This window comes from Amycolatopsis sp. CA-128772 (assembly GCF_002904295.1).
Taxonomy (GTDB): domain Bacteria; phylum Actinomycetota; class Actinomycetes; order Mycobacteriales; family Pseudonocardiaceae; genus Amycolatopsis.
This window is the reverse complement of sequence record NZ_PPHG01000080.1, coordinates 1-206,835: the sequence shown is the minus strand read 5'-3', so window position 1 is coordinate 206,835 and position 206,835 is coordinate 1. Positions and strand designations below refer to the sequence as shown.

The following is a 206,835-nucleotide window of genomic DNA, read 5'->3' as shown; positions in this document are numbered from 1 at the left end:
GGTGACCGGTCACCAGGGGTTGTCGAAATCCTCGTCCTCTTCGGCGGCGGCGCGGGGCCGGCGCGCGGCCCGGGGCTCGTCCCGCACGGACCGCGGCGCCGGCGCCGCCTCGAAGCCGGCCGGGCCGGGGTACGCCTCCGCGTCGAAGGCGGAGGCCGGTTCGGCGTGCGTGCGGTCGGTGCTCCAGCCCGACTTCGTCTTGCGCTGCGCCATTTCGCGGACGTGCTGGACGTACCGCTCGGCCGCCTGGACCTGCTTGGTCATGTACTCCTGCGAGCGGGCCTTGATCTCCTCGCCCTGCTGTTCCCGCAGGGTCCGGCGGTCGGCCTGTTCGCGGACGAGGGCGTCGAGCTCGGCCTTCATCCCGCCGATGTCGGTCACGGGTCCTCCTACCAGGTCCGGGCGGACGGCGGGTCTTCGTCGTCGTTGAGGGAGCCGATGATCCGGCGGCCGGGCTCGCCGAGGTTGTCGAAGACGGCGCCGTCGATCCGGTAGGCGGCCCGGCGTTCGGAGTCGCCGCCACCGCCACCGCCGTGGGCGCCGCCCATGGCCCCCATGCCGGGCATCCCGGACATCGACGAGCCGGGCGCACCGGTGGCCCCGGCCGCCGACGCGAACGCGGGCGCGGGCTGCGCCTGCGGCTGCCCGGCGCCGGTGTGGGCGCCGCCCGACATCGGCGTTTCGCCGAGCCCGGCCCCGCCGGGGTCGAATCCGGCGCCCGGGAAGCCGGCGCCGGCGTGCGAGCCGCCGCTGAAGCCGGACGCCGAGGGGCCGCCGCCGTGGTGGGAGCCCGGGTCGCCGGAACCGCCGCCGTGGTGAGAACCGGCGCCGCCGTCGTGCGAGCCACCGCCGCCGTGCGAGCCGGAGTCGTCGGGGCCGCCACCGTGGTGAGAACCAGCGCCGCCGCCGTGCGAACCACCGCCGCCGTGCGAGCCGGAGTCGTCGGGGCCGCCACCGTCGTGAGAACCAGCGCCGCCGCCATGCGTGCCCGAGTCATCTGGGCCGCCACTGTGGTGGGATCCGGCGCCGCTGCCCTGCGTGCCCGAGTCGTCCGGGCCGTCGCCGTGGTGCGAACCGGTGCCGTCGGGTGAGGCGAGGTCCTCGAGGGTGCCCCGGTGGCTGGGGAGGTCGTCGACCGGCTTTGCCGGGGTGGCGCCCAGCGCGCCCGCGGGCTTGTCGTCCTCGCCGAGGGTGTAGGTCGTCGGGGTGCCCTTGCCGTCGTCGACGGTGACGACCGTCGGGCCGTCCGGGCCGTCGGGCCGCTCGGCGGTGATCCGGAGGTCGCCGTCCTCGATGTGGATCTTGCCGTCGTCGCCGGGGTGGTAGCAGCCGTCGTCCGTCCCTTGTGGACTGTCGGACCAGTCGAGCTTGAAGTCCTTCGGATCGCCGGGCCCCTCGCCGACCTTGATGTCCATCTTGCCGTCGTGGTCCGGCTCGGTCATCTCGAAGGTCTTGTCGCCCTGCTTGACCTTCAAGACGTCCGGGTCGTCGTCGCCGAGCAGGCCGTCGGGCTTGCCACCGGGATCCGTTTCGATGCCCGGGCCGCCGAACTCCTTGAGCGCGTCCGCGGCCTTCTTCTTCGCGTCCTCCGCGGCCTGCTCGGCCGTCGCCTTGCCGTCGTCGCCGGAACCCGAGCCCGAGTCCGAGTCGCCGGAGCCGCCGCCCAGACCGCCGGCACCCGCTCCGGACTCCGTGTCGATGCCCGGCCCGCTGAACTCCTTCAACGCGTCGGCGGCCTTCTTCTTCGCCGCCTCGGCTGCCGCGGCGGCCGCGTCCTGGCCGGTGTCGGAGGGCGGGGGCACCGAAGACGGTGCCGTCCCGTCGGCTCCCGGACCACCCGAACCCGAGCCCGAGCCGCCGCCCGAGCCGAGGCCGGCGCCGGAGTCGGTCTGGATGCCCGGGCCGCTGAACTCCTTCAACGCATCCGCGGCCTTCTGCTTCGCCGCCTCGGCCTCCTGTGCCGCCTGCTGCTTGGCCGCCTCGGCCGCGGCCGCCTGGTCGTCCTGGCCGCCCGGCGAGCCGGAACCGCCGCCGCCCGTCGAGCCGCCGGAAGCCGTGGACCCGTCCGGGATCGGCGGCACCGAACCGCCCGGACCCGAGCCCCCGCCGGAGCCGGCGCCGCTCGGCAGGTCGCTGCCCGAACCGCCACCCGCGCCCGAGCCGCCACCCGGCGCACCGGCCCCCGCGCTCGTGTCGGGGATCGGCGGCACCGAGCCACCACCACCGCCCGCACTGCCGGACCCCGCGCGCGTGTCCGGAATCGGCGGCACCGAGCCACCACCACCGCCCGCACTGCCGGACCCCGACCCGCTGCCCGCACCACCGGTCCCGCCACCGGTACCCCCGGTCGCACCGGCACCCCCGGTCGCGCCCGAACCACCCCCGGCACCACCACCGGCACCACCACCGGTACCGCCGGTCGTCCCCGGGCCGCCGGGCAGGGAAACGCTCTCGAACTCGTTCCGGATCCCGCCCATGACCTTGTCGAGCGCGTCGTACGCCTGGTCGACCAGGTCCTTCGTGTCCTTGCAGGTCTTCGCGAAGCCCTGGTACAGCCGGTCCCACATGTCGGGGTTGAACTGGTTCTGCACCCACTGCTTGGCCAGGTCCTGGCCGTGCTTCTTGATCTCGTCGCCGTCGCAGCAGCCCTGGTCGTTGAGCGTCTTGACCAGGTTCGTGCCGAAGTTGAGGTCCATCCAGCCCGCGATCTGGGCCAGGTCCTGCTCGTTGCCGTGCTCGCCGTTCGCGACGGCCACGACCTTCTGCGCCATCGTGTAGTCGGCCTTGCCGACCAGGTCGGTGTACATCCCGATGACCGCGTCGGCCTTGCCCTTGCACAGCTGGAACACCGTGGTGGCCGTGTTCAGCGTCGCCTCGCTCGCGTTGCCGAGCGTCTGGGACAGCTTCGCCGCCTTGGGCTGGATCTTGTCGTTGTAGGCGTCGGACGCGGCGTCGGCGCCCGCGCCGCTCCAGCTCTGGTACAGGCTGCCCAGCTGCGAGCCGGTGTCCTGCAGCGTCCGGTCCACCGTCTCCGCACCGTGCTTGAAGTGCCCGGCGTCCGCGACGAAGTCCGCGAAGCTGATCCCGCGCTGCTCGTCGAACGGCGCGCGGATGTCCTTGTCGAGGTCGAGCGCGCGGGTGTTGCCGCGGCAGTCGGCCGGGATCTTCGCCAGCAGCGAACCGAACGTCTCGAACAGCTTCAGCGCGGGCGCGGCGGCGTCGAAGATCTCGTCGGAGGTCTTGGTGCCGCCGCCGCTGGTGCTGCCGTCTTCACCGGCGGCCGGCGGCCGCGTCTCGTCGAGCTTCTTCTTGCCGTCGTCGACGGCCTTCTTTTCCTGGTCCTCGTTGTAGCTGTTCTGGTCCCCGCTGGACTTGGCCTTGTCGTAGGCCTCGTCGACGGACTGGCCGGCGAAGAACGGGTTCGCGTTGTAGGCGTTGGCGTACTTCTCGGCTTCCTGCCGCTTCTGCTTGATCTCGTCCGGCTCCTGGTCGGCCAGGAACGGCGGCGGTGGCGGGTTCTCCCGCAGCCAGCTGCTGATCAGCGCACTCTTCTGCGGAGCGGGGACGCTCGGGTCGTCCAGGACGGCCTTGACGTCGGACCACTTCTTCTTCTCGGCCATCAGAGCGAGCCCCCGGCGTTCGTGATCACGCCGGCCTGGTTGCCCTCGTTGGTGCCGTAGCTCGAACCGGCGGTGCCGAGGTTCGTACCGAACGAGTCCAGCGTGCTGCTGTAGCCGGACACCGCGGCCCACAGGGCCTGCGCGCCCGCGGTGTACTTGGTGGCGTGCGTGCCGTGCGCCCGGCCGAACTTCTCCGCGGTCACCTGCGGGGTCTGCAGGTCCGGGTTGTCGTCCAGCAGGTGCTCCGCCAGGTCACCGATGGTCTTGGCCGCCGTCGACAACGCCTCGGTCGTCGCGGTGTACCCCCCGCCGCTCATGTCAGCGCCTCTCCTGAAGTTCCGCGAGTACCCAGGGCTTCCGCGAGCACGCCGGCCACGGACCCCACGTCGGTGAACCGGTCGAGCCGGTCCAGGTCGATCGTCACGCCGTAGTAGATCTCCAGCGCCGCCAGCAGCTTGATCCGCCCCTTCGAGTCGATGCCCAGCTCCTCCAGGGGCGCGTCGGGCTCGACGAGAGCCGGGTCGAGCCGGAAGGTGTCGCAGACGACCTTCGTGACCTCGGCGCGGTGATCACCCACGGAAGTCACCATAACGTGCCTTGGCGGCCGACCGGGCGACCTTGCCGCTCGATGTGCGCGGGAGGCCACCAGAAGGGACCAGACGTACCGCGCGCAGCGTGAGGCCGTGTTCGCGGGACACCGCCCGCAGCACCGCCCGGGTCACCTCCCGGTCGTCGGCGCCGGCGCCGCGCACCCGCTCGGCCACCACCACCGCGCCCTCGCCTCCGGAGTCGGTGACGCCGAACGCGGCGACCCGGTCGCGGCGGACCGCGGGGTGGGCCTCCCCGGCGGCCGCTTCGATGTCCTGCGGGTGGAAGTTGCGGCCGTCGATGACGATCAGGTCCTTGAGCCGGCCGGTGACGTACAGGTCGCCGCGGTGCACGACGCCGAGGTCGCCGGTGCGCAGCCAGCCGCCGAGGCCGTCGAGCTCGGCGCCGAACGCGGCCGCGTCGCCGCGGCCCCAGTAGCCGGTGGCGACGTTCGGGCCGTGCACCCAGATTTCGCCGACGACGCCGTCGGGCTGCGCCTGCCCGTCGTCGACGATCCGGACCAGCTGCCCGACCGGGCGGCCGACGGACACCAGCTCCTGCCCGCCCGCGGTTTCGACGGCCCGGCCCTGCGCGAGGACCTCCCGGTCGAACACCGCGCTGCGCGGCCCGTCGTCGCCCGCACTGGCGACGTACACCGTGGCTTCGGCGAGCCCGTACGACGGCCGCTGCGCCGCCCGCCGGAACCCGCGCGGCCCGAACACCTCCTGGAAGCGCTCGATCGTGCGCGGCCGGACGGGTTCGCTGCCGTTGAGCGCCACCCGCACGTCCGACAGGTCGAGGTCTTCGCCGGTGTCGGCGTCGGCGGCGAGGTCGTAGGCGAAGTTCGGCGCGGCGGTGAACACCGCCGGATATCCGGCCAGCTGCCGCAGCCAGCGGCCCGGGGAGTGCACGAACTCGGCCGGGGCCATGAACACCGAGCGGCCGCCCGAGAAGACCGGCAGGCACAGCAGCTGGATCAGGCCCATGTCGTGGAAGAACGGGATCCAGCCGGCGCAGGTCGTGCCCTCGTCGACGGCGTACGCCAGGCTGCCCTGCCAGCAGGCGGCGACGATCGCGCGGTGCGGGATCACCGCGCCGGCCGGCTCGCGTGTCGAACCCGAGGTGTACTGCAGGTAGGCCGGGCTGTCCGGGCGCACCGGCACCGGATCGGCGCCCGGCCCGGTCAGCTCGTCGGCCACGACGACGTGCTCGTGCGCGGGCAGCCCCTCCCGCGCGGCCGCCGACGTCAGCCACAGGCGCGCGCCCGAGTCGGCCAGCACGCCGGCGAGCCGGCCGGCCTGCGCGGGGCTCGACGGCGCCATCAGCGGGACGGCGACGAGCCCGGCGGCCAGCGCGCCGAAGAACGCCAGCGGATAAGCGAGCTCCTGGCCGGCGAGGATGGCAACGCGCTCCCCCGGCTCGGCCACCCGCCGCAGCTCCCCGGCCACCACGCGGACCCGGGCGGCGAACTCCGCCCACGTCCACGTGTGTTCCGCGTGGTGCGTGTGGTCCTGGTGGGTGAACAACGGGCGGTCGTCGTCCGCGCGGGCGAACAGCCGGTCCACGATCGAGACGTGCAGCACCGCCTCGGGCACGGTCTCGGGCGGACGGGGCACGAAAGCAACCTACTGGGACCGCCGCCGCCACCGGGACGGCGGCCGGGAAAGCGGTTCACCGCCGGGTCGGGCGCGGGTACGGTCGCACACCATGGCCTCCCCGGAAGCGCTGGTCTCCGCCCTCGCGGACCCCGCCCGCCTGCAGTTCTTCGCCCGCATCTGCGCCGACGGCGACGGGCTTCCGGCCGACGCGGCCACGGCCAAGCTCGCGAAGCGGCTGGTCGACGCGGGGCTCGTCACGGTGACCGGCGGCCGCTACCGGGCCGCGCCCGAGGTGTTCCGCGAAGCGCTTGCGAAGGCCCCGGCCGATCCGCTCGACGGGCTCTTCCGCCACGGCCGGCTCGTCACGATCCCGCACTCGGGCAAGCGGCGGCAGCTGCTGCTCGGCCACCTCGCCGAGCGGTTCGAACCCGGCCGGCTCTACACCGAGCAGGACGTCCGAGAGAAGCTCTCGATGGTCCACGACGACCACGCGACCCTGCGCCGCTACCTCGTCGACGAGGGCCTGCTGCAGCGCAGCAACGACGGCGGCGCCTACGGCCGCCCGTCGGAAGCGCGCGCCGCCGGCTGAACCGCGGGGAGGTCGAACAGCGCCAGGACGCCCGCGTCGGCGAACACGACGTTGTGCGCCACCCGGCCCCCGCGCACGGTGAACACCTGCAGCGTGTGCAGCCGGTACACCCCGGCGTCGTCGCGGCAGTACGCCACCAGCGCGGGCCGGCCGTTGGCGCTCGTGCGCGTCATGCGCCAGCCGGAGCCGCGCCGCGCGAACATCAGCTCGAGGAACCGGCCGTAGCCGTCCGGGCCGCGGAACCACAGCGGGACCGGCGGCATCTCCATCACGACGTCCTCGGTGAGCAGCTCGACCAGGCCCGCGACGTCGGCCCGTTCGAACGCCCGGACGTAGGAGTCGAGGACCGCCTCCACCGCGCTGTCGTCCGGCTCGGGCACCTCGTCCGCCGACAGGCCGCCGAGCCCGGCGCGGGCGCGTTGCAGGGCGCTGTTGACCGCGGCGGGCGTCGTGTCCAGGAAGCCGGCCACCTCCGCCGCGCTGAACTCCAGGACGTCCCGCAGGATCAGCACCGCCCGCTGCTTCGGCGGCAGCGTCTGCATCGCCGCCAGCAACGCCAGCCGGAGGGTGCCGCGGCGGGCCAGGTGCAGGCCGGGGTCGTCGAGGCGGGCGTCCGGGAAGGGCTGCAGCCAGGGGATCTCGGCCGACGGCGTGAGCGGTGCGCCCGGGTCGTCGCCGGGGCCGCCGAGCCCGGACGGCAGCGGCCGCCGGGCACGGCCTTCGAGCGCGGTCAGGCAGGCGTTGGTGGCGATCCGGTAGAGCCAGGTGCGCACCGACGCGCGGGCCGGGTCGTAGCCTGCCCACGCCTTCCAGGCGCGGACCAGCGTCTCCTGCACCAGGTCTTCGGCTTCGTGGACCGAGCCGAGCATGCGGTAGCAGTGCGCGAGCAGCTCGCGCCGGTGCGGCTCGGTGCGCGTCGCGAAGTCCAGCATGGTTCTCCCGTCCGGCCGGTGGCGGTATGTGTACCGGCGCCGCGGCCGGGATTCATCGGTCCGGGAGAAGATTCTTCACAGGTCGTCGAAGTCTTCGGGCCGCAGGCCGTCGAGTTCGGCGCGGAACCGGGCGACCTCGGCCTCGGTGTCCAGCACGTCGGTGGCCGGCCCTTCGGTCTCCTGCTCGACCTCGAGCTGCACGGACGCGACGTCCAGCACCTCTTCGGCGACGCGGATGGGCGCGCCCTGGCGCAGGCCGAGCGCGACCGCGTCGCTGGGGCGGGCCGACACGCGGGTGCCCGAGGCGAGCACGAGGTCGGCGTAGAAGATGCCGTCCCGCACCTCGGTCAGCTCGACCGCGGCGACGCCCTGGCCGAACGCCGCGAGGACGTCGCCGAGCAGCTCGATCGTGCCCGGGCGCGGCTGGGCGATCTGCTCCCGCGCCCGCACGAGGGCCTCGGCCTCGCCGTACCCGATCATGATGGCCAGCCAGCGGCGAGCTCCTTCCGGCTCGCGCAGCAGCATCAGCGGCGCCTCGCCGGGCACCGGAACGGCCATCCCCACCACCTCGATCGGGATCACGCTGACCACCGCACCCTCCGTGTCGTGGGAGTCCTCCGCGCGCGTAATACCCACATCGAGGGGTTGACAACCCAACCTGACCGGCTGAATTTCCCGGGCCGGCTCTCCTCGGCTGCGGACAACGCCGGAAGCCCTTGCCGGCCCGCCGGAACCGCTGTCACCGTCGGGGCGTGGAGCCGACGATTTCGCGCAGTGTGACCGTCCCGGCCGCCCCGGCCACGGTGTGGGCGTGGGTCACCGATCTGCCGCGGATGGGCGAGCTCAGCCCGGAGAACGTCGGCGGCCGCTGGCTGGACGGCACCGGGCCGGCCCTCGGCGCGCGGTTCCGCGGCCGCAACCGCAACGGCCGGCTGCAGTGGTGGACGCGGGTGCGGGTGGTCGCGTTCGAACCGGGCCGCCGGTTCGCCTTCGACGTGCGCACGCCGCTCGGCTCGCGGGTTTCGCGGTGGGAGTACGTGCTGGCGCCGGCCGCGGGCGGCTGCGTGGTCACCGAGAACTGGTACCGGATCGGCAGCTGGGTCGTGCGCAAATTCATGGGGCCGCGCGTCACCGGCCGCGCCGACCGGCCCGGCTACAACATCGAGTCGATCGAGCACACCCTCGCCGCGCTGAAGGCTCGCGCCGAGGAGCGGGCTGCCGCCTAAGTCTCTTGTTGAAACTCACCTCGTCCATCTAGGTTGTTTTATCGAACCTAGGAGGACCATGACCGACACCCCGCCGAAGCCCGGCCTCGTGCTGCTCGTCGTCTCGACGGCCGCGTTCCTCGCGAGCCTGGACACGTTCATCGTCACGATCGCCTTTCCCGGCATCCGGGCGGCGTTCCCCGGCGACGGCCTGGCCACCCTGTCGTGGGTGCTCAACGGCTACACCGTGCTGTTCGCCGCCTGCCTCGCCCCGGCCGGGCGGCTGGCCGACCGCTACGGCCGCAAGCGGCTGTTCCTGCTCGGCGTCGCGGTGTTCACCCTCGCCTCGGCGGCGTGCGCGGCCGCGCCTTCGATCCCCGCGCTGATCGCCTTCCGTGCGGTGCAGGCGATCGGCGCCGCGCTCGTCATGCCGACGTCACTCGCGCTGCTGCTGACGGCGTTCCCGCCGCACCGGCGCCCGGTGGCGGTCGGCGTCTGGGCGTCGGTGGGCGCGGCGGCCGCGGCCCTCGGCCCGCCGGTCGGCGGCCTGCTCGTCGAGGCGTCCTGGCGCTGGGTGTTCCTGGTCAACCTGCCGATCTGCGCGCTGACGCTGCTGGCCGGGCCGCGGGTGCTGCGCGAGTCGCGGGACAGCACCAGCGGCGTCCCGGACGTCCTCGGCGCCACCGGGCTCCTGGTGGGGGTCGGCGCGCTGGCGTATGCGCTGGTCGAGGCGTCCGACCACGGCTGGGGCGCGCGGCCGGTGCTGCTGGCGTTCGCGGTGGCCGCCGTCGCGCTGGCCTGGGTCCCCCTGCGCTCGGCGCGGCACGCGGTGCCGGTGCTGGACCTGCCGGCGCTGCGCGTCCCGACGTTGTGGCTGGCCTGCGTGACGACCGGGGTGTTCGCCGCCGGTTTCGCGGCGATGCTCTTCGGCAACGTGCTGTTCCTGACGTCGATCTGGCGCGAACCGGCGCTCGTCGCGGGGCTGTCCCTGGCTCCGGGCCCGCTGGTGGTGGTCCCGGTGTCGATCCTCGGCAGCCGGTTCGTGCACCGCTTCGGCCCCGGCCCGGTGGTCGCCCTCGGCGGCGTCTCGTTCGGCGCGGGAGCGCTGATCTGGTTGCTGCGCATGGACGCGACCCGCGACTACGCGGCGTCGATGCTGCCCGGCCAGCTGCTGACCGGCCTCGGCGTCGGGCTGATCCTGCCGAGCCTGTCGGGCGTGGTCGGCACGGTCCTGCCGCCGGCCCGCTGGGGCGCGGGATCGTCGATGGTCAACACGACGCGCCAGATCGGCACGGTCCTGGGCACGGCGGTGCTGGTCGCGGTGTTCGCGGGCACCCCGGACCTGACGGACTTCCGCCGCGGCTGGCTGGTGGTCCTGGTCACGGCGGTGGCGACCAGTGCCGGCGGCGTGCTGATCGCGCGGCGGCGCCGCATCGACCACTACGCCGAGCCCCAGGCGGCGTCCAGCACCGCCAGGCCCGCGTCGATGGTCTCCGAGGCGATCGAGCCGTAGCCGAGCACCACGCCCTGGCCGGGAAATCCGCCGCAGAGGTCGGACAGGGTCTGGATCGCCGCGCCGTCGGCTTCCGCGCGGGCCGCGATCGGGGTCAGGTCCGTGCCCTCGCCGGCGAGGGCGCACAGGTGCAGGCCCGCCGCCGACGGCACCGCGGTCAGGCGGCCGGCGAACACCTGCTCCAGGGTCGTCGTAATGCGCTCGTGGCGTTCCGCGTAGACCTTCGTCGCGCGGCGGAGGTGGCGGGCGAATAGGCCCTCGTCGACGAACCGGGCCAGCGCGGCCTGCGCGGGCAGGTCGCCGTGCCAGCCGGACAGCTGCCGGGCGTGGTGCAGCGCGTCCCGCAGGGATGCCGGGGCGATCAGGAAACCCAGGCGCAGCATGGGAAGCAGCGTCTTGGAGAACGAACCGACGTACGCCACCCGCCCGTCGCGGTCCAGGCTCTGCAACGGCTCCAGGGGCCGGTCGGAGAACCGGAATTCGCTGTCGTAGTCGTCCTCGACGACGACCGCGCCGGCCCGGCCGGCCCACGCCAGCAACGCCGTGCGCCGGGCCAGGGACATCGGTGTACCCAAGGGGAACTGGTGTGACGGCGTGACGTACACCAGTTTCGTCCGCGGCGGCAGCGCGGCGACGTCGAGTCCTTCGCCGTCCACCGGCACGCCGACCACGTCGGCGCCGTGCGAGGCGAACAGCAGCCGCGCCATCCGGTAGCCCGGTTCCTCCACGGCGACCCGGTCGCCGGGCTCGAGCAGCACGCGGCACAGCAGGTCCAGCGCCTGCTGCGCGCCCTGGGTGACGAGGACGTCGTCGGCGCCGGCGCGCACCGAGCGGGAGACGCCGACGTGCCGGGCGATCGCCGCGCGCAGCCCGGGGTGACCGCCGGGCTCGGCGTAGTGCGCGAATCCGGCCGTGTCCCGCAGTTCGCGGGCGAGCAGCCGCCGCCACGTTGCGAGGGGGAACAGGGCGGCGTCGGGGATGCCGACGCGGAAGTCGAACACCGGCGCGCGGCCGGGCGCGGTGGCCGGGGGCGGCAGATCCCGCCAGACCGCTTTCGGCTGCGGCCCCTTCCTCGACGGCGTGGTGCGCGGCTTCGGCGCCGGCAGCTCGGCGCAGACGTACGTCCCGGCGCCGACGCGCCCGGTGAGGAAGCCGTCGGCGGTGAGGCGGTCGTAGGCCACCGCGACGGTGTTGCGCGAGACGGCCAGGCGCCGCGCGAGTTCGCGGGTCGGCGGCAGCCGCTCCCCCGCGCGCAGCCGGCCGTCCAGCACGGCGTCCCGCAGCTGCCGGTAGATCCGGACGCTGAGGTCGCCGCGCCCGGCCAGGCTGACGTGGAAGTCCATCCCGCCGACCCTACATTGGCCCAATTTTCTTGCGCGGAATTGGATCTGGGATCGGGCCAAACCAGGCTCTAACGTACTTGCCATGACAGTGCTTCTCGAACGTCCGGGGGCCCGCCGGGCCGGCCGGCTGCTCGCGGCCGCCCAGCTGGCCGGCTCACTCGGCGACGGCGCGTTCCTGACCTGCTCGGTGCTGTTCTTCACGCGGATCGCCGGGCTGACCCCGGCCCAGGTCGGCCTCGGGCTGACGCTCGGCTGGGCGGCCGGCTCGGTCGCGGGCGTGCCGCTGGGGCGGCTCGCCGACCGCCACGGCACCCGCGGCTCGGCCGTCCTGCTGGCCCTGGCGACGGGCGCGTCGATCCTCGCGTTCCTCTTCGTGCGGACGCCGCTGCTGTTCGTCCTGGCGGCGTGCCTCTACGGCAGCTGCCAGACGGGGCTGGCCGCCGTCCGCCAGGCGCTGCTGGCGGAGCTGGCCGACCCGGAACGCCGGACGCGCATCCGGGCCCACCTGCAGTCGGCGGGCAACGCCGGCCTGGCGGTGGGCGCCGGCCTGGGCGGCCTCGCCCTGTCGGCCGACACGGCTTCGGCCTACCTGACGGTCTTCGTGCTCGACGCGGCGATGTTCGTCGTGACGGCGGCGCTGCTGCAGGCGCTCCCGGCGCTGCCGCGGACGTCGTCCCCGCGCGCCGCGGCACCGAAGTCGGCGGTGCTGCGCGACCGGCCCTACGCGCTGGTGACGGCGCTCAACGCGATTCTGTTGCTGCGCATGCCGTTGCTGAGCGTCGCGATTCCCCTGTGGATCGTCGAGCACACTCCGGCGCCGGGCTGGACGGTGTCGGCGCTGTTCGTGCTGAACACGGTCGTGGTGGTCCTGCTGCAGGTGCGCGTCGCGGGGCGGCTGACGACCCTCGGTTCGGCCACGCGGATGGTGCGCCGGTCGGGCGTGCTGCTGCTCGCGTCGTGCGTGGCGTTCGCCTCGTCGGCGCTGGGGGCGTCGCCGGCGGTGGCGTTCGCGGTGCTGGTGGTGGGCGCGCTGGTGCAGGTGGCGGGCGAGATGCTGCAGTCGGCGGGCAGCTGGGAGATCGGCTTCGCCCTGGCCCCGGCGGACAAGCAGGGCGAGTACCAGGGCTTCTTCGGCAGCGGGATTTCGGTGGCCCGCGCGGTGGGCCCGCTGCTGCTGAGCACGGTGGTCGTCGGCTGGGGGCTGCCGGGCTGGCTGCTGCTGGGGGCGGCGTTCCTGGCGGCGGGCTGGGCGATGGGCCCGGCCGTTCGCTGGGCGGCCGCTACTCGCTGACCCGGGCCGCCGGGGCCTGGTGCAGGGAAAGGTCCTGGCCGGCTGTCGCCTCCGCGGCCCAGGCGCCCGACTCGGCCGTCCACGTCTGCCCCGCGAAGCTGACCTTGTCCACGCCCAGGGCCTCCGCGCGGGCCACCAGCCAGGTCGCGTACGCCCAGCCCTGAGCCGCCGGGTGGGCTCCGCTCAAGGTGGCTGCGCCCAGCTCCTGCGTGGCCGCCGCACCCAGGTCACCGGGGGCCGTCAGGGTCAGGTTCCGGCAGGTCAGCGCGGCCGGGAACTGGCCGTTGAACGCCGCCGCCATCGCCCGGGACTGGGGTTCCCATTGCGCGTAGGCGTCCGGGACGCCCGATCGCTGGACCGCCTGGGCCGCCTCCGTGATCGGCAGGGTGTCCCAGTTGGGCAGCTTCTCGAGCTTCTCGTAGAACTCCGTCGCCGCGTAGACCGGGTCGCGCAGCTGGGCGATCGTGCCCCAGCCCTGGCTGGGCCGCTGCTGGAACAGGCCGACCGAGTCGCGGTCACCGCCTTCGAGGTTGCGCAGCTTCGACTCCTGCAACGCCGTCGCCAGCGCCACCGTGGCCGCGTGCGCGGGCAGGCCCATCTTGGCGCCGACGGCCGAGATCGTCGCCGCGTTGTTCATCTGCTCCGGGGTGAACGTGTACGCCGACTGGTTCTCGCCCGGCAGCGCCACCGTGCACCCCGGCGTCCGGACCGAGCCGCGCGTCAGCACCACCACCACGATGATCCCCGCGGTCAGCACCACGACCGCACCCAGGACCATGGCCACCTTCAGGCCACAACCGCGCACCCTGCCTCCCCGTCACCCGTTCGCACCAGTCTGCCCAAAAGGGAGACGCGGTGCACGGGACGGGGTTCAGTGGCCGGTGCCGAGGAAAACCGGGTTGGACATCGCCACCATCGCGTTCGGCACCGTCGTGTTCGGACCGCCGGCCGGACGACGGACCTCGACCCGCACCCACCGGCTGTAGCGGGGGTACGTCGTCCACGTGACGGTGGCCGCGCCCGCGTCGCCGATGGTCTCGGTGTGCTCCGGGCCGAGCTGGTCGAGGAAGGTCACCGTGGTGCCCGGTACCCCGGCGACGGCGGCCCGCGCGGTCACCGGCGTCCCGGTGCCCGCGGCGAGCCGGTCGCCGATGCCCGCGACCGCGCCCCCGCCGGACACCGTGAAGTCCAGCTGCACCGACGCCGACTCGGCCAGCCACGAACGTCCCGCCTTCAACCCGGCGAGGAGCTCCCGGCGGTGCAGGCGGTCGGCGAGCACGACGGTGTGCGGCAGCGCGACGCGCTGGTCCGGGTGGTGCGCGTCGGAGTTGCCGATCGCCGGGACGAACCGGCCGCCGCGCAGGAGGCCGTCCCAGTGGATGACGCTCGCCTCGTCGTCCTGGGTCCACGGGCCGTTCCAGACCTCGACCAGGTCGGCGAGCTCGTGCGCGAACTCGTAGGTGCAGCCGAAGCAGTTGGCGAACGGGTGCGCGGCGGTGACCAGGCCGCCGGCGCGGTGCACCTGGTCGGCGAAGCGGCGGAAGTCGCGCGGGTCGGCCGCGCGGTAACGCCAGTCGATCCAGGTGCCGGCGGGCAGGCCGATCGCCGGCCAGTGGCCGGAGCGGGTCGTCACCTCTTCGCCGTTGAGGATGAGCAGGTCGTCGCGGGCGTGCGCACCCCACTGCAGCTGCGAGCTCGAGGTGTTGTGGTCGGTGGAGACGATGAAGTCGAGCCCGGCGGCGCGGGCGTCGGCGACCAGCTGCTCCGGGGTCCGGCGGCCGTCGGAGTGGACGGTGTGCAGGTGGCTGTCGCCGCGGTACCAGGCGCGACCGCGCTCGCGGGCGGGCGCGGTCTCCGGCGCCGGGTCCGGCTCGAAGGGCGGGCCGTCGGGGCCGAAGGTGAGCGTGATGTCGACGCGGTAGGCCAAGCCCTGCGGCGCGACGGTGTACGGGCCGAGGATGACGTGCCACCGGCCGGGCTCGACGGGCCCGGCGAGGTAGCCGGGAGTCGCCTCGGAAGCGTTGATGAAGAAGCGGTCGCGGAACCCGCCGGACCAGCCGCGGAAGCCGCGCGCCGTGCCCAGCTCGTGGCCTTCGGGGCCGAAGATGCCGATGTCGCAGGCGTTCCCCCGGGTGCCGGCGGGCACGGCCGGCCGGTCGTAGGAGTAGCCGACGTCGATCTGCCGCACCCCGCGCGGGACGTCGACGGGCAGGTAGTACCAGTCGGGCACGTCCGGTTTCAGGGTGCCGGTGACGGTACGCGTCCGGCTCCCGGAGCCACCCGGCTGCTCGGCGAACGCGACGCCGGGCAGCATCCCGGCGGCCACCGCCACCCCACCGGCGCGCAGCAGCGTCCGCCGGGTGAAATCTCCAGTCTCCATCGCAACCTCCGGGTTCCGACGCTAGGCGGCGCACGCGAACGCGGACGAGAACCGGCGGTGAACTTCCGGCGGAGCGCGCTCAGGACCGGACGCGCTTGGCCAGCACCTTCGCGAGCGCGACCACGACAACGGCGGCGGCCAGCCCCAGCCGCGTGACGTCGACGGCGGGAACCCAGGTGACAGCGCCGTCCCGGACCACGAACGCGCCGGCGGGCCGGGCGAAGACCCCGAACCCGGCGCCTTCGCGGACGGGCAGCGGACCGGAGCCGCCTTCACCGCCCCCGCCACCACCGAAGACGGTCGCGGCGGGGATGACGACGGTCCCGCCCTGCTCCACCGGTTCGCCGTAGACCAGCCGGGCGGAGAAGACCTCCCGCGCCGCCGACGTCAACTGCCCGAGCTTCATCCGGCCAGCATGGGGTGGCACGGGGGCCGGGCGCGCCTCATGGGTGGCGGACGACCCGCCGTTTTTGTCGGTGTTGTCCGGTAGCGTGGAAAACGGAGGCGGATCCCATCGCTCTGCCGTGCACCTTGGCCGCGAACCCGCCATTCCAACGAATTCCTTATCCCGTCGGCGCGATCAGGCTGATCCGCCGGACGGGCGTCCCGCGCCGACGACAGGTGCGCGAATCCGCCGAGGACCACCTGTCGGGCGTCCGCTTGGACCTGGCGAGCAACCCGGCCGCCGGCGCGTTCCTTCCGCGGCTGCTCGCCCGCGATGCGAGCCGTGAGATCTCCCGGGCCGCCGCGCGCACCCCGCGTGTCCCGCTCGGGCTGCTGGCGGAACTCGCGCCGGAGATCAAGGTCGGGGACCGGGAACCTTCCCCGGATCGGTGCAGCGCTGAAAGAGTTCGCGCGGCTCGCCAAGCGGCAGCGCCGCCCACGTGTTCGCACGATCGGGTGTAAACCCGCGGTATCCGGGGCATCAGGTACCGACACCTGTGCTCCGAGGGAGCGCGTACCGAGGGGAGACCGCGATGACGTTCGACTTCGTCGGCCGCTGGCTGGGCAGGCATCGCGACCGTCCCGGGGTGACCGTCGACCTGTCCTGTGGTGGGCGGGTCACGTTGCGCGAAATCGACGGGCGGCCGGTGCTGGCCGTCACCACCGCGCCCGGGCCCGACGGCCGGTGCGAGGTCGCCGCCGTCCCGTTGTCGGAAGCCGAACGCCGCGAGCTCGGGCAGGTCCTGGAGTCCGACGTCCTGCTCGCCTCCTGATCACCGCCGCGTCACCCCCTGTTTCCCGGTCGTAGGGGCTTTGTGGCAGACCTCGCGTAAAAGCCGGTCCGGACGATGTGGTGCGGGTCGCTTTTTGTCGGGTCCCCACAACTCAGCCGCCCCGGCATGCGCCATGGCGGACATTGGTCTACCCCGCGTTATCCAGCAGGGTGTACACAGGTGCGGGCGACGTTCCAGGACAGGTGCGTCGCCTTCTGCGCGTGCGTACTTGGGAGGCTCAGCCGGTGTTCAGTCGTGTCGCCATCGTCAACCGCGGAGAGGCCGCGATGCGGCTCATCCACGCCGTCCGGGACCTGTCGGCGGAAACCGGGACGCGGATCGAGACGGTCGCCCTCTACACCGACGCCGATCGCACCGCGACCTTCGTCCGCGAAGCCGACCTGGCCTACGACCTCGGCCCCGCCTCGGCCCGCCCCTACCTCGACCTGGCCAAGCTGGAAAAAGCGCTGGTCGAGACGAAGGCCGACGCCGCCTGGGTCGGCTGGGGCTTCGTCGCCGAGGACCCGGCGTTCGCCGAACTGTGCGAGAAGGTCGGCGTCACCTTCGTCGGGCCGAGCGCCGACGCGATGCGCAAGCTCGGCGACAAGATCGGCGCGAAGCTGATCGCCGAAGAGGTCGGCGTGCCGGTCGCGCCGTGGAGCCGCGGCGAGGTCGCCACCCTCGAAGACGCGCTGAAGGCCGGCGAGCGGATCGGCTACCCGCTGATGCTCAAGGCGACCGCGGGCGGCGGCGGGCGCGGCATCCGCATGGTCGCCTCCGGCGAAGACCTCGCCGACGCCTACGAGCGCACCAGCCAGGAGGCGCTGCGCGCGTTCGGCTCCGGCGTCGTGTTCCTGGAGCGCCTGGTCACCGGCGCCCGGCACGTCGAGGTCCAGGTCATTTCCGATGGCACGACGGCGTGGGCGCTCGGCGTCCGCGACTGCTCGGTCCAGCGGCGCAACCAGAAGATCATCGAGGAGTCGGCGTCGCCGGTCCTCGCGCCGGCGCAGACCGCCGAGCTGAAGACGTCGGCGGAACGGCTGGCGGTGGCCGTCGGCTACCGCGGCGCGTGCACCGTCGAGTTCCTGTACCACCCGGGCGAGAAGCTGTTCGCCTTCCTCGAGGTCAACACCCGGCTGCAGGTCGAGCACCCGATCACCGAGATCACCACCGGCACCGACCTGGTCAAGCTGCAGCTGCACGTGGCGAACGGCGGCAAGCTCGAAGGCGAGCAGCCCGCCGAGAGCGGTCACGCCGTCGAGGCGCGCCTGAACGCCGAGGACCCCGACCGCGACTTCGCGCCCTCCCCCGGCCGCATCGCGCGGCTGGCCCTGCCCGCCGGCCCCGGCATCCGCGTCGACACCGGCGTCAGCGAGGGCGACACCATCCCCGCGGACTTCGACTCGATGATCGCCAAGATCATCGCCTACGGCCGCGACCGCGACGAGGCGCTCGGCCGGCTGCGCCGGGCGATGGCCGAGACCACCGTGATCATCGAGGGCGGCGCGACCAACAAGAGCTTCGTGCTCGACCTGCTCGACCAGCCGGAGGTGATCGACGCCGGCGCCGACACCGGCTGGATCGACCGCGTCCGCGCCGAAGGCCGCCTGGTCACCCACCGGCACTCCGCGATCGCGCTCGCCGCGGCCGCCATCGAGGCCTACCAGGACGAAGAAGAGGTCTCGGTCCAGCGGCTGCTGTCCACCGCGCACGGCGGGCGCCCGCAGGTGCAGCACGAGAGCGGCCGCCCGCTCGACCTCAAGCTCCGCGGCGTCGGCTACCGGGTCGGCGTGGCCCGCGCCGGGCGGACCCGCTTCCGCGTCGGCATCTCGGCGGGCGCGTCCGACGTCCACCACGCCGACATCGAGATCGACCGCTTCGACGCCCACAGCGGCCGGATCCTGGTCAACGGGCGGAGTTTCCGGCTGGTCTCGGCCACGCACGGCCCGATCCACCTCGTCGAGGTCGACGGCGTCACCCACCGCATCAGCCGCGACGAAGGCGGCGTCGTCCGCTCCCCCGCGCCCGCGCTGGTCGTCGCCACGCCGCTGGCCGTCGGCGACGAGGTCGAGGCGAACGCGCCGATCCTGGTGCTGGAGAGCATGAAGATGGAGACGGTGCTGCGCGCGCCGTTCCGCGCCCGCGTCCGCGAATGCCCGGTGTCGGTCGGCAGCCAGGTCGAGACCGGCGCGCCGCTGATGCGCCTGGAACCCCTCGCCGACGACGACGCCGAGGAAGCCGCCGACACCGGCGAGACCGTCGAGATCGAGCTGCCGTCGGTCCCGGACGGCGTTTCCGCGGCCGACCGCGTCGAACGCGGGCGCCAGGACCTGCGCAGCCTGCTGCTCGGCTTCGACGTCGACCCGGTCGAGCGCAAGCGCGTGCTGGCCGCGTACCTGGAGGCCCGCGCCGAGCTGGGCGGCCGGCCGGTGGAGGGCGAGCTGGAGCTGCTCACCCTCTTCGCGGACCTGTCCGAGCTGAGCCGCAACACCCCGGGCGGCGAGGACACCGTGCCGAACGGCGCCGTGCACAGCCCGCGCGAGTTCTTCCACAGCTACCTGCAGAGCCTCGACGTCGAACGCGCCGGTGTCACCGAAGGGTTCCAGGCGAAGCTGAAGCGCGTCCTCGCGCACTACGGCGTCACCGAACTGGACCGCACGCCGGAGCTGGAGGCCGCGGTCTTCCGGATCTTCCTGGCCCAGCAGCGGATGTCGGCCGACGTCGCCGTCGTCTCCGAGCTGCTGCGGCAGTGGCTGGCCGGGGCGCCGCCGGCCGAGCCGCTCGGCGAACGCGCCGGGCTCGCCCTGGAGCACCTGGTCGAAGCCACGCAGGTGCGCTTCCCGGTGGTGTCCGACCTGGCCCGCGGCGTGGTCTTCCGCTGGTTCGCCCAGCCGCTGCTGCGCCGCAGCCGGGCCCGCGTCTACGCCGCCGTCCGCACCGAACTCAGCTACCTCGACCAGCACCCGGAGGCCCCGGACCGCGCCGAGCGGATCCAGGCCATGATCACCGGCTCGCAGCCACTGGTGCGGCTGATCGGGCAGCGGATCGGGCGCCCGGGCCGCGACCACGCGCCGCTGCTGGAAGTGCTGACCCGCCGGTACTACGGCAACCGCCGGCTGTCCGGGGTCGCCGTCCGCGACGCCGGCGGCCACCGCTGGCTGACCGCCGAGCTGAACGCGTCCGAGGGCGTGCTGCCGCTGGTCACCACCGCCGTCGACATCACCGCCCTGCCCGACGCCCTCCGCGCGCTCGGCGAGGTCGCCACCGAAGGCGTGGTCGCCGACCTGTACCTGCGCTGGGAGGACCAGCCGGACGTCGACGCGACCGCGGCCCGGCTGGGCACGCTGCTGGCCGGGAACCCGCTGCCGTCGGGGGTGCGCCGGGTCGTGGTCACCGTGGCCGGCACCGGCGGCGCGGTGATGCACCACCACTTCACCTTCGAACGCGACGGCGACAGCTTCACCGAGGACCGGCTGATCCGCGGCCTGCACCCGCAGATCGCCCAGCGCCTGCAGCTGCAGCGGCTGCGCGAGTTCGACCTCACCCGGCTGCCGTCGGCGGACGAGGAGATCTACCTCTTCAAGGCCACGGCGAAGACCAACCCGGCCGACGAGCGGCTGATCGCGATGGGCCAGGTCCGCGACCTCACCCCGTTGCGCGAGGCCGACGGCCGCCTGGTCGCCCTGCCGGCGCTCGAAGACGCGGTCACCGCCTGCCTCGACGCGATCCGCAACATCCAGGCGCAGCGGCCGCAGCACAAGCGGTTCGACACGAACCGGATCATGATGTACGTCTGGCCGCCGACCGACCTGACCACCGAGGAGCTCAACACCCTCGTCCAGCGCATCCTGCCGACCTCGGTGGGCGCGGGCCTGGAGGAGGTCCAGTTCCTGGCGCGGCGGCGCACGGAGGCGGGCAAGCTGACCGAGCTCGCCGTCCGGATCGCCCTCGACCCCGGCCACGCCGCGCGGCTGCACGTCGAAGCGCCGTCGACCGAACCGGTCAAGCCGCTGGACGACTACCGCCTGAAGGTGCTGCGCGCGGCGCGGCGCGGCAACGTCTACCCGTACGAGCTGACCGACCTGCTCGCCGGGCCCGATGGCACCTTCTCCGAGCACGACCTGGACTCCTCCGGCGCACTGGTCCCGGTGGACCGGCCCAAGGGCAAGAACACCGCGGCCATCGTCGCCGGTGTCGTCACGACCCCGAGTGAACGCCACCCCGAAGGCGTCACCCGGGTCGTGCTGCTCGGCGACCCGACGAAGTCGCTCGGCGCGCTCTCGGAGCCGGAGTGCTCGCGGGTGATCGCGGCGCTCGACCTGGCCGAGCGGATGCAGGTGCCCCTGGAGTGGTTCGCGCTGTCCTCCGGCGCCCGGATCTCGATGTCCTCGGGCACCGAGAACATGGACTGGGTCGCCGCCGCGCTCAAGCGGATCGTCACGTTCACCCAGGACGGCGGCGAAATCAACATCGTGGTCAACGGCATCAACGTCGGCGCCCAGCCGTACTGGAACGCCGAAGCCACGATGCTCATGCACACCAAGGGCATCCTGGTGATGACGCCGGATTCGGCGATGGTGCTCACCGGCAAGCAGGCGCTCGACTTCTCCGGTGGCGTGTCGGCCGAGGACAACTTCGGCATCGGCGGCTACGACCGCGTGATGGGCCCGAACGGCCAGGCGCAGTACTGGGCGCCGAACCTGCCGGCCGCGCGGGAAGTGCTGATGGCACACTACGACCACACGTACGTGGTGCCGGGCGAAGCCGGGCCGCGCAAGGTGGGCACGAGCGACCCGGTCGACCGGGACGTCTCGGCGTACCCGCACGCGATCGTCGGCAGCGACTTCACGACGGTCGGCCAGATCTTCTCGGCCGAGCACAACCCGGACCGCAAGAAGCCGTTCGACATCCGCACGGTGATGCGGGCACTGTCCGACCAGGACCACCCGGTGCTGGAGCGCTGGGCGGGCATGGCCGACGCGGACACCGCGGCGGTGCAGGACGTGCACATCGGCGGCCGCCCGGTCTGCCTGGTCGGCATCGAGTCGCGGTCGGTCCCCCGCCGCGGCTTCCCGCCCACCGACGGGCCGGACACCTACACCGCGGGCACGCTGTTCCCGCGGTCGTCCAAGAAAACCGCGCGCGCGATCAACGCGGCGTCGGGCAACCGGCCGCTGGTGGTGCTGGCGAACCTGTCGGGCTTCGACGGCTCGCCGGAGTCGCTGCGGAAGCTGCAGCTGGAGTACGGCGCGGAGATCGGCCGGGCGATCGTCAACTTCGAGGGCCCGATCGTGTTCACCGTGATTTCGCGGTACCACGGCGGCGCGTTCGTGGTGTTCTCCAAGGCGCTCAACCCGAACATGACGGTGCTGGCCCTGGAGGGTTCGTTCGCTTCGGTGCTGGGCGGCGCCCCGGCGGCGGCGGTGGTGTTCGCCGGCGAGGTCAACAACCGCACGGCGAACGACCCCCGCGTGACGGAGCTGCAGGCCCAGGTGGCGGCGGCGGACGGCGCGGCCCGCGCGTCGCTGAGCGCCCAGCTGGCGGAGGTCCAGTCGGCGGTCCGCGCGGAAAAGGTCAGCGAGGTCGCGGCGGAGTTCGACCGCGTGCACAGCATCCAGCGCGCGGTCGAGGTCGGCTCGGTGGACGCGATCATCTCGGCGGCCGAGCTGCGGCCGCGGATCATCGAAGCCATCGAACACGGCCTGAAGAACTAGGCGACGCTTCCGCCGGAGGGCGGCACTTTCACGGGAAAGTGCCGCCCTCCGGCATTCCGGCGTTTCGCGACTTTCGGGGGTATGACCCCTTTGCGCCGGGCCGACACACTGTGCGTGCCGGTACGGTGACCACGGGTTCCGACCGGACCTCCATCCGTGCGGCGTGAGGAGATCCCCCGATGGCGTCAAGGCCCCTGTCCCGGCTCGCCCTCGTGGCGACCGGGGTCCTGCTCACCTCCCTGCTCGGCGGCACGGCCGGCGCGCAGCCGGCCGACACGCCGGTGTTCTGGCGCGTCCCGGCCACCGCCGCCCAGGCGCAGGCGCTGGCCGCGGCCGGCTTCGACGTCGAAGAGGGGGACGCCGGCACCGTCAACGTCGTCGGCGGCCAGGCCGTGGCCGGGAAGCTGCGGGCGCTCGGCTTCCGGCCGTCGTTCTTCGACACCGTCTACAAGGACCTGCCCGCCCGGACCGACTCCTTGGCCGCGGACACCTTCTACGGCGGGTACCGGACCGTCACCGCGCACGAGAACCACCTGACGCAGGTCGCCGCCGCGCACCCCGACCTGGCCACGAAGTACACGATCGGGCAGTCCTGGAAGAAGACGAAGGGCCAGGGCGGCCACGACGTCCAGGCCATCTGCCTGACGAAGAAGCAGGCCGGCGACTGCACGCTGTCGACGACGTCGCCGAAGCCGAAGTTCTTCCTGATGGCCCAGATCCACGCGCGCGAGCTGTCGACCGGCGAGCTCGCCTGGCGCTGGATCGACTACCTCGCCGACGGCTACGCCACCGACGCCACCGCGAAGTCCATTTTGGACACCACCGAGGTGTGGGTGGTGCCGATCGCCAACCCCGACGGCGTCGACATCGTCGCCTCGGGCGGCAATTCGCCGAAGCTGCAGCGCAAGAACGCGAACACCTCCCGGGGCAGCTGCACCGGGACGAACATCGGCGTCGACCTCAACCGGAACTCGACCTTCAAGTGGGGCGGCGACTCCAACTCCGCGTGCTCCGAGACCTACCAGGGCGTGAGCGCCGGGTCCGAGCCCGAGGTGCGGGCGCTCGAGCAGCTGGCCCGCGCGATCTTCCCGGACCAGCGCGGCACCGGCGACAACGACCCGGCGCCGTCGACGGCCAAGGGCACGATGATCACGCTGCACAGCTACGGCAACGACATCATCATCCCGTGGGGCTTCACCCAGGCGACCTCGCCGAACGACGCGCAGTACCGCCGCCTGGGCGCGAAGTACGCGGCGTCCAACGGCTACCTCGTCGGCACGAACGAGGAGACGGTCGGCTACGACACGACCGGCACCACCGACGACTTCACCTACGGCGTGCTCGGCGTCGCCAGCGTGACGTTCGAGGTCGGCGGGTCGAGCGGTACCTGCGGCGGGTTCCTGCCGCGCTACACCTGCGTGGACAGCACGTTCTGGCCGAAGAACAAGGGCGCGCTGGTGACGGCGGCCAAGGCCGCGGCGGCGCCGTACCAGCAGTGAGTCACGGCCGGCAGACGTAGATGCAGTTCTGCGGACGCGGGGACGCCAGCACGTCGACGTGCCGGAACCCCGCGTCCGCCAGCATTTCCACCGCCTTTTCCCGGCCCCACACCGCCCCGAGCGCGGCCCCGCCCTCGGCCAGCGACGTCGTCGTGCAGTACATCAGGCTGATCGAGTAGGTGAGCGCGGCCAGGGGGTTGCCGACGTTCTTCGCGACATCACCGGAGAAGTCGGTGTCCACCATGAAGAAGAGCCCGTCCGGCGCGAGGGCGCCGCGGATCCGCCGCAGCACGACGTCCGGCCGGTCCTGGTCGTGCACGGCGTCGAACGCGGTGATGAGGTCGTAGGGCGGGTCGGCGGTCAGTTCGGCGGCGTCCCCGACGGCGAACTCGGCGTTCGGCAGGGCGTGCTCCCGCGCCTGCTCGACGACGCCCGCGTTGATGTCCAGCCCGGTGAAGCGCGAGGCGGGGAACGCGCGCGCGGCCACGGCGATCGCGTGCCCGGTCCCGCAGCCGAGGTCGAGCACGCGCGCGCCGGCCGTGAGCCGGTCCGTGAGGCCGGGGACCGCGCCGAAGAAGCCGTCCACCAGGTGTTCGCGGTAGACGTGCTTCCAGCTGTCGCCGGTTTTCGCGCCGAGGGATTCGAGGTGGGGCCCGTAGGCCGACCTCGGGACGCCGCCCCCTTCGGCGAAGGCGCGTTCGAGGTCCGGGAGGATGCCGGTGAACGCGGACAGCGTCAGCAGCGACGGCATCAGGTTCGACGAGGTTTCGCCGAGCAAGCAGCGCGCGTGCTCGGCGGGGAAGGTGTAACGGCCGCCGTCGTAGGTGAAGATCCCGCCGGTCACCATGGCGCCGAGCCACTCGCGGACGTAGCGTTCGTGGAGCCCGGCGCGTCCGGCAAGTTCGGCGCTGGTGGCGGGGCCGAGGGCGGCCGCCTCCAGGAGACCGGTGCGGTGCCCCAGGCCGATCAGCATGGTGAGCGCGCTGCCGGTCATGGTCGCGGTCAGGTGGGCGGCGAAGTCCTTGGCCTCCATGGGGTGCAGCCTACCCGCTTGCCGCACTGTCCAATGTGGACGATCTGGACAATGCGGGGCGGCCGGCCCCCTGGCACCGGCCGCCCCGGCGCCGCTCAAGCGTCCTCGTCCTCCAGCCCCGCGTCAGCGAGAACCGCATACACCCGGCGGCGTGCGTCCGCCAAGATCTTCTTCACCTCCGCCACCTGGGCTTCGGTCCCGCTGTACCCCACCTGCGCCGCCGCCCCCGACAGCTCCCCCAGCGCGTGCCACAAGGCCGCGAACCGGTCCGCGCCCGGCTCCTCCTCCGGCTCCTCCCACAGCGCCGCGAACTCCGCCTCGCGGCCCGCCACGTGCTCGCGGCCCGCGTCGGTGAGCTCGGCGACGCGGCGGCCCGCCGTCTCCGCCGTGTGGACCAGGCCCTCGTCCTCCAGCTGCTGCAGGATCGGGTACACCGAGCCCGGGCTCGGCCGCCAGCGGTCGTGGGTGCGGCGGCGGATCTCCTGCATCAGCTGGTAGCCGTGCATGGGCTCCTCCGCCAGCAGCGCGAGCACCGCCGGGCGCACCGGGCGGGCCGGCGGGCGGCCGCCGCCGCGGAAGTCGCGGACCCGCTGGAACGGTCCCGCGCCGCCGAACCAGCCGCCGGGGCCGCCGAACGAACCCGGGCCGCCCGGGAACCCCGGCATTCCCGGCATTCCCGGTGGCTGCGGCGGATGCGGTGGCGGGGGCGGGAACCCGCCCGGCGGCCCGCCGCGCGCCAGTTCCGGACCGCCGTGCCAGTCCTCGTGCCCCGGCACCGCGTGCTCCGGCACCGGGTGCTCCGGGCGTCCGTGGTGGTGGTGGTGCCCGAAGTGCCCGCCGAACCCGGCGAAGATCCGGTCGGCCCCTGCGCTCATCTCCATGCTGCCCTCCTAGTCGTATCGGCGACATTCGCACGATATATCGCCGCTCGATCGTCGGCAAGGCGCATCAGGCGAAGTAGTGCCCCGCCTCCAGGTCGGCGACCAGCCCCGGGCCCTCCGGCACCCAGCCCAGCAGCTTCTGCGTCAGGACACTCGACGCCGGCGCGTCCGGCCCGGCGAAGTGCGCGAGCCAGCCGAAGTGCGCCCGGACGTCGGACACGGCCCGCACCGGCACGTCGAGGTGCCGCCCGATGATTTCGGCGAGCACCTTCAGCGGCACGCCTTCGTCGCCGACCGCGTGCAGCCGCACGCCCGCCGGCGCCGTCTCGGCGGCCAGCCGGTACAGCCGCGCCGCGTCGGACCGGTGCACCGCCGCCCAGCGGCCGGCGCCGTCGCCCGGGTAGCCCGAGACACCCGTCTCGCGCGCCAGCCGGATCAACGCCGGCACGAACCCGTGGCGCTCGCCCTCGGCGTGCACCGAGTGCGGGAGCCGCAGCACCGACGCGCGGACTCCCCGCCCGGCCAGCGCCAAGGCCGCCGCCTCCGAGGCGGCCCGGGGGAACGCCGGGTCGGCCGCGTCGTCTTCGGTGGCCAGCCGGCCCGGCGCGACCGGGCCGGTCGCCGCCGTGACGACCAGGGCTTTCCCGGATCCCTCGAGCGCCTCGCCGAACGCGCCGATCGCCGCTCGGTCGGTCTCGGCCGCCGCGGTGAGGTCGGCGAAGTCGTCGTGGACGTAGGCGGTGTGGACGACGGCGTCCGCCTCGGCGGCCGCCGCGCGGAGGCCGTCCAGGTCGGTCAAGGTGCCGAGCCGGACCTCGGCGCCGGTGGCCGCGAGCGCCGCGGCCTTCTCCTCCGAGCGGGCCAGGCCGAGGACCTCGTGGCCCGCGTCCCGCAGTTCCCGGACGACGGCGCTGCCGACGAACCCCGTCGCACCGGTGACGAACACGCGCATTTTACTGCTCCTCGAAACTCGTTGGCTGTGCTCCCATCGTTCGGCCGCCGTGGCCCCGGCGTCCAAAGCCTGATCTTCATCACGCAATACGCTTCGGGCATCACCGCAGGTAGACTGCGGTCATGGCGGACCTGGACCTGCGTCTCGTGCGGTACTTCACGGCGGTAGCCGAGCACCGGCACTTCGGGCGCGCCGCGGCGGCACTGCACACGACCCAGCCGTCGCTGAGCCGCCAGATCCGCCGGCTCGAAGGCCAGCTCGGCGCGCGGCTGCCGGACCGCACCCCGCAGGGCACGCGGCTGACCGACGCGGGCGAGGTCTTCCTGCCCCGCGCCAAGGCGCTGCTGCGGTCGGCCGAGCAGGCGGCGGCGAGCACCCTCGCCGCGGCGAAGCCGAGCCGCATCACCATCGGCTACCGGACCAACCTGTTCGTCACCCCGGCCGTGCGCGAACTGCGCCGCCGCCACCCCGAGGCCGAGCTGCTGACCCGGCACCTCGGCTGGACCGAAACCCGCGAGGCGCTGCTGGAGCACCGGGTGGACGTCGCGGTGACGCGGCTGCCGCTGCGGACCGACCAGCTGCGCGTCACGGTGCTCTACGACGAAGAGCGGGTGCTGCTCGTGGCCGCCGACCACCGGCTGGCCGGCCGTGAGTCGGTGACCCTCGCGGACATCGCCGACGAGCCGCTCCCCCGCCTGGACGACCCGGAGTGGAACGCGTTCTGGCGCATCGACCCGCGCCCGGACGGCAGCCGCGCGCCCGACGGCCCGCTGATCCAGGAGTACGAAGAGAAGTTCGAGCTGATCGCCGCGGGCCAGCTGGTGGCGATCGTCCCGGACGGCGTCCGGTTCAGCCGCCTCCGCCCGGACGTGAAGATCGTGCCGCTGACGGATGTCGAGCCGTGCCAGGTGGTGCTGGCCACCCGCGCGAACGACCGCAACCGGCTGCTGGCGGCGGTGTGCCGGACGCTGGAGGCGCACCTGACCGGCCCGGAGGCGGCGGGTCTCAAGGCCCCGGTGGCCTGAGGGCCGCGATCAGGCCGTGCCCGGCTTCACCGCCAGCGTCAGCAGCTCCGCCGCCGGGCCGGTCAGGCGCCGGCCCGCCGGCCACACCGCCCGCAGCACCCGGCCCAGCTCCACGCCGTCGACCCGCACCGGAACCAGCCGCCGCCCGGCCACTTCGCGGACGACGTCGAGGTCGCTGATCACCGCCGGCCCGGCTCCCGCGATCACCGCGTTGCGCACCGCCGACGCCGAACCCAGCTCCAGCAGCGGCCGCACCGGCCCCGCCCCGGCCCGGCGCAGGGCCGCCTCCACCGTCTCCCGCGTGCCCGACCCCGGCTCCCGCACCACCAGCGGCGCCGCGGCCAGTTCCGCGGCGGTGAGCGGGCGGCGGCGCCGGGCCCACGGGTGCCCGGCCGGGACCACGACCACCAGCCGGTCCGCCGCGACCCGGCGCGTCGCCAGGCCCGGCCACGGCCCCGGCGATTCGACGAACCCCAGGTCCACACGGCCGCGCGCGACCAGCTCGGCCACCTGCTCGGAGTTCACCACCTCGAGCCCGACGTAGGTGTCCGGCCCGGTCCGCTTGACCTCGCCGATCCACGCGGGGACGAAGTGCTCGGCCAGCGTCATGCTCGCCGCCACCCGCAGCTGCGCGCCGCGCTGGGTGCGCAGCGCTTCCGCGCCGGTGCGCAGCCCGTCCACTTCGGCCAGCACGCGGTGGGCCCAGCCCGCGATCACCCGGCCGTCCGGGGTCAGCGCCGAGCCGCGGCGCGTCCGGTCCACCAGGGACAGTCCTAGCTGACGCTCCAAAGTGGACAAACGTTTGCTCGCCGACGGCTGGGCGATGCCGAGCGCGCCGGCGGCCTGGCCGATGCTGCCGAGGTCGTCGACGAGCACCAGCAGGCGCAACGAGTCCAGATCGGGGCCGGTCATAGCTTCAGTCTATGACCTGGGCACGCACTACCGGCTACCGCGCCCGCCCGCGGCGGGCGACGCTGGAGGTATGGCACTGACGACGGCGAACACCTCCGGCCTCGCGATCACCGGGCTCGGCGTCGCCGCGGCGTACGCGGTCAGCTCGGCCTGGCCGGTCGTCGGCGCCCTCACCGTCGCGGTCGTGCTCGGCGTGGCCCTCGGCAGCACGCCCGTCCTCGACGAGGAACACAGCCAGGCGGTCGCCCGGCTGACCAAACGCCTGCTGCGCGCGGGCGTCGTCCTGCTCGGGCTGCAGCTCGCCGTGCCCACCGTGCTCGCGCTGGGCCCCGGCACGCTCGCCGCCGTGGTGCTGACCGTCGCGGTCACCTTCCTCGGCACGCTCGGCCTCGCCCGGCTCGTCCGGGTGCCGCGCAGCCTCGCCCTGCTGGTCGCCACCGGGTTCTCGATCTGCGGCGCCTCCGCGATCGCCGCCGTGGAGGGCGTGGTCGAGCGCGACGACGAAGACGTCGCCACCGCCGTCGCCCTCGTCACCTGCTACGGCAGCCTCACCCTGGCCGTCCTCCCCCTGCTCGCCCGCGCCTTCGGTCTCGACGCGACGCAGACCGGCAGCTGGGCGGGGATCTCGGTGCACGAGGTCGCCCAGGTCGTCGCGGCGGCCGGGCCGGCGGGGGCGGCCGCGGTCGGGATCGCCGTCGTGGTCAAGCTCAGCCGGGTCGTCCTGCTCGCCCCGGTGGTCGCCCTCGTCGGCGCCACCGAACGCACCCGCCGCGGCGGGCACGCCCCGCTCGTGCCGCTGTTCGTGCTCGGCTTCCTCGCGATGGTCGCCGTCCGCAGCACCGGGCTCGTCCCGGCGTTCGTGCTCGACGGCGCCAAAACCGTGTCGACCCTCCTGCTCGCGGGGGCACTGTTCGGCCTGGGCTGCGCCGTCCGGCTCGGCGCGTTGCTGCGCGGCGGCGGGCGGGCCCTGCTCCTGGGCCTCCTGGCCACGCTCCTGGTGCTGGCGACCGGGTTCGGCACCCTGGCCGCGTTCACCTGAAATTCGCCTCCGCGACAGGTATAGTTCGTTATACGCGAAGTTGTACACCTCTTGTACGGGCCGCGTCGACGCTACCGGCGAGACGTAGAAGGAACCCGTAGGGAGTTCATACCGTGAAGATCACCCGACTCGCCCGCGGCCTGCTCGCCGGGCTGCTGGGGTGCGCCGCCGTCGCCGTCCCGGCCGCCATCGGCGCCGCGGCCGCCCAGGCCGACGTGGCCAGCACCCTGGTGTTCGCCAAGAACACCGAAGGCCACGACTGTTACCGCATCCCGACGATCGTCAAGGCGAACAACGGCGATCTGCTCGCCTTCGCCGAAGGCCGCAACGGCGGCGCCAGTTTCTGCAACGACCTCGGCAAGATCGACCTGGTGCTGAAGCGCTCGGCCGACGGCGGCAAGACGTGGGGCGCGCTGAGCACCGTCATCGAAGCTTTCGGTGACGTGAAGGGCAATCCGGCGCCGATCGTCATCCCCGGCAGCAACCGGATCGTGCTGCTCTCGACGATGCAGTGCTTCACCAACCCGTCCTGCGGCCGGATCCCGCGCGTGTCCGTCAGCGAGGACAACGGGAAGACGTGGGCCGCGCCGAAGGTGCTGACGACGGAGCTCGGGTTCGCGAGCGCGCCCGGCTGGCTCGCGACCGGTCCGTCGCACGGGATCGTGCTGACCCGTGGTGCGCACGCCGGCCGGCTCGTCGCCGGGATGAGCTACACGATCGGCGGCAAGAACACCGGTGCGCTGGTCTACAGCGACGACAAGGGCGCCACCTGGCACCGCGGCGCGGCCGACACGTCCACATCGGACCTGATGAACCCGCAGGAGATCAGCGTCACCGAGTTGCAGGACGGCCGGGTCTATGCGGCCGCGCGCAACGATGCCAACGGTGACGACAAATGCTTGTCCGACGGGACGCACAACCGCGCTTTCGCGATCAGCTCCGACGGCGGCGCGACCTTCAGCTCGAAGTTCGCCTTCGCCACCGATCTCGTCACCCCGGTCGTCGAGGGCTCGACGGCGCGGATGAGCGCGACCGACGCCGGCGGCCGGTACGACCGCATCGTGTTCGCGGCCCCGTCGGTCTGCGACCGCCGCAAGGAACTGCGGATCCACTCGTCCTTCGACGAGGGCGCCAACTGGACCGGCACCGCCGGCAGCCTGCTCGTGTGGGGCCAGGACGCGGCGTACTCCGACCTGGTCCAGCTTTCCCAGGCGTCGGTCGGTGTGCTGTTCGAAGCGGGCCCGGAGTTCCACGCGAACGATTCCATCCGCTTCGCCTCGGTCAGCGAGACGGCGCTCGGCGCGCCCGCCTGCGGTGGCGGCTACGGCGTGATCGACTCGGCGCCGCTGGGCACCGGCGGCGCGGCCGGCACGGTGTACCTGTCGTACAACGCGGCCAACGGCCGGAACTGCGTCAGCACCATGAAGAAGGCGTCCGCCGGGACGGCCACCGCGACCTCGGCCTACCTGGAGGTCAAGGGCTCGGCACGGCAGACGGACTCGGGGGCGTTCTCCTACTTCGCCGGCCCGGTCGAGGCCGCGGCGGCGGACAAGTGCGTGAAGTGGGGCGGCTCGGCCGGCGGCCAGGCCTACGACAGCGAGTTCGAGCACTGCGGCTGAGCGGAGTGGGGACCCGCCCCCGGGCCGGGTCCCCACTCCCCGCCGGGCCGCCCGGCCCCCTCGACCGGGCGGCGCGGCGGTCAGAAGCCGGTGCAGCCGGCCACGGCCGCCGGGCCGGACGCGGTCGCGGTCTTGGCCTGCTTGCCGTCGACGACGACCTTGCAGGTGACCGAGCCGCCGTCCGGCCCGGCGGTCGCGGTGAACTGGGCTCCGGCGAGGAACCCGGTGGCTTCGACGGTCTTGGTCCACGGCAGCGGGGCCGAGGTCTCGGTGTTGATCAGGATCGTGTTCCGGTCGAAGGTGGTGTAGGCGACGTCGACCGCCTTCGCGTCCCCACTCACCTGGTAGACGATGGTGTGGTGCTGGGTCGCCTGCTCGTTGACGTCGCTGATCGCCTTGCCGATCACCACCGCCCACAGGACGCTGACGACCAGGGCGAGCAACGACACGACGACGCCGGCGATGGTGAGGCCCTTGTTCGTCGCCTTCCCGGACCGCACCCGGGCCAGGCCGACCGCCGACAGGATCAGGCCGAGCACCGCGAGCGGCCACGCGACCACGCCGGCCAGCGGGATCGGCGAGACCACCAGCCCGACGAGGCCGAGGACGAAGCCGGCCGTGCCCAGGCCGTTGCGCGGCGGGGCGGCCTGCGGCGCGGGGTACTGCTGGATCGGGGGGTAGTCGGTCATCGGGGTTGTCCTTTCACCTCTGCTTGACGGCGAGAAGGAAACCAGCGGCGCGGGGTGCCCCGCGTCATCCGCGGGCCTCGATCCGGTACGACGAAAGTCGTCATCGGCCGCGGGGCGGACAAGCGGAACAGCTGATGGTCCGGTGGGTGCCGCCTCGTAGGCTTCCCCCATGGGACGGTCCGTGCTTCGCGTGCTCTACACCGTGCTGGCCGTGGCGGCGGGCGTGCTGAGCAGCACGGTCAACGTCGCACTGGACAGCTCGGTGCCGGGCAGCGACGCCACGAACACCACGGTGCTGGGGATGCTCGGCTGGTCCGCCGGCATCGGCGTCGCCGTGATGCTGGTCTGGCGGCACCGCTGGCCGCTGCTCGTCACCGCCCTCGCGCTGGTCCCGCCGCTGCTGCTGCCCGGCGACTCGATGGCCGCGCTGATCGCCCTCGCCGCGCTCACCGCGCGGTTTGTCGGGTGGTGGCGCTGGAGCGCGGCGACGCTGGTGTTCGCGGCGACCGGGCTCGCGGTCTGGCGCGACGCGGGCCGGCACCCGGAGCTGTCGATCGCCCAGGCGTGGCTCTCGACCGAGACCACCGCGGCCGGGATCGCCGGGGTGCTGCTGACCGCGCTGCTGTTCACCGCGGTCCCGCTCACCACCGGGATCGTCCGGCACAGCCTCGCCGAGACGCGCCGCCGGGTCGCCGAGCAGGAGGCCCTGCGCGACCGGATGGCGCGCCGGGAGGAGCAGGCGCGGATCGCCCGTGAGATGCACGACGTCCTCGGGCACCGGCTGTCGCTGCTTTCGCTGCAGGCGGGTGCGTTGGAGGTCACCGCCGCGACGACGCCGGACGCGGCGGAGGCGGCCAAGACGGTGCGGACGACGGCCCGGCAGTCGCTCGACGACCTGCGTCAGGTGATCGGCGTGCTGCGCAGCACCGGGTTCGCCGACCGTCCCCCGGGCGGCCCGGCCGAGCCGCCCCAGCCGACCCTGGCGGACATCCCCGACCTGGTCACCGGCGCGCGCCGGGCCGGCCTGGCGGTCAACGTGACGATCCTGCTCGATCAGGCATCGGCGGCCCCGGCCCCGCTCGGCACGGCGGCGTACCGGATCCTCCAGGAGGCATTGACGAACGTGCTGCGGCACGCACCGGGGGCACCGGCGGAGGTCCTGGTCCGCGGCGGCCCGGGCGCGGGGCTGTCGCTCGAGGTCGCCAACCCGCGGCCGCCCCACCCGGTGCCGTCACCGGGTTCGGGCACCGGCCTCACCGGCGTCAACGAGCGCATTTCCCTGCTCGGCGGCACGCTGTCGGCGGGCCCGGTGGACGAGCGGACGTTCGCGCTGCGGGCCTGGCTGCCGTGGGTGGCCCCGGCGCCCTAGCATGGGCGGGTGAGCGTGCGCGTACTGCTCGTCGACGACGACCCGCTGGTCCGCACCGGGCTGTCCATGATCCTGGGCAGCACCCAGGACCTCCAGGTGGTGGCCGAAGCCGGCGACGGCGACGAAGCGGTCCACCAGGTGGCGCGCCACGCACCGGACGTGGTGATCATGGACATCCGCATGCGCCGCATGAACGGCCTGGTGGCCACGGCGGCGGTCCTGGCCCAGCCCCGCCCGCCGAAGGTCCTGATCCTGACGACGTTCGACCTGGACGAGTACGTGTTCGAGGCCTTGGCGGCGGGCGCGAGCGGGTTCCTGCTGAAGGAGGGCTCACCGCAGGAGATCATCGAAGGCGTCCGGGTGGTGGCGAACGGCGACGCGATGTTGTCGCCCCGGATGACGAAGCAGCTGATCGGCCAGTTCGTGGCGGGGAGGGTGAACCCGCGGCGGGCTCGGGCGCAGGTGAAGCTGGGGTTGCTGAGCGAGCGGGAGCGGGAGATCGTCACGGCTGTGGCTCAGGGGAAGCCCAATGCGGAAATCGCCGGGGAGTTCTTTTTGAGCGAAGCCACGGTGAAGACGCATATCACGCGAGCTTTTGCGAAGCTGGATGTTTCGAACCGGGTGCAGTTGACGATTTTCGCTTATGAAGCGGCGCTTGTGACGCCGTGAAGTCCCGCTGGGTTCGCCGTGGCTTGCTCGTTGTGGTTCCGGTCGTGCTTGTGGTGGCGCTGCGGCTCGGCTGGTTGAGCTGGCTGGTGGCGGATGGTGGGCCGGTTCGGAAGACGCTCGAGGGTCTGAGTTGGGTCGCTGCGCTCGTGGCGGTGGGTTTTTCGCTCTTCGATCTGCGGAGGCAGCGTCCGGAACCGGTGGTCTCGCGCAGTGTCCACGTGGGCCGGGCTTTGCACCTCGACGGCGATCGGCTGCCGAAAGTGGCCGATGTCCCGTTGCTGGCCCTGCGGGTGAAGCGGGCGGTGGGTACGTCGGACGGCCAGGCCCTTCCCCGGTATGTACCCCGCGACCGCGACGAGGACCTGGAGTGGGCGATCGCCTGCGGCGGTCTCGTGCTGTTGCACGGCCGCGCCGCCGCGGGCAAAAGCCGCGCGGCGGCCGAGGCGGTGCGGCGATTGCGGCCGGGCCATGATCTGCTGGTGCCCGTCGACGGCCCGGCGTTGCGGCAGATCGCCGAGTCCGGCCTCACGGACACCGTGATCTGGCTCGACGACCTCGAGCGCTTCCTCGTCTCCGGTGGACTCGATGTGGAGTTGCTCCAGCGGCTGGCGCCCTCGGTGTGCGCAGTCGCCACGATCCGCGACCACGAACTCGCTGCCTTCCGCGCGGAGGGGGCGATCAACAGGGCTGCGGCCGATCTGATCGCGAGCATCCCGCCGAGCCACTTGATCGCGATCGATCAGCGCCTGACGGACACCGAGCAGGAGCGGGCGAAGACCGCACAGGCGGGTGATCCTCGCATCGACCGCGCGCTCGCGGCCTCCGAGGGCTTTGCGGAATACCTCGCCGCGGGCACTCCAATGCTGGAACGGTGGTCTGTCGGTGACGACCCGCTGTTCTACGTGGGCCAAGCGCTGATCAGCGCGGCGGTCGACTGCCGGCGGGCAGGGTACGCCGAGGCCGTCCCGGCAACCACACTGGCTCAGCTGTACCGCGATTACCTCCCTGCGCTGTGGTGCGAGCGGCCCGATCTCCCCTCGATTGCCGAAGGGTTGGATTGGGCGGCCCGACCGGTGCTGGGAGCCAGCTCGTGCCTTCAGCCGCGGGCCGACGGGACATACCTGGCTTCGGACTACCTGGTCGACCGGACGCAGGACGGCGGCAGCCCGCTGGGCGGCTCTCCGGTCCCCGATCGCACATGGGACGCCTTGTTCTCGTTGAGTTCTGACCGAGGTGTCACGGCGATCGGTACAGCCGCCTACGACGCAGGCCGGTTCGACGTCGCCGAGCGGTGCTTCCGCCGCGCTTCCGAAGCCGGGGACGAGGCGGCAGTCAGGCTGGTCGCCTTCCCCATCAGCAAGCTGGGCCGCTATCAGGAAGTAGTGGACATCTTCTGGAACGGCGCGCGGTCCGGCCACCAGGGGATCATGCTCGGCGCTTCGGTCGCCCTTTCCCTCGCAGGTCGCTTCGACGACCTTTCAGACCTCGCGCGCCGCGCCATCACCGACGGGGACGTGGAGGCAACCCTTGCGACGGTGGTGACCCTCGCCGACGTAGACCGATCGGCAGACCTCTACCACCTCGGTCTGTTCGCCATCGTCAACGGTGAACAGGGAACGATCACGGCAGTCACCTGGGCGGCGGGTGAGAAGCTGGATTCCGAGCAGCTGAACGGCCTGGCCCACCACGCGATCGAGACACGCGAAGCCTCCGTGGTTTTCGCGACATACCACGGTCTGAGAAATTCGGCGAATGTCGATAAGGAAGCAGTCGACGCAGCATTACTCCCTTGGTTCGCCGGTCAAGAGGACTCCGGCGAGATTAGCGACCTGCCGTAGCACCGCTCACTTCGAATCCGCCGGCGCCGTAGCCACCGCCGACTCGCCGAACCGGATTCCCTTCGCCTCCTTCCCGATCGCCGTCAGCACCGCCACCGCGATCAGCCCCGGGACCACCGTCCACACCAGAGCCGACGTGTACCCGTGGGACTCCGCGATCGCCTGCTGGATCGGCAGGTTCAACGCCGCCAGCAGGTTTCCCAGCTGGTAAGTCACCCCCGGGTAGAACCCGCGGATCGCGTCCGGGGACATCTCCGTCAGGTGCGCCGGGATCACTCCCCACGCCCCCTGGACCATGATCTGCATCAGGAACGAGCCCAGGGCCAGCATTCCCGCGCCGTGGTCGAACGCGAAGATCGGGATCACCGGCAGGCCCAGCACGGCCGCCGTCACGATTGTCCGGCGGCGGCCCAATCTCTCCGACAGCGTTCCGAACGTCAAACCCCCGATGATCGCTCCGATGTTGTACAGCACCGCTATCCACGTGCTCGTCGCCGCGGTCAGGCCCGCGCCGCCGTTTTCGTGGGCCTTCAGGAAACCCGGGTACACGTCCTGGGTTCCGTGGCTCATCCAGTTGAACGCCGTCATCAGCAGGATCAGGTACCCGAAGCGGCGGATCACCTTCGGGCTCAGGAGGATGTCCTTCACCGATGTCCGCGTCACCCGCAGCTTCTCGCGCGCCGCCTCCCACACCTCCGACTCGCGGACGCGGGCCCGGATCAGGAGGCTGATCAGGGCCGGGAAGATGCTCAGCACGAAGATCCAGCGCCACTGCAGGCCGAGGCCCGAGTGGAACAGCAGGTACGCCAGCGCCGCCAGCAGGTAGCCGATCGAATAACCCACCTGCAGCAGGCCCGAGAAGAACCCGCGGCGGGCCACCGGGATCTTCTCCATCGCCAGCGCCGCGCCGAGGCCCCACTCGCCGCCCATGCCGACGCCGTAGACGAACCGCAGCAGGAGCAGCACCGTGAAGTTCGGGGCGAACGCGCACAGCAGGCCGGCCACCGAATACAGCAGGACGTCCACCATCAGCGGGATCCGGCGGCCCACGCGGTCGGCCCACAGGCCGAACAGGAGAGCGCCGACCGGGCGCATCACCAGCGTCGCCGTCGTGATGAACGCCAGCTGGGTGGCCGTGGCGCCGAACGACTTGTCCTTCGCGATGTCCGCCAGGACGAAGACGACGAGGAAGTAGTCGAACGAGTCCATGCTCCAGCCGAGCAGCGCCGCGAGGAACGCGTTGCGCTGGTCGGAGGTAAGCGCTTTCCCTGGTCGCGGATCCGTCACGTTCGCCCCGTTCCGTCGGTTTCCCACCGGAAGACCTCAGGCACGGTTTAGCACCCACCACCCCGGGCGGGCAAGGTGTCAGAGCGCGACGCGGGTGCGGACCCGGCGGCCGACGTCCCGGGCCCAGGCCTTGATCCGGTCCCAGTCGCGGAAGTCGCCGGCCCGCCGGCCGGACGCCAGCAGCCGCGGGATCAGGCCGCGCACGGTCGCCGGGTCGAGCTTGCCGCCGAAGGTGGCGGTGCGCTCCGCGTCGATGCGCGCGGCCAGCAGCGCCACGTTCGACGGCAGGCTGACCTGGTGCGAGGCCGCGCCGGGGCCGCACGGTCCGCTGTGGAACAGCCACACCGGACGCTCGGCGAGCGCCCGGGCGTTGCGCTCCAGCAACCGGACGGCCTCCGGCCGCCACCGGTGGTAGTACAGGGCGCTGCCGACGACGACCGCGGCGTAGCCCTCCACTCCGGCCACGTCGGCGGCGTCGCGCACGTCGACGGACAGGCCCGCCGCGCCGAGTTCGGCGGCGATCACCTCGGCGATCTGCCGGGTTCCGCCGTGACGCCCGGCGTAGGCGACGAGGACTGCGGTCATGCGCCCATTGTCGGGCTTCCGGGGCCGGTTTGCCCCGTGGGTTGCACACGATCCGCCGAACGGGCGCTCGCACGCTACTCTCCGTTTCTCATCCCGGCGGCAGGAACGCCGGACGCTCCGCGGGGTCGGGCTCGTCGTAGTAGCGGTGGAACACCGCCGTCTGCCCGCCGGACACCGGCGGCACGATCCAGCTCCAGTCGGCCGGGCACCGGCGGCCGGCCCGCTCCTCCCGTTCCAGGTGGGACAGGAACCGGTGCGACTCGGTGTGGTGGTCGGCCAGGGTGACGCCGGCCGCGTCGAAGGAGTGCTGCACCGCCAGGGTCAGCTCCACCAGCGCCCGGTCGCGCCACAGCGTCCGCTCGGACGCGGTGTCCAGGCCCATCAGCTCGGCGACGACCGGCAGCAGGTCGTAGCGCTGCTCGTCGGCCAGGTTCCGGGCGCCGATCTCGGTGCCGAGGTACCAGCCGTTGAACGGCGCGGCGGGGTAGGTGACGCCGCCGATCTCCAGCGGCATGGTGCTGATCGCCGGCACGGCGTGCCAGCGCAGCCCGAGCCCGGCGAACCAGCGGTGGTCGGGGTGGGTCAGCGGGACCTCCAGGACGGCGTCCGGCGGCAGCGTGAACAGCCGCGGCTCGCCCGGCTCGGCCTCCACGAGCAGCGGCAGGACGTCGAAGGATCCCCCTCGTTCCGGCGGCCGCCAGCCGAGTCGTCGCACCTGCTCGGTAAATGCGGCGTACCGCGGGTCGCCGAGGACCGAGCCGTCGTCGAGGCGGTACCCGGCGTAGCGGATGAGCTGCTCGTTGTGGATACGCGGCCCCGGTTTGCCCGGCGTGTCCGGCGCGAAGACGGTGACCGTCGGGCGGATCCGGCCGCCGCGGGTGGCCTGGCGCAGGTGCGCGACGCACTCGCCGGCGATCGCGGCAGGATCGGTCACCCGGCGCCGGTCGCGGATCCGGAGGCTGCGCCAGTACAGCCGGCCGATGCAGCGCGCCGAGTTGCGCCACGCGACACGCGCGCCGTACGCCAGCTCGGCCGGGGTGTGCCGGTAGGTGCCGGTTTCCAGGATTTCCGCGCGGACCCGGGCCAGCCGCGTCTCGAACCGCTCGCCCTCTTCCGCGGCCCCTTCGGCGAACATCCGGTCCAGGAATTCTTCCGCTTCCGCGGAATCGACGCTCTGCTCCCCCGAGACGCGCTGCGGGTAAAGCGGCAGCGGGGGCGTCACCCGCTCGGGCGTAACCGTCACCGCGCTTCCCCACTCTCCGAAATCACGATCTGCATCCCGACGAAAAGATCCACCGTTCCTCCGAAGGTCGTCGTCGACAGTGCCGGCCGGAAGTCCGCACTGCCCTGGGGACTCCGGCCAGGCCGGGGAGGATACCCCACGTTTCGCGAGCCCGGATCCGCCGGTCGGGAACGCCGTCCCGGCCGTCCCCGAATTCCGGTCCGGCCAGCGAAAGGACCGAACAAATAACTGCTACCAAGCGTCATCCGGACATGGCACTGCGCATTTCCCGTCAATCGATCACGGCGGGCGGCGAAACCCGCGTGATCCTTTCCCGGTGGCCGTCTGCGTATTTTCGTGGACATTCGACGAACGGCCTTCACCGGCGCCGGTCACCCGTGTATGGGCGGCGCGGGCCGGTGTTAGAGTCGCGGTGATCGGCAGAGGAGGGACGGTTTCGTGAGCGCCAGGCGCATCCCCGTGGTCCTCGTCGCCGGGTTCCTCGGCGCGGGCAAGACGACGCTGCTCAACCACCTGCTCGCCAACCGCGAGGGCGCCCGGGTCGGCGTGGTGGTCAACGACTTCGGCCAGGTGAACGTCGACGCGCTCGCCGTCGCCGGCCAGGTCGACACGATGGTCTCGCTCGGCAACGGCTGCCTCTGTTGCGCGGTCGACGCGAGCGGGCTGGACGCGATGCTCGCGAAGCTGTCCCGTGCGGAGGCCGGCATCGACGTCATCGTCGTCGAAGCCAGCGGCATCGCCGAGCCGCGCGACCTCATCCGGCTGATGATCGCCAGCGAAAACCCGGACATCCGCTACGGCGGGCTGGCCGAGGTCGTCGACGCCGCCGAGTTCGAGGCCGCGCGCGAGCGCCACCCCGAGCTGGCCGACCACCTGCGGCTGGCCGACCTCGTCGTGCTGAACAAGGCCGACCGGGTGAGCGCGGAAGCGCTCGCGAAGCTCACCGCCACCGTCGAAGAGCTGGCGCCCGGCCGTCCGCTGCTGGTCACCGCGCACGGCCGGGTCGACCCGCGGCTGTTCTTCGACCCTGAACCCCGCGGCGAGCGGGTCGGTCAGCTGTCGTTCGACGACCTGCGCGACGAGCACGACCACGCGCAGCACCTGCACGCCGGGTACGAGACGGTCACCTTCACCGCCGGTACTCCGCTCGCGCCACGCGCCTTCGTCGAGTTCCTCGAACGGCGGCCGGCCGGGCTCTACCGGATGAAGGGGCAGGCGGACTTCGGCCCCACGGGCCCGAAAGCCCGCTTCCACCTGCACACCGTCGGCGGGTTCGTGCAGCTCGAGCGGTCGGCCTGGCCGCCGGGCGCGCCCCGGCGGACCGAGCTGGTGCTGATCGGCGCCGGGCTGGACACCGACGCCGTCCTCGCCGACCTGGGCGCCTGCCTGGCCGAGGACCCGGACACCGTCGACGAGCGCGGCCTGCTGCACATCCTCCGCTACCTGCCCGACGAGGCCTGACCGCGCCGCCACCCCGGGCCGCCATCCCGGTCGCCACGCCGAAGACCGGCAAATGCGGCCCCGCCGGGACGCCCCCGACGGAGACTGTCGGCCATGACGACCACCGCGGTGAACGCACCACGCTGGTACCTGGTCGGCGTGCTGCCCGAAGACGTCCCCCTGGCCCACCTGATGACCCGCTCCGGCGACCTGCGCTACCGGCGTTCGGCCTGCGGCGAGCGCGAATCCCGCAGCTGGAGGCCGGTCGACCTGACCACGGCCGAGCTCACGCCGTGCCCGGCGTGCGTCGCGACGCTGTCCGGCGTCGGCGAGGACCGCGGTCAGCTCGCCCTCGACCTGCCGGTCTAGGCGGTCAACGTCCGCGCGAGCCGCTTCGCCGTTTCGAACGGCTGAGCGCCCTGGGCGACCACCGACGTGACCGCGGCACCCTCCAGCAGGAGCATCAGCTCGTCGGCGCGGACGTCGGCGCGTTCGGGATCGCCGCGCCGCAGCTGCGCGCGCAGGTAGCCGTGCAGCGCGGTCTTGTGGTGGCGGACCACCTCGCGGACCGGGTCGGCGGGATCGGGGAACTCCGAGGTCGCGTTGAGGAAGGCGCAGCCGCGGTAGCCGTCGCGCGAAAGCCAGGCTTCGTAGGCGTCGAACACGGCCAGCACCCGCTCCCGCGGTTCGGGGTGCGCGGCGGTGATCCGGTCGATCTCCTCCTGCCACTGCCGGTCGCGGTCCCGCAGGTACGCGACGACGAGCCCGCTCTTGGAGCCGAAGTTGCCGTAGAGGGCGGCCTTCGTCACGCCGGCTTCGGCCGCCACGGTGTCGACGCCCACGGCGTGGATGCCGTCGCGGTAGAACAGCGCCGACGCGGCCTTGAGCACCTTCGCGCCCGCGTCCCCGGGACGAGTCCGGCCCACGACACTCCCTCCGAACAGTTCGGTATGGCTTCCACCTGCATATATCTTAGCATCATTTGACAACAGACAGACCTGTCTGTTCGCTGATGGGTATGAAGACGGACCGGTGGTGGACCACGGCCGCGACCGGCGCGGTCGTGATCGCCCTCTGCTACGGGTTCGCGCGCTACGCGTACGGGCCGTTCGTGCCGCGGTTCAGCGAGACGTTCGGGCTCACGCCGGTCGGTGTCGGCGTGCTCGGCGGGCTGTCCACCGCGGGCTACGGCCTGGGGCTGTTGCTCGCGCCCCGGACGTCGGCGCGGTCGGCGCGCGGCACCGTGCTGCTGGCGGCGGCGTCGGCGACGCTCGGACTGGGGCTGATGGCCCTCGCGCCGCAGGTCACGGTGTTCGGCGCGGGGATCGTCGTGGCGGGGGCCGGCGCGGGCCTCGTCTCGCCCGGCGTGGCCCAGCTGATCGGCGAGACGGTCGCGGCGCGCTCCCGCGCGCGGGCGCAGACGTGGGCCAACACCGGCACCGGCCTCGGGCTGGCCGCGTCGGCGTTCACTCCCCTGCTCGCGCTGGGCTGGCCGGTGATCTGGTCGGCGTTCGCCGCCCTGGGTGTGGTGGTGACCGTGGCCGCCTGGCGGCTGGTGCCGCGCTCGCCCCGCGTCCCCGCGGCCTCCGGTCCCGTCCGCGGGATGGCGCCGCTGGTGGCGAACTCCGTCCTCATCGGCGTGACGAGCGCGCCGTACTGGACGTTTTCCAGCTCGCGGCTCGCCGGAACCGGGCTGAGCCCGGTCGCCGCGACCTGGTGCTGGGCCACGATCGGCGTGGCCGGCCTGCTCGGCGGCCTGGCCGGGCGCGCGGCCGGGCGCGCGGGCCTGCGGCCGGTCAACCTGGTGACGTGGACGCTGGCGGCGGCGGGCATCGCCCTCCTGGCGCTGCCCGATCCGGGCGTGCCCCTCGCCCTGCTCTCCAGCGCGCTCTTCGGCTGCACCTACATGGCGCTGACCGGGCTGTGCATCCTCTGGGCGGCCCGCCTGTCCCCCGAGCGGCCCGCCCACGGCATCACCTGGTCGTTCGCCGGGCTCGGCGTCGGCCAGACCGTGGCCTCACCGCTGGCCGGGGCGGCCGCCGCGGGCCTCGGCTCCGCGGCCGTGTTCGGGCTGACCGCGCTGGTGGCGCTCACAGCGTGGACGCAGCTCCACCCCCGCCTCGGGCCGCCCTGATCACGCCTTCTTCGCGCGGCTCGGGGCGACCCGCGGCGGTTCGTTGGGCATCTTCGGGTACACCGGTGGCCACGGCGCGTCCATCAGGCCGTCCGCCATGTCCCGTTCGGACATCGCCAGCAACGGCTCGATCGACTGCGGCCGCTTCCCCGCCCCGGCCCACGGGTCGCCGCGCTCAGCGAGGCGCGCCGGGACCGTGGTCAGCGTGAGCCGGTCCGGCTCGACGGTGTCCAGCTCGTCCCAGCCGATCGGCGTCGAGACCTGGCCGCCGACGCGCGGGCGCACGCACCACGTCCCGAACACCGTCTTGTGCGGGGCGTTCTGGTTGAAGTCGACGAACACGCGCGACCCGCGCTCTTCCTTCCACCACTGCGCGGTGATCTTCTCCGGGTGCCGGCGTTCGAGGGCACGGGCCAGCGCGACCGCGGCGGCCCGCACCTGGAAGCCGTCCCAGCGCGGCTCGAGCAGCACGTACAGGTGCAGCCCACGCGAACCCGACGTCTTCAGCTGGCTTTCGATGCCGTGCTCGGCCAGGAACTCCCGGGTCAGCACCGCGGCTTCGCGCAGCTCGTCGAAGCCGATCCCGGGCGACGGGTCGAGGTCCACGCGCAGTTCGTCGGTGACCTCGGGGGTGTCCGCGCGGTACGGCCAGACGTGGAAGCCGAGGCAGCCGAGGTTCACCGCCCAGAGGATGTGGGCCAGGTCCTTCGCCACCAGCGCGTCGCTCGTCGTGCCGTTCGGCGTCGAGACGACCGTGGTGGTCAGCCACGGCGGCGCGCCCTTGGGAACGCGTTTCTGGTACCAGTTCTTGCCGCCGGCGCCGTCCGGGTAGCGCTCGAGCAGCAGCGGACGACCACCGAGCCGGTCCAGCAGCGGCCCCGAGACGGCCCGGTAGTACTCGACGAGGTCGAGCTTCGTCTCCCCGCGCTCCGGGAAGTAGACCTTGCCCGGGCTGCTGACCTTGACCTCGACGCCGTCGACGTCGAGCAGTACCGCCTCGCTCACCGCGCCTCCCCGAACAGTTTCGCGAGCTCGGCGGGCGGCGCCTCGTCGAGCTGGGCGTACGTGCACGACTCCGGCGTGCGGTCGGGCCGGAACCGGACCAGCCGCCCGCCGTGCCGGAACCGGCCGCCCTGCAGGTGCTCGTAGCGGACCTCCGCCACCCGCTCCGGGCGCAGCGGCTCCCACGAAAGGTCCTTCTGCGGCGCCCACCGGCTGTTGACGCCCGGCTGCCGCCCCGGCTCGGGCTCGTACTCGGCCCAGGACCGCCACGGGTGGTTTTCGAGCGCGTTCTCCCGCAGCGGCGCCAGCTCCTCGACCAGCTCGGCCCGCCGCGCCTTGGTGAAGCTGCTGGCCACCCCGACGTGGTGCAGGACGCCCTGCTCGTCGAACAGCCCGAGCAGCAGCGAACCGACCCCGGCGCCGTCCTTGTGCCAGCGGAACCCGGTGACGACGCAGTCGGCCGTGCGCTCGTGCTTGACCTTCAGCATGACCCGTTTGTCCTGCTCGTACGGCAGGTCGGCCGGCTTGGCCATGACGCCGTCGAAACCCGCGCCCTCGAACCGGGTGAACCAGTCCTCGGCCTGCGCCGGGTCCTCGCTCAGCGGCGTGAGGTGGACGCGCTGCAGCCCATCGGCGTTCGTGGCGAGCACGCTTTCGAGCTGCTTGCGCCGCTCGCGGAACGGCTCCTCGGTGAGGTCGGTGTCGTCGAGGGCGAGCAGGTCGAAGGCGATGAAGCTGGCCGGCGTCTCCTCGGCGAGCTTGCGCACCCGCGAGGCCGCCGGGTGCAGCCGCAGCTGCAGCACCTCGAAGTCGAGCCCGGCCGGCGTGACCAGCACGATCTCGCCGTCCACGACGCAGCGGGGCGGCAGCGCGGCGGCCAGCAGCTCCACCAGCTCCGGGAAGTACCGGGTCAGCGGGCGGTCGTTGCGCGAGCCGAGCTCGATCTCGTCGCCGTCGCGGAACACGATGCACCGGAAGCCATCCCACTTGGGCTCGTAGAGCAGCCCCGGGGCACGAGGCATTTCGTGCACCGCTTTCGCGAGCATCGGCCGCACCGGCGGCATGACGGGCAAGTCCACCGCGCGAGCTTAAAACACGGGTACGACACTTCCTCGGCGAAAGACCCAGCCGGGCGTGATACACACTCCCTCGTGACCACCGAACGCCCCGCACCGCCCCTGACCGGGGGCGAGCGCGAAATGCTGCGCACCTTCCTCGACTTCCACCGCGCCACCCTCGCGATGAAGTGCGACGGACTGTCCGACGAGGACCTCCGCCGGGCCTCGAGCCCGCCGTCGACACTGTCGTTGCTGGGCCTGGTCCGGCACATGGCCGAGGTCGAGCGCACCTGGTTCCGGCGGGTCATCAACGCCGAGGACATCCCGCTGCGGTGGTCACCCGAAGGCGACTTCCAGGCCGCTTACGACGCGAGCTCGTCGACGCGTTCCGAGGCGTTCGAAGCGTGGGAGGCCGAGGTCGCGCACTCGCGCAAGATCGAAGAAGCGGCCGAGTCCCTGGACGTCACGGGCCACCAGCCACGCTGGGGCGAGGACGTCTCCCTGCGGCTGGTGATGCTGCACATGATCCACGAGTACGCTCGCCACAACGGCCACGCGGACTTCCTCCGGGAAGCCATCGACGGCGTCACGGGAGCTTGAGGGGTGGACGCCGAAGCTCCGCCAGCACCAGCCCGCTGCGCGGCTTCGGCGTGAAGTAGGTGGCCTTGCGCGGCATCCGGCGGCCCGCCGCGTGCACGGCCAGGACGTCGCCGTAGCCGACCGGGGCCAGCAGCACCACCGCGTCCGCGTCCGGCGGCAGCGGGCGCCCGGCCGGGAGCGGGCGGACGCACGGCCCGTCCGGGTCGATGCCGAGCGCGCGGGCGAAGAGGACCTGCTCGACGAGCTCGTGGTCGATCACCGGCTCGGGCCGGTCCGGGGCCGGCAGCGGCACTCGCAGCACCGCCGAGCCGGCGCGCACGACGGCCTCGCCGGTGACGGGGACCGCGTGGTCGTCGTACCGGACGTCCAGACCGGCCGCGGACCAGCGCGACACCAGGTCCTCCGGGCCGAGGCCGGTGCCGGTGAGGACGCGGTGGATCGCGCCGATCCGCAGCGCGGGCCCGGCCGTGACCAGGGCCAGCAGCGCGCCGTGCCCGGCGGCCGCGGCGGCGGCCACGCGGTGGTTGCCGTCGGCGACGAGCAGGTCGGCGTCCGCGACCGCGGCCAGCAGCCGGCTCTGCAGCGGCCCCTCCGGCACCACCCACAGGTCGTGCCGCCGGCCGGCCGCGTCCGAAGTGGACAGATCGGGCAGGCCGAGCGCGGCGCACGCCTGCTCGACCTGTTCGGTCAGCTCCGGGCCACCGGCGGCCGGGACGAGCAGCGCGGCGCTGGTCGCGCAGCCGAGCCCGGCGAGCACGGCGGCCCGTTCGGCGACGACGTCGGGGTAGACGTCCTCGGTGTGGCGGACGCGCGCGGCGCCGTCGGCGGTCACCGCCGCCGGGTCGACCAGGCAGAGCAGGCCGAGCGCGACGCCGTCGGGCCCCTCGATCCGGTAGGGCGCGACGACGTCGCGGACCGGCCGGTAGTAGCGCTTGCGGAGCCGTTCGAGCACGGCACGGGCGATGGGGACGGCGGCGGTCAGGCCGAGCCCGCGGGCCAGCGCCGCGGGGGTCCGCGCGGGGTGCTGCACGGCCAGCAGGCTGTCGGCGGCACCGGGCGCGGCCAGCGCGGCGATCACGCGGTCGGGCTCGGCGAACTCGTCGACGTCGGGGCCCGGAACCGCGTCGCGGACCACCCACCCCTGGCCGATCGGCCGGATCCAGTCGCTCATCCTGTCCATCTTGCGCCACCGGCCCCGGGAAATTCGCTGGGGCCGGTGTCCCCGGGATGGAATGCTTAGGACTGCAAAGTAGTTGAGTCCGGTCATGACCGCCCCGAGGAGCACCCCGCCGATGACGACGTCCGCCGCCGCGAGAGGGGTCGGTTTCCGGTCGGACCGCGGCCCGGTCCTGATCGCGGTCATGCTCAGCACGGCGCTGGTCGCGCTGGACAGCACGATCATCGCGACGGCGGTGCCGTCGGTGGTCCGCGACCTGGGCGGGTTCGCGCAGTTCCCGTGGCTGTTCTCGATCTACCTGCTCACCCAGGCGGTGACGGTGCCGCTGTACGGCAAGTTCGCCGACGTCCTCGGCCGCCGCCCGGTGATGTTCTTCGGCATCGCGGCGTTCCTGGTCGGTTCGGTGCTGTGCGGAGCGGCGTGGAGCATGCCGGTGCTGATCGCGGCCCGCGCGGTCCAGGGCATCGGGGCGGGCGCGATCCAGCCGATGTCGATGACGGTGATCGGCGACCTCTACACGGTCGAGGAGCGCGCCCGGGTGCAGGGCTACGTGGCGAGCGTCTGGGGCGCGGCTTCGGTGGTCGGCCCGGCCCTCGGCGGCCTGTTCGCCGAGTACCTGGACTGGCGCTGGATCTTCTTCATCAACCTGCCCCTGGGCGCGATCGCGGCGCTGATGCTGCACCGCAATTTCAGCGAGCGCGTGGAGCGCAAGCCGCACAAAGTCGACTACCTGGGCGCCGGGCTCCTGACGGTCGGCTGTTCTTTGGTGATTTTGGGCCTCCTCGAAGGCGGCGTGGCGTGGGCGTGGGGTTCCCTGCCGAGCGTGGCGATCTTCGTGACGGGCGCGGCGCTGCTGGTGGCGTTCGTGCTGGCGGAGAAGCGGGCGGCGGAGCCGGTGCTGCCCCTGTGGGTGTTCACCCGCCGCGTCCTGGTGGGCGGCAACCTGGTGGCGGTGGTGGTGGGCGCGGTCCTGATGGGCCTGACGTCGTACCTGCCGACGTATGCGCAAGGGGTCCTGGGCGCGGGAGCGCTGGTGGCGGGCTTCGCGGTGGCGGCGTTGACGGTGGGCTGGCCGATATCGGCATCCCTGGCGGGCAAGATCTACCTGCGCATCGGCTTCCGCGACACGGCGTTGATCGGCAGCGTGTTCATCATCGCGGGCGGCGTCCTGGTGGCGCTGCTGGGCGCGGGATCATCGCTGTGGGCGGCGGCGTTCGCGGCGTTCGTCCTCGGAGTGGGTCTGGGGTTGGCGGCGAGCCCGACGCTGGTGGCGATCCAGTCGGTGGTGGGCTGGGACCGCCGCGGGGTGGTGACGGCGACGAACCTGTTCAGCCGGTCGTTGGGCAGCGCCGTGGGGGCGGCTGTGTTCGGGGCCATTGCCAATGCGACGTTGGCGGACCGGTTCGCTCACCCGCCGGAGGGCGTCGGGAAGCTGCCGGCTTCGGTGGACGCCACGAGCCTCGTGTTGGGCGGGCATGCCGACTCACCGGCGGCGGTGTTCGTCCGGGGCGCGTTGGCGGATGCCACGCACTATGTGTTCCTGGGGTTGGCGGCGGTGGCCGTTCTTTCGGTGGGGGCTCTGCTGCTGATGCCTCGGAAGACCGAGCACCTGGAGTTCTGAGCACGTTTCCCCGGCACGGGCGGAATTGATCAAACGGCACGTCCATCCACTCTTCGAGCTGCACGTGCAAGCGGATGCGCACCTGCTCGATACGTTGACACGACTGAGAAGTCCGCTCTGGCGGACGTCCAGGAAATGTCATGAATTTGACCCGGAATGAAGGGGCAACCGCGCAGCCGGACGTGCGTTATCCTGCTCTCGGCGGTGTTGATCCGTCACGTTCCGCAGTTAAGATTCATGCACGCCTACGCGACGTTCCGGCCTCAATGCCGACCCGGCCGGCCGGCACGCGCCCGTCCAGAAGCGGGGGAACGCACGTGGCCGAACAGGTCGGGCAACCTTCGATCGAGACCGACTCACTCAACCTGACCTGGGTGAAGAGTTCGGCCAGCAGCAGCAGCGGGAGCGACGCCTGCGTGGAAGTAGCCAGATCGGCCGCCCAGGTGTACCTGCGAGATTCGAAAGCGCCCGAGCCAACGCTGTCGGTCACCTCGGAGGCGTGGCGAGCATTCCTCGACCGCCACCACCTGTAATCCGGACGGACACCTCAGCCTGGTCTGGCCCCACCACGGGCCCGACCAGGCTTTTTGTTGCCCTGAGTGGCGCACGCGCGAGGCCCCAGCGGCCAGCTTGCAGCAATCCACCTGCCATTCAGGGTGAATACATCCTGACGCCTGCCAATCCTGGTGCTATCGTTCTGCTATGTGGCACATCGACAGGATGCCACCCGAGCGGCAAGGGAGTGAAACGATCATGACTAGGGCGCACTCGCCAGTGGTCAGCCAGCGGCGAGTGCTGGCAGAGATAAGGGAGGCGCGAGAAGCCCTGCAGCTCACCCAAAAGGACGTCGCGGAAGCGCTGGACTGGTCGACTTCGAAGCTCATCCGCATCGAAAACGGCGCCGTGGGCTTGTCGATCACCGACCTGAAAGCCCTTCTCCTGCACTACGGCATCACCGACCGGGATCGCGTCGAAACCTACGTCGCCATGGCCAAGGCCGGCCGGGAACCCGGCTGGTGGGATCAGTACAAGCGATTCGTCAAACCCGAGTTCGTGAAGTTCCTCGGCCTGGAGACGGCGGCAACCGTCCTCCGCCAATACCAGCTGCACCTCGTGCCGGGGCTGCTGCAAGTACCGGAGTACACCCGCTCTCTGGTCACTAACAACACCGGAGACCCCGACGTACAGGCACGACGGATCAAACTGCGTGCCGATCGGCAAAGACGGCTCGAAGACACCGAACTCGAGCACTTCTTCATCCTCGATGAGTCAGTGCTGCACCGTCGCATCACCGACGGCGAGAACTGGCTGACCCAGCTACGTCACCTGCGTGAAGTGGCCCAGAAGCCCAACGTGACCCTGCAGGTCCTGCCGTTCAAAGCGGGATGGGTGGAGGGGATGCAGAGCTCCTTCGAGCTCCTTCAGCTCTCCGAGCAGTCCAACGACCTGTTCCTCAACCTGGAGCAACCCGACGGCGACCAGTTCTTCGACGACGTGATCGGCGCCGAAAAGGCCGCCCAGTTCATCCAGATCTTCTACCGCTTGGAGGACGCTGCCCTGACTCCGGACGAAACACCCGCCTTCATCGACAGCATGCTGCGGAAGCTGGAGGACTGAATGAAACGCGCATAAGGAAGCGGCCCCTGGCTGGTACCCAGGGACCGCTTCGGAAGGGCAATACCTCCGACCCACCTTGACGCAAGCGCGGACATACTGCCGAGGCGCCAGCATACGACCCCGCATCCCGGGGACGAAGCCACCGTCTGGGGCCAATGACCCATGATCATCACTCCGGGGACACGAAGTCACTCTGATCGGTGACTCGAAGCCACTGAGGCTGAACACGCGGACCACAAGTCCGTAGCCGGCCTTCGAGGTGTCTCTCCCTTGGACAGGGTTGTCCGCGTTGCACCGCCGGCCGAGGCGGTGCCGCACTCGGTCGCGTTCACGCGATCGCAACCCATGTCCAGCCCGCCGCCGACGTGAGCGGCCCGCTCGAGGAGACACCCATGAAGGTCGATGTCCGTGCCGACCACAGACCGTACCCCGCGCTGGCCAGCCGAGCCGGTGCGCTGCGCTACGCCTCTTGCCGAGAGGAGTGGCCACGATGCTCGACGACGACGGAGTAGCCGGCAGGGAGCACTGGGCGACCCGGATCGGTCAGTCCGTTCTCGTGCTCGCCCCGCACATCGTGGCCCTCGCGCGGCTCGAAGACCTCGTCCCCCTCATCGAGACTGATCACCGGACGATGCGGGTCTACGCCGTTCCGGAGGACGGGGAAGACCGGCCGGATACCGCCGAACGCATCCGCACGAGTGGTGGCGTCCTCCTGTCCATGCCGGAAGCCGGCCGGGGTTCGCACGGGCTGGTGCTCGGCGCGAGTCCTCGCGGTCTCTGGGACGTCCGGGGACCGGTGCTCATGGTTTCCCACGGTGGTGGGCTCGGACAGTACCGGCCCCAGCGCACCGAAACCGACGGCGAGCTCGTCACCAGCCTCGATCCCACGCAGCTGATGCGAGCCGGCCGGGTCCGGCCCGACCGGATCGCGCTCGTCCACGACCGGGAAATGCAGCTTCTCGGCGAGATCTGCCCGGACGCCGTCCCGCACGCCTTCGTCGCCGGGGACATCGCCTTCGATCGGCTCGTCGCCGCCGCCGAGTTCCGCGACCAGCACCGGCGCGCCCTCGGTGTCACCGACGATCAGGAAATCCTCCTCGTCACGTCGACGTGGTCACCCCGGTCCGGCTTCGGGCACAACCCGGAGATGTTCCGGCAGATCGTCGACGCCGCACCCGGCGCAAAGGTGGTCGCTTCCCTGCACCCTCTGATCTGGAGCCAGCACGGTGTCGGCCAGGTGCTCGGCTGGCTCTCGGACGCCATCGAGGCCGGGCTCGACATCCTGGTTCCCTACACCGACTGGCGTGGCGCCGTCGCCGGCGCCGACTACGTGATGGCCGACTACACCTCCGTCGGCACCTTCGCGGCCGGCCTCGGCACCCCCGTCCTCCGGCTTCCCCATGGGCCTCAGCCCCTTCTGGAAGGCACGCCCACCGCGGTCCTCGCCCAGCTCACCCCCGTCTGGGACGTCTCCCGCCCCCTCCTCCCCCAGCTCCACGCGGCCGCCGACGCGCAGTCACGCGGGCTCGGCGCCCGCGTTGCCGGCCTCCTGACCTCGCGCCCCGGAGAAGCCGCGAACATCCTCCGGAAGGAGATGTACGCCCTGCTCGGTCTCGGCGAACCGGTGCGAAAAGTCCCGTTGTCCCCTGCACCCGTACCCCAGCGACTGTCCTGGCCCGCCATTCCGCTGCCGCGAAGCCGGCCGGGCGGGTGACCGACCCCCTGCGTTGGACCTACGCGCTCGCCTCCGGCGCGAAGGGCTGCTTCGTCACCGCCGGGCGCGGACAGCACCCGGCTCTGGCGGACGTCCTGATCCACCCCGCGACCCCCGTGTTCGCCGACGCCCGGGCCGTGATCGCGGCATCATTCGCCGAGCTGCCCGGGCTTTCCGTCGCCGCCGTGGGGTGGGTCGTCGGGCACCGCTCCGGTGATCTCGGAGTAGTGCGGGGCGAGCTCGCCGCCGTCGCCGGGTACCTCTGGGTTCTCAGGGGCCGGCGGCTCGGCGAACTCGACGTCGTGACGCCGCAGGCGGGCGCGGACCCGCTCGACCTGCGGCCCACCGACCTGCTCGTACAACTGCAATGCCTCGACGAGGTGGGTGCGGACCGCCCTCGGGTCGTTCTCGCACTCCGCCACGTCGGCGAAACCGACGAGGACGTCCGCCTGGTAGAACACTGACCCCGACTCCGCCAGCACCGCGTGCGCCCGCTCCAGGCGACGCTTCGCCGAGGCGACGTCGCCGCCGCGGGCGTCCAGGCGGGCCAGGCCGACCAGGACCTTGGCCTCGTCCTTCTCGTCACCCAGGCCGGCGAACATCCGGCGCGCCCGTTCGAGGTGTTCGGCCGCTTCGCCGTCGCGATCGACCGTCGCCAGGAGGTCGCCGATCCGGCGGTGGCGTTGCGCGACGCCGCGTTCGATGCCGAGTTCCGCCTCGATCGCCATGCTGCCGGTGAAGAACGAGACCGCCGCCGGGACGTCACCGCGGCCCTGCGCCGCCGTTCCCAGCTGGTCCAGGGCCACCGATTCGTTGTGCCGGCTCCCGGCCGCGCGCGCCAGCTCCAGCGCGCGGCCGCATTCGCGCTCCGCGGCCTCGAACCGGCCCAGGTCGAGGTACGCGCGGCCGAGCTGGCAGCGCAGGCGCGACTCCGCGACCGGATCCTGGCAGCGCTGCGCCGCCGCGATGCCGATCTCGTGCGAGCGCAACCACCGGGGGAAGTGCTTGCGGTGCAGGAACAGCTCCCACAGGGCCTCGCACAGCTGCCACGCCAGCCGGTCGTGCCCGTGTTCACCGGCTTCCTCGAGCACCGCCAGCACGTTCGGCAGCTGCCCGTCGAGCCAGTCGAGCGCTTCCCGTCCCGAGCCGAACGCGGGCGGTGCGGTGCGGTACTGCTCGCACACCGGGCTGATCCGCCAGCGCAGCGGGATGACGACCATGTTCGCCCGCGTCATCTCGTGCAGGAACCAGGTCGCCACCCGCGGGAGCACCTCGGCGCGGCCGTCGTCACCCTGCGCGTGGGCGTGCAGGCGGACGAGGTCGTGGAACCGGAACCGGAGCTCATCGACCTCCTCCAGGAGGCTCGCGTCCACGAGGACTTGCAGGCCGTCGGCCGTCGCGGGCTCGGCCAGGCCGGCCGCCGCCACCGCCACGTCGACGCCGAACGTCGCACCCGGGAACTCGCTCAGCAGCCGGTACAGCGTGGCGGCCGTCGGCGGCAGGGCCCGGTACGACCAGTCGAACATCGCCGACACCGGGGCGTCGCCTTCCGATGCCAGCCTGCTCAGCCGGGATCGTTCGTCGCCGAGTTCGGCGACCACCCGCGCGACCGGCCACCGCGGCCGGGACGCCAGCCGGGCCGACGCCACGCGCAGCGCGATCGGCAGCCGTCCGCACAGCGCCGCCAGCTCCGCCACCTCGGCCAGCTCGCCGGCGACCCTCGACCGGCCCACGGCCCGCACCACCAGCTCGACGGCGTTCGGCTGCGAAAGGGGCGCCACGTCCAGGAACCGCGCGCCTTCGGAGCCGAGCCCGTCCAGCCGCAGGCGGCTGGTCACGACCACCAGGCAGCCGGCGGACGCGGGCACCAAGGGGCGGACCTGGGCCGCCGAGAACGCGTTGTCCAGCACGACCAGCAACCGCTTGCCCGCGGTCATCGTCCGGAACAGGGCCGCCTGCTCGGCCAGGTCGGGCGGGACGCGCTCGGGCGCCACGCCCAGCGCACGCAGGAACGCGCCGAGCGCCTCCTCCGGCAGCACCGCGGTCCCCGGCGAGAACCCCCGCAGGTCGGCGTAGAGCTGACCGTCGGGGTAGCCGGCCGCACGCCGGCCACCCCAGGTGACGGCGAGCGCGGTCTTGCCGACGCCGCCCGGCCCGACGAGCACGGCGAGCGCGGGCCGTCCACCGGTGTCTTCCCCGGCCACGTCGTCCAAGGCCGCGAGCTCGTCGTCCCGGCTGGTGAAGTGCGACGGCGCGGCCGGCAGCTGGTGGGGTACCGGAGCCGGCTCCGGTGGCCGCGGGCCGGCGATCCACACGTCACCGGTGATCGTTCCGGCCTGCACCACCACGCCGGCCGCGTCGCCCCCGAGCGAATTGCGGACTCCGGGTGGTGAGGTGGCCCCGCTCCGAGACGTCATCCGAGCACTCCCGCCGGTCCGGAACTTCCCTGTCTACCCGGCGTCCGCTCGCCGACGCACCGAAACCCGGCGGAATTACCCCGAAAGTACGCCCGTCCGTCAGAATCGGATGGCTGCGGCCGCGATCAGGAAGGGCTCACCGTGCTCGCCGAACTTCCGCCGTACCGGGCTCTGCTGGTGGTCGACACCAAGGGGTTCGGCAGCAATTCCGATACCGCCCAAGCCGTCGTCTCCGAGGCCATCCCCGATGTGCTGGCTCTGGCTTTCGAACGCGCCGGGCTGAGTGAAGTGTGGGACACGCCCCTGTTCCCGCACGGGACCGGTGACGGCTACGGTCTCGGCTTCGATCCGCGGTTCCTGCCCGCCGTCGTGAGCCGGTTCTTCGATGAGCTTCAAGTCGTCCTCGCCGAGCGGGATGCGCGGCTTCGGCCGGGTGCGCGGTCCGTGCGGTTGCGGATGCGGGCCAGCCTGAACGTCGGGCCCGTGCTCGAACCCGCTGACGGGACGACCTCGGCCGCCGCCGCCGTCGGGAGTGCGGTCATCACCACCCACCGGCTGCTCGATGCCGGCCCCGTGCGGGCCCTGCTGGAGCGGTCGGATCCCGATCAGACCTTCCTCGCCGTCGCGCTCTCGCAGCGGGTCTTCGAAGACGTGCTGGCCAGCGAATACGCCACCTTGCCCGCGACGAAGGTCGTACCGGCGGACGTCTCGGTCAAGGAGTACCGCGGGACCGTCTACCTCTACGTCCCGAACCCGAGCGGGGACCTGCTGCGGTACGGGGCCGGTGACTACGCCGAAGAGCTGGCCGCGGCCAAGGCGGCCATCGATCCGGGGCCGGCGCCGGAAAGCACCTCCAACGTCATCAACGGCATGCACGGCGGGACCGCCATCCAGGTCGGCCGGCTGCACGGCAACCTCAACCACGGCTAGTTCTGCAGCGGCACCAGCTCCGCCTGGAACTTCTCCAGGAAATCCGGGAAATCGCCGTGCGCGGGGCGGATGACGAATTTCGACAGCCCGGCCTCGATGTGCTGCTCCACCAGGCGCCGGGCCTCCGGCCAGCTCGTCGCGACCAGGTCCGGCAGCGGGACGCCGGGACTCCGGCGGGCCGCCACCGCCGCGAGCTCGGGCGGCACGCCGTGGTCGGCCACCGCCAGGCTGAGCCCGAAGTGGTCTTCTTCGATCTCGCGGCCCGCCTCCGCGGCGGCCTCCTGGATGGCGAGGCGGGCGGCCCGCGCCTGGGCGGGCGTGTGGAAGCTGCCCAGCCAGCCGTCCGCGAGCCGGCCCGTGCGGCGCAGGGCCGCCGGGGCCGACCCGCCCAGCCAGACGTCGAGGCGCTTCGCCGGGCGCGGACCGAGACGGGCGCCGTCGACGTCGAAGAACTCGCCGTGGAAGGACACTTCGTCCTCCTCCAGCAGCCGTCGCAGCAGCACCAGCGATTCGTCGAACACCGCCGCGCGGCGGCCCGGCGGCACCGGGAACAGGGCGTTCTCCGCGGCGCGGGCCGGGCGGAGGCCGAACACCGGCAGCACTCGCTTGGGCGCGAGGCCGGCCAGCGTGCGCAGCTGTTTCGCGACCAGGACGGGATGGCGGCCCGGCAGGATCGCCACGCCGGTGCCGACCTTGAGCTTCGACGTCCGCGCGAGCGCGTGCGCCATCCCGATCATCGGGTCGACTTCGGGCGAGTAGACCAGCTCGGACAGCCACAGCGAGTCGACGCCGGCTTCTTCCAGCCGCTGCGCCAGCCCGGCGAACTCCGCCGGACCGGTGCCGGCCGCGGGGGCGACACCCAGCCTGATCTTCAGCACACCGGGTCCAACCCCGCCCGGCGGCGGGGCATTCCTCAGGCCGTCGCGGCGATGACGCGGCTCAGCACGCCGTGCAGGGCTTCCAGCTCGGCCACCTCCATGCCGAGCGTCTCGACCACCTTGTACGGGATCTTCTCCGCCTCGGCCCGCAGCGCCCGGCCGGTACCGGTCAGCTCCACCGTCAGCCGGCGCTCGTCCGAGCGGCTGCGGCTGCGCGTGAGGTACCCCAGCGCTTCCAGGCGCTTGAGCAGCGGCGACAGCGTCGCCGGCTCGTGGCGCAGGGCCGCGCCGAGCTCCTTCACCGACCGCGGTGACTGCTCCCACAGCGCCAGCATCACCAGGTACTGCGGGTGGGTGAGGCCGTACGGCTCCAGCAGCGGCCGGTAGATCGCAATCACGCTGCGCGAAGCCACCGACAGCGCGAAGCACACTTGCCGGTCCAGCTTCAGGGGGTCTTCACCCAGGTCGATCATGCGCGGTCCTCACGTGGCCCATCGAACAATTAGTGCACTAACTATTAGGGTACTGTAGACCTCATGGAACGACCTGGTGTGCTTCGCTGGATCGGCTACGCGGTCGGGGTCAAGCTGCCGGCCCGCTTCGACGCGTGGGCGTTGCACGATGCGACGTCGAAGCACTGGCGTGCCCGGTACGTGCTGCAGCGCTCGGTCGGCATCGTGCCGCTGTGCGCCGTCTGGCTGCTGCTGCCCGGCTCGATCTGGCTGCGGCTTTCCCTGGTCCTCATGGCCGCCCTCGTCGCGTACTTCTACTCGTGCGCGTACATGGAGGAGAGCGTCGAGCACCGGCTCGGCCGGCAGGGCTTCCCGCACGACACCGGCCGCCGCATCCGGGGCGAGGCCGCCGAGGCGAAGAACGCCGAGGCGACCGCCCGGTACCTCGCGCGCTACCGGACGCCGTCGGAGGGGTAGCCGCCGGCGGGTTGGCTACAGTCGGGGGACGATGAGACGCAAGCTCCGCCCGCCGATCCCGCCCCGCCACGGGCTGGACCCCGCCCGGCTCAAACTGCCCGACGGCGAGTGGCCGACGCTGCTGGCGCACCTCGTGGACCGGCTGCCGCGCGTGGCGCCGGGCCGCATCGAGGAGATGCTGCGGGAAGAACGCATCCACGGCACGGACGGCCCGCTCGGTGTCGACACGCCCTACGCGCCCGGCTCGTTCATCTGGTTCCACCGCGACCTGCCGGACGAGGTGCCGGTGCCGTTCGCGATCGACGTCGTCCACCGCGACGAGCACCTGCTGGTCGTCGACAAGCCGCACTTCCTGGCCACCATCCCCCGCGGGCAGCACGTCCTCGAGACCGCCCTCGTGCGGCTGCGCCGGGAGCTCGACCTGCCGCAGCTGTCCCCCGCGCACCGCCTCGACCGCGTCACCGCGGGCCTGGTGATGTTCGTGATCACGCCCGGGCTGCGCGGGAAGTACCAGACGCTGTTCCGCGACCGCCGGGTACACAAGGAGTACGAGGCGATCGCGCCGTACGACCCGTCGCTGACGCTGCCGAGGACCGTCCGGAGCCGGATCGTCAAGGACCGCGGGGTGCTGGCCGCGCAGGAGGTGCCGGGCGAGCCGAACGCCGAAACGTACGTCGACCTGCTCGAACACCGCGCCGGCCGGGGCCGGTACCGGCTGGTGCCCTCGACCGGCCGGACCCACCAGCTGCGCGTGCACCTGAGCGGCCTCGGCGTCCCGATCCTCGGCGACGACTTCTACCCGCAGCTGCGCGAGAAGCCCCTCGGTGACTTCACGAAGCCCCTGCAGCTGCTGGCCAAGGTCCTCGACTTCGACGACCCGCTGACCGGCGCGCACCGCCACTTCACCAGCACGCGGCGGCTGACCGCCTGGGACGACCCGGACGCCTGGGCGGCGCCCCCGGCGTGACCCGGGGCCGCCGCCGCGGCCGTCACCGGTGCCAGAACCTGATGCCGCTCCACTGCACGGTGATCGGGCCCGCGCCGCTCGACGTGCGGTAGGAGCCGAACTTGTCGTAGTAGCTGCCACCCGGGCTCGAGATCGTCTGCTTGAGCGAGCCGTTGAGGTACACCTTGTGCGAGCTGCCGACCTGGTTGATCGTGTTGACCCGCACCGACGTGCCGACGGTCGCGCCGCTGCCCAGCGTCGCCCCGCCTTCCACGGCGTACATCCGGCCGCCCTTCTCGACGGCCAGCAGGAAGTACGGCCCGGCGTTCGAGCCGTCCCGGAAGGTCTGCTTGAGGCTGATCCGGGTGCCGGTCATGCTGGTGATCTTGAACGAGCCCTCGAACTGGTGGGTGCCGCCGGTGTAGGTGGTGTAGCGGCGTTCCGCGCGCTGGTCACCACCGCCGGTGGAACAGGTGAGCTGGAACGTCAGGCCGGAGACCTGGCCGCAGCCGCGTTCCTGCTCCGAGTAGCCCGGCGAGTCCGCGGTCCACGGACCGGTTCCGACCTGGGCGTCCGCCGCCGGGGCGAAGATCGCGAGCCCCGCCGCGACCGCGGCGAACACGCCCGCACCGTGAAGTCTGCGCACCGTCAACCTCCTGTGTCACTCGAGGCGGCGGTGTCCCGGCCAAAGGTCCAGACCTTTAGCGGTGTGCGTGTGACTGTACGAGCCTCGGCCGCGGTGGACAAGTCCCAGTTCCCGCCCGTCGACGTGTCGGAGATTTTCCTCGAAAGGGCTGTCGAATCCGGCGTTCCCCGTTCGACAGACTTGCAGGAACAAGATCGACCACCGAGGAGCAACCCCATGCGCACCCTGATCTCCAGCTCGTTCGTTTCGCTCGACGGCGTCGTCGAAGCCCCCGGCGGCGAGCCGGGCTACCGCAACTCGGGCTGGACGTTCAAGGACATCGAGTTCGACCCGGCCGCCTACGCGATCAAGGGCAGCGAGCAGGAGGAAGCCACCGCGCTGATGATGGGCCGGGTCAGCTACGCGCCGGTCTGGCCGGGCATGACCGTGGAGTTCGCCGGGTACAACGCGATGCCGAAGTACGTCGTGTCGGCCACCCTCGCCGAGACGGACCTGGTGGACAACTGGGGCGAGACGACGATCCTGCGTTCGCTGGACGAGGTCGCGGCCCTGAAGGCGACCGAGGGCGGCCCGATCATCATCGCCGGCAGCGCCACCCTGAACCGCGGCCTGGCCGACGCCGGGCTGATCGACCGCTACCACCTGCTGGTCTTCCCGGTCCTGCTCGGCGCCGGCAAGCGGCTGTTCAGCGACACCGACAAGGACAAGCAGAACCTGAAGCTCGTCGCGAGCGAGGCCTACGGCAACGGGATCCAGAAGCTGATCTACGACGTCGTGCGCTGATCGGCCCAGGTCCGGCCGGCTCGAGATGTTTCACGTAGAACATCTGTTCGAACATCGTGTACGGTCGCAGTCATGACGACCCCGGCACTGCAGGCATCGCTGTTCGGCGAGACCGGCCCCGTCACGCTGCACGCCCTGGCCCCGCGCCGGACCGAGCTCGGCTCCGGCGCCTGGATCGACGTGCAGCCCGGCTGGCTCGACGGCGCCGACGAGGTGTTCACCGACCTCGTCACCGGCGTCCCGTGGCAGGCGGAGCGGCGCCGGATGTACGACCGGCTCGTCGACGTCCCGCGCCTGCTGTGCTTCTACCGCGAAGCGGCGCCGCTGCCCCACCCCGTGCTGGCGGACGCCCGCGCCGCGCTGAGCGGGTACTACGCCGGCGAACTCGGCGAGCCGTTCCGCACGGCGGGCCTGTGCTACTACCGCGACGGCCGCGACAGCGTCGCCTGGCACGGCGACACGATCGGCCGCGGCAGCAGCGAGGACACGATGGTCGCGATCCTCTCGGTCGGCGCGGCCCGCCAGCTGGCGCTGCGCCCCCGCGGCGGCGGCGAGTCGCACCGGTACGCCCTCGGCCACGGCGACCTCATCGTGATGGGCGGCTCGTGCCAGCGCACGTGGGAGCACGCCATCCCGAAGACGAACCGGGCGGTCGGGCCGCGGATCAGCATCCAGTTCCGGCCGCGCGGGGTCCGCTGAAATCCACAGAGGACAGCCGTCGCTCCCCCGTGGGATGACCGGGTGTTCACGCTCGCGGAACCCCCGCTGTTCACCCGGCTGCGGCCGGCCCGCCGGGTCCTGGTCGCCGGGGCGGCGGGTTCGACGTCTACGCCGGCCTCCCCCTCGCCTTCGCCCTGCGCGCCCAGGGCAAGGAAGTCCACTTCGCGAACCTCGCGTTCAGCGACCTGAACCGGCTCGACCTCGACGACTGGATCGCGCCGGACGTCGCGCGGGTGCGGCCCGGCAGCGCGGGCGACGACGGCTACTTCCCCGAACGGACCCTCGCATGGCCGGCCTCGCCGCGGTGGCCGCGCTCGAGGGCGTCGACCGCGTCGTCGTCAGCCTCGGCTTCGGCATCGACACTTCCACGGCGTCTGCCACGCACACGTGCTGGAGAACCTCGCCGCCCTCGACCGGGCCGGCGGGTACCTGGGCGCGCTGTCGATCCCGCACCGAACCCGGTCAGTCCACCAGGACCGGGAGCTCGTCCAGACCGTACACAATGGACACCTTGCGGAACGAAAGCTCGTCCGCGGGCACCGCGAGCCGCAGGTTCGGGAAGCGGCGGATCAGGGCCGGGTACGCCGTGCGCAGCTCCATCCGGGCCAGCTCGGCGCCGATGCAGCGGTGGATGCCGTAGCTGAACGCCAGGTGCGACGTCGGCTCGCGGGTCGCGTCGAAGGTTTCCATGCCCGGGCCCAGCTTCGGGTCGCGGTCCGCCGCCGACAGCGACACCAGGACGATGTCGCCCTCGGCGATGCGCGCGCCGCCGATCTCCATGTCCTCCTTGGCGAACCGGGGGAACGCCATCTGCACCACCGTGAGGTAGCGCAGCAGTTCCTCGACGAACCGGTGCACCGATTCGTCGTCGCCGCGGACGGCGGCCATCGCCTTTTCGTCGCGCAGCAGCACCAGCGCGCCGAGGGCCAGCATGCTCGCCGTCGTCTCCAGGCCGCCGGTGAGCACGCCGTCGGCCAGCCCGGCCAGCTCACGGTCGTCGATCTCGTCGCCGTGTTCCTTGATCAGCATGCCGAGCAGGCCGTCGCCGGGCTGTTCGCGCTGCTTCTTGACGATGTCGAGCAGGTACGTCAGCGACTCCGACATCGCCCCGAGCGACGCGCCCGCGCCGCCGAAGAGGTCGAACCGGGCGGTGCTCAGCCGCTGGAAGTCTTCGCGGTCCTCGTAGGACACGCCGAGCAGCTCGCAGATGGTCAGCGACGGGATCGGCAGCGCGAACGCCTGCCACAGGTCGACCGGGCCGTCGGCCTTGGCCATCGCGTCGAGCTGCTCGGCGACGATCGCGTCGATCCGCGGGGCCAGCCGGCTCAGCCGGCGCATGGTGAACTCCGGGGTGAGCAGCTTGCGCAGCCGCGTGTGCACCGGCGGGTCGGCGAAGCCGAGACCGCCCGGGTTCTGGTCGGCGGTCACCCCCGCGTTGCCGACCAGGTTGCCGAAGTCGCTGGAGAAGCCGTTCGCCCGGCCGAGGACGGCCTTCGCCTCGTCGTAGCCGGTGACCAGCCAGGCGTTCATCCCGAACGGCAGGTCGAGCTTGCCGATCGGCGCCTCGCTCCGCTGCTCGGCCATCGCCGGGACCGGGTCGAGGCCGTCGCGCTTGAGCGGCAGCAGCGCCGAATCGGGCAGGATGGCCGACATCTTTTCGAGGTCAAAGCCCTTCTTCGACTGCCGGGCGAGGTACCGTCGGCCGACCCAGCCCAGGACCCGTGAGCGGAGACTCCCCATGGGACCGACAGTACCGCACTAGCCCGATCGGGTGACGGCCGGCGAGACGGGGTTCACGCCGGCTTGCGGGCCAGCAGGTACGCCTGCGGCGTCTTCTCGTACGGCCCCTGCGGCTCGCGGACCAGCCGCGCCTCCACGACCAGCCCGGCGGCGACGCACGAGTCCGCGACGAAATCCGGCTGCAGCCGGTAGGCGTCGAAGGCGACGTCGTGGCCGTAGCCGTGCGTGATGCGGCGGCGCTCGTCGCCGACCTGGAACCCCGTCAGCAGCCGCCCGCCCGGCGCCAGCACCCGCGCCAGCTCCGCCACCACCGGCGGCAGGTTCGCCGGCGGCGTGTGGATCAGGGAGTACCACGCCACCGCTCCCGCCAGGCCCCCGTCGGCGAGGTCGAGGGCGGCCAGCGAACCGACCTCGAAGCGCAGCCCGGGGTGCGCCTTCCGGGCCACCTCGACCATGCCGGGCGAGAGGTCCACGCCGAACACGTCCAGCCCGAGCGAAGCCAGGTACCCGGTCAACCGGCCCGGGCCGCAGCCGAGGTCCCCGACCGGCCCGCTCTTCCCGACCAGTTCGGCGAACGTGCTCAGCATCGCCCGGTCCCACGGGCTGTCCTCCAGCAGATCGCGCAGCTCTTCGGCGTAGGAGGCGGCGACGGTGTCGTAGGCGGTCCGGGTCTCGGTCACGAAGGCGGGTTCGGTCATGAGCCGGACCCTATCCGCGGCCACCGACAATCCGGTTCTCGGTGATCAGCCCGTGTTCACCGGCGACATAGTGCAAGTACGGCCGGCCCAGGTCGTCGGTGCCGGTGAACAGCGTCTTCGAGCGCCCGTCGGCTTCGGTGTTGACGCCGTTCGTGCGGGCCAGCACGCCGGAGGAGGCCAGCCACTCGCGCGACGCGCGCACCGGGCGCCAGGTCCGGCCGTCGCCGGTCAGGTCGGCGAGGGTCTTGGTCATGTCCACCGAGCCCGAGATGCGCAGGTTCTGGTCGTCGGTGATGGCCGCCGTCGCGTCGGTCGTCAGCGGGTAGGACCAGGTGTGCCGGTCCGCCGACCGCACCCGGCCGTCCACTGTGGACACCGAGGTTTGCTGCCCGGAGTCGGCCTGCACGACGTGCTGGGTGAAGCCGCCGCCGGTGACGTCGTCGCTGTTGCGGTAGTCGCGGGTGCGCTCGACGCGGGTGTACACGCGGCCGGCGGAGGTGTCGACGTATCCGGCCGTGACGTCGTGGCGCTTCGCGGTGACCGTCACGTTGACGCCGCCGGAGATGTCCTTCACCGCCGTCCGCCGCACCGGCACTGCCGCGACATCGCCCTGGGTGAGGGCGCCGGACGTCCGCGCGGCGTTTTTGTCGGTGTAGAGCAGGAGCGTCGGGACGACGGTGAATTCGCCGCCGATGTCCGGGAAGGAGAAGGAGAGGTCATGGGTGCCACCGTCGACGAGCCGGCCCGCGAACGGCGTCACGTCGTAGGTTTCGGCGTGCAGGCTGAAGGTGTCGATCGCGACGACCGGCCGCCACAGCTGCGGCACGATCCCGCCGGAGTAGATGTGCGGGAAGGTGACCGCGCTCCCGGCGGAAACCCCGTCGATCGCGAAGTTCGCCTCGCGGTACGGGCCCTTCCCGCAGAGGCCGGCCGCCGGGTACTTCGCCGCGACGGCGTCGGGGACGTCGTCGAACCACTGCTCGTCGCAGGCGTGGCCTTCGAGCGTGACCTCGAGGTAGGCGCGGGTGATGTTGCGCGGCAGGCCCTGCGCGGTGAAGTGCACGGTGGGCGCGGCGGGGGTCGCGTCGGCGTGCCCGAAGCCGGCGACGTGGTCGGGGGCCGCGGCCGCGGGGTGCTTGCGGTCCGCCTGGTAGTAGGTCAGCGTCACGGTCTGCGCGTAGACGCCGGTGTAGACCGCCGAGTTGTAGTTTTCGATGCCACCGTGGAACGGCTGCGGGGTGCGCAGCAGCGCGCTGTACGGGGTCAGGTCCTTGGCGAAGTGGTAGGTGATCGGGCGGCGGCCCTCGCCGCTGGGCTCCTCGGTCGTGCCCCACCAGACCTCGGTGCCGCCGATCCGCAGGTCGCCGATCCGGTCGTACTGGCGTCCCTGCACCGTCACGGTCTGGTCCATGACGACCTTCGCCCACGGCCCCGGGCAGGCTTTCGGCGGCGTCAGCGTGCCTTTGTAGTACTGCGGGGTGCCGTCGGCGGCGTTGGAGCGGAAGGCGTCGGCGAGCGTCACGGTGCAGTGCGGGGTGTCCGGCCGCGAGACAGGGGGCGCGGCGGTCACCGGGTCGTCGGTGTCGCCCTCGACGACCGGCGAAGCCACGACGACGCCGGGGAGGAGCAGCAGGGACAGGACCGCACCGATCAACACCAGTCGTCTCCGCACCGGCCGACCCTATCCCGGCCCCGCCCCGACGAACGGCTGGACATCAACGGGACAAAGCCCGGTCACGCCTTGGTCGGCGGCCACGCCGGTCCGTAGCATGCACGGCGGGTGAGGGAGGACGGCCGTGAGCAGCCTGACCGGGGACTTTCCTCCGGGCAGCTTCCTGGCGAAGCTGCCCGAAACGTCGCGGGCCGGCCTGCTCGGCCTGGGCACCCTGCGCGAGTACGCCCCGGGCCGGGTGCTGCTGCGGGAAGGCGAAACGACCGCGCACGCCTTCGTGCTCGTGACCGGGTTCGTAAAGGTGACGGCCACGACGCCCGAAGGCCACCTGGCGCTGCTCGCCATCCGCACCGCCGGCGAGCTGATCGGCGAGCTCGCGAGCATGGACGGGCAGCCCCGGGTCGCGACGGTCACCTGCGCCGGCCGGGTCCGCGCCCGGCTCGTCTCCCAGCCCGAATTCCACCGCTTCCTCGCCGGGCACGCCGACGTGGCGCTCGCGGTCGGCAGCAGCGTGGCCGGCAAGCTGCGCTGGGCCACCCGGCGGCGCGTCGACTTCGGCAGCCGCGAAGTGCGGATCCGGCTGGCGCGGGTGCTCCTGGAACTCGCCGCGGCGTACGGCACGCCGGGCCGCGGCGGGGTCGAGATCGGGGTGGACCTCACCCAGCCGGAGCTCGCCGCGCTCGTCGGCGCCGCCGAGCCGACGGTCCACCGCGCGCTCGCCGGGTTCCGGCACGCGGGCGTCGTCGGCACCGGCTACCGGCGGATCACCGTCGTCGACCGCGCCCGGCTGGAGGCCGTCGCCGACGGCTGACCCTCACGCGAGCGCGGTGACCACGAGCAGCAGCGGGCCGCAGACGAACAGCACCCCGGTGCCGGCCAGGGCCCGCCGGACGTGGCGGTGCTTGACCATGGCCAGATCCGCCAGCAGCCTCGACAGCTGGTGCGCCTCGGCGCACTGCCGGCGCACCGGGACGGGCGCGGTCGTGACGGCCCCGCTCGCGACGGTCGGAAAGGCGAACCGGTTGGGCACCGTCAGCCGTTCGGTCCGCGGCCGCAGGGCCTGGACCAGCTGGTACGCCGAATAGCCGTAGCCGGCGACGAAGCAGGCCAAGATCGCGAACACGGCGGCCCGCAGCCCCGCCGCCGGCTGGGCCGCCGGCAGGAAGGCCAGCTGCGCGGCGACGAGCGCGGTGATCGTGCTCTGCACCGCGACCACGGTGCGCACCTTGTCGTCCGCGTGCTGCACCGCGCCCTGGAACGACGTCACGGTGCTCAACGCGGTGTCCAGCTCCCGCACCAGCCCGGTCTCCGCCGCCGACGCGCGTTTCACCGCTTTCGGGCTCATCCCCGCCTCCCCTCTCCCACCCCCAGATTGGCGCGGATCGGCCACCGGCACCCCATCGGACGACGGGTTCACCGACGGGCCCCGGACGGCGGCCGACGGCCCACCGTGCGGCAGATTCCGGGGGCGGCACCGGACGCCTGAAACGTTTCAGATCATGATACGCTCACGTCTTCGCAGCGAGGGGGTTCGGTGGTCGGCATCAAGGACGTCGCGAAGCGGGCCGGCGTCTCGATCGGCACGGTGTCCAACGTGGTCAACCGGCCGCACGTCGTCGCGGCGGCCACCCGCAGCCGGGTGCTGTCGGTGATCGAGGAGCTCGGCTACGTCCGTGACGAGTCGGCTCGGCAGCTGCGCGCGGGACGCAGCCGCGTGCTCGGGCTGCTCGTGCTCGATCTCGGCAACCCGTTCTTCGTCGACGTCGCCCGCGGTGCCGAGCAGGCCGCGCACGCCGAGGGCCTCAACGTCATCACCGGCAACAGCGGCCAGCGCTCCGAGCTGGAGGCGTCGTACCTCGCGATGTTCGCCGAGCAGCGGGTCCGCGGGGTGCTGCTGAGCCCGGTGGCGACCTCCGGCGAGGCGCTGCGGACGTTCCGGCGCACCGGCACGCCGTACGTCTTCGTCGACCGCAAGGTCCCGGCCTCGGAGGCGAGTTCGGTTTCGGTGGACGACGTCGCCGGCGGCGCCCTCGCCGGGCGCCACCTCCTGGAGACCGGCCACCGGCGGATCGCGTTCGTCAACGGCCCCGCCTTCCTCACCCAGTGCCGCGACCGCGAGCAGGGCCTCCGCACGGCGATGGCCGGCTCGCCGGCGGAACTGACGGTCCTGGAGGCGATCGGCCTCGACGTGACGTCCGGCCGCGACGCCGGCGCGCGCCTGCTCGGCATGAGCCCGCGCCCGACGGCGGTGTTCTGCGCGAACGACCTGCTGGCGCTCGGGGTGCTGCAGGCGATGGTCGGCGCGGGCGTCCGCGTCCCGGAGGAGATGGCGATCGTGGGTTACGACGACATCGAGTTCGCGGGCGCGGCGGCGGTCCCGCTGACGTCGGTCCGCCAGCCGGCGCGCCGCCTGGGCCGCACGGCGGCGGAGCTGCTGCTGGCCGAGACGTCGGACCCGAAACCGGAACGGCAGGCCGTGGTGTTCACCCCGGAGCTGGTGGTGCGCGAGTCGACCCGGGTGCGCCGCTGACGGCTCAGGTCCCGGCGAACAGGCGGTAGTCCAGGACGACGTACCCGGTGTGGTCGCCGGAGGAGTGCAGGTCGTTGCACCGGACCCAGCCGACCCGGCCGCCGGAGGTCCGCACGCAGAACCCCATCCCGTTGCTGAGCCCGAAGTTCGCCCCGGCGACCGGCTTGTCCCCGGCCACCGCCTGGGGCACCCGGCGCTCGCCTGGCTCTTTCCGCCGTTGTAGGCGTACATCGCCGACCGGCGGCTCGTGGCGCGAAGTCGGCAGTATCACCCCGGACTCCCCGGTTAATCGGTTGGAATCCACCGATCGGTTCGGCAAGCTCGGGATCATGGCGTCCAGGTGGGTGCGGCTGCAGGCCGTCGCGGTGTCCGGTTCGGCCGCCGAAGGTCTTCTCCTGGCCGCCCTTCCGCTGCTCGCCGTCTCCGTCACCACCGATCCGCGCGAGGTCTCGCTGATCAACGTCGTCGGGGAAGCTCCGTGGCTGCTGCTCTCCCTGTTCGCCGGGGTGCTCATCGACCGGGTGCGCCGGACCGCCGTGCTCGCCGGGGCCTACGCCGTGCTCGCCGGGGCCGGCGTCGTGCTGGCCGCCGTGGCCTCGGCCCACCTGCTCAGCCTGCCCGTCCTGCTGGTCGTCGCCTTCGTCATCACCTCGGCGCGGGTGCTCGGGGACGGGGCCAGCGGCGCGCTCGTGCCGGAACTCGTCGGACCCGGGCAGCTCGCCCACGCCAACGCGCGGCTCACGGTGATCGACCAGGGCGTCGTGCGGTTCGTCGTGCCGCCGCTGACCGGGTTCCTGATCGCGGTGAGCGCCGGGGCACCCGCCTGGCTGGCCGTGGCCTGCGCGCTGGTCGCGCTCGCGCTGGCCCGCCGGATCCCGTCGGAGTCGGTCGTGGCCGCGACGACCCACCCGCTGCGGGACCTCTCCGGCGGCCTGCGGCACCTGGTGCGGACGCCGCTGCTGCGCTCGATCACGATCAACGTCGCGCTCGGCTCGTTCGCCGCGAGCGCCGGCAACGCGATGTTCGTGCTCTACGCGACGCAGGTCCTGCACGTCGGGCCGTTCGGCTACGGCATGTTGCTCGCCTGCCTCGCCGTCGGCTGGATCGCGTCGTCGTTCGTGGTGCAGAAGGTGGTGGACCGGCTCGGCTATTCGTGGTCGATGCGGTTCGCGCAGAGCTTCGGCGTGGTGACGGAGCTGCTGATCGCCTTCGTCCCGCCGTGGCCGCCGCTGGTGGGTCTCGTGCTGGTGTCCCTGACGGCGACGGTGCTGATCTGGAACGTCTGCTCGCAGTCCAGCCGCCAGCGCTTCACGCCGGCGCCGCTGCTGGGCCGGGTGCTCACCAGCCACCGGGCCCTCGCCTGGGGCCTGACGCCGCTGGGCGCGCTGGCCGGCGGCCTGGTCGCGGCGCACTGGGGCCTGCGCGCCGTCTGGGTGATGGCGGCGGCCGTCCAGGCGGTCAGCGCGGTGCTGGTCTGGATCACGCTCTCCCCCACCGCGTTCCGGCAGGCCGAAGAGGTCGCCGCCGCCCGGGCGTGAAGCCGGGTGGTGTGCCGGGTCGGGGCACCGGCACACCACCCGGACGCCTACCCGCCGAGAGCCAGCGCCACGGCACCGAGCAGGGCCGCGTCCTGGTCGAACCGGGCCGCCACCAGCTGGGGCGGGAACGGCACCGCGTGCGCGAGTCGGTCCGCCAGGGCCGGCAGCAGCACGTCCGCCGAGCGCACAAGCCCGCCGCCGACCGCGATGCGCTCGGGGTCCAGCGCGATCGCCAGGTTGGCCACGTGCATCGACAGCTCGTCGAGCGCGGCCGTCACCAGCTCCTTGGCCTCGACGTTCTCCTTGGCCAGTGCGAACAGTTCCCCGGCGGTGACCGGGCGGCCGAGCAGTTCGCTCGCCCGGCCGCCCAGCCCACGCCCACCGACGGCTTCCTCGAGCGGCGCCGCTCCGCTCGCGAAACCCTCGGTGTCCTGCGGCGAGAGCAGGTTGTACCCGATCTCGCCGGCAGCTCCGTTGGCGCCGGTCAGCAACCGGCCGCCGACCAGCACCGCGGCCGCGATGCCGGTGCCCAGCGACAGGAACACCGCCGGATCGGCCCCGGCCAGCGCGCCCCAGCGCCACTCCGCCAGCGCCGCCGCCTTCGCGTCCGTGCCCACCGCGATCGACACGGCGGGGAACTCCGCGGCCACCAGCTCCGCCAGCCGCAGCTGCTCCCACCCCGGCACGTTCGGCGCGAGCAGGATGCGGTCGGGCAGCACGATCCCCGGGCTGACGACGCCGATGCAGGCGGGCACCGCGCCCTCGTCGGCCAGGAGGGCCCGGGCCGCGGCGAGCGCGCGCACCACCACCTGCCCGGCCCCCGCCTGCGCGTCGGTGTCCAGCCGGCGCGTCGCCAGCAGGGTGCCGTCGCGGTCGGCGAGCCCCAGCGCCACCTTCGTGCCGCCGAAGTCGATCCCGAGAATCCGTTCCTCTGTCACGCGTGCGCCCCTCCTGTCCCCCGCACCACGATCCGGCCGGTGTTGAAGCCGTCGACGCTGATCACCGGGGCCGCGCCGCGCAGGTCCGCGGCCCGGTAGGTGGCGGTCAGCGTCTGCGACTGGCCCGGCCACAGCGTGATGTCGTTGTCGTCCCAGGTCGCGTTCGCGAGCTGGTTGTCCCCCGGCGCTTCCCGCCCGTCCGGCGTGCCGCGGCGGACGTCGGCCCGCAGGAAGAACGCCGCGCCCGGCGTCTTCGAGGTGTTCGTGACCGTCACCGTGGTGACGAGGTCACCGCCGCTCGCGCACGTCGACGCGACCACGCTCACCTGCGACTTCGGCAGGTTCTGCAGCGCCTGCAGGTTGCTGTACTGCGACAGCGTCGCCTGCGGGTTGCCCAGCGTCTTGGCCCAGTCGACGACGTCCTTCTGCGTCGAAAGCCAGTAGACGTTCCGGTCGACGACCTTTCCGCCCTGGTTGACCTGCAGTTCCACGAAGTAGACCTGCGCGGGCGCGGGCGCCTTCGTCTCGGCGGGCACCTTCGGCTTCAGGACGCCGGTCCTGACGCCCTGGCTGCCGAGCGAAAGGCCGGTCGCCGTCTGGTCGTCGAGCACCTTGCCCGCGGTGTCGAGCACGCGGGCCTGCACCGAAAGCCCGGACTGCGCGCTGGCGCCGAGGTTGTCCAGCGTCACCGAGCCGTTGTCGTAGCCGTAGAGCGCGTGAAGCGGCTTGTTCGCCTTCTTGGCGCCGAAGAACGCACCCGCCTGGTCGCCGTCGTCGTTGTAGAGCGACCACAGCAGCGTCGGCCAGCCCTTGTTCAGCTGCCAGTAGACGACGCCGGTGGCCGGATTCGCCTTGTCCGTCGAGTGGTGCAGGAACGCCTCGAACTGCGAGCGGGTGTTCTCGTAGTTCGCGATGTTCGCCAGGTCCACATAGGACTTCAGCGAGGTCCACTTCCCGTACCGCTGCCGGATCGACTGGTCCAGCGTGTACAGCGTGCCGAACGCGTAACCGCCGTGGCCCGGCTCGAAGTTCGCGTGGTACTGGTTGTAGGCCGGGTCCTGCCACAGCTTCGCCTGCTCGGCGGGTGAGAGGAACCGCTTGATCGAGTCGAGCGTCGGCACGGTGTGCCCGGCGCTCTGCTCGCTCGCGAAGCCCCACGCGCCGCCCGCGTTGGTGCGGCTGGAGTCCTCGGGGTCGAAGTGCGAGCTGTCGTACCAGTACGTGGGCGGGACCCAGTCGTACGGGCCTTCCTTCTCGCCCGAGTTGCCCAGGGTCGGCGTGCTCTTGTACTCCGCGGAGGCGATCACCGGCACCTGGAAGTCGGCTTCCTCGAACGCTTTCAGCGTCTCGGACTCCTGGCGCGGCACCGGTTCGTTGTCGCTCCAGCCGTAGTTGAAGACGCTCGGGTGGTTCCGCTCCAGCTGCGCGATGGTGTACGCCGAGTCGTGCATGATCCGGTAGTCGCGCTCGGTCAGCGTCGAGGCGTCCTCGGGCTGCCACGCGTCACAGCACAGGAACCCGCCGATCACCAGCAGCCCGGCGCGGTCGGCCTGCTCGTAGAAGTCCGGCGGCATGTCGTGGCCTTCGAGCCGGACGCCGGACAGGCCGAGGTTCTTGATCAGCGCGATCTGGTGCGCGGTGTCGGCCTTGTCGTAGCGCAGGAACAGGTCCGGGGCGAAGCCGCCGCCGCGGAACACGAAGTCGTGGCCGTTGATCGCGAACTGCCGGGCCCCCTCGGGCAGCGGCGCGGACTTGCCGACCAGCCGCGAGGTCACCGTGCGGATGCCGAAGGTGCTCTTCGACGACGTCGACAGCACGCCGCCCTGCGAGACCGCGGTGGTCAGCGTGTACAGCGGCTGGCCGCCCATCGAGTACGGCCACCAGAGCTGCGGGTGGTCGATCTTCACCGGCGCGAACGTCACGGTCCGCTTGGTGTTCGCCGGGATCGTGACGCGCTGCCGGACGACGACCGGCGCGCCCGAGGGCGGGGCGATCGTGGCGGCGACGTCCCCGGTCTGGGCCGTGGCCGCGTTGTTGGTGACGTCCAGCTTCACCGTCAGCTTCGAGCTGGCCCCCTCGGGCGCGTTGTCCTGCACGACGTGAGCGTTGTCGCCGGTCAGCGCGTCGGAGACCTGCAGGGTCGGCGGGAACTGGATGCCGGTGTCGTTGTCCGGCGGGATCTGGCCCCAGTCGACCTGGTCGAGGGTGTACATCTTCAGCGGGTCGTTCGGGTAGACCTTGATCGCCAGGGTGTTGCGGCCCGGCTTCACCAGCTTGGTGACGTCGAAGGTGTGCCCGGCGAACGCGCCGCTGACGACGTCCTTCGTGGCGACGAGCGAGCCGTTCACCCAGACGTCGCCCTCGCCGACGATGCCGGGGATGGTCAGCTTCGCGTGCTGCCCCACCCGGATGCCCGGATCGAAGTCGGTGCGGTACCACCACGGGTCGGAGAACGGCTTCGTCACGACCGGGCCGAGCTTGTCGACGTAGCCGAAGCACTTGCGCATGGTGTCGGAGTAGAAGACGTCCGGGCACTTGCCGTTCTGGACCAGGGCGGCGATCTCGGTGCCGGGCGCGCCGGCGTCGTCCGGTTTCACCGGCAGCCAGCCGCGGGTGGCGTACCCGGGCGTGGACACCTTTTCGCCGCCGTCCTCGACCTTCGCGGTGGTGAGGACCTGCCAGCCCTGCAGGCCGATCGTCGTGAGGCCGTGCGGCTTCGCGAAGTCCTGCTGCGCGGACGCCGGCGCGGCCACGCTCAGCACCCCGGGAACGAGGAGCAGCGCGGCGAGCACCGCGAGCTTGCGGGTCATGCCTGAGCCCCTTCCGGTTCGGTGACGAAGGCTTCCTTGATCTCCTTGGGACCGAACGGCCAGGTGCGCTCGGCCTTCGCGTAGACGAGGTAGGCGATCCCGCCGACGACGATCCAGCCGACCGAAAGCCCGATGGACAGCCAGTCGGCCGAGACGTAGATGTAGACCCAGCCGATGAGCGCGATGATCGTCGGCACCGGGTAGAGCCACTGCCGGTACGGCCGCCTCAGCTCCGGCTGCCGGCGGCGGAGCACGATGATCGCGGCGACCTGGGCCAGCGACTGGATGATCACCAGGGTCGCGACCGCCGCGTTGATCACCGTGGTCAGGGTGAACAGCGAGCCGAGGATCGTGATGGCGCCCATGGTGAGCACGCCGGCGGTGGGCAGGTGCAGCTTCGGGTGCAGCTTGCCGAACACGGGCAAGAACACCTTGTCGCGCGCGGCTTCGAACGGCACGCGGGAGCCGCCGAGCAGCCCGGCGAAGACGGACCCGATCGCGGCGATCACGATCAGCACGGTGATGGCCTTCGCCGTGCCGGTGCCCCACACCTGCTCCAGCACCGACGACGCGACCGACTTCGCGTCCTTCAGCTGGTCCAGCGGGATCGAGCCGAGCACGCCGACCTGCAGCAGGAAGTACAGGCCCATGATGCCGAGGATGGAGAAGATGATCGAGCGGGGCAGCGTGCGGCCCGGCGTCCGCACCTCGCCGCCGAGGTAGGCGGAGGTGTTGTAGCCCAGGTAGTCGTAGATGGCGATGATCAGGCCGGCGCCGAGGCCGCCCCAGAACGTGCCTTCGCCGCCCGAGCTGAACGCGCCGGGGGTGAAGGCGAACGCCTGCGTCGCGCTGAAGTGCGAGAAGGCGGCGACGATGGTCGTCAGCACGGCGACGAGCATGATCACGAACAGGATCGTCGTGAGCTTGGAGATCTGGCCGATCTTGCGGAACAGCGCCAGGATGATCACGAGCGTGATGCCGACGCCGATGAGCTTGCCCAGCGGGGTCGTGCCCGCGTCGTCGGTGACCCCGGGGATCAGGTAGCCGAGGTACTGGACGAGGCCGATGATCCCGGTCGACATGATCAGCGGGATGAACAGCACCGCGCTCCACACGAACAGGAACGGCATCAGGCGGCCGCTGCGGTACTGGAAGGCCTCGCGCAGGTAGAGGTAGGTGCCGCCGGCACCCGGCATCGCGGCCCCGAGCTCGGCCCAGATGAGCCCGTCGGCCAGCGCCACGATCGCCCCGATGATCCAGCCGAACATCGCCTGCGGCCCGCCCATGGTGGCGACCATGGCGGGGATCGTGACGAACGGGCCGATGCCGCACATCTGGGTCATGTTGATCGCGGTGGCCTGCAGCGGGCCGATCCGGCGCTCAAGGGCGGGCGGTTCCCCGGATCGAGTGGGTGAACTCACGACGTGCCTCCGACTAGTAGTTAGTAAAGTTTCTTAACATAGAACGCGCGGGGTCGAAAGGGTTCCGCCGGTAAAGTTGCGGCAACTCGGGAGGACGTGTGGGGCAAAACGGGCCACCGGTCGGAACTCCGGCGCACATGCGGGCGCTGAACCAGCGGCTCGTCCTGGACCGGCTCCGGGCCCAGGGCGAGGCGACCCGGCCCCGGATCGCGGCCGACACCGGGCTGTCGAAACCCACGGTGGGCCAGGCGCTGCTGGACCTCGAGCAGCACGGACTGGTCCGGACGACCGGGCGGACCCTGGCGGGCCCGGGCCGCGCGGCGGTGGTCTACCAGGCCGCACCGGACGCCGGGCACGTCGTGGGCGTCGACATCGGCCGGCGCGTGATCCGGGTGGCCGTCGCGGATCTCGAGGGAAGCATCGTCGCGCGGCTCGACGAGCCCAACCGGTGCCGTTCGGCGAGCGCGTTGGTGCGCACGGTCAGCGAATCCGCCGGACGCGCGGTGGCCGCGGCCGGGCTCGGGCCGGACGACGTCGTGTCGACGGTGGTCGGCACGCCGGGCGTCCCCGACCCGGCGACCGGCACGGTGCACCGCGCGCCGAACCTCCCGGGCTGGGAGCGGCGCGGGGTGCTGCACGAGCTGGTCTCGGCGCTGGCCGCCGCGGGCTCGGACGTGGTGGTGGAAAACGACGCCAACCTGTGCGCGGTCGGCGAGCACGCGCTCGGCGCGGCCCTCGGCGTCGACGTGCTGGTGTGCCTGACGGTCGGCACGGGCATCGGCATGGGTCTGCTGGTGGAGGGCAGGCTGTTCCGCGGCGCCCACGGCGCGGCGGGCGAGATCGCGGACCTGCCGTACGGCCCCCGCCCGTCCGGAGCGGCACCCCGCCGCCCGGGCCCGGTGGAGTCGGCGGCAGCGGGCCGCGCGGTGGTCGATGCGGCCCACGCCCTGGGGTTGACGAAGGCGAAGTCGGCGAAGGACGTGTTCCGCCTGGCCCGCGCGGGCGACGAGCGGGCGTTGCGGGTGGTCGAGGAGGAGGCGGAGAAGCTGGCGTACGTGGTGTCGGCGGTGACGGCGGTCCTGGACCCGCGGCTGATCGTGCTGGGCGGCGGCATCGGCGGCAACACGGACCTGCTGGCCGGGCCGATGCGGCGCGCGCTGGCGGCGACGATCCCGGCGGTGCCGGACATCGTGGCCGGCCAGCTGGGCGAGGACGCGGTGCTGGCGGGCGCGATCGCGACGGCGCTGGGGACGGCTCGAGAGCTGGTGTTCGACCGCCGGGGGCTGCGGCACGCCGGGAGCGCTTGAGGGCGGTCTCGGCACGCCTTCAGGGGTGGGCAGCGGCTCCGGCCGCCGCCCACGCCCAGCTGAACGCGTTGCTCGGACCCGGTGCGACCGCGGCGAGGCTGGTGGTCGCGGGCGTCGACCACCTCGCGCCGTCCGGCGCGGTCGCAGCCGAAGGGAAAGCAGCCATGGCGCCGGCCCGCTCGCGGCTCGGCGCGGTCCGGCCGGCGCCCGCTAGTCGGACGGCCCCCGCAGGGTGAGCACCACCCGCAGCACGTACTCGACCGCCGTGCGGAAGGCCGGGCCGCGCAGTTCGCCGCGGTCCGCCAGGTTCCGCGCCGCGAACTCCAGCTCGCGCTCCGCGCCGCCCCGCCGGACCAGCAGCGCCGCGATTTCCTCGAAGTCGAGGTCCGGGTGGTCGAGGCGCGTCAGGGCGAACTCGATGATCAGTTCCTCCGCCGTCACAGTGCGCCCCTTTCCGCTTTCCAGCTTACCCGTGACCGGTCTCACCAGCGTTACTGTACCGTCCAGACGGTATAGTAACTGGCATGACCGCCATCCAGCCCGCCTCCGTCCGGACGTTGAGCCCGCGTCGCCGCTGGGCTGCGCTGGGCGTGCTCGTCGGCGCCGTCCTGCTGCTCGCCATCGACGGGACCGTGCTCTACCTCGCCGTGCCGTCGCTCACCCGGGAACTCGCGCCGACCGCGACCGAAATCCTGTGGATCGGCGACGTCTACTCCCTCGCCCTCGCCGGCCTGCTCGTCACCGCCGGCAACCTGGCCGACCGGTTCGGGCGCAAGAAGGTGCTGCTGCTCGGCACGGCCGCCTTCGGGCTCGCCTCCGTGCTGGCCGCCTTCTCCCCCACCGCCGGCGTGCTGATCGGCGCGCGGCTGCTGCTCGGCGTCGCCGGGGCGACGATCATGCCGTCGACGCTGTCACTCATCCGGACCCTCTTCACCGACCCGCGCGAGCGGACCCGCGCCATCGCGATCTGGTCGGCCGGGTCCGGCGGCGGCATCGCGCTGGGCCCGCTTGTCGGCGGGGGGCTGCTGGAGCACTTCTGGTGGGGCTCGGTGTTCCTGATCAACGTGCCGGTCGTGGTGGCCTTCCTGATCCTGGGCGCGTGGCTGCTGCCCGAGTCGCGCGACCCCGCCCCGGGCCGGTTCGACCTGCTCTCGGCCGGGCTCTCGCCGGCCGCGATCGTGCCGCTGGTCTACGCGGTCAAGCACGTCGTCAGCTCCGGCCTCGACGCGCGGGCCGGCGTCGCCGCACTGCTCGGATCGGTCGCGGGTGTGCTGTTCGCCCGGCGGCAGCGGCGGGCGGCCGCGCCGCTGATCGACGTCACGCTGTTCCGCAACGGCGCCTTCAGCGGCGCCGTCCTCGCGAACTTCATCGCCGTCTTCGCGCTGATGGGGCTGCTGTTCTTCTTCTCGCAGTACCTGCAGCTCGTCCGCGGGTTCTCGCCGCTGCGGGCCGGGTTCGCGGAGATGCCGGCGACGCTGGCGTCGATCGTGGTAGTGGCCGCCGTCGGCGTGGTCGTCGCGCGGCTCGGGCGGGGACGGGCCGTCGCGGCCGGGCTCGCCGTGGCCGCCGCCGGGCTGGCGCTGGTCGCCGTCGCCGAACGGGCACCGCAGTACTGGTGGCTGGGCCTGACGCTGGTGCCGGTCGGGCTCGGCGTCGGCCTGGCGCTGACGCTGACCGTCGACTCGGTGCTGTCCGCGGTCCCGCGGGACAAGGCCGGTTCGGCGTCGGCGATCTCCGAAACCGCCTACGAACTCGGGGCGGCGCTGGGCATCGCGATCCTCGGCTCGGTCGTCAACCTCGCCTACCGCGCCTTCCTGCCGGCGGGCCCGCTCCCCGGCGAGGTCCGTGACTCCCTCGCCGGTGCGGCGAGCGTGCTGGCCCCGGACTCCGCGCTCGCCCAAGCGGCGCGGGAAGCGTTCACCGGCGCCATGCAGGTGACGGCGCTCGCGGCGGCCGTCGTCACCGCCGTCGCCGCGGTGGTCGCCTGGCGTACCATTCCGTCCGGAAAGGACTGACCATGCCGCGCAAAGCCGGGCGCAGCCCGGACGAAACCCGCCGGGCCCTGCTCGACGCCGCGGCGGCGGTCATCCGCACCCGCGGCGTCTCGGCGTCCCTCGACGACATCGCCCGCCACGCCGGCGTGTCGAAGGGCGGGCTGCTGTACCACTTCCCGGCCAAGGACGCGCTGGTGCGCACGCTCGCCCAGGACATCCTGGACACCTTCCGCACCGAGGTGCGGAAGGCGCTCGACCCGGCCGACACGGCCCCGGGCCGGCTGACGCGCGCCTACGTCCGGGCGTCGCTGGACACGTCCCACGACGAGGCCGCGATCCGCGAGAACATCGCCCTGATCGCCCAGCTGATGTCGATCCCGGAGGTCGCCGAGCTCGCCCGCGCGGACGCGGCCCGGTGGGAGCGCGAGCTGCACGACGACGGCCTCCCGCGCGATGTCGTCACCCTGGTGGTCGCCGCGGCGGACGGCGCCAGCACGGCCCCCCTGTGGGGCGTCGGCATCGACGTGGCGGCCGCGCGGCGGCTGGAGCAGCAGCTCCTCGCCCTCACCCTGGCCGATTGAGGACCTGGTCGCCGGCCCGGTTGTCAACCCGTCGATAGTGTTGGTAAATCACCACTTCCCGACCCTACGTAAGTCGGCTCCCGTGGTCGTCGCTTCCGGGTAAATTTTCGACAGCGCGCGCAATTCCGGCAAATCCCCGTCCCCACGAGGAGTCTTCCGATGTCGAGGAAGTTCGCCCTGGCCGGCGCCGTCGCGCTCGCCCTGACCATGACCCCGCTCGCCGCGGGGACCGCGTCGGCCGCCACCGAGCAGGAAGCCGCGGTCACCACGGTCTACTACAGCACCGCCAGTGCACCGACGTTCCGTTCGGTCATCAACGCCGGTGCCGCCAACTGGAACCGCAGCGTCACCAACGTCAAGCTGGTCGAGCGCAACTCGGGTGCGAGCCTGCGCTACACCGAAGGCAACGACCCCCGCGGCTCCTACGCCTCCACCAACGGGCACGGCAGCGGCACCATCTTCATCGACTACACCCAGGCCCGCCAGTACAACCCGACCCGCATCGCGGCCCACGAGACCGGGCACGCCCTCGGGCTGCCCGACCACTACTCGGGCCCCTGCTCGGAACTGATGTCGGGTGGCGGCCCCGGCCCGTCCTGCACCAACGCGGTGCCGAACGCCACCGAGCGCTCCCGGGTGAACTCCCTGTGGGCCAACGGCCTGGCGGCGACGAGCGAGCAGCGCGTCTTCCAGACGGTGTACGGCTACTGATCCGCTGATTTCCCCTGGTGCGGCCCCGGAGCGCGAGCTCCGGGGCCGCACCGGTGTGAGCTGAGGGGTCGGTTGACCCCTGCCCGCACGATCGCCGCCTGAGCGGCCGGCGTGCCCGCCTTCGCCTCGGAGGAGTGGGCGAACTTCGCTGTGACTCCATGCCCGGCCGGTCCGCGTCCGGGCCGGACGGCAGGACTTGTCTACCTAGCTTGCTAGCATGCTAGCCTCGCCACGTGGGCGATGACGACGTCAAGCAGTTCAACGTGTACCTGCCGATCGGCCTGATCCGGCAGGTCAAGCACCGGGCCATCGAGACCGAGCGGTCGCTCTCGGCGCTCGTCGCCGACGCGCTGCGCGCCTACCTCGAAACCGATCCCGAAGAGGAGCACTGACATGACGACCGACGGCGTCGAGGCCATCTACCTGGAGACGCACAACTGGGGCAAGACGGCCAAGTTCTTCCAGGCCCTGGGGTACGAGGTCGAGTTCGCGACCGACCACAACTCCGGGCAGCTGCGCAACGGCGACAGCCCCTGGCTGTTCGTCGCCGAGGTGCCCGAAAGCCGGGAACCGCGGACGCAGGTCGTGTTCAAGGTGTCGGACGGGGACGCGTTCCGGGCCGGCGACATCGTCGAGGTCGTCACCCCATTCGAGGAAACCCAATACGGGACCCGGGAAATGACCGTCCGCGACCCCGACGGGCGGACGTGGACGCTGTCGGCACCCGGAAAGGCCTGACGTGGCCGCGCCGGACAGCACGGCGGTGCGGACCGCCCTGTGGCGGGCGCTGCACGTCGAGGTCGATCCGCCGCCGCACGTGTTCACCGACGAGCTCGGCCTGCGGCTGGCCGGGCCGGGCGCGGACTGGCGGCGCCGCGACGACATGGACCCGGCGACCGCCGGGCGCTACCGGGCGGGCATGGTCGCGCGGGCGCGGTTCGTCGAGGACCTGGTCGCCGAGCAGGCCGCCCGGGGTGCCGGCCAGTACGTGATCCTCGGGGCCGGGCTCGACACCTTCGCCCAGCGCCGTCCGGACATCGCCGGCCGGCTGCGGGTGTTCGAGGTCGACCGGCCGGGCCCGCAGGAGTGGAAACGCCGGCGCCTGGCCGAACTCGGCCTCGGCGTCCCGGACCGGCTGCACCTGGTGCCGGTCGACTTCGAGACGACGTCGTGGTGGGAGCGGCTCGTGGCCGCGGGTTTCGCCCCGGACGAGCCGGCGGTCGTCGCCTCCACCGGCGTCAGCATGTACCTCACGAAGGAGGCCAACGCGGCCACGCTGCGCCGGATCGCCGGCTTCGCCCCGGGGTCCGTGCTGGCCATGACGTTCCTGCTCCCGGCCGGGCTGCTCGACGAGGACGAAGGCGCGCGGCACCGCGCCACCGCGGACCGGGCGCGGGCGGCGGGCACGCCGTTCGTCAGCACGTTCACCCCCGCGGAAATGCTGGCGCTGGCCCGCGAAGCCGGGTTCCGCGACGCCGTCCACGTGCCGGCGGCCGAGCTGGACGCGCGCTACTTCGCGGACCGGACCGACGGGCTCCGCGTCGTCCCGGGCGAGGAGTTCCTGGTCGCTACGGCCGGGGCAGGTGCGCCAGGTAGGCCCGCAGCATCGTCTTGACCGGCTCCAGGAGTTCCGGGGCACCGTCGCCGCGGAACACCTCCTGGATCACCGCGTCCGCGGCGAGGAACGCCGTCCGGCAGGCCACCGCGGCCTCGTAGTCGTCACGCAGCAGGCGCTGCGCGACCAGCACCCGGTGCACCCCGGTGGCCATCACGCGCTTGTGCGCGCGGTCGGCTTCCCGGGTGCCGTCGGTGAGGCCGCGGCCCGACCACAGCGCGCGGAAACCGGGTTCCGCGCGGTAGAGCCCGGCGAAGGCGTCGACGAGCAGGCCGACGGGGTCGGCCCAGGTCTCCCCCGCCGCCTGCTCGGCGAACGACTCCATCAGGGTTTCCAGCCGGCCGAGGTAGAGCCCGGCGAGCGCCTCGGTGATCGCGTCGCGGTCCGGCAGGTACTGGTACAGCGCGCCCACCGAGACGCCGGCCTCGGCCGCGACCCGGGTCGTCGTCAGCGCTTCGACGCCGTCCTCGGCGAGCAGGCGATCGGCGGCCGCGAGGATCTTGGCCAGCTTCTCCCGTGAACGCGCCTGGCGCGGCACCCGTCGCAGCCCGCCTCCGGCCATCCGCTCCCCGAACCTGAACGTGACTTTGTTTCGGGTTTATCCTAGCCTCGGCGCATGACAACGGCGAGTTCGGCGCTCGACGAGGCGCGGCGGTCGGTGGCGCGGGCCTGTCACGGGCTCGCGGGCGAGGGCCTGCTCATCGGCAGCGCGGGCAACGTGAGCGTCCGGGTGGGCGAGCACGTGGCGGTGACCGCGACCGGGGTCGTGCTGGGCCGGGCCACGGCCGACGACGTCGTCGTCGTCGACTCCGGCGGCACCGTCGTCGCCGGCGACCGCGCCCCGACCTCGGAACTGGAACTGCACCTGGGGATCTACCGGCGTTACGGCGCGGGCGCGGTGGTGCACACGCACGCGCCGCAGGCGACCGCGGTGTCGTGCGCGCTCGACGAGCTGCCGTGCGTGCACTACCAGCAGCTCGCCTTGGGCGGCGCGATCCGGGTGGCGCCGTTCGCCGTCTTCGGGTCCACGGAGCTGGCCACCGCAACCCTCGATGCGCTCGAGGGCAAGGCCGCCGCGCTGCTGGCCAACCACGGCGCGGTCACCCACGGCCCGGCCCTCGAAGCCGCGGTGGACAACGCGCTCCTGCTGGAGTGGGCGTGCGGCCTGTACGTCCGGGCCGCGACCCTCGGCGCGCCGCGGGTACTGGACCGCGGGCAGCAGGACGCCGTCGTCGCCGCGGCCGTGCGCCGGGGGTACGGCCGATGACGCAGTCGGTCGTCACCCTGGGGGCGCACGTTTTCGACGTGCAGGTCCGGCCGGTCGACGCGATCCCGGCGGGCCAGGGCGCGGCGCTGGTGGAGCAGATCCGCTTCGGGCCGGCCGGCACGGCCGCCGGCACCGCGGTCACGCTGGCGAAGCTGGGTGCGGTGGTCCGCACCGCGGGCGCCGTCGGCGCCGACCCGGTCGGCGACCTGCTGCTGGCCATGCTCGCCCGCCACGGCGTCGACACGTCGCTGGTGCTGCGCCGCGAGGGCGTGCAGACGTCGGCGTCGGTGCTGCCGATCCGCTCCGACGGCAGCCGGCCCGCCTTCCACGTGCCGGGCGCGAACCTCACCTACGAGCCGTCGGACGCCCCGCACGCCGAGCTCGCCCGCGCGACCCACCTGCACCTGGGCGGCCCGGAGCTGATGGGTGGTGAGAAGGCGGCGGCGATCCTGGCGCCGGCGCGCGCGGCCGGCGTGGTCACCTCCGCCGACCTGCTCGCCCCGGGCGACCCCGGGGTGCTCGCCTGGCTGGCGCCTGCCCTGTCCTCTTTGGACTACCTGCTGCCCAACGAGGAGCAGGTGCTCGGCCTGACCGGCGCCGCCACCCTCGAAGACGGCGCCCGGGCGCTGCTCGCCCGCGGCGTCGGCTGCGTCGCGGTCACGCGGGAAGCACGCGGCGCCCTGGTGGTGACGGCGGACGAGACGATCGCCGTGCCGGCGTTCGCGGTCCCGGTCCTCGACACGACCGGCTGCGGCGACGCGTTTTCGGCCGGCTTCCTGCGCGGCACCGGGCTGGGCCGGTCCCCGCGGGAGGCCGCCGTGCTCGGCTGCGCGGTCGCGGGCCTGGTGGCGCAGGGCCTCGGCAGCGACCACGGCGAGTTCGACCTGGCGGCCGCGGACGCCTTCGCCGCGGCCACGCCGGTGCTCGCCTGAAAACCCGGTCGCGCCGGTGCCCCGCGGCGGATTATCCTGATGCCGCGGGAAATCGCATGGAGTGGATCAGCGGCAGATCGCCCGGCTCGGGACCGGGAGGGCGCGGGTTCGAGTCCCGCCTCCATGTCCCCCGCAGCTTGGAGTAGTTCAGCAGGCAGAACACCCGGCTGTCTCCGGGAAGGCGCAGGTTCGAACCCTGCCTCCAAGTCTCGTTCTTCACCAGGGGGAGTCCACATGACACAGGAGGTGTCGCCCGGCTACGCCTACGGGCAGCTCGAACGGGCCCTGCGCACGGCGGCGTCCACAAAGGACGCGGCGGTCCGCCGCCGCGCCCGGGCGAAGGCCGGGCGGTGGCGGGAAGTGCTCGCCGGCATGGCCGGCGGGACGCTGGAGATCGGCTCGCGGACCCCGGTCGCGGACACCCCGGCGTGGGTGACCCTGGAGGTCGCGCACGGCGGGTTCGCCACCGGCCGGTACCTCGCCGAGGTCCCGCCGCGCCCGGAGGAGCTCGCCCTGGCGCCGGGCCGCGCCGACCGTGAGCGGCTGAACTTCTGGTACCTCACCGACGCCGGTCTCGCCGCCCTGCGGGCCGCACTGGCCACCGAGTCCTACCGCATCGAGTTCCCGGAGGACGCCGCGCTGCCGGTCGTCGCCTGGCTGCTCGGCCACGGGCACGCCGAAGCGGCGCTCGATCTGCTGGCCGAGCTGCGGCCGCTGCTGCACCGCCTGCGCCTGGCCCCGCTGCCCGGCGCGGCACCGCGGCCGGCCGGCGCGCTGGTGCGGCTGAGCACGGTCGGCGAGGTCCGCGAAACCCTGCGGTCGGCGACCACCCGGCCCGCGATCGCGGCGATGCTCGAGACGCTGCGGGTGTGGCACCCGCTGTTCGACCGGCTGGTCGCCCTCTGGGCGGAAACGGTCGACGGCGAACTGCCGCGGCTCACCGGAACGGGCGTCACCGGCGGCTGGCCGTGCCGCACCTGGCCGGCCGGCTGGACGGCGCGGCGCGCGCAGTGGCTCGCGGACTACGCGACGGCGAGCGCGCGGCACACGACGTCGAGCGCCCACACGCACCCGAAGGGCAACTTCGCCCGGCTGCACCGCGCGCTGCTGGCCTGCGAGCACGACAGCGCGGCCCTCACCGGCCGCGACGTCGGCTGGCTCCGCCGTGCCCTGGCCAACACGGTCACCAAGCACGGCGAGCCGGGTTCGGAGCGGCGGGCGGCGCTGCGGAGCGTGCAGGCGGCGGTGGCCGCGCGCCCGACGCACGCGGAGCTCGCGGCCGTTCTGGCCGGGCGGCTCGACGCCTACCCGGCCGACGGCGGCCTCCCGTCGCTGGACCCGATCCCGCCGGAGCTTCCGCCGCACCTGGTCGCGAAGGCGGCCCGGGCGCTGGAGGCCCCGATCGAGGAGCTGGTCGAGCGCGGCATCATCACGTCGGGCGACGTCCTGGCGACCGTGCTGCCGCAGATCACCGCGCAGCTGATGGCGGCGAACGTCGAGGACGAGGAGCTGGCGGCGTTGTACGCGCAGACGTACGCGGCCTTCCGCCGTCGTCGTGGGCTGCTGCTGCTCGACCTGGCGCACCAGGTGCGGTTCGAGGAGCTGCCGTGGATCGCCGCGCTCGAGCCGTTCCGGAAGCGGCGGCCGGACGCCGCCGCGCGGCAGACGTTGACGCAGACGGTCCTGCTGGCGCTCGGCTCGTTCCCGCAGGCGATCCTGCCGAACACGCTGGTGCGCGAGCTCGGCGCGCTGGCGAAGCAGGCGGGCCGGCCGATGCCGTTGCTGGAGGAACTGGCGGCGGACATCTTCGCGGGCACGTTCACCGCGAAGTGGCGCACGGCGGCGGAGATCACCAGCCGGGTCATGGCCGGCACGGTGTACGCCCGGTACTACGACCTGCCGGCTGCGTGGGAGGAGCCGCCGCGCCCCCGCTGGGGCCTGCGCCGGCGCACGGCCGACGACTTCGCGGAGCTGTGCCGGGCGCGGGCGGGCCGCCGCGGGTGGTCGGTGGCGGGCAACGGCATGGTGATCGAGCAGAGCCAGATCCTGACGACGCACAACCTGGCGGTTCTGGTGGAGACGCTGGGCCTGCGCGGCCGCCTCCGCGAGGCGGCCCCGGAGCTGGCCGAGCGGACGTTCGCCTGGGTGGTGCGGCGGCTGGCGGTGCGCACGGCCGACCCGTACACGGAGTGGCAGCTGCTCAAGAACATCGCCTACGCCTGGCGCCAGGGGATCTTCTACCTGAGCTTCTGCACCGAGGAGCAGCAGCGGGCGGCGGTGGACCGGCTGCGCGAGCTGGTGGAACCGGAGAGCCGGTTCGCCCCGGCGGTGGCGGGTCTGGCCCACGTGGTGGCCGGCGGGCGGTTCACGGAGGATGGTTCCGTACCGGACAGCCCGGGCCGGCGACTGCTCGGCTGGACGGTCGGCCCGCACTGGTGCCGGTCGGCGGGATAGGCGAAGGCCCGGCACTTTCCGAGGAAAGTGCCGGGCCTTGACTACCGGGAAGCGTTGGTGCGCAGAGGTTTCGCGAGCGCCGCGCAACCTCCGGCACTGCAGCCGCGCCGGCGCAAACCCGACCGCGGCCGGAAGCGTTGGTGCGCAAAGCTTCGCGAGCAACTCAGGCGCGCCCGCGTAGCCTCGCCGCCATTCCCCGGCGCCGCAGCGGCAAGCGTCCCGCCACCGCGTCCTCCAGCAGGGCCCCCACCGTTTCGCGGGCGCACGCCTTGTTCGCTCCGATGCCGCCGGAGGGCCCGCGCTTGATCCACCCCGCCACGTACACCCCCGGGTGCCCGGGCACCCGGCCCGCCGTGTTCGGCACCGTGCCCGTCTCCTCGTCGAACGGCAGGCCCGGCACCGGTGTCCCGCGGAACCCCGCCGCCCGGACCACCCGGCCCGCCGGGATCTCGACCTCGCCCGCCGCGTCCGACGCCAGCACCGCGCGGATCTCCGTGTCGCCGCGGAACTCCGCCGGGGCCGAATGGAACCGCAGCACGATGCGGCGGCCGTCCGGGGGCGGCTCCGCCCAGTCGACCCGCTCGCGCGGCACCCCCTGCAGCCACCCCGCGTTGCCCGCCCCCTCGTCGATCGCCGAGGCGGTGCGCGGGTCGTGCGTGTCCACCACCAGGGTGCCGCGGGCCGCCAGGGCCAGCAGCTCCGAACGCGTGTACGCCGCCGTTTCCGGGCCGCGGCGGGCCAGCAGCACCACCTCGCGCACCTTGGCCGACCGCAGCCGCGCCAGTGCTTCCGGGGCGATCGACGTCCGGGCCAGCTCCTCCGGGTCCGCCGTCAGGATGCGGGCGATGTCGAGGGCCACGTTGCCGGTGCCCACCACGACCACCCGCTCGGCCGAGAGGTCCACGGCGTCCGGCTCGATGGCCGGGTGGCCGTTGTACCAGCCGACGACCGTCGCCGCCGGCAGGCTCCCCGGCAGGTCCTCGCCCGGCACGCCGAGCCGCCGGGCGCCGGTCGCCCCGACCGCGAAGATCACCGCGTCGTGCTTCTCCGCCAGCTCCGCACCGGCCGGGACACCGAGGCGCAGGCGCAGCCGCGGGTGGTCGTGGAACCGGGCGAACGTTTCGCCGATCTTCTTCGTCGACGGGTGGTCCGGCGCGACGCCGTAGCGGATCAGGCCGCCGGCCACCGGCAGGCGGTCGACCAGCGTCACCCGGGCGTTCGTGTGCAGCAGCAGGTCCTCCGCCGCGTACATCCCGGCCGGCCCGGTGCCCACGACGGCGACGTCCAGGGGCGCGAAGTCGCTCGGCAGCACACGCTCGAACGACGGCGGCGCCCACCGGTGGAAGTTCGGCGCGGCCGACACCTCGGCCAGCACGTCCCGGCCCGCGTAGTACTCCGCGTTGAGCTCCTCGTACACCCGCAGCGGCCCGGTCAGGTCGCCGGCCGGGAAGATCGCGTCGACCGGGCAGGCGTCGGCGCACGCGCCGCAGTCGATGCAGGTGGCCGGGTCGATGTAGAGCATCTCCGTGCGCCCGAAATCCGGCTCGTCCGGCGTCGGGTGGATGCAGTTGACCGGGCACACCGACACGCAGGTCGCGTCGGCGCAGCAGGTCTGGGTGATCGCGAAGGCCATCTCAGATCAGGCTCGCGCGCTTGTAGAACCAGAGGGACGGCTTGGTCAGCAGGCCCGCCGAGTGCAGGAACTCCATCAGCCCGGAGCAGCTCGAGCGCAGCATCGACTTGTGGTGCTCGTTCGCCTTCGCCTCGCGCCGCGCCCGCTTCCCGTCCAGGCCCGCGTTCTCGTACACCTTCGCGTTCACCATGCTCGTGACGATGAAGTACGACGCGATCGCGACGACCAGGCCGTTGACCTGCCGCCGCAGCCAGCCGGCGCCCTTCAGCCGCTCGCGCGTCTCCTCGCGGGCGAACTTCATGTGCCGCGACTCCTCCACGACGTGGATGTTGTTGATGGTGCGCACGAACGGGACCACCCGCTCGTCGCGCATCCAGTCGCGCTGCATGACGTCGAGGACCTCTTCGGCGACGAGGATCGCCGCGTAGGCGGCCTCCCCGGTCGCGGTGGCCTTGAAGACGCGGCCCAGTTCGACGACGAACCGCCGCGGCCGGTAGGCGGGCGCGCGCAGCTTCGCCGCGCCGCGGGCGAACATGATCGAGTGGCGGCACTCGTCGGCGATCTCGGTCAGCGCCCACTGGAACGCCGGATCGGTCGGGTCCTTGGCGTAGAAGTCGCGCAGCACCATCTGCTGCAGGATCATTTCGAACCAGATCCCGGTGCTCGCGACCGACGCCGCCTCCTGGCGGGTGAGCTCGCGCTGCTGCCCGGGCGTCAGGTCGGCCCAGTAGGAGGTGCCGTAGAGCGTGCTCCACTCCGGGCTGGCGCCGTGGTAATCCGTGTCCAGCGGCGTCTCCCAGTCGACCTCCTTGACCGGGTCGTACGACAGCTGCTCCGACGAGTCGAGCAGCCGCCGCGCCACGATCTCCCGGTCCGACACGCCGGATTCACCGGTGCTCGTCATGACCGACCTCCTCGTCAGGTGTTACCGAAGTTCACTGTTACCAACCGTAACACATACTTCGGCAGCCGTCTGCGAGGAGTTCGGTGAACAACTGTACACTCAGCCCGTGACCTCCGGTGACTCCTCCGCGGGACCGTTCGGTTCCGGCCTGCTCGGCCCGCTGGACCAGGACGTCGCCGTGCTGCGCCGGCGCGTCCAAGGGCTGCTCACGGCGGCTTTGATCGCCACCAACGTGATCGGCGCGCTGGTCGTCGTGGGGCTGGCGGCGCTGCTCATGCCGGCCCCCGGGATGTCCGGCGACCTGGTCCGCGTCACCGCGGTCGCAGTACCCGTGTACGTCGTTTCGGCGGTCGTCGCCGGCACGCTCTGGGGCACCCGCGGCGCCCTCCGCACGCTGCGCTGGGCCGCCGAGGGCCGCCGCCCGACCGACGCCGAGCGGACGGCCAGCCTGCGTGTCCCGCTGCGCCTGACCTACGTCCAGGCCGTGCTCTGGGGCATCGCGACGCTGCTCTTCGGCGGGCTCGCGGCGCTCGTGCAGCCGAGGGTGGTGCTCACCGAGTTCCTCGTGGTCGCCTTCGCTGCCGTCGTCGTCTGCGCGATCGCTTACCTCTTCGGCGAATTCGCGCTACGGCCGTACGCGGCGCTGGCCCTGGCCGGCACGACGCCGCCGCGCCCGGTGACCGGCGGCGTCAACCTGCGGATGCTGCTGTTCTGGTGCCTGGGCACCGGCGTGCCGGTGGCCGGGCTGGTGCTCGCCGCGGTGCTGGCCTGGGTGCGCGGCGACGTCTCTCCGACGAGGCTCGCCGTGTCGGTCATCGCGCTCGGGCTGGTCGTGCTGTGCTTCGGCCTGCTGGTCACGGTGTTCACCGCCCGCGCGGTGGTGAACCCGATCTCGTCGGTGCGGCACGCGCTGGACCGCGTCCGGGCCGGCGACTTCGCCGCCCGGATCCCGGTCTACGACGGGTCCGAGCTCGGCCTGCTGCAGGCCGGGTTCAACGGGATGGCGGCCGGGCTGGCCGAGCGGGAGCAGCTGCGCGAACTGTTCGGCCGGCACGTCGGCCACGACGTCGCGGTCGAGGCCATGCGCACGTCCGAGCTGGGTGGGACGGTCCGCACGGTGTCGGTGCTGTTCGTCGACCTCGTCGGATCGACGGCGCTGGCCGCGAGCCGGCCGCCGGAGGAGGTCGTCGGCCTGCTCAACCGGTTCTTCGCGGTGGTGGTCGACGAGGTCGACCGGCACCACGGGCTGGTCAACAAGTTCGTCGGCGACGCCGCGCTGGCCGTCTTCGGCGCGCCGGCACCGCTCGACGGCCACGCCACCTGCGCGCTGGCCGCCGGCCGCGCCATCGCCCGCCGGCTGGCCGCCGAGGTGCCGGACGGCCCGGCCGGCATCGGCGTGGCGACCGGCGCCGCGGTCGCGGGCAACGTCGGCGACCCGCGCCGGTTCGAGTACACGGTGATCGGCGACCCGGTCAACGAAGCCGCGCGGCTGACCGAGCTGGCGAAGAACGCGCCCGGCCGCCTGCTCGCCTCGTGGACGGTCGTGGCGTCCGCGGCCGCGGACGAAGCGGCCCGCTGGGCGGCGACCGGGGAGGTCACCCTGCGCGGCCGCAACCGCCCCACGACCCTCGCCTCGCCCCTCCCGGGCTGACCGGTCAGCGCCGCGGGTCGATGTGCACCTTGGGCCCGGCGCCGCCGATCCGCTCCCCCGCGAGCACCGCGCCGGTCCGGTCGAGGCCGACGGTCGCCGCCACCAGCGGCCGCGGGTCGACCGCTCCGCTCGCGTACGCGGCGATCGTGTCGGCCAGGCCGGGTGAAGCGGACAGCACCCCGACCGCGGTGACGTCCTTCAGCACCAGCTCGCGCGTGTCGAGGAGGCTGGGCCGGCCGGAGAGCCCGATGTGGACGACGCGGCCCGCCGGCTCCACGAGCTCCACCGCCAGCGCGGGCGAACCGGGCGCGCCGGTGGCGTCGACGACCGCGTCGAAGGGCAGGTCCGGGAGGGTGGCGCGGGTCCAGACGTGCGCGAACCCCAGGCTGCGGGCGAACGCGCCGTCGGCCACGCCCATGACGTGCACCTCGGCGCCCGCCGCCCGCAGGAACAGGGCCGTGAGCAGGCCGATGGTCCCCGGCCCGAGGACCAGCGCCCGGTCACCGGCGCCGGTGCCGGCCGCGCGGGCCGCGCGCAGGGCGTTGCCGCCCGGTTCGACCAGCGCGCCGAGTTCCGCGTCGACACTGCCGGGCAGCGCGTGCAGCGACCACGCGGGCACCGCGAGGCGCTCCGCGAGCGCGCCGGCCCGGCCGCCGCGGATGCCGACCTCCTGGCGGTTCTCGCAGGTGTGCTGGTGGCCCCGGCGGCAGCGGCGGCACGTCCGGTCGCCGAGCATGGTGTCGCCCATGACCCGCCGCCCGAGCCAGGCGGGGTCCACGCCGTCGCCGACCGCGGAGACCGTGCCCGCCCACTCGTGGCCCAGCCGCATCGGGTACGCCGCGTGCCCCTGGTGCAGGTAGGCCATCTCGCCGGTGAAGAACTCGACGTCGGTGCCGCACACCCCGGCCCGCTCGACGTCGACGACGACCTCGCCCGCGGTCGCCCGCGGGACGGGCACCTCCTGCACCGAGCCCTCCCGCGGACCGGTGAGCACGAAGGCCCGCATCGTCGAAGACATGGCCGCATCCTCGCACGCGGCGAATTGCCGAACACTTGCCATTTTCTTGACAGCTGTTCATTATCAGCTCCGTGGAGCTCGACTGGACGACCGAAGCGCCCGCCAAGGACCGGCGGGTGCGCCGGTCGCGCGCCGCGTTGATGCGGGCCGCGGTCGAGCTGGTGTCCGAACGCGACTCGACGGCCGTCACCGTCTCCGAGATCGCCGAGGCCGCGGACGTCAGCCGCCAGGTGCTGTACCAGCAGTTCGGCGACCGCGACGCGCTGCTGCTGGAGGCGGCGCTCGACCTCGTCCGGCGCGAGCTGCTCGCCGACCTCTCCGGCGACGAAGACGCGTCGCTACTGGCGCTGGGCCGGCACTTCGCCGCCCACCGGCGCTTCTACCGCGCCCTGCTGACCGGGGCGTCCGCGTTCGCCCTGAACAAGGCGCTGACCGGCCTGTTCCTGCCGATCAACCGGCAGCACCTCGGCCGCGTGTTCGGCGACCGGCTGGACGCGCAGGGCGTCGAGGACCTGGCCACCTTCCTGACCGGTGGTGCGGGCGCGGTCGTCAACGCGTGGGTGGTCGACGGGCCGGATCCGCTCGACCCGCAGGAGTTCACCGGCCGGCTGGTGCGCATGCGCTCGGTCGTCGGCGCGATGATCACGAAGGAGGCCCGCCGGTGATCAGCCGTCTCGTCGAACGCCTGCTGAAGCTGCCCGCGCCGGTCACCCGGCGCCTCGTCGTGCAGCGCGACCTGCGGGTCCCGATGCCCGACGGCGTCGAGCTGCTGGCCGACCGGTGGGCGCCGCGCGCGGGGCCGGAGGGTCTTCCGACGGCGCTGGTGCGCACGCCGTACCGCCGCCGGGGCGCCTTCGGGGCGCCTTCGGGGCGATCCTGGCGCGGCCCCTGGCCGAGCGCGGCTTCCAGGTGCTGATCCAGAGCACCCGCGGCGGCTTCGGCTCCGGCGGGGTCTTCGACCCGCTGCGGCAGGAGCGCGAGGACGGCGCCGCGACGCTGGACTGGCTGGTGCGGCAGCCGTGGGCCGGCGACGCGGTCGTGCTCGTCGGCCCCAGCTACCTGGAGTACGTGCAGTGGGCGGTGGCCGACCGCCTGCCGCCGCAGGTCAAGGCGATGATCCCGCAGGTCACCGAGTCCGGGCTGACGCTGGAGTTCCTACGCGAGGACGGCCTTTCGCTGGAGACGCCGTTCGGGTGGGGCGTCCAGGTGGCGGTCCAGGAGCGCCGCTTCGCGTTGTTCCGGCAGCGCAGCCAGGCGAAGAAGCTGAAGCAGGCGCTCGAAACGCTCCCTCTCGTCCAGGCCGACGTCGTCGCGATCGGCCACCGCTCCGACTACATCCAGGACGTCCTCGCGCACCCGGAGAACCACCCGCGCTGGACGGGGATCGGCCACCGGCGGCGCGTCGCGGACGTCACCGTCGGAGTCAGCTCGATCGCCGGCTGGTACGACATCTTCCTGCCCGGTCAGCTGCGCGACTTCCGGACGCTGCAGGAGGCGGGCCGGCGGCCGCGGCTGACGGTCGGGCCGTGGACGCACGCCGGGCGCGCCGACCTGCTCGCCGGATCGGGCGTGACGCTGCGGGAAACCCTGGAGTTCGGGCTCGCGCACGCCCGCGGCGAGCAACCGCCGGAGCGGGCGCCGGTCCGGCTGTTCGTCATGGGCGAGGAGACCTGGCGCGACTTCGCCTCGTGGCCGCCGGAAGGCCATGCGCCGCAGCGGTTCCACCTGCACGCGGACGGCGTGCTCGCCCTCGGCCCGCCCGGCGGGTCCGAGCCGGACCGCTACCGCTACGACCCGGCGGACCCGACCCCGGCGGCCGGCGGCGTGCGGATGGCCCCGGACGCGGGCCGCGTGGACAACGTGGCCCTGGAGGCCCGCGCGGACGTCCTCACCTACACCACAGCCGTGCTCGGCGAAGACGTCGAGGTGATCGGGGACGTGCACGCGGAGATCTGCTTCCGTTCGAGCCTGCGGTTCGCCGACGTCTTCGTCCGGCTCTGCGACGTCGGCCCGGACGGCCGTTCGCTCAACGTCTGCGACGGGCTGACCAGCCTCCGCGACGCCGGCGAGCCGGCCGCCGTCACGGTCCGGATGTGGCCGACGGCGCACCGGTTCCGCCGCGGGCACCGCATCCGCGTGCAGGTCTCCAGCGGCGCTTTCCCGCGCTACGCCCGCAATCCCGGCACCGGCGAGCCGCACGCCACCGCGGTCACGCTGCGCGCGGCGGACCAGGAGGTCCACCACGCCCCCGGCCGCGCGTCGGCGATCGTGCTGCCGGTGGCTAGCCCGTCCGTCCACTGAGGACGTCGAAGGCCTGGCGGCGGTGCTCGGCGAAGAGGCTCAGGGCGGTCTCCCGGTCGCGGGCCCGCAGCGCGGCCGCGAGTTCCCGGTGTTCGGCGGGGATGCCCGCGAGGTAGCCGTCGGTGGCGACGCCGATCCGCGTCAGCAGGAACAGGTGCACCTGCGAGCGGATGGCCTGCCAGGCTTCCCGCAGCCGCCGGTGGCCGGCGGCGGCGTAGACGGCGTCGTGGAAACCGAGGTCGCACCGCACCATTTCGTGTTCGTCGGCGGCCCGCTCCATGCGCCGCACGACGTCGTCGATCGCGTCCAGGGCCGCGTCCGGCGCACGCTCGACGACCAGGCCGACGGCGAGCCCGTCGAGGGCCGCCCGCAGGCTGCCGAGCTCGGCGACGTCCTCTTCGGACAGTGCGGTCACGGTGGTGCCCCGGTGCCACTCGCTGCGGACGAGGCCCTCCCGTTCCAGCCGCAGCAGCGCCTCCCGCACCGGCCCGCGGCTGACGCCCAGCGCCTCGGCGAGTTCGACTTCGCGCAGCTGGCCGCCGAGAGCGTAGACGCCGTCGAAGATGGCCTCCCGCACCCGGTCGGCCACTTCGTCGGCCAGCCCACGACGGCGCGCGGGTTCCACTGCACTCATGTCTTAATGTTAACATTCAGACATAAGTCTCGGCGAAGGGAACCCTCGATGACCACCGCGATCCTCCGCTTCCACCTGGCGATGCCGGTGGACGACCTGCCCGCCGCCCGGCGCTTCTACGGCGAAGTCCTCGGCCTCCCCCAGGGCCGCAGCGCGGAAACGTGGACCGACTGGAACCTGCACGGCCACCAGTTCGTGACCCACCTGGCCCCGGCCCGCCCGCAACGCATCCACAACCCGGTCGACGGCCACGACGTCCCGGTCCCCCACTTCGGCCTGATCCTCCCGATCCCGGAGTTCCACGCCCTGGCCGAGCGGCTGCGCACGGCGGGCACGCAGTTCGTGATCGAGCCGTACGTCCGCTTCGAGGGCCAGCCGGGCGAGCAGTGGACGATGTTCCTCCTCGACCCGGCGGGCAATGCACTGGAGTTCAAGGCTTTCGCGGACGATTCCCAGGTCTTCGCGGTTTGAGCCGCGGGGTCCGCGGCCGGCGCGGTAGCAGCCCTACGCGCTTGAGGAGGTAAGCCACCACCCCGGCCCGGGTCACCTCGTCCTCGAAGCGCCCCGACTCGTCCTCGAACACCAGCTCGTCCAGGCCGTCGGCGACCATCGCGTCCACCTCGACCTCGCCGAGGGAAAAGTAGATCCACCAGTTCCACAAGGCGTCCCGCGCCGGCTCCTCGGCCGGCTCGATCTCGATGCCGATCGAGTCCGCCGGCACGCCCGCGCCGGTCAAGGCCTGCCTCCACTCCTCGCCCAGCCCGGCAAGGACCGGCAGCTCCCGCCGCCACCTGCTCATCCGTCCGCTCCCCCGCATACCCCGTGCAAGAGATCTTAGGCCGGCAAAAAGCGCTGGTCATCCCCGCAGCCGGCCACTCGATCGGGGTCGCCCGCCCGTCGGCGGGCACTATCGGGCGGCCAGTGGGTACCCCGCCACGACGGAGAGCGCCGAAACCCGGGAGAGCCCCATGCGACCAGCCGACGACGAGCGGCCCGATGCCGTGTTGCTCGCCGCGCTCCGGGGCGGGGACCTCGAGGCCGCCGGGAGTCTCTTCCGGCGGCACGCCGAGCCGCTGTGGCGGGCCGCCGGGGCGTGGGTGCGGCAGCCCGCCGAACGCGATGACCTGGTGGCCGAGACGTTCGCGCGGGTGCTCGCCGTGATCCGGGCCGGCCACGGACCGCACGGCGACCTGCGGCCGTACCTCGTCGTGACGATGCGGCACCTGGTGTCCCGGTGGAGCAGCCAGCGCAACCGGGTCGAGCTGCGGGCCACCGTCCCCGAGTCGGGTCTCGACGCCGGCGGCGCCGACGAACTCGCGCTGCACCGGTCCCACGTCCACCTCGTGTGGTCGGCCTACCGGACGCTGCCCGGGCGGTGGCGGACCGTGCTGTGGCAGACCGCGGCCGAGGGCGGCACCCCGACGGAGGTCGCGCCGCTGCTGGGCCTGTCGCCCAACAGCGTGGCGGCGCTGGCGATGCGGGCGCGCGAGGGGCTGCGGCAGGCTTACCTGCAGGTCCAGGTGCCCGACGCGGAGGAGCCGATCTGCCGCGAACCCCGGCGGCGCATGGGCGCCTGGGTCCGCGGCGCGCTGCCGCCGCGCCGGGCGAGCGTGATCGCCGAGCACGTCGCCGGCTGCCGGGCGTGCCGGGCGGTGGCCCGGGGGCTGGACGAGGCCAACCGGGAGCTGCCCGGCTCGGCGGCGCGGCTCACCGGCTGAGGTCCGGCTCGCCGAAGAGCCGGGCCGTGCCGTGGGCGCGCTTGAAGTACAGGTGCGCGTCGTGCTCCCAGGTGATCGCGATGCCGCCGTGGAGCTGGACCATCTCCGCCGCCGCGTGCGCGAACGCCTCGCCGCACACCACCTCCGCGGTCATGACAGCCTCGGGATCCCCGTCCGCCACGGCCGCGGACAACGCCGAGCGGGCCGCTTCGACGTGGACGTGGACGTCGGCCATCCGGTGCTTCAGCGCCTGGAACGACCCGATCGGACGGCCGAACTGACGGCGTTGCTTTGTGTACTCGACCGTGAGCTCCAGCGCCCGGGCGGCCGCCCCGGTCTGCTCGGCCGCGACGGCGACCACCGCCGTGTCGCGCAGGTGCCGCAGCGGCTCGGTGAACCCGCCGGTGTCGAGCCGCCGGGCCGGCGTCGACGCGCACTCGACGACCGCGAGGCGCCGGGTCGGGTCCAGGGTCGTGGCGCGTTCCCGGCGGACGCCGTCGAGGGGGACTTCGAACAGGCCGGCGCCGTCGTCCGTGCGGGCCACGGCGAGCAGGACGTCGGCGGTGTCGCCGTCCAGGACGTAGTGCGCCCGGCCGTCGAGGCCCGCGGCCGACGCCGTCAGGGCCGGGGTCCACCGGCCGTCCGCACCGGACCAGGCGAGGGCGGCCACCGTCGTACCCGCGGCGATGCCCGGCAGCAGCCGTTCGCAGGCTTCGTCGTTGCCGGTGCGCAGGAGGGCCTCGCCGCACAGCACCGCCGAGCCCAGCATCGGCGCGGGGGTCAGCGTGCGGCCCAGTTCGGCCAGCACGACGCACGCCTCGGCGAGGCCGGCACCCGCGCCGCCGTAGTGCTCCGGGATCGTCAGGCCGGCGACGCCGATCTGCTCGCACAGGGTCGACCAGAGCTTGTCGTCGTAGCCCAGCGGCGACGCCATGGCGGCGCGCACCGCCTCCGGCCCGGACCGGCGCGCCAGCAGGGCGCGGACGGCGTCCCGCAGCGCCCGGGCTTCCCCGGTCTCCATCGGGTCGGTCATCGCAGGACCCGCGCCCGGTGGAACGACCCGGTCCCCCAGGCGCCGGTCAGGGCCCGGACCTTCGTCAGCCGGAGCCCGAGGTCGTGTTCGGCCGTGTAGCCGATGGCGCCGTGCACCTGCAGGGCGGTCCGCGCCGCGAGGTGGGCGGCGTCGCCGGCCATGACCTTCGCCGCCGAGACGTCCCGGGCGAAGGTCTCTCCCGCGACCGCGGCGCCGTGGAGCAGCGGCCGGGCCAGTTCGAGCCGGGTGGCGACGTCGGCGAGGAGGTGCTTGATCGCCTGGTACTCGCCGATGGCCCGGCCGTACTGCTTGCGTTGTTTCGCGTATGCGACCGAGGTGTCGAGGAGCCACTGCCCCGCGCCGAGGAGCTGGGCGGCGACGGCCAGGACACCGCGGTCGAACGCGGCCCCGTCCGCTCGGCCGGCCGCGGCCGGGACCCGGAACAACCGCCGCGGCGGGTCGATCGAGCGCACCGGCCCGGTCCCGGCTCCGGTCAGCGCCGCACCGGTGAGGTCGAGGACCACGCCCGCGACGTCGGCGTCGAGGGCCAAGGGGACTTCCGGCGGCGCGACGACGGTGGCCACCAGGTCGCCCTCGGCGAGGGAGGTGAGCCGGTGGCCGGTCAGCAGCGCCGGGGCGACCGCCGCCGACTCGACGAGCGGGCCGGGCACGGCGTGGTAGCCGAGGGCTTCGAAGGCGACCACGACGTCGACCGGCGAAGCGCCGAGGCCGCCGAGGTCCTCGGCCACCAGCAGCGCGAAGACCCCGACGTCGGCGAGCGCGCGCCAGAGCTTGAGGCCGCGGTCGTGCTCCCCCACGGCCCAGGCGCGGGCGGCGGCCGCGGTGTCCGCCCCGCCCAGCAGCTCGTGCAGCGTCGCGGCGAACTGCCGTTGCTCCGGCGAGAGCTGGAACCTCATCGGCGGGCCTCCCTCGGGAGCTTCAGCAGCCGTTCGGCGATGGTGTTGCGCTGGATCTGGTCGGTGCCGCCGTAGATCGGCCCGGCGAGGGAGAACAGGTAGCCGTCCACCCAGTCCGGGTTCGTCTCCGCTTCCGGCCCCAGGACGTCGAGGGCCGTCTCGTGCAGTTCGACGTCGAGGTGGGACCAGAACAGCTTGTTCACGCTCGACTCCGGTCCCAGCTCGCCCCCGTCGGCGAGCCGGCTGACCGTGCCGAACGTGTACAGCCGGTACGCCCGGGCGCCGATCCAGGCGTCGGCCACCCTGTCCCGGGTGGACGGTGACTCGCCGTTGTCCCGCCAGAGATCCACCAGCCGGTCGGCCGCGGCGAGGAACCGGCCCGGGCTGCGCAGCGACAGCCCGCGCTCGTTGTTGGCCGTCGTCATCGCCACCCGCCAGCCCTGGCCCACCTCCCCGATCACGTCCTCGTCGGGGACGAAGACGTCGTCGAAGAAGATCTCCGCGAAGCCGGGTTCACCGTCGAGCTGTGGGATCGGCCGGACCGTGACGCCTTCGGCGCGCAGGTCGGCCATGAAGTAGGTCAAGCCTTGGTGGCGTTGAGCGTCGGGATCGGTGCGGAAAAGGCCGAACGCGCGGTCGGCGAAGGTCGCCCGGGAACTCCACGTCTTCTGCCCGGACAGCCGCCAGCCGCCGTCCGTGCGGACCGCCGTGCTCCGCAACGCCGCGATGTCGCTGCCCGCCTCGGGTTCCGACCACGCCTGCGCCCACACCTGCTCGCCGGTCGCCATGGCCGGCAGGATCCGGTCACGCTGCTCCGGCGTGCCGTGCGCGAACAGCGTGGGGCCGAGCATGAAGATCCCGTTCTGCGACACCCGGCCCGGCGCGCCCGAGGCGTAGTACTCCTCTTCGAACAACAGCCACTGCAGCATCGAGGCATCCCGGCCGTGGTACTCCCGCGGCCACGACACGACCGACCACCGCGCTTCGGCCAGCTCGGCCTCCCACTCCCGGTGCGCGGCGAACCCCTCGGCGGTGTCCATCGACGGCAGCGACCGGACGTGGGCGGCCAGCCATTCGCGAGCCTCGTCCCGGAAGGCGGCGGACGCGGCGTCGATGTCGAGGTCCATCACGTCCCCTTGTTCGCGTCACGCATCGACCGCGCCGACTGCCCGCCGAGCGAGTCCTCGGAGGTCTCCGCGTTGTGGGCGTGCGCCAGGTGGTGCAACCCGAACACGGAGTCCATTCCGGACCGCATACCCATCAGGTCTTCGGCCTGGTTGACGGCCTTCTTCGCCAGCGCCAGCCCGAACTGCGGCATCCCCGCGATCTTCTCCGCCAGCTCCAGGGTGTGCTGTTCGAGGTCCGCGCGCGCCACGATGCGGTTGATCATCCCCCACTCCTTGGCCTGCTGAACACTGAACCGGTCGCCGGTGAACAGCACCTCCTTGGCCGCCCGCGGCCCCAGCACCCACGGGTGCGCGAAGTACTCGACACCCGGAATCCCCATCCGCACCACCGGATCGGCGAAGAACGCGTCGTCCGAGGCCACGATGAGGTCGCACACCCAGGCCAGCATCAGCCCGCCGGCGATGCACGCACCCTGGACGCTCGCGATCATCGGCTTCGGGAGTTCCCGCCACCGGCGGCACATCCCCAGGTACACCTCGGCTTCCCGGGCGAACCGCTGGTCACCGCCCGCGCGGTCGGTGTGGTCCCACCACAGCACCGCCCGCCGGTCGAAGGAGACGTCGACGTCGCGGCCCGGGGTGCCGATGTCGTGCCCCGCCGAGAAGTGCTTCCCGGCCCCCGCCAGCACGATCACCTTCACCTCGGGGTCGTTCACCGCGGCCGTGAAGGCGTCGTCGAGGGCGTAGGTCATCGCCGAATTCTGGGCGTTGCGGTACTCCGGCCGGTTCATCGTCACCACCGCGACCGGCCCGCGCCGCTCGGCGCGGACCACCGGTTCACTCATGCCTTCTCCTCGCTCAGCAGCCGCTTCAGCACCTTGCCGGAAGCGTTGCGGGGCAGCTCGTCCAGGAACTCGACGAACCGCGGGGTCTTGTAGTTGGCGAGCCGTTCGCGGCAGAAGGCGATGACCGCTTCCCCGGTCAGCCCGGTGCCGACGACGAACGCCTTGCCGACCTCGCCGAGCCGTTCGTCCGGAACGCCGATCACCGCGGCGTCGCGCACGCCGGCCAGTTCGGTCAGGGCGTGTTCGACCTCGGCCGGGTAGACGTTGAAGCCGCCGGAGATGTACATGTCCTTGAGCCGGCCGGTGATCGTCAGGTTGCCGGCGGCGTCGAGCTCGCCGACGTCGCCGGTGTGCAGCCAGCCCGCCTCGTCGACGGCCTTCGCGGTGGCCTCCGGGTCGTCGAGGTACCCGAGCATCACGTTCGGCCCGCGGACCACGATCTCGCCCGGCGAGCCCTGGATCGCCACCTCGAAGCCCGCGGTCGCCCGGCCGGACGTGCCGGCGATGAGGTCCGCGGGGTCGCCGGGACGGCACATCGTCACCATCACGGCTTCGGTGAGCCCGTAGGCGGTGAGGACGGTTTCGAAGCCGAGTTCGGACCACATCCGGCGCACGAGCGAGGCCGGCACCGTGGCCGCGCCGGTGACCGCGAGCCGCAGCGACGACAGGTCGCCCTTGCGCGGCTCGTGCAGCAGGGACTGGAAGACCGTCGGCGCGCCCGGCAGCACGGAAATCCGTTCCCGCTCGATCACCCGCAGGGCCGCGCGCACGTCGAAGACGGCCTGCGGCACGATCGTCACGCCGGTCAGCAGGCAGACCAGGATGCCGGCCTTGTAGCCGAAGCTGTGGAAGAACGGGTTGATCACCAGGTACCGGTCGTCCGCGGTGACCCGGCCGCAGTCCGCCCAGGCCGCGGCGACGTCGACGGCTTGGCGGTGAGCCGAGAGCACGCCCTTCGAGCGGCCACTGGTGCCCGACGTGAAGAGGATGTCGCTGACGTCGTCCGGGCGGACGGCGTCGGCCCGCGCCTCGGCGGCGGCCGGCGGCACCTGCCCGGCCGTGGCCAGGAACTCGTCCCAGCCCAGCGTGCCCCCGACCGGCCGGTGCGGCTGCTCCAGGGGCACCCGGACGACGGTGCCGAGGTCCGGCAGCGCCGCCCCGGTCGCCACGATCGCGGCGTGGCGGTCGGCGCCGAGGAAGTCGGCGGCCACGACGAGGGCCCGGGCCCGGCCGCGGACGAGCAGGTCCACCGTCTCGGTGGCGGTGAAGCGGGTGTTGACCGGGATCAGCGTCGCACCCGCGTAGAGCGCGCCGAGCGCCGCCGTGACCCAGTGGTGGGTGTTGGGCAGCGCGACCGCGACCCGGTCCCCCGCCTCGACCCCGCACGCCGCGAAGGCCCGCGCGACGGTTCGAACACGTTCCAGAAGCTGGTCGTAACCGAGCCGCACGGACCCGTCGACCAGCGCCTCGGCGGACCCGAACTTCGCGGCGGCGTCGCGGACGACGGCCGGGATCGTGGTCTGTCCCACCACACCCTCCTCTGGACCGGCAAAGTAGAACGTGTTCTCATTACCCTAGGTGCCGGACCGGCGGGTGAGCAAGGAGGCGTGCGTGGAACCGACGCGATTCCGCCGCGAGGTCGCGGGCTGGCTGGCCGGCAACCTGACCGGCGAGTTCGCCAGGCTGCGCGGCCTGGGCGGGCCGGGCCGGGAGCACGAGGAGTTCGAGCTGCGCCTGGCCTGGGAACGCCACTTGGCCGCGGCGGGCTGGACGTGCGTCGGCTGGCCGGTCGAGCACGGCGGCCGCGGCCTGTCGCTGGCCGAACAGGTCGCCTTCCACGAGGAGTACGCCGCTTCCGGCGCGCCCGCCCGGGTCAACCACATCGGCGAGCAGCTGCTCGGCCCCACGCTCATCGCCTTCGGCACGCCGGAACAGCGGCAACGGTTCCTGCCCAAGATCGCCGCCGTCGAAGAGCTCTGGTGCCAGGGGTACTCCGAACCCGGCGCCGGCTCCGACCTCGCCGCCGTTTCGACGTCGGCGGTGCTGCGGGACGGCGAGTGGGTGATCAACGGCCAGAAGATCTGGACGTCATTGGCCCACGTGGCCGACTGGTGCTTCGTCGTGGCCCGCACCGAACCCGGCTCCCGGCGCCACCACGGCCTGTCCTACCTCCTGGTGCCGCTGCGCCAGAAGGGCGTGACGATCCGGCCGATCCGGCAGCTCACCGGCACCTCGGAGTTCAACGAAGTCTTCTTCGACGACGCCCGCACGCCCGCCGGCCACGTCGTCGGCGAACCGGGCGAGGGCTGGAAGATCGCCATGGCCACCCTCGGCTTCGAACGCGGCGTCTCGACGCTGGGCCAGCAGATCGGCTTCCGCCGCGAACTCGACGACATCACCGCCGAAGCGAAACGGCTCGGCACCTACGACGATCCGCTGCTGCGCGCCGACCTCGCCCGCGCCCGCATCGGCCTGCGGGTCTTGCGCGCCCACGCTTTGCGGACGCTCGGCCAGGCCGCCGGTCCCGAAGTCGCGGTCGGGAAGCTGCTGTGGGCGCGATGGCACCGCGGGCTGGGCGAACTGGCCGTGCGCGCCCGCGGCGCCCGATCCCTCACCTCCGACGGCGGCGAGCTGGACGAGTGGCAGCGGCTGTTCCTGTTCACCCGCGCCGACACGATCTACGGCGGCTCGGACGAAATCGAACGCACCATCATCGCCGAGCGCGTCCTCGGCCTGCCCCGGGAGGCCCGTCCGTGATCCCCCAGTACCCGCCCGGCCACGACCTCCTCGCCGGCAAAGTCGTCGTCGTCACCGCGGCCGCGGGCACCGGCATCGGGTCCGCGGTGGCGAAACGCTGCCTCGAAGAAGGCGCGAACGTCGTGATCAGCGACTGGCACGAGCGGCGCCTGAAGGAGAAGGCCGCCGAACTCGGCGACGTCCACGCGATCCCCTGCGACGTCACCCAGGAGGACCAGGTCCAGGCCCTCATCGACGGCGCGGCCGCCCGCTTCGGCCGCCTCGACGTCCTGGTCAACAACGCCGGGCTCGGCGGCACGAAGTCCGTCCTGGAGATGACCGACGACGAGTGGTCGAAGGTCCTCGACATCACCCTCACCGGCACCTTCCGCTGCACCCGCGCGGCCCTCAAGCAGTTCGTCGCCCAGGGCGGCGGCGGGGCGATCGTCAACAACGCGTCGGTGGTCGGCTGGCGCGCCCAGGCCGGGCAAGCGCACTACGCGGCCGCGAAAGCCGGCGTCATGGCCCTCACCCGCTGCTCGGCCCTGGACGCCGCCGGGCACGGCGTCCGGATCAACGCCGTCGCGCCGAGCCTCGCCATGCACCCGTTCCTCGCCAAGGTGACCAGCGACGAACTGCTCGAAGACCTCACCAAGCGGGAAGCCTTCGGCCGCGCGGCCGAGCCGTGGGAGGTCGCCAACGTGATGGTCTTCCTCGCCAGCGACTACGCCGGTTACCTGACCGGCGAAGTCGTCTCCGTCAGCAGCCAGCACCCCTAGGAGCACCCGTGCCCGAAGCTTTCCTCCTCGACGCGGTCCGCACGCCCGTGGGGCGGCGCGGCGGCGCGCTGTCCGGGTGGCACTCCGCCGACCTGGGGGCGCACGTCATCAAGGCGGTCGTCGAGCGCGCCGGGGTCGACCCGGACTTCGTCGACGACGTCATCTTCGGCTGCACGGACACCCTCGGGCCGCAGGCCGGGAACATCGCCCGCACCGCGTGGCTGGCCGCCGGGTTCCCGGACCACGTGCCCGGGGTGACGATCGACCGGCAGTGCGGGTCGAGCCAGCAGGCCGTGCACTTCGCCGCGCAGGCCGTCATGTCCGGCACGCAGGACCTGGTGCTGGCCGGCGGCGTGCAGAACATGAGCCGGATCCCGATCAGCGCGGCGATGCTGGCCGGGCGCGAGTACGGCTTCGACGACCCGTTCTCCGGTTCGAAGGGCTGGCAGGAGCGCTACGGCAGTGCCGAGGTTTCGCAGTTCCGCAGCGCCGGCATGATCGCCGAGCACTGGGACATCAGCCGCGCGGCCATGGAGGAGTACGCGCTGCGCAGCCACGAGCGGGCGGTGGCCGCCATCGACGAAGGCCGGTTCGACGCGGAGATCGTCCCGGTCGAGCAGTTCCGGCACGACGAGGGGCCGCGCCGGGACACCAGCCTGGAACGGATGCGCGGCCTGAAACCGCTCGGCGAGGGTTCGCGGCTGACCGCGGCGGTGGCCAGCCAGATCTCCGACGGCGCGAGCGCGGCCCTGCTGGCGTCCTCGTCCTTCGTCGAAGAACACGGCCTGACGCCCCGGGCCCGCATCCACCACCTGTCGGTGCGGGCGGCGGATCCGGTGTGGATGCTGACCGGCCCGATCCCGGCGACGGCGCACGCGCTGCGCAACGCCGGGCTGGCGATCGGCGACATCGACCTGTTCGAGGTCAACGAGGCGTTCGCCAGCGTGGTGCTGGCGTGGCTGGACGAAACCGGCGCGGACCCCGGCCGGGTCAACGTGAACGGGGGCGGGATCGCCCTCGGCCACCCGATCGGGGCCACCGGCACCAAGCTGCTCGCCACGCTCCTGCACGAGCTGGAGCGCCGCGGCGGGCGTTACGGGCTGCAGACGATGTGCGAAGGCGGCGGCACCGCCAACGTCACCATCATCGAACGGCTGTGACGTCGGACAGCGCTGATCAGCCGAGGGCGCGCAGCTTCGGCAGGACGTCCTCGGAGAACTGGGCCAGGAACCGCTCCTGGTCGTGGCCCGGGCCGTGGAAGACCAGGTGGTTCAGGCCCGCGTCCAGGTAGGGCTTGATCTGCGCCACGGCCTCGTCGGGGTCGGACGCCACGATCCAGCGCTTGGCGACCTGGTCGATCGGCAGCTCGTCGGCCAGCCGTTCCATCTCTTCGGCCGAGGACACGCTGTGCTTCTGCTCCGCCGACAGCGACAGCGGCGCCCAGAACCGGGTGTTCTCCAGCGCCTTCTCGTGGTCGCGGTCGTAGGAGAGCTTGATCTCGATCGTCCGGTCGACGTCCTCGACGGTCTTGCCGGCCGCCTCCGCGCCTTCCTTGACCGCCGGCATCAGCTTGTCGGTGTAGAGCTCCATGCCCTTGCCGGACGTGCAGATGAACCCGTCCCCGGCGCGGCCCGCGTACTTGGCCACCACCGGGCCGCCGGCGGCGACGTACACCGGCACCGGCTGCTCCGGCCGGTCGTAGATCTTGGCGTCCACCAGCTCGTAGTAGTCGCCCTTGAAGTTGACGTTGTCGCTGGTCCACAGCTCGCGGATGAGCTTGATCGACTCGCGCAGCCGGGCGAAGCGCTCCTTGAACTCCGGCCACTCGCGCCCCGAGACGGCGATCTCGTTGAGCGCCTCGCCGGACCCGACCCCGAGGATGACGCGGCCGTTCGACAGCAGCGACATGGTCGCGAACGCCTGGGCGATCACCGCCGGGTTGTACCGGAACGTCGGGGTCAGCACGCTGGTGCCGATCTGCACCCGCTTCGTGCGCTCGGCCACCGCCGGCATCCAGGCCAGTGCCCAGGGGGCGTGCCCGCCTTCGTGCCGCCACGGCAGGAAGTGGTCGGACACCCACACCGAGTCGAGGCCGACCTCTTCGGCGCGCACGGCGTACTCGACCAGGTCCCGCGGCCCGAACTGCTCCGCCGACGCCTTGTAACCGACCTTCAACACCGCGTTCTCATCCTCCCGTTTGCCGGCCGAGCCGCCGCAGGATCTCCCCCGCCTCGGCCACCGCGCCCTCGACGATCCGCGCCACCGTGGGCAGGTCGTGGATCATGCCCACCACCTGTCCCGACGCTAGCACTCCGGCGTCCGTCCGGCCGTCGACCAGGCCCGCCCGCAACAGCATCGGGGTGTTGGCCGCCATGACCAGCTGACTCCAGGTCAGATCGTTGCCGTGCTTCATCGCAAGGCCTTCTCGCACCATCGCAACCGGGGACAGGCCGGTGATATTCCGGAACCGCAGGGCGTTGCGCGCGGCCTGGGCCAGCCCGCGGAGCCGTCCGGTGCGTTCGAGCTTCTCGACGAGGCCGGTGCGCAACACGCGGTGGGGCAGGCCGTCGACCCGCCGGGTGACGACCGTCCCGGTGAGCCCCTGCTCCAGGTAGAGGCGCTTGACCTCGTCGGGGACCGTGCTCTCCTTGCTCAGCAGGAACCGGGTGCCCATCGCCACGCCCGCGGCGCCGTAGGCGAGGGCGGCGGCGAGCCCGCGGCCGTCGAAGAACCCGCCGGCCGCGACGACCGGGATGTCGACCGCGTCCAGCACCGAGGGCAGCAGCAGCGTGGTGGCCACGCCGCCGGTGTGCCCGCCGCCCTCGCCGCCCTGGACGATGACGGCGTCCGCGCCCCAGGCGGCGACCTTCTCCGCGTGCCGCGCGGCGCCGATCGACGGGATCACGACGACACCGTGGTCGCGCAGTTTCGCGATCATCTCCTTGCGCGGCGCGAGCGCGAACGACGCCACCTTGACGCCTTCGCGGATCAGCAGGTCGACCCGGTCCCCGGCGTCCACGGCGTCGGCGCGCAGGTTCACCCCGAACGGCTTTTCCGTCCGCTTCTTGACTTCGGCGACGGCCGCTTCCAGCTCGCCGAACGTCATCGTGGCCGAGGCCAGGATGCCGAGGGCGCCGGCTTCCGCGGTCGCCGAGACCAGCCGCGGCCCGGCGACCCAGCCCATCCCGGTCTGCACGACCGGGTGGTCGACGCCGACCAGCCGGGTCAGGGCTGTCTTCACGCCGGAACCTCCCTGTCGCGCAGGGTTTTCGGGTCGACGACCTCGCGGAGGAGCCGCAGTTCGGTTTCGTCCGGTTCGCGGCTGGTGCCGGTGCCGGTGAAGTCGATCTCGAACGTCGTCGCCGCGGCGACCTCGTCGCGGGTGACGCCCGGGTGCAGCGACACCGCGCGCATCGCGTGGTCCGGGCCGCCGAAGTCGAACACGCCGAGGTCCGAGACGACCCGGTGCACGTCGTGGTACTTCTGCGCCGACGGCCCGGCCTTGGCCGCGTTGTCGTACCCCACACCCGAAACGACGTCCACGGTGTCCACGAAGACGCGGGTGGCGTGCCGGGGCACCCAGTAGCTCGTCCGGTGGTTGATCGTGTTGCCGGGCGCGCCGCGCACGCCCAGCAGCTGCTTGGCCGGGCGGGCGTGGTCGCCGATGGCGGAGATGTTCTGGTTGCCGTACCGGTCGATCTGGTTGGCGCCCATGACGACGTGCCGTCGTCCGTGCGGGACGATCGTGTCGAGCATCTTGCGGAACGGCTGCCAGCCTTCGACCACGCCGTCCGGGGTGAGCAGGTACGCCTCGCCGTCGGACATCAGCAGGTCCGGTTCGAAGGTCAGCCGCGCGAGTTTCGCGCCCAGCTGCGGGATCAGGCCCATCGGGCTGACGACGAGCTCGCCGTCGCCGCGGAACAGCTCGGCCACCGCCACCACGGCGATCTCGGCCCGGGTCGCGCTCATGCCGCCTCCGCCCCGAACTTGTCCACTTCGGACAGATAGCTGCGCTCGTCACCGGCGAGGAACCGGTCCGCGAACCCCGGCCACGCCTCGAGGTCCTTCGCGCAGGCCGCGTAGTGCCGCTGGAACCGTTCGTCCCGGCCGTAGTCCGGGACCGCCGTGGTGAAGTGCGCGCCGCGCGGCGCTTCGACGACCCCGTCGACGGCACCGCGGGTGAGCAGCAGGGACTGCACCGGCCCGCCCGCCGTCAGCTCCGCCGTCCCGACGACCTTTTCGGCCGACACGAAGCACTTGTCCGCGGCCAGGGCGAACAGCTCGTCGAAGTACGGGTCCGGGCCGAGGTACTGGGCGTTGCCGCGGGCGTCCGCGCGGTTGAGGTGCACCAGCGCCACGTCGAGCTGCTGCGCGGGGACCGCGACCAGCTCTTCGCCGTCGTCGTACGGCGAGCGCACGGTGCGGAGGCCGGGGTTGGCGCGCATCACCTCCGACCCCAGGCCGGCTCGGGTGGGCAGGAACGGGAGCCGCTGCATCGCCGCCGACAACGCCGTGCCAAACATGCCCTCGTCGTACTCGGTCACCTCGATCGCCCCGGTTTCGCGGGCGCGGCCGAACCAGGGGTCGTACGGGATCGAATCCAAGGTGACGAACCCGAACACGACCCGCTTCACCTTGCCCGCCGCGCACAGAAGGCCCACGTCGGGACCGCCGTAGGAGACCACGGTGAGGTCCTTGACCGGGGTGCGGAGGATCGCCCGGACCAGCGCCATCGGCTTGCGGCGGGAGCCCCAGCCGCCGATGCCGACGGTCATGCCGTCCCGGAGTTCCGCCGCGACGTCGTCGGCGGTCGTGCGCTTATCGGCCATTCAAGAACTCCTCGCGGGCTTCGTCGGACGCGCCGAGCAGGTTCAGCTCGAAGGTGAACCCCTGCTCGAACCGGTAGCTGCGGTGCACCTGCTGGGTGTCGATGCCGTTCAGGGCCTCCTTCGCCGCCCGGATCACCCGCGGGTCCTTGGCCGCGATGTCGCGCGCGATTTCCAGGGCCGCCTCGTCGAGCTCCGCGCGGGGCACGACCCGGTAGACCGAGCCGTGCGCGTGCAGTTCCGCCGCGGTGATCTTCCGGGCGGTGAAGTACAGCGTGCGCATCAGGTGCTGCGGCACCAGCCTCGCCAGGTGCGTGGCCGCGCCCAGCGCGCCGCGGTCCACCTCCGGCACCCCGAAGGTCGCGTCCTCGGCCGCCACGATCACGTCCGCGTTGCCGGCCAGGCCGATCCCGCCGCCGAGGCAGAACCCGTGCACGGCGGCGACCACCGGCACCTGGCAGTCGTAGACCGCGCCGAACGCGGCGTAGCAGCCCCGGTTCGCGCCGACCAGGGCGTCGTACCCGGCGGTGCGCTGGATCTCCTTGATGTCCACGCCCGCGTTGAACCCCCGGCCTTCGGCGCGCAGGATCACCACGTGCACCGCGGGATCGCGGCCGGCCCGCGTGATCGCGTCGGCCAGGTCGAACCAGCCCTGCACCGGCAACGCGTTCACCGGCGGGAAATCGACCGTGACGACCTCGATGTGCCCGTCGCGTCCGGTCAGGATGCCCATCAGCTCGCTCCGTAGACGGGTTCGGGCTCGGGCCCGCGCTCGAGCAGTTCCTCGACGACCGGGCCGAGGTCGGCCGGGTCCCACCGCTCGCCCTTGTCGACGCCGGGGCCGTGCCGCCAGCCCTGCGCCAGCGAGACCTTCCCGCCCTCGACCTCGAACACCCGGCCGGTGACGTGCCCGGACTCCTCGCTGCCGAGCCACACCACCAGCGGCGAGACGTTTTCCGGCGCCATCGCGTCGAAGCCGGTGTCCGGCCGTGCCATCGACGCGAACACCCCTTCGGTCATCCGGGTCCGCGCGGCCGGCGCGATCGCGTTCACCGTGACGCCGTAGCGGGCGAGTTCCGCCGCCGCCACGACCGTCAGCCCGGCGATACCGGCCTTCGCCGCCGAGTAGTTCCCCTGCCCCACGCTGCCCAGCAGCCCGGCTCCCGAACTGGTGTTGATCACGCGGGCCTGCGGCGTCCGGCCGGCCTTCGCCTCGGCCCGCCAATGCCCGGCCGCGTGCCGCAGGGGCGCGAAGTGGCCCTTGAGGTGCACCCGGACGACCGCGTCCCACTCGTCCTCGCCGAGGTTCACCAGCATCCGGTCCCGCAGGAATCCCGCGTTGTTGACCAGCACGTCCAGCCGGCCGAAGGTGCCGAGAGCCGTCCCGATCAGCTCCTTCGCCCCCGCCCAGTCGGCCACGTCGGAGGAGTTCACGACCGCGTTTTCCCCGACCGCCGCGACGACTTCGGCGGCCGCGCCGGCGTCCACGTCGTTCACCACCACCGAGGCACCCTCGGCCGCGAACGCCAGCGCGTGCGCCCGTCCGATTCCCCGGCCGGCGCCCGTCACGACGACCACCCGGCCCTGGCACAACCCGCTCACGCATCCTCCCGGTGATTCACGTCGGCCGCGGCCAGGAAGGCCGGTACCTCTCCCCCGCCGTGCACCCGCAACGTCGCCCCCGACACGTAGGAAGCCAGCGGGGACGCGAGGAACGCCGCGCACGCCCCGACCTCCTCGGGCTCGGCCAGCCGCCCGAGCGGCACGGTCTTCCCCACCGCTTCGACCGCGGCCTCGCTCCCGTAGTGCAGGTGCGACTGCTCGGTCCGCACCATCCCGACGTCCAGGGCGTTGACCCGGACCTTCGGGGCCCACTCGACCGCGAGACTGGCGGTGAGGCTGTCGAGCCCCGCCTTCGCGGCGCCGTAAGCCGCCGTCCCCGGCGAGGGCCGGGTTCCGCTGACGCTGGAGATCATCACGATCGAGCCGCCGCCGTCCTGGCGCTGCATCACGGCGTTCGCGTGCTGCGCGACCAGCAGCGGCGCCAGCAGGTTCAGCTGCACGACCTTCTCGTGCAGCCGCGGCGAAGCCTCCGCCGCCGGCCCGTACGGCGCCCCGCCGGCGTTGTTCACCACCACGTCCAGGCGGCCGTGCCGGGCCACGATCCCGCCGACCAGAGCCGAAACCTGTTCTTCCTCCCGCACATCGCACGCGACGAACTCCGCCTCGGTCGCCGCCGCGCGCCGCGCGCAGGTGACGACGTGCGCGCCCTGGGCCAGGAACACCGCGCTGATCCCCCTGCCCACACCCCGGACGCCGCCGGTGACCAGCACCACGGCGCCGGCCAACCCGAGATCGGTCTTCACCGGCACACCACCTTCCGCCCCAAAACTAGAACATGTTCTCGCTTGGGACAAGCGGTCGTGGCCGGATCAGGCCGGGGTCACGCTCCGGGCGAGCGGAACCCGGACGCCCGCAGCGCGGCCTGCATGGCGAACCGCGCGTCCGGGTCGTCGAGGCGATCACCGAAGGCCTGCTTCAGCTGGCGCACGCGGTAGCGGACCGTCTGGGGGTGCACCGAAAGGTCCACCGCGATCTTCTCGGAGTTCCCGCCGTTCTGCAGCCACGACAGCAGCGTCTCGCCGAGGCGGCGGCGCGTCCGGTCCGGGAACCGGTCGAGGGGCTCCAGCTGCCGGAGGGCGACCTGCTCGGCCAGCGGCCCGTCGGACAGCAGCCACAGGTCCGTCAGGTGGTCGGTGCACCACGTCACGGGCGCGTCCGGGAGCGCGCCGTCCGCGACCAGCCGCAGGGCGGCGCGCGCCCAGCGCAGGGAGTGCGCCGCCGCGCCGAGCTCCACCGGCGGACCGACCGCGACGCGCGCGCCGAGCCGGGTCAGGGTCCGCGCCGCCACCGGCGCGGGCAGCAGGAGGTGGGGCTGCGGCGGGTCGAGGTCGGCGAGGACGTCCGGGCCCCATGCGGTGCCGACCGTCCGCTCGGCGGCGACCGCCACCACCTCGCGGGGCACCGCCCAGCCCGCCGCCGACGCGAGCTCGGCGAGCACCGCGTCCGGCACGGCGCCCGGGCCGGTCAGCAGCCGCAGCAGCCGGCGGCGCAGCCCGGCGCGGGTGCCCTCGATCTCGGCCCGCGCTTCCCGGTGGCCGCGGCTCGACATCCGGGCGAGCTCGTCGGCGTACCCGAACAGCATTTCGGCCAGCTGCGCCATGATCGCCGACGACAGCCGGTGCCGCCGGCCCAGCCGCATGATCCAGCGCCAGCCGACGCGGGTACCGACGCGGTAGGCCGCCTGCAGGTCGTCGAGGCTGCGGCCCTCGCGCGCTTCGCCCGCGCCGAGCCGCCGGCACGTCTCGAACAGCCGCTCGCGCGAGGCCTGCGGATCTTCGACAAGGTCCACGAAGAGCGCGACGGCGCACTCGACGCCGTGCCGGGTCACGCGGCCGTAGGCGCCGTCGCCCGGCCGGGCGTAGACCGGGACCGCCCGGAGCACCTCGCGGACGATCCCGTCGGCCAGCCCCGGCAACGCCGGACGCATCAGCGCGGCCAGCTCTTTTCTCCGGAGAACCTCTTGGCCGGCGTCCCGGGGAGCCGGGACGCTTTGCCGAGCACTGTCGCGGGACACCAGGGTTCCTCCACCGGGGACGGCGATCGCAACTCTTTCGGGGGTCCGGGTGGCGGAGCCCCCGGCCCGGGGCGAAGCCCCGGATATCACCGAGCGTGCTTTACCTGACAGTAAAGCGGGGAGACCGTACAGTACACCGCCATGAGCCGGCCCAGCCCTCCTGATCGATCCAGCACGCGGCGCAGCCCGGCCGCCCGGCCCACCGACGACGAACTGCTCGACGCCGCCCGCGCGGTCTTCGCCGAACGGGGGTACGCGCAGGCCACGATGGGGCTGATCGCGGACCGCGCCGATTCCACCAAGCCGACGCTCTACGCCCATTTCGGCGACAAAGCGGCGCTTTTCCGCGCCACCGTCAGCCGGGAAGTCGCCGCCGTGCGCGACTGGGTGTTCAAGGAGTACGAAACGGCGAACGCGCGCCCGCTGGAAGAGCGCGTCCGGCTGTCGGTGATGGCGATGTTCGGCTACGCCGGCGCCCACCCGGAAAGTTTCCGGCTGCTGTTCGACTCCGCCGTCGACGAGATGTCGAACGAGCGCCGCGCACTGGCCGACAGCATCGCCGCGCTCGTGCTCGGCCGGATCCGGGAACACCTGACTTCGCACGGCCGCCCGGTCGGCCCGAGCGCGGACCTCCTCGCCGCGATGATGGTCGGCCTCGTCGGGCGGGCCGCGATGCACGTCTCCCACTCCCCCGGGCTCGACCCGCTCGCGGCGGGCGAACTGGCCACCGGGTTCGTGATGGCCGCGCTGCGCGGCCTGGACCCCGCGCTGCTGGACCACGTCGACCGCCCGCAGCCCGCCGGGCAGTGCGCCACCTGAGCGTCCACTCCGGACCTTTTGTCACCGGCTGAACAATTCCCGGCGTGCGCAGGAATCACCTCTTGCCGGGGCCGGCACGCGCTGCGACGCTGCATTCACCGCAAGCGCCGCCCCCCTTTCCGGCTCAACGGAAAGCGCTTGCCGACCCCTTTCCCCACAACGAGGTGTGATCAGCCATGATTCGCGTTCCCCAGAACCGCCTGCTTTCCGCGGCCGCCGCGGTCGGCTTCGCCGTCGCCGGCCTCACCGTCGCGGCCGCGCCGGCGGCGTCGGCCGCGCCCTGCACCGACATCGACGTGGCGGTGGCCCGCGGCACCGGCGAACCCGGCACGCTGGGCCTCATCGTCGGCGATCCGGTCTTCCAGGCCGTGCAGAACCGGCTGCGCCCGCGGTCGGTGAGCAGCTACCGCGTCGACTACCCGGCCGACCTCGGCGAGCCCGCGTCGGTGCAGCGCGGCAACACCGACCTGGTCGGCCACGTGCGGTCGCAGGCCGCGGCCTGCCCGCAGCAGCGGTTCGTCCTGGCCGGCTACTCCCAGGGCGCCAACGTCGTCGACAACTCGATCGGCATCAGCAGCGACGGCGCGGTCGTCGGCGGCCCGATCGTCGCCACCATCCCGGCGGACCTGGCGCCCCGGATCGCCGCCATCGTGTTGTTCGGCAACCCGATCCGGGCGATCGGCCGCCAGGTGACCGGCACCTACGCCGGCCGCACCAAGGACTACTGCGCCCTCGGCGACCCGATCTGCCAGGCGGGTGGACTCAACATCCTGGCCCACCTCAGCTACGGCAACCAGGCCGGTGACGCCGCGGCCTTCGTCGCGAGCAAGGTCTGAACCCCCGTGAAGGCCACCCCGGAACCCCCGGGGTGGCCTTCACGGTTCAGCAGTTCGAGGGCGCGGTTTCGCCGTTGAACCGCTTCCCGATCCACCGGTGCGCGTCGGCGTTGCCGGCCAGGATCCCGCTGGCGTGCTCGGCGACGTAGGTGGTCCACTGCTCCCGCACCCCGGCCGCGCAGTACGCCCGGTGCAGCGTTTCCGCCTGCGGGGTGTTGACGATCTCGTCGGTGTTCGCGTGGTACTGGAAGACCGGCACCCGCGGCGGGTGGGCGCCCAGCTTGTTCTGCGCCAGCCGGGCCTGCCACTGCGGCGTGCCCAGCGGGTTGGTCGTCGTGTAGTCGCCGATCTTCTTGAACGAGTAGTTCAGCAGCAGTTCCGCGGTGCACGCGTTCTTCTTCGCGTCCGACAGCTGCTGACGGCCGGTGTCGTTGAGGAACGAGTCGAGCTTCAGGTCCGGGTACGCGGCGTCGAGCCCGACCGCGGCGAAGGCCAGGAACCCGAAGCCGACGTAGCCGTCGAGGCCCTTGGCGACCTCGGTCAGGTCGGCCGGGACGCCGCCCGCGACGACGCCGACGACGTTCAGCTCCGGCGCGTAGGCGGGTTGTTTCTCCCCGGCCCACATCGAGCCGCCGCCGCCCTGGGAGTAGCCCTGGAAGATCACCTTCGCGCTCTTGGAAAGCTTCGCGGACGGCAAGCCCTGGGCCGCCCGCACCGAGTCGATCACCGCGGGTCCCATGGACTGCCCGGTGATGTAGGTCGGCACGGTCGCCGGCGAATAGCCCTCGTAGTCGGTCACCGCGACGGCGTAGCCGCTGGAGAGCGAGTCGTTGATGGCGGGCTGGTCGTAGAGCGTGCCGCGTTCCATAGCCTTGGACGCCGTGCACTTGAACGCCGGGCCCTGCGTGCCGACGGCGTAGCCGATGATCGGCGCCTTGGCCGGGTCGACGCCCTTCGGCACGAGGACGGTCCCGGTCACCGCGTCCCGGTTGCCGAGCGCGTTCGTCGACAGGTACATGACCTGCCAGGCGTCGGCGTTGAGCGCGTTCAGCAGCGGCACCACGGGCCGCCACCGGATGACCGCACCCGGGTTCCCGGCCGGCAGCGGCGACGGCGGGGTGTAGAAGGAGTCGTCGAACGGTCCGGGCAGCAGGGGCGCCGCACCGGCGGGCTGGCTCGCGGCCGCCACCCCCAGCGCCACCAGGCAGCAGGTCAGGAGCGCCGAAACCACGGCGCGGACACGGACGTGCTTCACCACAACCTCCATCGGGGAAAGGGATCCGCTCAGGCCGGGAGGCCGAGCGCGCCGGCCAGGACCGGCCAGGACTGGTGCAGGGCCCGCTGCCAGTACGGCCAGCTGTGCGTGCCGGGCCCGTAGTAGTCGACGGTCGCCGGGATGCCGGCCGCCCGCAGCCGGTCGGTGAAGCTGCGGGAGGACAGCAGCGCCGACGGCTCCAGGACGTCGGCCTGCCCCGGCGGGTCCAGCGGCCCGGTCCGCCCGTCACCGCAGGAGATGTAGAGCGCGGTGCCGCGCAGCGCCTCGACGTGGTCGTAGGGGTTGCTCGCCGACCAGATCGGCTGCATCCCGAACGAATCGCCCCAGAGGTTTAGGTAGTTGAAGATGCCGGCCCGGGCCAGGATGCCGATGATCCACACCGGGATCCCCGGGTACAGCGTGTTGGGCACACCGCTGTAGGACGCGGCCGCGCCGTACAGGCCAGGGTGCTTGAACGCGTACGCCATGGCGCCGTACCCGCCGATCGACAGCCCGGCGATCGCCCGCCGCGTCCCGCCGCGGTACCCGCGTTCGATGAGCTGGCGCACCTCGGCGGTGTGGAAGGTGTCCCAGTCGGGGGTGTTCTTCAGGCCGAAGTTCCACCACTTCGTGTACATCCCCGCCGGACCGTCCGTCGGCATCACGACCAGCGCGTCCTTGGCCGCGGTGAACGCCTTCACGTCGGTGAACTGGTCCCACGAGCGGTAGTCGACCGGCTCGCAGCAGCCGTGCAGCAGGTACAGCACGGGCCAGGTCCGGGTGGGCTGCGCGGCCCAGCCGGCCGGCACGATCACCCGGACCATCCCGGTGGTACCCAGTGCGGGCGAGCTGATCTGCAGGTCGGCGGTCCGGGCGTCCAGCCAGGTTTCCTGGACGACCTTCGCGCCGTCGTCGGCCACGGCCGGGCTCGCCTGGGCGGGCGTCACGCCGGCCCCGGTGGCCAGCAGGACGACGGACAGCGCCAGCAGGGCGATCCGCTTCATGGGGGCTCCTCAGAGGGGGATGTTTCCGTGTTTGCGGGACGGCAGGGTCTGCCGTTTGGTGCGCAGGGTCCGCAGGGCCCGCGCCACCTGGAGGCGGGTCTGCGACGGCGTGACGACCTGGTCGACGTACCCGCGTTCGGCGGCCAGGTACGGGCCGCCGTGGCGCTTGCGGTACTCCTCGGTGAGCCGGCGGCGGGTCGCCTCCTGCTCCTCGGGCGCCAAGGCGGCCAGCTCGCGCCGGTACAGCACGCGCACCGCCCCTTCGGCGCCCATCACCGCGATTTCCGCGGTGGGCCAGGCCATCGAGACGTCCGCGCCGAGGTGCTTGGAGCCCATCACCGCGTAGCCGCCGCCGTAGGCCTTGCGCACGACCACGGTCACCTTCGGCACCGTCGCTTCGGAATAGGCGTAGATCAGCTTGGCGCCGCGGCGGATGATGCCGCCGCGTTCCTGGTCGCGGCCCGGCAGGTAGCCGGGGACGTCGGCGAGGGTGAGCAGCGGGATGCCGAAGGCGTCGCAGAAGCGCACGAACCGCGCGGCCTTCTCCGAGGCGTCGATGTCGAGCACGCCGGCCTGGTGCCGCGGCTGGTTCGCCACGATGCCGACCGAGCGGCCCTGGATCCGGCCGAACGCGCAGATCATGTTGGGCGCGAAGGCACTGTGCACTTCGGTGAACTCGCCGTCGTCGACCAGCCGGACGATCAGCTCGGCCATGTCGTAGGTCTGGTTCGGCGAATCGGGCACCAGCTGGTCGAGCTCGAGGTCGGCGGGGGTGAGCACGGGACTGGTGTCGTCGGCGTACTCGGGCCCGGCGTCGAGGTTGTTCGAGGGCAGGTAGCCGAGCAGCGTCTGCACCCACTCGACGGCGTCCTCTTCGCCGGCGGCCCGGTGGTGGGCGTTGCCGGCGATCTCGCTCTGCACCGCCGCGCCGCCGAGTTCCTGTGCGGTGACGCGTTCGCCGGTGACGGCGTGCACGACGTCCGGGCCGGTGACGAACATGTGCGACGTACTGTCGACCATCACGGTGAAGTCGGTGATCGCCGGCGCGTAGACGGCCCCGCCGGCGCACGGGCCCATGATCATCGAGATCTGCGGGATGACGCCGGAGGCGTGGGAGTTGCGGCGGCCGAGCTCGGCGTAGTACGCCAGCGAGACGACCCCCTCCTGGATCCGGGCGCCGCCGGAGTCGTTGATCCCGACGACCGGGCAGCCGATCGTCATGGCCAGGTCCATCAGCTTGAGGACCTTCTCGCCGGAGGCCTCGCCCAGGCTGCCGCCGAAGACGCTGAAGTCCTGGGAGAACACGCAGACCTGCCGCCCGTCGACGGTGCCGTGGCCGGTGACGACGCCGTCGCCCCACGGGCGGTTGGCGTCCATCCCGAACTCGGCGCAGCGGTGCCGCGCGAACTGGTCGAGCTCCACGAAGGACCCCGCGTCCAGCAGCAGGCCGATCCGCTCGCGCGCGGTCAGCTTGCCCCGGGCGTGCTGCCGGTCGACGGCCCGCTTTTCGGCGATCCGCACGGCTTCGTCCTGCCGCGCGGCGAGGTCGGCGATCCGGAACGCGGTGGTCGGGGTCAGCTCGTCCATCACCGCACCACCGCCCCGAGCCGCTCGGCCAGCATTTCGACGTGCGGTGGGTCGATCATCGACACGTGGTCGCCCGGGACGCGCACGACTTCGAGCGCGCCGCAGTACTCGTCCCAGCCGAGGGTGTCGTCGGTGCGCAGGTACCGCGGGTCCAGCGCGGTGGTGAGCGGATGCGGTTCCCGGGCCCGCAGCAGCACCACGCGCCCGTCGTAGCGCGCCGGGTGGTAGCGCTCGGCGACCCGGGCGTCCACATAGGACTCGTACTGGTGCCGCAGCACACCGGCGCCCATGTCCGGCACGAGTTCGGTCAAGGTGGCGAAGACCCAGTGGATCTGGGCGTCCTCGTCCAGGTCCGCCAGCTCGGCCCGCGGCACCGCGAACGGCACCCCGTACGTGCGCGTGATGTGCTCGGCGAACCGGTCGAACCGGTCCAGCAGCAGCTCCTCCGCCGGTTTCCCCGGCGCGGGCAGCGGCAGGATGGTGTCGATCAGGAAGACGAGCTCGGCGCCACCCAGGCAGCGCGCGGTCTCGTAGGCGAGGCAGCCGCCGAACGACCAGCCGCCCAGCCGGTACCGGCCGCGGGGCTGGATCTCCCGGACCAGCCCGGCGTACCGGGCCGCCTTGCCCTCGACGGTGTCCTCGTCGTCGAGGCGCTCGAACCCGTACACCGGCGGCCCTTCCGGGAGCAGCCGGACGAGCTCGCGGTACACGCTCGCCGTCCCGCCCGCCGGGTGGAACAGGAAGACCGGCTCGCCGACGCCGTCACGCAGCAGGCGCACCGGGCCACCGCCGTGCCCTTCGAGCTCCGCGCGCAGCAGGTCGGCCATCGCGGCGATGGTGGGGGTCGCGAACAGCCGGTCGTCCCCGGGGACCGCGGTGAGCTCGCCGGCGAACGCGGCCCGCAGCAGCCGGGCGCGCCCATCGTCGCCGCCGGCGGCGAAGAAGTCCTCGTGCACACCCGGTTCCGGACCGTCCAGCACGGCCCGCCAGTGCCGGGCGACCCAGCGTTCGGCGGGGTCCCGCGGCCCGGTGACGACCGGCGCGACCGGCGCGGCGGGCCCGAAACCGGCCTGCTCGGCGAGGTGCCCGGCGAGTTCCGCCAGGCTGGCCCCGCGCAGGAGCAGCGGGATCGGCAGCGGCAGGCCGAAGTCGCGTTCCACCGCGCCCCGGGCCCGCATCGCCGAGAGGGAATCCAGCCCGAGCCGGGTGAGCGGGACGCTCCGGTCGACCGTTTCCAGGCCCAGCAGGTCACCGACGAGCCCGGCCAGGTGGTCGGCGATCGCGGCGCGGGCCGCGTCGGGCGAGCCGCCGCGCAGGGCGGCCACCCCGTCCCAGGTGGACTGGGTGGCGGCCGGCGAGAAGAGCGTGAAGAACGGCCGCTCTCCCAACCGCGGGAACAGTTCCAGCACGGTCCCGGAGTCCACGCGGGCGACGCCGGTCGCCGCGCGGTCGCGCGCCAGCGCGAAGTCCAAAGCGGACAGTGCCTCCCCGGTGCCGAGCGGGTCGAGCACCGGGTTGGCCGAACCGGCCGCGGCCCCGGTCTCACCCCAGGCACCCCAGCCGATCGTCGCCGCGGGCAGGCCCTGCGCCCGGCGCCACGCGACCAGCGCGTCGGCCCACGCGTTCGCGGTGGCGTACGCGGCCTGGCCCGGCGACCCGAACAGCGCGGCCGCCGAGGAGTACACCAGCCACCAGTCGAGGTCGTGCCCGGCGGTGGCCTCGTGCAGCCGCCAGGCGCCCAGCGCCTTCGGCCGCCAGACGGCGTCGAGCGCATCGGCGTCGAGGCTGATCGCGGCGCCGTCGGCCAGGACACCGGCGGCGTGCAGCACCCCGCGCAGCGGCACGCCCCCTTCGACGGCCACCGCGACCAGGGTTTCGGCCGTGCCCGGCGCGGCGATGTCGCCGGGCACCACGCGGACGTCGGCTTCCAGGTCGCCGAGCCCGGGGTCGGCGGCGTGCCGGCTGTTGAGCACCAGCCGCGTCGCGCCCCGGGCGGCCAGCCAGCGCGCGGCGGCCAGGCCGAGGCCGCCGAGGCCGCCGGTGATGACGTAGGCGCCTTCGCGGACCGGCTCCCGCACCGGGTCGCCGAGGTCCGGGCGAGCCAGGCGGCGCGCGTAGCGGACGGGCCCGCGCCAGGCGACTTCGTCGTCCGGCCCGTCCGCGCGGACCTCGTCCCGCACGCGGTCCGCACCGCCGTCGACCTGGCTCACCCGGAGTTCGGGGTGCTCGAAGGCCAGCACGCGCACCAGCCCGCGCAGCGCGGCCAGGCCCGGATCGCCGCGCTCGCCCGGCTCGACGCTCTGCGCGTTCTCGCCGGCCAGCCACAACCGCGGCACCACCGGCAGTTCGGCCAGCTCGGCGACGACCCCGGTCACCGTTTCGACCAGCCGCGCGCCGCGTTCCGGGTCCGGCGCGGCCGCGGCGCCGAGCAGGGCGAGCACCGCCGTCGGTTCCCCGTCGCGCAGCAGTTTCGCGAGCTCGGCGCGGTCGCCGAGGCGGGCGGTCCGGACGTCGTCGCCCGCGAACTCGCGGCTCACGTCGTCGTCGGACAGCACGATCCAGCGGTGCGCCCGCTCCGGCGCGGCCGGCAGCCCGGCCGGCTGCCAGGTGGCCTCGAACAGCAGCCGGGCCGTCGCCGCGTCGCGGTACCGGCGGCAGTAGACGTCGCGGAACTCGGCGAGGACGACGTCGCCGGCGTCGACGAGCTGGACGCTGCCGAGCACGCCGTCGCCGGACTCTCGCAGGACGGCGTCCACCCGCACCCCGCGGCGCGGGTCACCGGCGACCACCACCTCGCCGACGGTGAGCGGCAGGTAGAGGGCGTCCGCCTCGCCGACGGCCGCGGCCAGCGCGTGCAGGCAGGCGTCGGCGAGGGCGGGGTGCAGCACGTAGGCCGGGTGGTCGGCCTCGGGCCGCGCGATCGACGCCGACGCGCGGCCGGGCGCGGCGCTCACCCGGCGCAGGCGGCGGAAGGCCGGGCCGTAGGACTGGCCCAGGTCGGCCAGGGCCCGGTAGACGTCGACCGGCTCGCCCCGGGTCTCCCCGAACGGCGCCGACGGCGTGCCGCCGGTGCCGAGCCGGGCGGTGGCGTGCCGGACCCACTGGCCGGTGGCGGTCCGCGCGTGCACGCTCAGCTCGGTCCCGCGCAGGGTCGTCGTGACCTCGGTGTGCTCGCCGAGGGGGAGGATTTCCTGCAGTTCGAGGTCGTGGACGTGCCGGCCCGGCCCGGCGGCCAGGGCCAGTTCGAGGAAGCCGGTGGCCGGGAACACCGGGTTCCCGGCGACGGTGTGGTCGGCCAGCCACGGCAGCGCGGCGGTGCCGGCGTCCCCGCGCCACAGGTGCCCGCCGGCCGGGTCCTCGACGTGCACGCCGAGCAGCGGATGCGCCCCGCCGCGGCGGACGGTCCGGCGCGGCCAGAAGCGTTCGTGCCGCCAGACCGGCCCGGGCAGTTCGACCGGCGCTGTCCGCGGCCGGGCGGCGAGCACGCCGGGGAGGCCGAGGACGTGCAGCCGGGCGAGGCTGGTGAGGAACGCGGTCCGCTCGTCGGCCCGGCGGCTGGCCGAGGGCAGGCCGACGGCGCCGGACTGCTCGATCGCGGCGAGGGCGACGGGGTGCGGCGAGATTTCGACGAAGACGGTGTGCCCGTCACCGGCCGCGGCGGCCAGGGCCTGGCTGAACCGCACCGGGCGGCGCAGGTTGGCGGCCCAGTACTCGACGTCGAAGGCGGGCGTCTCGTGTGGATCCTCGAGAACGCTGCTGTAGCAGGGAATCTGCGGCTGGTGTGCGGTGAGCCCGGCGAGGGCGGCCCGGAACCGGCCGAGCACGGGCTCGACGGCGGCGGAGTGCCCGGCCCCGCCGACGGCCAGCCGCCGGGCGAGCCGCCCGAGCCGTTCGGCGTGCGCGACGACGGCGTCCACGCGGTCGGCCGCCCCGCTGATGGTGCACTGGGCGGGCGAGGCGTACACGGCGATGGTGACGCCGGGGAAGGGTTCGAGCTCGGCCGCGGACAGCTCGACGACGGCCATCGCCCCACCACCCCGGGCATCGACTTCGGCGAGCAGCCGCGCCCGGGCGGCCATGACCCGCAGGCCACCGGCGACATCGAGCGCGCCGCCCACCACGGCGGCGGCCACCTCCCCCATCGAGTGCCCGAGCACGGCCGCGGGCACGACCCCGTGCGCCCGCCACAGCGCGGCGAGCGCGAGCTGCACACCGAAGAGGGCGAGCTGGGTGGCGGCGAAATCCGGGAGCTCCTGCTGGAGGGCATCGCGCAGGGAGAACCCGGCCTCGGCCCGGAAGACGGGATCGAGCGCATCGATCTCGGCGCGGAAGGCGGCCTCGGAGTGGAGGAGCCGGCGGCCCATCCCGGCCCACTGCGAGCCATAGCCGGAGAACACGAAGACAACACCGGAACCCGCGCCCGGCTTCGGGCGCCCCGACCGCCCCAATGTGGCGTCGGGTGCGCTGGATGCCCCCAACGCCACATCGGGTGCGCTCGATGCCCCGAACGCCACATTGGGTGCGCCAGATGCACCCAACGCCACATTGGGTGCGCTCGATGCACCGAACGCCACATTGGGGCGGTTGACCCCCGCCGCCAGCTCGCGCAGGGCCTCGACCGCCTCGTCGCGGCCCTCGGCGACCACCGCGCCGCGGACCGGCAGGTGCTCGCGCCGGTGGGCCAGCGTCGACGCCACCGCGGCGAGCGGCACCTCGCTCGCCGCCAGCCAGTCCGCCAGCTCCGCCGCCCTCGCCCGCAGCACCTCACCCGACCGGGCCGAAAGCGCGAACACCTGCGGCCCGCCCGCACCGCCCCGCGCCGGGAACGACGCGGCCGGCCACTCCTCGAGCACGACGTGCGCGTTGGTGCCGCCGAAGCCGAACGCCGACACCCCGGCCCGCGCGGTCCCGGAATACCGCGGCCAGTCCGTTCCGGCCGCGACCACCCGCAACCCCGCGAAGTCGATGTGCGGGTTCGGCTCGCGGAAGTGCAGGCTCGGCGGCAGCCGCCGGTGCGTCATCGCCAGCACCACCTTGAGCAGCCCGGTGATGCCGGCCGCCCCTTCGAGGTGGCCCAGGTTGCTCTTCACCGACCCCAGCAGCAACGGCCGGTCCGGTTCACGGGACCCGAGCACCGTCGCGAGCGCCCCCGCCTCCAGCGGGTCCCCCAGCGGCGTGCCCGTTCCGTGCGCCTCGACGTAGTCCACAGTGGACGGATGGACGCCCGCCGCGGAGTACGCGTCCCGCAGCAGGGCCACCTGGGCGTCCGGGTTCGGGGCCGTCAGGCCGTTGGAGCGGCCGTCGGAATTCACCGCGCTGCCGCGGATCACCGCCAGCACCCGGTCGCCCCGCGCCGCCCGCAGCGGCTTCAGCACGACCACGCCGCAGCCCTCGCCGCGGACGATCCCGTCGGCACCGGCGTCGAACGGCTTGCACCGGCCGTCCGCGGCGAGCACCCCCGCGCGCTGGAACCCCGCCGTGATCCCCGGCGACAGCAGCACGTTCACCCCGGCCACGAGCGCGAGCTCGCTCTCGCCGCGGCGCAGGCTCTGCACCGCCTGGTGCACCGCGACCAGCGACGACGAACACGCGGTGTCGAGCGTCAGGCTGGGCCCGCGCAGATCGAGCAGGTACGAGAGCCGGTTCGCGGCGATGCTCGCCGCCGCGCCCGTGCCGGACCAGACGTCGACGCCCGCGACGTCGGTCATCGTCAGCGAGCCGTACTCGGTGGCCGACAGCCCGACGAACACCCCGGTCCGGCTGCCGCGCAGGCCGGACGGCGGGATCCCGGCGTGCTCCAGCGCCGCCCACGCGACCTCCAGGAGAATCCGCTGCTGCGGGTCCATCGCTTCGGCCTCGCCCGGGGTGATGCCGAAGAACGCCGCGTCGAACCCGGCGACGTCCTCGAGGAACCCGCCGCGCGCGGGCACGCCGGCGAGGTCCTCGGCCGGCGCGAAGGTTTCCCACCGGCCGCCGGGGACGTCGCCGATGCCGTCGCCACCCGCGTCCAGGAAGCGCCAGAACGCTTCCGGGGACTCGATCCCGCCCGGCAGGCGGCAGCCGAGGCCGACGATCGCGATCGGTTCCCCGTCCTCCGGCAGCGGCACGTACGCCGCCGCCGCCGAAGAGTCCACATCGGACAGGTGGGCGGCCAGCGCGGTGATCGTCGGGTACCGCCACACCAGCGTCGGGGCCAGTGGACGGCCGACGAACCGGCCGAGGTCGGCCGCCAGGCTGGTCGCGTCCCGTGAGGACAGCCCGGTTTCGTGCAGCGGCCGGTCCGGGTCGACGTCGCCGATCCGGGCGGTCAGCCAGGCGCGGATCGCCGCCGCGCCGGGCGCGTTCACCCGAGCCGCCGGGACGTGAAGGCACCGTCCAGGTAGGACTTCCGGGAGCGCGCCCGGCTGATCTTGCCGCTGGACGTCCGCGGTACCTCGCCCGGTGGCAGGAAGACGACGTCGTGCAGGCGCAGGCCGTGCCCGGCCGACACCGCCGCCCGCAGCGCCGCCGTCGCCGCGGCGATGTCGGCGTCGGTGTCCTTCGCGCGTTCCAGGACGAGGACCGCGGCTTCGCCGTCCCCGGCGTCGATCGCGAAGGCCGCCGCCGAGTGCGGCCGGACGGCCGGGTGCTCCTCGACGGTCTGCTCGATGTCCTGCGGGTAGTGGTTGCGGCCGTCCACGACGACCAGGTCCTTCAGCCGGCCGGTCACGAACAGCTCGCCGTCGAACACCACGCCGAGGTCGCCGGTCGCCAGCCAGCCCTCCCCGGTCTCCGGGTCGAGGGGTGGCAAACCGAAGGTCGCCGCCGACGCGTCGGCCCGGCTCCAGTAACCGCGGCCGACGTTCGGGCCGCTGACGCGGATTTCGCCGACCTCGCCCGGCGCCGCGGGCTCGCCGGTCACCGGGTCGGCGATCCGCACCCGCTGCCCGGCCGCCTGGCCGCACGAGACGAGCGTCGTCCCCGACCCGGCCGGCACGGCGTACCCCGCCGCGAGCCGGGCCCGGTCGAAGGTGACCTGCCGGGGCGCTTTCCCCGCCGCCGAGACGGAGACCAGCACCGTCGCCTCGGCCAGACCGTACGACGACCGGTGCACCTCCGGCCGCAGCCCGCAGCCGGCGAAGGCCTCGTCGAATCTCGCGATCGTGGCCGGCAGCACCGGTTCGCTGCCGTTGATCAGCGAAACCACCCGGCTGAGCTCCAGGTAGACCTTCTCGTCCTCGGTGACGCGGGAAGCGCAGTAGGCGTAGGCGAAGTTGGGCGCCGCGCTGATCGCGCCGGGACTCGCGGACAGCGCACGCAGCCAGCGCGCGGGCCGTTCGAGGAACGCCAGCGGGTCCATCAGGACCGCCTCCAGCCCGCCGGCCATCGGCGCGCCGATGCCGAGGATCAGCCCCATGTCGTGGAACAGCGGCAGCCAGCTGACCGTCGACGTCGTCCCGCTCTCGGCGCCGTAGGCCGCGCACGCCTGGCGCGCGTTGGCGAGCACGTTGCGGTGGGTCAGCACGACCCCGGCCGGCGAGCGGGTGGACCCCGACGTGTACTGCAGGTAGGCGGGGGCGTCGGGATCGGGCTCGGGCCAGTCGCGGGGTTCGGCGAGGGGCGCCACGGCGTCGACGGCGAGCACGACCGGATCGACCGGTGAACCGGCGAGGAACCCGGTGACCGCCTCGTGCTCCCCGGCCGTGGTCAGCACGACGCGCGGGCCGCAGTCGGCCAGCGCCGCGGCCAGCCGGCCCGCGTGCCCGGGCAGCCCGGGTGCGAACAGCGGCACGGCGACCAGCCCGGCCCGGATCGCGCCGAGGAAGGCGACGACGTAGTCCACGGACTGCGCGGCCAGCACGGCCGCCCGCTCCCCCCGATCGGCCACTTCGGACAGCCGGGCCGCGACGGCGCCGACGCGCTCGTCGAGCTCGCGCCAGGTCAGCGTGACGGCCCGGCCGTCCGCGCCGTCGCGGTGGTCCAGGTGGGTCACGGCGATCCGGTCGCCGAGCCGGCGCGCCCACTGCCCGAGCAGGGTCGCGAACGACTCGCCGGCGGCGGCGGGGGCACCGGTGACGGGAACCGGCTGGGAAATGGTTTCCATGCGTCCTCGCAGAGAGCGTTTACCGGCGCAGTGAATAGCCGCGCCCGTGCGGTTGTCAACGGATCGAACTCGGATACTCATCGGGAAACGGTTCAGGGCACCGTCCGTTTGTCATGCGGCGACGAGAAAACGCCGGGCCGGTCCCGCAACACGCGCGGGGCCAGCAGTGCGCCGGCCAGGGTCAGCCCGGCCGCGGTGAGCAGCCCGGCGGTGTAGCCGCCGGCCAGCGCGGCCCCGGCCGGCGCCCCGGAGGCCAGCCGCGCACCACGCACCGACGTCAGCACCACGCCGATCAGCGCGACCCCCAGGGCGCTCGACAGTTCCCGGGCCGCGGTGAGCAGCCCCGACGCCGTGCCGGCATGCCGCTCCGCCACCACGTCGAGCGCGTGCGAGGTCATCGGGACGGTGCAGGCCGAACCCGCCCCGATCAGCACCAGGCCCGGCACCCGCGGCCACAGCTGCGGGAGGTGGTTCACCGCGGCGAGGGTGAGCAGCCCGGCACCGACCACCGCCAGCCCGGCCGCGACCGTCCGATGTGGACCGGCGCGGGCGACGGCCACGGGCACCAGCGGGGTCGCGGCCACCACCGCGACCGCGACGCCGGCCAGCGGCAGCCCGGCACCGACCGGGCCGAGCCCGAGGAACTCCTGGTGCAGCAACGGCGTGAAGAAGAAGACCCCGGAAATCCCCAGTCCCCACAGCAGCTGTAGCCCGAGCGAGCCCGCGAACACCCGGTTGCCGGTCAGGGCGGCCGGGACCAGCCGCTCCCGCGCCCGCCGTTCCCGGACGACGAACCCGGCGCCGAGCACCGCGCCCGCGGCGAACAGCGGCTGCGCGAACCGGGGTTCGGCCAGCGCGGTGGTGAGCAGCACCAGGCTCGCCGTCACCGCGGCCATCGCGCCGAGCGGCGGCGCGCGGGTGCCGCCGGCCCGGCCGGGCGGCGCGGTCGCGGGCAGCAGCACGAGCATCGCCGCCACGAACGGGAGGTTGACGAAGAAGATCCAGCCCCAGCCGAGGTATTCGCTCAGCGCCCCGCCGAGCGCCGGGCCGAGGGCCAGTGCCGCCGCGAGGCAGGCCGTCCACACCGCCGCGCCGAGCGTCCGGCCCCGCGCGTCGAGGTTCGTGCGCAGCAGGCTCAGCAGGCCCGGCACGAGGAACGCGGCCGCGACGCCCTGCAGCACGCGGGCGGCGACCAGCAGCCACAGCGTCCCGGCGAACCCGCCGGCGGTGGCCCCGGCGCCGAACGCGAGCAGCGCCGCGGTCAGGGTCCGGCGGCGGCCCCAGCGGTCCACCAGCGCGCCCGCGACCAGCAGCAACCCGGCGAACGGCAGCATGTAGCCGAGCGCGATCCACTGCAGCGCCCCGAGATCGAGGGCGAGGTCGCGGCCGATCGACGGCGCGCCCGCCGCGACGATCGTGTTGTCCAGCGTGGTGACGAACGCGCCGAGGGCGAGCACGACCAGCGTCCGCCGCGTCACCGCACGCTCCCCACCGGCTCGCGGACGGCCACCGGCCGCCGTCCCGGGAACCACCAGTTCGCCGCCCCCAGGCGGCTCATCACCGCGGGGACGAGCACGCACCGGACCACGACGGCGTCGAGCAGCACGGCGACCGTCAGCCCGACACCCGCTTCGCGCACCACGCGGGCGTCCACGAAGGCGAACGACACGAACACGAGCGCCATGATCAGCGCGGCCGCGGTGATGGTCCGGCCGGTCGCGGCGACGCCGTCGACGACAGCCGCCCGCGTGTCGCCGTGGCGGCGCCACGCTTCCTGGATGCGGGCGATGAGGAACACCTCGTAGTCCATCGACAACCCGAACAGCCCGGCGAACAAGAAGACCGGCAGGTACGGCTCGATCGGCGCGCCGAAGGCGAACACCACCGCGCCGGTCGTCGCGGCCGCCGTCAGCAGGTTCATCACCGCCGCCGTCAGCGGGATCAGCACGCTGCGGAACACCCAGGCGAGCAGCAGCACCGAAATCCCGACGACCGAGGCGAGGAACAGCGGCAGCCGCTCGGTGATCGCCGACGAGAAGTCGGCGCGGGCCGCGACGACGCCGCCGACGTGCGTGCCCGGCCCGGCGATGACCTCGGCCACCACCCGCGTCGAGGCCAGCAGCGCGCCGGTGGCCGGGTCGTCCGGTGCCGTCCGCGGGATGACCGTGAGCAGCCAGCCGCCGCCGGGCAGCGCGGCGGGCGGCCCCACGTCGGCGCTCGCGAGCAGCGCTTCCCGCAGCATGCCCACCGAGGCGCCGTCGGTTCCCGTGACCAGCAGCGGGGCGTCCGCGCCCGGCCCGAAGCCGGCTTCCAGGAGGGTCGCGGCGGTCCGCGTGACGCTGCCGGGCGGGTCGAGCGCGGCGTCCGGCACGCCGAGCCGCAGGCCCGTCATCGGCAGCGCGAGCACGGCGACGACCAGGAGCGCGGCCAGCGTGTACGGGCCGGGCCGCGCGGTCACCGACCGCGCCATCCGGGCCCAGCGGCCATCGGCGCCGTCCGGGCGCAGGCGCATCCGGCGGGCGGCCGGGCGCAGCAGCGCGGGCAGCAGGGTGAGCGCGGCGAACGCGGTCAGCAGCACCGAAACCGCGGCGGTCACCGCGATCCCGTCGAGGAACGGCAGGCCGACGGTGGCCATCCCGGCCAGCGAGACGCACACGGTGACGCCGGCGAACACGACGCTGCGGCCCGACGTTGCCGCGGCCACGGCCAGCGCCGCCGCCGGCTCGGCGCCTTCCCGGCGGCTCTGCCGGAACCGGGTCAGCACGAACAGCGCGTAGTCGACGCCGACGCCGAGCCCGAGCAGCGCGGCGATCTCGGTGCTGATCTTCGGGACGGTCATTACGTGCGACACCAGCGTCACGGCGGCCAGTGCGCAGCCGACCGGGACCGCCGCGGTGAGGATGGGCAGCAGGACCCCGGTCACCGAGCCGAAGGTCAGCAGCAGCACCAGGGCCGCGGCGAGCAGGCCGATCCCGGCGTTGCCCAGGTCCGGGGCGGCGGCCGTCATCGCGGCCAGTGCGCCGGACGCGCCGGCGGTCAGGCCGGCGGCGCCGCGGACGACAGCGGCGAACGCGTCGGCGGTGTCCTGCCCGAGGTCCGCGGCCGGCGCGTCGAACCGCACGGTGAGCACCGCGGTCCGCCGGTCGGCGGACACCTCGCCGGGCGGCGGCCCGACCGCCACCACGTGCGGCAACGCCGCCAGCCGGGCGGCGAGCGCGTCGAGCCGGGCGCGGCCCGGGCCGCGGTCGACCGGCCCGTCCGGCGCGCGGACGACGACCCGTTCCGCGGCGCCGCCGGCGCCGGCCAGCACGTGGGCCGCCGCGGCGCTGTCCGCGGCGGGCAGGTCCACCGTGTCGCGGAAGGCCGCGCCGGTGTGCAGCGCGGCGGAACCGAGCCCGCCGAGGGCCACCAGCCAGAGCACGACGACCACGCCGGCCCGGCGGAAGCACCAGGAAACGAGCGCCGTCATCGGTGTTCTCCTCCCGCGTGCCCGTTGATCACGCTAACAACGAAAAGGGGCGCGAAGATACCGTCCCGGTTCACAAATCGGATCGCGGAAACCTTTGCCGCGGTGAGTGTTCCGGCCTTTGTCGGGCAGATGACAATTCCCGGTGCGGCCGTTGGTCCGGGCGTGACAGAACCCGCTCCCGGGGCAGGGGTGGCGGTTGCCAATCCCGATCCCGTGTGAGTACATGACGTTCGCGCCGACGGCGGCGCGAACTTCCCACCAGGTGCGGCAAGGGGCGTGTGCCATGACCGGGACGATCACGCAGGCGGCGATCCCGCACCCGCGGGGCACCGGCCGGGCGCGGCAGCTGTGGTGCTCGCTGCCGACGGAACTCGCGCGGCGGTTCCGGCCGCACGCCGACCCGCTCGCCCGGCGGATCCTCGACGAGGTCCAGCGCGCCGTGCCCGAATACGCCAAGCCCCTCGAAGGCGAGTTCGGCAAGATGATCGTGCTGGCGATCGAGCAGGCGGTGCTCAGCTGCATCGACAGCATCGGCGATCCGGTGTCCACACCGGACACCTGGCCGAAGTTGTTCGTGGAGGTGGGAAAGCGCGTGCACCACGACGGCGGCAGCCTCAACTCCCTGCAGGCCGCCTACCGCGCGGGCGGGCGCGCGGCGTGGCGGTACGTGGCCGAACTGGGCCAGGCGCACCGGTTCCCGGCGGCGGTGCTGTGCGTCGGCGCCGAAGCCATTTTCGCCTACGTGGAAGAGATTTCCTCGTACTCGGTCGAGGGGTACACCTTGGCTCAGGCGATGGCGACGGGCACGCTCGAGCGCCGTCGCCGCCGGTTGTTCGAGCTGCTGCTGGCCACCCCGCCGTCGTCCCCGGCGACGCTGGCGACGATGGCCAAGGCGGCGCAGTGGCCCATCCCGGAGCGGGTCGTCGTCGTCGCGCTCGATCCGCGGACCGGGCAGCAGCCGCCGCCGACCCCGCAGGTCGCCGGGGACGTGCTGCTGGACCTCGAAGGTCCCGAACCGTGCCTGCTCACCCCGAACCCGGACCGCGACCTGCGCGGCCTCGAAGGCCGGCTGCCGGGCTGGCGCGCGGCGGTCGGGCCCCGGGTCCGCCCGGCCGACGCGGCGATGTCGCTGCTGTGGGCACGCCGCACGCTGGACCTGGTCCGCCGCGGCCTGGCCGGCGATTACCCGGTCACGCACACGGCCGACCACCTGGCTACGCACTGGCTGCTCGCCGACCGGTTCCTCCTGGACGAGCTGTCGGCGAAAGCGCTCGCCCCGCTCGCGGGCCTGACGGTGAAGCAGCGGACCCGGCTGGCCGAAACGCTGCTGAGCTGGCTGGAGCACAACGGGAACACCCCGGAGATCGCCCAGGCGCTGGGGATCCACCCGCAGACGGTCCGCTACCGGGTGAGCCAGCTGAGCGACCTGTTCGGCGACCGCCTCGGGGACCCGGCGAAACGGCTGGAGATCCAGATGGCGCTGTCCGCACACCGGCTGCTGGGCACCCCCGCCGAGCGCGCTTGACCGCACGGGACACCCGAGCCTAGGGTTTCCCGATGCTGTTAGCGCTAACAGCCGGTTGGAGGAGCTGCCGATGCCCGCACCCGAACTCACCCGGGAGTTCTTCGGCCGCGTCGACGGCACGGACGTCCACCGGTACACGCTGGGCCGTCCCGGCGGGCTGACCGTCCGCGTCCTCGACTACGGCGGCGTCATCCAGTCGCTCGACGCGCCGGACCGCGCCGGCCGGCCGGGCAACGTCGTCCTCGGCTTCGGAGACCTCGCCGGGTACGTCGCCAACAACCGGCCCGGCGCGGACCGGGTCTTCCTCGGCGCGGTGATCGGCCGGTTCGCCAACCGGATCGCCGGCGGCACGTTCACCCTCGACGGCGTCCAGCACCGGGTGCCGCTCAACAACGGCAAGAACGGCCTGCACGGCGGGCCCGCCGGGTTCGACACGCGGGTCTGGGCGGCGGCGGAGGTCCGGGACGCCGACGACGTGGCGCTGCGGCTCACCCTGGTCAGCCCGGACGGCGACCAGGGCTACCCCGGCCGGCTCGACACGGAGGTCACCTACCGCGTCGACGGCCACGACCGGCTGCGCATCACCTACCGCGCGACGACGGACGCACCGACGGTGGTCAACCTGACCAACCACACCTACTGGAACCTGGCCGGCGAAGGCACCGGCGACGTCCACGACCACTGGCTCGAGCTGGCCGCGAGCCGCTACTGCCCCACCGGCGACGACCTCATCCCGGCCGGCGCCCCGGCCCCGGTCGAGGGCACGCCGTTCGACTTCCGCCGGGCGGCCCCGATCGGCGCCCGGCTCGGCGAACCCGACCCCCAGCTGGTCATCGGGCACGGCTACGACCACAACTGGGTGCTCGACGACGGCGCGCCGTTCGCCGCCCGCGCGTGGGACCCGGCGTCCGGCCGGCTGCTCACGGTGCGGACGACCGAGCCCGGCCTGCAGTTCTACTCGGGCAACCACCTCACCGCGGCGCTGACCGGCACCAGCGGCCGCCCCTACCACCGCGGCGCGGGGTTCGCGCTGGAGGCGCAGCACTTCCCGGACTCGCCGAACCGGCCGGACTTCCCCGGCACGGTGCTGCGGCCGGGCGAGGTCTACCACCAGGAAACGGTGTTCGCCCTGGCCACAGCGGACGGCCCACCGGCGGCCTGAGCACGCCCGATACGCTCGGCGATCATGGGAGACCTTTCCGCCGTCGCCGCCGACCTCGCGCCCACGGGGACGCTGCGCGCCGCCGTCAACCTCGGCAACCCGGTCCTCGCCCACGGCACGCCGGAGGAGCCGGGCGGGGTCACCGTCGACCTCGCGCGCGAAGTCGCCGCGCGGCTGGACGTGCCCGTGGCGCTCGTCTGCTTCGACGCGGCCCGGAAGTCGTTCGAGGCGCTGACCTCGGGCGCGGCCGACCTCTGCTTCCTGGCGATCGAGCCGGCCCGCGCGGCCGAGGTGGCGTTCACGGCACCGTACGTCCTCATCGAAGGCGTGTACGTCGTGGCGCAGGATTCATCGTTCGCCTCCCCGGCCGACGTCGACCGGCCGGACGTCCGGGTCGGCGTGAAGCGGGGGTCCGCCTACGACCTCTACCTGACGCGGACCCTGCGGCACGCGGCGATCGTGCGCGGCGAGGACGGCGTCACGGCGTTCGAAGAGCAGGGTCTCGAGGTCGCGGCCGGGATCCGGCAGCCGATGACCGCCTACACCGCCGCCCACCCGGGAACCCGGGTCCTTCCCGGGCGGTTCATGGAGATCCGGCAGGCGGTCGCCACCACGCCCGATCGCCGTCCGGAGACGGTCGCGTTCCTGCACGGCCTGGTCGAGGAGCTGAAGGCGAACGGGTTCGTCGCCGGGTCCCTGCGCCGCGCGAACCAGCCGGACGTCACGGTCGCGCCGCCCGGCTGAGCGGCGTCACCGGCCGGTGACGCCGTCGATCAGCTCGCGGCCGACGTCCAGGTGACCGGCGTGCCGGGCGAAGTTCTGCACCAGGTGGAACAGGACCCACGCGAACGTCGGGTGCTCCTCGGCACCGCCGCGGCGGACCGTGCGGGCGGCCCGGCCGTCCAGCGGCGTCACCGCCGCGAGCCGGGCGCAGTTTTCGCGCTCGGCACGGAAGAAGGCCGTGATGTCGGCGAAGGATTCCGCCGGGGCGACGAACCACTCCTGCGCGGCGGTCCCGGGCCAGGTGAAGTCGACGTCCTCGCCGGCGAACAGGTACCGGATCCAGAACCGTTCGGTGCAGGCGAGGTGCTTGACCATGCCCAGCGGCGTCCACCCCGACGGCAGCACGCTGCGGCGGGTGTCGCGGTCGGAGAGGCCGTCGAGCTTGCGCAGCACGGCGGTGGCGTTGTGGTCGAGGTAGCCCAGCAGCAAGGCGCGCGGATCGGCCAGCGTCGGCGGGGGTTCGGGCGTTGCGACCATGATCGAAAAGCTACTGGGCGCCTGCCCCGCCCGCGCGCCACGCAGGGGTGATCGCTCAGGACAGCCGCGGCAGCACCTGCGTGCGCCAGGCTTCGAAGAACGCGTCCTGGTCCGGCCCGATCTGCTGGACGTACACCTCGTCGAACCCGGCGTCGGCGAACTCCCGGACGGCTTCGACGTGCCGGTCGGCGTCCGGGCCGCACGCGAACTGCTCCCGGACCATGTCCTCGGTCACCAGGCTCGACGCGGCGTCGTAGTCGGCCGGCGTCAGCAGGGTCGAGGGCAGCTTGCCGGGCAGCAGTTCGTTGCGCCAACGCTGGTGCGCCGTCCGGACGCCCTCGGCTTCGGAGCCGGCCCAGCACACCTTCAGCCCGCCCTGCACCGGCCGGTCGCCCCCGCCGCCTTCGCGGTACTTCTGCACCAGGCCGGCGTCCGGCGTGACGGTGCAGAAGCCGTCCCCGGCGCGGGCGGCCAGCTCGGTCGCCTCGGGACCGAACGCGGAGACGTAGATGGGCACGGGCTCGTCCGGCAGCGTGTAGAGCCGGGCGTGGTCGACGGTGTAGTACTGCCCGCGGTGGTTGACCTCCTCGCCGCTGTGCAGCGCCCGGATGACGTCGATGGCCTCCTCGAGCATCTCGAGCCGCACCTGCGGCGGCGGCCACTGCTGCCCGGTGACGTGCTCGTTGAGCGCTTCCCCGGTCCCGACCCCGAGCACGAACCGCCCCTTGCACTGCACGGCGGCGGTGGCCGCCGCCTGCGCGACGAGCGCCGGGTGCATCCGCATGATCGGGCAGGTGACGGCGGTCGAGATCGGCAGGGAGGTGACTTCGCTGAGCGCCCCGATCACCGACCACACGAACGGGCTGTTCCCCTGTTCGTCGAGCCAGGGGTGGAAGTGGTCGGAGATCCACAGCCGTTCGAACCCGGCGGCCTCGGCGAGCCGGGCCTGCCGGACCAGCTCACGCGGGGAGAACTCTTCGGACGACAGGAAGTAACCGACGCTCACCATGCCCTCCGGCTACCACCGGAGCAGCCGCCGAAACCCGCTCGTCACCCGTTCGCGGAGAACGTGACAGTTCCTGGACAACGCGGTCCGGCGTCCCCCGGCCCGGGATGATGGCCGGGTGACCAACTCCGCTTCGGGCCGGTTTTCCGGGCCGGTGCTCCAGGTCGGGACGATCCGGGGTGACCTGCACGTCGGCACGCCCGGTCCCGTGCGCAGCCACTACCTGGACCGCGTCGAGTCACTCGCACCCCCGAGCCTGGTCGATCGCGAGGACGAACTCGCGGAGCTCGCCCGGTTCTGCTCTTCTCCGGACACCGAGGGCGCGTACGCCTGGTGGCAGGCCGACGCCTGGTCGGGGAAATCCGCGCTGCTGACCACATTCGTGCTGAACCCGCCGCCCGGCGTCCGGCTCGTCGCGTTCTTCATCACCTCGAGCCAGCCGGGCCAGAGCGATCGCCGCGCGTTCGTCGACACCGTGCTCGAACAGCTCTGCGCGGTGCACGGCACCCCGCTCCCGCCGTCGACGGATTCGACCCGCGAGGCCCGGTTGCGGGGCCTGCTCGCCGAGGTGGCGCAGGACTGCCGCACGCGCGGGGAGCAGTTCGCCCTCGTCGTGGACGGCCTGGACGAAGACCTCGGCCGGGACGGCAGCCCGGACGCCCACAGCATCGCGGCCCTGCTCCCGGTGCACCCGCCGGCCGGGATGCGCGTGATCGTGTCCGGGCGCAGCAGCCCTCCGCTTCCCACCGACGTCCCCGACCACCACCCCCTGCGCTCGCGGGCGATCATTCGCCCCCTCGCGCCGTCCGCGAAGGCCGGCGCCGTGCGCGATGCGAAAGAACGCGACCTGAAACGCCTCCTCCGCGGGTCTGCGGCCGAGCGGGACCTGCTGGGCCTCCTCACCGCGGCGGCCGGCGGCCTCACGCCGGCGGACCTGGCCGAGCTGACCGGCACCTCGGAGTGGGAGATCGAGGACTGCCTGAGCACCGCGACGGGGCGCAGCTTCGCCCGCCGCCCGCCGGAGCGTCCCGGCTCGGCGGACGTGCTCGTCCTGGCCCACGAACAGCTCTTGGTCACGGCGCGGGCCATGCTGGGCGCGCGACTGGCGGTATACCGGCAGCGCTTGGACGAATGGGCCGGCGAGCACGCGGCCCGGGGGTGGCCACCGGACACGCCGGAGTACCTGGTCCGGGGGTACTTCGCCCTGTTGCTGGCGGACCAGGACCTGCCGCGCATGCTCGCGTGCGCGACCGACCCCCGCCGCCACCGGCTCGCCCTGGTCCGCGTCGGCGGCGACGGTGTCGCGCTGGGCGAGATCCGTTCGACGCAGAACCTGGTCCTGGCCGCGGCGGAGCCGGATCTCGTCGCGCTGGCCCGGCTCGCGGTCCACCGGGTGCACCTGCTCCGGGGCAACAGCCGGGTGCCACCGGGGCTGCCGTCGGGGTGGGCGTTGCTCGGCCGGCTGGACCAGGCGGAGGCCATGATCGACGCGATCCGGCAGCCGTACGACCGCATCCGGGCGCTGATCGCCACCGCGGACGTTTGCGGCACCGAAGGAAACCTCCGCGACGCGGCCCGTTTGCTGGACCGCGCGGAAGAGCTCGCGGCGGCGTTCAACCAGTTCTGGGGCGCCGGCCCGGTCGTCTCGCTCGCTTGGGCCGCCGCGCGGGCCGGCGACCACGACCGGGCCCGTCGCGTGGCCGCGCTCGTCCGGCACCCGGCCGAGCGCGCGGAAACCCTCGCACAGCTGGCCGCCGCAGAGCCACCGGACCGGGCGAACTCGCTCCTGGCCGAGGCCGGACGCCTGCTGGAAGACACCGAGTCGCACGGACGTGCACAGGCGTGGGGTGCGATGGCCGTGGCCGCCACCGGGCTGGATCGGCCGGACGACACCGGGAAATGGCTGGAGAACGCCGAAACCGCGCTGTCGGCGGACCGTCTCGCACGGCGGACCACGTTCCCCGGTCCGGTGGCGGCCGCCGCCGCGAAAGCCGGGGACGACGAGCGCGCGCTGCGCATCCTGAACTCGATGGAGGACGCGGAAAAGCGGGAAGGCTGGCTGCGATCGGTCATCCGGATCACGGCCAGGCGCGACAGCCACCGCGCCGAAGCCATCGCCCGGACGACCGCGGAACCGCTGGTGCTCAGCGTCAGGCTGGCGGAGGTCGCCCGGTCGGCCGGCAACGACGATCCGGCCACGGCGAACCGCCTGACGGACGAAGCACTCGCCATCGCCCAGGCGGAGGCGGAGCCCGTCCGGCGCCGGGAAGCACTGATCGCGATCGCGTCGGCGATCGCGGAGACCGGAGACCCCCAGCAAGCCGTGACGATCACCCGCGAGTACGCCGAACGGGGCCGGGACGCGAACGCGGTCTTCTCCGTGGCGGCCGCTCTCCTGCGCAATCGCAAGCTGGACGAAGGCACCGAAGTCCTCCGGCTGGCCGAGCGGGTGGCCCGGGGGCTCGTCGGCGAGAACGACCAGCGCAGTTCCGTGCTCTGGATCAGGACCATGGCCGACCACGGGGATTTCGACCGGGCGGAACGCCAAGCCGCCCGGTTGCAGGATCCCACCGCGCGGGCATCCGCGTGGGCCGTGATCACCGAAGGCGCGGTGGCGGCGGGTGAGCTCGACCGTGCCGAGAGTGCGTTGTCCCGGGTGGCCGACCCGGCCTTCGAGTGGCGGCCGCGACTGGACCTCATCCGAGCCGCGCTGGCCGCCGGCCTCCCGGAACGCGCGCGAGCCGTCGCGCTGAAGGCGCACCACCCCCGGGACCGCGCGGCCGCGGTGCTGCGGGTGGCCCGGGAGACACGGGACACGGACCTGCTGGACGAGGCCGGGCAGCTCGTCGCGGCCTTCGCCGATCCCCTCGACACGATGAGCGGCTTGCTCCGGATGATCGCGGTCACGGCGGGCTGGGGCGACCGCGCCCGCACCCGGAACCTGATCGGCCGCCTCGAGGCCGTCCCCCAGCCGGTCGAGGAAGACCTCGGGCCCGAATCCGGGCCGGTGGTCAAAAAGGCCCGCCGGGTGCTGGAGTTGTTCTCCACCCGGGTCCGGAGCCTGACCGAGGTCGGCCACGAAGCGTCCGGCGCCGGAACCCTCCTGGGCGAACGCCGCCACAACACGGCCACCTTCGAGGCCCCCGCCCGCTATTTCGGGCGCCGCACCCGTGGCCTGTCCCCCGAGGAGGCGCTGCTCAAGGAGCTGACCGAGGACGACTGGGCCTACGTCGTCGAGGACCTGGTCGACCGCTGCCCGGAGGCCTACCCGGCCATCGTCGCCGAGCTCGACGCCCTGACCGCCGACTGAGCGTCACGCCGCATCGCCCGCGCGTAGCCGCCGTCAGGGAGGCGGCATTGCGCCTTCTCGACGGTCGCAACCAGTGTTACATTGCCCGGGGCAGGGCGATCCTGCGGCCGAGGCAAAGGGGCTGCGATGAGGCTTACTCCCAGCGCTCACACCGACTCGTTCTGCCGCGACCGGCTGCCGCCCGGCGAACAGTGGCCGCGGCTCCTGTTCGACCTGCCGGAGCTGCGCTACCCCGAGCGGCTCAACGCCGCGACGGTGCTGCTCGACGACACCGCCGCCCGCCTCGGGCCGGACCGGCCCTGCCTGCGCTCGCCGCACGAGACGTGGACCTACGCCGACGTTCTGGCGCGCGCCAACCGGGTGGCGCACGTGCTCACCGCCGAACTCGGCGTCGTGCCCGGCAACCGCGTGCTGTTGCGCGGCACCAACACGCCGTGGCTCGCGGCCTGCTGGCTCGGCGTGCTCAAAGCCGGCGCCGTCGCCGTCACGACGATGCCGATGCTCCGCCGCGGCGAGCTCGACAAGATCACCGAGCGCGCGCAGCCCACGGTCTCCCTGTGCGACGAGCGCCTGCTCGGCGAGCTGCCGCCCGGCCTGCCCGTGGTGCCCTACGGCACCGAGCTCGCCGAACGCTGCGCCCGGCACCCGGCGACCTTCGCCGACGTGCCGACCGCCGCCGACGACGTCGCCCTGCTCGCCTTCACCTCCGGCACCACCGGGACGCCGAAGGCGACCATGCACTTCCACCGCGACCTGCTCGCCATCGCCGACACGTTCTCCCGGCACGTGCTGCGCCCCACCGCCGACGACGTCTTCTGCGGCACCCCGCCGCTCGCCTTCACCTTCGGGCTGGGCGGGCTGCTGGTGTTCCCGCTGCACGCCGGCGCGTCGGTGCTCCTGCTGGAACGCGCGACCCCCAAGGAGCTGGCGTCGGTCGTCGCCGAGCAGGCGGTGACGGTCCTGTTCACCGCCCCCACCGCCTACCGCGCGATCCTCGGCGCCGGCGACGGGCCCCTCCTGGCCGGAGTCCGCCGCGCCGTCTCCGCCGGGGAGGCACTGCCCGCCGCCGTGGCCGGGCGGTACCGCGAGGTCGTCGGCCGGCCGCTCATCGACGGCATCGGCAGCACGGAGCTGCTGCACGTGTTCATCTCCGCCGCCGACGACGACGTGCGCCCCGGCCGGACCGGCAAGGCGGTGCCCGGCTACCGCGCCGCCGTCCTGGACTTCGACGGCCGTCCCGCGCCGGACGGCACGCCCGGGCTGCTCGCGGTCCAGGGCCCCACCGGCTGCCGCTACCTCGGCGACCCCCGGCAGGCCGACTACGTCCGCGACGGCTGGAACATCACCGGCGACACCTACGTCCGCGAGCCGGACGGGTACTTCCGGTTCGTGGCGCGCAGCGACGACATGATCGTCTCTTCCGGTTACAACATCGCCGCTCCCGAGGTCGAAGAGGTGCTCCTGACGCACCCGGACGTCGAGGAGTGCGCGGTCGTCGGCACACCCGACCCGGACCGGGGTGCGGTCGTCACCGCCTTCGTCGTGCTCCGGCCGGGCACCGCCCCGGGCCCGGACGTCGTGCACGCCCTGCAGGAGCACGCCAAAGCCGTTGCCGCGCCGTACAAGTACCCGCGCCGGGTGCGGTTCCTCGACGCGCTGCCGCGCAACGCCAGCGGCAAGCTGCAGCGGTACCTGCTGCGCGAGCGCTGACGGGGGTGACGGGCCCGCTGCCGAGGTGGGGTGGCGGTGGGCCCGTCACGTCTGAGGGAGGTCGAGGGCATGCCTCCAGGCTAGCGGAAGATTCGAACACCTGTTCACGGCCATTCGGGTGGAACCCCCGCTACGAACCGTCAGACTTTTCCGCACGGGCAACACTTCCGGGTGACAGATAGTCCACAGTGGACAAAAACTCGCCGGCGAACCCACCTGACCTGCACCGCGGGACCTCACCCGGGCGCGCCGCCGAGGCGGTGACAACCCCGGCGAACCGACCCCATAAAGTCTTCGCGCAGCCATCCGGAGGTGAACGCCCGCGTGCCCGAGGTCGACTACTACGAGGTGCTCGGCGTCCGCCGGGACGCCACGGCGGCCGACGTCAAGACGGCCTACCGCCGGCTGGCCAAGACCATGCACCCGGACGGCGGCGGCACGGTCGGCACGTTCCGGCTGCTGCGCGAGGCCTACGACGTCCTGAGCGACCCGGCGGCCCGCGCGCGCTACGACGGCGGCGCGACCGTAGTGCCCGTACCGGTCCGGCCGCGCCCCCGGCGGCGCTTCGGCGACGAGCCCGGGTTCGTCCCCGACCTGCCCGACCTCGACGCCGAGGACCTGGACTGGTGGCCCCTCGCCGGCGAGGACACCCGGACGCGGCACGGCCGCCGCCACGGGCCCGGGCACACGCCGGTGGTGGTCGCGGTCGCCGGGATGGTGCTGGTGCTGCTGCCGCTGGTCACCGGCGCCGGGTTCAGCACCCCGGTGCTCATCGTCTGGCTGCTGCTCACGGCCGGCACGGCGCTGCTGGTCCAGCGCCTGGCGCGCGGCTACCTGCAGGCCGCCCGCGCCCGCGAGGCGTACGCCGAAGAATTCGGCGAGCGCACGGTTTTCGGCGCGCCGGGCACCGAGCGCGACGAGCTGGCCGAGCGGCTCACGGCCGACCTGCTCGAGGGCTACCTGACCCGGCTGCCCGGCGCCCGCATCTTCCACGGCCTCGCCTGGCCCGGCTCGGTGTTCGCCGACGTCGACCACGCGGTGCTGTGCGGCAAGCGGCTGGTGCTGATCGAGTCGAAGCTGTGGCTGCCGGGGCACTACGAGACGGCGGAGGACGACCGGCTCCTGCGCAACGGCCGGCCGTTCCGCGGCGGCGGCAGCCGCCTCGCGGAGAGCCTGGCGGCCTACCGCGACCTGCTGCCGGGGGTGGCGCTGCGCGGCGCGATGATCGTCTACCCGAGCCGCAGCGGCGAGCTGACCACGGCCGATCCCGGCGACCTCCCCGTGGCGCCGATGACGCCGGAGGAGTTCCTGCACGAGGTCGGCGGCTGGCTGGCCGCGGACCCGTCCACTGTGGACCACGAGACGCTGCGGACGCTGCGCGACCAGGTCGTCGGCGGCGGCCGGGCCGCGTGAGCAGCCCCCGTTTTCCACGCTACCGGAGGGTACCGACGGTTCCGGGGCCCCGCGTGGCGTTCATCCCCAGCCCCGCGGCGGCCATCCACAGACCGGCGGCGGCCGTTCCCAGCCCCGCAAAGGCCATCCCCGGTCCCGCGGCGACCATCCGCAGCCCGGCGGCGGCCATCCACAGCCCCGCGGCGACCATCCCCGGTCCCGCGGCGGCCGTTCCCAGACCGGCGAAACCCTGACACGATGAGTGCCGCCGCCGCGCTCGCCACCGTCCTGCTCGCCTACCTCCCGGCCGCGATCTCCCCCGGGCCCAACTTCGTCCTCATCGCCCACACCGCGGCCGCCGGCACGCGCCGGGCCGCGGTCGCCGTCGCGCTCGGGGTCGTCGCCGCGGGCGGGCTGCTGGCCGCGGTCGCCGTCTTCGGGCTGGGGGCCGTGCTCGCGCGCGAACCGTGGCTCGCCACCGCCCTGCGGATCGGCTGCGGCGCCTACCTGGCCTGGCTCGGCCTCCGCCTCTGGCGCACCGCCCGTGCTCCGGAAACCGTCCCGCCGGCCGGGCACGGCAACGCGTTCCGCCGCGGCGTGCTCAGCAACCTCACGAACCCGAAGGCCGCGGCGTTCTTCGGCAGCGTCCTCACCGCGGCGCTCCCGCCCACCGAACCCACCGCGGTCAAGGCCGCCGCGGTCGGGCTGATCGTCGCCGCCTCGGCCGCGTGGCACCTGAGCGTCGCCCTGCTGTTCTCCTCCCCCGCCACCCAGCGCTGGTACGCCCACGCGAAACCGGCCCTGAACCGCGTCGTGGGCACGATCCTCGTCGTCCTGGGCCTCGCCCTCGCCGTAACGCCGTGAAGGCCCCCTCGCGCGAACGAGGAGGCCTTCACGAGCGAACCGGCGGTTACCGGGTGCCGCCCGACGCGCGCTGCTTCTGCGCGTGCGCGGACCGGGTGCAGACCTCGCCGACGTCGACCGTCTGGCCGCGGTCGGCGAAGACGTCCGCCACGCCGACGAGCTTGCCGCTCGGCGACGAGCACGTCAGCTGGTACGCCTCCTTCGTCCCGTAGGTCGGCGGGGTCGGCGACGAGAACGACACGTCACCGGTCCAGTCGTCGACCGCGTTCGGGTCGGCCTGGTCGAAGTTGACCATCACGGCCCGGTAGTCGCCGGCCGGCGGGTCGAACAGCACGGCGTGCTCGGACGTCGTGCCGCCGTTCGCCGACGAGCTGACCAGGTTGCCCGCCGAGTCGTAGACGAACAGGTCCCAGTCGGTCAGGGTGCTCTTCCAGTTGACGTTGACGCTGAACTTCCCGTTGTCGACCTTCGGCAGGCCGTCGACGTGGAAGGTGAACGAGTCGCCCGCCGGGTCGGCCGGGTAGTTCTGGTTGATCGGCGGCACGCCCGCCGGGTTGGTGACCGGGAAGCCCTGCTGCGCCGGGCCCTGCGGGTCGCGCCCGTACCGGCCGGCCACGTACGGCCGGGTCGACGGGTTGACCGACCACGCGAAGCGCCCGCCGGTGGCGGTGAACTTCGAGTTCAGGTCGTCGGTGTAGTAGATCGGCGGCTTGGTGGAACCGTCCGGCTGGATCACCGGCGACGTCGGCGTCTGGAACGTCTTGTGCAGCTTGAGCTGGTAGCCCTTGGGCGCCGAGCCGATCAGCGTCGAGTGCTGCTGCGGGTCGGCCGCGTTGCCCAGCATGTCCAGGAACGCCTGGCGGTTGCCGCCCTTGCCGGCGCCGGCCGCGGGCGCGAGACCCGCGTACTCGGCCACGACGCTGTCGGCGTACGGGCCGTGGAAGCCGTTGCCGCCGACCTCGATGGTGAAGCCCCAGCCGCCGGTGGCCCAGTACGACCAGTCCTCGGTGGTGCCGGTCGTGTCGTAGAGCGCCCAGCTCGGCTCGCTCGTGTAGCCGTTGCGCGAGGCCAGCTTGTCGCCGAGGGCCTTGTAGGCCGGCTCCTCCAGCGGCGCGCGGACGTCCGCCACGCCCGGCGGGCGCAGCACCAGCGCGGCGACGGTGTGCATGGTCAGCAGGTTGGTCACCTGACGGGAGGCCACGATCGAGCGCACGTTGCGCACCTCGGGCTCGCTGAACGGCGCGGACCCGCGGAAGGTGTCGCCGCTCCACGCCACTTCGGCGCCGTTGCCGCCCCAGAAGCCGGCGTAGTTGCGGTTCGGGTCGGTGCCGCGCAGGCGGCCGCCCGGGTTCGCCTTGCACACGCCGGTCGCGAACTGCGGCGGCGAGTCGTTGACGTTGCAGTTCTTCCGCTTCATCTCGTAGTCGAAGCGGGTGAAGTCGCCCTTGGGCTCGGCCTCGCGGGAGATCTCGAAGCCGTCCGGGTTGACGATCGGCACGACGATGTTGCGCGTCTTGCCCACCAGCGACCGGATGGCGGCGTCGCGCGAGTAGCCGTTGACCAGCTCGTACGCCCACTCCATGACGTGCTCGGCGGCCGGCCACTCCCGGGCGTGGTGCACGCCCATGGTGAAGTTCACCGGCTTGCCGTCGGTCAGGTTCTTGACGTCGGTGGCGATTTCGACGCCGACGACGTCGCGGCCCTCCCACGTCGATTCCGGCATGGTGAACGCCGAAACCAGGTTCGGGTTCTTGCGGGCGAGTTCCTTCATCTCGAAGTTGTATTCGTAGAGGTGCCGGTAACTGGTGCGCCCGGACGGCAGCGCCGACGCGGCCGTCGTCGCGGCGTACCGGCGGTCGGTCTTCGCGTCCTGGACCGACTTGGCCGACAGGTCCGCTTCGATGACCTTCGACTTGAAGCCGCTGTCCTTCAGCGTCTTGCGGTCGGCGTCGCCGGCGAGCACGACCTCGACCCCGGTGGCGTCGCCCTTCTCGGTGACGTCGAGGCCGAGGGCGGCCAGCTTGTTCTTGTCGGCGCGGGTGGGCGTCTCGACGCGCACGAGCTCGGCGCGCTGGGTGGCCGCGGCGGTGCCGGTCGGCGTGCCCTGCGGCGTCAGCGCCAGGAAGTCGACGCCGAGCTGCGCCCGGTCGGCCGGTCCGCCGTACCGGCAGCCCTGGACGACGAGTTCCTGCCCCTTCTTCACGAAGCTTTCGGCGAGTTCGTGGGTGCGCAACGCCGCCGACGCGGCGACGACCGCCCCGGTGGCCTTGTCGAAGACGGCGACGTCCCAGTCGCCCTCGGCGCCCTGGGCCGGCTTGAGCCGCGCCTGGACGAGACCGTCCACGGTGGACGTGACCTCGCGGCGATCGGTGCCCGAGGTGCCCTTGGGCAGCACTTTCGCGAAGCACGAGCGGGATACGGACTTGTCGGCGCGCAGGATGTTCTGCGCGGCGCCGGCGGTCCCGGCCGGCAACGCGACGAACGTTCCGGCCAGCGCGACGGCCGAAGCCAGCAACACCAGCCGTCTTGGTGAATTCCCCACAGGAAGCGACCTCCTTGACCGAGGCCGGCAGGACGGACCTACCGGTAGCGAGGGACCATAATGGAGGAAATCCGGCCGGGGTAACCGCCGTAAGTCGTACACGTCGACCAGGCTTTTCACGGGGAGTTCAACCACGGGTCGGCTACGGTCGGTCCATGGTCACGATCCCTGCGCGACGAGCCGTCTCCTTCGCCGGCATCGCGGCCCTGGCGGTCGGCGCGGGCCTGGTCCTGCTGCTGCAGGTGATCCCGCCGACGGACGAAATCAGCGTCACCCGCCGCACGATCAGCGAGTACGGCCTGTCCGACCACAAGTGGGTGTTCGACCTGGCCGTCATCCTGGTCGCGCTGGGCTCGGCCGCGGGCCTGTCGGTGCTGCACCGCCAAGGTCGGTTGCCGGTCCCGGCGGCCATCCTCGGGACACTGTGGACGGTCGGGCTCCTGGTCATCGTGGCGTTCCCCAAACCGGACTGGGCCACGGTCTCCCGCGCGGACTTCGGCGGCACGCTGCACCGGATCGCGAGCGTGGTGGCGTTCGCGGCGTTGCCACTGGCGGTCCTGGTGGCGTCGCGGACGGCGTTCCCGACCTCGCCGGGACGCCGGTGGGTGGCGCGGGTGCTGGCGGTGGCGTCGCTGGGGTGGCTCGCGGTGATCCTGGGCGCGGTGGTGGTGGCCGCGGCGTGGGGCGGGCGCTGGTGGACGTTGATCCCGCTGGGGCTGGTGGAACGCGGGATGGCGTTGACGGAACTGGTGGCGCTGGCGGTGTTGCTGGCCCCGGTGGGCGCGAGCGCGGTTCGCGGCGTGAGCCCGCCTGAGCGGCGATAACCTACACTGTAGGTACGCCGACCGGAGGGACTGTCATGACCGGAGCCCTGGCCTGGACGAAACCCGTCGTGCGCTGGAGTCTCGGGCACGCACTCCCCCGTACCGTCCTGCGCCGCGAGGCCCGGCGCGGTGACCTGCAGGGACGCATGGTCGTCGCCGCGGCCGAAGGGCGGGATCTCACCGGGCTCTTCGAGGAAATCCGCGCGGCCGGCTCTCTCGCCCGGACCCGGTTCGGCTGGATGACCACCACGCACGCCGCCGTGCGGGAGGTGCTCTCCAGCGACGACTTCCGCGTCGGGATCATCGGGTCCGACGGCTCGCCGCTCGGCCGGCTCGTCGAATGGTCGGCCGGGGAACACCTGCACCCGGTGCGGCCGCCGTCGCTGCTCGCCGTCAACCCGCCCGAGCACACGCGCTACCGCAAGCTCGTCACCGGCGTGTTCACCGTGCGGGCCGTCGAGCAGCTGCGCGGCCGGGTGCAGGAAATCGCCGACGGCCTGCTCGACGATCTCGATCCCGGACGCCCGCTCGACCTCGTCGAGTCCTACTGCGGTCTGCTTCCGGTGACCGTCATCAGCCAGATCCTCGGCGTGCCGCCCGCCGACCTGGGCAAAGTGCTCTCCCTGGGCGCGGCCGCCGCGCCCAGTCTCGATCTCGGGCTGGGCTGGCGCACCTTCCGCGACGTCGAGACCGCGCTGGCCGAGTTCGACGCCTGGCTCGGCGAACACCTCGACCACCTGCGCCGGCATCCCGGCGACGACCTGTTCAGCAAGCTCGTCGCCGCGCGCGACGGCGGCGTCGGCCTGACCGAGACCGAGCTGAAGTCCACCGCCGGCCTGGTGCTCGCGGCCGGCTTCGAAACCACCGTCAACCTGCTCGGCAGCGGGATCGCCCTGCTCGCCGGCGACCCCGGGCAGCTCGCCGTGCTGCGCGAACGGCCCGAGCTGTGGGGCAACGCCGTCGAGGAGGTGCTGCGCTACGACCCGCCGGTCCTGCTGACCGGGCGCCTGGCGACGCGCGAGACCGAGGTCGCCGGGGTGCCGCTGCCCCGCGGGGCGCTGGTGACCACCGTCCTGGCCGGCGCCAACCGCGACCCCGGCGTGTTCGAGGACCCGGCGGTCTTCGACGTCACCCGGACCGGCGCGCGCGACCACGTCTCGTTCGGCGCCGGGCGCCACCACTGCCTGGGTGCGTCGCTGGCACGCATGGAGGGCGAAATCGGGCTGCGCACGATCTTCGACCGGTTCCCCGGCCTGCGCGTGCTGCCCGGCGGCCGCCGCCGGTCGACGCGGATTCTGCGCGGCTACGAGCACCTGCCCGCGGTGCTCGCGCCGTGACCGGCCGGCGCGGGCGGCCACCCAGGGAAGCCGGGAGCCTGTCGCGCGAACGGATCCTGCGGGAAGCTCTCGCGCTCGTCGACGAAGAGGGTCTCGACGCCGTCAGCATGCGCAAGCTGGCGCGCCGGCTCGGGGTCGACCCGATGAGCCTGTACAACCACGTCGACGGCAAGGACGCGCTGCTCGACGGGATCGCCGAAGTCCTGCTGGCCGCGATCCCCGCGCCTCCCCCGGACGCGGACCTGCGGGAGACGATGTCCGCGCTGGCGCACGGGTTCCGCGCGGCGATGCTCGGCCACTCGCGCGCGGCGCCGCTGGTGCTCACCCGCCGGCTCGCGTCGATGACGGCCCTGGCGCCGGTGGAGGCCGTGCTCGCGCCGCTGCTCGCGGCGGGGTTCCCGCCGGACCGGGCGGTGCACGGGCTGCGGACCGTGCTGGCGTTCCTGATCGGCACGTTGATGCGGGAGGTCGACGCCGCACCGACGTTCAGCGGCGGCCCCCGCCTCGCGGAGCTCGAAGGGGCCGGGCTGCCCGCCGTTTCCGCGGCGGCGCCGTTCCTGGCCGTGTGCGACCACGAAGCAGAGTTCGAATTCGGGCTGCGGGTGCTGCTCGACGCGCTCGGCGCGATGGCCGGGGCCTAGCGGATGCGTTCGTGCAGCGCCGCCATCCGGGCGTCGAGGTCGGCCGCGGTCCGGGCCGCCGCCGCGAGCTCGCCCGCGAAGTCGGGGGGCACGCTGTCGCGGTACTTGTACGACAGCTTGTGCTCGACCGCCGCCCAGAAGTCCATGGCGATCGTGCGCAGCTGCACCTCCACCTTGACCTTTTCGACGCGGTCGGAGAGGAACACCGGGATGCGCACGATGAGGTGCAGGCTGCGGTAGCCGTTGGCCTTCGGCTGCGCGATGTAGTCCTTGGTCCGCAACAGCTCGACGTCGTCCTGCGCGGTGAGCATCCGCGCGACCTCGTAGACGTCGGAAACGAACGGGCAGACGACCCGGATGCCGGCGATGTCGTCGAGGGCGGCGGCCGCGGACACCCAGTCGCCGCCGAGACCGCGGCGGCGCACCTTTTCCTTGATCGCCTCCGGCCGCTTGACCCGGTTGGTGATGTGCTCGATCGGGTCGTGCTGGTGGACGAAGTCGAACTCCTCGCTGAGGATCCGCAGCTTCGTCATCAGCTCTTCGATGGCGAACTTGTACATCAGGAGGAACCGCGGGAGCTGCCCGGCGACGACGAGCTCGTCGGCCGCCTCGCGCAGGGAAGCGTCCTCGGCCGCCGGGTCGGTGGTCACTGAAGCCTCGTCGTGCTGTCGTCGGTCGTTTTCCGAGCGCCAGCGTACTGCGCTCCACCTGGTGAACGGCCGGCGACGGGCCGGAGTTCCCGCCGGTCACCGGATCGGGTCGCCCGCCGGGCCCGGACCGGGGTGGTGGCCGCCGGTCCGGGCTCGACGCGGGTTCAGCGTCCCGCGGGTGCCTTCCCGGCCGCGGCCACGGCGGAGGCGACGCACCGGGCCGCCACCGCACCGGCGGCATCGGCGTTCTTGTCGGCGTTCTTGCCGGCCTTTTTCTGGTCTTGCGCTTTCTGTTCCTGGGCTTTCTGGTTCTCGTCGGTGGCCATGCCGTTGCCGTTGGCCATACCGTTCTGGTCGGCCATGCCGGCGGCCTGGGCCAGGCACTTCCGGACCACCTCGCAGGCTTGGGCGGCTGCGGCATCCTGGCCGGCCGCGTTCTGCTGCCCGGCCATGCCGTCCTCGTCCGCAGCGCCGTTTTCCGCTGCCGCCATGCCGTTCTCGTCGGCGGCCATGTCCTTCTCCTGCGCCTTGCCGTTCTCCGCGCCCGAACCGGCCGCCTTCTTCTTGCCGGCCGCGCCCTTCTCGGCGGCCATGCCCGCCTTCTCCTTGCTGGCATCGGCTTCCTGGCCCGCCGCGGCGACCGCCGCGCACTGGGCCGCCACCTCGTTCGCCGCCACCTGGTTTGCGCAGCCCGCTGCCTGGCGGCGCTGCTCGATCTGGTCGACCACCGCCTGGCGGTTGGCGATGCGGGCCGGCGACTGGGCGTCCGGAGCGGTGCGCTGGCTCGCGATGAAGGTCAGGTTGTTCTGCAACGCCGTGTCCAGGCCGCCGCAGTTCTCCGTGGCCGCGTTGCTCGCCGGGCTGGTCAACGCGATCGCCGTGGCCGTTGCGCCGGCTACGCCCACCAGCGCGGCGAGCCCGATCGTCGCGCGTTTGCGGTGTCGTCCTGTCGTGCGCACGTGGGGCATCAGCCCCTCCTCTCTGGTCGCCACCTCTCCAGGACACACGGCCCGCCCCGCCGGGCGGTTCACCGTCCACTATGGACACCAAGGTCTTGTGTTATGCTTCCGGCGCACCATGAAACCCGGGGAGGGTTCATGATCGGCGGATTCCGGAGCGCGCGCAGCGAAAACCGGTACCTGGCCGCGTACGACCGGATCGCCGCCCGCTGGCCCGTGCCGGTGCGGGACGTCGACGTCGGCACGCGCTACGGGCCCACCCGCGTCCGGGTGAGCGGTGACACCGGCCCGCCGATCGTGCTGCTGCCCGGTCTCATGGGCACGTCGCTTTCGTGGTACCCGCACGTGGCGGACCTGGCCGCCCGGCACCGCGTGTACGCCGTCGACACGATCGGCGAACCCGGGCGCTCGCGCCAGACGCGGCCGGCCACGACCGGGGACGACTGCGCCGGCTGGCTGCACGACGTCCTCGACGGCCTCGGGCCCGGAAAGTTCCTGCTGGCCGGGGTGTCCCGCGGCGCCTGGCTCGCGCTCACCCTCGCCGCCCGCACGCCGGACCGGATCGCGGGCGTCGTCGCCGTCGAGCCGCCCGGGTTCGCGCCGATCGGCCGCCGGTTCCTCTGGTGGAGCGTGCGGGAAGTCGCGACCTGGTTCGACCCCCGCCCGCGCGCGGCGGTCCGGCGCACCCTCCGCCCGCTGCTGTTCGGTGGCCTGACCTACCGCGCGCACCACCCGCCGGAGTACCTGTTCACCGACGAGCAGCTGCGCGCGGTCGCCGTCCCCGTCCGGCTGGTCCTGGGCGAACGCAGCGTGATCCACGCCGCGCGGGACGTCGAACAGCGGGTCGAGGCGCTCAACCCGCTGTTCGACGTGGAAATCGTGCCGCGGGCGACCCACGCCCTGCCGCTGCAACGGCCGGAGCTGGTCACCGCGCGGATCCTGACCGCCTAGCCCAGTTCGGCCAGCTGCGGCACCGCCGGGGCCATGCCCTCGATCCACGCCGCCGGCGAACCGGTCGTCGGGGTGACGATCGCCGTCCGGACGCCCAGCTTCGCGTACCCGGCCATCGAGCGGACGAACTCGTCCCGGGTTTCCGGCGTGGGACGCGGGTTGTTGGCGAGGACCGTCTTGCGGATCGTCTCGTAGTCGCGGCCGACGTCGTCGCAGTGGCGGCGCAGCACGTCCAGCTTGTGCTCGACGTCCTCCGGCGAGCTGCCGAAGAGGTTGCACGCGTCGCCGTACTGGGCGACCAGGCGCAGCGTCTTGCGCTCGCCGGCGCCGCCGATGAGCACCTTGGGCCGGTTGATCGGCTGCGGCGAGCAGAGCGTTTCGGCCAGCCGGTAGTGCTTGCCCTCGAACGGGCCGTTGTCGGCGGGGTCCCACATCTGCCGGCAGATCCGCAGCGTCTCCTCCAGCCGCTCGAACCGCTCGGCGACGGGCGGGAACGGCACGCCCATCCCCTGGTGCTCGCGCTCGAACCAGGCGGCCCCGATGCCGAGGGTGGCCCGGCCGCCGGAGAGGACGTCGAGCGTGGTGACGATCTTCGCGAGCAGCCCCGGGTGCCGGTAGGTCACCCCGGTGACGAGCAGGCCGAGGTCGATCCGGGACGTGTGCGCGGCGAGGTAGCCGAGCGTGGTGTAGCCCTCCAGCATGTTCGACTCGGCGGGCAGGCCGGTCGGCTCGATCTGGAAGTAGTGGTCCATGAAGGACAGCCAGGTCGCCCCGGCCTCTTCCGCCGCGGCGCCCACGCGGGCGAGCTCACCGGCGATGGCGGTGGTCCCGCCTTCGATGTCGAAGATGGGGAGGTGGAAACCGAGTTCCATGCGAAGGTGCTCCTGACGTGATCGGCGTGCCCCCACGCTAGGACCTGGAGCGCGCTCCAGGGCAAGTCCTCACCGCACCGCCGCGGCGAAGAAGCCGGCGACGGCGTGATCCGACGCCGGGCCCTCGGTCACCGGAACCCCCGCCGCGCGCAGCCGGGCCGCGAACTCGGCCGACTTCCGGCCGCCGTCGAGCAGGAACGGCGGGGCGCCCGGGCCGGCGTGGGTCAGCGGGCTCGCCGCCTGGAGCGTCGCCGGCGACCGGCCGAGCGCCAGGAGGATCGACGCGCGGGTGAGCGCGTCGAGGCCCGTCAGGTCGAAGTCCGCGGGCGCCGAGACCGCCGCCACGGCGCGGACCGTGCTGTCCTGCGCGGAGTACTGGCCGGTGTCCGGCCCGCGTTCGACGCCGAGCAGGGACGCCAGGGTGCCGCCCGTGCCGGTCCCCCAGACCGCGATCCGGGCCGGGTCGACGGCCAGCGCGGCCGCGTTGGACTTGAGGAACCGGACCGCGCACCGGGCGTCGGAAAGGGGCGCCGGCCACGGCGCCGCGGGCGTGAGCCGGACGTCGATCGCGGCGACCGCGAACCCGCGTGCCGTCAGCTCGTCGCGCAGCGCGCCGGACCGCGCCCCGGCGAGCAGGGCGCCGGGGCCGGCGGGCTTGCGGTTGCCGGCCACCAGGCCGCCGCCGTGCAGGAAGAGCACCACCGGAGCCGGCGGGCCGCCGGTGCGGCGGGAGATGTCCATCGCCAGCGGCACCCCGTCGGGACGGCAGTATTCGACCGTGCCCGGGCCGCCGTCGAGCAACGTCGAGGCGCTGGTGCCGGCAAGGCCGTCCCCGGCGGCGACCGCGCCCGCCGCGCCGGTCACGAACACCAGCAGGAGCACCGGGAAAAGCACGATCCACGCCGACACCCGCCGCAGCGCCGACGGGCGCGGGTGCGCCCGCCGGCGGGCCACGAGCAAAAAGCCGGACAACGCCACGACCTGCAGCCCGGCGGCGACGCAGTCGGTGAACCCGGCCACCGTGTCCGCGGGCTGCCAGGGGTCGAACCGCGTCAGCAGCCCCAGCGGCCTGCTGAGCACCCACAGGACCAGGGACGCGAACGCCGTGAGCGCGACGGAGTGCGCCGTCCTGCGCGTCGGCCACCCGAGCACCGCGACGACGGCGCCGAGTTCGACGGCCGCGACGGCCCCGAACACCATCGCGTAGAGCTGCCAGATCCGCCAGAGCGCGGGGACCGCGACGGCCGGGATCAAGGCGCCGCCGAGCGCGGCGAGCGCGGCTGTGACCAGCAGCGGACCGCGGCGCAGCGGCGGTGGCGAGGCCGCCGGCGGGCGGTACGTGCTCCGCTGCCCGTCGACGACCTTCATGCCGCCAGTGTCACCCCGGACAGGCGACCTTCGCCACGGCTACTTGCGTGCCGCCGTGTAGTTCCGGAACAGCAGGTAGGTGTCGAGGATGTCGGAGGAGGCGCTCTCGACCGACCGGTAGATCCCCCACTTCGGGCGGACGTAGTCGCCCTGGTCGGGCAGGTTCACGCCGGCCATGCTCCCCTGCGCGGCGATCGCCGCGCCGGACCCGGTGCCGTCGCGGATCACGCAGGCCGCCTTGCCTTTCGCGCCGGGCGTGAACGTCCACTCGATCGTGATCCACTTGTTCCGCAACGGGGCCAGGTCCGTGGCTGCGATATCCGGCGAGCCCGAGTTGGCGTAGGCGCGCGCGGCGAGCACTTCCTTGCTGCCGCTGCGGGTCAGGTCCAGCGTCACCCACGGGCCGCCGTTGGTCGACGGCGTCTTCGTCTGGAAGATGTGGGTGAACTTGCTGGTGCCGTGCAGCGACGCCGGGATGTACATCTCGTAGGAGATCGTCCACGTCTCGCCGTTGTGCATCTCGAGCGTGGCACCGTTCTGCACCATGCCCTTCGACTCGGTGCGCTGGCGGTCGCCGCCGCCGGTGGTGTCGCGGTCGTCCTTCCAAATGGCGAAGCGGTAGTGGTCGCCTTCGACGACGACGTACTTGCGGCCGGGGTGGTGGTGGCCGCGGTCGGCTTCGATGCCCTCGAAGGCTTTCAGGCCGTCGGTGGCGGGTTCGGGGTGCCACAGCGGGGCCGCGTGGGCGGGTACGGCCGCGCCCAGCACGATCGGGACGGCGAAGAGCGAGACGGCGAGCGAGCGCAGCGCCGTCCGGCGGGGGAATTCCGGCATCGTCGGTGTGTCCTTCCTGACGAAGAGTCGGCAGGGGTGCACATCGGTCGGCGGACGGACCCGGCGAACCGGGCTGGACATCCGATGTCTTGCGCCATGAAGGTAGAAGGGAACCGCCGTCGGTGTCAACGTCTCACGAAGACTCGCCCGGGATCGTCGAGAATTCATCGGACCGATGTAGGCTCAGGCCCATGGAGGGATTCCGCGCCGCCGACGGCCGCGAGCTCGCCTACCGCGAACTCGGCGACGGGCGCGCGCTGGTGCTGTTCCACGGGTTCACCGGCACCGGACGCGACTGGCTCGGCCCGGCGGCGGCGCTCGCGGATCGCGGGCACCGGGTGATCCTTCCGGACCTGCGCGGCCACGGGGCGAGCGCCGCCCCGCCCGACCCGGCGGCCTACCCGCCCGACGTCCTGGCCGACGACGGCTTCGCGCTGCTCGGCCACCTCGGCCTCGACGACGGCGGCTACGACCTGGGCGGCTATTCGTTCGGCGGCCGGGTGGTGCTGCGCCTGCTGGCCCGCGGCGCCCGCCCGGGCCGCGCCGTCGTGGCGGGCCAGGGCCTCGACGCCGCACAGCGGGCGACGTCCCGGACCGGCACCTACCACCGCGCGCTGACCGCGTTGATCGACGGCGAGCCCGTGGCACCCGGGTCACCCGCGTACTGGCTCCGGCAGGCCGGTGGGGATCCGGTGGCCCTTCGGCACGTCCTCGGCACGCACGTGCCGACGCCGGACCTGCCCCGGATCACCACCCCCACCCTGGTCCTGGTGGGCGACGAGGACGACGGCCACCCCAGCGCCGATGCCCTCGCCGCGGCCCTGCCGAACGGCCGGTTCGCCCGCGTGCCGGGCACCCACTTCACGGCGATGACCAGCCCGGAACCGACCACGGCGATGGCGCAGTTCCTGGCTCAGGCGTAGCACTCGGCCAGCGCGCCGAACGCCGCCTTCGGCTCCCACGGAACGCCCGGGTACGTCCGGCCCGTCCCCTCCTCCAGCACCTTCACCACACCCCAGCTCGCCATGTCCAGGTCCGCCCGGGGATCGGCCCGGTGCACCAGGCCGTAGCACACGAACGTGCACGCGAACGCCGCGTCGACGCCCGCTTCCGCGAAGATTTCCACCAGTTCGCGGAGGTAGCGGGCCTGTTCTTCTTCGTCGCGGACGTACTCCCCGTTCAGCCGGACCGGGATTTCGCTGTCGTACTCGAGGATTTCGCCGCAGCGCGCGCCCAGGTCCGCCGCGCCGCGATACGGCGTCACGCCGAATTCCGTGATGGCGACCGGCTTGCCCGCCGCGACCAGGCTCCGGACGCCTTCGCGGTAGAGGTGCTCGACCTCCTTCGAGCGGTGTGCGTCCACCGAAACGATGTCGAACGGCGTCCAGTCGACGCGCTCCAGCGGAACGGCCGCGTACGTGACGCGGCCGCCGAAGCGGGCGCGGACCGCCTCCAGCGCGCGGGCCAGGAACTCGTTGACCCGCGCCGGAAGGCCGTCCCGCAGCTCCGGCGACGCGATCAGCTGAGCGACCCTCGCCGGGATGTCGTCGCCGGGCACGAAACCGTGGTTGAACAGGCTCAGCTCCGCGCCGGCGACGAACACGACTTCGGCGCCCGTCCGGCGGAGGCGTTCGGCGCGCGCCGCGCCGTCGGCGAGGAGGTCCAGGATCTCCGCCGGCGTGCAGTCCCACGGGAACGGCGAGAACCACACCTCCAGCCCGAGCGCCGCGGCCTCGGCGGCGGCGGACTCGATGCGGTCCAGGTCGGTGCCGATCAGCCGGACGGCCGTGCAGTGCAGCTCGTCGCGGATGATCGTCAGTTCGCGGCGGACCAGGTCCGGGTCGAACGGGCGGTTGAACCGGCCGCCGCGCCGGAACCCGGTGTCGTAGCCGATGCCCTTGGCTCGCATATTCTCCTCCAGTCATTAGGGTACGGTCCGTACCGTACCGTATCTCGGCTAGACTGGGCTCATGGCGACACCGAAGACCCGGCGCCGGGGCACCGAACTGGAGGAGGCGATCCTGCACGCCGCCGCGGACGAGCTCGCCGAGGCGGGCTACCCGGGCCTGACCATGGAGCGGGTCGCCCAGCGGGCCGGCACCAACAAGAACGCGATCTACCGCCGCTGGCCGAACCGCGCCGCCCTCGGCGTCGCCGCCTACCGGCGCCTGGCCGCGGACACCCTCGAGCCGCCCGACACCGGGAACCTCCGCGACGACGCGCTCGCCTTGCTGCGGGCGATCAACTGCGGCCAGACCTCCCCCGCCGCACGGGTCCTGCGCGGGCTCCTCACCGGCGTCGGCGAAGAACCGGAACTGCGGGAACAGCTCCACCAGCACGCGGCCGAAGGCGGCACGAAGCCGTGGCTCGAGATCGTCGGACGGGCCGTCTCGCGCGGCGAGGTCCACCCCGGGGCCCGCCACCCCCGCGTCGCCACCGTGGCGCTCGTCCTGCTGCGCAACGAGTTCCTCACCCGCGGACTGACCACAGTGGACGATGACGTGCTCGTCGAGATCGTCGACGAGGTCTACCTGCCGTTGATCGGCGCATAGATCGTCAGGCGCAGCACCGGGTCCTCGGCGGCCTGGAAGGTCGCGTAGGCGAACTCTTCCGGCTCCGGCCGGTACAGCGTCTTCCGGCCCGGCCCGCTGTGCCCGACGTCGTGGCGGCCCCACCAGATCGCGAACTCCGGGCAGCCCGCCTGCAGCCGGGCCGCCAGCTCGGCGAACGCGGGGTCACCCGCCCAGAGGTCGTGCGCGGCGCGGAACTGCGCGACCGTGTGCCGGGCCTGGGCGGCCCAGCCGTCGCCGAACAGCCGCCGGCCCCGCTCGCCGAGCAGCAGCAGGACCAGCAGGTTCCGGTCGGCCTCCGGAACCGCGCCGAAGTCGGCGAACAGCTCGGCCGCCGCGTCGTTCCAGGCCAGCACGTCCCAGCGGCGGCCCGTGACGTACGCGGGCTCGGTCAGGCTTTCGACGAGCCGGCGGGTGGCCTCCGGCACGCGTTCCCGGGTGAACGGCGTCCGGGCCGGGTTCCGGGCCAGCTCACGCAGGTGCGCGCGTTCGGCGGTGTCCAGGCGCAGGGCGTTCGCCAGCGCCTCGACGGTCTCCGACGACGGGCTCACCGTGCGGCCCTGTTCGAGCCGGATGTACCAGTCGACCCCGATGCCGGCCAGCTCGGCGACCTCTTCGCGGCGCAGCCCGGGTGTCCGCCGCCGGCGCCGCGCCGGCAACCCGAGCGCGGCCGGGCTCAGCCGCTCGCGCCGGGACCGCAGGAATTCCCCCAGCCCGGCCCGGGCCGCATCCGGCATGACGACCTCCGTGGGACTTTGGAATCCCAGGATGATACCAGGTCTGGATGGCGGTCCCGGTTCGTCCGACCATCGGCGTCATGAACGAAATGACGGCCGCGGTCCTCGAAGAATTCGGCAAACTCCCGGCGCTGCACACCATCCCCGCCCCGGAGCTGGGCACCGGCGAGGTGCTCGTCGACGTCGTCGCGGCGCCTGTGCTCCCGTACGCGGCCGAGGTGTTCCGCGGCGAGCGGAACTCCCTGCTGACGCTGCCGGTCGTGCCCGGCACCGGCGCGATCGGCCGGGTGCGCGCGACCGGGCCGGACGCGACCCGCCTGACCGCCGGCGACTGGGTGCTCTGCGATCCGGCGATCCGGTCGCGGGACGACGCGCTGAACCCGGACATCACCCTCCAGGGCCTGACCGCCCGCGGCGACGGCGGGCTCCTCCTGCAGCGGCGCTTCGGCCACGGCGCGTTCGCCGAGCAGCTTCTCGTCCCGACGGAGAACGCGATCCCGCTCGGGCGCCTCGACCCGGCCGAAGCCGGCCGCTGGAGCGCGCTCACCGTGTGCCTCGTGCCGTACGGCGGCCTGCTGGCGGCCGATCTGCGGGCCGGGGAGACGGTGCTGGTCAGCGGGGCCACCGGGCACTTCGGCAGCGCGGCCGTCGCGGTCGCGCTGGCCATGGGCGCGGCGTGCGTGGTGGCGCCCGGCCGCGACGAAGCCGCACTGGCCGACCTGGAACGCCGGTTCGGCGCCCGCGTCCGGCCGGTCCGGCTGACCGGCGACGACGACACCGGCCGCCTGCGCCGCGCCGCACCGGGCCCGATCGACGTCGTGCTGGACCTGCTCCCGCCGTCGGCGGGCACGGCACCGGTGCGCACCGCGGCGATGGCGGTCCGCGAGCAGGGCCGGATCGTGCTGATGGGCGGCGTCGGCGAAGACCTCGCCCTGCCGTACCGCTGGCTGATGCGCAACGGCATCACGCTGCGCGGCCAGTGGCTGTGCCCGCGGACGGCGCCGGCGAGCCTGATCGCCCTGGCCCGCGCCGGCCTGCTCGACCTCGGCGGCTTCACCGTCACGGAGTTCCCCCTCGCCGACCTCGCCGACGCGGTCGGCCACGCGGCGACCGCCCCGCGGCGGTTCGCGCTCACGGTGGTCCGCCCCTGAGTACGGTCGACGGATGACCAGGCTCGCCCGCCACCGCAGGATGGCCGACGCGCTCGCGGAAGCGTCCGACGACGTGCTGGCCGCCGCCCGCCCGCTCGGCACCGGGATCGGCGGGTCGACCTGGGCGCTGACCGTGGCCGGCGAGCCCGTCTTCGTCAAGCGGGTCGCCCTCACCGACGTCGAGCTGCGAAACGAAGGCTCGACGGCGGATCTGTACGGCCTGCCGCCGTGGTCCCACTACGGCGTGGGTTCGGCGGGCGGCGGGGCGTGGCGCGAGCTGGCGGCCCACCGCGCCGCGAACGAGTGGGTCCGAACAGGACAGTGCGAGAACTTCCCGCTGCTGCACCACTGGCGCGTCCTGCCGGGCCTGCCCCGCCCCCGCACGGACCGGGCGCGGGACGTCGCGTTCTGGCACGACGACCCGGGCGTGCGGCGCCGGCTCGAAGCGCTCGACGAGGCGACCGCGGACCTGGTGCTGTTCCTGGAACACGTGCCGCACAACCTCGCGCAGTGGCTCGACGAACGCCCCGGCGACCTCGGCGTCGCCCACCGGGACCTCCGCGGCATCACGGAGTTCCTGGCGGCGAGGGGAATCCAGCACTTCGACGCCCACTTCGCGAACATCCTCACCGACGGCGACCGGTTGTACCTCACCGACTTCGGCCTCGCGGCCTTCCCGGACTTCGCCCTTTCGGCGGCGGAAGCGGAGTTCCTCGCCGGCCACGCGACCCACGACCGGGCGTACGTGCTGACCCACCTGGTCAACACGATCGTCCGCCGCTACGTCGAGGAGCCGGACTACCGCGTGCGGCACGCGTTCGTCCGCGAGTGCGCCGCGGGGCGGGTGGTGCCGGACCTTCCGGAGGCGGAGTTGCTGAGCCGGTACGCCCCGGTCGCCGCGGTCGTGAACGAGTTCTACGTGGCCCTGCACGGGGAAAGCCGGAAAACACCGTACCCGGGTCGGGAGATCGCCCGGCGGCTCGCCGGCGCCGGGTAGGCCGGGACGGGTCTGAATCAATCGAGCCCGCGGGCCGGTCTTCCGGCTCTTGACCACCGCACCGGTGCGACCTAAAGTCGGCGTACCCCGGATCGTGTTAACGTTAACATGCGCTGGTCCCCGACGCGCCCCCGAAGGAACCGACAACGATGAAGTTGTTCTCCCCGCGCCGTTTCGGCGTTGTGCTGGCCGTCGCGGCCGCACTCGTGCCCCTCGGCAGCACCGGTGCCGGTGCCGCGCCGCCCTCCGACGGCGGGGGCAGCCTGCGCGCCGCCGCCAGCACGCTCTCCGTGCCCGATATCGACGATGTGCGCGGCAACCTGACCCTGCCGGCCGCCGGCCCGGCCGGGACGAACGTCAGCTGGACCTCGTCCGCTCCCCGGATCATCACCCCGACGGGCGAGGTGACGCGGCCGCCGACCGGCGCCGCGCCCGCGAAGGTCGTCCTGACCGCGAAAGTCAGCCTCGGCCGGGAGAGCACCACGCGGCGGTTCACCGCCACCGTCGTGCCCAAGCCGGTTCAGGAACCCCTGGCCGGCTACAGCTTCTTCTACTTCACCGGCGAAGGCACCTCGAACGGCGAGCAGATCTACTCCGCCCTCAGCCGCGGCAACGACCCGCTGAACTGGAGCGAGCTCAACAACGGCCAGCCCGTCCTCAAGTCGAGCCTCGGCGAGCTGGGCGTGCGCGACCCGTTCATCCTGCGCTCGCCCGACGGCGACAAGTTCTACCTGCTGGCCACCGATCTGCGGATCTACGCCGGCCGCGGGTGGGACGCCGCCCAGCGCAGCGGGAGCCGGTCGATCATGGTCTGGGAGTCCACCGACCTGGCGCACTGGTCGCGCCAGCGCAGCGTGCAGGTCTCGCCGCCGACCGCGGGCAACACCTGGGCGCCGGAAGCCTTCTGGGACGCCAAGCGCGGCACCTACGTCGTCTACTGGGCGTCGAAGCTCTACGCGGAGAACGACCCCGACCACACCGGGGACAGCTACAACCGGATGATGTACGCGACCACGCGCGACTTCGTCACCTTCAGCGCGCCGCAGGTCTGGATCGACCCGGGCTACTCGGTGATCGACTCGACGGTCATCAAGAACCAGGACACCTACTACCGCTTCACCAAGGACGAGCGCAACAACACCTCGTCGACGCCGTGCAGCAAGTTCATCACCGAGGAGAAGGCCACCGACCTGCTCGACCCGCACTACGGCTTCGTCGCCGACTGCATCGGCAAGGCCACCGCGACCGGCCCGGGCCTCACCGCCGGCGAAGGACCGACCGGGTTCAAGTCGAACACCGAGAACAAGTGGTACCTGTTCATCGACGAGTTCGGCGGCCGCGGCTACGTCCCGTTCGAGACCACCGACCTCAACTCCGGCAAGTGGACGATGTCCGCCGGCGCGCACCTGCCCGCGTCGCCGCGGCACGGCACCGTCCTGCCGGTCACCCAGGCCGAGATGAACCGGCTGAGCGCTCCCCCGGCGCCGGTCAAGGCCGACGCGAAGGGCCTGGTCGCGCACTGGCCGCTCGACGCGAAGTCGGGCACGGTCGCGACCGACACCACTGGCCACGGCTACGACGGCGCCCTCGCCGGCGACGTCGGCTGGAGTGACGGCGCGCTGGTCTTCGGCGGCAAGAACGGGCACGTGCAGCTGCCCGACAACCTGCTGACCGGCGCCGCCGCGGCCACCGTGTCGGCCGACGTCCTCGTCGACCCGAACCAGCAGACGCCGTACTTCCTGTGGGGACTGGGCAACACGGCGAAGGACGGCACCGGCAACGGCTACCTGTTCACCACCGGCGGCACCGCGAGCGGCGGGTTCCGCGGCGCCATCGCGACCGGGAACTGGACCACCGAACAGGCGGCCGGAGCGGGCGGCCTTCCCCGCGGTGTCTGGAAGAACGTCACCCTGACCGTCGGCGACGGTGCCGAGGTGCTCTACCTGGACGGCGTCGAGGTCGCCCGCAACGCGAACGCGACGATCAAGCCGTCGGACCTCGGCGGCGGCGTCACCGCGGCGAACCACCTCGGCCGGTCCGTCTACGCGAGCGACAAAACCTTCACCGGCAGAATGAAGGACGTGCGGCTGTACAACCGCGCGCTGTCCGGGCTCGACGTCGCATCGCTGCCGTCGAACAGCACCGCGATCCGGTCGGTGGACCTGGCTTCGCTGAAGACGCCGGCCGTCGTCGACGCCGGGGCCGGGGCCGGGACGGTCGTGCTGCCGGTCACCCCGGGCACCGACCTGCGCCGGCTCGCGCCGAAGTTCGGCCTGGCGCCGGGCGCGACCATCAAGCCGGACAACGGGAAGCCGGTCGACCTCAGCTCGCCGAGGCAGTTCACGGTCACCGGCGCGGGCGGCGACCGTCGCGTGTGGACGGTCGAGGCGCACGAGGTGCGCAGCCCGGTCCTGCCCGGGTACAACGCCGACCCGAACATCGTCGCGTTCGGCGACACCTACTACCTGTACCCGACCACCGACGGCTTCGACGGCTGGAGCGGGACGAAGTTCTCGGCGTGGTCGTCGAAGAACCTGGTCGACTGGAAGGACGAGGGGGTCATCCTCGACCTCGGCAAGGATGTGAGCTGGGCGGACAAGAACGCCTGGGCACCGACGATCGCCAAGAAGAACGGCAAGTACTACTTCTACTTCTGCGCCGAGGCCAAGATCGGCGTCGCGGTGAGCGACTCCCCGACCGGGCCGTTCGCCGACTCCGGCAAGCCGCTGATCGCGCAGGACCCCGACGGCGGCCAGGCCATCGACCCGGCGGTCTTCATCGACCACACCGGACAGCCGTACCTGTACTGGGGCAACGGCAACGCCTACGTCGTCCCGCTGAACGACGACATGGTGTCCTACGACCCGGCGAAGATCACCCGGCTGACCGGCCTCGACGACTTCCGCGAGGGCCTGTTCATGGCGGAGCGGAAGGGCACCTACTACCTGAGCTGGTCCATCGACGACACGCGCAGCCCGGACTACCGCGTCGGCTACGCCACGGCGCCGAGCCCGGCCGGGCCGTTCACCAACCGCGGCGTGCTCCTGAGCAAGGACGCCCACCTGGGCATCCGCGGCACCGGGCACAGCTCGATGCTGCAGGTCCCGGGCACCGACGACTGGTACCTGGCGTACCACCGCTTCGGCATTCCGGGCGGCGACGGCACCCACCGCGAAACGACGATCGACAAGCTGACCTTCCGTCGCGACGGGACGATCACCCCGGTCGTCCCGACCCTGGAAAGCGTGCGTCCGCACCGCATCCCGTGGCACTGCGGCAGTGTCCGCTTCAGCTGAGGTCACCTGACCTGATGAGACGGAGATCACGAGCGGCGGCGTTTACCCCGGGTCGACCGGGGTAAACGTCGACCGTTCGGGTCGTTCCAGCTGTTTCCGCCTCAGGAGTCGATTGATGACCAGCGTCTTGACCGACGGCGTCGAGAACTCCCGCCGGGTTCCCCGGCCGCGGCGCCGTCCGGTCTCCCACGACGCCCTCGCCGAGCTCGCCCGCCTCACCGCGCTGGCCGAGTTCGCCCACACCGTGTCGCCCTCCCTCATGCACCAGGCGATCCTCGCCGGCACCAACCCGGCGACGGTCGCCGCGGCCGCGAAGGTCGACGTCGCCGAAGCCCACGTCCGCTGGCACGCCTGGGCGGACACCGCGGTGGGCCTGGAGGAGTACCTCCGCGTCCACGCCGCCTTCGCCGCCGCCGTCATCGCCCGGCACGACGCCGTGGAGGAGGAACTGTGCCCGTGACGACGGCGGAGACGACGTTGGCCGACCTGGCCGCGTTGGAGAAGGCGGCGAGCGAACTGCTCGCCGAGATCACCGAGCAACTGGCGACGGTCGCTACCCGGCGCTAGTAAGGCCCCGTTCGAATTTGAACGCCGGGTACGGTGGTGGCATGGGTCGTCCGCGGTGGCTGAGCGCCGAGGAGAAGCGCGCCTGGGGCGCGTTCCGCACCACCTACACCCTGCTCCACCAGCGGATGGACCAGCAGCTCAAGCGCGACGCCGGCCTGTCCCACCTGCAGTACGAAATCCTCGCCCGGCTCGGCGGCGCCCCGGACCGCGAGCTGCGGATGGCCGAGCTGGCCTGCGCCGTGTCGAACTCCAAGAGCGGGCTGACGTACCAGATCGGGCAGCTCGAACAGGCCGGGCTGGTGCGCCGCCGCGCGTGCGAGAGCGACGTGCGGGCTGTCTACGCGGTGCTTACCGACGACGGCGCCGCCCTGCTGGAACGGGCCGCGCCCGGGCACGTCGCCCTGGTCCGGGACCTGCTGATCGACGTCCTCACCCCCGAGCAGCTGCACGCGCTGGCCGATGGGCTCGGTGAGGCGAACCGCCGCATGCTGGCCGAGGGGGATCCCTGCGCCTGATCCGGCCGGCCGCGGGTGACCTGCGCCACTTTCGCCGCCGAACCGGCGTGCTCCCGGAACCCGTTTCCCGCCGCCCGGGAACAGCCGATGACTCTGGCCGGAGCGAAAGGCGGGCGATGACCCGGGACGACACCGATACCGACGACGACGCGAGCGTGATCGCGCGGTCGCGGGCGCAGCCGAGCCTGTTCGCGGTCACCTTCGACCGCCACTCGCGCCACATCCACCGCTACCTGGTCCGGCGCCTCGGCCCCACGAGCGCGGACGACGTCCTGGCGGACACTTCCTGATCGCGTTCGACAAGCGCGCGAAGTTCGACCTGACCCGGCCCGACGCCCGGCCGTGGCTCTACGGCATCGCCACCGACCTGATCGCGCGGCAGCGGCGGACGGAGGTGCGCGAGCTGAAGCTGCGCCTGGCCGTCGGGCCGCCGCCCGCCGAAGAGGGGCACGCCGACCGGGTCAGCGCGCAGGCCCTCGGGCAGCGGCTGGACCGGGCGCCGGCCGCGCTGCGGGCGCGCGAACGGGACGTCCTGCTGCTCATCGCCGCGGAACGGCTCGGCTACCAGGACGTCGCCGACGCGCTGGGCATTCGGCGTCGGCACCGTGAAGTCGCGCCTCAGCCGGGCTCGCGGCCGCGGCCGCGCCGCACTCGGCCGCCTCGACCTCGTGAAGGAGACCTCCGCTCATGGATGACCTGGACCTGATCCGCGACCGCGCGGAAGCCGTCGGCCTCGCGCCGGCCGAGCAGCTCGCCCCGGCCCGCGAACGGCTGCCGGCCGCGGCCCGCGGTGAACGACGGCGCCGCCCGGGCCGCTGGTTCTGGGCCGCCGGCGCGTCGGCCGGCCTGGCCGCGGCGATCACCGCCGTCGTCGCGCTCACCCCCGCCGACCAGGTCGGCATCGGCGGCGGCGTGGCCCACGCCGACCCGGTCAAGGTGCTGACCGAGGCGGCGAGCACGGCCCTCAAGGAGCCGGTGCAGCCGCCGCGGCCCGACCAGTTCCTCTCCGTGCGGACCGAGTACCCCGCCCACCGGACACGCGAGATCCGGCGCTCGGTCGACGGCACCCGCGACGGCCTGGTCCGCGACATCAAGCTCCCGGGCTGCCGCAACGGCAAGGCACCGATGTACGGCACGAACGACCCCCGCGAGGAAGGGACGCTGGAGGACTGCCGGCCTTCCCCGGCCTACCGGACGGACCTGCCGACGACGGCCGACGCGATGCTGGCCTACCTCACCTCCCGGCCCGGCAGCCAGCGGGACAACGCCAACGCGATGGGCAAGGACGTGTACTCCCTGGCCGCCGAGCAGGTCCTCACCCCGGCGTCCTACGCGGCCCTGTTCGCGGCGGCGAAGGTGCCCGGGCTGCAGGCCCTCGACCACGTCACCGACGGCGCCGGCCGCCCGGGGGTCGGGATCACCTGGCCGGTGCCCGCCGGGTCGAGCCCGAAGGCGAAGCCGCTGGTGCTCGTCTTCGACGCGAACACCCACCAGTTCCTGGGCACGGACGACAGCGCGGTGACGGTGAAGACGTTCGTGGGCGAAGTCGGCCGGCGGCCGTGACGGCGATCGCCGTCGGGCGGGCCCGGCGGCGATCGAATTACAGCCGGACGTCGTAACGACCCGGCTAGGCTTCCCCCATGGCGCGAGCAAGCGAAGCGACGGGTGACGCCCCGCGCCCCGGCGGCCGGCCCCGGGACGCCGCGCTCGACGAGGCGATCATCCTGGCCACCCGCGCGCGGCTCGTCCGGGACGGCTACTCCCTCATGACCATCGGCGACATCGCCACGGACGCCGGGGTCAGCCGCCCGACGCTGTACCGGCGGTGGGGCAGCAAGTTCGAGCTCGTCGTCGACGCCCTCGACTACGGTTTCCGCAAGCAGCGCGCCTCCTACACCGCCGATCTGAGCCGCCTGCCGCCGCGGGACGCGTTCGTCGAAGCCGTCCGGCGGCTCGATCCCGCCTACTTCAACCCGGACGCCATGGTGCTCATGGGCAACTTCGCCGGTGAGGCGATCCGGACCCCCGAACTGCTCGGGATCCTCCGCGAGCACGCCGTCGAACCGCGGGTCACGCTCGTCGAAACCGTGCTGTCACAGCTGCAGGACAGCGGCGCGGTCGCCGGCGGCATCGACCGGCACACCATCGCCACGCTCTGCTTCGGCAGCTACTTCGCCGCCTTCTACCGCGGCGAGGACCGGGACGGCATCCCCGAAGCCGTCGTTTCGGTCCTGTGGCCGGCCATCGCCACCCCGGAGGGCCACCGCCGAAGCGGCTGACCGGCGGCGACGCGATCCGCGCGCCGGTCACGCAACCATTCCGGGCTTTCATCCGTGCATTCAAGGTGTGAGGACGACTTCGGATCGACGGCGGCTCTTCCGGGCCCGCGCCCTGACGGCCGGGGCGCTGGCGGGGGCCGGGCTCGCGTTCGCCCACGCGGTGACCGGGGCACCGGGCGCGGGACCCGTCCTGGCCGCGGCGACCGGCGGGTACGGCCTGCCCGGCACGACGGCGCCGGCGACCACCACCCCGCCGCCGCGGCCGGCACCGAACCCGGTCCTGCCCTTCAACGCCAAGCTGACGTCCGAGGACATCCCGGTCCCGGGCGGCGGGGTGCGCAGCGGCGCGTGCAGCGGCTCGCTGGTCGCGCCGCAGTGGATCGTCACCGCCGGGCACTGCTTCCACGACCTGGAGGACGACCGGATCGGCGGGAAGCCGCCGTACACGATGACCGTCACCGTCGGGCGGCTGAAGGACACCGATCCCGGCGGGTACACGACCGAGGTCGTCGACGTCCGGCAGTCGCCGGTGAACGACCTGGCCGTGGCGAAGCTCGCCCGTCCGATCGAGGACATCGCCCCGGTGACCCTCGCCGGCACGCGGCCCGCGGTCGGCGAGCAGCTGCAGTTCGCCGGCTGGGGCTCGCACTCGGCGACCGTGCTCGGCCCGTCCGACCACCTCAAGCGCGGGCGGTTCCGGGTGTCGGCCATCGGCCAGTCGACCTTGGAAGCCCAGCCGGTCGGCACCCGCACGGTGGAGAACGGCCCGTGCCCGGAGGACTCCGGCGGCCCGTTCTTCGTGTCGGACGACGACCGCGGCGCAACACTGGTCGCCATCGTCAACACCGGGCCGCCGTGCCCGCAGCCGGGCGCCGAGACGATCGCCCGGGTCGACGTCGTGGCGGACTGGATCCGCGAACAGACGGGGTGATCACCGCCCGCGCAGGGCGGCCAGCTCTTCGCTGATCAGCAGGTCCGGGTCGAACCCCATACCCGCGAACTGGCCGGCCAGCTCGAGCGAGAGCACGCCGTGCAGGCGGGTCCAGAAGGACAACGCCCGGTGCAGGACGGCGGCCGGCGCGGGGTGGCCGCCCGCCCACTCGCGGTGGGTTTCGAGGTGCGTGTCGAACGGCGTCGGCGGCTCGTCGCCGGCCTCGGCCGCGCAGGCGTCGATCAGCACCGCCATCACCTCGGCCGAGATCGCGGTCGTGTCGCCGGGCGCGTGGTAGCCGGGCACCGGGGTGCCGTAGATGAGGAAGTACCGCTGCGGATCGCTGCGCGCCCAGCCGCAGATCGCGGGCACCAGCGCGGGCAGGCCGCCGTCGCGGGCCGCGTGGACGGTGTCGGCGAGGCTGCGGTAGGCGTCGCGGATGAGGGCCGTGATGAGCTCGTCGCGGCTCGCGAAGTACCGGTACAGCGCCGGGCCGCTCATGCCCACCTGCTTGGCGATCGCGTTGAGCGACAGGGCGGGCACGCCGGCCGCGGCGATCTGCTCCCACGCGTGGCGCTTGATGTCCGCGCGCACCTGGGCGCGGTAGCGCTCCCGCGAACTCGGGTTCTCGGTCACCGTTAGAGGCTATCACTTTTCCTATTGACACTCACGGCTGTATGGTTATAGCTTCTAACAAACACAATAACTGCTAACATTCAGGGAGACGAATCATGCTCCGTTCCACGTTGCTCCTGCTCCCCCTGCTCGCCGGTCCGCTGGTCACCGCCGCTCCCACGGACGCCGCGACGTCGCTCACCTGCCAGGGGGCCGGCATCGACCCCGCGGCCCGGCTCCACCACCGGGCCGGGAAGCTGATCGAGGCACCGGCCCGCACGGCTTGGAAGTTGCACACCGACGTGGCCGGCTGGCCCGCGTGGCAAACCGCCGTCACCGGCGCGAGACGGCTCGACCCGGGACCGCTGCGGCCGGGCTCGCGGTTCCGGTGGGCCACGCCGGCGCCGGCCACGCCCACCACCTCGGCGACCACGCTGGTGATCACCTCCACCGTCGAACAGCTGCGGCCCGGCCGGTGCGTCCGCTGGACCGGCCCGGCGATCGGCGACGGCCTGCGCATCGACCGCGGCGTGCACGTCTGGACGTTCACGCCGGTGCGGGGCGGCGTGCTCGTCCGCACCGAGGAGAGCTGGACGGGCGGGCAGGTCGAAGCCGACCCCGCCACCGCGATCCGCTACCTGGCCGCCGGGCTCGACACCTGGCTGGCCGAACTCGAGACCACCGCCGAAACCCGCTGAGGAGCCACGATGACCGTCACCGCCCCGCACCCGCACCGCACCTCGACGCCCGTTCTCGTCGCCGCCTGGGCCGTCCCGGTCCTGGTGGCCGGCCAGTTCGCGCTGCTGGCCGGCGTGCCGATCGCCGTCGTGCTGTCCGGCGGCCGCACGTTCCGCTGGTGGGCCGCCGGCCTCACCGCGGTGTACGCCGGCGCGCTGCTGCTCTGGCTGGCCGGGCCGAGCCGCGCGCCGAGCCTGTCGAAGTTCCTGAGCCCGGCCGCCACCGCGGCGTTCGCCGCGGCCGGCGTCGCGGTCGCCGTCGTCGCGACGATCAGGCGCCGGCGTGCCCGATGACGAACGCCGTCAGGAAGCCGATGGTGGCGAGCAGGCCGGTGTAGAGCTCGGTCCGTTCGAACGCCTCGGGGATCATCGTGTCGGCGATCATGGCCAGGATCGCCCCCGCGGCCACCGCCGTGATCGCGGCGACGGTCGCGGGGGACGCGGTCCGCAGCAGCAGGTTGCCGACCAGGGCCGCGGCGCCGCCGGCGACCGCGATCCCGCTCCACACGCCGAAGACGTACCGGGCGCTGCGGCCGGCGGCCTTCATCCCGGCCGCGCTGGACAGCCCTTCCGGGACGTTCGAGATGAACACGGCGGCGAGCACGGTGACCCCGATCCCGCCGCCGCCGAGCAGGGACACGCCCAGCACCACGGATTCCGGGATGCCGTCGAGCAGTGCCCCGACGGCGATGGCCGCGCCGCTGCCCGCGGCGTCCTGTTCGGACGGTTGCTGGTCACCGGAACGCTTGCGGTGCCGGGCCCCGCGGCGGGCGAGCAGCACGTTGATCAGGACGTACACCGCGGCCCCGCCGAGGAAGCCGCCCGCGGTGGGCCAGAGCCCGCCGGCCTGCTGGGCCTCGTCGACGAGGTCGAAAGCGAGGGCGGAGATCAGCACCCCGGCCCCGAAGGCCATGATCCCGGCCACGACCCGCCGGGACACGCGCACCCACCACGCGACGGCGGCCCCGAGCACGAGCGCGGCCCCGCCGACGAGTCCCCACAGCCCCGCTTCCACCCACTGCGGCACGAAACCCACCTTCCACCGAGAGCGACGCCGAGGGACTACCCACCTCAGCCGGGCGCGTAACTCGCGTGCGCGGGTCTCGCCGCCGAAGGAATGTGGCGCGGGTCACGGAATGCCGGACGACCTCCGGCGCTACACACAGGGGTAAGCGTTCGTCCACAAAGGAGGGCCATGTCCGCCACCACCACCCCGGAAGAGTCCGCCACCGTACCCGTGCTGGAGGACTTCGACTTCCCGCTCACCGACGGTGCCGCCTGCCGCATCGACGACCCGGACTGCGAAGCCTGCCAGTGAGATCAGGCTCCGGCCACGGTGTGGATCCACGTGGCCGGAGCCTGAGCCGGGGGGCAGGTTCCCTAGACGTGCATGGCCAGCCACAACGCCATCCAGGCGAGGCACGCGAGCGCGCCCCCGACCCCGAAGGCGAGCAGCACGCGTCGCAGGGCCGCGACGACCCCGGCCCGGCCTGACATCTCGGTGATTCCCGCTTCAACCATGGCCCCCTGGTGCCCCCCTCCGCGCGGGGCAAACATCGGCCTCAGGAACCCTCCCCCGATTCACCCATCACCAGCCCCTCGATCGTGTGCTTCTGCGTGATCGGCCGCAGGACGTCGACGACCGGGCAGTCCAGGTGCGCCCGCAGGGATTCCGGCAGCGACGCCCGGAACTCGCGGGTCACCGCCGTGTCGTGGTGGGCGTCGTTGCCCGCGCCGGGCGCGTCGAGGCCGAGCACCAGGACCGGGCGGGCCTTGGCCGAGTGGTTGGCGGTGCCGCGGTGGACGGTCAGCGCCGAGCGGATGGAGATGTCCCCCATCTTCGGGAACTTGCGCGCCGCGAGCTCACGGTAGCGCGGGTGGGTCTCGCGCGGCGGGAACATGCCGTGCTCGAACGCGCCGCCGTCGTCCCAGTGCGTGCCGGGCGCGATCTCGAACGGCCCCATGTCCGGCTCGGTGTCGACCGCGGTGACGTTGACGGCCAGCGACGTCAGCCTGCGGTCGCGCGCGGTTTCGGCGGGCATCGGGAAGTCGCGGTGCCACGGCTGGTCGACCGCGCCCGCGAGCGGGACGTCGAAACCGACCTCGACGATCCGGTACGCCGGCCCCAGCACCGCCTCGGCCACGGCCGTGATCCACGGGTGGGTGGCCAGGTCGACGAATCCGCGCAGCTGCTCCGGGTGGATCTCGACGTAGAACCGGTTCGGCCCGCGGCCGACGGCGCCGCCCGGCCGGGCGCGGGCCTCGGCGAACGCCGTGTCGATGTCTTCGCCCAGCTGCCGCACCCAGTCGCGGGTGAACGCGCCCGGCAGGCCGATGATCCCGTCGGCGTACAGGCGCTCGGTCAGCGCGGCGACCTCGGCCGCGGGCAGCGGGGCGGGGACGGTCTGGTGCGGGGTCATCCTGGCCTCCAACGTGGGCACGACGGCGTGGCAGCTCAGTTTGCAACGTGGCATGCCACGTTGCAAGAGGTACGATGCGCCGGTGAACCCGAAACTGCGCGACGTCGCCGAGCACGCGGGCGTCTCGGTGCGCACGGTGTCCAACGTGGTCAACGGGTTCCGCTACGTGGCCCCGGCGACCCGCGAACGGGTGCAGGCGAGCATCGACGCGCTCGGCTACCGGCCCAACCTGGCCGCCCGGACGCTGCGCCAGGGCCGGACCGGGCTGGTCGCGCTGGTCATCCCGGAGATCGACTCGCCGTACTTCGCCGAGCTCGCCGCGCGGACCGTGCGCATCGCCGGCACCCGCGGCCTGACGGTCCTCATCGACCAGACCGACGGCGACGCCGAACGCGAGAAGGAACTGCTGCACGGCCAGCGCAGCCAGCTCGTCGACGGCGTCCTGTTCAGCCCGTGGGCGGTGGCCCCCGCGGAGCTGGCCGCCCGCACCGACCCGGTCCCGCTGGTGCTCCTCGGCGAGCACGACGGCACGGCCGGCGTCGACCACGTCGCCATCGACAACGTCGTGGCCGCCCGCGAAGCCACCGCGCACCTGCTGGCGTCGGGCCGCCGGCGCGTCGCGGCACTCGGCATCCAGCCGCGGTCGCTCAACGCGACGGCCCGCCAGCGTCTCGCGGGCTACCGGCAGGCGCTGGCGGAAGCCGGGCTGCCGGCCGAGCGGGAGCTCGAAGTCCCGGTGCGCCGCCTCCACCGCGCCGACGGCCACGCGGCGATGCTGCGCCTGCTGGACACGCACCGGCCACCGGACGCGGTGTTCTGCTTCACCGACGAGCTCGCCCTGGGCGCCCTGCGCGCGGCGGCCGACCGCGGCGTCGCGGTGCCGGAGTTCCTGGCCCTGGTGGGCTTCGACGACATCGAGGACGGCCGCTACAGCATCCCGGCCCTGACGACGGTATCCCCGGACAAGGCCCGCATCGCGGAACTGGCCCTCGACCGCCTCGCCCGGCAGGCGGCCGAGCCGGGACCACCGCGGTCGATCGTGGCGCCGCACCGCCTGGAAGTGCGCGAGACGAGTTAGGTCGCGTCTGACAGACGTTCGGGGCGGCCGCTTTCCGATGCGGCATCGCCTGGCGTGGTGGGCCGGCGGTGTGCGATCCGTGGCAGACGAGCTGGACCTGGCATCGCCCGACGGCCGACGACGGGACCCGGGGCACCGTCCTGGACCGCCTGCTCACCAAGCCGATGCGGCCGGCCTGGTGGGCTGCTCGGTGTCGGTCGATTCCACGATCGCGCGGGCGCACCAGCACGCCATCAACCTGTAGCCACTATCAGACACCCGAGGCACGCGGGCCGGCCGGGTGATCCGCGGCTTGCCGCCCGCCCGCGTGGTCCTGGCGGCGACCATCCCGCCCGGGCGTGTGGCGCGGGTTTCGCCGGGTAACCGCGCGGCACCAGCGAGCACGGAGGACGCGATGGCACAGGACATCCATACGGCGCAGGCCACGTCGAGCCGCGGGAGTGTCCGGGTGGACGGCCGGGGCGATCTCGCCTTTCCCGTCGGTGCGCCGAGCGGTGACGGGACCGCCGACGCGCTGAACCCCGAACGGCTCTACGCGGCCGCGCTGGCGACCTGCCTGCACCAGGCCCTGACGATCGCCGCCACGTCGCTGGACGTGGAGCCGGCCGAAAGCGTCGTCACCGCCGAGGCCACGCTGTCCCACCGGGACGACGGCAGCTACCAGCTCCGCGCGGACGTCGGCATCTACCTGCCCGGGGCGGCGACCGACGAGCTCTACGACGCAGTCACCCGCGACGCGCTCCGGCGCTGTCCCCTCGTCGGGACCGAGGTGCCGGTGACCTTCGACCACGAACGAGGGCTCGCCCTCCAGAACCACCGCGGGCCGGCCGATCCCGGGCAGAACTGACGTCAGAAACCGGCGACCGCCACCCGGTCGCGGCCCGCCTTCTTGCCCGCGTACAACGCGTCGTCGGCCGCGCGGATCACCTCGTCGAGGCCCGCTTCCGGGACCACCGGGTGCAGGGCCGCGCCGATCGTGGCCGACAGCGTCACCGGCTCGCCCGCCGGTGTGGTGATGCGCAGCGCCCGGATGCGGACGCGGATCCGCTCGGCGATCGCGCGCAGCTCGGCTTCGTCGACGTCGGGCAGCAGGACCGCGAACTCCTCGCCGCCGTAGCGGCCGACCGTGTCGCCGCGCCGGACCGTCCTGGTCAGCACCGTGGCCACCTCGGCCAGGACGCCGTCGCCGACCGGGTGGCCGTGGGTGTCGTTGATCCGCTTGAACCAGTCGAGGTCGATCATCAGCACGCCCGTGCGGCCGCGGGTGCGGCCGAGCGCGTGCTCGGCCTGCTCGTGCCACGCGATCGCGTTGAGCAGCCCGGTGCGCTGGTCGGTGCGGGCGGCGAGCTTCAGCTGGTCGAGCTGGACGCACTGGTGCAGCGCGAACGTCGGGATGATCATCAGCAGCGCCGCGGGCGGCCACCACAGCAGCGCGAACGCCACGAACACCCCGAGCGCCAGCTGGCTGACCTCCAGCAGGTTGTCCGAAGCACTGCCGAGCAGCCGGCGGGGGTGCTCGACGGGGACCGTCCAGGCGATGACCGTGCCGACGAGCGCCGTGTTGACCACCCACTGCACCCCGGCCGCGGCGATCACCGCGGCCAGGTCGGCCCAGCCGGGCCGCGCACCACCGGCGAGGTGCTCGTGGACGCCGGTCAGCCGCAGGACCCCGGCCGCGGCCGCCGCGGCCAGCGCGAGCGTGGCGGCGGTGAACACCGTGCGGTGCGGCGGCCGGACCGCGTCGAACCGGTTGACCAGCACCCAGCGGTGGCCGTAGATCACCGCCACCAGCGCCAGTTCGAGCACCAGCGGCAGCGCGATCGCCCCGGCGAAGATCCACACGCTGCAGAGGTCGACGTACGGCGTGCCCGAGCGGTCGCGGCGCCGTTGCTCGATGAGGTGCGACGCGTGCAGGTGCGGCAGTGCCGCCGCGGCGAGCCAGCCCGCCGTCACCCACTCCGCGGACGTCGGCGCCGCCCGCGCCGACAGCACCAGCAGCCCGAAGGCCACCAGGTCCACGCCCAGGACGAGGAACCGCACCCGCCCCGGCAACGACCACAGCTTCCAGCCCGACGGCGACCGCTCTCCGCCGGTGACCGCGTTTCCGCTCATCGCAGCGCCTCCCCCGCGCCCGTGATCACCTGATTGCCCAGGGTAGTCGCGTTGCGGCCGGATGTCAGCCGATTCCCGCCCCGGCGACCCGAGTGGGCGGCTGGGACGATTCCGGGTATCCGGTACCGGACGAACCGCACGGAAGGGCGAGCCGATGAGCGACAAGGGCTGGTGAACACCGCGACCGAACCCCGTCCCCCGGTACCGGAAGGAGCACGCCATGAGCGACAAGGGCTGGTGAACCCCCTCAGGATTCGGCCGGCAGCGCGGCCGAAACGACGTCCGGGCGGCGACGCGCCCAGGCCGCGGCCGCGGCGAGCGCGGCCAGCGCTCCCGCGGTCCCCGCCCAGGCGATCGCCGTGGACGGCCCGGCCAGCTGGGCGAGCACCCCACCGGCCACGATGCCGAGCCCCTGCCCGGCGATCATCCCGGTCCGGGCAAACCCGAGGGTCCGCCCGCGCACCCGCGGCGGGGACAGCTGGACGAACGTCGCCCCCGCGGTCACCTGGTACGCCGAGCACAGCCCGGACACGAAGAGCAGGGCCAGTGCCGCGCCCAGGGTGGGCCGGCCCCAGAAGGCCACCAGCGGCGCCGACGTCCCGACCGCGAGCACCCCCAGCGCGCGCACCCGCACCGGCCGCGCGACCCGCCGCAGCAGCAGCGCGCCGGCGACCGCGCCCGCCGGTTCCGCGGCGAGCAGCACCCCGATCCAGCCGCCGCCCACGCCGACCTGCTGCGCGAACGGCACGGCGAGCCCCTCGGGGACGACGGTGAACAGCGCGAGCCAGCCCAGGCACACCAACGTGCCCAGCGTGCGGTCCCGGCCGACGGTCACCGCGCCCGCGGCGACCCGGCGCCAGGAGCGACGCCACCAGGTCGCCCCGCTTTCGCCGTCGCCGTCCGGCGGCGGGTGCGGGCCGAGGCCGGCCCGGATCAGCACGGCGGACACGGCGAACGTGGCGGCGTCGACGGCCAAGGCGGCGTGCGCGCCGACCGCGGTGACCACGAACGCGGCCGCGACGAACCCGAGCACCAGGCACAGCTGGGTGGTGACCTGCTGCACCGCCTGCCCGGCTTCGTAGCGGGGGCCCAGCAGCTCGGGCAGGACCGCGCCCTGCGCCGCCGAGAACGGCGCTTCGGCCAGCTGGACCAGCACGAGCAGCGCGGCCATCAGCGGCAACGGCACCACGGGCACGGCCATCACGGTCACCAGCACCGCCCGGACGGCGTCGCACGCCACCAGCAGGCGGCGGCGCGGGAACCGGTCGGCCAGCCACGAGAGCAGCGCCCCCGACACGAGCGCGGGCAGCATCGACAACGCGTACGTCGCCGCGCTCAGCGCCGCGGAACCGGTGCGCTGGAAGACGAGTATCGACAAGGCGACCCGCGCGAGCTGGTCCCCGGCCACCGACAGCAGGCCCGCCAGCCAGAGCACCCGGAACCCGCGCGCCGCGAACGCGGACCACGTCGCACCCATCCCCACCCCCAGGCCGTCACGCTGTGCGCGGACCGAGGAGCTCACCGTAGCGCCTGGTCCCCGCGGGCACCACCAGGTGGGCGGGCGTAGCAGCCGGAAGACCTGCCGGACGGCCCTGTCCCTTGGCCCGCTCGGCCCCGGTCCAGGTGACCGGCTCCCAGTCCGGCGCGAGGGGTCGGGTAAGGCAGGCTCCTCAGGACCGCGGGAAAACGGTGCCGTCGAACAGCTTCCGGGCGGTGCGGATGACCGTCGACCGGCGGACCCGGGACCCCTCGAACTCGATCGCGACGGCCAGTTTTCCGCTCGGGTGCTCGATTTCGATCGGCTCGCCCGCCGGCGGCTTCCGGAGGAGCTCGGCCCCGACGGCGCCGTCGAGCAGCAACGCCGTCACGACGCTGACGCCGCCGAGCACCCCGATCGACGGGTGCGGCTTGACCGGGATGAAGGTGCGGGTGGCGATGGCGCCGCCGTCGCGGGGCGCGGCGACCAGCGTGGTCTTCGGGACGGACGAGCCGCGGACGTCGCCGAGGCCCATCAGCTTCCCGGCCTCGATGCGCAGCGCGTCGATCCGCTCGCCCAGGCCGGGCTCGCCACCGAGGTCTTCGGCGCGCGCGACGACGACCGGCATCCCGTTGTCCACGCAGGTGACGGCGATGCCGCCGATGTCGTCGCGGACGTGGCCGGTGGGCAGGAGGCTGCCGCACACGGACCCTTCCGTCCCGGTGAAGTCGAGCTCGACCGGGGCGGCCGTGCCGGGCACGCCGGAGATGGCCGTGCCGCCGCGGTAGTCGGCTTCGCCGCCGGGCGTGGCGAAGGTCGCGACGGCGATCGAACCGGTGTTGAGCAGCCGCACGCGCACGGTGGTGCGCTCCGGGCCGGCGGCCACCAGCCCGCGTTCGACAGCGAACTGCCCGACGCCGGCGAGCAGGTTGCCGCACGTCTGGCGGTCGGAGACGGTGGGTTCCTCCACGCCGAGCTGCAGGAAGAGGTAGTCGACGTCGTGGCCGGCGTCGGTGGCTTTCGAGACGATCGCGACCTTGCTGGTGACGGGCTGCGCGCCGCCGAGACCGTCGATCTGGCGCGGGTCGGGGGTGCCCATGATCCGCAGCAGGAGGTCGTCGCGGGCGGCCGGGTCGGCGGGCAGGTCGCCGGCGAGGAAGTAGGCGCCCTTCGAGGTGCCGCCGCGCATGAGCATGCAGCGCACGCCGGTCATGCCTGCTCCTTTTCGTACTCCTCGGCGGTGAGGTACCGGACGCCGAGGGCTTCGAGCTTTTCGCGCAGCCCGTAGCGGTCGAGGCCGAGCTGGCCGGTGGCGAAGGCTTCCCGGGCGGCGGCTTCCTTTTCCAGCCGCGCCTTGGCTTTCTCCAGTCCGAGGGGGACATCCTCGCGGCGGACGCGGAGGACACCGTCGTCGTCCGCGAGGACGGCGTCGCCGGGCCGGACGAGCTGGCCGCCGACGACGACGGGCACGTTGACGGCCCCCGCGGTCGCCTTGACGGTGCCCTGCGCGCTGACCGCGGCCGACCAGACGGGGAAGCCGAGGGCGCGCAGATCGGCGACGTCCCGGACGCCGGTGGTGGTGACCAGGCCCCGCACCCCGCGGCGGCGCAGGGCGGTGGCGAAGAGCTCGCCGAAGAGGCCGTCCCGGTTCGGCGAGGTGGTGGTGACGACGAGGAGGTCGCCTTCGCGGCACTGCTCGACGGCCGCGTGAATCATCAGGTTGTCCCCGGGCCAGCAGAGCGCGGTGACGGCGGTGCCGCCGACGCGAGCCCCGTCCTGGATCGGCCGGAGGTCGGACCCGAGCAGCCCGGAGCGCCCGAGAGCCTCGTGAACGGTGGCGACGCCATAGTCCGCCAGCTGCGCGACCTGCTCGAGGTCGGCCCGCGGCGGCCCGGTGACGATGACGGGCTTCATACCGCCACCGTACGATCCAGTAGACGAAATTGTCAACAATTTTGGCGCCCAAGCTGGCTCGCACTCCTGGCAGTCGGTTCGCGTATCCAAAGGGTCGGTCCGCGTACCGGAAGGGTCGGCTCGCGTACTCGGACGGTCGGCTCGGCAGCCGACCCTCCGGGTACGCGGGCTGGCCGTGGGGTCAGGGGTGGAGCGGGGAGACCTCGGCGTCCGCCGCCTTGAGGGCCTCGATCACGCTCGCCAGGTGGACCCGCGCCGCCTCGGCGGCCGCGTCCGGGTGGTTCGCGCAGATCGCGTCGATGATCGCCAGGTGCTCCGGGAGCGAGACCTGCGGCCGCCCCGGGCGCATCGCCAGGCGGAACTGGTGGCGGACGCTTTGCCCGCGCAGCCGCTCCAGCACCTGCGCCGCCGTGCGCTGGCCGCTGATCTCGCGGATCCGGCGGTGCAGCCGCTGGTTGAGGCCCGAATACCCGACCACGTCCCCGCCCGCCACGGCCTGCTGCATCCGCTCGCCCAGTTCGCGCAGCTCGCCGACCTCGGCGTCCGAGATGCGCTCGGCCGCCTTCGCCGCGCACAGCGACTCGAGCATCATGCGGACCTCGGAAATCTCGACGGCCTCCTCGAGCGACACCGCACGCACCCGGGCGCCCCGGTTCTGCACCCGCTCGACGAGCCCCTCGTTCGTCAGCTCGATCAGCGCGGCCCGCACGGTCGCCCGGCTCGCTCCGAATTGCGCGGACAAATCCGCCTCGACCAGCCGCTGGTTGGGCACGAACTCGCCGCGGACGATGGCGTCGCGGATCGCCGCCACCGCGGAACGCTCCCCCGGCTGCCGGTCCGCAGCACTCTCGGTCATAGCCTGGACCCCGCCTTTGTTGACAATTTTGTCGAGCACATCGTGTACTCGATCGTAGCTGGCGAGGAGGATTCCGCTATGCCCGGAACCGTCGCGGTACTCGGACTCGGCGAAGCGGGCGGCGCGTTCGCCCGCGATCTGGTGGCCGCCGGGGTCACCGTCCGCGGGTACGACCCGGCCGTCCCCGCCGCCGCCGGCGTGGTCGCCACCGGCTCCGAAGCGGACGCCGCCCACGGCGCCGACCTCGTGCTCAGCGTCAACAGCGCGTCGGCCGCCCTCAGTGCACTGGAGGCCGGCCTCGAACCCGGCGCCGTCTGGGCCGACCTGAACACCGCCTCCCCCGGCACCAAACGGCAGCTGGCCGCGCTCGCCGCGGAAAGGGGCGCCTCCTTCGCCGACGTCGCGATCATGGCCCCCGTGCCCGGCCGCGGGCTGCGGGTCCCGATGCTGGCCACCGGACCCGCCGCCGGCACCGTCGCCGCGGTGCTCAACCCGCTCGGCGCGGCCGTCGAGGTCATGCCGGGCGAGGCCGGCCTCGCCGCCGAGCGCAAGCTGCTGCGCAGCGTCTTCTTCAAGGGCCTGTCCGCCGCCGTGGTCGAGGCCCTGCAGGCCGCGCGCGCCGCGGGCTGCGAGGACTGGTTGCGGAAGATCGTCGTCGGCGAGCTCACCGCCGCCGACGCGGCCACCGTGGACCGGCTGGTCGACGGCTCGTACCGGCACGCCGTCCGCCGCACCGCCGAGATGACGGCGGCCGCCGAGATGCTCGGCGAACTCGGCGTACGGGCCGACGTCGCCACCGCGGCCCGCGACCAGCTCCGCCGGCTGGCCCAAGATTGTCAGCAGTCTTGAGGTGACTCCACCCGGGAGGAAGAGGGACGAGGCTGCCGGGCGTCTCAGCCGACCGGGGCTCGGGCGGTGTCCCGGTCGCCCGCGTACTGTCCACAGTGGGCTTCGCGGTCACCGGCCTGCCGCCCGCGGGTAGACTCGGAGGTCCCGAGACTGCGCAGGTGAACCTTCGTGACAGACGCGGCCCTCGAGCGGGAGAAGCTGCTGGCGCCCTCGCGCATCTACGTCGAACCCGCCGCCGCCGAGCTCCCCCGCGGCCGCCAGGTGCTGGACCGCTTCCCCGACGCCACCGTCGTCGAAGTCGGCAGCCACTGGCGCATCCCCGAACTCCACGGCGACGAGACGAACGTCCGCCGCTGGGTGCGCATCAAGCGCGAGGCCCTCGTGCTGGGCGTCAAGAAGTCGCTGACCGCCCGGCCGAACGGGCGGTCCGCCGACTTCATCGCGCCCTCGACGTCCAACGGCTGCGCGATGGCGTGCGCCTACTGCTACGTCCCCCGCCGCAAGGGCTACTCCAACCCGATCACCGTCTTCGCCAACATCGAGCAGATCACCGGGTACCTGACCCGCCACATCGCCCGGCAGGGGCCGAAGGCCGAGCCGAACCAGTGCGACCCCGCCGCCTGGGTCTACGACATCGGCGAGAACTCCGACTGCTCGGTCGACGCACTGGTCAGCGACAACGTCGCGGACCTGATCGGCCTGTTCGCCGGCCAGCCGGCGGCCAAGGCGTCCTTCGCCACCAAGTACGTCCACCGCGGGCTGCTGGACCTGGCCCCGCGCGGCCGCACCCGCGTCCGGTTCTCGCTGATGCCCGAGCGGCCCGCGAAGCTGCTGGACCTGCGCACCAGCCCGATCGCCGACCGCCTGCGCGCGCTGGACGACTTCGTCGCCGCCGGGTACGAGGTGCACGTCAACCTGAGCCCCGTCGTCGTGTACGACGGGTGGCTGGCCGACTGGACGCGGCTGCTGCAGGACCTCGGGGACGCCACGAACGACGCCACCAAGGCCCAGCTGGCCGCGGAGGTGATCATGCTGACCCACAACCGCGACCTGCACGAGGTCAACCTCGGCTGGCACCCGAAGGCCGAGCAGGTCCTGTGGCGGCCCGACCTGCAGGAGACCAAGCGCAGCGAGGGCGGCGGCGTGAACGTCCGCTACCGCGCCGGCCACAAGCGGGCGCTGCTGGACGAGCTCCTCGACCTCATCGCCGTCCACGCCCCGTACCTGCGCGTCCGGTACGCGTTCTAGACCCCGGCCGCCGCGGGGGTGTGCGCGAGCCGCGCCTGCCGGGTCCGCGGCCCGAACAGCGCCAGCACCACCGCGCCGGCCAGCCACGTCCCGGCGATGAAGAAGAACACGCTCCGGTAGCCGCTGCCGTTGTACAGCCCGGCCACGATCAGCGGCCCGGCCGCGTTCGACAGCCGGCCGAGACCGTACGAGACGCCCGTGCCCAGGGACCGGCCGCGCGTGTCGAACAGCTCTGGCGAATACGCGTACCCGAGGGCCGTGTAGCCGCGCTCGAACATGTTGACCAGGAACCCGAACACCACGATCAGCACCGGGTCGAACGTCAGCCCGTAGAGCAGCCCGCACAGCGCGATCACCGCGCCGAACGCGACCAGGCACCACTTGCGCTCGAAGCGGTCGGTCACCAGGGCCGCCAGGTACGAGCCCAGCGGCGCCCCGACCGTCGTGAGGGCCACGTAAAACACGGATTTCTCGACGCTGAACCCCTCCTTGGCCAGCAGCGTCGGCGCCCAGCTCGAATAGCCGAAGAACCCGATCGTCTGGGTGACCCACAGCACGGTGAGCAGGAGCGTCGGCAGCAGGTACTTCTTGCGCAGCAACAGCCGCAGCGGCGCTTTGGCCACCGGGGCCTCGCCGGCCGGGGGCGCCGGCTCCGGCAGCGGCCCCTTCTCCGCCGCGACCTGCGCCTCGATCTCCCGCAGCACCGCGTCGGCCTTGGCGTGCTCGCCGCGGCTTTCGTACCAGCGCGGCGATTCCTTCAGGCGCCGGGTGAACAGCACGAGCAGGACCCCGAGGGCGCCCCACAGGTAGACCAGCCGCCAAGCCCGGTCGCCGAGCGGGACCACGACGCTGGCGATCAGGTTGGTCACCGGCGTGCCGCAGATGCCGATCACGATCGCGTACGCCTGGTACTTGCCGCGGTTCGCCGCCGGGTAGAGCTCGTTGACGTAGATCACCGCGACGACGGTCATCGCCGAGAGGCCCGCCGACGTCAGGACGCGGAACACGCCCAGCGACACGATGTCCCAGGAGAACACCGCCGCGAACGAAAAGACGCCGAACCACACCGTCGTCAGCACGAGCGCGTTCTTCCGGCCCCAGTGGTCGGCGATCGTGCTCGCGATGACGGACCCGAAGAACATCCCGACGAACGACAGCGAGGTCACATAGGCGACCTGGTTCACTGTGACGCCCCAGAGCTTGATCAGCTTGGGTGCGGTGGTGGCGAAGCTGTTGATGTCGGCGAACTCGAAGAAGTAGGCGAACGAGACGGCGAACAGGGTGTACTTGTGGAACCGGGCGATCGGCAGGCGGTTCAGCCGGTTGAGCGCGTTGGCGTGCTGCATTGCGGGCCCTTCCGGGGGTTCAGGCGGGTTCGCCGGGCCAGTAGAGGCGCATCGGGTTGCCGACGAGCAGCTTCCGCTGCGCTTCGGGGGTGTCCGCGACGTGCGGGACGTGGTCGACGAGCAGTCCGTCGTCGGGCATGTGGTGCTTCAGGTTGGGGTGCGGCCAGTCGGTCCCCCACAGCACCCGGTCCGGGAACTCCGCGACGACGCGGCGGGCGAACGGCACGACGTCGGCGTAGGCCGGCGGCCCGGTGACGGTCAGCCGCTCGGGGCAGCTCACCTTCACCCAGACGTCGTGGCGGCCGGCGAAGCTCAGTAACCGGCCGAATTCCGGGCCGTCCACGGGTTTCGTGACGTCGGGGCGTCCCATGTGGTCGATCACCAGCGGCACGGGCAGCGTGCCGAAGAAGCCTTCCAGCTCGGGCAGGTCGGCGGCCTCGAAGTAGAGGACGACGTGCCAGCCGAGCGGGGCGATCTTCTTTGCGATCGAGCTCAGGTCTTCCCGGGGCGAGGCGTCGACCAGCCGTTTGACGAAGTTGAACCGCACCCCGCGGACACCGGCCGCGTGCAGCTCCCGCAGCTCGGCGTCGCCGACGTCGGGACGGACGGTCGCCACCCCGCGCGCCCGGCCACCGGACGCGCGGACGGCGTCGACCATCGCGGAGTTGTCCGCGCCGTGGCAGGTGGCCTGCACGACGACGTTCCGGGCGACGCCGAGGTGGTCGCGCAGGGCGAACAGCTGTTCCTTGCTCGCGTCGCAGGGCGTGTACTTGCGCTCGGGCGCGAACGGGAACTCGGCCTGGGGGCCGAAGACGTGGCAGTGGGCGTCGACCGTGCCGGCCGGCAGCCGGAAGTCCGGTGTGGACGGATTCTCGCACCAATCCAGCCAGCCCGGCGTCCAGGGCGCGGTCACCGGCCCTGCTCCTTCAGGAGGGCGTCGAGACGTGGGTAGACGCGGCGGGCGTTGTGCTCGCGGATCGCCGCCCAGTCCGCTTCGGACAGTTTCGCGGCTTCGGCGTACCGGCGGGTGTCGTCGAAGTGGTGGCCGGTCCGCGGGTCGACGCTGCGGACGGCGCCGATCATCTCCGAGGCGAACAGGATGTTGCGCGCCGGGATGACGTCGAAGAGCAGGTCCGAGCCCGGCTGGTGGTAGACGCAGGTGTCGAAGAAGACGTTGTCCAGCACGTGCTCCTCCAGTTCGGGCTTGCCCATCGCCATGGCCAGGCCGCGGAACCGGCCCCAGTGGTAGGGCACCGCGCCGCCGCCGTGCGGGATGACCAGCCGCAGCGTCGGGAAGTCGGTGAACAGGTCGCCCTGCACGAGCTGCATGAACGCGGTCGTGTCGGCGTTCAGGTAGTGCGCGCCGGTGGTGTGGAACGCCGGGTTGACGCTGGTGCTGACGTGCACCATCGCCGGGATGTCGTACTCCACCATCTTCTCGTAGACCGGGTACCACGACCGGTCGGTGAGCGGCGGGGCCGTCCAGTGGCCGCCGCTCGGGTCCGGGTTGAGGTTGAGGGCGACGGCGCCGTACTCCTCGACGCAGCGGATCAGCTCCGGGACGCAGGTGGCGGGGTCGACGCCCGGGGACTGCGGGAGCATCGCGGCGGGCGCGAACCGCTCCGGGTAGAGCGTGCTGACGCGGTGGCAGAGCTCGTTGCAGATCGCCGCCCAGGTCGCCGAGGTGTCGAAGCCGCCGACGTGGTGGGCCATGAAGGAGGCGCGGGGCGAGAAGATCGTCAGGCCGATGCCGCGTTCGTCCATCAGGCGCAGCTGGTTCGGCTCGATCGTTTCGCGGAGTTCGTCGTCGCTGATCCGCAGGTCGGCGCGGGCCGGCACGGAAGAGGCGCCATCGAGGGCGGCGATCTGCTGGTCGCGCCAGGCCGCGAGGGCGGGTGGTGCGGTGGTGTAGTGGCCGTGGCAGTCGATGATCAAGGGGGGTCCTCGTCGCGTGGGGTCGTGATGGGAGCAGCGTAATCGTCGATGAGATTGTTAACAATATGTGCGACGAGTTTGTGACTGAGGAGAGTGGGGTTGTTGCTGTCGGGTGGCGGGCCGTCGTGCGCCCAGGCGTTGAAAAGATGTCCTCGCCGGACGGGCAGGCTCCGGGATGGCCCTCCCCCGCTCGCCGGCTGGGCGGGGCTCCAGCCGCGTGGGCTCGGCTCGGGGTCATACACCCCTTCCGCCGTGGCGGTGGATCAGCTGCCTGGTGATCACCGTCCGCTGGATCTCGTTGGTGCCCTCCCCCACGATCATCAGGGGCGCGTCGCGGAAGTAGCGCTCGACGTCGAACTCCGTCGAATAGCCGTAGCCGCCGTGGATGCGGACTGCGGTCAGGGCTGCCTCCATGGCCGTTTCGGAGGCGAACAGCTTGGCCATGGCGGCCTCGAGGTCGGCTCGGTCGCCCGAGTCGAAGCGGCGGGCGGCGTGGTGGACCAGCTGGCGGGCCGCCTCCAGTTTGGTGGCCATGTCGGCCAGGTGGTTGCCGATCGACTGGTGTTGCCAGATCGGCTTGCCGAACGTCTCGCGTTTCTGGGCGTAGCGCAGGGAGTCCTCGAGCGCCGCCCGGCCGACGCCCAGGGCGCGGGCGGCCACCTGGATCCGGCCCAGCTCCAGCCCGCGCATCATCTGGCGGAAGCCCTGGCCGGTTTCGCCGCCCAGCAAAGCGTTCGCCGGGACGCGGAAGTCCGTAAAGGACAGTTCGCAGCTCTCCACGCCCTTGTAGCCCAGCTTCGGCAGGTCGCGGGAAACCTCGAAGCCCGGGCCGTGCTCGACGAGCAGGATGCTGATGCCCGTGTGGGCCGGCTCCGCGTACGGGTCGGTCTTGCAGAGCAGGGCGACCAGCTGCGAGCGGCGGGCGTTGGTGATCCAGGTCTTTGCGCCGTCGACCACATAGGACTCGCCGTCGCGGCGGGCGGTGGTGCGCAACGCCTGCAGGTCGGAGCCGCCGCCGGGTTCGGTGAGGGCCATCGTGGCGCGGACCTCGCCGGTGGCCATCCGCGGCAGGTAACGCGCCTGCTGTTCGGGTGTGCCGTGACCGGCGATCAGCTCGGCGACGACGGTGTGGCCGCCCATCGCGCCGGCGAGGCTCATCCAGCCGCGGGCCAGCTCCTCGGTCACCTCGGCGTAGCAGCGGGCCGAGACCGGCGTCCCGCCCTGCGCTTCGGGGACGGCGAGCCCGAAGACGCCGAGTTCCTTCATCCGCTCGATGAGCGCTTCCGGGTAGGTGTCGGCGTGCTCCAGCTCCCGCGCCACCGGCCGGACGTCGCGGTCCACGAAGTCCCGCACGACCGCGACCATCCCGGCTTCTTCCTCGGTCAGCCCGTCCATCCGCTGTCCTTCCGCTCGGCTCGCCCCATCATGACCGCCTTTTGCATCAAACCGATTTGATGTAATCTCCGGGGATGGCCCCGGAGCCGCCCGCATTCGTCCGCCTGGCCGCCCACCCGCTGCGGTGGGCGCTGCTGACGGCGCTCGCCGGGGGTGATCTCCGGGTCCGGGAGCTCGTCGCGCTCGTCGGCGAGCCGCAGAACCTCGTCTCCTACCACCTGCGGCTGCTGCGCGAAGGCGGGCTGGTCACCACCGCCCGCAGCACCTTCGACGGCCGGGACAGCTACTACCACCTCGACCTCGGCCGGTGTGCGAGCGCGCTGGCCGCGGCCGGCGCGGCCCTGCACCCCGGCCTGCGCCCGGGAACGCCGGTCCCCGGCGGGAGCGCGGTGCTGTTCGTGTGCACCGGCAACAGCGCCCGCTCCCCGATCGCCGAAGCCCTGCTGCGGCGCCGGAGCGCGGGGAAGGTGACGGCGGCCAGCGCGGGCAGCCACCCGAAGGCCGCCCTGCACCCGGGCGCGGTCCGGGTGCTGAGCGAGGAGTTCGGCATCGACGTCGCCCGGCAGCGGCCGCGCCACCTCGACACCGTGGCCGGGCACCGGTTCGACCACGTGATCACGGTGTGCGACAAGGTGCGCGAGGTCTGCCCGGAGTTCCCCCACCACCCGCGCCGCCGCCACTGGAGCATCCCGGATCCGGCCGCGGACCCCGGTTCGTTCGCCCGGATCGCGGCGGAACTCGACACGCGCGTCCGGCACCTGCTGCCGGAACTCGGCCAGGAGGCCCGGCCATGAGCGACCAGTACGCCAGCGTCCGCTACCTCGTCGACGACGTCGCGGCGGCGATCGGGTTCTACACGACGCACCTGGGGTTCACGGTGCGGATGAGCGCCGCGCCGGCGTTCGCGGACGTCACCCGCGGTCCGCTGCGCCTGCTGCTTTCCGGGCCCGCCAGTTCGGGCGCCCGGGTGACACCGCCGGAGGTGGCGGTCGCGGGGCGCAACCGGATCCACCTGATCGTCGCCGACCTCGACGCCGAGATCGCCCGGCTGTCCGAGGCCGGGGTCGCCTTCCGCACCGAGGTGGTGTCGGGACCGGGCGGGCGGCAGATCCTCCTGGCCGATCCGGCCGGCAACCTCGTCGAGCTGTTCCAGCCCGCCGCCCGCTGACCCACCCCCGCCGGATGACCGCGGGGGTCTTCGCCGTGCCCGCAGAAATTACCAAAGGTAACTTCTGCTGCCCATCTTGACTTTACCAATGGTCAAGAGGAAGGTACTGGCCACCTGATTCGTCTAGACCAATCGGCGCTCCCCGCGGACGGCACCCCCAGGAGGAGACCCATGTCCCGGAAAACCCGCACCACCGCAGCAGTCCTGACGAGCGTCGCCACCGTGGCCGCGACCGCCCTGCTCCTCTCCGGCGGGGCCGACGCCAGCCCGGCGCCGGCCGCGGCCGCCGCGGCCGACTGCGGTGTGCTGTTCGACGACTTCCACTACGCCTCGCCCACCGATCCCGCGTTCGGCGGGGCCGGCTGGACCACGCGCAACGACGTCGGGAGCCCCGGGGTGCCCGGTGCGCGCTGGCTGACCGGCAACGTCAGCTTCCCGACCGTGGGCGGCGAGCGCGTCGCCCAGCTCACCGCGACCACCGACGGCAGCGCGGCCGGCACCACGCACGCCGAGCTCTACCAGAACCAGCTGCGGTTCCTGAACGGCACCTACGCCAGCCGGGTCCGCTTCACCGACGCGCCGGACAGCGGGCCCGACGGCGATCACGTCAACGAAACCTACTTCACGATCTCCCCGCTGCGGTACGACCGCGACCCGCTCTACAGCGAACTCGACTTCTCCGAGTACCTGCCCAACGGCGGCTGGGGCGGCCCGCAGGCCGACTACCAGACCAGCTGGTACACCTACTGGAACAGCCCGTCGTGGGACGGCCTGCGCACGTCCACCGCGCAGAACCGCAGCTTCGCCGGCTGGCACGACGTCGTCACGCAGGTGTCCGGCGGGCACGTGAAGTACTACATCGACGGCGTCCTGACCGCCGACCACACGACCGACGCGCAGGGCAACCCGGTGTACCCGCGCACGCCGATGTCGATCAACTACAACATGTGGTTCATCGACACCGCCGGGCACACGAGCGGGAACAGCGTCTACACCGAACAGGTCGACTGGACCTACTACGCGGGCAACCAGGTCGTCTCGCCCGCCGACGCCGTCGCGAAGGCCGGGCAGTACCGCGGTTCCGGAACGTCCCATGTGGACACGGTCAACGGCTGCACCACGCCGACCACCCCGCCGTCGACGACGTCGACCACGCCGACGACCCCCACCACCCCGACGACGCCGACTCAGCCCGCGAACTGTTCGGCGGCCCAGGAATGGGACTGGGGCACGGTGTACCTCGAGGGCCGGCGCGTGAAGCACAACGCCCACCTCTGGCAGGCGAACTGGTGGACCCAGGGTTCGGAACCCGGCCTCACCGCCCAGTGGCGCGACCTCGGCCACTGCTGACCTCCCAGGGAGCTCCTCATGCGCAGAAGCATTCTCGCCGCCGCCTTGGCCGTCGCCGCCATGACCGCCGCCGCCTGTGGTACCGACACCCCCGCTCCCGCCGCCCGTGGTGGCGCGCTGACCGTCTGGCTGATGAACGGCGACCTCAGCGACAAGGCCGCCGCCGCGATCGACACCGCCTTCGAGAAGGCCACCGGCGCCAAGGTCACCGTGCAGATCCAGGAATGGGACAACATCAACACGAAGATCAGCACCGCACTGGCCCAGGACAACACGCCCGACGTCATCGAAATCGGCAACACCGACGTCCCGCTGTTCGCCGCCAACGGCGCGCTGACCGACCTCAACCCGCACCGCGACGAGCTCGCCGCCGGCCAGAGCTGGCTGCCCGGCCTCGCCGGACCGGCCACTGTGGACGGACACCTGTACGCTGCGCCGCTGTTCGCCGGGAACCGGGCAGTGATCTACGACAAGCAGGTCTGGGCCGACGCCGGGGTCACCGCCCCGCCGGAGACCCTCGCCGAGCTCACCGCCGCCCTCGACAAGATCAAGGCGAAGCACCCCGCACCCGACTACTCGGCCTTCCACTTCCCCGGCCGGTACTGGTTCGGCGCGCTGCAGTTCGTCTGGGACGCCGGCGGACAGCTGGCCACGCAGCGGGACGGGAAGTGGGCCGGCGCCCTGGAAAGCCCGGAAGCGCTCAAGGGCCTGCAGGCGTGGAAGGACTTCCAGAACGCCTACTCCGCCCCCGCGTCCCGCAACGTCGACACCAAGGCCCCGGACCAGGCCGCCATCTTCTCCTCCGGCGGCGCCGCGGCCATCCTCGACACGAGCGTCAACACCGTGCTCAAGAACAAGCCGGAGCTGAAGGACCGCCTCGGCACCTTCCCGTTCCCGAGCGCCACGCCCGGGAAGACGCAACCGGTGTTCCTCGGCGGCTCCGACCTCGCCGTGGCCGCCAAGAGCCGCAACCAGGACCTCGCGCTGACCTACCTGAAAGCCGCCACGGACCCGGCCGTGCAGCGCGACGCCATCGCCGGCATCGACGGCTGGACACCGATCTCCACCGAGCTGATCGACCGGATCACCCCGGCCCTGCCGCCGCTCAACGCGGCCTTCGCGACGGCGGCGAAGACCAGCGTCGCCACCCCGGCCGCGCCCGGCTGGGCGACCATCGAGAGCGACAAGTCCATCAACACGTTCTTCGCCGACATCGCCACCGGACGGCGGCCGATCGCCGACGCGGCCCGGGAGTTCGACGCCCACCTCACCGAGGCGCTGGCCGCCCGCTGACCGGCGGGGTGGCCCGGCCGACCGCCGTCCCCGCCGCGCCACCCCGCCCCTGCTTCCGCGAAGGAGATCCCGTGCTGCTCGAGAAGGCACGCACCCGGGAAAGAACGCGACGCCGTTCCCTGCTCCCCTACGGCCTGCTCCTGCCCGCCACCGCGCTGCTCGGGCTGGTCCTCGGCTACCCGCTCGTCCGGCTGCTCGTCATCTCGCTGCAGGAGTACGGCCTGCGGTCGCTGTTCACCGGCCGGACGGGGTTCGCCGGCCTGGACAACTACACCGCCGTGCTCGGCGACCCCCAGCTGCTCCCGGTCCTCGCGCGCAGCATCGGCTTCTGCGCCGCGCTGGTGGCCGGGACGCTGGTGATCGGGTTCGGCGTCGCGCTCCTGCTGCAACGCCTCGGCCGCGGGATGCGGACGGCCGTGACGCTGTGCCTGATCGCGGCGTGGGCGCTGCCGAACGTGGCCTCGACGCTGGTCTGGCAGTGGCTCTTCCAGCCCGGGTACGGCGTGGTGAACTGGCTGCTGACCCGGCTCGGGTTCGGCGACCTCACCCAGCACGACTGGACGACGACCCCGGCGTCGGCGTTCACCCTCGTCTGGCTGCTCGTCGTGTGGCAGTCGGTCCCGTTCGTCGCGCTCACCCTGCACGCCGGCCTCTCGCAGATCCCGCGCTCCTACTACGAAGCCGCGGCACTGGACGGCGCCGGACCGTGGCGGGTGCACCGGACGATCACCTTCCCGTTCCTCCAGCCGATCCTCGGCCTGGTCACCATCCTCTCCGTCATCTGGGACTTCACCGTGTTCAACCAGATCTGGATCCTCACCCAGGGCGGCCCCGGCGGCGGCACCACGACACTCGGCATCTGGACGTTCACCCGCGCCTTCAGCCGCAACGACTTCGGCCAGGGCGCGGCGATCGCCGTCGTCTCGGTCGCGCTGCTGGTCGGGCTGACCGCGGTGTACGTGCGCCGCCTCGTCCGGTCCGGGGAGGAGCTGTGATCCGGCGGTTCGGCCGGAACACCGCGGCCACGATCTTCTGCCTGGTGTGGATCTTCCCGGTCTACTGGATGGTGCTCACGGCGTTCAAGCCGGCGGGCCGGATCCTGCAGCCCACGCCGGAGTTCCTGCCCTTCGACCTCACCCTGGACAACTTCGCCGGCGCCCTCGCCAAACCCGGTTTCGTGGCGGACCTCGTGAACAGCGTCGTGGTCGTCGTGGCGGTCGTCGTACTGTCCATCGTGGTCGCGTTCCTGGCCGCGACGGCGTTGACGCGTTTCCGGTTCTTCGGGCGCCGCAGCTTCCTCATCGGCGTGCTCGTGCTGCAGATGGTGCCGGTGCCCGCGCTGGTCATCCCGTTGTTCCTGAGCCTGAAGAGCGCACACCTGCTGGACACCCTCGCCGGGCTGATCCTGACCTACGTGGCGCTGGTGCTGCCGTTCACGATCTGGACGTTGCGCGGGTTCCTGCACGGCATCCCGGTCGAACTGGAGGAGGCCGCGCTGGTCGACGGCGCCACGCGCGGCCGGGTGATGCGCTCGGTGCTGCTGCCCCTGGTGCTGCCGGGGCTGATCGCGACCAGCGTGTTCGCCTTCATCACCGCGTGGAACGACTTCCTGTTCGCCTACGTCATCATGAAGGACAGCTCGGGCTACACGCTGCCGGTCTGGCTGGTCTCGTTCAGCACCAGCACGGGCACCGACTACGGCGGGCTCATCGCCGCGTCGACGCTGTTCGCGCTGCCCGTCGTCGTCTTCTTCGCGCTGGTGCAGCGCCACCTGGTCGAAGGCATGACCGCGGGCGCGGTGAAGGGCTGATGCTCATCCCGTACCCCGCCCGGCTGACCCGCCGTGCCGGTTCCTGCACGCCCACCGGGATCCTGGCGGGCCCGGGCACCCGGGGCCCGGCCCGGCTGCTCGCCGCCTGCACCGGGCTCCCGGTGGTCCACAATGGACCGGCTATCCGGTTGTCGCTGCGCCCGGGGTTCGGCCCGGAGGAGTACACCCTGGAGGTCACGCCCGAGGGCGCGCTGCTCACCGCGTCGACGGAGGCGGGCCTCCTGGCCGGCGTGCAGACGATCCGCCAGCTGTCCCCGAAACTGCCGTGCCTGTCGATCCGCGACGCGCCCCGCCTGCCCTGGCGCGGGGTGCTGCTGGACGTCGCCCGGCACTTCATGCCGCTGGAGTTCCTCCGCGAGTTCGTCGACCTGCTGGCCCTGCACAAGTACAACGTGCTGCACCTGCACCTCACCGACGACCAGGGCTGGCGGATCGAGATCGGCGGCTGGCCCCGGCTCACCGGGATCGGGGCGTGGCGCGCGGAGTCGATGGTCGGGCCCGCGGGCAGCGGCGTCTTCGACGGTGTCCCGCACGGCGGCTTCTACACCCAGCGCGAGCTGCGCGGACTCGTCGCCTTCGCCGCCGGGCGCGGGGTGCGGATCGTGCCCGAGATCGACCTGCCGGGGCACGTGCGCGCGGCGCTGGCCGCCTACCCGTCGCTGGGCAACCGGCCTTCGGTGGCGCTGCCGGTGTGGACGGAGTGGGGCATCAGCCCGGACATCCTCGGCGTCCACGACGGCGCCTTCGCCTTCTGCCGGGACGTCCTCACCCAGGTCGCGGCGGTCTTCCCGGCGCCGTACCTGCACATCGGCGGCGACGAATGCCCGACCACGCAGTGGGAAACCAGCCCGGTCGCGCAGGCCACCGCCGCCCGGCTCGGCGTGCACCCCGCCGAACTCCACCCGTGGTTCCTCGGCCGGCTGCACGACGTCGTCGCGAGCCTGGGCCGGCAGGCGGTGTGCTGGGACGAGACCGGCCACGCCGCGGGCCGGCTGCCCGCGGAGCTGATCGTCACGGCGTGGCGGGACGCCGCCCACGGCGCCCTCGCCGTGGCCCGCGGCCACCGGGTCGTCATGGCCCCGCACACGGCGACGTACTTCGACTACCGGCAGAGCGAGGACCCCGGCGAGCCACCACGCGAACCCGTGACGACGCTGGCGGACGTCTACCGGTTCGATCCCCTGGCCGGCGGCCTGCCGGTCAGCAACGGGACGACGCCCGGCGTGCTCGGCACGCAGGCCCAGCTGTGGACCGAGCACGCGCCGACCCCCGACCACGTCCGGCACCTGGCCTTCCCGCGGCTGTGCGCGCTGGCCGAGCGGGCGTGGTCGCCACCGGGCCGCGGTTATGCTGACTTCCACCAGCGCCTGACCGGGCACCTGCCCCGGCTGCGGGCGCTGGGTGCCCTGCCGAAGGAGCGCGTCCGGTTCGCCGGCGCAGTCCCCGTACCCGAAAAGACCGTGCCTTGACCGCTGTGCCATCCGGGCCGTCGCCCCAGGCCGGGGGCTCCACCACCCGGAACCCCCGGAAAGAAGGGGACGAGCCGGCCGACCGGCCGCCCACCGTGAAGCGCGACCGCGTCCGGCGGCACCTGCTGAAGGTGATCGAGAACGCCGGCCCCGGCACCGGGCTGGCCTCGGAACGGGACCTGGCCGCCGAGCTGGGCGTCTCCCGCCCGACTGTCCGGGCGGCCATCGACGAGCTGACCCGCACCGGGCTGCTCGTGCGCCAGCGCGGCCGCGGCACGTTCACCAGCCCGCACAAGGTCACCCAGGAGCTGGCCACCGGGCTCGCGGTGCCGCCCGCGGAAGGCCACTGGACCAGCCGGGTGGTCGCGTTCGCGGTTTCGCCGGCCCCGCGGTCCCTGGCCGCCGAGCTGGACCTCGAGGCGGGCGCGCCGGTGCTGCGCGTCACGCGGGTCCGGGATGTCGACGACGAGCCGATCGCGATCGAAAACCTGGCGTTGCCCGCCGCCCTGGTCCCCGGCCTGCAGCCGGCGGACCTCGAAACGGGCAACTTCTACCGCCTGCTGCGGCAACGCTTCGGCCTCGCCGTGCAGGACGCGGTGCAGACGATCGAACCCGCGGTCACCAACCCGGACCAGGCCGAGCTCCTCGAAATCGCGGTGTACGCCCCGATCCTGCACATCGAACGGCTCACCCGGGACACGACGGGCCGGATCGTCGAGCTGACCCGGTCGGTCTACCGCGGCGACCGCTACCGCATCACGTCGAAACTCCGCTTCGACGCCGAATCCGGATAAATCAAGGACAATAGATCTTCACCGGCCCGAAACCGGGCGGATGCGGCGACCACGCGTTACCCGATCGAGTGAATATACCGCAGCCATCCGGGTGACCCACGTCGACAAAACAGCTCGTCAGACCGGGCATCAACGGCATCCACTGACGAGTAATTGCGCTGTTCGCTTCGCCTTTTCGGCGCCTGGGTGAGAGTGCTTCAACACACTGCCGGTGCGGCATAGGATTTTCCTTCGGCCGGGAAACGATTCCCGGGCTTTCCGTCGAAAGAATCGAGGACCATTCATGCGAAGACGCATGCTGGGAGCGCTCCTGCCCCTGGTACTCGCCTCGGCCGCCGTCGTCCCGCTGCCCGCGGCCGCCGACCCCGCCCCGCCGGTCTCGGCGCTTACGAAGTCCGTGCAGGGCACCGGTTCCCCCGCCGACCACGGCGCGTCCGCGAACTGGGTGATCGGCTACGACGACCACGCCACCACGACCGGCGCCGCCACCATCACCGACGCCGTCGGCGCGGGCCTGGCCTACCAGTCCGGTTCGCTGCACGCGCCCCCCGGCTGGACGCCGGAGTGGTCGACCGACGGCAGCACGTTCACCGGTACCGAACCGGCGTCCGGCGTCACCGCGGTCCGCGCCACGAACCCCGCCGCCGGGCCCGACGCGACCCAGCTGTCCGGCGCGCTGACCCCGCCCGTGCAGGCGGTCACCACCGCCACCGGCGGCGACGGCTTTTCCCCGATCCTGTACCGCACCCCGAGCGGCGCGCTGCAGGCCTGGAACATCTACCACCACCTGGGGGCCACTTCGCCGAAGGTGGTCTGCACCGACCTCGCCTCCGGGACGCGGTGCCCGGGCGGCCCGTGGCCGAAGGTGCTCAACACCGCGCCCGGCCCGCTCGGCACCCTGGGGGCCGGGGACATCACCACCACCATGGTCGAGCAGTACGTCCGCGACCCCGCGGCACCCGGCAAGGTCTACTACCCCGCCGTGACGGCGGCCTCCGTCGGCGTCGCCTGCCTCGACATGGCGGCCTCGGCCAACTGCGGGTACTGGGCGCTGGCCGCCACCGGCGGATCGCCCGCGGTCAGCGGCATCACCGGGCTCGTGGAGACCGGCGGCAACATCTACGGCCTGGTCACCAGCGGCGCGGTGGTCTGCTGGACCATCGCCACGCAGAGTGCCTGCGGCGGCCAGCCGTACGCGCCGATCGCGCCGGCCATCAGCGGCAACCCGTACGTCTACGGCGCGCTGGACGTGGTGGCGGGCAAGGTGTTCGCGTCCTCGTCGAACCCCGGCACCGCGCAGGTGCCGTCGCTGGGCTGCTTCGACCCGGCGACGGCCACGGCGTGCGCCGGCTGGGCTTCCTGGCGGCCGGCGGGACCGGCGGGCAACTTGACCTTCACCGCGTACACGGCGTTCAGCGCGGCCGGTGCCCCGGTGGGCGTGTGCTCGTCGACGGGCGGTCCCACGAACGTCACGACCTGCTTCGCGGTCGACGGGTCGGCGCTGCCCGCACCGCCGGGTCCGGCCACGCTGCCGAACGGGACGTACGTCTTCAACCCGGAGGTCGTCACCGACCCGGGCGGTCACCTGCGCAGCTACTTCCCGGTCTGGAACGGCGGTATCGCGGGTGCGGCGGTGTGCCACGACTGGGCGACCGGGGCGGCGTGTGCGGGGCTGCCCGCCCTGATCACCCACCCGTCGGTGAACGGCGGCGCGACCCGGGACTACGGATACGCGTACGACGCGCCGTCGGGCTGCCTGATCGGCCTGGGCGACGCAGGCGTGCTGTTTTCGATGGACCCGGCGACCGGCGCCACCCCGTGCGTCCGCTCCGGCGGGCAGGTGACCCTGCGCCCGGGTGACTTCTACTGCGACGGCGCCTCGCACGTCCAGGGCTACACCTCGGCCCGGCTGACGGGTGTCGACCCGGCGAACATCGACTTCGCGGCGTCCCGGGTGACGGTGGTCGACCAGGACGGGGCAGTCGTACCGACCCCGGGCTTCGCGCCGGACGGCTCGGTCGACCTGACCGGCGTCTCGGTGGCGGCGCACCCGTCGATCACGGTGACGACCACGCTGGTCCTGCATTCCGCGGCCGGCTTCAGCGGTTCGCTGGTGGTCGACTTCGCGGGCGACGCACCGCAGCTGTGCTTCCGCACGACGATCTCGGCGGACTGCACGGTGACCTCGGTGGCGAACACGGCAACGGGCACGGACCCGACGGGTTCGTTCACGTCCAACACGGTGACGCTTCCGGTGGCCCCGGGCCCGACGTGCACCCCGAAGGTCACGGTGGAGAAGGAGATCTGCACGGCGATCCACCCGGCCCAGTGCGGCCCGGGCGGCGCGGGTCCGTGGGCGAAACAGGCCCCGGTGGGCCTGCTCGGGGTGCTCGCGGCCTCGGCGTACTGGCGGATCACGGTGACGAACCAGGGTCCGGTCGGGATCACGTCCGCGCAGGTGGTGGACACGGTGGAGCCGTCGTGCCAGACGGGTCCGTTCGTCCTGGCGGCGGGCCAGTCGAAGCAGGTGTACTGCGCGACGTACGCGTTGTTGAACCTGTTCCCGATCACCAACAAGGCGAAGGTGAGCTACGTGCCGGTGAACGTCCCGCCGGGAACGCCACCGTCCACAACGGACTGGTCGTCGGCGAAGGCGTGTTCGCTGATCTGCAGCCTGTAGGGAGGTGAAACGACGGCCCGCGGGGGCGTTCCCCCGCGGGCCGTCTCACACCGCCATGACGTCTTCGCCGGCCGGTGCCGGCTCGGCGTCCTTCGGCGAAACCGCCGGGGCCAGCAGCACCGCGCACAGCGGCACCGCCATCGCGATCGCCGCGAGCACGAACACCGGGAACAGGAACGAGAACACCTCCGCGCCCGCCGGGTCGGGGGCGTTCATGTCCATGCTCATGCGGACCGCCGCCATGCCCGTGTAGTGCATGCCCGTCACCGCCGCGCCCATCACGAAACCCGCCAGGAGGCGCAACGACAGGCGGTCCAGGAACACCGCGAACCACAGCGCCGCCGTGGCCGCCACCACCGCGATCACCACCGACAGCGCCACCAGGCCGCCGTCGTAGCCGAAGTCGCCCTTGACCCGAAGGGCCGACATTCCCGTGTAGTGCATGACGTTCACCGCCAAGCCCGTGATCACGCCGCCCAGGGCCAGGCGCCACCAGCCGAACTTCGCGCGGCCGCCCACCACCAGCAGGCCCGCGAACACCGCCGCCACCGACAGGACCGCCGACAGCACCGTGCGGAAGATGTCGTAGCGGACCGGCATGCCCGGGGTGCTGAACCCGAGCATCGCCACGAAGTGCATCAGCCAGATGCCGACGCCGCCGATCGAGACCGCCGCCAGCACCAGCCAGCGCAGGCGGTGGCGGGGGTCGGTCGCGTGGCGGGCCTGGACCGCGCACGCCAGCCCGAGCGCGCAGCCGACCACCGACGTCAGGTACGCCAGCACGAGCAGCCAGGGCCCCAGCGCGAAGTGCTCCATCGGGAAGTCCTTTCTAGAGGTCGCGCAGCCCGTGCAGCACGCGTTCCATCAGGTCGTGGCGCTCGTCCCAGGTGGCGGTCTCCGACAGCGTGTCGCGGACGATCACCAGGTTGTCCTGCATCAGGTCCGGCACGAGCACGCGGACCACGCCGAGCGGCAGCGCCAGCAGCGCGGCGATCTCCATCAGCGACCGCGGCCGGACGCACAGCTCGAGGACCTCCGCCTGCGCGCTCGAGGTCAGGTAGCCGGCTTCGGCCAGGCCCGCCATCGTGGTCTCGACCAGAGCTTCGACGGCGATCTCGACCGCCGGTGCCGTCCGGCCTTCGGTCCACGCGTAGGGGCGGGCGAGCGCCGGGCTGCGGCGCGGCTCGTCCCCGTGCGGGCCGGGCGGCGGGTCGTCGATCACCGGTGGTCCTGGGCCACCGGTATCTCGCGTGCGGGCACGTCGACCTTCTGCCCCACCCGCTCGACCAGCATCGTCATCTCGTAGCCGACCAGCCCGATGTCGCAGCCGGTCGAGGCGAGCACGACGAGGTTCGAGCCGTCGCCGACGCTCATCAGCAGCAGGAACCCCTGCTCCATCTCGATCACCGACTGCACCACCCGCCCGGCGGTGAACAGTTCGGCGGTGCCCAGCGACAGGCTGGACAGCCCGGCCGCGATGGCGGCCAGCTGGTCGGCGCGTTCGCGGGGCAGGGCGTCGTCGGCGGCGACGAGCAGGCCGTCGGCCGAGACCAGCACGGCGTGCGCGATCCCCGACACGTCCTGGACGAACCCGTTGACCAGCCAGTTCAGCGTCGCCGTCCGTTCGGGCGGGACGGCGGGACCGGGGACGGCCAGTGTCCCGCTGAGGGACCGGGCCGACGGCTCGGGGCGTCGAGCGTGCAGTTCCGTCATCGCGGATCCACTTCGTCCTTTCCGGATTGCCCGGCCCGGGCCGCGGTTTCCTGCCGGGCCGCGCGCATGCCCTGGTAGTGCCGGGAGAGACTGCTGCGAACGGCGGCGGCGTCGCGGAACGGCGCCCCGCCGGCCTGTTCCCGCACCCGCGGAACGACCGCACCGGGCGCGAGCTGCGCCCCGGGGCGGCGGGTCGGCAGGCCGGCATCGGTGACCCGCTGCGCGGGGGCGGGCCGGAGAGCGCTTTCGGCGGCTTGCCGCACCCGGTCGGCGGGAGTGTCCCACCCGCCGACGACGGTGGTTTCGGCCGCGGGGGTGTCGGCGGCGTGCGCCGGGACGTGCTCGGCCGGGGGTTCGACGGCGGGGGTGGCCGGGGGTGGCGTGGTGGCTTCGGCGTGGCCGGGCCGGCTCACGTCCACGGCTTCCACAGCCGGCTTGGCGTGGGGTGCGGCCGGAGTTTCGCCGCGGTTCACCGGTTCGGCTGAAAGGGCCCGGTACTCCGCAGCGGACTCGGTCCGGTCGGTCTCCTCCTCCGGCTCGGCCGCGGCTTCCTCCCCCGTCGGCCAGCTCACCGGGGCCGCCGAGCCGTTCCGCCGCACCACCGGCTTGGCCCCCGGCTCGGTGAACCAGCTCGTCACGACCTGCTCGAAGATCGGCGTCGACGCCTGGGCCGGGACCTCCGGCGGCCGCGCGTGCCCGTTCCTCGCCGGTACCAGCCGGCCCGCGCCGATCGGACGGGCCAGGTCCGCCAGCACCAGCGCACCCGGGACGTGGACGCTCGCCGTCACCCCGGCGTGGCGGGCGGCCGTTCCCGTCGCGCGCAGCCGCACCGTCACCCCGTGCAGGGCCGCCAGCCGGCCGACCACGAACAGCCCCATCCGGCGGGTCGTCTCCGGGCCGACCGTGCCGGCCGCCGCGAGGCGGTCGTTCACCGTCGTCAGCTCCGCCGGCGTCATGCCCAGGCCCTGGTCGACCACCTCGATCAGCAGGCCGCCGTCCGCGCCGCGGTCGGCCGTCAGGGCCACCTTGTGCTCCGGTGGCGAGAACCGGGTCGCGTTCTCCAGCAGCTCCGCGAGGATGTGCACCACGTCCGCCGCCGCCTCCGGCTGGACCGAGCCGCGGGGCGCGTTGCCCAGGGCCACCCGCCGGTAGTCCTTCACCTCCGACGTCGCCGCGCGCAGCAGGTCGCGGGCCGGGACCGGTTCGCGGCCGTGGCGGACCGGGCGCCCGCCCGCCAGGACGTGCAGGTTCTCGCCGTTGCGGCGCAGCCGGGTCGCGATGTGGTCGATCCGGAACAGCTCGTCGAGCCGGCGCGGGTTCTGCTCCCCCGCCTCCAGGTCCTCGATGATCGACAGCTGCTGCTCGACCAGCGACTGGCTCCGCCGCGACAGCGTCATGAACATCTCGCTGACCTGCTTGCGCAGCTCGGCCTGCTCGACGGCGAGCCGGACCGCCTGGCGGTGCATGTCGTCGAACGCGCGGGCCAGCTGCCCGATCTCCTCCTCCGTCCGGACGCCGGAGTCGGGCACCGCGCGCCAGTCGACGTCGTGGCCCTCGCGGACCTGCCGGACGGTTTCCGGCAGCTGCTCGTTCGCCGCGCGCAGGGCGGCCGCGCGCAGCCGGCGCACCGGCGTGACCAGCGACCGCACCACCAGCAGCGCGATCGCGAGCGCGCCGAGCAGCGCGCCCAGGACCAGTGCGGTGTCACGCAGGGAGTCCGACCGGGCGTCGTCCGCCGCCGCCTGGACGTTCGCCGACAGCTGCGCCGCGACGTCGTTCAGCACGCCGGTCACCGCGGCGGTCTCGGCGGTGATCGAGGGCAGCAGCGACGCGAGCGGACGGCCGCCGCCCGGCTCCTGGAGGGCGTCGAGCCGGCCGTCGGCGGCCTCGGCCGCGTCGGCGAACCGGGCCAGTGAGGCACCGGTCAGCTGGTGCTCCGCCTGTTCGGCGAGGACCTCCTGCTCGGCGGCGGTCCGGATGACGGCCGGGCGCAGCGAGGCGTCGTCCGGGCTGTTCTGCGCGGCCCGCCGGTAGGTCTCTTCGGTGGCCAGCTCGCCACGCAGGTGCACCAGCAGCCGGGTGGTCTCCGCGTCGGCGGCGTCGGCCGGGACGATCGCCGGCACGAGGTCGCCGAGGGTGGCGATGATGTCGTTGTAGCCGGCGGCCTTCGTGCGGACGTCGCCGCCGCCGGCCCCGGCCGCGCGGATCCCGGCGAGCTTGCCCAGCGCGGTGTTCAGCGCCCGGCCGGTGTCCCCGGGCAGCGGCGCGAAGCCGACATCGCGCTGGACCGCCGCCACCTTCGCGTCGACCGCCGCGGTCAGCGTGTCCGGCGCACCGGCCGGGACCGCGACGGCGGCGACCATTTCCTCACCCAGCGACGCGGTCAGATCGAGCGTGTCGCGCAGCACCGGCAGCCGGTCGCGGGCCGCGCTGAGCGCGGTCGCCCGGTCGAGCTCGCCCTGGATCCGGATCTCCGCGAGCGCCACCGCGACCAGGACCGGCAGCAGCAGGACGACGCTGATCTTGGTGCGGACGCTCCAGTGCGCCGGCCACCACGCGGCGTCCGCCGGGCGGCGGGGCGTGGATCTGCTTTCGTGCATGGCGGAATCGCTCGATTCCCAGCCGCGCGCACGGCTGACGTCGAACTCGGACAGGAGGCGGATCCCCAGGGATGACGTGGCGTTGATCAGGCCGACCAGCAGAAGACATCACGCCCGGCGTCCTTGTCAACCCTGCGCGGCGGCGTTTCGGAAGGGGAGGATCGAATTATTTCCGCGGCTCACTGATTGTGTTCCCACGGTCGCTGCTTGCACACCGTTCAACAGTGTTCGCGCAGCTCCCGGGCCTTCCGGCAGGCGCGCGAGACATTCCGGAGTGCTGGCGGCAGAATTACCCACAGCAGCCGCCGGGGCGAATTCGGCCATTGCTCGAATGGTGTGTTATTAATTCCCGCCGCGCCCGGGTGGGGGTGCCGGGCACCGGGTGCGGCAGAATCCCCGCCGTGACCGATGGGGACGAGGACGCCGGCGTCGCGCCCGGCAAGCGGGTCGGCTGGGTGGAGCTGTACTTCGACCTGGTCTTCGTGTTCGCGGTGGGCCAGGTGGCGCACGGCATGGTGGCCGCCCCGCACTGGGCGCGCGTCGCCGCCGCGCTCGGGCTCTTCGCGACGCTGTGGTGGACGTGGATCGGCTTCGCCGTGCTCTACAACCGCCGCGGGGACGACAGCCGCGCCGCCGACCGGCTCTTCGTGCTCGCCGGCACCATCCCGTGCGCCATCGCCGCCACCCAGGTGCACCACGTCTTCGAGGGCCACCCCGCGATCTTCGCCGCGGCCATGGCCGCCGTCCGCGTGCTCCTGGCGGCCGCCCACCGGTGGCCGGCCCGGCCCGGGCTCGACCAGCGCCGGATCAGCACCGGCTACGCGGCTTCGGCGGTCCTGTTCGCGGCCTCGGCGGTGCTGCCCGGCAGCGGGTGGTTCTGGGCGTTCGCCCTGCTCCAGGAAGCCGGCTTCCTGCTCCTCGGCGGCCACCGGCGGCCCCGGGGCAGCGCCGGGAACGCCCGACCGCCGAGGCGCGGCGGCGGGCGATGCTGGACGGGCCCCGCGACCCGAACCTGAAGGTCGACTCCGCCCACCTCGCCGAACGCTTCGGGTTGTTCATGATCCTGCTGCTCGGCGAGCTGGTGATCACCGTCGGCACGGCCGCGCTGGAGCGACCCGCCGACGACTTCGCGTACTGGGCGGCCATGACCGGCGGCCTGGTGCTCGCCGGCGCGCTGTGGTGGCTGTACTTCACCTCGGCCGCGGAACTGTCCGAGAAACTCCTCGGCCTCTCCGGCGGCAACCCCACGCTCGCCTATTCGCTCTACGCGGGCGGCCACCTGCCGCCGGCCTTCGCCCTGCTGCTGGTCGCGGCCGGGGTCAACCTTTCGCTGCACGAGTCCCCACCCCCCGCGGCGGCCTGGCTCCTCACCGCGGGCCTGACGGTCTACATCGCGGGCACCCGCGTCTTCGCGGCCGAGCCGGCCCGCTGGTACCAGCGGGCGGCCCGCATCGCGACCCTCGCCGCCACGGTGAACCTGGCCCACCTGGACCGGGTGCTGCCCGCGCCCGCGGTGGTCGTGGTGGTCGCGATCTGGGGTGTGGGAATGACGGCGATCAGCACGATCGTGCGCCGCCGGGCCTTGGACCGCCTCGGCGACAACCCGCTGGGATTTCTGCTGCACGGCCGCGAAGCCCGGGTGCGGTGACCGCCAGGCCGGTCAGCTCGGCGAGGTCCTTCACCGTGGGCAGCACCATCACCCGGGTACCCAGGCGGCGGTGACCTAGCTCGTCAGGATCTGCGGCGCGAGCACCTTCAGCATCGCGTTCGTCCACTTCAGCTGCCGCAGCGTCTGCGGGTGGCAGCGGCTCGCCAGCTCCAGCATTTCGGTGTCCTTCGCCGCCTGCGCGCTCTGCGCGAGCAGTTCCCAGTCGAGCGAGACGCCCGCCGCGCGGCGGTGCAGGCGGCGCAGGTCCGCCAGCAGGAGCACGCCCGGCTCCGGACGACGGCCGCCCAGCTCGGACAGGGCCGTCCGCAGCGGCTCCAGCGGCCCCGGGCCGGGCACCTCCTCGCCGAGGTCCAGGCCGTGGGCGCGGCCGGCCCGGGCGATGTCCCGCACGTGTGCCGCCGACCAGCCGGCCAGGTCGCGGGCGAGGTGGTGGATCTCGTGCTCGGCGTGGTGGCGGCCGGACGCCTTCAGCAGGTCCTTGGCCATCGCCGTTTCCGCGCGGTGCAGCTCCCGCAGGACGAGGTCGAGCTTCATCGGACGACCTCCTCGTCGACGGTCGCGGGCACCGGTTCGGCGGCCGGGGCGGGCACCGCGCCGATCCGGCGCAGCGCGGCCGCGGCCGTCTTGAACAGCGGCTGCTTGGACACCGGGTCCCAGTCGGTGAAGGTGAGCTCGTTGGCCGCGCGGTCGCCGTCCTTGCCCGCCGGGTGCTCGACGTCCCAGTAGCCGTAGTGGAACGGCAGGAACAGCACGCCGTCGCGGATGCCGCCGATGCGGACCCGGGCGCGGACCGCCCCGCGCGGCGTCGAAACCTCCGCGAGGTCGCCCTCGGCGAGCCCGGCTGCCTCCGCGTCACGCGAGGACACCTCGAGCCACACCTCCGGCGCGGCCGCCTGCAGCTGCGGGGCCCGGCCGGTCTTCGTGCGCGTGTGGAAGTGGTGGATCGTCCGGCCGTTGATGAGGAAGAACGGGTGGTGCTCGTCCGGCGTCTCGTGCGGTTCGAGGTGTTCGGCCGCCCGGAACATGGCCTTTCCGTCGGGGTTCAGCGCCCGGTACTCGACCGGTTCGTAGGGCGCACCGGTGACGAGGTCGCGGCCGTAGCTCTCGCAGTAGTCCGGCTGGGCGAAGAACTTCCCGTCGGCGTAGAGCCGTTCGGTCCCGTCCGGGTGCTCCGCGGTGCACGGCCACTGGACGCCGCTGACCTCGCGCAGCTTGGCGTAGCTCAGGCCGCTGTAGTCGCACGGCCGGCCCGCCGACGCGCGTTTCCACGCCTCGAACGCGGTTTCGGGGTCGTGCCACTGCGGGAACGGCTCGCCGTCGTTGCCGCGGAAGTCCATGCGCCGCGCGTAATCCAGGAAGATGTCGAGGTCGGCCCGCGCCTGCCCGGGCGGCTCGACCGCCTTTTCCGACAGGTGCACCGTGCGGTCGACGTTGGTGAACGTGCCGGTCTTCTCGCCCCACATCGCCGCGGGCAGCACCACGTCGGCCAGCTCGGCCGTCTCGGTCAGGAAAGCGTCCTGCACGACCAGGAACAGCCGCGGGGAGTCCAGGATGGACCGGATCCGGTGCAGCTCGGGCAGCGAGACGGCGGGGTTGGTGGCCGACACCCAGAGGAACCGCAGGGTCCCGGTCTCGGCGTAGCGCAGCATCTGCATCAGGTGCGTCGGCGGGCCGTAGTGCGGGATCTTGCCCAGGTCCACGTTCCACAGCCCGGCGAGCTCGGCCACGTGCGAGTCGTTGGCCCAGTTGCGGAATCCGGTCAGGTCGCCGTCGGCACCGCATTCGCGGGTGTTCTCCGCGGTCGGCTGGCCGTTCATCTGCAGCACGCCGGCGCCGGGCTTGCCCAGCATGCCGCGCAGCAGCACGAGGTTGTTGACCTGCACGGCGGCCGCGGACGCCTGGTGGGACTGGTAGAAGCCCTGGAGCACCGTGCACAGCAGGCGTTCCGCCGAGCCGAGCAGCCGGGCGGCTTCGCGGATTTCCCCGGCGTCGAGCCCGCAGATCTCCGCGGCGCGCTCGGGCGGGTAATCCGCGACCATTGCGGCGAGATCGTCGTAGCCGACCGTGCAGCGCTCGACGTACTCGCGGTCGACCCGGCCGTGCTCGATGATCTCGTGCAGGATCCCGTTCATCAGGGCGACGTTGGTCCCGGGCAGCGGCGCCAGGTGCAGCGTCGCCGCCCGGGCGACCGGGGTGTCGCGCGGGTCGACGCAGAGCACCGCCGGCGGGTTCGGCCCGGCGAGCCGGTCGAGGACGCGCGACCACAGGACGGCCTGCGTTTCGGCCATGTTGTGCCCGAAGAGGGCGATCACGTCGGCGTGGTCGACGTCGGTGTAGGACGACGGCTGGCCGTCGCAGCCGAAAGACTCCTTCAGCGCCGCGGCCGCGGTCGCCGTGCAGAGCCGGGTGTTGCCGTCGAGGTGGTTGGTGCCGAGGCCGCCGCGGGCGATCGCGGCGAGCGTGTAGTACTCCTCGGCGAACAGCTGGCCGCTGGTGTAGAAGCCGAGCGCGCCCGGTCCCTGCTCGTCGAGCAGTTCCCGGCTGCGCCGGACGACCAGGTCCATGGCCTCGTCCCAGCTCGCGGCCACGAGCTCGCCGTTCTTGCGCACCAGGGGCGTGGTCAGCCGGTCCGGCGACGAGTTCGCCTGCCAGGCGAAGAGGTCCTTCGGGTCGAGCCGGCCGTGGTTGACGCGGTCGTCGGCGCGGCCGCGGACCCCGGCGATCCGGCCGTCCTTGACCGCGATGTCGAGCCCGTCGCCGTTGGAGTGCAGCACCGCGGCGCTGCGGACCCACCGGTCGACGTCCTCGGGCCGGAGGCCGTCGGCGAGGTGGCTGTCCACCCGGACCGGCCACGGCTCTCCCGGCCCGTAGGGCGTCCTGGTCCCCCAGGGCTGGGTGATTCCGTCGCGCTTACCCACCGCAAGGACCTCCGATCGTGGCCTGGCCGCCGCGGCGCATACCCCGTCCGTGGCGAGCCAAACTTTTCTCCGGGCATTTCAATTTGCGTGGCGCAATGATGAACGCGAATCCGGTTCGTCCGCTTCGACAGCTCCGGCAAACCGCTCGAAAGCGGCGATCGCGGCGGCGCGCGCCCCGGGGTCGAGCCGGCCGAGGACGCGCGCCAGCACCCGGCGGCGGTCGCGGTCGACCCGGTCCACGAGCTGGCGCCCCGCCGCGGTGGGAGCGAGCAGCGTCTCCCGCCGGTTCAGCGGGTTGGGCGCCTTTTCCAGCAGGTTCAGCGTGACCAGACGATCACACGCCCGGGTGACCGACGACGGGTTCAGCGCCAGCTCGCGCGCCACCCGGCCCATCGTGACCGGCGTCCGGTCGACCACCACCCGCAGCGCGCGGAACTGGGTCAGCGTCAGCTGTTCGGTGTTCCGCTCGACGCTGGAGTCGGCGATCATCACCATCGCCCGCAACACGGCCAGCGCCGCGTCGGTACCCTGGGGCTCCTGCCACGTTTGCGTCACGCAAGTATGATAGCCGGCGAAAGCGGGTACAGCGATTCGTGAGCGCCGAAGGCGACCGCGAAAGGAGGCGTCCGCGCCGGTGAAACCGGATCCCGGGCACGTCGAGGCCACGGCCCTGCGCGACTACGTCGAGTGTGTCGCCGAGTTGCTGCGCGTCGAGCCGGCGGCGTCGTGGAGCGAATGCGGCAGCCCGTCGACCGCCTACATCGCCCTGGCCGCCCGGTACGCGGGCCGGTTCCTGATGGTGCAGTGGACCGACGGCCGCGGGTGGTGCCTGGCCGTGGAACCGGACGGCGCGGAGGCGCCGGCGGTCCTGGCCCGGTGGCCCGAGCCGGTGCGGCCGCCACCCGCCCTGGTGGCCCGCCGGGTCCACGAGGCGCTCACCGAAGCGGCATCGCACGCCAAAGGGAGTACTCATGAGCCAGACCGTCGGTGACTACCTGCTCCAGCGCCTGCGCGAGTGGGGGGTGGAGCAGGTCTTCGCCTACCCGGGCGACGGCATCAACGGGATCGTCGCCTCGTTCGGCAAGGCCGACAACCAGCCGCGGTTCGTCCAGGCGCGGCACGAGGAGATGGCCGCCTTCTCGGCGGTCGGCTACGCGAAGTTCAGCGGCAAGGTCGGCGTCTGCATGGCCACCTCGGGCCCGGGCGCGATCCACCTGCTCAACGGCCTCTACGACGCCAAGCTCGACCACGTCCCGGTGGTCGCGATCGTCGGGCAGACCGCGCGCAGCGCGATGGGCGGCAGCTACCAGCAGGAAATCGACCTGCAGGCCCTCTACAAGGACGTCGCGAGCGAATACCTCGTCGAGGTCAACGTCGCCGAGCAGCTGCCGAACGCCCTCGACCGGGCCATCCGCACGGCCGAGTCGTCCCGCTGCCCGACCGCCCTGATCATCCCCGCGGACCTGCAGGAGGAGCCGTACTCCCCGCCGCAGCACGCGTTCAAGCAGGTGCCCTCCAGCCCGCCGAGCACGGCGTGGTCCCGGGCGGTCCCGGGCGAGGCGGACATCGAGGCGGCGGCCGAGGTGCTCAACGCCGGCGAGAAGGTCGCCATCCTGGTCGGCCAGGGCGCCCGCGGCGCGGCCGAGGAGGTCCGCGAGATCGCGGAGATCACCGGCGCGGGCGTGGCGAAGGCGTTGCTGGGCAAGGACGTCCTGCCCGACGACCTGCCGTGGGTGACCGGCTCGATCGGGCTGCTCGGCACCCGGCCGAGCTACGAGATGATGCGCGACTGCGACACGCTGCTGATCGTCGGCTCGAACTTCCCGTACAGCCAGTTCCTGCCGGACTTCGGCCAGGCGCGGGCGGTGCAGATCGACCTGGACGGCCGGTTCATCGGGATGCGCTACCCGACCGAGGTCAACCTCGTCGGGGACAGCGCGGCCACCCTGCGTGCCCTGCTGCCGCGGCTGAAGAGCAAGCCCGGCCGCTCGTGGCGCGAGACCATCGAGAAGAACGTCGCCTCCTGGTGGGACACCGTCGACAAGGAAGCCGCCGTCGACGCGCAGCCGGTGAACCCGATGGCCATCGTGTCCGAGCTGTCGAAACGGATCCCCGAGAACGCCATCATCACCGCGGACTCCGGCTCCTCGACCAACTGGTACGCGCGCAACCTCCGCATGCGCGGCGACATGCGCGGGTCGCTTTCGGGCACCTTGGCCACGATGGGCCCGGGCGTGCCGTACGCCATCGGCGCCAAGTTCGCCCACCCCGACCGGCCGGTGATCGCCCTGGTCGGTGACGGCGCCATGCAGATGAACGGCCTCGCCGAGCTGATCACCATCGCGCGGTACCACACCCTGTGGAGCGATCCGGCCTGCGTGATCTGCGTCTTCCACAACAACGACCTCAACCAGGTCACCTGGGAGCTGCGCGCGATGGGCGGCGCGCCGAAGTTCGAGGAGTCCCAGAGCCTGCCGGACGTCGACTACGCCGGGTTCGCCCTGTCGCTGGGGCTCGCGGCCGTCACGGTGGACAAGCCGGACCAGCTGGCTTCGGCCTGGGACACCGCGCTCACCGCGGGCAAGCCGGCGGTGCTCGACGTCCGGTGCGACCCGGACGTGCCGCCCATCCCGCCGCACGCCACCTTCGAGCAGGTGAAGTCGGCCGCCCAGGCGGTGCTCAAGGGCGATCCCGACGCGCTCCACCTCGTCGCCCAGGGCGTCAAGACGAAGCTGCAGGAGTTCCTGCCCGGGAAGAACCGGTGACGAGCGTCGAACGGGTCGGCGCCCGGGCCTACCGGGTGCCGACCCCGGCGCCCGAGGCCGACGGCACCCTGGCCTGGAACGCCACCACGATCGTCGTCGTGCACGTCGAGGCCGGCGGGATCCGCGGGCTGGGCTGGACGTACGCCGACGCGGCCTGCGTGCCGCTGGTCGAAGGCGTGCTCGCCGATGCTGTCCGGGACCGCCCGGTGCTCGACGTGCCCGCCTGCTGGGCGGCCATGCAGCACGCCATCCGCAACCTCGGGCGGCCCGGCCTGGTCTCGTGTGCGATGTCCGCCGTCGACATCGCCCTGTGGGACGCCGCGGCCCGCTCGCTCGGGCTGCCCCTGAGCAGGCTGCTGGGCCGGGTGCACGACGAGGTCGCCGTGTACGGCAGCGGCGGCTTCACCACACTCTCCGGTGACGAACTGACCGCGCAGCTGGACCAGTGGGTCCGGCAGCAGCGCATTCCGCGGGTGAAGATCAAGATCGGCGAGTCGCCGGACCGCGATTTCGGCCGGGTCGCGCTGGCCCGCACGGCGATCGGCGACGACGCGGCGCTGTACGTCGACGCCAACGGCGCCTACTCCCCCGGCCGGGCGCGCCGCGTCGCCGAGCGGCTGACGGAGTGGGACGTCACGTGGTTCGAGGAACCGGTTTCCAGCGACGATCTGCCCGGGCTCGCGGCGACGCGCTTCCCCGGCGGCCCGGACATCGCCGCCGGCGAGTACGGCTACGACCTGCCGTACTTCGCGCGCATGCTGCCGGCCGTCGACTGCCTGCAGGTCGACGTCACCCGCTGCGGGGGCTACACCGAATGGCGGCGGGCCGCCGCGCTGGCCGCCGCGGTCAACCGGGACGTGTCGGCCCACTGCGCGCCCAACCTCTCCGCGCACGCCGCCGTGGCCACGCAGAACTTCCGGCACATCGAGTGGTTCGCCGACCACGACCGCATCGAACAACGCTTCTTCGACGGCTGCCTCGACCCGGCCGGCGGCACGGTGACGCCGTCGATGACCGAGCCCGGCCACGGCCTGGCTTTCCGCGCCGACGCGGCAGCCGAATACGCACCCTGAAGGAGGATCCGCGATGGGACCCGTCCAGCTCCCCGATCCGGTGGTGCGCCACGCGGACCACGAAGACATCGACACCGACGCACTCGCCGCGGCACTGCGCGAACGTGTCGACGGCGAAGTGCGCTTCGACCGCGGTACGCGCGCCGCGTACTCGACCGACGCGTCCAACTTCCGGCAGGTGCCCCTCGGGGTCGTGCTGCCGCGGACACCGGACGACGCTGTGGCAGCGCTCGCGGTGGCGCGGGAGTTCCGGGCGCCGGTGCTGTCCCGCGGCGGCGGCACCAGCCTGGCCGGCCAGTGCACCAACACCGCCGTGGTACTCGATTTCTCCAAGTACTGCACCGAACTGGAGTCGGTCGACACCGGCGCCCGGACCTGCGTCGTGCAGCCCGGGATCGTGCTCGACGAGCTGAACCGGCAGCTCGCGGACACCGGCCTGCGGTTCGGGCCGGAGCCGGCGACGCACATGAACTGCACCCTCGGCGGGATGATCGGCAACAACTCCTGCGGCGCCACCGCCCAGCGGACCGGCAAGGTCGTCGACAACATCGCCCGCCTGGAGGTGCTCACCTACGACGGAACCCGTTTCTGGTGCGGGGAAACCACCGACGAGGAGTACGCCGAGATCGAGCGGCACGGCGACCCGCGGGCGGCGATCTACCGGCAGCTGCGCCGGTTGCGCGACGAGTACGCCGGGGAGATCCGCCGCCGCTACCCGGACATCCCGCGCCGGGTTTCCGGCTACAACCTGGATTCCCTGCTGCCGGAGCACCACTTCGACGTCGCCGGGCTGCTCGTCGGCAGCGAGTCCACTTTGGTCACCGTGCTGCGGGCCGAACTGGAACTGGTGCCGGTGCTGCCGGAACGGACGCTCGTGGTGCTCGGCTACCGCGACATCGCCACCGCCGCGGACGCCGTGCCCGCCGTGCTCCCGCACGAGCCGGTCGCGCTGGAAGGCGTGGACCACAAGCTCATCCGGGACCAGCAGATCAAGCACATGAACCCGAAGGCGCTCGGCGAGCTGCCGCACGGGCGCGCGTTCCTGATGGTGCAGTTCGCCGCCGGCACGCACGAGGAAGCCGAACGGCAGGCGCACAAGATGCTCGACGCCCTGCGCGGCACCCAGCACGAAGCCGACGTCGAATTCCTCGACGACCCGGCGCGCGAGCACGAGCTGTGGCAGGTCCGGGAGGCCGGCCTCGGCGCCACCGCGCACCTGCCGGGCCGCGCCGACACCTTCGAAGGCTGGGAGGACTCCGCCGTCGCGCCGGACCGGCTCGGCGAGTACCTGCGGAAGCTGACCGCGCTGTACCAAGAGTTCGGCTACGCCGGCGACACCGGCCCGAGCCTGTACGGCCACTTCGGCCAGGGCTGCGTGCACACCCGGATCCCGTTCGACCTCTACACCGCCGACGGCGTCGCCACCTACCGGCGGTTCATGGAGCGCGCGGCCGACCTGGTCGCCGGGATGGGCGGGTCGTTCTCCGGCGAGCACGGCGACGGCCAGTCGCGCGGCGAACTGCTGCCCAGGATGTTCGGCGACGACCTGGCGATCGCGTTCGGCCGGCTGAAGGCCGTCTTCGACGCGGGGAACCGGATGAACCCCGGCAAGGTCGTCGCCCCCTACCGCCTCGACGAGAACCTGCGCCTGGGCGCCGCCTGGACCCCCGCCGACCCGCAGGACCTGTACTTCCGGTTCCCCGACGACGGCGGCTCGTTCGCCCAAGCCGCCAACCGCTGCGTCGGCGTCGGGCGGTGCCGGCGGCACACCACGAGCGGCGGGCAGGTCATGTGCCCGTCGTACCAGGTGACGGGCGAGGAGGAGCATTCCACGCGCGGCCGGGCGCGGCTGCTGTTCGAGATGCTGGACGGCCACGGCGACAGCCCGGTCGGCGACGGCTGGCGCTCGACGGACGTCCGCGAGGCCCTCGATCTCTGCCTGGCCTGCAAGGGGTGCAAGACGGACTGTCCGGCCAATGTGGACATGGCGACGTACAAGGCGGAGTTCCTCGCCCACCACTACGAGGGCCGGCCGTGGCGGCGGCCGCGTTCGGACTTCACGATGGGCTGGCTGCCCGCGTTCGCCCAGCTCGTCGGCCGGCTGCGGGCCGGCCGCGTGGTCAACGCCCTGACGCACGCGCCGGGGCTGTCCCGGCTGGCGACGCTCGTGGCGGGCGTCGAGGACCGCGAAGTCCCGATGTTCGCCGGGGAGACGTTGCAGCAGTGGTTCGCCCGGCGCGGGCCGGCCGGCACCGGCGCCCGCGGGACGGTGCTGCTCTGGCCGGACACGTTCACCAACTCGTTCCACCCGCACGTGGGCCGGGCCGCGGTGCGGCTGATGGAGGACGCGGGCTGGCGGGTCACCCTGCCGTCGGCGGCCCTGTGCTGCGGGCTGACGTGGATCTCGACCGGGCAGCTGGGGGCGGCGAAGCACATCCTGGCCCGCACGGTCCGCGAGCTGGCCCCGCACCTGCACGACGGCGGCCTCGTCGTCGGCCTGGAACCCAGCTGCACAGCGGTGTTCCGCGCCGACGCGGCCGACCTCTTCCCGGGCGACCACGACGTCCGGCGCCTGCGCGCGCAGACGGTCACCCTCGCCGAGCTGCTCACCGAGCACTCCCCCGGCTACCGCCCGCCGCACCTGGCCGCGAAGGCGATCGCGCAGGTGCACTGCCACCAGCACGCGGTCATGGGCTGGGACGCGGACCGCAAGCTCCTCGAAGCCGCGGGCGTCGACGCCGAGCAGCTGGACTCGGGCTGCTGCGGCCTGGCGGGCAACTTCGGATTCGAGAAGGGGCATTTGGAGGTCTCGGAGGCGTGCGCGGAGCGGGTTCTGCTGCCCCGTGTTCGCGACGCGGCCCCGGAGACGGCGGTACTGGCGGACGGGTTCAGCTGCCGAACCCAGCTCCACGAGCTCGACAGCGGCGGGCGGGAGGGGGTGCACCTGGCGGAGCTGCTGGCGAGCGGGCTCGAGGAGCCGGCGGAGCAGGCTCGGCCTCGGCGCGGGCGCGTGCGGAC

At 73.0% G+C, this 206,835-nt stretch carries 185 protein-coding genes, 2 tRNA genes and 1 pseudogene; 96 read left to right on the top strand and 92 right to left on the bottom strand.

Annotation, left to right across the window (positions count from 1 at the left end):
* Positions 1-9: 9 nt before the first annotated feature.
* Genes C2L59_RS33635 through C2L59_RS33615 form a run of 5 tightly spaced genes read right to left on the bottom strand, consistent with a single transcriptional unit; the run spans position 10 to position 5,824 of the window.
* The gene (locus C2L59_RS33635) at positions 10-381 is read right to left on the bottom strand and encodes a hypothetical protein (protein WP_103353565.1); all 372 of its coding nucleotides are present in this window, start codon (positions 379-381) and stop codon (positions 10-12) included.
* Positions 382-389: 8 nt separating this feature from the next.
* On the bottom strand, positions 390-3,620 hold the full coding sequence (locus C2L59_RS50125) for a WXG100 family type VII secretion target (protein WP_103353564.1): 3,231 nt from the start codon (positions 3,618-3,620) through the stop codon (positions 390-392).
* Positions 3,620-3,937, bottom strand: a complete 318-nt coding sequence (locus C2L59_RS33625; RefSeq protein WP_103353563.1) for a hypothetical protein — start codon at positions 3,935-3,937, stop codon at positions 3,620-3,622. Before C2L59_RS33625 ends, C2L59_RS50125 begins: the two co-directional genes overlap by 1 nt.
* Positions 3,934-4,197: an acyl carrier protein gene (locus C2L59_RS33620; protein ID WP_233223818.1), complete on the bottom strand. Its 264-nt coding sequence runs from the start codon at positions 4,195-4,197 to the stop codon at positions 3,934-3,936. The genes C2L59_RS33625 and C2L59_RS33620 overlap by 4 nt, the downstream gene beginning before the upstream one ends.
* Positions 4,190-5,824, bottom strand: a complete 1,635-nt coding sequence (locus C2L59_RS33615) for a fatty acyl-AMP ligase (protein WP_103353562.1) — start codon at positions 5,822-5,824, stop codon at positions 4,190-4,192. Before C2L59_RS33615 ends, C2L59_RS33620 begins: the two co-directional genes overlap by 8 nt.
* A gap of 91 nt (positions 5,825-5,915) precedes the next feature.
* On the opposite strand from C2L59_RS33615, the gene C2L59_RS33610 reads away from it, so the two are divergent.
* Positions 5,916-6,395: a DUF2087 domain-containing protein gene (locus C2L59_RS33610; RefSeq protein ID WP_199199377.1), complete on the top strand. Its 480-nt coding sequence runs from the start codon at positions 5,916-5,918 to the stop codon at positions 6,393-6,395.
* Here the strand turns inward: C2L59_RS33610 and C2L59_RS33605 are convergent.
* Complete coding sequence (locus tag C2L59_RS33605; RefSeq protein WP_103353561.1) at positions 6,359-7,327, bottom strand: sigma-70 family RNA polymerase sigma factor; 969 nt, start codon at positions 7,325-7,327, stop codon at positions 6,359-6,361. The genes C2L59_RS33610 and C2L59_RS33605 overlap by 37 nt on opposite strands.
* A gap of 75 nt (positions 7,328-7,402) precedes the next feature.
* Positions 7,403-7,918, bottom strand: coding sequence for a bifunctional nuclease family protein (locus C2L59_RS33600; RefSeq protein ID WP_103353560.1), 516 nt, complete (start codon positions 7,916-7,918; stop codon positions 7,403-7,405).
* Positions 7,919-8,079: 161 nt separating this feature from the next.
* Here C2L59_RS33600 and C2L59_RS33595 point away from each other — a divergent pair, with 161 nt between their 5' ends.
* Both C2L59_RS33595 and C2L59_RS33590 read left to right on the top strand, forming a co-directional pair.
* Positions 8,080-8,553, top strand: coding sequence for an SRPBCC family protein (locus C2L59_RS33595; protein ID WP_199199376.1), 474 nt, complete (start codon positions 8,080-8,082; stop codon positions 8,551-8,553).
* A 58-nt stretch (positions 8,554-8,611) separates the two neighbouring features.
* Positions 8,612-10,045: an MFS transporter gene (locus tag C2L59_RS33590; protein ID WP_103353559.1), complete on the top strand. Its 1,434-nt coding sequence runs from the start codon at positions 8,612-8,614 to the stop codon at positions 10,043-10,045.
* Here C2L59_RS33590 and C2L59_RS33585 read toward each other — a convergent pair.
* Entirely contained in the window at positions 9,973-11,388 is a 1,416-nt protein-coding gene (locus tag C2L59_RS33585) for a PLP-dependent aminotransferase family protein (protein WP_103353558.1), read from the bottom strand. The genes C2L59_RS33590 and C2L59_RS33585 overlap by 73 nt on opposite strands.
* Before the next feature lie 82 nt (positions 11,389-11,470).
* Here C2L59_RS33585 and C2L59_RS33580 point away from each other — a divergent pair, with 82 nt between their 5' ends.
* The gene (locus C2L59_RS33580) at positions 11,471-12,679 is read left to right on the top strand and encodes an MFS transporter (protein ID WP_103353557.1); all 1,209 of its coding nucleotides are present in this window, start codon (positions 11,471-11,473) and stop codon (positions 12,677-12,679) included.
* Here the strand turns inward: C2L59_RS33580 and C2L59_RS33575 are convergent.
* From C2L59_RS33575 to C2L59_RS33565, 3 genes are all read right to left on the bottom strand, one after another.
* A complete protein-coding gene (locus tag C2L59_RS33575) occupies positions 12,669-13,457 on the bottom strand; it encodes a hypothetical protein (protein ID WP_103353556.1) in 789 nt (262 codons plus the stop codon). The two genes, C2L59_RS33580 and C2L59_RS33575, sit on opposite strands and share 11 nt — an antisense overlap.
* 93 nt (positions 13,458-13,550) lie before the next feature.
* A complete protein-coding gene (locus tag C2L59_RS33570; protein ID WP_103353555.1) occupies positions 13,551-15,059 on the bottom strand; it encodes a CehA/McbA family metallohydrolase in 1,509 nt (502 codons plus the stop codon).
* A 79-nt stretch (positions 15,060-15,138) separates the two neighbouring features.
* Entirely contained in the window at positions 15,139-15,465 is a 327-nt protein-coding gene (locus tag C2L59_RS33565; protein WP_103353554.1) for a hypothetical protein, read from the bottom strand.
* 571 nt (positions 15,466-16,036) lie between these two features.
* Here C2L59_RS33565 and C2L59_RS33555 point away from each other — a divergent pair.
* The 3 genes from C2L59_RS33555 (at position 16,037) to C2L59_RS33545 (ending at position 23,489) form a co-directional block, all read left to right on the top strand.
* Positions 16,037-16,276: a hypothetical protein gene (locus C2L59_RS33555; RefSeq protein ID WP_103353552.1), complete on the top strand. Its 240-nt coding sequence runs from the start codon at positions 16,037-16,039 to the stop codon at positions 16,274-16,276.
* Between the two features lie 245 nt (positions 16,277-16,521).
* Positions 16,522-21,990, top strand: coding sequence for a biotin carboxylase N-terminal domain-containing protein (locus C2L59_RS33550; RefSeq protein WP_103353551.1), 5,469 nt, complete (start codon positions 16,522-16,524; stop codon positions 21,988-21,990).
* A 179-nt stretch (positions 21,991-22,169) separates the two neighbouring features.
* Positions 22,170-23,489, top strand: a complete 1,320-nt coding sequence (locus tag C2L59_RS33545) for a M14 family zinc carboxypeptidase (RefSeq protein WP_103353550.1) — start codon at positions 22,170-22,172, stop codon at positions 23,487-23,489.
* 1 nt (position 23,490) lies between these two features.
* Here the strand turns inward: C2L59_RS33545 and C2L59_RS33540 are convergent, their stop codons facing one another.
* The 3 genes from C2L59_RS33540 to C2L59_RS33530 form a co-directional block, all read right to left on the bottom strand.
* Positions 23,491-24,522: a trans-aconitate 2-methyltransferase gene (locus C2L59_RS33540; RefSeq protein ID WP_103353549.1), complete on the bottom strand. Its 1,032-nt coding sequence runs from the start codon at positions 24,520-24,522 to the stop codon at positions 23,491-23,493.
* 95 nt (positions 24,523-24,617) lie between these two features.
* Entirely contained in the window at positions 24,618-25,403 is a 786-nt protein-coding gene (locus C2L59_RS33535) for a PadR family transcriptional regulator (protein WP_103353548.1), read from the bottom strand.
* Between the two features lie 67 nt (positions 25,404-25,470).
* A complete protein-coding gene (locus C2L59_RS33530; protein ID WP_103353547.1) occupies positions 25,471-26,355 on the bottom strand; it encodes an SDR family oxidoreductase in 885 nt (294 codons plus the stop codon).
* Between the two features lie 122 nt (positions 26,356-26,477).
* On the opposite strand from C2L59_RS33530, the gene C2L59_RS33525 reads away from it, so the two are divergent.
* On the top strand, positions 26,478-27,380 hold the full coding sequence (locus tag C2L59_RS33525; protein ID WP_103353546.1) for a LysR family transcriptional regulator: 903 nt from the start codon (positions 26,478-26,480) through the stop codon (positions 27,378-27,380).
* 9 nt (positions 27,381-27,389) lie between these two features.
* On the opposite strand, the gene C2L59_RS33520 is transcribed toward C2L59_RS33525, so the two are convergent.
* Positions 27,390-28,292, bottom strand: coding sequence for a LysR family transcriptional regulator (locus C2L59_RS33520; protein WP_103353545.1), 903 nt, complete (start codon positions 28,290-28,292; stop codon positions 27,390-27,392).
* 70 nt (positions 28,293-28,362) lie between these two features.
* Between C2L59_RS33520 and C2L59_RS33515 the strand changes: the two genes are divergently transcribed.
* Complete coding sequence (locus C2L59_RS33515; protein WP_103353544.1) at positions 28,363-29,331, top strand: YeiH family protein; 969 nt, start codon at positions 28,363-28,365, stop codon at positions 29,329-29,331.
* A 113-nt stretch (positions 29,332-29,444) separates the two neighbouring features.
* The gene (locus C2L59_RS33510; RefSeq protein ID WP_103353543.1) at positions 29,445-30,950 is read left to right on the top strand and encodes an exo-alpha-sialidase; all 1,506 of its coding nucleotides are present in this window, start codon (positions 29,445-29,447) and stop codon (positions 30,948-30,950) included.
* 80 nt (positions 30,951-31,030) lie between these two features.
* Here C2L59_RS33510 and C2L59_RS33505 read toward each other — a convergent pair whose 3' ends face one another.
* On the bottom strand, positions 31,031-31,639 hold the full coding sequence (locus tag C2L59_RS33505) for an MmpS family transport accessory protein (RefSeq protein ID WP_103353542.1): 609 nt from the start codon (positions 31,637-31,639) through the stop codon (positions 31,031-31,033).
* Positions 31,640-31,808: 169 nt separating this feature from the next.
* Between C2L59_RS33505 and C2L59_RS33500 the strand changes: the two genes are divergently transcribed.
* From C2L59_RS33500 to C2L59_RS33490, 3 genes are read left to right on the top strand one after another with little or no spacing between them, the layout of a single operon-like run.
* A complete protein-coding gene (locus C2L59_RS33500) occupies positions 31,809-33,008 on the top strand; it encodes a sensor histidine kinase (RefSeq protein ID WP_199199375.1) in 1,200 nt (399 codons plus the stop codon).
* A gap of 9 nt (positions 33,009-33,017) precedes the next feature.
* A complete protein-coding gene (locus tag C2L59_RS33495) occupies positions 33,018-33,677 on the top strand; it encodes a response regulator transcription factor (protein WP_103353541.1) in 660 nt (219 codons plus the stop codon).
* Positions 33,678-33,721: 44 nt separating this feature from the next.
* The gene (locus tag C2L59_RS33490; protein WP_146060461.1) at positions 33,722-35,515 is read left to right on the top strand and encodes a hypothetical protein; all 1,794 of its coding nucleotides are present in this window, start codon (positions 33,722-33,724) and stop codon (positions 35,513-35,515) included.
* Positions 35,516-35,521: 6 nt separating this feature from the next.
* Here C2L59_RS33490 and C2L59_RS33485 read toward each other — a convergent pair whose 3' ends face one another.
* From C2L59_RS33485 to C2L59_RS33475, 3 genes are all read right to left on the bottom strand, one after another.
* On the bottom strand, positions 35,522-36,802 hold the full coding sequence (locus C2L59_RS33485; RefSeq protein WP_103353539.1) for an MFS transporter: 1,281 nt from the start codon (positions 36,800-36,802) through the stop codon (positions 35,522-35,524).
* 78 nt (positions 36,803-36,880) lie between these two features.
* Positions 36,881-37,387 (bottom strand): flavodoxin domain-containing protein, encoded by a 507-nt coding sequence (locus tag C2L59_RS33480; protein ID WP_103353538.1) that lies wholly within the window; start codon positions 37,385-37,387, stop codon positions 36,881-36,883.
* Positions 37,388-37,475: 88 nt separating this feature from the next.
* Positions 37,476-38,609, bottom strand: a complete 1,134-nt coding sequence (locus C2L59_RS33475) for a nitric oxide synthase oxygenase (RefSeq protein WP_103353537.1) — start codon at positions 38,607-38,609, stop codon at positions 37,476-37,478.
* A 459-nt stretch (positions 38,610-39,068) separates the two neighbouring features.
* Between C2L59_RS33475 and C2L59_RS33470 the strand changes: the two genes are divergently transcribed.
* Together C2L59_RS33470 and C2L59_RS33465 are read left to right on the top strand one after the other, a co-directional pair.
* Complete coding sequence (locus tag C2L59_RS33470; protein WP_103353536.1) at positions 39,069-40,091, top strand: GTP-binding protein; 1,023 nt, start codon at positions 39,069-39,071, stop codon at positions 40,089-40,091.
* 93 nt (positions 40,092-40,184) lie between these two features.
* Positions 40,185-40,439 (top strand): hypothetical protein, encoded by a 255-nt coding sequence (locus C2L59_RS33465; RefSeq protein WP_103353535.1) that lies wholly within the window; start codon positions 40,185-40,187, stop codon positions 40,437-40,439.
* Here the strand turns inward: C2L59_RS33465 and C2L59_RS33460 are convergent.
* Positions 40,436-40,996, bottom strand: coding sequence for a TetR/AcrR family transcriptional regulator (locus tag C2L59_RS33460; protein ID WP_103353534.1), 561 nt, complete (start codon positions 40,994-40,996; stop codon positions 40,436-40,438). The two genes, C2L59_RS33465 and C2L59_RS33460, sit on opposite strands and share 4 nt — an antisense overlap.
* A gap of 92 nt (positions 40,997-41,088) precedes the next feature.
* Here C2L59_RS33460 and C2L59_RS33455 point away from each other — a divergent pair, with 92 nt between their 5' ends.
* On the top strand, positions 41,089-42,204 hold the full coding sequence (locus C2L59_RS33455) for an MFS transporter (protein ID WP_199199374.1): 1,116 nt from the start codon (positions 41,089-41,091) through the stop codon (positions 42,202-42,204).
* Here C2L59_RS33455 and ligD read toward each other — a convergent pair whose 3' ends face one another.
* Both ligD and C2L59_RS33445 read right to left on the bottom strand, forming a co-directional pair.
* Positions 42,205-43,209: a non-homologous end-joining DNA ligase gene (ligD, locus tag C2L59_RS33450; protein ID WP_103353532.1), complete on the bottom strand. Its 1,005-nt coding sequence runs from the start codon at positions 43,207-43,209 to the stop codon at positions 42,205-42,207.
* On the bottom strand, positions 43,206-44,285 hold the full coding sequence (locus tag C2L59_RS33445) for an ATP-dependent DNA ligase (protein WP_199199373.1): 1,080 nt from the start codon (positions 44,283-44,285) through the stop codon (positions 43,206-43,208). Before C2L59_RS33445 ends, ligD begins: the two co-directional genes overlap by 4 nt.
* Positions 44,286-44,357: 72 nt before the next feature.
* Here C2L59_RS33445 and C2L59_RS33440 point away from each other — a divergent pair, with 72 nt between their 5' ends.
* Positions 44,358-44,864: a DinB family protein gene (locus tag C2L59_RS33440; protein WP_103353531.1), complete on the top strand. Its 507-nt coding sequence runs from the start codon at positions 44,358-44,360 to the stop codon at positions 44,862-44,864.
* On the opposite strand, the gene C2L59_RS33435 is transcribed toward C2L59_RS33440, so the two are convergent.
* On the bottom strand, positions 44,851-46,035 hold the full coding sequence (locus C2L59_RS33435) for a DUF1015 family protein (protein WP_103353530.1): 1,185 nt from the start codon (positions 46,033-46,035) through the stop codon (positions 44,851-44,853). The two genes, C2L59_RS33440 and C2L59_RS33435, sit on opposite strands and share 14 nt — an antisense overlap.
* Before the next feature lie 121 nt (positions 46,036-46,156).
* Between C2L59_RS33435 and C2L59_RS33430 the strand changes: the two genes are divergently transcribed.
* From C2L59_RS33430 to C2L59_RS33415, 4 genes are all read left to right on the top strand, one after another.
* On the top strand, positions 46,157-47,662 hold the full coding sequence (locus tag C2L59_RS33430) for an MDR family MFS transporter (protein ID WP_103353529.1): 1,506 nt from the start codon (positions 46,157-46,159) through the stop codon (positions 47,660-47,662).
* Positions 47,663-47,979: 317 nt separating this feature from the next.
* The gene (locus C2L59_RS33425) at positions 47,980-48,195 is read left to right on the top strand and encodes a DUF397 domain-containing protein (protein ID WP_233223815.1); all 216 of its coding nucleotides are present in this window, start codon (positions 47,980-47,982) and stop codon (positions 48,193-48,195) included.
* A 169-nt stretch (positions 48,196-48,364) separates the two neighbouring features.
* Positions 48,365-49,279 carry a helix-turn-helix transcriptional regulator gene (locus C2L59_RS33420; RefSeq protein WP_233223814.1) on the top strand — a complete coding sequence of 305 codons (915 nt, stop codon included), beginning with the start codon at positions 48,365-48,367 and terminating at the stop codon, positions 49,277-49,279.
* A gap of 490 nt (positions 49,280-49,769) precedes the next feature.
* Entirely contained in the window at positions 49,770-50,993 is a 1,224-nt protein-coding gene (locus C2L59_RS33415; RefSeq protein ID WP_103353527.1) for a hypothetical protein, read from the top strand.
* 149 nt (positions 50,994-51,142) lie between these two features.
* Here C2L59_RS33415 and C2L59_RS33410 read toward each other — a convergent pair whose 3' ends face one another.
* Positions 51,143-53,410, bottom strand: coding sequence for a tetratricopeptide repeat protein (locus C2L59_RS33410; protein ID WP_146060460.1), 2,268 nt, complete (start codon positions 53,408-53,410; stop codon positions 51,143-51,145).
* 141 nt (positions 53,411-53,551) lie between these two features.
* On the opposite strand from C2L59_RS33410, the gene C2L59_RS33405 reads away from it, so the two are divergent.
* Positions 53,552-54,340: a hypothetical protein gene (locus C2L59_RS33405; protein WP_103353525.1), complete on the top strand. Its 789-nt coding sequence runs from the start codon at positions 53,552-53,554 to the stop codon at positions 54,338-54,340.
* Here C2L59_RS33405 and C2L59_RS33400 read toward each other — a convergent pair.
* Both C2L59_RS33400 and C2L59_RS33395 read right to left on the bottom strand, forming a co-directional pair.
* Positions 54,337-55,218: a TIGR03854 family LLM class F420-dependent oxidoreductase gene (locus C2L59_RS33400; protein WP_103353524.1), complete on the bottom strand. Its 882-nt coding sequence runs from the start codon at positions 55,216-55,218 to the stop codon at positions 54,337-54,339. The genes C2L59_RS33405 and C2L59_RS33400 overlap by 4 nt on opposite strands.
* A gap of 35 nt (positions 55,219-55,253) precedes the next feature.
* A complete protein-coding gene (locus tag C2L59_RS33395; protein ID WP_103353523.1) occupies positions 55,254-55,691 on the bottom strand; it encodes a MarR family winged helix-turn-helix transcriptional regulator in 438 nt (145 codons plus the stop codon).
* A gap of 78 nt (positions 55,692-55,769) precedes the next feature.
* On the opposite strand from C2L59_RS33395, the gene C2L59_RS33390 reads away from it, so the two are divergent.
* Positions 55,770-56,147, top strand: a complete 378-nt coding sequence (locus tag C2L59_RS33390) for a DUF5313 domain-containing protein (protein WP_103353522.1) — start codon at positions 55,770-55,772, stop codon at positions 56,145-56,147.
* A gap of 31 nt (positions 56,148-56,178) precedes the next feature.
* Positions 56,179-57,114: an RluA family pseudouridine synthase gene (locus tag C2L59_RS33385; protein WP_103353521.1), complete on the top strand. Its 936-nt coding sequence runs from the start codon at positions 56,179-56,181 to the stop codon at positions 57,112-57,114.
* Between the two features lie 22 nt (positions 57,115-57,136).
* On the opposite strand, the gene C2L59_RS33380 is transcribed toward C2L59_RS33385, so the two are convergent.
* On the bottom strand, positions 57,137-57,739 hold the full coding sequence (locus C2L59_RS33380) for a hypothetical protein (protein ID WP_103353520.1): 603 nt from the start codon (positions 57,737-57,739) through the stop codon (positions 57,137-57,139).
* Between the two features lie 216 nt (positions 57,740-57,955).
* Here C2L59_RS33380 and C2L59_RS33375 point away from each other — a divergent pair, with 216 nt between their 5' ends.
* Both C2L59_RS33375 and C2L59_RS33370 read left to right on the top strand, forming a co-directional pair.
* On the top strand, positions 57,956-58,522 hold the full coding sequence (locus C2L59_RS33375; RefSeq protein ID WP_103353519.1) for a dihydrofolate reductase family protein: 567 nt from the start codon (positions 57,956-57,958) through the stop codon (positions 58,520-58,522).
* Between the two features lie 72 nt (positions 58,523-58,594).
* Positions 58,595-59,221, top strand: a complete 627-nt coding sequence (locus tag C2L59_RS33370) for an alpha-ketoglutarate-dependent dioxygenase AlkB (protein ID WP_103353518.1) — start codon at positions 58,595-58,597, stop codon at positions 59,219-59,221.
* Positions 59,222-59,704: 483 nt separating this feature from the next.
* On the opposite strand, the gene C2L59_RS33360 is transcribed toward C2L59_RS33370, so the two are convergent.
* Genes C2L59_RS33360 through C2L59_RS33350 form a run of 3 tightly spaced genes read right to left on the bottom strand, consistent with a single transcriptional unit; the run spans position 59,705 to position 63,337 of the window.
* The gene (locus C2L59_RS33360) at positions 59,705-60,982 is read right to left on the bottom strand and encodes a cytochrome P450 (protein ID WP_199199372.1); all 1,278 of its coding nucleotides are present in this window, start codon (positions 60,980-60,982) and stop codon (positions 59,705-59,707) included.
* 53 nt (positions 60,983-61,035) lie between these two features.
* On the bottom strand, positions 61,036-61,680 hold the full coding sequence (locus tag C2L59_RS33355) for a class I SAM-dependent methyltransferase (protein ID WP_103353517.1): 645 nt from the start codon (positions 61,678-61,680) through the stop codon (positions 61,036-61,038).
* 10 nt (positions 61,681-61,690) lie between these two features.
* Complete coding sequence (locus C2L59_RS33350) at positions 61,691-63,337, bottom strand: peptide-N4-asparagine amidase (RefSeq protein ID WP_103353516.1); 1,647 nt, start codon at positions 63,335-63,337, stop codon at positions 61,691-61,693.
* Positions 63,338-63,476: 139 nt separating this feature from the next.
* Here C2L59_RS33350 and C2L59_RS33345 point away from each other — a divergent pair, with 139 nt between their 5' ends.
* Complete coding sequence (locus C2L59_RS33345; RefSeq protein WP_103353515.1) at positions 63,477-64,163, top strand: Crp/Fnr family transcriptional regulator; 687 nt, start codon at positions 63,477-63,479, stop codon at positions 64,161-64,163.
* 3 nt (positions 64,164-64,166) lie between these two features.
* Here the strand turns inward: C2L59_RS33345 and C2L59_RS33340 are convergent, their stop codons facing one another.
* Positions 64,167-64,697: a hypothetical protein gene (locus C2L59_RS33340; RefSeq protein WP_103353514.1), complete on the bottom strand. Its 531-nt coding sequence runs from the start codon at positions 64,695-64,697 to the stop codon at positions 64,167-64,169.
* A 189-nt stretch (positions 64,698-64,886) separates the two neighbouring features.
* On the opposite strand from C2L59_RS33340, the gene C2L59_RS33335 reads away from it, so the two are divergent.
* A complete protein-coding gene (locus C2L59_RS33335; RefSeq protein WP_103353513.1) occupies positions 64,887-65,882 on the top strand; it encodes a LacI family DNA-binding transcriptional regulator in 996 nt (331 codons plus the stop codon).
* 4 nt (positions 65,883-65,886) lie between these two features.
* Here the strand turns inward: C2L59_RS33335 and C2L59_RS33330 are convergent, their stop codons facing one another.
* The gene (locus tag C2L59_RS33330) at positions 65,887-66,072 is read right to left on the bottom strand and encodes a hypothetical protein (protein ID WP_103353512.1); all 186 of its coding nucleotides are present in this window, start codon (positions 66,070-66,072) and stop codon (positions 65,887-65,889) included.
* Positions 66,073-66,211: 139 nt separating this feature from the next.
* Here C2L59_RS33330 and C2L59_RS33325 point away from each other — a divergent pair, with 139 nt between their 5' ends.
* Positions 66,212-67,420, top strand: coding sequence for an MFS transporter (locus tag C2L59_RS33325; RefSeq protein WP_103353640.1), 1,209 nt, complete (start codon positions 66,212-66,214; stop codon positions 67,418-67,420).
* Between the two features lie 47 nt (positions 67,421-67,467).
* Here the strand turns inward: C2L59_RS33325 and C2L59_RS33320 are convergent, their stop codons facing one another.
* Genes C2L59_RS33320 through C2L59_RS33310 form a run of 3 tightly spaced genes read right to left on the bottom strand, consistent with a single transcriptional unit; the run spans position 67,468 to position 72,589 of the window.
* On the bottom strand, positions 67,468-68,358 hold the full coding sequence (locus C2L59_RS33320; protein WP_103353511.1) for an ROK family protein: 891 nt from the start codon (positions 68,356-68,358) through the stop codon (positions 67,468-67,470).
* Positions 68,355-71,168: a beta-mannosidase gene (locus C2L59_RS33315; protein WP_103353510.1), complete on the bottom strand. Its 2,814-nt coding sequence runs from the start codon at positions 71,166-71,168 to the stop codon at positions 68,355-68,357. Before C2L59_RS33315 ends, C2L59_RS33320 begins: the two co-directional genes overlap by 4 nt.
* Positions 71,165-72,589 carry an APC family permease gene (locus tag C2L59_RS33310; RefSeq protein ID WP_103353509.1) on the bottom strand — a complete coding sequence of 475 codons (1,425 nt, stop codon included), beginning with the start codon at positions 72,587-72,589 and terminating at the stop codon, positions 71,165-71,167. The genes C2L59_RS33315 and C2L59_RS33310 overlap by 4 nt, the downstream gene beginning before the upstream one ends.
* Before the next feature lie 137 nt (positions 72,590-72,726).
* On the opposite strand from C2L59_RS33310, the gene C2L59_RS33305 reads away from it, so the two are divergent.
* A complete protein-coding gene (locus tag C2L59_RS33305) occupies positions 72,727-73,896 on the top strand; it encodes an ROK family transcriptional regulator (RefSeq protein WP_199199370.1) in 1,170 nt (389 codons plus the stop codon).
* A gap of 210 nt (positions 73,897-74,106) precedes the next feature.
* Here the strand turns inward: C2L59_RS33305 and C2L59_RS33300 are convergent, their stop codons facing one another.
* Positions 74,107-74,337 (bottom strand): hypothetical protein, encoded by a 231-nt coding sequence (locus C2L59_RS33300; protein ID WP_103353507.1) that lies wholly within the window; start codon positions 74,335-74,337, stop codon positions 74,107-74,109.
* Between the two features lie 83 nt (positions 74,338-74,420).
* Between C2L59_RS33300 and C2L59_RS33295 the strand changes: the two genes are divergently transcribed.
* From C2L59_RS33295 to C2L59_RS33270, 6 genes are all read left to right on the top strand, one after another.
* Positions 74,421-75,911 (top strand): MFS transporter, encoded by a 1,491-nt coding sequence (locus tag C2L59_RS33295; protein WP_103353506.1) that lies wholly within the window; start codon positions 74,421-74,423, stop codon positions 75,909-75,911.
* A 2-nt stretch (positions 75,912-75,913) separates the two neighbouring features.
* Positions 75,914-76,471: a TetR family transcriptional regulator gene (locus C2L59_RS33290; protein WP_103353505.1), complete on the top strand. Its 558-nt coding sequence runs from the start codon at positions 75,914-75,916 to the stop codon at positions 76,469-76,471.
* Between the two features lie 159 nt (positions 76,472-76,630).
* A complete protein-coding gene (locus C2L59_RS33285) occupies positions 76,631-77,182 on the top strand; it encodes a snapalysin family zinc-dependent metalloprotease (protein ID WP_103353504.1) in 552 nt (183 codons plus the stop codon).
* Between the two features lie 233 nt (positions 77,183-77,415).
* Positions 77,416-77,574 (top strand): ribbon-helix-helix protein, CopG family, encoded by a 159-nt coding sequence (locus C2L59_RS33280; protein ID WP_103353503.1) that lies wholly within the window; start codon positions 77,416-77,418, stop codon positions 77,572-77,574.
* Between the two features lies 1 nt (position 77,575).
* Positions 77,576-77,920 (top strand): glyoxalase/bleomycin resistance/extradiol dioxygenase family protein, encoded by a 345-nt coding sequence (locus C2L59_RS33275; RefSeq protein WP_103353502.1) that lies wholly within the window; start codon positions 77,576-77,578, stop codon positions 77,918-77,920.
* Between the two features lies 1 nt (position 77,921).
* Positions 77,922-78,797 (top strand): class I SAM-dependent methyltransferase, encoded by an 876-nt coding sequence (locus C2L59_RS33270; protein ID WP_103353501.1) that lies wholly within the window; start codon positions 77,922-77,924, stop codon positions 78,795-78,797.
* Here C2L59_RS33270 and C2L59_RS33265 read toward each other — a convergent pair.
* Entirely contained in the window at positions 78,751-79,359 is a 609-nt protein-coding gene (locus C2L59_RS33265; protein WP_103353500.1) for a TetR/AcrR family transcriptional regulator, read from the bottom strand. The two genes, C2L59_RS33270 and C2L59_RS33265, sit on opposite strands and share 47 nt — an antisense overlap.
* 54 nt (positions 79,360-79,413) lie before the next feature.
* Here C2L59_RS33265 and C2L59_RS33260 point away from each other — a divergent pair, with 54 nt between their 5' ends.
* The 5 genes from C2L59_RS33260 (at position 79,414) to C2L59_RS33240 (ending at position 83,450) form a co-directional block, all read left to right on the top strand.
* A complete protein-coding gene (locus C2L59_RS33260; protein WP_103353499.1) occupies positions 79,414-80,064 on the top strand; it encodes a class II aldolase/adducin family protein in 651 nt (216 codons plus the stop codon).
* Entirely contained in the window at positions 80,061-80,996 is a 936-nt protein-coding gene (locus tag C2L59_RS33255) for a carbohydrate kinase family protein (RefSeq protein WP_103353498.1), read from the top strand. Before C2L59_RS33260 ends, C2L59_RS33255 begins: the two co-directional genes overlap by 4 nt.
* A 55-nt stretch (positions 80,997-81,051) precedes the next feature.
* Positions 81,052-81,123 (top strand) — tRNA-Pro (locus C2L59_RS33250).
* 9 nt (positions 81,124-81,132) lie between these two features.
* A tRNA-OTHER gene (locus C2L59_RS33245) sits at positions 81,133-81,204 on the top strand.
* A 26-nt stretch (positions 81,205-81,230) separates the two neighbouring features.
* Positions 81,231-83,450 (top strand): hypothetical protein, encoded by a 2,220-nt coding sequence (locus tag C2L59_RS33240; RefSeq protein ID WP_103353497.1) that lies wholly within the window; start codon positions 81,231-81,233, stop codon positions 83,448-83,450.
* A 163-nt stretch (positions 83,451-83,613) separates the two neighbouring features.
* Here C2L59_RS33240 and C2L59_RS33235 read toward each other — a convergent pair whose 3' ends face one another.
* Together C2L59_RS33235 and C2L59_RS33230 are read right to left on the bottom strand one after the other, a co-directional pair.
* The gene (locus C2L59_RS33235; RefSeq protein ID WP_103353496.1) at positions 83,614-85,083 is read right to left on the bottom strand and encodes an FAD-dependent oxidoreductase; all 1,470 of its coding nucleotides are present in this window, start codon (positions 85,081-85,083) and stop codon (positions 83,614-83,616) included.
* Between the two features lies 1 nt (position 85,084).
* Complete coding sequence (locus tag C2L59_RS33230) at positions 85,085-85,987, bottom strand: diiron oxygenase (RefSeq protein ID WP_103353495.1); 903 nt, start codon at positions 85,985-85,987, stop codon at positions 85,085-85,087.
* Between the two features lie 106 nt (positions 85,988-86,093).
* Here C2L59_RS33230 and C2L59_RS33225 point away from each other — a divergent pair, with 106 nt between their 5' ends.
* Positions 86,094-87,638, top strand: a complete 1,545-nt coding sequence (locus C2L59_RS33225; RefSeq protein ID WP_103353494.1) for an adenylate/guanylate cyclase domain-containing protein — start codon at positions 86,094-86,096, stop codon at positions 87,636-87,638.
* A 4-nt stretch (positions 87,639-87,642) separates the two neighbouring features.
* Here the strand turns inward: C2L59_RS33225 and C2L59_RS33220 are convergent, their stop codons facing one another.
* Positions 87,643-88,656 carry a zinc-binding dehydrogenase gene (locus tag C2L59_RS33220; RefSeq protein WP_103353493.1) on the bottom strand — a complete coding sequence of 338 codons (1,014 nt, stop codon included), beginning with the start codon at positions 88,654-88,656 and terminating at the stop codon, positions 87,643-87,645.
* Positions 88,657-88,727: 71 nt separating this feature from the next.
* Between C2L59_RS33220 and C2L59_RS33215 the strand changes: the two genes are divergently transcribed.
* Positions 88,728-89,321: a TetR/AcrR family transcriptional regulator gene (locus C2L59_RS33215; RefSeq protein ID WP_103353492.1), complete on the top strand. Its 594-nt coding sequence runs from the start codon at positions 88,728-88,730 to the stop codon at positions 89,319-89,321.
* Positions 89,318-90,957, top strand: a pseudogene (locus C2L59_RS33210) (CocE/NonD family hydrolase). The gene C2L59_RS33215 and the pseudogene C2L59_RS33210 overlap by 4 nt, the downstream one beginning before the upstream one ends.
* Here C2L59_RS33210 and C2L59_RS33205 read toward each other — a convergent pair.
* Positions 90,938-91,591 carry a GntR family transcriptional regulator gene (locus tag C2L59_RS33205; protein WP_103353491.1) on the bottom strand — a complete coding sequence of 218 codons (654 nt, stop codon included), beginning with the start codon at positions 91,589-91,591 and terminating at the stop codon, positions 90,938-90,940. The pseudogene C2L59_RS33210 and the gene C2L59_RS33205 overlap by 20 nt on opposite strands.
* Before the next feature lie 48 nt (positions 91,592-91,639).
* On the opposite strand from C2L59_RS33205, the gene C2L59_RS33200 reads away from it, so the two are divergent.
* Entirely contained in the window at positions 91,640-92,062 is a 423-nt protein-coding gene (locus C2L59_RS33200) for a VOC family protein (protein WP_103353490.1), read from the top strand.
* Here the strand turns inward: C2L59_RS33200 and C2L59_RS33195 are convergent.
* Complete coding sequence (locus tag C2L59_RS33195) at positions 92,022-92,390, bottom strand: hypothetical protein (RefSeq protein ID WP_103353489.1); 369 nt, start codon at positions 92,388-92,390, stop codon at positions 92,022-92,024. The genes C2L59_RS33200 and C2L59_RS33195 overlap by 41 nt on opposite strands.
* 169 nt (positions 92,391-92,559) lie before the next feature.
* Between C2L59_RS33195 and C2L59_RS33190 the strand changes: the two genes are divergently transcribed.
* Positions 92,560-93,309, top strand: a complete 750-nt coding sequence (locus tag C2L59_RS33190; RefSeq protein WP_103353488.1) for a sigma-70 family RNA polymerase sigma factor — start codon at positions 92,560-92,562, stop codon at positions 93,307-93,309.
* Here C2L59_RS33190 and C2L59_RS33185 read toward each other — a convergent pair.
* From C2L59_RS33185 to C2L59_RS33165, 5 genes are read right to left on the bottom strand one after another with little or no spacing between them, the layout of a single operon-like run.
* The gene (locus C2L59_RS33185; protein WP_233223813.1) at positions 93,299-94,342 is read right to left on the bottom strand and encodes an acyl-CoA dehydrogenase family protein; all 1,044 of its coding nucleotides are present in this window, start codon (positions 94,340-94,342) and stop codon (positions 93,299-93,301) included. The two genes, C2L59_RS33190 and C2L59_RS33185, sit on opposite strands and share 11 nt — an antisense overlap.
* Entirely contained in the window at positions 94,339-95,259 is a 921-nt protein-coding gene (locus C2L59_RS33180; protein WP_103353487.1) for an acyl-CoA dehydrogenase family protein, read from the bottom strand. Before C2L59_RS33180 ends, C2L59_RS33185 begins: the two co-directional genes overlap by 4 nt.
* Positions 95,256-96,386, bottom strand: a complete 1,131-nt coding sequence (locus C2L59_RS33175) for an acyl-CoA dehydrogenase family protein (protein ID WP_103353486.1) — start codon at positions 96,384-96,386, stop codon at positions 95,256-95,258. Before C2L59_RS33175 ends, C2L59_RS33180 begins: the two co-directional genes overlap by 4 nt.
* Entirely contained in the window at positions 96,386-97,231 is an 846-nt protein-coding gene (locus C2L59_RS33170; protein ID WP_103353485.1) for an enoyl-CoA hydratase, read from the bottom strand. Before C2L59_RS33170 ends, C2L59_RS33175 begins: the two co-directional genes overlap by 1 nt.
* Positions 97,228-98,760 (bottom strand): FadD3 family acyl-CoA ligase, encoded by a 1,533-nt coding sequence (locus tag C2L59_RS33165; RefSeq protein WP_103353484.1) that lies wholly within the window; start codon positions 98,758-98,760, stop codon positions 97,228-97,230. The genes C2L59_RS33170 and C2L59_RS33165 overlap by 4 nt, the downstream gene beginning before the upstream one ends.
* Positions 98,761-98,842: 82 nt before the next feature.
* Between C2L59_RS33165 and C2L59_RS33160 the strand changes: the two genes are divergently transcribed.
* From C2L59_RS33160 to C2L59_RS33150, 3 genes are read left to right on the top strand one after another with little or no spacing between them, the layout of a single operon-like run.
* Complete coding sequence (locus tag C2L59_RS33160) at positions 98,843-99,988, top strand: acyl-CoA dehydrogenase family protein (RefSeq protein ID WP_103353483.1); 1,146 nt, start codon at positions 98,843-98,845, stop codon at positions 99,986-99,988.
* Positions 99,985-100,746, top strand: coding sequence for an SDR family oxidoreductase (locus C2L59_RS33155; RefSeq protein ID WP_103353482.1), 762 nt, complete (start codon positions 99,985-99,987; stop codon positions 100,744-100,746). Before C2L59_RS33160 ends, C2L59_RS33155 begins: the two co-directional genes overlap by 4 nt.
* Before the next feature lie 8 nt (positions 100,747-100,754).
* Complete coding sequence (locus C2L59_RS33150; protein ID WP_103353481.1) at positions 100,755-101,906, top strand: acetyl-CoA C-acetyltransferase; 1,152 nt, start codon at positions 100,755-100,757, stop codon at positions 101,904-101,906.
* A gap of 16 nt (positions 101,907-101,922) precedes the next feature.
* On the opposite strand, the gene fgd is transcribed toward C2L59_RS33150, so the two are convergent.
* From fgd to C2L59_RS33110, 8 genes are all read right to left on the bottom strand, one after another.
* Positions 101,923-102,924, bottom strand: coding sequence for a glucose-6-phosphate dehydrogenase (coenzyme-F420) (fgd, locus tag C2L59_RS33145; RefSeq protein ID WP_103353480.1), 1,002 nt, complete (start codon positions 102,922-102,924; stop codon positions 101,923-101,925).
* A gap of 7 nt (positions 102,925-102,931) precedes the next feature.
* Complete coding sequence (locus tag C2L59_RS33140) at positions 102,932-103,987, bottom strand: nitronate monooxygenase family protein (protein ID WP_103353479.1); 1,056 nt, start codon at positions 103,985-103,987, stop codon at positions 102,932-102,934.
* Entirely contained in the window at positions 103,984-104,715 is a 732-nt protein-coding gene (locus C2L59_RS33135) for a CoA-transferase subunit beta (protein WP_103353478.1), read from the bottom strand. Before C2L59_RS33135 ends, C2L59_RS33140 begins: the two co-directional genes overlap by 4 nt.
* Entirely contained in the window at positions 104,712-105,575 is an 864-nt protein-coding gene (locus tag C2L59_RS33130; RefSeq protein WP_103353477.1) for a CoA transferase subunit A, read from the bottom strand. The genes C2L59_RS33135 and C2L59_RS33130 overlap by 4 nt, the downstream gene beginning before the upstream one ends.
* Positions 105,565-106,305: an enoyl-CoA hydratase family protein gene (locus C2L59_RS33125; protein WP_103353476.1), complete on the bottom strand. Its 741-nt coding sequence runs from the start codon at positions 106,303-106,305 to the stop codon at positions 105,565-105,567. The genes C2L59_RS33130 and C2L59_RS33125 overlap by 11 nt, the downstream gene beginning before the upstream one ends.
* Positions 106,305-107,174: an SDR family oxidoreductase gene (locus tag C2L59_RS33120; RefSeq protein ID WP_103353475.1), complete on the bottom strand. Its 870-nt coding sequence runs from the start codon at positions 107,172-107,174 to the stop codon at positions 106,305-106,307. The genes C2L59_RS33125 and C2L59_RS33120 overlap by 1 nt, the downstream gene beginning before the upstream one ends.
* Positions 107,171-107,938: an SDR family oxidoreductase gene (locus C2L59_RS33115; RefSeq protein ID WP_103353638.1), complete on the bottom strand. Its 768-nt coding sequence runs from the start codon at positions 107,936-107,938 to the stop codon at positions 107,171-107,173. The genes C2L59_RS33120 and C2L59_RS33115 overlap by 4 nt, the downstream gene beginning before the upstream one ends.
* 77 nt (positions 107,939-108,015) lie before the next feature.
* On the bottom strand, positions 108,016-109,209 hold the full coding sequence (locus C2L59_RS33110) for a CdaR family transcriptional regulator (RefSeq protein WP_233223812.1): 1,194 nt from the start codon (positions 109,207-109,209) through the stop codon (positions 108,016-108,018).
* 141 nt (positions 109,210-109,350) lie between these two features.
* Between C2L59_RS33110 and C2L59_RS33105 the strand changes: the two genes are divergently transcribed.
* A complete protein-coding gene (locus C2L59_RS33105) occupies positions 109,351-110,028 on the top strand; it encodes a TetR/AcrR family transcriptional regulator (protein ID WP_103353473.1) in 678 nt (225 codons plus the stop codon).
* A gap of 176 nt (positions 110,029-110,204) precedes the next feature.
* Positions 110,205-110,864, top strand: a complete 660-nt coding sequence (locus tag C2L59_RS33100) for a cutinase family protein (RefSeq protein ID WP_199199368.1) — start codon at positions 110,205-110,207, stop codon at positions 110,862-110,864.
* A 46-nt stretch (positions 110,865-110,910) separates the two neighbouring features.
* Here C2L59_RS33100 and C2L59_RS33095 read toward each other — a convergent pair whose 3' ends face one another.
* From C2L59_RS33095 to C2L59_RS33065, 7 genes are all read right to left on the bottom strand, one after another.
* Entirely contained in the window at positions 110,911-112,119 is a 1,209-nt protein-coding gene (locus C2L59_RS33095) for a lipase family protein (protein WP_233223811.1), read from the bottom strand.
* 29 nt (positions 112,120-112,148) lie between these two features.
* A complete protein-coding gene (locus C2L59_RS33090) occupies positions 112,149-113,123 on the bottom strand; it encodes an alpha/beta hydrolase family protein (protein WP_103353472.1) in 975 nt (324 codons plus the stop codon).
* A 9-nt stretch (positions 113,124-113,132) separates the two neighbouring features.
* Positions 113,133-114,710, bottom strand: coding sequence for an acyl-CoA carboxylase subunit beta (locus C2L59_RS33085; RefSeq protein WP_103353471.1), 1,578 nt, complete (start codon positions 114,708-114,710; stop codon positions 113,133-113,135).
* Positions 114,710-121,057, bottom strand: coding sequence for a type I polyketide synthase (locus C2L59_RS33080; protein ID WP_103353470.1), 6,348 nt, complete (start codon positions 121,055-121,057; stop codon positions 114,710-114,712). The genes C2L59_RS33085 and C2L59_RS33080 overlap by 1 nt, the downstream gene beginning before the upstream one ends.
* Complete coding sequence (locus C2L59_RS33075) at positions 121,054-122,793, bottom strand: fatty acyl-AMP ligase (RefSeq protein WP_103353469.1); 1,740 nt, start codon at positions 122,791-122,793, stop codon at positions 121,054-121,056. Before C2L59_RS33075 ends, C2L59_RS33080 begins: the two co-directional genes overlap by 4 nt.
* 92 nt (positions 122,794-122,885) lie before the next feature.
* Positions 122,886-124,271 (bottom strand): MFS transporter, encoded by a 1,386-nt coding sequence (locus C2L59_RS33070; protein WP_103353468.1) that lies wholly within the window; start codon positions 124,269-124,271, stop codon positions 122,886-122,888.
* The gene (locus tag C2L59_RS33065) at positions 124,268-126,262 is read right to left on the bottom strand and encodes an MMPL family transporter (RefSeq protein WP_103353467.1); all 1,995 of its coding nucleotides are present in this window, start codon (positions 126,260-126,262) and stop codon (positions 124,268-124,270) included. The genes C2L59_RS33070 and C2L59_RS33065 overlap by 4 nt, the downstream gene beginning before the upstream one ends.
* A gap of 283 nt (positions 126,263-126,545) precedes the next feature.
* Between C2L59_RS33065 and C2L59_RS33060 the strand changes: the two genes are divergently transcribed.
* From C2L59_RS33060 to C2L59_RS33050, 3 genes are all read left to right on the top strand, one after another.
* Positions 126,546-127,787 carry a helix-turn-helix domain-containing protein gene (locus C2L59_RS33060; protein WP_103353466.1) on the top strand — a complete coding sequence of 414 codons (1,242 nt, stop codon included), beginning with the start codon at positions 126,546-126,548 and terminating at the stop codon, positions 127,785-127,787.
* Positions 127,788-127,857: 70 nt separating this feature from the next.
* On the top strand, positions 127,858-128,949 hold the full coding sequence (locus C2L59_RS33055; protein WP_103353465.1) for an aldose epimerase family protein: 1,092 nt from the start codon (positions 127,858-127,860) through the stop codon (positions 128,947-128,949).
* Positions 128,950-128,973: 24 nt separating this feature from the next.
* Positions 128,974-129,693, top strand: a complete 720-nt coding sequence (locus C2L59_RS33050; RefSeq protein WP_103353464.1) for a transporter substrate-binding domain-containing protein — start codon at positions 128,974-128,976, stop codon at positions 129,691-129,693.
* 6 nt (positions 129,694-129,699) lie between these two features.
* Here the strand turns inward: C2L59_RS33050 and C2L59_RS33045 are convergent, their stop codons facing one another.
* Both C2L59_RS33045 and C2L59_RS33040 read right to left on the bottom strand, forming a co-directional pair.
* Positions 129,700-130,209, bottom strand: coding sequence for a DinB family protein (locus C2L59_RS33045; protein WP_103353463.1), 510 nt, complete (start codon positions 130,207-130,209; stop codon positions 129,700-129,702).
* A gap of 55 nt (positions 130,210-130,264) precedes the next feature.
* Positions 130,265-131,218, bottom strand: a complete 954-nt coding sequence (locus tag C2L59_RS33040; protein WP_103353462.1) for a TIGR03557 family F420-dependent LLM class oxidoreductase — start codon at positions 131,216-131,218, stop codon at positions 130,265-130,267.
* A 115-nt stretch (positions 131,219-131,333) separates the two neighbouring features.
* On the opposite strand from C2L59_RS33040, the gene C2L59_RS33035 reads away from it, so the two are divergent.
* From C2L59_RS33035 to C2L59_RS33020, 4 genes are all read left to right on the top strand, one after another.
* Complete coding sequence (locus C2L59_RS33035; RefSeq protein WP_103353461.1) at positions 131,334-134,525, top strand: hypothetical protein; 3,192 nt, start codon at positions 131,334-131,336, stop codon at positions 134,523-134,525.
* 126 nt (positions 134,526-134,651) lie between these two features.
* Positions 134,652-136,235: an AMP-binding protein gene (locus C2L59_RS33030; RefSeq protein WP_103353460.1), complete on the top strand. Its 1,584-nt coding sequence runs from the start codon at positions 134,652-134,654 to the stop codon at positions 136,233-136,235.
* Between the two features lie 324 nt (positions 136,236-136,559).
* Entirely contained in the window at positions 136,560-137,648 is a 1,089-nt protein-coding gene (locus C2L59_RS33025) for a DnaJ domain-containing protein (protein ID WP_103353635.1), read from the top strand.
* A 237-nt stretch (positions 137,649-137,885) separates the two neighbouring features.
* A complete protein-coding gene (locus C2L59_RS33020) occupies positions 137,886-138,491 on the top strand; it encodes a LysE family transporter (protein ID WP_103353459.1) in 606 nt (201 codons plus the stop codon).
* Between the two features lie 46 nt (positions 138,492-138,537).
* On the opposite strand, the gene C2L59_RS33015 is transcribed toward C2L59_RS33020, so the two are convergent.
* Positions 138,538-141,009 carry a M14 family zinc carboxypeptidase gene (locus C2L59_RS33015; protein ID WP_103353458.1) on the bottom strand — a complete coding sequence of 824 codons (2,472 nt, stop codon included), beginning with the start codon at positions 141,007-141,009 and terminating at the stop codon, positions 138,538-138,540.
* A gap of 179 nt (positions 141,010-141,188) precedes the next feature.
* On the opposite strand from C2L59_RS33015, the gene C2L59_RS33010 reads away from it, so the two are divergent.
* From C2L59_RS33010 to C2L59_RS33000, 3 genes are read left to right on the top strand one after another with little or no spacing between them, the layout of a single operon-like run.
* Positions 141,189-141,857 (top strand): DUF998 domain-containing protein, encoded by a 669-nt coding sequence (locus tag C2L59_RS33010; RefSeq protein ID WP_103353457.1) that lies wholly within the window; start codon positions 141,189-141,191, stop codon positions 141,855-141,857.
* A 35-nt stretch (positions 141,858-141,892) separates the two neighbouring features.
* Positions 141,893-143,194, top strand: coding sequence for a cytochrome P450 (locus C2L59_RS33005; protein WP_103353456.1), 1,302 nt, complete (start codon positions 141,893-141,895; stop codon positions 143,192-143,194).
* Positions 143,191-143,835: a TetR/AcrR family transcriptional regulator C-terminal domain-containing protein gene (locus tag C2L59_RS33000; protein WP_233223810.1), complete on the top strand. Its 645-nt coding sequence runs from the start codon at positions 143,191-143,193 to the stop codon at positions 143,833-143,835. Before C2L59_RS33005 ends, C2L59_RS33000 begins: the two co-directional genes overlap by 4 nt.
* Here C2L59_RS33000 and C2L59_RS32995 read toward each other — a convergent pair.
* Positions 143,832-144,485: a GTP pyrophosphokinase family protein gene (locus C2L59_RS32995; RefSeq protein ID WP_103353455.1), complete on the bottom strand. Its 654-nt coding sequence runs from the start codon at positions 144,483-144,485 to the stop codon at positions 143,832-143,834. The two genes, C2L59_RS33000 and C2L59_RS32995, sit on opposite strands and share 4 nt — an antisense overlap.
* Positions 144,486-144,649: 164 nt before the next feature.
* Positions 144,650-145,453 (bottom strand): hypothetical protein, encoded by an 804-nt coding sequence (locus C2L59_RS32990; RefSeq protein ID WP_103353454.1) that lies wholly within the window; start codon positions 145,451-145,453, stop codon positions 144,650-144,652.
* Between the two features lie 129 nt (positions 145,454-145,582).
* On the opposite strand from C2L59_RS32990, the gene C2L59_RS32985 reads away from it, so the two are divergent.
* Entirely contained in the window at positions 145,583-146,395 is an 813-nt protein-coding gene (locus tag C2L59_RS32985) for an alpha/beta fold hydrolase (RefSeq protein ID WP_103353453.1), read from the top strand.
* Here the strand turns inward: C2L59_RS32985 and C2L59_RS32980 are convergent.
* The 3 genes from C2L59_RS32980 to C2L59_RS32970 all read right to left on the bottom strand — a co-directional run bounded on the left by C2L59_RS32980 (position 146,392) and on the right by C2L59_RS32970 (position 149,469).
* Positions 146,392-147,267 carry an LLM class F420-dependent oxidoreductase gene (locus tag C2L59_RS32980; RefSeq protein WP_103353452.1) on the bottom strand — a complete coding sequence of 292 codons (876 nt, stop codon included), beginning with the start codon at positions 147,265-147,267 and terminating at the stop codon, positions 146,392-146,394. The genes C2L59_RS32985 and C2L59_RS32980 overlap by 4 nt on opposite strands.
* Positions 147,268-147,336: 69 nt before the next feature.
* Complete coding sequence (locus C2L59_RS32975) at positions 147,337-148,635, bottom strand: alpha/beta hydrolase (RefSeq protein ID WP_103353451.1); 1,299 nt, start codon at positions 148,633-148,635, stop codon at positions 147,337-147,339.
* Between the two features lie 39 nt (positions 148,636-148,674).
* Positions 148,675-149,469 (bottom strand): hypothetical protein, encoded by a 795-nt coding sequence (locus C2L59_RS32970; protein ID WP_103353450.1) that lies wholly within the window; start codon positions 149,467-149,469, stop codon positions 148,675-148,677.
* Positions 149,470-149,660: 191 nt separating this feature from the next.
* Here C2L59_RS32970 and C2L59_RS32965 point away from each other — a divergent pair, with 191 nt between their 5' ends.
* Complete coding sequence (locus C2L59_RS32965) at positions 149,661-150,392, top strand: alpha/beta fold hydrolase (protein WP_103353449.1); 732 nt, start codon at positions 149,661-149,663, stop codon at positions 150,390-150,392.
* Here C2L59_RS32965 and C2L59_RS32960 read toward each other — a convergent pair.
* A complete protein-coding gene (locus C2L59_RS32960) occupies positions 150,383-151,378 on the bottom strand; it encodes a hypothetical protein (RefSeq protein ID WP_103353448.1) in 996 nt (331 codons plus the stop codon). The genes C2L59_RS32965 and C2L59_RS32960 overlap by 10 nt on opposite strands.
* A gap of 61 nt (positions 151,379-151,439) precedes the next feature.
* On the opposite strand from C2L59_RS32960, the gene C2L59_RS32955 reads away from it, so the two are divergent.
* On the top strand, positions 151,440-152,021 hold the full coding sequence (locus C2L59_RS32955; protein ID WP_103353447.1) for a TetR/AcrR family transcriptional regulator: 582 nt from the start codon (positions 151,440-151,442) through the stop codon (positions 152,019-152,021).
* Here the strand turns inward: C2L59_RS32955 and C2L59_RS32950 are convergent.
* Positions 151,997-152,776, bottom strand: coding sequence for a helix-turn-helix transcriptional regulator (locus tag C2L59_RS32950; protein ID WP_103353446.1), 780 nt, complete (start codon positions 152,774-152,776; stop codon positions 151,997-151,999). The two genes, C2L59_RS32955 and C2L59_RS32950, sit on opposite strands and share 25 nt — an antisense overlap.
* Positions 152,777-152,856: 80 nt before the next feature.
* On the opposite strand from C2L59_RS32950, the gene C2L59_RS32945 reads away from it, so the two are divergent.
* The 10 genes from C2L59_RS32945 to C2L59_RS32905 all read left to right on the top strand — a co-directional run bounded on the left by C2L59_RS32945 (position 152,857) and on the right by C2L59_RS32905 (position 162,512).
* Positions 152,857-153,927: a zinc-binding dehydrogenase gene (locus tag C2L59_RS32945; RefSeq protein WP_370444805.1), complete on the top strand. Its 1,071-nt coding sequence runs from the start codon at positions 152,857-152,859 to the stop codon at positions 153,925-153,927.
* Between the two features lie 13 nt (positions 153,928-153,940).
* Entirely contained in the window at positions 153,941-154,924 is a 984-nt protein-coding gene (locus tag C2L59_RS32940; RefSeq protein ID WP_103353445.1) for a hypothetical protein, read from the top strand.
* 149 nt (positions 154,925-155,073) lie between these two features.
* The gene (locus tag C2L59_RS32935; protein WP_103353444.1) at positions 155,074-158,220 is read left to right on the top strand and encodes a family 43 glycosylhydrolase; all 3,147 of its coding nucleotides are present in this window, start codon (positions 155,074-155,076) and stop codon (positions 158,218-158,220) included.
* 115 nt (positions 158,221-158,335) lie between these two features.
* Positions 158,336-158,680 (top strand): hypothetical protein, encoded by a 345-nt coding sequence (locus C2L59_RS32930; RefSeq protein WP_103353443.1) that lies wholly within the window; start codon positions 158,336-158,338, stop codon positions 158,678-158,680.
* A 148-nt stretch (positions 158,681-158,828) separates the two neighbouring features.
* The gene (locus C2L59_RS32925; RefSeq protein WP_103353442.1) at positions 158,829-159,302 is read left to right on the top strand and encodes a MarR family winged helix-turn-helix transcriptional regulator; all 474 of its coding nucleotides are present in this window, start codon (positions 158,829-158,831) and stop codon (positions 159,300-159,302) included.
* Positions 159,303-159,418: 116 nt separating this feature from the next.
* A complete protein-coding gene (locus C2L59_RS49395; RefSeq protein WP_233223809.1) occupies positions 159,419-159,592 on the top strand; it encodes a hypothetical protein in 174 nt (57 codons plus the stop codon).
* Positions 159,593-159,696: 104 nt separating this feature from the next.
* Positions 159,697-160,008, top strand: a complete 312-nt coding sequence (locus C2L59_RS49390) for a hypothetical protein (protein WP_233223808.1) — start codon at positions 159,697-159,699, stop codon at positions 160,006-160,008.
* Positions 159,990-160,865: a CU044_5270 family protein gene (locus C2L59_RS32915; protein ID WP_103353441.1), complete on the top strand. Its 876-nt coding sequence runs from the start codon at positions 159,990-159,992 to the stop codon at positions 160,863-160,865. Before C2L59_RS49390 ends, C2L59_RS32915 begins: the two co-directional genes overlap by 19 nt.
* A 77-nt stretch (positions 160,866-160,942) precedes the next feature.
* Positions 160,943-161,581, top strand: coding sequence for a TetR/AcrR family transcriptional regulator (locus C2L59_RS32910; protein WP_103353440.1), 639 nt, complete (start codon positions 160,943-160,945; stop codon positions 161,579-161,581).
* 67 nt (positions 161,582-161,648) lie between these two features.
* The gene (locus C2L59_RS32905; protein WP_233223807.1) at positions 161,649-162,512 is read left to right on the top strand and encodes a trypsin-like serine protease; all 864 of its coding nucleotides are present in this window, start codon (positions 161,649-161,651) and stop codon (positions 162,510-162,512) included.
* Here C2L59_RS32905 and C2L59_RS32900 read toward each other — a convergent pair whose 3' ends face one another.
* On the bottom strand, positions 162,513-163,148 hold the full coding sequence (locus C2L59_RS32900) for a TetR/AcrR family transcriptional regulator (protein ID WP_103353439.1): 636 nt from the start codon (positions 163,146-163,148) through the stop codon (positions 162,513-162,515).
* 95 nt (positions 163,149-163,243) lie between these two features.
* Between C2L59_RS32900 and C2L59_RS32895 the strand changes: the two genes are divergently transcribed.
* Together C2L59_RS32895 and C2L59_RS32890 are read left to right on the top strand one after the other, a co-directional pair.
* A complete protein-coding gene (locus tag C2L59_RS32895) occupies positions 163,244-163,825 on the top strand; it encodes an SRPBCC family protein (protein WP_103353438.1) in 582 nt (193 codons plus the stop codon).
* 9 nt (positions 163,826-163,834) lie between these two features.
* Entirely contained in the window at positions 163,835-164,158 is a 324-nt protein-coding gene (locus C2L59_RS32890) for a hypothetical protein (RefSeq protein ID WP_103353437.1), read from the top strand.
* Here C2L59_RS32890 and C2L59_RS32885 read toward each other — a convergent pair.
* Positions 164,136-164,891: a ZIP family metal transporter gene (locus C2L59_RS32885; RefSeq protein ID WP_103353631.1), complete on the bottom strand. Its 756-nt coding sequence runs from the start codon at positions 164,889-164,891 to the stop codon at positions 164,136-164,138. The genes C2L59_RS32890 and C2L59_RS32885 overlap by 23 nt on opposite strands.
* Positions 164,892-165,059: 168 nt before the next feature.
* Here C2L59_RS32885 and C2L59_RS49930 point away from each other — a divergent pair, with 168 nt between their 5' ends.
* Positions 165,060-165,182 (top strand): hypothetical protein, encoded by a 123-nt coding sequence (locus tag C2L59_RS49930; RefSeq protein ID WP_255410324.1) that lies wholly within the window; start codon positions 165,060-165,062, stop codon positions 165,180-165,182.
* A 62-nt stretch (positions 165,183-165,244) separates the two neighbouring features.
* On the opposite strand, the gene C2L59_RS48290 is transcribed toward C2L59_RS49930, so the two are convergent.
* The gene (locus C2L59_RS48290; RefSeq protein ID WP_199199367.1) at positions 165,245-165,385 is read right to left on the bottom strand and encodes a hypothetical protein; all 141 of its coding nucleotides are present in this window, start codon (positions 165,383-165,385) and stop codon (positions 165,245-165,247) included.
* 41 nt (positions 165,386-165,426) lie between these two features.
* Positions 165,427-166,284, bottom strand: a complete 858-nt coding sequence (locus C2L59_RS32880) for a phytanoyl-CoA dioxygenase family protein (RefSeq protein ID WP_103353436.1) — start codon at positions 166,282-166,284, stop codon at positions 165,427-165,429.
* A gap of 82 nt (positions 166,285-166,366) precedes the next feature.
* Here C2L59_RS32880 and C2L59_RS32875 point away from each other — a divergent pair, with 82 nt between their 5' ends.
* The gene (locus tag C2L59_RS32875) at positions 166,367-167,362 is read left to right on the top strand and encodes a LacI family DNA-binding transcriptional regulator (RefSeq protein ID WP_103353435.1); all 996 of its coding nucleotides are present in this window, start codon (positions 166,367-166,369) and stop codon (positions 167,360-167,362) included.
* A gap of 394 nt (positions 167,363-167,756) precedes the next feature.
* The gene (locus C2L59_RS32870) at positions 167,757-168,209 is read left to right on the top strand and encodes an OsmC family protein (protein ID WP_103353434.1); all 453 of its coding nucleotides are present in this window, start codon (positions 167,757-167,759) and stop codon (positions 168,207-168,209) included.
* A 2-nt stretch (positions 168,210-168,211) separates the two neighbouring features.
* On the opposite strand, the gene C2L59_RS32865 is transcribed toward C2L59_RS32870, so the two are convergent.
* The 5 genes from C2L59_RS32865 to C2L59_RS32845 form a co-directional block, all read right to left on the bottom strand.
* A complete protein-coding gene (locus tag C2L59_RS32865) occupies positions 168,212-169,474 on the bottom strand; it encodes a diguanylate cyclase (RefSeq protein ID WP_233223806.1) in 1,263 nt (420 codons plus the stop codon).
* Positions 169,475-169,721: 247 nt separating this feature from the next.
* Positions 169,722-170,951 (bottom strand): MFS transporter, encoded by a 1,230-nt coding sequence (locus C2L59_RS32860; protein ID WP_103353433.1) that lies wholly within the window; start codon positions 170,949-170,951, stop codon positions 169,722-169,724.
* Positions 170,952-171,144: 193 nt separating this feature from the next.
* Positions 171,145-172,164 carry a 4-oxalomesaconate tautomerase gene (locus C2L59_RS32855; protein WP_103353432.1) on the bottom strand — a complete coding sequence of 340 codons (1,020 nt, stop codon included), beginning with the start codon at positions 172,162-172,164 and terminating at the stop codon, positions 171,145-171,147.
* Positions 172,161-172,865, bottom strand: coding sequence for a 4-carboxy-4-hydroxy-2-oxoadipate aldolase/oxaloacetate decarboxylase (locus C2L59_RS32850; protein WP_103353431.1), 705 nt, complete (start codon positions 172,863-172,865; stop codon positions 172,161-172,163). The genes C2L59_RS32855 and C2L59_RS32850 overlap by 4 nt, the downstream gene beginning before the upstream one ends.
* 181 nt (positions 172,866-173,046) lie before the next feature.
* The gene (locus C2L59_RS32845) at positions 173,047-173,721 is read right to left on the bottom strand and encodes a GntR family transcriptional regulator (RefSeq protein WP_103353430.1); all 675 of its coding nucleotides are present in this window, start codon (positions 173,719-173,721) and stop codon (positions 173,047-173,049) included.
* Between the two features lie 78 nt (positions 173,722-173,799).
* Here C2L59_RS32845 and C2L59_RS32840 point away from each other — a divergent pair, with 78 nt between their 5' ends.
* Entirely contained in the window at positions 173,800-174,570 is a 771-nt protein-coding gene (locus tag C2L59_RS32840) for a DUF1932 domain-containing protein (protein ID WP_103353429.1), read from the top strand.
* Between the two features lie 168 nt (positions 174,571-174,738).
* Positions 174,739-175,818, top strand: a complete 1,080-nt coding sequence (locus tag C2L59_RS32835) for a spore photoproduct lyase family protein (RefSeq protein ID WP_103353428.1) — start codon at positions 174,739-174,741, stop codon at positions 175,816-175,818.
* On the opposite strand, the gene C2L59_RS32830 is transcribed toward C2L59_RS32835, so the two are convergent.
* From C2L59_RS32830 to C2L59_RS32815, 4 genes are all read right to left on the bottom strand, one after another.
* On the bottom strand, positions 175,815-177,164 hold the full coding sequence (locus C2L59_RS32830) for an MFS transporter (RefSeq protein WP_103353427.1): 1,350 nt from the start codon (positions 177,162-177,164) through the stop codon (positions 175,815-175,817). The genes C2L59_RS32835 and C2L59_RS32830 overlap by 4 nt on opposite strands.
* A gap of 19 nt (positions 177,165-177,183) precedes the next feature.
* The gene (locus C2L59_RS32825) at positions 177,184-178,077 is read right to left on the bottom strand and encodes an amidohydrolase family protein (protein ID WP_103353426.1); all 894 of its coding nucleotides are present in this window, start codon (positions 178,075-178,077) and stop codon (positions 177,184-177,186) included.
* On the bottom strand, positions 178,074-179,099 hold the full coding sequence (locus C2L59_RS32820) for an amidohydrolase family protein (protein WP_103353425.1): 1,026 nt from the start codon (positions 179,097-179,099) through the stop codon (positions 178,074-178,076). Before C2L59_RS32820 ends, C2L59_RS32825 begins: the two co-directional genes overlap by 4 nt.
* Before the next feature lie 234 nt (positions 179,100-179,333).
* Complete coding sequence (locus C2L59_RS32815) at positions 179,334-180,494, bottom strand: acyl-CoA dehydrogenase family protein (RefSeq protein ID WP_103353424.1); 1,161 nt, start codon at positions 180,492-180,494, stop codon at positions 179,334-179,336.
* A 74-nt stretch (positions 180,495-180,568) separates the two neighbouring features.
* Between C2L59_RS32815 and C2L59_RS32810 the strand changes: the two genes are divergently transcribed.
* The 9 genes from C2L59_RS32810 to C2L59_RS32770 all read left to right on the top strand — a co-directional run bounded on the left by C2L59_RS32810 (position 180,569) and on the right by C2L59_RS32770 (position 191,079).
* Positions 180,569-181,288 carry an ArsR family transcriptional regulator gene (locus C2L59_RS32810; protein WP_103353423.1) on the top strand — a complete coding sequence of 240 codons (720 nt, stop codon included), beginning with the start codon at positions 180,569-180,571 and terminating at the stop codon, positions 181,286-181,288.
* Positions 181,285-181,662, top strand: coding sequence for a VOC family protein (locus tag C2L59_RS32805; protein WP_103353422.1), 378 nt, complete (start codon positions 181,285-181,287; stop codon positions 181,660-181,662). The genes C2L59_RS32810 and C2L59_RS32805 overlap by 4 nt, the downstream gene beginning before the upstream one ends.
* A 171-nt stretch (positions 181,663-181,833) precedes the next feature.
* Positions 181,834-183,012, top strand: a complete 1,179-nt coding sequence (locus C2L59_RS32800) for a carbohydrate-binding protein (protein ID WP_103353421.1) — start codon at positions 181,834-181,836, stop codon at positions 183,010-183,012.
* An 18-nt stretch (positions 183,013-183,030) separates the two neighbouring features.
* The gene (locus C2L59_RS32795) at positions 183,031-184,305 is read left to right on the top strand and encodes an extracellular solute-binding protein (protein WP_103353420.1); all 1,275 of its coding nucleotides are present in this window, start codon (positions 183,031-183,033) and stop codon (positions 184,303-184,305) included.
* A 71-nt stretch (positions 184,306-184,376) separates the two neighbouring features.
* The gene (locus C2L59_RS32790) at positions 184,377-185,300 is read left to right on the top strand and encodes a carbohydrate ABC transporter permease (RefSeq protein WP_103353419.1); all 924 of its coding nucleotides are present in this window, start codon (positions 184,377-184,379) and stop codon (positions 185,298-185,300) included.
* Positions 185,297-186,115, top strand: coding sequence for a carbohydrate ABC transporter permease (locus C2L59_RS32785; protein WP_103353418.1), 819 nt, complete (start codon positions 185,297-185,299; stop codon positions 186,113-186,115). The genes C2L59_RS32790 and C2L59_RS32785 overlap by 4 nt, the downstream gene beginning before the upstream one ends.
* Positions 186,115-187,605: a beta-N-acetylhexosaminidase gene (locus C2L59_RS32780; protein ID WP_103353417.1), complete on the top strand. Its 1,491-nt coding sequence runs from the start codon at positions 186,115-186,117 to the stop codon at positions 187,603-187,605. The genes C2L59_RS32785 and C2L59_RS32780 overlap by 1 nt, the downstream gene beginning before the upstream one ends.
* Positions 187,606-187,610: 5 nt before the next feature.
* Entirely contained in the window at positions 187,611-188,399 is a 789-nt protein-coding gene (locus C2L59_RS32775; protein ID WP_233223820.1) for a GntR family transcriptional regulator, read from the top strand.
* Positions 188,400-188,682: 283 nt separating this feature from the next.
* Positions 188,683-191,079 (top strand): hypothetical protein, encoded by a 2,397-nt coding sequence (locus C2L59_RS32770; RefSeq protein ID WP_103353415.1) that lies wholly within the window; start codon positions 188,683-188,685, stop codon positions 191,077-191,079.
* A 45-nt stretch (positions 191,080-191,124) separates the two neighbouring features.
* Here the strand turns inward: C2L59_RS32770 and C2L59_RS32765 are convergent, their stop codons facing one another.
* Genes C2L59_RS32765 through C2L59_RS32750 form a run of 4 tightly spaced genes read right to left on the bottom strand, consistent with a single transcriptional unit; the run spans position 191,125 to position 195,392 of the window.
* Positions 191,125-191,895, bottom strand: coding sequence for an MHYT domain-containing protein (locus tag C2L59_RS32765; RefSeq protein ID WP_103353414.1), 771 nt, complete (start codon positions 191,893-191,895; stop codon positions 191,125-191,127).
* Positions 191,896-191,908: 13 nt separating this feature from the next.
* Entirely contained in the window at positions 191,909-192,301 is a 393-nt protein-coding gene (locus tag C2L59_RS32760; protein WP_103353413.1) for a DUF742 domain-containing protein, read from the bottom strand.
* On the bottom strand, positions 192,298-192,792 hold the full coding sequence (locus C2L59_RS32755) for a roadblock/LC7 domain-containing protein (protein ID WP_103353412.1): 495 nt from the start codon (positions 192,790-192,792) through the stop codon (positions 192,298-192,300). The genes C2L59_RS32760 and C2L59_RS32755 overlap by 4 nt, the downstream gene beginning before the upstream one ends.
* The gene (locus tag C2L59_RS32750; RefSeq protein ID WP_103353411.1) at positions 192,789-195,392 is read right to left on the bottom strand and encodes an ATP-binding protein; all 2,604 of its coding nucleotides are present in this window, start codon (positions 195,390-195,392) and stop codon (positions 192,789-192,791) included. Before C2L59_RS32750 ends, C2L59_RS32755 begins: the two co-directional genes overlap by 4 nt.
* Positions 195,393-195,793: 401 nt before the next feature.
* Here C2L59_RS32750 and C2L59_RS49925 point away from each other — a divergent pair, with 401 nt between their 5' ends.
* Positions 195,794-196,408 carry a low temperature requirement protein A gene (locus tag C2L59_RS49925; RefSeq protein WP_255410323.1) on the top strand — a complete coding sequence of 205 codons (615 nt, stop codon included), beginning with the start codon at positions 195,794-195,796 and terminating at the stop codon, positions 196,406-196,408.
* On the top strand, positions 196,378-197,040 hold the full coding sequence (locus C2L59_RS49920; protein WP_255410322.1) for a low temperature requirement protein A: 663 nt from the start codon (positions 196,378-196,380) through the stop codon (positions 197,038-197,040). The genes C2L59_RS49925 and C2L59_RS49920 overlap by 31 nt, the downstream gene beginning before the upstream one ends.
* A 75-nt stretch (positions 197,041-197,115) precedes the next feature.
* Here the strand turns inward: C2L59_RS49920 and C2L59_RS32740 are convergent, their stop codons facing one another.
* The 3 genes from C2L59_RS32740 to C2L59_RS32730 all read right to left on the bottom strand — a co-directional run bounded on the left by C2L59_RS32740 (position 197,116) and on the right by C2L59_RS32730 (position 200,534).
* Entirely contained in the window at positions 197,116-197,595 is a 480-nt protein-coding gene (locus C2L59_RS32740; RefSeq protein ID WP_103353410.1) for a hypothetical protein, read from the bottom strand.
* A complete protein-coding gene (locus tag C2L59_RS32735) occupies positions 197,592-199,979 on the bottom strand; it encodes a molybdopterin oxidoreductase family protein (protein ID WP_103353409.1) in 2,388 nt (795 codons plus the stop codon). The genes C2L59_RS32740 and C2L59_RS32735 overlap by 4 nt, the downstream gene beginning before the upstream one ends.
* A gap of 78 nt (positions 199,980-200,057) precedes the next feature.
* Complete coding sequence (locus tag C2L59_RS32730) at positions 200,058-200,534, bottom strand: MarR family winged helix-turn-helix transcriptional regulator (RefSeq protein ID WP_103353408.1); 477 nt, start codon at positions 200,532-200,534, stop codon at positions 200,058-200,060.
* Positions 200,535-200,613: 79 nt separating this feature from the next.
* Here C2L59_RS32730 and C2L59_RS32725 point away from each other — a divergent pair, with 79 nt between their 5' ends.
* The 4 genes from C2L59_RS32725 to C2L59_RS32710 all read left to right on the top strand — a co-directional run.
* A complete protein-coding gene (locus C2L59_RS32725; RefSeq protein WP_103353407.1) occupies positions 200,614-200,970 on the top strand; it encodes a DUF6292 family protein in 357 nt (118 codons plus the stop codon).
* The gene (locus tag C2L59_RS32720) at positions 200,951-202,744 is read left to right on the top strand and encodes a thiamine pyrophosphate-requiring protein (RefSeq protein WP_103353406.1); all 1,794 of its coding nucleotides are present in this window, start codon (positions 200,951-200,953) and stop codon (positions 202,742-202,744) included. The genes C2L59_RS32725 and C2L59_RS32720 overlap by 20 nt, the downstream gene beginning before the upstream one ends.
* Positions 202,741-203,817, top strand: a complete 1,077-nt coding sequence (locus tag C2L59_RS32715) for an enolase C-terminal domain-like protein (RefSeq protein WP_103353405.1) — start codon at positions 202,741-202,743, stop codon at positions 203,815-203,817. Before C2L59_RS32720 ends, C2L59_RS32715 begins: the two co-directional genes overlap by 4 nt.
* 13 nt (positions 203,818-203,830) lie before the next feature.
* Positions 203,831-206,835 (top strand): FAD-binding and (Fe-S)-binding domain-containing protein (locus tag C2L59_RS32710; protein ID WP_103353404.1); only part of this gene is annotated, 3,005 nt, incomplete at its 3' end.

What these genes read in the sequence shown, in the direction of transcription:
- C2L59_RS32795 (WP_103353420.1), top strand. Translation starts at nt 183,031, where the DNA reads ATGCGCAGAAGCATTCTCGCCGCCGCCTTGGCCGTCGCCGCCATGACC.
- C2L59_RS33555 (WP_103353552.1), top strand. Translation starts at nt 16,037, where the DNA reads ATGACGTTCGACTTCGTCGGCCGCTGGCTGGGCAGGCATCGCGACCGT.
- C2L59_RS33170 (WP_103353485.1), bottom strand. Translation starts at nt 97,231, where the DNA reads ATGAGTGAACCGGTGGTCCGCGCCGAGCGGCGCGGGCCGGTCGCGGTG.
- C2L59_RS33020 (WP_103353459.1), top strand. Translation starts at nt 137,886, where the DNA reads ATGAGTGCCGCCGCCGCGCTCGCCACCGTCCTGCTCGCCTACCTCCCG.
- C2L59_RS33100 (WP_199199368.1), top strand. Translation starts at nt 110,205, where the DNA reads ATGATTCGCGTTCCCCAGAACCGCCTGCTTTCCGCGGCCGCCGCGGTC.
- C2L59_RS33590 (WP_103353559.1), top strand. Translation starts at nt 8,612, where the DNA reads ATGACCGACACCCCGCCGAAGCCCGGCCTCGTGCTGCTCGTCGTCTCG.
- C2L59_RS33610 (WP_199199377.1), top strand. Translation starts at nt 5,916, where the DNA reads ATGGCCTCCCCGGAAGCGCTGGTCTCCGCCCTCGCGGACCCCGCCCGC.
- C2L59_RS32770 (WP_103353415.1), top strand. Translation starts at nt 188,683, where the DNA reads ATGCGAAGACGCATGCTGGGAGCGCTCCTGCCCCTGGTACTCGCCTCG.
- C2L59_RS33395 (WP_103353523.1), bottom strand. Translation starts at nt 55,691, where the DNA reads ATGATCGACCTGGGTGAAGACCCCCTGAAGCTGGACCGGCAAGTGTGC.
- C2L59_RS33420 (WP_233223814.1), top strand. Translation starts at nt 48,365, where the DNA reads ATGTGGCACATCGACAGGATGCCACCCGAGCGGCAAGGGAGTGAAACG.
- C2L59_RS33200 (WP_103353490.1), top strand. Translation starts at nt 91,640, where the DNA reads ATGACCACCGCGATCCTCCGCTTCCACCTGGCGATGCCGGTGGACGAC.
- C2L59_RS33205 (WP_103353491.1), bottom strand. Translation starts at nt 91,591, where the DNA reads ATGAGTGCAGTGGAACCCGCGCGCCGTCGTGGGCTGGCCGACGAAGTG.
- C2L59_RS32960 (WP_103353448.1), bottom strand. Translation starts at nt 151,378, where the DNA reads ATGCGAGCCAAGGGCATCGGCTACGACACCGGGTTCCGGCGCGGCGGC.
- C2L59_RS33570 (WP_103353555.1), bottom strand. Translation starts at nt 15,059, where the DNA reads ATGGAGACTGGAGATTTCACCCGGCGGACGCTGCTGCGCGCCGGTGGG.
- C2L59_RS33565 (WP_103353554.1), bottom strand. Translation starts at nt 15,465, where the DNA reads ATGAAGCTCGGGCAGTTGACGTCGGCGGCGCGGGAGGTCTTCTCCGCC.
- C2L59_RS32720 (WP_103353406.1), top strand. Translation starts at nt 200,951, where the DNA reads ATGAGCCAGACCGTCGGTGACTACCTGCTCCAGCGCCTGCGCGAGTGG.
- C2L59_RS33370 (WP_103353518.1), top strand. Translation starts at nt 58,595, where the DNA reads ATGACGACCCCGGCACTGCAGGCATCGCTGTTCGGCGAGACCGGCCCC.
- C2L59_RS32750 (WP_103353411.1), bottom strand. Translation starts at nt 195,392, where the DNA reads ATGCACGAAAGCAGATCCACGCCCCGCCGCCCGGCGGACGCCGCGTGG.
- C2L59_RS33430 (WP_103353529.1), top strand. Translation starts at nt 46,157, where the DNA reads ATGACGACGTCCGCCGCCGCGAGAGGGGTCGGTTTCCGGTCGGACCGC.
- C2L59_RS32935 (WP_103353444.1), top strand. Translation starts at nt 155,074, where the DNA reads ATGAAGTTGTTCTCCCCGCGCCGTTTCGGCGTTGTGCTGGCCGTCGCG.
- C2L59_RS33525 (WP_103353546.1), top strand. Translation starts at nt 26,478, where the DNA reads ATGGCGGACCTGGACCTGCGTCTCGTGCGGTACTTCACGGCGGTAGCC.
- C2L59_RS33515 (WP_103353544.1), top strand. Translation starts at nt 28,363, where the DNA reads ATGGCACTGACGACGGCGAACACCTCCGGCCTCGCGATCACCGGGCTC.
- C2L59_RS32815 (WP_103353424.1), bottom strand. Translation starts at nt 180,494, where the DNA reads ATGGACGGGCTGACCGAGGAAGAAGCCGGGATGGTCGCGGTCGTGCGG.
- C2L59_RS33235 (WP_103353496.1), bottom strand. Translation starts at nt 85,083, where the DNA reads ATGGCCTTCGCGATCACCCAGACCTGCTGCGCCGACGCGACCTGCGTG.
- C2L59_RS33305 (WP_199199370.1), top strand. Translation starts at nt 72,727, where the DNA reads ATGCGGGCGCTGAACCAGCGGCTCGTCCTGGACCGGCTCCGGGCCCAG.
- C2L59_RS32780 (WP_103353417.1), top strand. Translation starts at nt 186,115, where the DNA reads ATGCTCATCCCGTACCCCGCCCGGCTGACCCGCCGTGCCGGTTCCTGC.
- C2L59_RS33415 (WP_103353527.1), top strand. Translation starts at nt 49,770, where the DNA reads ATGCTCGACGACGACGGAGTAGCCGGCAGGGAGCACTGGGCGACCCGG.
- C2L59_RS32860 (WP_103353433.1), bottom strand. Translation starts at nt 170,951, where the DNA reads ATGGGTGCGACGTGGTCCGCGTTCGCGGCGCGCGGGTTCCGGGTGCTC.
- C2L59_RS33375 (WP_103353519.1), top strand. Translation starts at nt 57,956, where the DNA reads ATGCGCACCCTGATCTCCAGCTCGTTCGTTTCGCTCGACGGCGTCGTC.
- C2L59_RS32925 (WP_103353442.1), top strand. Translation starts at nt 158,829, where the DNA reads ATGGGTCGTCCGCGGTGGCTGAGCGCCGAGGAGAAGCGCGCCTGGGGC.
- C2L59_RS32870 (WP_103353434.1), top strand. Translation starts at nt 167,757, where the DNA reads ATGGCACAGGACATCCATACGGCGCAGGCCACGTCGAGCCGCGGGAGT.
- C2L59_RS33290 (WP_103353505.1), top strand. Translation starts at nt 75,914, where the DNA reads ATGCCGCGCAAAGCCGGGCGCAGCCCGGACGAAACCCGCCGGGCCCTG.
- C2L59_RS33355 (WP_103353517.1), bottom strand. Translation starts at nt 61,680, where the DNA reads ATGACCGAACCCGCCTTCGTGACCGAGACCCGGACCGCCTACGACACC.
- C2L59_RS33520 (WP_103353545.1), bottom strand. Translation starts at nt 28,292, where the DNA reads ATGACCGGCCCCGATCTGGACTCGTTGCGCCTGCTGGTGCTCGTCGAC.
- C2L59_RS33075 (WP_103353469.1), bottom strand. Translation starts at nt 122,793, where the DNA reads ATGGAAACCATTTCCCAGCCGGTTCCCGTCACCGGTGCCCCCGCCGCC.
- C2L59_RS33360 (WP_199199372.1), bottom strand. Translation starts at nt 60,982, where the DNA reads ATGGGGAGTCTCCGCTCACGGGTCCTGGGCTGGGTCGGCCGACGGTAC.
- C2L59_RS32880 (WP_103353436.1), bottom strand. Translation starts at nt 166,284, where the DNA reads ATGACCCCGCACCAGACCGTCCCCGCCCCGCTGCCCGCGGCCGAGGTC.
- C2L59_RS33455 (WP_199199374.1), top strand. Translation starts at nt 41,089, where the DNA reads ATGAAGACGGACCGGTGGTGGACCACGGCCGCGACCGGCGCGGTCGTG.
- C2L59_RS32890 (WP_103353437.1), top strand. Translation starts at nt 163,835, where the DNA reads ATGACCGTCACCGCCCCGCACCCGCACCGCACCTCGACGCCCGTTCTC.
- C2L59_RS32980 (WP_103353452.1), bottom strand. Translation starts at nt 147,267, where the DNA reads ATGGAACTCGGTTTCCACCTCCCCATCTTCGACATCGAAGGCGGGACC.
- C2L59_RS33340 (WP_103353514.1), bottom strand. Translation starts at nt 64,697, where the DNA reads ATGAGCCCGAAAGCGGTGAAACGCGCGTCGGCGGCGGAGACCGGGCTG.
- C2L59_RS33545 (WP_103353550.1), top strand. Translation starts at nt 22,170, where the DNA reads ATGGCGTCAAGGCCCCTGTCCCGGCTCGCCCTCGTGGCGACCGGGGTC.
- C2L59_RS33325 (WP_103353640.1), top strand. Translation starts at nt 66,212, where the DNA reads ATGGCGTCCAGGTGGGTGCGGCTGCAGGCCGTCGCGGTGTCCGGTTCG.
- C2L59_RS33010 (WP_103353457.1), top strand. Translation starts at nt 141,189, where the DNA reads ATGGTCACGATCCCTGCGCGACGAGCCGTCTCCTTCGCCGGCATCGCG.
- C2L59_RS33385 (WP_103353521.1), top strand. Translation starts at nt 56,179, where the DNA reads ATGAGACGCAAGCTCCGCCCGCCGATCCCGCCCCGCCACGGGCTGGAC.
- C2L59_RS33005 (WP_103353456.1), top strand. Translation starts at nt 141,893, where the DNA reads ATGACCGGAGCCCTGGCCTGGACGAAACCCGTCGTGCGCTGGAGTCTC.
- C2L59_RS32865 (WP_233223806.1), bottom strand. Translation starts at nt 169,474, where the DNA reads ATGAGCGGAAACGCGGTCACCGGCGGAGAGCGGTCGCCGTCGGGCTGG.
- C2L59_RS33125 (WP_103353476.1), bottom strand. Translation starts at nt 106,305, where the DNA reads ATGGGCATCCTGACCGGACGCGACGGGCACATCGAGGTCGTCACGGTC.
- C2L59_RS33580 (WP_103353557.1), top strand. Translation starts at nt 11,471, where the DNA reads ATGACAGTGCTTCTCGAACGTCCGGGGGCCCGCCGGGCCGGCCGGCTG.
- C2L59_RS33260 (WP_103353499.1), top strand. Translation starts at nt 79,414, where the DNA reads ATGACAACGGCGAGTTCGGCGCTCGACGAGGCGCGGCGGTCGGTGGCG.
- C2L59_RS33315 (WP_103353510.1), bottom strand. Translation starts at nt 71,168, where the DNA reads ATGACCCGCAAGCTCGCGGTGCTCGCCGCGCTGCTCCTCGTTCCCGGG.
- C2L59_RS33050 (WP_103353464.1), top strand. Translation starts at nt 128,974, where the DNA reads ATGGGAGACCTTTCCGCCGTCGCCGCCGACCTCGCGCCCACGGGGACG.
- C2L59_RS33465 (WP_103353535.1), top strand. Translation starts at nt 40,185, where the DNA reads ATGACGACCACCGCGGTGAACGCACCACGCTGGTACCTGGTCGGCGTG.
- C2L59_RS32840 (WP_103353429.1), top strand. Translation starts at nt 173,800, where the DNA reads ATGCCCGGAACCGTCGCGGTACTCGGACTCGGCGAAGCGGGCGGCGCG.
- C2L59_RS33585 (WP_103353558.1), bottom strand. Translation starts at nt 11,388, where the DNA reads ATGGACTTCCACGTCAGCCTGGCCGGGCGCGGCGACCTCAGCGTCCGG.
- C2L59_RS33185 (WP_233223813.1), bottom strand. Translation starts at nt 94,342, where the DNA reads ATGACCGACCCGATGGAGACCGGGGAAGCCCGGGCGCTGCGGGACGCC.
- C2L59_RS32945 (WP_370444805.1), top strand. Translation starts at nt 152,857, where the DNA reads ATGAACGAAATGACGGCCGCGGTCCTCGAAGAATTCGGCAAACTCCCG.
- C2L59_RS33180 (WP_103353487.1), bottom strand. Translation starts at nt 95,259, where the DNA reads ATGAGGTTCCAGCTCTCGCCGGAGCAACGGCAGTTCGCCGCGACGCTG.
- C2L59_RS32965 (WP_103353449.1), top strand. Translation starts at nt 149,661, where the DNA reads ATGGAGGGATTCCGCGCCGCCGACGGCCGCGAGCTCGCCTACCGCGAA.
- C2L59_RS33435 (WP_103353530.1), bottom strand. Translation starts at nt 46,035, where the DNA reads ATGAGCGACTGGATCCGGCCGATCGGCCAGGGGTGGGTGGTCCGCGAC.
- C2L59_RS32990 (WP_103353454.1), bottom strand. Translation starts at nt 145,453, where the DNA reads ATGCCCCACGTGCGCACGACAGGACGACACCGCAAACGCGCGACGATC.
- C2L59_RS49395 (WP_233223809.1), top strand. Translation starts at nt 159,419, where the DNA reads ATGACCCGGGACGACACCGATACCGACGACGACGCGAGCGTGATCGCG.
- C2L59_RS49930 (WP_255410324.1), top strand. Translation starts at nt 165,060, where the DNA reads ATGTCCGCCACCACCACCCCGGAAGAGTCCGCCACCGTACCCGTGCTG.
- C2L59_RS48290 (WP_199199367.1), bottom strand. Translation starts at nt 165,385, where the DNA reads ATGGTTGAAGCGGGAATCACCGAGATGTCAGGCCGGGCCGGGGTCGTC.
- C2L59_RS33255 (WP_103353498.1), top strand. Translation starts at nt 80,061, where the DNA reads ATGACGCAGTCGGTCGTCACCCTGGGGGCGCACGTTTTCGACGTGCAG.
- C2L59_RS33195 (WP_103353489.1), bottom strand. Translation starts at nt 92,390, where the DNA reads ATGAGCAGGTGGCGGCGGGAGCTGCCGGTCCTTGCCGGGCTGGGCGAG.
- C2L59_RS32765 (WP_103353414.1), bottom strand. Translation starts at nt 191,895, where the DNA reads ATGGAGCACTTCGCGCTGGGGCCCTGGCTGCTCGTGCTGGCGTACCTG.
- C2L59_RS33535 (WP_103353548.1), bottom strand. Translation starts at nt 25,403, where the DNA reads ATGGAGATGAGCGCAGGGGCCGACCGGATCTTCGCCGGGTTCGGCGGG.
- C2L59_RS33060 (WP_103353466.1), top strand. Translation starts at nt 126,546, where the DNA reads ATGACCGGGACGATCACGCAGGCGGCGATCCCGCACCCGCGGGGCACC.
- C2L59_RS32800 (WP_103353421.1), top strand. Translation starts at nt 181,834, where the DNA reads ATGTCCCGGAAAACCCGCACCACCGCAGCAGTCCTGACGAGCGTCGCC.
- C2L59_RS33500 (WP_199199375.1), top strand. Translation starts at nt 31,809, where the DNA reads ATGGGACGGTCCGTGCTTCGCGTGCTCTACACCGTGCTGGCCGTGGCG.
- C2L59_RS33540 (WP_103353549.1), bottom strand. Translation starts at nt 24,522, where the DNA reads ATGGAGGCCAAGGACTTCGCCGCCCACCTGACCGCGACCATGACCGGC.
- C2L59_RS33090 (WP_103353472.1), bottom strand. Translation starts at nt 113,123, where the DNA reads ATGAAGCGGATCGCCCTGCTGGCGCTGTCCGTCGTCCTGCTGGCCACC.
- C2L59_RS33190 (WP_103353488.1), top strand. Translation starts at nt 92,560, where the DNA reads ATGCGACCAGCCGACGACGAGCGGCCCGATGCCGTGTTGCTCGCCGCG.
- C2L59_RS33480 (WP_103353538.1), bottom strand. Translation starts at nt 37,387, where the DNA reads ATGACCGCAGTCCTCGTCGCCTACGCCGGGCGTCACGGCGGAACCCGG.
- C2L59_RS33285 (WP_103353504.1), top strand. Translation starts at nt 76,631, where the DNA reads ATGTCGAGGAAGTTCGCCCTGGCCGGCGCCGTCGCGCTCGCCCTGACC.
- C2L59_RS33230 (WP_103353495.1), bottom strand. Translation starts at nt 85,987, where the DNA reads ATGACGAGCACCGGTGAATCCGGCGTGTCGGACCGGGAGATCGTGGCG.
- C2L59_RS33135 (WP_103353478.1), bottom strand. Translation starts at nt 104,715, where the DNA reads ATGAGCGCGACCCGGGCCGAGATCGCCGTGGTGGCGGTGGCCGAGCTG.
- C2L59_RS32845 (WP_103353430.1), bottom strand. Translation starts at nt 173,721, where the DNA reads ATGACCGAGAGTGCTGCGGACCGGCAGCCGGGGGAGCGTTCCGCGGTG.
- C2L59_RS33505 (WP_103353542.1), bottom strand. Translation starts at nt 31,639, where the DNA reads ATGACCGACTACCCCCCGATCCAGCAGTACCCCGCGCCGCAGGCCGCC.
- C2L59_RS32930 (WP_103353443.1), top strand. Translation starts at nt 158,336, where the DNA reads ATGACCAGCGTCTTGACCGACGGCGTCGAGAACTCCCGCCGGGTTCCC.
- C2L59_RS33275 (WP_103353502.1), top strand. Translation starts at nt 77,576, where the DNA reads ATGACGACCGACGGCGTCGAGGCCATCTACCTGGAGACGCACAACTGG.
- C2L59_RS32855 (WP_103353432.1), bottom strand. Translation starts at nt 172,164, where the DNA reads ATGACCGGCGTGCGCTGCATGCTCATGCGCGGCGGCACCTCGAAGGGC.
- C2L59_RS32975 (WP_103353451.1), bottom strand. Translation starts at nt 148,635, where the DNA reads ATGAAGGTCGTCGACGGGCAGCGGAGCACGTACCGCCCGCCGGCGGCC.
- C2L59_RS33410 (WP_146060460.1), bottom strand. Translation starts at nt 53,410, where the DNA reads ATGACGTCTCGGAGCGGGGCCACCTCACCACCCGGAGTCCGCAATTCG.
- C2L59_RS33605 (WP_103353561.1), bottom strand. Translation starts at nt 7,327, where the DNA reads ATGCTGGACTTCGCGACGCGCACCGAGCCGCACCGGCGCGAGCTGCTC.
- C2L59_RS32950 (WP_103353446.1), bottom strand. Translation starts at nt 152,776, where the DNA reads ATGCCGGATGCGGCCCGGGCCGGGCTGGGGGAATTCCTGCGGTCCCGG.
- C2L59_RS33220 (WP_103353493.1), bottom strand. Translation starts at nt 88,656, where the DNA reads ATGTCTTCGACGATGCGGGCCTTCGTGCTCACCGGTCCGCGGGAGGGC.
- C2L59_RS33265 (WP_103353500.1), bottom strand. Translation starts at nt 79,359, where the DNA reads ATGGCCGGAGGCGGGCTGCGACGGGTGCCGCGCCAGGCGCGTTCACGG.
- C2L59_RS32850 (WP_103353431.1), bottom strand. Translation starts at nt 172,865, where the DNA reads ATGAAGCCCGTCATCGTCACCGGGCCGCCGCGGGCCGACCTCGAGCAG.
- C2L59_RS32985 (WP_103353453.1), top strand. Translation starts at nt 145,583, where the DNA reads ATGATCGGCGGATTCCGGAGCGCGCGCAGCGAAAACCGGTACCTGGCC.
- C2L59_RS32755 (WP_103353412.1), bottom strand. Translation starts at nt 192,792, where the DNA reads ATGACGGAACTGCACGCTCGACGCCCCGAGCCGTCGGCCCGGTCCCTC.
- C2L59_RS33105 (WP_103353473.1), top strand. Translation starts at nt 109,351, where the DNA reads ATGAGCCGGCCCAGCCCTCCTGATCGATCCAGCACGCGGCGCAGCCCG.
- C2L59_RS32805 (WP_103353422.1), top strand. Translation starts at nt 181,285, where the DNA reads ATGAGCGACCAGTACGCCAGCGTCCGCTACCTCGTCGACGACGTCGCG.
- C2L59_RS32810 (WP_103353423.1), top strand. Translation starts at nt 180,569, where the DNA reads ATGGCCCCGGAGCCGCCCGCATTCGTCCGCCTGGCCGCCCACCCGCTG.
- C2L59_RS33130 (WP_103353477.1), bottom strand. Translation starts at nt 105,575, where the DNA reads ATGGCCGATAAGCGCACGACCGCCGACGACGTCGCGGCGGAACTCCGG.
- C2L59_RS32910 (WP_103353440.1), top strand. Translation starts at nt 160,943, where the DNA reads ATGGCGCGAGCAAGCGAAGCGACGGGTGACGCCCCGCGCCCCGGCGGC.
- C2L59_RS32740 (WP_103353410.1), bottom strand. Translation starts at nt 197,595, where the DNA reads ATGAAGCTCGACCTCGTCCTGCGGGAGCTGCACCGCGCGGAAACGGCG.
- C2L59_RS33065 (WP_103353467.1), bottom strand. Translation starts at nt 126,262, where the DNA reads ATGACGGCGCTCGTTTCCTGGTGCTTCCGCCGGGCCGGCGTGGTCGTC.
- C2L59_RS33040 (WP_103353462.1), bottom strand. Translation starts at nt 131,218, where the DNA reads ATGGTGAGCGTCGGTTACTTCCTGTCGTCCGAAGAGTTCTCCCCGCGT.
- C2L59_RS33240 (WP_103353497.1), top strand. Translation starts at nt 81,231, where the DNA reads ATGACACAGGAGGTGTCGCCCGGCTACGCCTACGGGCAGCTCGAACGG.
- C2L59_RS32830 (WP_103353427.1), bottom strand. Translation starts at nt 177,164, where the DNA reads ATGCAGCACGCCAACGCGCTCAACCGGCTGAACCGCCTGCCGATCGCC.
- C2L59_RS33625 (WP_103353563.1), bottom strand. Translation starts at nt 3,937, where the DNA reads ATGAGCGGCGGGGGGTACACCGCGACGACCGAGGCGTTGTCGACGGCG.
- C2L59_RS33030 (WP_103353460.1), top strand. Translation starts at nt 134,652, where the DNA reads ATGAGGCTTACTCCCAGCGCTCACACCGACTCGTTCTGCCGCGACCGG.
- C2L59_RS33045 (WP_103353463.1), bottom strand. Translation starts at nt 130,209, where the DNA reads ATGGTCGCAACGCCCGAACCCCCGCCGACGCTGGCCGATCCGCGCGCC.
- C2L59_RS32895 (WP_103353438.1), top strand. Translation starts at nt 163,244, where the DNA reads ATGCTCCGTTCCACGTTGCTCCTGCTCCCCCTGCTCGCCGGTCCGCTG.
- C2L59_RS49920 (WP_255410322.1), top strand. Translation starts at nt 196,378, where the DNA reads ATGCTGGACGGGCCCCGCGACCCGAACCTGAAGGTCGACTCCGCCCAC.
- C2L59_RS32955 (WP_103353447.1), top strand. Translation starts at nt 151,440, where the DNA reads ATGGCGACACCGAAGACCCGGCGCCGGGGCACCGAACTGGAGGAGGCG.
- C2L59_RS32915 (WP_103353441.1), top strand. Translation starts at nt 159,990, where the DNA reads ATGGATGACCTGGACCTGATCCGCGACCGCGCGGAAGCCGTCGGCCTC.
- C2L59_RS32940 (WP_103353445.1), top strand. Translation starts at nt 153,941, where the DNA reads ATGACCAGGCTCGCCCGCCACCGCAGGATGGCCGACGCGCTCGCGGAA.
- C2L59_RS33055 (WP_103353465.1), top strand. Translation starts at nt 127,858, where the DNA reads ATGCCCGCACCCGAACTCACCCGGGAGTTCTTCGGCCGCGTCGACGGC.
- C2L59_RS33295 (WP_103353506.1), top strand. Translation starts at nt 74,421, where the DNA reads ATGACCGCCATCCAGCCCGCCTCCGTCCGGACGTTGAGCCCGCGTCGC.
- C2L59_RS33175 (WP_103353486.1), bottom strand. Translation starts at nt 96,386, where the DNA reads ATGGACCTCGACATCGACGCCGCGTCCGCCGCCTTCCGGGACGAGGCT.
- C2L59_RS33575 (WP_103353556.1), bottom strand. Translation starts at nt 13,457, where the DNA reads ATGGTCCTGGGTGCGGTCGTGGTGCTGACCGCGGGGATCATCGTGGTG.
- C2L59_RS33085 (WP_103353471.1), bottom strand. Translation starts at nt 114,710, where the DNA reads ATGGACGAGCTGACCCCGACCACCGCGTTCCGGATCGCCGACCTCGCC.
- C2L59_RS32970 (WP_103353450.1), bottom strand. Translation starts at nt 149,469, where the DNA reads ATGCCGGAATTCCCCCGCCGGACGGCGCTGCGCTCGCTCGCCGTCTCG.
- C2L59_RS33530 (WP_103353547.1), bottom strand. Translation starts at nt 26,355, where the DNA reads ATGCGCGTGTTCGTCACCGGTGCGACGGGGTTCGTCGGCAGCGCCGTC.
- C2L59_RS50125 (WP_103353564.1), bottom strand. Translation starts at nt 3,620, where the DNA reads ATGGCCGAGAAGAAGAAGTGGTCCGACGTCAAGGCCGTCCTGGACGAC.